Annotated in this window: 213 protein-coding genes, 4 tRNA genes and 1 pseudogene (2 of these 218 running past the window's edge); 123 read left to right on the forward strand and 95 right to left on the reverse strand. The window is 65.2% G+C overall.

What is annotated here, in order from left to right; translation table 11 throughout:
• Positions 1–46, reverse strand: the 5' portion of a protein-coding gene (locus tag ACZ415_RS06890; RefSeq protein ID WP_344704403.1) for a sensor domain-containing diguanylate cyclase. The gene continues 1,907 nt to the left of window position 1, outside the view; 46 of the gene's 1,953 nt are visible here — the first part of the coding sequence; the start codon lies at positions 44–46; its stop codon lies off the left edge, out of view.
• Positions 47–76: 30 nt separating this feature from the next.
• Positions 77–1,558: a membrane-bound lytic murein transglycosylase MltF gene (gene mltF / locus ACZ415_RS06895; protein WP_344704404.1), complete on the reverse strand. Its 1,482-nt coding sequence runs from the start codon at positions 1,556–1,558 to the stop codon at positions 77–79.
• A gap of 165 nt (positions 1,559–1,723) precedes the next feature.
• On the opposite strand from mltF, the gene purL reads away from it, so the two are divergent.
• On the forward strand, positions 1,724–5,680 hold the full coding sequence (gene purL, locus ACZ415_RS06900) for a phosphoribosylformylglycinamidine synthase (RefSeq protein WP_344704406.1): 3,957 nt from the start codon (positions 1,724–1,726) through the stop codon (positions 5,678–5,680).
• A 75-nt stretch (positions 5,681–5,755) separates the two neighbouring features.
• Here the strand turns inward: purL and ACZ415_RS06905 are convergent, their stop codons facing one another.
• Positions 5,756–6,763, reverse strand: a complete 1,008-nt coding sequence (locus tag ACZ415_RS06905) for a lipoate--protein ligase (protein ID WP_344704408.1) — start codon at positions 6,761–6,763, stop codon at positions 5,756–5,758.
• Positions 6,764–6,943: 180 nt separating this feature from the next.
• Between ACZ415_RS06905 and ACZ415_RS06910 the strand changes: the two genes are divergently transcribed.
• The 10 genes and pseudogenes from ACZ415_RS06910 (at position 6,944) to nadA (ending at position 18,172) form a co-directional block, all read left to right on the forward strand.
• A complete protein-coding gene (locus ACZ415_RS06910; protein ID WP_344704410.1) occupies positions 6,944–8,740 on the forward strand; it encodes a DNA repair helicase RadD in 1,797 nt (598 codons plus the stop codon).
• A 151-nt stretch (positions 8,741–8,891) separates the two neighbouring features.
• Positions 8,892–9,347 carry a hypothetical protein gene (locus tag ACZ415_RS06915; RefSeq protein ID WP_344704412.1) on the forward strand — a complete coding sequence of 152 codons (456 nt, stop codon included), beginning with the start codon at positions 8,892–8,894 and terminating at the stop codon, positions 9,345–9,347.
• Positions 9,302–10,769, forward strand: a pseudogene (locus ACZ415_RS06920) (sensor domain-containing diguanylate cyclase). The gene ACZ415_RS06915 and the pseudogene ACZ415_RS06920 overlap by 46 nt, the downstream one beginning before the upstream one ends.
• 61 nt (positions 10,770–10,830) lie before the next feature.
• The gene (locus tag ACZ415_RS06925) at positions 10,831–11,730 is read left to right on the forward strand and encodes a segregation and condensation protein A (protein ID WP_344704414.1); all 900 of its coding nucleotides are present in this window, start codon (positions 10,831–10,833) and stop codon (positions 11,728–11,730) included.
• Entirely contained in the window at positions 11,727–12,497 is a 771-nt protein-coding gene (gene scpB / locus ACZ415_RS06930) for an SMC-Scp complex subunit ScpB (protein WP_344704416.1), read from the forward strand. Before ACZ415_RS06925 ends, scpB begins: the two co-directional genes overlap by 4 nt.
• Positions 12,484–13,374, forward strand: a complete 891-nt coding sequence (gene rluB / locus ACZ415_RS06935; protein ID WP_344704418.1) for a 23S rRNA pseudouridine(2605) synthase RluB — start codon at positions 12,484–12,486, stop codon at positions 13,372–13,374. The genes scpB and rluB overlap by 14 nt, the downstream gene beginning before the upstream one ends.
• A 72-nt stretch (positions 13,375–13,446) precedes the next feature.
• Positions 13,447–13,522 (forward strand) — tRNA-Lys (locus tag ACZ415_RS06940).
• A 14-nt stretch (positions 13,523–13,536) separates the two neighbouring features.
• Positions 13,537–13,612 (forward strand) — tRNA-Lys (locus ACZ415_RS06945).
• Between the two features lie 162 nt (positions 13,613–13,774).
• Complete coding sequence (locus tag ACZ415_RS06950; RefSeq protein WP_344704420.1) at positions 13,775–16,963, forward strand: Eco57I restriction-modification methylase domain-containing protein; 3,189 nt, start codon at positions 13,775–13,777, stop codon at positions 16,961–16,963.
• 189 nt (positions 16,964–17,152) lie between these two features.
• Entirely contained in the window at positions 17,153–18,172 is a 1,020-nt protein-coding gene (nadA, locus tag ACZ415_RS06955; RefSeq protein WP_344704455.1) for a quinolinate synthase NadA, read from the forward strand.
• Positions 18,173–18,264: 92 nt separating this feature from the next.
• Here the strand turns inward: nadA and ACZ415_RS06960 are convergent, their stop codons facing one another.
• The 4 genes from ACZ415_RS06960 to ACZ415_RS06975 form a co-directional block, all read right to left on the reverse strand.
• Complete coding sequence (locus ACZ415_RS06960; RefSeq protein ID WP_344704422.1) at positions 18,265–19,725, reverse strand: M48 family metalloprotease; 1,461 nt, start codon at positions 19,723–19,725, stop codon at positions 18,265–18,267.
• 294 nt (positions 19,726–20,019) lie between these two features.
• Positions 20,020–20,487, reverse strand: coding sequence for a cupredoxin domain-containing protein (locus ACZ415_RS06965; protein WP_344704424.1), 468 nt, complete (start codon positions 20,485–20,487; stop codon positions 20,020–20,022).
• Positions 20,488–20,630: 143 nt separating this feature from the next.
• Complete coding sequence (locus tag ACZ415_RS06970) at positions 20,631–21,965, reverse strand: sensor histidine kinase (RefSeq protein WP_344704426.1); 1,335 nt, start codon at positions 21,963–21,965, stop codon at positions 20,631–20,633.
• Positions 21,946–22,611 carry a response regulator transcription factor gene (locus ACZ415_RS06975; protein WP_344704428.1) on the reverse strand — a complete coding sequence of 222 codons (666 nt, stop codon included), beginning with the start codon at positions 22,609–22,611 and terminating at the stop codon, positions 21,946–21,948. The genes ACZ415_RS06970 and ACZ415_RS06975 overlap by 20 nt, the downstream gene beginning before the upstream one ends.
• 175 nt (positions 22,612–22,786) lie before the next feature.
• Between ACZ415_RS06975 and ACZ415_RS06980 the strand changes: the two genes are divergently transcribed.
• The 11 genes from ACZ415_RS06980 to ACZ415_RS07030 all read left to right on the forward strand — a co-directional run bounded on the left by ACZ415_RS06980 (position 22,787) and on the right by ACZ415_RS07030 (position 33,192).
• A complete protein-coding gene (locus tag ACZ415_RS06980; RefSeq protein WP_344704430.1) occupies positions 22,787–23,218 on the forward strand; it encodes a YqaA family protein in 432 nt (143 codons plus the stop codon).
• A 105-nt stretch (positions 23,219–23,323) separates the two neighbouring features.
• Positions 23,324–23,671: an NADH-quinone oxidoreductase subunit A gene (locus tag ACZ415_RS06985; RefSeq protein ID WP_344704432.1), complete on the forward strand. Its 348-nt coding sequence runs from the start codon at positions 23,324–23,326 to the stop codon at positions 23,669–23,671.
• Complete coding sequence (locus tag ACZ415_RS06990; protein ID WP_344704434.1) at positions 23,662–24,927, forward strand: NADH-quinone oxidoreductase subunit D-related protein; 1,266 nt, start codon at positions 23,662–23,664, stop codon at positions 24,925–24,927. Before ACZ415_RS06985 ends, ACZ415_RS06990 begins: the two co-directional genes overlap by 10 nt.
• Complete coding sequence (locus tag ACZ415_RS06995) at positions 24,912–25,850, forward strand: complex I subunit 1 family protein (protein ID WP_344704437.1); 939 nt, start codon at positions 24,912–24,914, stop codon at positions 25,848–25,850. The genes ACZ415_RS06990 and ACZ415_RS06995 overlap by 16 nt, the downstream gene beginning before the upstream one ends.
• Positions 25,847–26,470 carry an NADH-quinone oxidoreductase subunit J family protein gene (locus ACZ415_RS07000; RefSeq protein ID WP_344704439.1) on the forward strand — a complete coding sequence of 208 codons (624 nt, stop codon included), beginning with the start codon at positions 25,847–25,849 and terminating at the stop codon, positions 26,468–26,470. The genes ACZ415_RS06995 and ACZ415_RS07000 overlap by 4 nt, the downstream gene beginning before the upstream one ends.
• 12 nt (positions 26,471–26,482) lie before the next feature.
• Positions 26,483–26,788, forward strand: a complete 306-nt coding sequence (gene nuoK, locus ACZ415_RS07005) for an NADH-quinone oxidoreductase subunit NuoK (protein ID WP_344704441.1) — start codon at positions 26,483–26,485, stop codon at positions 26,786–26,788.
• Positions 26,789–26,792: 4 nt separating this feature from the next.
• The gene (locus ACZ415_RS07010) at positions 26,793–28,733 is read left to right on the forward strand and encodes an NADH-quinone oxidoreductase subunit 5 family protein (RefSeq protein WP_344704443.1); all 1,941 of its coding nucleotides are present in this window, start codon (positions 26,793–26,795) and stop codon (positions 28,731–28,733) included.
• 12 nt (positions 28,734–28,745) lie between these two features.
• Entirely contained in the window at positions 28,746–29,279 is a 534-nt protein-coding gene (locus tag ACZ415_RS07015; protein WP_344704445.1) for a hypothetical protein, read from the forward strand.
• 66 nt (positions 29,280–29,345) lie between these two features.
• Complete coding sequence (gene tnpC / locus ACZ415_RS07020) at positions 29,346–30,788, forward strand: IS66 family transposase (protein WP_464387713.1); 1,443 nt, start codon at positions 29,346–29,348, stop codon at positions 30,786–30,788.
• Between the two features lie 65 nt (positions 30,789–30,853).
• Positions 30,854–31,801 (forward strand): complex I subunit 4 family protein, encoded by a 948-nt coding sequence (locus tag ACZ415_RS07025; protein WP_464387779.1) that lies wholly within the window; start codon positions 30,854–30,856, stop codon positions 31,799–31,801.
• A complete protein-coding gene (locus tag ACZ415_RS07030) occupies positions 31,801–33,192 on the forward strand; it encodes an NADH-quinone oxidoreductase subunit N (protein ID WP_344705149.1) in 1,392 nt (463 codons plus the stop codon). Before ACZ415_RS07025 ends, ACZ415_RS07030 begins: the two co-directional genes overlap by 1 nt.
• Here ACZ415_RS07030 and ACZ415_RS07035 read toward each other — a convergent pair.
• The 7 genes from ACZ415_RS07035 to ACZ415_RS07065 form a co-directional block, all read right to left on the reverse strand.
• The gene (locus tag ACZ415_RS07035) at positions 33,189–33,524 is read right to left on the reverse strand and encodes a cation transporter (protein WP_344705148.1); all 336 of its coding nucleotides are present in this window, start codon (positions 33,522–33,524) and stop codon (positions 33,189–33,191) included. The two genes, ACZ415_RS07030 and ACZ415_RS07035, sit on opposite strands and share 4 nt — an antisense overlap.
• Positions 33,525–33,563: 39 nt before the next feature.
• Positions 33,564–33,818, reverse strand: a complete 255-nt coding sequence (locus ACZ415_RS07040) for an SHOCT domain-containing protein (RefSeq protein ID WP_464387714.1) — start codon at positions 33,816–33,818, stop codon at positions 33,564–33,566.
• Positions 33,819–34,248: 430 nt separating this feature from the next.
• Entirely contained in the window at positions 34,249–35,433 is a 1,185-nt protein-coding gene (locus tag ACZ415_RS07045; RefSeq protein WP_344705146.1) for a PDDEXK-like family protein, read from the reverse strand.
• Positions 35,434–35,446: 13 nt separating this feature from the next.
• Complete coding sequence (locus ACZ415_RS07050) at positions 35,447–36,457, reverse strand: helix-turn-helix transcriptional regulator (protein WP_344705145.1); 1,011 nt, start codon at positions 36,455–36,457, stop codon at positions 35,447–35,449.
• A 77-nt stretch (positions 36,458–36,534) separates the two neighbouring features.
• Positions 36,535–37,044 (reverse strand): opioid growth factor receptor-related protein, encoded by a 510-nt coding sequence (locus ACZ415_RS07055; protein ID WP_344705143.1) that lies wholly within the window; start codon positions 37,042–37,044, stop codon positions 36,535–36,537.
• Positions 37,045–37,083: 39 nt separating this feature from the next.
• The gene (locus ACZ415_RS07060; protein ID WP_344705142.1) at positions 37,084–38,313 is read right to left on the reverse strand and encodes a PcfJ domain-containing protein; all 1,230 of its coding nucleotides are present in this window, start codon (positions 38,311–38,313) and stop codon (positions 37,084–37,086) included.
• Positions 38,314–38,416: 103 nt separating this feature from the next.
• Positions 38,417–39,061, reverse strand: a complete 645-nt coding sequence (locus ACZ415_RS07065) for a DUF2201 family putative metallopeptidase (protein WP_344705141.1) — start codon at positions 39,059–39,061, stop codon at positions 38,417–38,419.
• 370 nt (positions 39,062–39,431) lie between these two features.
• Between ACZ415_RS07065 and ACZ415_RS07070 the strand changes: the two genes are divergently transcribed.
• The gene (locus tag ACZ415_RS07070; protein ID WP_344705140.1) at positions 39,432–40,061 is read left to right on the forward strand and encodes a hypothetical protein; all 630 of its coding nucleotides are present in this window, start codon (positions 39,432–39,434) and stop codon (positions 40,059–40,061) included.
• Positions 40,062–40,065: 4 nt separating this feature from the next.
• Here the strand turns inward: ACZ415_RS07070 and ACZ415_RS07075 are convergent, their stop codons facing one another.
• Entirely contained in the window at positions 40,066–40,302 is a 237-nt protein-coding gene (locus tag ACZ415_RS07075) for a hypothetical protein (protein ID WP_344705139.1), read from the reverse strand.
• Between the two features lie 147 nt (positions 40,303–40,449).
• On the opposite strand from ACZ415_RS07075, the gene ACZ415_RS07080 reads away from it, so the two are divergent.
• From ACZ415_RS07080 to ACZ415_RS07090, 3 genes are read left to right on the forward strand one after another with little or no spacing between them, the layout of a single operon-like run.
• Complete coding sequence (locus tag ACZ415_RS07080; RefSeq protein WP_344705138.1) at positions 40,450–42,297, forward strand: hypothetical protein; 1,848 nt, start codon at positions 40,450–40,452, stop codon at positions 42,295–42,297.
• A gap of 39 nt (positions 42,298–42,336) precedes the next feature.
• Positions 42,337–43,530 (forward strand): ATP-binding protein, encoded by a 1,194-nt coding sequence (locus ACZ415_RS07085; protein WP_344705137.1) that lies wholly within the window; start codon positions 42,337–42,339, stop codon positions 43,528–43,530.
• Positions 43,523–44,722, forward strand: coding sequence for a vWA domain-containing protein (locus ACZ415_RS07090; RefSeq protein ID WP_344705136.1), 1,200 nt, complete (start codon positions 43,523–43,525; stop codon positions 44,720–44,722). Before ACZ415_RS07085 ends, ACZ415_RS07090 begins: the two co-directional genes overlap by 8 nt.
• A 423-nt stretch (positions 44,723–45,145) precedes the next feature.
• On the opposite strand, the gene ACZ415_RS07095 is transcribed toward ACZ415_RS07090, so the two are convergent.
• Positions 45,146–45,222: transfer RNA gene (locus tag ACZ415_RS07095), tRNA-Met, on the reverse strand.
• A gap of 38 nt (positions 45,223–45,260) precedes the next feature.
• Positions 45,261–48,083 (reverse strand): DUF349 domain-containing protein, encoded by a 2,823-nt coding sequence (locus tag ACZ415_RS07100; RefSeq protein ID WP_344705135.1) that lies wholly within the window; start codon positions 48,081–48,083, stop codon positions 45,261–45,263.
• Positions 48,084–48,271: 188 nt separating this feature from the next.
• Between ACZ415_RS07100 and minC the strand changes: the two genes are divergently transcribed.
• From minC to sbcB, 4 genes are all read left to right on the forward strand, one after another.
• Entirely contained in the window at positions 48,272–49,039 is a 768-nt protein-coding gene (minC, locus tag ACZ415_RS07105; protein ID WP_344705134.1) for a septum site-determining protein MinC, read from the forward strand.
• 106 nt (positions 49,040–49,145) lie between these two features.
• Positions 49,146–49,964 carry a septum site-determining protein MinD gene (gene minD, locus ACZ415_RS07110; protein ID WP_344705133.1) on the forward strand — a complete coding sequence of 273 codons (819 nt, stop codon included), beginning with the start codon at positions 49,146–49,148 and terminating at the stop codon, positions 49,962–49,964.
• Entirely contained in the window at positions 49,961–50,212 is a 252-nt protein-coding gene (minE, locus tag ACZ415_RS07115; RefSeq protein ID WP_344705132.1) for a cell division topological specificity factor MinE, read from the forward strand. Before minD ends, minE begins: the two co-directional genes overlap by 4 nt.
• Positions 50,213–50,229: 17 nt before the next feature.
• Positions 50,230–51,723 carry an exodeoxyribonuclease I gene (sbcB, locus tag ACZ415_RS07120; protein ID WP_344705131.1) on the forward strand — a complete coding sequence of 498 codons (1,494 nt, stop codon included), beginning with the start codon at positions 50,230–50,232 and terminating at the stop codon, positions 51,721–51,723.
• Positions 51,724–51,800: 77 nt separating this feature from the next.
• Here sbcB and ACZ415_RS07125 read toward each other — a convergent pair whose 3' ends face one another.
• On the reverse strand, positions 51,801–54,662 hold the full coding sequence (locus ACZ415_RS07125; RefSeq protein ID WP_344705130.1) for an insulinase family protein: 2,862 nt from the start codon (positions 54,660–54,662) through the stop codon (positions 51,801–51,803).
• A 14-nt stretch (positions 54,663–54,676) separates the two neighbouring features.
• On the reverse strand, positions 54,677–55,351 hold the full coding sequence (locus tag ACZ415_RS07130; RefSeq protein WP_344705129.1) for an SOS response-associated peptidase: 675 nt from the start codon (positions 55,349–55,351) through the stop codon (positions 54,677–54,679).
• A gap of 217 nt (positions 55,352–55,568) precedes the next feature.
• Here ACZ415_RS07130 and ACZ415_RS07135 point away from each other — a divergent pair, with 217 nt between their 5' ends.
• Both ACZ415_RS07135 and ACZ415_RS07140 read left to right on the forward strand, forming a co-directional pair.
• On the forward strand, positions 55,569–56,183 hold the full coding sequence (locus tag ACZ415_RS07135; RefSeq protein ID WP_344705128.1) for a TetR/AcrR family transcriptional regulator: 615 nt from the start codon (positions 55,569–55,571) through the stop codon (positions 56,181–56,183).
• 17 nt (positions 56,184–56,200) lie between these two features.
• Positions 56,201–56,854 (forward strand): 1-acyl-sn-glycerol-3-phosphate acyltransferase, encoded by a 654-nt coding sequence (locus ACZ415_RS07140; RefSeq protein WP_344705164.1) that lies wholly within the window; start codon positions 56,201–56,203, stop codon positions 56,852–56,854.
• On the opposite strand, the gene ACZ415_RS07145 is transcribed toward ACZ415_RS07140, so the two are convergent.
• Both ACZ415_RS07145 and ACZ415_RS07150 read right to left on the reverse strand, forming a co-directional pair.
• Positions 56,851–58,116, reverse strand: a complete 1,266-nt coding sequence (locus ACZ415_RS07145) for an HlyC/CorC family transporter (RefSeq protein ID WP_344705127.1) — start codon at positions 58,114–58,116, stop codon at positions 56,851–56,853. The genes ACZ415_RS07140 and ACZ415_RS07145 overlap by 4 nt on opposite strands.
• A 31-nt stretch (positions 58,117–58,147) precedes the next feature.
• Positions 58,148–58,945 (reverse strand): cytochrome C assembly family protein, encoded by a 798-nt coding sequence (locus ACZ415_RS07150; RefSeq protein ID WP_344705126.1) that lies wholly within the window; start codon positions 58,943–58,945, stop codon positions 58,148–58,150.
• Positions 58,946–59,185: 240 nt separating this feature from the next.
• Here ACZ415_RS07150 and ffh point away from each other — a divergent pair, with 240 nt between their 5' ends.
• The 11 genes from ffh (at position 59,186) to ACZ415_RS07205 (ending at position 70,549) form a co-directional block, all read left to right on the forward strand.
• On the forward strand, positions 59,186–60,586 hold the full coding sequence (gene ffh, locus ACZ415_RS07155) for a signal recognition particle protein (protein ID WP_344705125.1): 1,401 nt from the start codon (positions 59,186–59,188) through the stop codon (positions 60,584–60,586).
• A gap of 203 nt (positions 60,587–60,789) precedes the next feature.
• Positions 60,790–61,038, forward strand: coding sequence for a 30S ribosomal protein S16 (gene rpsP / locus ACZ415_RS07160; protein ID WP_344705124.1), 249 nt, complete (start codon positions 60,790–60,792; stop codon positions 61,036–61,038).
• Positions 61,039–61,069: 31 nt separating this feature from the next.
• Complete coding sequence (gene rimM / locus ACZ415_RS07165) at positions 61,070–61,639, forward strand: ribosome maturation factor RimM (protein WP_344705123.1); 570 nt, start codon at positions 61,070–61,072, stop codon at positions 61,637–61,639.
• A 29-nt stretch (positions 61,640–61,668) separates the two neighbouring features.
• The gene (gene trmD, locus ACZ415_RS07170) at positions 61,669–62,490 is read left to right on the forward strand and encodes a tRNA (guanosine(37)-N1)-methyltransferase TrmD (RefSeq protein WP_344705163.1); all 822 of its coding nucleotides are present in this window, start codon (positions 61,669–61,671) and stop codon (positions 62,488–62,490) included.
• 111 nt (positions 62,491–62,601) lie between these two features.
• Positions 62,602–62,955: a 50S ribosomal protein L19 gene (gene rplS / locus ACZ415_RS07175; RefSeq protein WP_344705122.1), complete on the forward strand. Its 354-nt coding sequence runs from the start codon at positions 62,602–62,604 to the stop codon at positions 62,953–62,955.
• A gap of 120 nt (positions 62,956–63,075) precedes the next feature.
• Positions 63,076–63,957, forward strand: coding sequence for a site-specific tyrosine recombinase XerD (gene xerD, locus ACZ415_RS07180; RefSeq protein WP_344705121.1), 882 nt, complete (start codon positions 63,076–63,078; stop codon positions 63,955–63,957).
• Between the two features lie 6 nt (positions 63,958–63,963).
• The gene (locus ACZ415_RS07185; protein ID WP_344705120.1) at positions 63,964–64,698 is read left to right on the forward strand and encodes a DsbC family protein; all 735 of its coding nucleotides are present in this window, start codon (positions 63,964–63,966) and stop codon (positions 64,696–64,698) included.
• A 106-nt stretch (positions 64,699–64,804) separates the two neighbouring features.
• Positions 64,805–66,121, forward strand: coding sequence for a homoserine dehydrogenase (locus tag ACZ415_RS07190; RefSeq protein ID WP_344705119.1), 1,317 nt, complete (start codon positions 64,805–64,807; stop codon positions 66,119–66,121).
• A 4-nt stretch (positions 66,122–66,125) separates the two neighbouring features.
• Positions 66,126–67,517: a threonine synthase gene (gene thrC / locus ACZ415_RS07195; RefSeq protein WP_344705118.1), complete on the forward strand. Its 1,392-nt coding sequence runs from the start codon at positions 66,126–66,128 to the stop codon at positions 67,515–67,517.
• A complete protein-coding gene (locus ACZ415_RS07200) occupies positions 67,514–69,310 on the forward strand; it encodes a single-stranded-DNA-specific exonuclease RecJ (RefSeq protein ID WP_344705116.1) in 1,797 nt (598 codons plus the stop codon). The genes thrC and ACZ415_RS07200 overlap by 4 nt, the downstream gene beginning before the upstream one ends.
• 45 nt (positions 69,311–69,355) lie before the next feature.
• Positions 69,356–70,549 (forward strand): MFS transporter, encoded by a 1,194-nt coding sequence (locus ACZ415_RS07205; RefSeq protein WP_344705115.1) that lies wholly within the window; start codon positions 69,356–69,358, stop codon positions 70,547–70,549.
• 82 nt (positions 70,550–70,631) lie between these two features.
• On the opposite strand, the gene ACZ415_RS07210 is transcribed toward ACZ415_RS07205, so the two are convergent.
• The gene (locus tag ACZ415_RS07210) at positions 70,632–73,220 is read right to left on the reverse strand and encodes a heavy metal translocating P-type ATPase (protein WP_344705114.1); all 2,589 of its coding nucleotides are present in this window, start codon (positions 73,218–73,220) and stop codon (positions 70,632–70,634) included.
• On the reverse strand, positions 73,217–73,630 hold the full coding sequence (locus tag ACZ415_RS07215) for a MerR family transcriptional regulator (RefSeq protein WP_344705112.1): 414 nt from the start codon (positions 73,628–73,630) through the stop codon (positions 73,217–73,219). Before ACZ415_RS07215 ends, ACZ415_RS07210 begins: the two co-directional genes overlap by 4 nt.
• A 309-nt stretch (positions 73,631–73,939) precedes the next feature.
• Here ACZ415_RS07215 and ACZ415_RS07220 point away from each other — a divergent pair, with 309 nt between their 5' ends.
• The 8 genes from ACZ415_RS07220 (at position 73,940) to ACZ415_RS07255 (ending at position 81,872) form a co-directional block, all read left to right on the forward strand.
• Positions 73,940–75,313, forward strand: coding sequence for an OmpP1/FadL family transporter (locus ACZ415_RS07220; protein ID WP_344705111.1), 1,374 nt, complete (start codon positions 73,940–73,942; stop codon positions 75,311–75,313).
• Positions 75,314–75,536: 223 nt separating this feature from the next.
• A protein-coding gene (gene prfB / locus ACZ415_RS07225; protein ID WP_344705110.1) for a peptide chain release factor 2 occupies positions 75,537–76,635 on the forward strand; the annotation gives its coding sequence in 2 pieces (ribosomal slippage) (positions 75,537–75,611 and positions 75,613–76,635; 1,098 coding nt in all).
• Between the two features lie 71 nt (positions 76,636–76,706).
• Entirely contained in the window at positions 76,707–78,218 is a 1,512-nt protein-coding gene (lysS, locus tag ACZ415_RS07230; protein ID WP_344705109.1) for a lysine--tRNA ligase, read from the forward strand.
• 102 nt (positions 78,219–78,320) lie between these two features.
• Positions 78,321–78,707, forward strand: a complete 387-nt coding sequence (locus ACZ415_RS07235; RefSeq protein ID WP_344705108.1) for a hypothetical protein — start codon at positions 78,321–78,323, stop codon at positions 78,705–78,707.
• 96 nt (positions 78,708–78,803) lie between these two features.
• Positions 78,804–80,204, forward strand: coding sequence for an MFS transporter (locus ACZ415_RS07240; protein WP_344705107.1), 1,401 nt, complete (start codon positions 78,804–78,806; stop codon positions 80,202–80,204).
• A 51-nt stretch (positions 80,205–80,255) separates the two neighbouring features.
• Positions 80,256–80,564, forward strand: a complete 309-nt coding sequence (locus ACZ415_RS07245) for a BolA family protein (protein WP_344705106.1) — start codon at positions 80,256–80,258, stop codon at positions 80,562–80,564.
• Positions 80,561–81,370, forward strand: a complete 810-nt coding sequence (locus ACZ415_RS07250; RefSeq protein ID WP_344705105.1) for a hypothetical protein — start codon at positions 80,561–80,563, stop codon at positions 81,368–81,370. The genes ACZ415_RS07245 and ACZ415_RS07250 overlap by 4 nt, the downstream gene beginning before the upstream one ends.
• A complete protein-coding gene (locus ACZ415_RS07255) occupies positions 81,363–81,872 on the forward strand; it encodes a GNAT family N-acetyltransferase (RefSeq protein ID WP_344705104.1) in 510 nt (169 codons plus the stop codon). The genes ACZ415_RS07250 and ACZ415_RS07255 overlap by 8 nt, the downstream gene beginning before the upstream one ends.
• Here the strand turns inward: ACZ415_RS07255 and ACZ415_RS07260 are convergent.
• Together ACZ415_RS07260 and rsmD are read right to left on the reverse strand one after the other, a co-directional pair.
• Positions 81,869–82,051, reverse strand: a complete 183-nt coding sequence (locus ACZ415_RS07260) for a cell division protein ZapB (protein WP_344705103.1) — start codon at positions 82,049–82,051, stop codon at positions 81,869–81,871. The two genes, ACZ415_RS07255 and ACZ415_RS07260, sit on opposite strands and share 4 nt — an antisense overlap.
• A gap of 99 nt (positions 82,052–82,150) precedes the next feature.
• Positions 82,151–82,825, reverse strand: coding sequence for a 16S rRNA (guanine(966)-N(2))-methyltransferase RsmD (gene rsmD / locus ACZ415_RS07265; RefSeq protein ID WP_344705102.1), 675 nt, complete (start codon positions 82,823–82,825; stop codon positions 82,151–82,153).
• Between the two features lie 135 nt (positions 82,826–82,960).
• Between rsmD and ftsY the strand changes: the two genes are divergently transcribed.
• From ftsY to rpoH, 4 genes are all read left to right on the forward strand, one after another.
• Positions 82,961–84,181: a signal recognition particle-docking protein FtsY gene (gene ftsY / locus ACZ415_RS07270; RefSeq protein ID WP_344705101.1), complete on the forward strand. Its 1,221-nt coding sequence runs from the start codon at positions 82,961–82,963 to the stop codon at positions 84,179–84,181.
• Entirely contained in the window at positions 84,178–84,846 is a 669-nt protein-coding gene (ftsE, locus tag ACZ415_RS07275; RefSeq protein ID WP_344705100.1) for a cell division ATP-binding protein FtsE, read from the forward strand. Before ftsY ends, ftsE begins: the two co-directional genes overlap by 4 nt.
• Positions 84,843–85,865: a permease-like cell division protein FtsX gene (gene ftsX / locus ACZ415_RS07280; RefSeq protein WP_344705099.1), complete on the forward strand. Its 1,023-nt coding sequence runs from the start codon at positions 84,843–84,845 to the stop codon at positions 85,863–85,865. Before ftsE ends, ftsX begins: the two co-directional genes overlap by 4 nt.
• Before the next feature lie 290 nt (positions 85,866–86,155).
• Positions 86,156–87,028: an RNA polymerase sigma factor RpoH gene (rpoH, locus tag ACZ415_RS07285; protein WP_344705098.1), complete on the forward strand. Its 873-nt coding sequence runs from the start codon at positions 86,156–86,158 to the stop codon at positions 87,026–87,028.
• On the opposite strand, the gene argB is transcribed toward rpoH, so the two are convergent.
• From argB to coaBC, 4 genes are read right to left on the reverse strand one after another with little or no spacing between them, the layout of a single operon-like run.
• Positions 87,025–87,945, reverse strand: coding sequence for an acetylglutamate kinase (argB, locus tag ACZ415_RS07290; protein ID WP_344705097.1), 921 nt, complete (start codon positions 87,943–87,945; stop codon positions 87,025–87,027). The genes rpoH and argB overlap by 4 nt on opposite strands.
• A gap of 56 nt (positions 87,946–88,001) precedes the next feature.
• Positions 88,002–89,396, reverse strand: a complete 1,395-nt coding sequence (locus ACZ415_RS07295; protein WP_344705096.1) for a phosphomannomutase/phosphoglucomutase — start codon at positions 89,394–89,396, stop codon at positions 88,002–88,004.
• A 57-nt stretch (positions 89,397–89,453) separates the two neighbouring features.
• Positions 89,454–89,915 carry a dUTP diphosphatase gene (gene dut, locus ACZ415_RS07300; protein ID WP_344705095.1) on the reverse strand — a complete coding sequence of 154 codons (462 nt, stop codon included), beginning with the start codon at positions 89,913–89,915 and terminating at the stop codon, positions 89,454–89,456.
• Positions 89,912–91,174, reverse strand: a complete 1,263-nt coding sequence (gene coaBC, locus ACZ415_RS07305) for a bifunctional phosphopantothenoylcysteine decarboxylase/phosphopantothenate--cysteine ligase CoaBC (protein WP_344705094.1) — start codon at positions 91,172–91,174, stop codon at positions 89,912–89,914. Before coaBC ends, dut begins: the two co-directional genes overlap by 4 nt.
• Before the next feature lie 134 nt (positions 91,175–91,308).
• Between coaBC and radC the strand changes: the two genes are divergently transcribed.
• From radC to ACZ415_RS07330, 5 genes are all read left to right on the forward strand, one after another.
• A complete protein-coding gene (radC, locus tag ACZ415_RS07310) occupies positions 91,309–91,983 on the forward strand; it encodes a RadC family protein (RefSeq protein ID WP_344705093.1) in 675 nt (224 codons plus the stop codon).
• A gap of 197 nt (positions 91,984–92,180) precedes the next feature.
• Complete coding sequence (gene rpmB / locus ACZ415_RS07315) at positions 92,181–92,417, forward strand: 50S ribosomal protein L28 (protein WP_344705092.1); 237 nt, start codon at positions 92,181–92,183, stop codon at positions 92,415–92,417.
• 71 nt (positions 92,418–92,488) lie between these two features.
• The gene (gene rpmG / locus ACZ415_RS07320) at positions 92,489–92,644 is read left to right on the forward strand and encodes a 50S ribosomal protein L33 (RefSeq protein ID WP_189518268.1); all 156 of its coding nucleotides are present in this window, start codon (positions 92,489–92,491) and stop codon (positions 92,642–92,644) included.
• A gap of 121 nt (positions 92,645–92,765) precedes the next feature.
• Complete coding sequence (mutM, locus tag ACZ415_RS07325) at positions 92,766–93,587, forward strand: bifunctional DNA-formamidopyrimidine glycosylase/DNA-(apurinic or apyrimidinic site) lyase (protein WP_344705091.1); 822 nt, start codon at positions 92,766–92,768, stop codon at positions 93,585–93,587.
• Positions 93,588–93,618: 31 nt separating this feature from the next.
• Positions 93,619–94,809 (forward strand): class I SAM-dependent rRNA methyltransferase, encoded by a 1,191-nt coding sequence (locus tag ACZ415_RS07330; RefSeq protein WP_344705090.1) that lies wholly within the window; start codon positions 93,619–93,621, stop codon positions 94,807–94,809.
• Between the two features lie 68 nt (positions 94,810–94,877).
• Here ACZ415_RS07330 and ACZ415_RS07335 read toward each other — a convergent pair whose 3' ends face one another.
• A complete protein-coding gene (locus tag ACZ415_RS07335) occupies positions 94,878–95,123 on the reverse strand; it encodes a SlyX family protein (protein ID WP_344705089.1) in 246 nt (81 codons plus the stop codon).
• Positions 95,124–95,206: 83 nt separating this feature from the next.
• Between ACZ415_RS07335 and ACZ415_RS07340 the strand changes: the two genes are divergently transcribed.
• The gene (locus ACZ415_RS07340; RefSeq protein ID WP_344705088.1) at positions 95,207–95,761 is read left to right on the forward strand and encodes a cold-shock protein; all 555 of its coding nucleotides are present in this window, start codon (positions 95,207–95,209) and stop codon (positions 95,759–95,761) included.
• Between the two features lie 99 nt (positions 95,762–95,860).
• Here the strand turns inward: ACZ415_RS07340 and dapE are convergent, their stop codons facing one another.
• From dapE to map, 5 genes are all read right to left on the reverse strand, one after another.
• Positions 95,861–97,018 (reverse strand): succinyl-diaminopimelate desuccinylase, encoded by a 1,158-nt coding sequence (gene dapE, locus ACZ415_RS07345; protein WP_344705087.1) that lies wholly within the window; start codon positions 97,016–97,018, stop codon positions 95,861–95,863.
• Positions 97,005–98,030 (reverse strand): 2,3,4,5-tetrahydropyridine-2,6-dicarboxylate N-succinyltransferase, encoded by a 1,026-nt coding sequence (gene dapD, locus ACZ415_RS07350; protein WP_344705086.1) that lies wholly within the window; start codon positions 98,028–98,030, stop codon positions 97,005–97,007. Before dapD ends, dapE begins: the two co-directional genes overlap by 14 nt.
• Positions 98,031–98,094: 64 nt before the next feature.
• Positions 98,095–98,463 carry an ArsC/Spx/MgsR family protein gene (locus tag ACZ415_RS07355; RefSeq protein WP_344705085.1) on the reverse strand — a complete coding sequence of 123 codons (369 nt, stop codon included), beginning with the start codon at positions 98,461–98,463 and terminating at the stop codon, positions 98,095–98,097.
• A gap of 25 nt (positions 98,464–98,488) precedes the next feature.
• Complete coding sequence (locus ACZ415_RS07360; protein ID WP_344705084.1) at positions 98,489–101,164, reverse strand: [protein-PII] uridylyltransferase; 2,676 nt, start codon at positions 101,162–101,164, stop codon at positions 98,489–98,491.
• Positions 101,164–101,955, reverse strand: a complete 792-nt coding sequence (gene map / locus ACZ415_RS07365; RefSeq protein WP_344705083.1) for a type I methionyl aminopeptidase — start codon at positions 101,953–101,955, stop codon at positions 101,164–101,166. Before map ends, ACZ415_RS07360 begins: the two co-directional genes overlap by 1 nt.
• A gap of 397 nt (positions 101,956–102,352) precedes the next feature.
• Here map and rpsB point away from each other — a divergent pair, with 397 nt between their 5' ends.
• The 18 genes from rpsB (at position 102,353) to tilS (ending at position 123,029) form a co-directional block, all read left to right on the forward strand.
• The gene (gene rpsB / locus ACZ415_RS07370) at positions 102,353–103,105 is read left to right on the forward strand and encodes a 30S ribosomal protein S2 (RefSeq protein ID WP_344705082.1); all 753 of its coding nucleotides are present in this window, start codon (positions 102,353–102,355) and stop codon (positions 103,103–103,105) included.
• Positions 103,106–103,193: 88 nt separating this feature from the next.
• Positions 103,194–104,063, forward strand: a complete 870-nt coding sequence (tsf, locus tag ACZ415_RS07375; RefSeq protein WP_344705081.1) for a translation elongation factor Ts — start codon at positions 103,194–103,196, stop codon at positions 104,061–104,063.
• 115 nt (positions 104,064–104,178) lie between these two features.
• Positions 104,179–104,964, forward strand: coding sequence for a UMP kinase (gene pyrH / locus ACZ415_RS07380; RefSeq protein WP_344705080.1), 786 nt, complete (start codon positions 104,179–104,181; stop codon positions 104,962–104,964).
• A gap of 13 nt (positions 104,965–104,977) precedes the next feature.
• Positions 104,978–105,535 (forward strand): ribosome recycling factor, encoded by a 558-nt coding sequence (frr, locus tag ACZ415_RS07385; RefSeq protein WP_344705079.1) that lies wholly within the window; start codon positions 104,978–104,980, stop codon positions 105,533–105,535.
• 183 nt (positions 105,536–105,718) lie between these two features.
• Positions 105,719–106,414, forward strand: coding sequence for a polyprenyl diphosphate synthase (uppS, locus tag ACZ415_RS07390; RefSeq protein ID WP_464387780.1), 696 nt, complete (start codon positions 105,719–105,721; stop codon positions 106,412–106,414).
• Entirely contained in the window at positions 106,407–107,219 is an 813-nt protein-coding gene (locus tag ACZ415_RS07395) for a phosphatidate cytidylyltransferase (RefSeq protein ID WP_344705077.1), read from the forward strand. Before uppS ends, ACZ415_RS07395 begins: the two co-directional genes overlap by 8 nt.
• Positions 107,216–108,421 (forward strand): 1-deoxy-D-xylulose-5-phosphate reductoisomerase, encoded by a 1,206-nt coding sequence (ispC, locus tag ACZ415_RS07400; RefSeq protein WP_344705076.1) that lies wholly within the window; start codon positions 107,216–107,218, stop codon positions 108,419–108,421. The genes ACZ415_RS07395 and ispC overlap by 4 nt, the downstream gene beginning before the upstream one ends.
• Positions 108,422–108,453: 32 nt before the next feature.
• Positions 108,454–109,812, forward strand: coding sequence for an RIP metalloprotease RseP (gene rseP / locus ACZ415_RS07405; RefSeq protein WP_344705075.1), 1,359 nt, complete (start codon positions 108,454–108,456; stop codon positions 109,810–109,812).
• A 98-nt stretch (positions 109,813–109,910) separates the two neighbouring features.
• Positions 109,911–112,259: an outer membrane protein assembly factor BamA gene (bamA, locus tag ACZ415_RS07410; protein ID WP_425552770.1), complete on the forward strand. Its 2,349-nt coding sequence runs from the start codon at positions 109,911–109,913 to the stop codon at positions 112,257–112,259.
• A 54-nt stretch (positions 112,260–112,313) separates the two neighbouring features.
• Positions 112,314–112,811 (forward strand): OmpH/Skp family outer membrane protein, encoded by a 498-nt coding sequence (locus tag ACZ415_RS07415; RefSeq protein ID WP_344705073.1) that lies wholly within the window; start codon positions 112,314–112,316, stop codon positions 112,809–112,811.
• 47 nt (positions 112,812–112,858) lie between these two features.
• Positions 112,859–113,890 (forward strand): UDP-3-O-(3-hydroxymyristoyl)glucosamine N-acyltransferase, encoded by a 1,032-nt coding sequence (gene lpxD, locus ACZ415_RS07420; RefSeq protein ID WP_344705072.1) that lies wholly within the window; start codon positions 112,859–112,861, stop codon positions 113,888–113,890.
• Positions 113,891–114,032: 142 nt separating this feature from the next.
• Positions 114,033–114,476 (forward strand): 3-hydroxyacyl-ACP dehydratase FabZ, encoded by a 444-nt coding sequence (fabZ, locus tag ACZ415_RS07425; RefSeq protein ID WP_344705071.1) that lies wholly within the window; start codon positions 114,033–114,035, stop codon positions 114,474–114,476.
• On the forward strand, positions 114,473–115,240 hold the full coding sequence (lpxA, locus tag ACZ415_RS07430; protein WP_344705070.1) for an acyl-ACP--UDP-N-acetylglucosamine O-acyltransferase: 768 nt from the start codon (positions 114,473–114,475) through the stop codon (positions 115,238–115,240). The genes fabZ and lpxA overlap by 4 nt, the downstream gene beginning before the upstream one ends.
• 39 nt (positions 115,241–115,279) lie before the next feature.
• A complete protein-coding gene (gene lpxB, locus ACZ415_RS07435; RefSeq protein WP_344705069.1) occupies positions 115,280–116,470 on the forward strand; it encodes a lipid-A-disaccharide synthase in 1,191 nt (396 codons plus the stop codon).
• Positions 116,463–117,068 carry a ribonuclease HII gene (gene rnhB / locus ACZ415_RS07440; RefSeq protein ID WP_344705068.1) on the forward strand — a complete coding sequence of 202 codons (606 nt, stop codon included), beginning with the start codon at positions 116,463–116,465 and terminating at the stop codon, positions 117,066–117,068. Before lpxB ends, rnhB begins: the two co-directional genes overlap by 8 nt.
• Positions 117,069–117,125: 57 nt before the next feature.
• Positions 117,126–120,626 (forward strand): DNA polymerase III subunit alpha, encoded by a 3,501-nt coding sequence (dnaE, locus tag ACZ415_RS07445; RefSeq protein ID WP_344705067.1) that lies wholly within the window; start codon positions 117,126–117,128, stop codon positions 120,624–120,626.
• A 128-nt stretch (positions 120,627–120,754) separates the two neighbouring features.
• Positions 120,755–121,711, forward strand: coding sequence for an acetyl-CoA carboxylase carboxyltransferase subunit alpha (locus ACZ415_RS07450; protein ID WP_344705066.1), 957 nt, complete (start codon positions 120,755–120,757; stop codon positions 121,709–121,711).
• Complete coding sequence (tilS, locus tag ACZ415_RS07455) at positions 121,692–123,029, forward strand: tRNA lysidine(34) synthetase TilS (RefSeq protein ID WP_344705065.1); 1,338 nt, start codon at positions 121,692–121,694, stop codon at positions 123,027–123,029. Before ACZ415_RS07450 ends, tilS begins: the two co-directional genes overlap by 20 nt.
• Here tilS and ACZ415_RS07460 read toward each other — a convergent pair.
• Positions 123,002–123,994: a Ppx/GppA phosphatase family protein gene (locus ACZ415_RS07460; protein WP_344705064.1), complete on the reverse strand. Its 993-nt coding sequence runs from the start codon at positions 123,992–123,994 to the stop codon at positions 123,002–123,004. The genes tilS and ACZ415_RS07460 overlap by 28 nt on opposite strands.
• 657 nt (positions 123,995–124,651) lie before the next feature.
• Here ACZ415_RS07460 and rho point away from each other — a divergent pair.
• From rho to ACZ415_RS07505, 9 genes are all read left to right on the forward strand, one after another.
• The gene (gene rho / locus ACZ415_RS07465) at positions 124,652–125,911 is read left to right on the forward strand and encodes a transcription termination factor Rho (protein ID WP_344705063.1); all 1,260 of its coding nucleotides are present in this window, start codon (positions 124,652–124,654) and stop codon (positions 125,909–125,911) included.
• 42 nt (positions 125,912–125,953) lie between these two features.
• Positions 125,954–127,456: a 4-hydroxy-3-polyprenylbenzoate decarboxylase gene (gene ubiD, locus ACZ415_RS07470; RefSeq protein WP_344705062.1), complete on the forward strand. Its 1,503-nt coding sequence runs from the start codon at positions 125,954–125,956 to the stop codon at positions 127,454–127,456.
• Between the two features lie 49 nt (positions 127,457–127,505).
• Entirely contained in the window at positions 127,506–128,249 is a 744-nt protein-coding gene (locus tag ACZ415_RS07475; protein ID WP_344705061.1) for an NAD(P)H-flavin reductase, read from the forward strand.
• 175 nt (positions 128,250–128,424) lie between these two features.
• Positions 128,425–128,550, forward strand: a complete 126-nt coding sequence (locus tag ACZ415_RS07480) for a hypothetical protein (protein ID WP_344705060.1) — start codon at positions 128,425–128,427, stop codon at positions 128,548–128,550.
• 515 nt (positions 128,551–129,065) lie between these two features.
• Positions 129,066–130,142, forward strand: coding sequence for a 3-deoxy-7-phosphoheptulonate synthase (locus ACZ415_RS07485; protein WP_344705059.1), 1,077 nt, complete (start codon positions 129,066–129,068; stop codon positions 130,140–130,142).
• 87 nt (positions 130,143–130,229) lie between these two features.
• A complete protein-coding gene (locus tag ACZ415_RS07490) occupies positions 130,230–130,745 on the forward strand; it encodes a DUF3087 family protein (RefSeq protein ID WP_344705058.1) in 516 nt (171 codons plus the stop codon).
• Between the two features lie 106 nt (positions 130,746–130,851).
• Entirely contained in the window at positions 130,852–131,601 is a 750-nt protein-coding gene (locus ACZ415_RS07495) for an MliC family protein (RefSeq protein WP_344705057.1), read from the forward strand.
• 65 nt (positions 131,602–131,666) lie between these two features.
• Entirely contained in the window at positions 131,667–132,107 is a 441-nt protein-coding gene (gene gloA / locus ACZ415_RS07500; RefSeq protein ID WP_344705056.1) for a lactoylglutathione lyase, read from the forward strand.
• Positions 132,108–132,128: 21 nt separating this feature from the next.
• Positions 132,129–132,611: an META domain-containing protein gene (locus tag ACZ415_RS07505; protein WP_344705055.1), complete on the forward strand. Its 483-nt coding sequence runs from the start codon at positions 132,129–132,131 to the stop codon at positions 132,609–132,611.
• Between the two features lie 3 nt (positions 132,612–132,614).
• Here the strand turns inward: ACZ415_RS07505 and ACZ415_RS07510 are convergent, their stop codons facing one another.
• The 11 genes from ACZ415_RS07510 to ACZ415_RS07560 form a co-directional block, all read right to left on the reverse strand.
• Positions 132,615–133,766: an FAD-dependent oxidoreductase gene (locus ACZ415_RS07510; RefSeq protein ID WP_344705054.1), complete on the reverse strand. Its 1,152-nt coding sequence runs from the start codon at positions 133,764–133,766 to the stop codon at positions 132,615–132,617.
• The gene (locus ACZ415_RS07515; RefSeq protein WP_344705053.1) at positions 133,763–135,925 is read right to left on the reverse strand and encodes an FAD-dependent oxidoreductase; all 2,163 of its coding nucleotides are present in this window, start codon (positions 135,923–135,925) and stop codon (positions 133,763–133,765) included. Before ACZ415_RS07515 ends, ACZ415_RS07510 begins: the two co-directional genes overlap by 4 nt.
• Positions 135,925–136,611 (reverse strand): TIGR04282 family arsenosugar biosynthesis glycosyltransferase, encoded by a 687-nt coding sequence (locus ACZ415_RS07520; protein ID WP_344705052.1) that lies wholly within the window; start codon positions 136,609–136,611, stop codon positions 135,925–135,927. Before ACZ415_RS07520 ends, ACZ415_RS07515 begins: the two co-directional genes overlap by 1 nt.
• On the reverse strand, positions 136,601–137,320 hold the full coding sequence (locus ACZ415_RS07525; protein WP_344705051.1) for a TIGR04283 family arsenosugar biosynthesis glycosyltransferase: 720 nt from the start codon (positions 137,318–137,320) through the stop codon (positions 136,601–136,603). Before ACZ415_RS07525 ends, ACZ415_RS07520 begins: the two co-directional genes overlap by 11 nt.
• The gene (locus tag ACZ415_RS07530) at positions 137,307–138,983 is read right to left on the reverse strand and encodes an ABC transporter permease (protein ID WP_344705049.1); all 1,677 of its coding nucleotides are present in this window, start codon (positions 138,981–138,983) and stop codon (positions 137,307–137,309) included. Before ACZ415_RS07530 ends, ACZ415_RS07525 begins: the two co-directional genes overlap by 14 nt.
• Before the next feature lie 2 nt (positions 138,984–138,985).
• Positions 138,986–140,230: an ABC transporter substrate-binding protein gene (locus ACZ415_RS07535; protein ID WP_425552769.1), complete on the reverse strand. Its 1,245-nt coding sequence runs from the start codon at positions 140,228–140,230 to the stop codon at positions 138,986–138,988.
• Between the two features lie 27 nt (positions 140,231–140,257).
• A complete protein-coding gene (locus ACZ415_RS07540; RefSeq protein ID WP_344705047.1) occupies positions 140,258–141,295 on the reverse strand; it encodes a phosphotransferase in 1,038 nt (345 codons plus the stop codon).
• Positions 141,296–141,512: 217 nt separating this feature from the next.
• Positions 141,513–144,371: a valine--tRNA ligase gene (locus ACZ415_RS07545; protein WP_344705161.1), complete on the reverse strand. Its 2,859-nt coding sequence runs from the start codon at positions 144,369–144,371 to the stop codon at positions 141,513–141,515.
• 72 nt (positions 144,372–144,443) lie between these two features.
• Positions 144,444–144,884: a DNA polymerase III subunit chi gene (locus ACZ415_RS07550; protein WP_344705046.1), complete on the reverse strand. Its 441-nt coding sequence runs from the start codon at positions 144,882–144,884 to the stop codon at positions 144,444–144,446.
• 13 nt (positions 144,885–144,897) lie between these two features.
• Positions 144,898–146,049, reverse strand: a complete 1,152-nt coding sequence (locus ACZ415_RS07555) for a branched-chain amino acid aminotransferase (RefSeq protein ID WP_344705045.1) — start codon at positions 146,047–146,049, stop codon at positions 144,898–144,900.
• 113 nt (positions 146,050–146,162) lie between these two features.
• Entirely contained in the window at positions 146,163–147,683 is a 1,521-nt protein-coding gene (locus ACZ415_RS07560; RefSeq protein WP_344705044.1) for a leucyl aminopeptidase, read from the reverse strand.
• A 108-nt stretch (positions 147,684–147,791) separates the two neighbouring features.
• On the opposite strand from ACZ415_RS07560, the gene lptF reads away from it, so the two are divergent.
• The 5 genes from lptF to bfr all read left to right on the forward strand — a co-directional run bounded on the left by lptF (position 147,792) and on the right by bfr (position 151,456).
• The gene (gene lptF, locus ACZ415_RS07565; RefSeq protein ID WP_344705160.1) at positions 147,792–148,868 is read left to right on the forward strand and encodes an LPS export ABC transporter permease LptF; all 1,077 of its coding nucleotides are present in this window, start codon (positions 147,792–147,794) and stop codon (positions 148,866–148,868) included.
• A complete protein-coding gene (gene lptG, locus ACZ415_RS07570) occupies positions 148,868–149,932 on the forward strand; it encodes an LPS export ABC transporter permease LptG (RefSeq protein WP_344705043.1) in 1,065 nt (354 codons plus the stop codon). The genes lptF and lptG overlap by 1 nt, the downstream gene beginning before the upstream one ends.
• Before the next feature lie 24 nt (positions 149,933–149,956).
• Entirely contained in the window at positions 149,957–150,487 is a 531-nt protein-coding gene (locus ACZ415_RS07575) for an RDD family protein (RefSeq protein WP_344705042.1), read from the forward strand.
• A 71-nt stretch (positions 150,488–150,558) separates the two neighbouring features.
• Entirely contained in the window at positions 150,559–150,765 is a 207-nt protein-coding gene (locus ACZ415_RS07580; RefSeq protein ID WP_344705041.1) for a (2Fe-2S)-binding protein, read from the forward strand.
• Between the two features lie 205 nt (positions 150,766–150,970).
• Positions 150,971–151,456: a bacterioferritin gene (gene bfr, locus ACZ415_RS07585; protein WP_344705040.1), complete on the forward strand. Its 486-nt coding sequence runs from the start codon at positions 150,971–150,973 to the stop codon at positions 151,454–151,456.
• 138 nt (positions 151,457–151,594) lie between these two features.
• Here bfr and sodC read toward each other — a convergent pair whose 3' ends face one another.
• On the reverse strand, positions 151,595–152,128 hold the full coding sequence (gene sodC, locus ACZ415_RS07590) for a superoxide dismutase [Cu-Zn] SodC (RefSeq protein WP_344705039.1): 534 nt from the start codon (positions 152,126–152,128) through the stop codon (positions 151,595–151,597).
• A 246-nt stretch (positions 152,129–152,374) separates the two neighbouring features.
• On the opposite strand from sodC, the gene tcdA reads away from it, so the two are divergent.
• Complete coding sequence (gene tcdA, locus ACZ415_RS07595) at positions 152,375–153,223, forward strand: tRNA cyclic N6-threonylcarbamoyladenosine(37) synthase TcdA (protein WP_344705038.1); 849 nt, start codon at positions 152,375–152,377, stop codon at positions 153,221–153,223.
• On the forward strand, positions 153,220–153,435 hold the full coding sequence (locus tag ACZ415_RS07600) for a DUF1653 domain-containing protein (protein ID WP_344705037.1): 216 nt from the start codon (positions 153,220–153,222) through the stop codon (positions 153,433–153,435). Before tcdA ends, ACZ415_RS07600 begins: the two co-directional genes overlap by 4 nt.
• A 66-nt stretch (positions 153,436–153,501) precedes the next feature.
• Here ACZ415_RS07600 and ACZ415_RS07605 read toward each other — a convergent pair whose 3' ends face one another.
• Positions 153,502–154,707 (reverse strand): DcaP family trimeric outer membrane transporter, encoded by a 1,206-nt coding sequence (locus ACZ415_RS07605; protein WP_344705036.1) that lies wholly within the window; start codon positions 154,705–154,707, stop codon positions 153,502–153,504.
• 170 nt (positions 154,708–154,877) lie between these two features.
• Between ACZ415_RS07605 and ACZ415_RS07610 the strand changes: the two genes are divergently transcribed.
• From ACZ415_RS07610 to ACZ415_RS07620, 3 genes are all read left to right on the forward strand, one after another.
• Positions 154,878–155,411 (forward strand): CIA30 family protein, encoded by a 534-nt coding sequence (locus ACZ415_RS07610; protein WP_344705035.1) that lies wholly within the window; start codon positions 154,878–154,880, stop codon positions 155,409–155,411.
• A 90-nt stretch (positions 155,412–155,501) separates the two neighbouring features.
• Positions 155,502–157,247: a bifunctional isocitrate dehydrogenase kinase/phosphatase gene (aceK, locus tag ACZ415_RS07615; RefSeq protein WP_344705034.1), complete on the forward strand. Its 1,746-nt coding sequence runs from the start codon at positions 155,502–155,504 to the stop codon at positions 157,245–157,247.
• Positions 157,248–157,287: 40 nt separating this feature from the next.
• Positions 157,288–158,052, forward strand: a complete 765-nt coding sequence (locus tag ACZ415_RS07620) for an SIR2 family NAD-dependent protein deacylase (RefSeq protein ID WP_344705033.1) — start codon at positions 157,288–157,290, stop codon at positions 158,050–158,052.
• Here ACZ415_RS07620 and bioA read toward each other — a convergent pair.
• The 6 genes from bioA to bioB form a co-directional block, all read right to left on the reverse strand.
• Entirely contained in the window at positions 157,994–159,298 is a 1,305-nt protein-coding gene (gene bioA / locus ACZ415_RS07625; protein WP_344705032.1) for an adenosylmethionine--8-amino-7-oxononanoate transaminase, read from the reverse strand. The genes ACZ415_RS07620 and bioA overlap by 59 nt on opposite strands.
• Positions 159,295–160,002 carry a dethiobiotin synthase gene (gene bioD / locus ACZ415_RS07630; RefSeq protein WP_344705031.1) on the reverse strand — a complete coding sequence of 236 codons (708 nt, stop codon included), beginning with the start codon at positions 160,000–160,002 and terminating at the stop codon, positions 159,295–159,297. Before bioD ends, bioA begins: the two co-directional genes overlap by 4 nt.
• Entirely contained in the window at positions 159,999–160,817 is an 819-nt protein-coding gene (locus ACZ415_RS07635) for a methyltransferase domain-containing protein (protein WP_344705030.1), read from the reverse strand. Before ACZ415_RS07635 ends, bioD begins: the two co-directional genes overlap by 4 nt.
• Entirely contained in the window at positions 160,814–161,566 is a 753-nt protein-coding gene (locus ACZ415_RS07640; RefSeq protein WP_344705029.1) for an alpha/beta fold hydrolase, read from the reverse strand. The genes ACZ415_RS07635 and ACZ415_RS07640 overlap by 4 nt, the downstream gene beginning before the upstream one ends.
• On the reverse strand, positions 161,563–162,645 hold the full coding sequence (gene bioF, locus ACZ415_RS07645; RefSeq protein WP_344705159.1) for an 8-amino-7-oxononanoate synthase: 1,083 nt from the start codon (positions 162,643–162,645) through the stop codon (positions 161,563–161,565). The genes ACZ415_RS07640 and bioF overlap by 4 nt, the downstream gene beginning before the upstream one ends.
• Positions 162,646–162,751: 106 nt before the next feature.
• Entirely contained in the window at positions 162,752–163,810 is a 1,059-nt protein-coding gene (bioB, locus tag ACZ415_RS07650) for a biotin synthase BioB (RefSeq protein ID WP_344705028.1), read from the reverse strand.
• 154 nt (positions 163,811–163,964) lie between these two features.
• On the opposite strand from bioB, the gene ACZ415_RS07655 reads away from it, so the two are divergent.
• Entirely contained in the window at positions 163,965–164,720 is a 756-nt protein-coding gene (locus ACZ415_RS07655) for a tRNA-uridine aminocarboxypropyltransferase (RefSeq protein ID WP_344705027.1), read from the forward strand.
• A complete protein-coding gene (locus ACZ415_RS07660) occupies positions 164,707–165,651 on the forward strand; it encodes a bile acid:sodium symporter family protein (RefSeq protein WP_344705026.1) in 945 nt (314 codons plus the stop codon). The genes ACZ415_RS07655 and ACZ415_RS07660 overlap by 14 nt, the downstream gene beginning before the upstream one ends.
• A 15-nt stretch (positions 165,652–165,666) precedes the next feature.
• Here ACZ415_RS07660 and ACZ415_RS07665 read toward each other — a convergent pair whose 3' ends face one another.
• The 6 genes from ACZ415_RS07665 to def form a co-directional block, all read right to left on the reverse strand.
• Positions 165,667–166,902, reverse strand: coding sequence for a TraB/GumN family protein (locus tag ACZ415_RS07665; protein ID WP_344705025.1), 1,236 nt, complete (start codon positions 166,900–166,902; stop codon positions 165,667–165,669).
• 36 nt (positions 166,903–166,938) lie between these two features.
• Complete coding sequence (locus ACZ415_RS07670; protein WP_344705024.1) at positions 166,939–168,387, reverse strand: TrkH family potassium uptake protein; 1,449 nt, start codon at positions 168,385–168,387, stop codon at positions 166,939–166,941.
• 57 nt (positions 168,388–168,444) lie between these two features.
• Positions 168,445–169,818, reverse strand: coding sequence for a Trk system potassium transporter TrkA (gene trkA, locus ACZ415_RS07675; RefSeq protein ID WP_344705023.1), 1,374 nt, complete (start codon positions 169,816–169,818; stop codon positions 168,445–168,447).
• 4 nt (positions 169,819–169,822) lie between these two features.
• Positions 169,823–171,199 (reverse strand): 16S rRNA (cytosine(967)-C(5))-methyltransferase RsmB, encoded by a 1,377-nt coding sequence (gene rsmB, locus ACZ415_RS07680; RefSeq protein ID WP_344705022.1) that lies wholly within the window; start codon positions 171,197–171,199, stop codon positions 169,823–169,825.
• Between the two features lie 37 nt (positions 171,200–171,236).
• A complete protein-coding gene (gene fmt, locus ACZ415_RS07685) occupies positions 171,237–172,229 on the reverse strand; it encodes a methionyl-tRNA formyltransferase (protein WP_344705021.1) in 993 nt (330 codons plus the stop codon).
• 118 nt (positions 172,230–172,347) lie between these two features.
• On the reverse strand, positions 172,348–172,860 hold the full coding sequence (gene def, locus ACZ415_RS07690; RefSeq protein ID WP_344705020.1) for a peptide deformylase: 513 nt from the start codon (positions 172,858–172,860) through the stop codon (positions 172,348–172,350).
• Between the two features lie 160 nt (positions 172,861–173,020).
• Between def and ACZ415_RS07695 the strand changes: the two genes are divergently transcribed.
• From ACZ415_RS07695 to aroE, 5 genes are all read left to right on the forward strand, one after another.
• A complete protein-coding gene (locus tag ACZ415_RS07695; RefSeq protein WP_344705019.1) occupies positions 173,021–174,097 on the forward strand; it encodes a LysM peptidoglycan-binding domain-containing protein in 1,077 nt (358 codons plus the stop codon).
• 48 nt (positions 174,098–174,145) lie between these two features.
• Entirely contained in the window at positions 174,146–175,252 is a 1,107-nt protein-coding gene (gene dprA, locus ACZ415_RS07700) for a DNA-processing protein DprA (RefSeq protein WP_344705018.1), read from the forward strand.
• 94 nt (positions 175,253–175,346) lie between these two features.
• Positions 175,347–175,919: an L-threonylcarbamoyladenylate synthase type 1 TsaC gene (gene tsaC / locus ACZ415_RS07705; protein ID WP_344705158.1), complete on the forward strand. Its 573-nt coding sequence runs from the start codon at positions 175,347–175,349 to the stop codon at positions 175,917–175,919.
• A gap of 50 nt (positions 175,920–175,969) precedes the next feature.
• Complete coding sequence (hemF, locus tag ACZ415_RS07710; protein ID WP_344705017.1) at positions 175,970–176,908, forward strand: oxygen-dependent coproporphyrinogen oxidase; 939 nt, start codon at positions 175,970–175,972, stop codon at positions 176,906–176,908.
• Between the two features lie 3 nt (positions 176,909–176,911).
• Entirely contained in the window at positions 176,912–177,733 is an 822-nt protein-coding gene (gene aroE / locus ACZ415_RS07715) for a shikimate dehydrogenase (protein ID WP_344705016.1), read from the forward strand.
• A 9-nt stretch (positions 177,734–177,742) separates the two neighbouring features.
• Here the strand turns inward: aroE and ACZ415_RS07720 are convergent, their stop codons facing one another.
• Entirely contained in the window at positions 177,743–178,003 is a 261-nt protein-coding gene (locus ACZ415_RS07720) for a hypothetical protein (RefSeq protein WP_344705015.1), read from the reverse strand.
• A gap of 34 nt (positions 178,004–178,037) precedes the next feature.
• Positions 178,038–178,850: a M48 family metallopeptidase gene (locus tag ACZ415_RS07725; RefSeq protein WP_344705014.1), complete on the reverse strand. Its 813-nt coding sequence runs from the start codon at positions 178,848–178,850 to the stop codon at positions 178,038–178,040.
• 89 nt (positions 178,851–178,939) lie between these two features.
• Here ACZ415_RS07725 and ACZ415_RS07730 point away from each other — a divergent pair, with 89 nt between their 5' ends.
• On the forward strand, positions 178,940–179,812 hold the full coding sequence (locus ACZ415_RS07730; RefSeq protein WP_344705013.1) for an ATP-binding protein: 873 nt from the start codon (positions 178,940–178,942) through the stop codon (positions 179,810–179,812).
• Positions 179,813–179,833: 21 nt separating this feature from the next.
• Here ACZ415_RS07730 and ACZ415_RS07735 read toward each other — a convergent pair whose 3' ends face one another.
• The gene (locus tag ACZ415_RS07735; RefSeq protein WP_344705012.1) at positions 179,834–180,319 is read right to left on the reverse strand and encodes a cytochrome c; all 486 of its coding nucleotides are present in this window, start codon (positions 180,317–180,319) and stop codon (positions 179,834–179,836) included.
• Between the two features lie 270 nt (positions 180,320–180,589).
• On the opposite strand from ACZ415_RS07735, the gene ACZ415_RS07740 reads away from it, so the two are divergent.
• Positions 180,590–181,078 (forward strand): hypothetical protein, encoded by a 489-nt coding sequence (locus tag ACZ415_RS07740; RefSeq protein WP_344705011.1) that lies wholly within the window; start codon positions 180,590–180,592, stop codon positions 181,076–181,078.
• Between the two features lie 85 nt (positions 181,079–181,163).
• On the opposite strand, the gene ACZ415_RS07745 is transcribed toward ACZ415_RS07740, so the two are convergent.
• The 5 genes from ACZ415_RS07745 to ACZ415_RS07765 form a co-directional block, all read right to left on the reverse strand.
• Positions 181,164–181,577, reverse strand: a complete 414-nt coding sequence (locus tag ACZ415_RS07745; RefSeq protein WP_344705010.1) for a Rid family hydrolase — start codon at positions 181,575–181,577, stop codon at positions 181,164–181,166.
• A 16-nt stretch (positions 181,578–181,593) separates the two neighbouring features.
• Positions 181,594–182,283: a pirin family protein gene (locus tag ACZ415_RS07750; RefSeq protein ID WP_344705009.1), complete on the reverse strand. Its 690-nt coding sequence runs from the start codon at positions 182,281–182,283 to the stop codon at positions 181,594–181,596.
• Between the two features lie 40 nt (positions 182,284–182,323).
• Positions 182,324–183,328 (reverse strand): glutathione S-transferase family protein, encoded by a 1,005-nt coding sequence (locus ACZ415_RS07755; RefSeq protein WP_344705008.1) that lies wholly within the window; start codon positions 183,326–183,328, stop codon positions 182,324–182,326.
• 126 nt (positions 183,329–183,454) lie between these two features.
• Positions 183,455–184,054: an NAD(P)H:quinone oxidoreductase gene (wrbA, locus tag ACZ415_RS07760; protein WP_344705007.1), complete on the reverse strand. Its 600-nt coding sequence runs from the start codon at positions 184,052–184,054 to the stop codon at positions 183,455–183,457.
• A 105-nt stretch (positions 184,055–184,159) separates the two neighbouring features.
• The gene (locus ACZ415_RS07765) at positions 184,160–184,606 is read right to left on the reverse strand and encodes a DoxX family protein (RefSeq protein WP_344705006.1); all 447 of its coding nucleotides are present in this window, start codon (positions 184,604–184,606) and stop codon (positions 184,160–184,162) included.
• A gap of 173 nt (positions 184,607–184,779) precedes the next feature.
• Between ACZ415_RS07765 and ACZ415_RS07770 the strand changes: the two genes are divergently transcribed.
• From ACZ415_RS07770 to ACZ415_RS07780, 3 genes are all read left to right on the forward strand, one after another.
• Complete coding sequence (locus ACZ415_RS07770; protein ID WP_344705005.1) at positions 184,780–185,694, forward strand: LysR family transcriptional regulator; 915 nt, start codon at positions 184,780–184,782, stop codon at positions 185,692–185,694.
• A 67-nt stretch (positions 185,695–185,761) separates the two neighbouring features.
• Complete coding sequence (locus tag ACZ415_RS07775) at positions 185,762–186,133, forward strand: MliC family protein (protein ID WP_344705004.1); 372 nt, start codon at positions 185,762–185,764, stop codon at positions 186,131–186,133.
• A 61-nt stretch (positions 186,134–186,194) separates the two neighbouring features.
• Positions 186,195–186,896: a glutathione S-transferase N-terminal domain-containing protein gene (locus ACZ415_RS07780; protein ID WP_344705003.1), complete on the forward strand. Its 702-nt coding sequence runs from the start codon at positions 186,195–186,197 to the stop codon at positions 186,894–186,896.
• Here ACZ415_RS07780 and der read toward each other — a convergent pair.
• The 14 genes from der to trmJ form a co-directional block, all read right to left on the reverse strand.
• Positions 186,893–188,296: a ribosome biogenesis GTPase Der gene (gene der, locus ACZ415_RS07785; RefSeq protein WP_344705001.1), complete on the reverse strand. Its 1,404-nt coding sequence runs from the start codon at positions 188,294–188,296 to the stop codon at positions 186,893–186,895. The genes ACZ415_RS07780 and der overlap by 4 nt on opposite strands.
• The gene (gene bamB / locus ACZ415_RS07790; protein ID WP_344705000.1) at positions 188,293–189,471 is read right to left on the reverse strand and encodes an outer membrane protein assembly factor BamB; all 1,179 of its coding nucleotides are present in this window, start codon (positions 189,469–189,471) and stop codon (positions 188,293–188,295) included. The genes der and bamB overlap by 4 nt, the downstream gene beginning before the upstream one ends.
• Entirely contained in the window at positions 189,468–190,184 is a 717-nt protein-coding gene (locus tag ACZ415_RS07795) for a YfgM family protein (RefSeq protein ID WP_344704999.1), read from the reverse strand. The genes bamB and ACZ415_RS07795 overlap by 4 nt, the downstream gene beginning before the upstream one ends.
• A gap of 72 nt (positions 190,185–190,256) precedes the next feature.
• Complete coding sequence (gene hisS / locus ACZ415_RS07800; protein ID WP_464387781.1) at positions 190,257–191,525, reverse strand: histidine--tRNA ligase; 1,269 nt, start codon at positions 191,523–191,525, stop codon at positions 190,257–190,259.
• A gap of 82 nt (positions 191,526–191,607) precedes the next feature.
• A complete protein-coding gene (gene ispG, locus ACZ415_RS07805) occupies positions 191,608–192,723 on the reverse strand; it encodes a flavodoxin-dependent (E)-4-hydroxy-3-methylbut-2-enyl-diphosphate synthase (protein WP_344704997.1) in 1,116 nt (371 codons plus the stop codon).
• An 8-nt stretch (positions 192,724–192,731) separates the two neighbouring features.
• On the reverse strand, positions 192,732–193,685 hold the full coding sequence (locus ACZ415_RS07810) for a RodZ domain-containing protein (protein WP_344704996.1): 954 nt from the start codon (positions 193,683–193,685) through the stop codon (positions 192,732–192,734).
• A 28-nt stretch (positions 193,686–193,713) separates the two neighbouring features.
• Positions 193,714–194,460, reverse strand: coding sequence for a type IV pilus biogenesis/stability protein PilW (gene pilW, locus ACZ415_RS07815; protein ID WP_344704995.1), 747 nt, complete (start codon positions 194,458–194,460; stop codon positions 193,714–193,716).
• A 108-nt stretch (positions 194,461–194,568) separates the two neighbouring features.
• On the reverse strand, positions 194,569–195,654 hold the full coding sequence (rlmN, locus tag ACZ415_RS07820) for a dual-specificity RNA methyltransferase RlmN (protein ID WP_464387782.1): 1,086 nt from the start codon (positions 195,652–195,654) through the stop codon (positions 194,569–194,571).
• Between the two features lie 178 nt (positions 195,655–195,832).
• Positions 195,833–196,258, reverse strand: a complete 426-nt coding sequence (gene ndk / locus ACZ415_RS07825) for a nucleoside-diphosphate kinase (RefSeq protein ID WP_344704993.1) — start codon at positions 196,256–196,258, stop codon at positions 195,833–195,835.
• Between the two features lie 173 nt (positions 196,259–196,431).
• Positions 196,432–196,758 (reverse strand): HesB/IscA family protein, encoded by a 327-nt coding sequence (locus ACZ415_RS07830; protein WP_344704992.1) that lies wholly within the window; start codon positions 196,756–196,758, stop codon positions 196,432–196,434.
• A 67-nt stretch (positions 196,759–196,825) separates the two neighbouring features.
• Positions 196,826–197,989, reverse strand: a complete 1,164-nt coding sequence (locus ACZ415_RS07835) for an aminotransferase class V-fold PLP-dependent enzyme (protein WP_344704991.1) — start codon at positions 197,987–197,989, stop codon at positions 196,826–196,828.
• A 38-nt stretch (positions 197,990–198,027) separates the two neighbouring features.
• On the reverse strand, positions 198,028–198,495 hold the full coding sequence (locus ACZ415_RS07840; protein ID WP_344704990.1) for an Rrf2 family transcriptional regulator: 468 nt from the start codon (positions 198,493–198,495) through the stop codon (positions 198,028–198,030).
• A gap of 91 nt (positions 198,496–198,586) precedes the next feature.
• Positions 198,587–199,468: a serine O-acetyltransferase gene (gene cysE / locus ACZ415_RS07845; RefSeq protein ID WP_344704989.1), complete on the reverse strand. Its 882-nt coding sequence runs from the start codon at positions 199,466–199,468 to the stop codon at positions 198,587–198,589.
• A 77-nt stretch (positions 199,469–199,545) separates the two neighbouring features.
• Positions 199,546–200,295 (reverse strand): tRNA (cytosine(32)/uridine(32)-2'-O)-methyltransferase TrmJ, encoded by a 750-nt coding sequence (gene trmJ / locus ACZ415_RS07850; RefSeq protein WP_344704988.1) that lies wholly within the window; start codon positions 200,293–200,295, stop codon positions 199,546–199,548.
• A 229-nt stretch (positions 200,296–200,524) separates the two neighbouring features.
• Here trmJ and ACZ415_RS07855 point away from each other — a divergent pair, with 229 nt between their 5' ends.
• Complete coding sequence (locus ACZ415_RS07855) at positions 200,525–201,319, forward strand: inositol monophosphatase family protein (RefSeq protein WP_344704987.1); 795 nt, start codon at positions 200,525–200,527, stop codon at positions 201,317–201,319.
• Positions 201,320–201,425: 106 nt separating this feature from the next.
• Here ACZ415_RS07855 and secF read toward each other — a convergent pair whose 3' ends face one another.
• The 5 genes from secF to queA all read right to left on the reverse strand — a co-directional run bounded on the left by secF (position 201,426) and on the right by queA (position 207,025).
• Positions 201,426–202,352, reverse strand: a complete 927-nt coding sequence (gene secF / locus ACZ415_RS07860) for a protein translocase subunit SecF (protein WP_344704986.1) — start codon at positions 202,350–202,352, stop codon at positions 201,426–201,428.
• Positions 202,353–202,386: 34 nt separating this feature from the next.
• Positions 202,387–204,240, reverse strand: a complete 1,854-nt coding sequence (gene secD / locus ACZ415_RS07865; RefSeq protein ID WP_344704985.1) for a protein translocase subunit SecD — start codon at positions 204,238–204,240, stop codon at positions 202,387–202,389.
• Positions 204,241–204,366: 126 nt separating this feature from the next.
• Positions 204,367–204,699, reverse strand: a complete 333-nt coding sequence (gene yajC / locus ACZ415_RS07870; protein ID WP_344704984.1) for a preprotein translocase subunit YajC — start codon at positions 204,697–204,699, stop codon at positions 204,367–204,369.
• A 98-nt stretch (positions 204,700–204,797) separates the two neighbouring features.
• Positions 204,798–205,916: a tRNA guanosine(34) transglycosylase Tgt gene (gene tgt, locus ACZ415_RS07875; protein WP_344704983.1), complete on the reverse strand. Its 1,119-nt coding sequence runs from the start codon at positions 205,914–205,916 to the stop codon at positions 204,798–204,800.
• Between the two features lie 68 nt (positions 205,917–205,984).
• A complete protein-coding gene (gene queA / locus ACZ415_RS07880; protein ID WP_344704982.1) occupies positions 205,985–207,025 on the reverse strand; it encodes a tRNA preQ1(34) S-adenosylmethionine ribosyltransferase-isomerase QueA in 1,041 nt (346 codons plus the stop codon).
• A gap of 133 nt (positions 207,026–207,158) precedes the next feature.
• Here queA and ACZ415_RS07885 point away from each other — a divergent pair.
• Positions 207,159–207,243 (forward strand) — tRNA-Leu (locus tag ACZ415_RS07885).
• A 138-nt stretch (positions 207,244–207,381) separates the two neighbouring features.
• Here the strand turns inward: ACZ415_RS07885 and ACZ415_RS07890 are convergent.
• Genes ACZ415_RS07890 through ACZ415_RS07905 form a run of 4 tightly spaced genes read right to left on the reverse strand, consistent with a single transcriptional unit; the run spans position 207,382 to position 212,631 of the window.
• Positions 207,382–208,239: a MurR/RpiR family transcriptional regulator gene (locus ACZ415_RS07890; protein ID WP_344704981.1), complete on the reverse strand. Its 858-nt coding sequence runs from the start codon at positions 208,237–208,239 to the stop codon at positions 207,382–207,384.
• A 16-nt stretch (positions 208,240–208,255) separates the two neighbouring features.
• Positions 208,256–209,998: a putative bifunctional diguanylate cyclase/phosphodiesterase gene (locus ACZ415_RS07895; RefSeq protein ID WP_344704980.1), complete on the reverse strand. Its 1,743-nt coding sequence runs from the start codon at positions 209,996–209,998 to the stop codon at positions 208,256–208,258.
• A gap of 35 nt (positions 209,999–210,033) precedes the next feature.
• Complete coding sequence (locus tag ACZ415_RS07900; protein ID WP_425552768.1) at positions 210,034–212,373, reverse strand: ATP-binding protein; 2,340 nt, start codon at positions 212,371–212,373, stop codon at positions 210,034–210,036.
• A gap of 54 nt (positions 212,374–212,427) precedes the next feature.
• Entirely contained in the window at positions 212,428–212,631 is a 204-nt protein-coding gene (locus tag ACZ415_RS07905; protein WP_344704979.1) for a hypothetical protein, read from the reverse strand.
• Between the two features lie 301 nt (positions 212,632–212,932).
• Between ACZ415_RS07905 and ftsB the strand changes: the two genes are divergently transcribed.
• The 11 genes from ftsB to lpxL all read left to right on the forward strand — a co-directional run bounded on the left by ftsB (position 212,933) and on the right by lpxL (position 222,156).
• Positions 212,933–213,214, forward strand: a complete 282-nt coding sequence (gene ftsB / locus ACZ415_RS07910; RefSeq protein ID WP_344705155.1) for a cell division protein FtsB — start codon at positions 212,933–212,935, stop codon at positions 213,212–213,214.
• Entirely contained in the window at positions 213,211–213,903 is a 693-nt protein-coding gene (ispD, locus tag ACZ415_RS07915) for a 2-C-methyl-D-erythritol 4-phosphate cytidylyltransferase (RefSeq protein WP_344704978.1), read from the forward strand. The genes ftsB and ispD overlap by 4 nt, the downstream gene beginning before the upstream one ends.
• A 33-nt stretch (positions 213,904–213,936) precedes the next feature.
• Positions 213,937–214,419, forward strand: a complete 483-nt coding sequence (ispF, locus tag ACZ415_RS07920) for a 2-C-methyl-D-erythritol 2,4-cyclodiphosphate synthase (RefSeq protein ID WP_344704977.1) — start codon at positions 213,937–213,939, stop codon at positions 214,417–214,419.
• Positions 214,416–215,471, forward strand: coding sequence for a tRNA pseudouridine(13) synthase TruD (gene truD / locus ACZ415_RS07925; protein WP_344704976.1), 1,056 nt, complete (start codon positions 214,416–214,418; stop codon positions 215,469–215,471). The genes ispF and truD overlap by 4 nt, the downstream gene beginning before the upstream one ends.
• Positions 215,472–215,509: 38 nt before the next feature.
• The gene (gene surE / locus ACZ415_RS07930; protein WP_344704975.1) at positions 215,510–216,256 is read left to right on the forward strand and encodes a 5'/3'-nucleotidase SurE; all 747 of its coding nucleotides are present in this window, start codon (positions 215,510–215,512) and stop codon (positions 216,254–216,256) included.
• Complete coding sequence (locus ACZ415_RS07935; protein WP_344704974.1) at positions 216,243–216,920, forward strand: protein-L-isoaspartate(D-aspartate) O-methyltransferase; 678 nt, start codon at positions 216,243–216,245, stop codon at positions 216,918–216,920. The genes surE and ACZ415_RS07935 overlap by 14 nt, the downstream gene beginning before the upstream one ends.
• Positions 216,917–217,903, forward strand: coding sequence for a DUF368 domain-containing protein (locus ACZ415_RS07940; RefSeq protein WP_344704973.1), 987 nt, complete (start codon positions 216,917–216,919; stop codon positions 217,901–217,903). Before ACZ415_RS07935 ends, ACZ415_RS07940 begins: the two co-directional genes overlap by 4 nt.
• A gap of 4 nt (positions 217,904–217,907) precedes the next feature.
• Positions 217,908–218,948 (forward strand): peptidoglycan DD-metalloendopeptidase family protein, encoded by a 1,041-nt coding sequence (locus tag ACZ415_RS07945; RefSeq protein WP_344704972.1) that lies wholly within the window; start codon positions 217,908–217,910, stop codon positions 218,946–218,948.
• A gap of 123 nt (positions 218,949–219,071) precedes the next feature.
• Entirely contained in the window at positions 219,072–220,049 is a 978-nt protein-coding gene (rpoS, locus tag ACZ415_RS07950) for an RNA polymerase sigma factor RpoS (RefSeq protein WP_344704971.1), read from the forward strand.
• A gap of 68 nt (positions 220,050–220,117) precedes the next feature.
• Positions 220,118–221,215 (forward strand): alanine racemase, encoded by a 1,098-nt coding sequence (gene alr / locus ACZ415_RS07955; protein WP_344704970.1) that lies wholly within the window; start codon positions 220,118–220,120, stop codon positions 221,213–221,215.
• Between the two features lie 26 nt (positions 221,216–221,241).
• On the forward strand, positions 221,242–222,156 hold the full coding sequence (gene lpxL, locus ACZ415_RS07960; RefSeq protein ID WP_344704969.1) for an LpxL/LpxP family Kdo(2)-lipid IV(A) lauroyl/palmitoleoyl acyltransferase: 915 nt from the start codon (positions 221,242–221,244) through the stop codon (positions 222,154–222,156).
• A gap of 14 nt (positions 222,157–222,170) precedes the next feature.
• Here the strand turns inward: lpxL and ACZ415_RS07965 are convergent, their stop codons facing one another.
• The 3 genes in view from ACZ415_RS07965 to ACZ415_RS07975 are tightly spaced (at most 41 nt apart) and all read right to left on the reverse strand, a layout consistent with a single transcriptional unit that may run on beyond the window.
• The gene (locus tag ACZ415_RS07965) at positions 222,171–222,593 is read right to left on the reverse strand and encodes an OsmC family protein (protein WP_344704968.1); all 423 of its coding nucleotides are present in this window, start codon (positions 222,591–222,593) and stop codon (positions 222,171–222,173) included.
• A 41-nt stretch (positions 222,594–222,634) separates the two neighbouring features.
• Complete coding sequence (murU, locus tag ACZ415_RS07970; protein ID WP_344704967.1) at positions 222,635–223,303, reverse strand: N-acetylmuramate alpha-1-phosphate uridylyltransferase MurU; 669 nt, start codon at positions 223,301–223,303, stop codon at positions 222,635–222,637.
• Positions 223,300–223,875: the 3' portion of an aminoglycoside phosphotransferase family protein gene (locus ACZ415_RS07975; RefSeq protein ID WP_344704966.1), read on the reverse strand. 456 nt of this gene lie beyond the right edge of the window; only the last 576 of its 1,032 coding nucleotides appear in the window; its start codon lies off the right edge, out of view; its stop codon occupies positions 223,300–223,302. The genes murU and ACZ415_RS07975 overlap by 4 nt, the downstream gene beginning before the upstream one ends.

The raw sequence follows: 223,875 nt of genomic DNA on the forward strand, positions 1-223,875 counted from the left end.
AAACCGGCAGCAGCGGGCCGGCGAAGCGTGCAAGCGGTTGCGGCATGGCAGTGTTCCCATCGGGTTGGCGGCGCGATCAGTTAAGCGGCGGCACCAGGTCAAACGGCATCAGCGCATCGCTGTGTGTCGCGTCGCTGTCGTTTTGTTCCAGCTGGAAAAACTGCTGGCGGCTGCGTTCGACGTATTGCAGCATTTCATGGTAGCGGCGGATGTTGCGCACATAAATGACCGGCTCGCCGCCGCGGGCATAGCCGTGGCGGGTTTTTTCGTACCACTGGCGCTGCTGCAAAAGCGGCAGCGCCTCGCGCACGTCTGCCCAGCGGTCGGGGTCGCCGCCGCGCATCTGCGCGATATCCCGGGCGTCGTAGAGATGGCCAAGGCCCACGTTGTAGGCCGCCAGCGCCATGAACAGCCGGTCGTCTCCGGTGATGCTGTCGGGCAGGCGCTTTTCCAGATGGCGCAGGTAGCGCGCCCCACCGTCGATGCTCTGGGCCGGATCGCGCCGGTCGGCGACGTTCATTTCTCGGGCAGTAGGCGAGGTCAGCATCATCAGCCCGCGAACGCCGGTCGGGGAGACCGCATCGGCGTCCCAGTGGGATTCCTGATAGCCCACCGCCGCCAGCAGCTGCCAGTCAAAGCCGGTCCCCCGGGCGGCCTGCTGAAACAGCGCCCGATAGCGCGGCAGCCGCGAGTCCAGATGCTTGAGAAAGGTGCGGGTGCCGACATATTCCAGATAGTCGTCGTGGCCGAAATAGCGCTTGACCAGCGCGGAAAGCTCGCCGCTTTGCTCAAGCCCGCGCAGAAAGCGGTTGGCCTGGCGCAAAAGATCCGAGCTTTGTCGGGCGGGGACCGCCCAGGCCAGCGAGCTTGGCCTGCCCAGCGTAAAGCCGCGCTCGACGTTTTTGAAAAACAGCCGGTTGACGCGAAACTGGTGGGCGAACACGACGGCGGCGTCGAGCTGGCCGTTTTCCACCTGGGCGAGCAGATCGGCGACTTCCAGCTCGCCGGATTCCTTCCAGCCAAGCCCGGGGTAGGTTTGCTGCAGATCGCGCAGGCTGGCCGAGGTGCCCGCACCCTTGGCGTCGCGCAGGGTGGCAATTTCCAGGCCCACCAGGTCTTCCGGGCCCTGGATGCCGTTCAGCCCGCGCCGGTACACCACCAGCGGCTGCATCTCGATGATCGGCCGGGTAAAGCCGATGCCGGGCACGGTGGGCGTCAGCACCAGCCCGGCCGCCCCCAGATCGCCGTGCGCGCGTACGGCGGGCAGCACGTCTTCCAGGTGGTGGTCGGCTTTCAGATTCAGGCTTACGCCCAGGTGATCGGCAAAGCGGCGTGCCAGCGCGTACTCAAACCCGGCAGGGCCGCGCCGGCCTTCGTAGTAGATCGTCGGCGAGGTGCGGGTATGCACGGTAAGAAAGCCGCGCTGCTGAATGGCGCGCAGCGCGCTTTCGCCGTCGAAAAGCGCAAAGGCCGGCAGCATGGTCAAGACGAAAACGGCCGCACAGGCGATGTAGCCGCCGGTGCGCGGAGAAAAATGTCGGCGATAAAGCGTCAGCATGGCGCGGTGTCGGCATTTGGCATGGCGCAACGATACTAAGCCCGGGACCTGCTGTCACCCGGCTGATTTCGCCTGTACGGCGCTTTCCAGTATCATGGCGCGAACTGCCGCTGTGCGGCTCGGTGTTTTCCCGCTCGAATTTCCTGCTCTAGAGGCTTTCCGGATATGCTCGAACTGCGAGGTGCTCCCGCCCTTTCCGCCTTCCGCCGCGCGCGCCTGCTTGACACCCTGCGCGAACGCGTGGGCGAGGTGCAAACGCTGACCGCCGACTACGTGCACTTTGTCGACCACGACGACGTGCTCAGCGACGCCGAGCGTGAGCGCCTGGCAGCGCTTTTGGACTACGGTGATCGAGACGATCACAGCGACCGGCCCCGGGACGAAACCGCCGCAGACGGCGCCCAGCGCTTTCTGGTGGTGCCGCGCCTGGGCACCCAGTCGCCGTGGTCGTCCAAGGCCACCGATATCGCCCACAGCTGCGGGCTGGCGCGGGTGTCGCGCATTGAACGCGGCATTGACTACCGGATCCGCTTCGCCACGCCGCCGGACGAAGACGCCTTTGCCGCGCTGACCGCGCTGCTCCACGACCGCATGGTGGAAACCGTGCTGACCGACGCCTCGGATGCCGCCAAGCTGTTTACCCGCCGCGAGCCCGCACCGCTTGCCAGCATTGACCTGCTCGGCGGCGGGCGCGAAGCGCTGGTGACGGCCAACCGCGAGCTGGGCCTGGCGCTGGCCGAGGACGAAATCGACTACCTGGCCGTGGCCTTTTCCGAACTGGAGCGCAACCCCACCGACGTTGAGCTGATGATGTTCGCCCAGGCCAACTCCGAGCACTGCCGGCACAAGATCTTCAACGCCGACTGGACCGTGGACGGCGTCGAACAGCCTCAGTCGCTGTTCAAGATGATCAAAAACACCTTTGCCAGCTCGCCGGACAACGTCTTTTCCGCCTACAGCGACAACGCCGCGGTGATCAAGGGCTCCCAGGGCGGGCGCTTTTTCCCCGCGCCGCTGACCGGCAAGGCCGGCGAAATCGCCCGCTACAGCGCCCATCCCGAACCCATCCACATTCTGATGAAGGTGGAAACCCACAACCATCCCACGGCCATTGCGCCGTTCCCCGGCTCGGCCACCGGCGCCGGCGGCGAAATTCGCGATGAGGGGGCCACCGGCATCGGCGGCAAGCCCAAGGCGGGGCTTGCCGGCTTTAGCGTGTCCAACCTGCGCATCCCGGAGTTCGTCCAGCCCTGGGAGACCTTCGACTACGGCAAGCCCGAACGCATTCAGTCGGCGCTTTCCATCATGCTGGACGGCCCGGTGGGCGGGGCGGCGTTCAACAACGAGTTCGGCCGGCCCAATCTGGCCGGCTATTTCCGCACCTACGAGCAGGACGTCTTAAGCGACGACGGCGTTGAGCGCCGCGGCTATCACAAGCCCATCATGCTCGCCGGCGGCTACGGCAACATCCGCGCTCAGCACGTGCAGAAAGGCGAAATCCCCGTGGGCGGCAAGCTCATCGTCATGGGCGGGCCGGCCATGCTCATCGGCCTTGGCGGCGGCGCGGCGTCGAGCATGGCGTCCGGGCTTTCCAGCGCCGATCTGGACTTTGCCTCGGTGCAGCGCGAAAACCCCGAAATGGAGCGCCGCGCCCAGGAGGTGATCGACCGCTGCTGGGCGCTGGGCGATCACAATCCGCTGCGCTTTATTCACGACGTAGGCGCGGGGGGCTTGTCCAACGCGCTGCCCGAGCTGGTGAAAGACGGCGAGCGCGGCGGGTGCTTTGCGCTGCGCGACGTGCCCAGCGCCGAGCCCGGCATGAGCCCGCTGGAAATCTGGTGCAACGAGGCCCAGGAGCGCTACGTGCTCGCCGTGGCCCCGGAAGATCTGGACACCTTCGAGGCGCTGTGTCGCCGGGAGCGCTGCCCCTATGCCGTGGTTGGCGAGGCGCTGGAAGCCCATCGTTTGGAAATCCACGACGGCCACTTCAACACCCGCCCGGTGGATCTGCCCATGAGCGTGCTGTTCGGCAAGACGCCGAAGATGCAGCGGGCCTTTGAGCGCCGCCGGCCTGAGCGCTCAAGGCTGATGCTTGACAACCTTGACCTGCGCGAAGCGCTTGACCGGGTGCTGCGCCTGCCCGTTGTGGCCTCCAAGAGCTTTTTGATCACCATCGGCGACCGCTCCATCACAGGTCTCGTGGCGCGCGACCAGATGGTGGGGCCCTGGCAGGTGCCGGTGGCCGACGCCGCGGTAACCACGGCAAGCTTTGACACCCGCGCCGGTGAGGCCATGGCCATGGGCGAGCGCGCGCCGCTTGCGCTGATCAACCCGGCGGCCAGTGCGCGCATGGCGGTGGCTGAAGCGGTGACCAACCTGGCCTCAGCGCCCATTGCCAAGCTTTCCGACATCAAACTGTCGGCCAACTGGATGAGCGCGGCCGATCATCCCGGCGAAAATCAGGCGCTGTATGACGCCGTCTATGCCGTAGGCATGGAGCTGTGCCCGGATCTGGGCATCGCCATTCCCGTGGGCAAGGACTCCATGTCCATGCGCACCGCCTGGCAGGCAACCGACGACAACGGCGTCACCCGCGACAAGAGCGTGACCTCGCCGCTGTCGCTTGCGATCACCGGCTTTGCCCCGGTCACCGATGCCGCCGCGACGCTTACCCCGCAGATCAACCTCGATCAGGACGAGTCGGATCTGATTTTGATTGATCTGGGCGACGGCCAGAACCGCCTAGGCGGCTCGGCGCTGGGCCAAGTCTACGGCCAGCTGGGCAAAAACGGCCCGGACGTGGACGACGCCGAGGACATCAAGGCGTTTTTCAGCGTCATCCAGGGGCTCAACCGCGACGGCAAGCTTCTGGCCTACCACGACCGCAGCGACGGCGGGCTGATCGTCACGCTGCTGGAAATGGCCTTCGCCGCGCATGCCGGGCTTGAAATCAAGCTCGACTGGCTCATCGACCATCCGGTGGATGCGGTCGGCGCGCTGTTCGCCGAAGAGCTGGGGGCGGTGATTCAGGTTCGCCGCGAACACACCGCCGAGGTGCTGACCCAGTTTGCCATGGCTGGCATCGAGACCTGCGGGGTGATCGCGCGGCCGCGCTACGACGATCAGGTCCGCGTGACGCTGTTTGAAGAGCCGCTTTTGGAAACCACCCGCCAGCTGACCCAGCGCACCTGGAGTGAGACCAGCTATCGCCTGCAGGCGCTGCGCGACAACCCCGAGTGCGCCAAAAACGAGTTCGACAGCCTGCTCGACGCCCGGGACCCGGGGCTTTTTGCCGAAGCCACGTTTGACGTGGACGAAGACATTAGCGCGCCGTTTGTCCACACCGCCAAACCCGCCGTGGCGATTTTGCGCGAGCAGGGCGTCAACGGCCAGACGGAAATGGCCTGGGCCTTTGACAAGGCCGGCTTTGACGCCGTGGACGTGCACATGAGCGACATCCTCGAAGGCCGCGTCACCCTTGACGCGTTCAAGGGCCTGGCGGCCTGCGGCGGCTTTTCCTACGGCGACGTGCTGGGCGCCGGCGGCGGCTGGGCCAAATCAATTTTGTTCAACCCCCGGGCACGCTCGCAGTTTGCCGACTTTTTCCAGCGCGACGACAGCTTTACGCTGGGCGTGTGCAACGGCTGCCAGATGCTCTCCCAGCTGAAAGAGCTGATCCCGGGTGCTGCCAGCTGGCCGGGCTTTGTGCGCAACGAATCCGAACAGTTCGAGGCGCGCGTGGCCATGGTGCGCGTGGAAGACACCCCCTCGATTCTGCTCAAGGGCATGGAAGGCTCCATGCTGCCCATTGCCGTGGCCCACGGTGAAGGCCGCGCGCAGTTTGAAGGTGCCGCCCACCTGCGCCAGATGCAGACCGGCGGCCAGATCGCGCTGCGCTACGTGGACCACTACGGCCAGGTCACCACGCGCTACCCGGCCAACCCCAACGGCTCCGCCTCCGGCGTGACCGGGCTGACCACCCCGGACGGCCGCGCCACCGTCATGATGCCCCATCCCGAGCGCGTCACCCGCGCGGTGACCAACTCCTGGCGGCCCAGGGAATGGCGCGAAGACGGCGCCTGGCTGCGCATGTTCCGCAACGCCCGGGTGTGGCTGGGATAATTCGCCCGGTCATCTGAGCATGCAAAAGCGCCCGCAAACGCGGGCGCTTTTTTTGTGGGCGTTCAAGCCGGCCGGCTACACCTCATCCGGCCCGTAGATCAGGTCGATAAACTCGCCGCGGTCGACGTCGCCAAAGTAGGCGTAGAGGTCAAAGCCTTTGAGCGCGGCTTCGATTTCGTCTTTGTCGTAGCGCACGCCGATAAGCGCGTTTTCAATGTCGCTGACCGGGCGCTGGCCGAAGAAATCACCGTAAATCTTGACGTTTTCAACGGTGCCGCCGCGCTTGACCTTGAGGCGAAAATCGATGATGCCGGCGGCAAAGTGGCGGGTGCGCTGAATGTCGAACGCCGGGGAGCGGCCGTAGTTCCAGTCCCAGCGGCGGTACTTTTCTTCGACCAGCGCGTTGATGCTTGCCCAGTCCTCGGCGGTCAGGCGGTAGGTCTGGCGCTCGACGCCGGCGGGAAAAAGGCCGGCGAGCAGCTTTTCCTTGAACGCCTCGGTCGACAGCGGCGCGTCCAAAAACTCGACAATGTTAGCCACCCGCGCCCGGGAAGACTTGTGCCCCTTGGACTGGATCTTGGTCATCTTCACGTCCAGCGCCTGGCTGACCTGGCTTAAATCGCAGTCCAAAAGCAGAGTGCCGTGGTTGAACATGCGCTTGGTCGAGGAAAACTGGGCGTTGCCGGAGATTTTCTTGTCGCCCACCACAATGTCGTTGCGGCCCTTCATTTCGGCTGCTACGCCCATGCCGTTGAGCACCTCGATGATGGGCGTGGCAAACTCCTTGAAGTTGTTCAGCTTGTTCTTGGAAAAATCGGTCATAAAGCTGAAGTTCAGGTTGCCGTGGTCGTGATAGACCGCGCCGCCGCCGGAGATGCGCCGCACCACGTGAATGCCTTGCGCGTCGATATAGGCCTGGTGGATTTCTTCCAGGGTGTTCTGGTTGCGCCCGATAATGATCGACGGCGCGTTGATGTAAAACAGCAGGTAGTCCTCGCCTTCGGGCAGGTGGCGAATGCAGTGTTCCTCGATGGCGAGGTTGACGTGGGGGTCGGTGACGCCTTCGTTGTCGATATAGATCATGGCGGCTCTGCCTTGGAAGCTGGACAAGAAACATGAGAACGTATCGCAACATGGTGACAGAACCTTTTCCGCACGCAAGCGCCCGGGTGCGGTCCCGCCGCGTTTCTTTGCCCGCCGAATATGGCACCATCGCCCGCTGAATAGCCCGCGTTTTTTATCTCAACGTTTTGCGAGTCGCCCTTGCCGTCCTCTGCCGTTCACCGCACCGTTCAGTCTGATAAAGCCCCCAGCCTGCGCCCCTATCAAAGCGAGGCCGTGGCCCGCGTGGTGGCGCATTTTCGCGCCTCGAGCGAGCCCGCCGTGGTGGTGCTGCCCACCGGCAGCGGCAAATCGCTGGTGATCGCCGAGCTTGCCCGCCTGGCCCGGGGCCGGGTGCTGGTGCTGGCGCACGTGCGCGAGCTGGTCGAGCAAAACCACGCCAAGTACGAGGCCTACGGCCTTCAAGCGGATATCTTCAGCGCGGGCTTAAAGCGCAAGGAGGCCGGCCGCCAGGTGGTGTTCGGCTCGGTGCAGTCGGTGGTGCGAAGCCCCGAGCGCTTCGCCGACGGCAATTTCACCCTGCTGGTGATCGACGAGTGCCACCGGGTCTCCCTCGACGAAAACGCCGGCTACCGCCGGGTGATCGACCATCTGCGCGGGCAAAACCCAAAGTTGAAGATTCTCGGCCTGACCGCCACGCCGTACCGGCTGGGGCAGGGCTTTATCTATCACCGCCACCACCACGGCATGGTGCGCGGCGAGGCGGACTGCTTTTTTCGCGACTGCGTGTTTGAGCAGCCGCTCAGACTGATGGTCAAACAGGGCTATCTCGCCCGGCCCGAGCGGCGGGACATGGCCGTTGAGCACTACGACTTCGCCGGGCTTGCGACCACCGAGAGCGGCGCGTTCAGCGAGGCGGCGATGAACCGCGTGGTGGCGGGCAATCGCGCCACGCCGGGCATCGTCGCCGACGTTATCGCCCGGGCGCAGAACCGGGCAGGCGTGATGATTTTTGCCGCCACCGTGGAACACGCCGAAGAAGTGCTGCGCTATCTGCCGGAAGGCGAGGCCGCGCTGATTACCGGCGCGACGCCGGCGCAAGAGCGCGCGGCGATTATTGCCGCCTTCAAGGCCCGCGAGATCAAGTACCTGGTCAACGTCGCGGTGCTGACCACCGGCTTCGACGCGCCCCACGTGGACGTGATCGCCATTTTGCGCCCTACGGAATCGGCCAGCCTCTACCATCAGATTATCGGCCGGGGGCTTAGGCTCTCGCCGGGCAAGGACGACTGCCTGATTCTCGACTACGCCGGCAACCCCTGGGATACCTACGCCCCGGAAGTGGGCGAGCCGCGCCCGGCAAGCGACAGCGAGCCGGTGCAGGTCATCTGCCCCGAGTGCGAGCACGCCAACCTGTTCTGGGGCAAATACGACGGCGAGCTGCTGCTTGAGCACTACGGCCGGCGCTGCCACGGGCTGGTGGAAGACGCCGAGGGCAGAGCCGTCCAGTGCAGCTTTCGCTTTCGCTTCAAGGTCTGCGACGAGTGCGGCGCGGAAAACGACATTGCCGCCCGGCGCTGCCACGGCTGCGAGCGGCTTTTGGTGGACGCCGACGACAAGCTGCGCGACGCGCTGAAGCTGAAGGACGCCCGGGTGCTCAGAGTCTCCGGCATGCAGCTTGCCGCCACCGCCAACGGGCGTGGGCTGCCGCGGCTGAAGGTAACCTACCACGACGAGGACGGCGCGACGCTTGACGAATGGTTTGCGCTGGAAACCGCCGCCCAGCGCCGGGCGTTTCAGGCGGTGTTTTTGCGCCGCCACCTGCGCGCCCCGGGGGTTGGCTGGCAGCCCGCCACGCCTGACGAGGTGGTGGCCGGGCGCAACCGCCTGCGCCACCCGGATTTCGTCGTCGGCCGCCTGAGCGGGCGCTATTTCAAGATACGCGAGAAGCTTTTCGACTACGCCGGGCGCTACCGCAAAGCGGCTGAGGCGCAGTAGCCGCCCGCCTTGACGAATAAAGTCAAGTTAGTGTAATGCTGCAGGTTTTTTAATAACCGCGGAGAGCTTACCGGCGTGTTGTGGCAGGGGGTTGTATCGCGATAGACGCAAAAAGCGAGCAAGAGCAGGGGGCACGATAATGGGCCAACGCATGCACGGACGTTTGATCAAATGGACGGCCATCGTCTTCGTGCTGCTGGCAGGCGTGCTGTATATCGGCAAGATGCCGTACGACCAGATCTTGCGCGACGAGGTGCGCGCGCGCCATCAGCAGCTGATCAAAACCGCTGATATTCTGATTCAGGAAAAGCTGCTTGATTTGGAGCAGGATGCCTACCGGCTGTCGCTGCAAAGTGCGGTCAGCGGGTATCTGGACGCGCCAACGGTTGTGCGGCGCACCATCATGCAGCGTGCCCTGATAGATGCCAGCAATGCCTATCCGCGCTACGCCAAGATTCGCTACATTGACCGCGCAGGCATGGAGCAGATGCGGGTCAACGCAGCCCCGAGGACAATACCGCGCTGCAGGACCGCTCGCACACGGACTACGTCAAGAAAGGCTTGGCGCTTGAACCGGGCGAGACGTATCTTTCGCCGATGGATTTGAACATGGAGCGTGGCGAGCCGGAGTGCCCGCCCAGGCCCACGCTGCGCCTGGTGCGCCGGCTGGCCGACAGCCAGGGGCAGCCTCGCGGCATACTGGTGTTGAACTACTCGGCCGATAAGCTGCTGGCCCGCCTGCGCACGCTTTTTTCCGATCTTGATCAGCCCATGCTGCTGAACGCTGAAGGCTATTGGATGCTAAGCCCCGTTGCCGAAGATACCTGGGGCTGGCTGCTTGGCCGGCCGCAAAAGACGCTCAAAGCGCAGCGCCCGGCGCTTTGGAAGCGCATTCAGGCCGCGCCGGACGGCATGCTGGCGCTTGAGGGGGATCTGTTCAGCTATGCCCGCTTGAAGATCAGCCCGTCCGACGCGTGGATTGTGCTGATCCAGACCCGCAGCCCTGATTGGCACGTAGGGGCGGTGTATCTGCGGCCCTGGTTTCAGGCGCTGATTGTCGGGCTTTTTGCCATGGCCGCCGCGCTTGTGTATTTCGTGATCGCCGCCGGCGAGCAGCGCCGCGCCGCGCGCGAGGCAGAGTGTCGCCAGCTGGCCCAGTTCAAGGACCTTTACGACAACGCCCCGATTGGCTACATCACGTTGACGGCCACGGGGCTGATCACCAGCGTCAACCAGACCTTGCTGACCTGTTTGGGATACCGAAGTGATGAAAAGCTCAGCGGCCAGTATTTCTCGCAGCTGGTCAGCAACGCCTCGCGCCGGCAGCTCAGCGAGCTGCTGGCCTCGCTGAGCGCCGGCGAAGACATGCAGTGCCGGCTGGTGATATACCGCAAAAACGGCGAGCCGCTGACGGTGCTGTGCAGCGTGTCGTCGCTGATTTCCGAGGCCAACACGCTGATGGTGGGGCGCTGCAGCGTGCTGGACATCAGCCAGCAGGTCGCCCTGGAACAGTCCCTTGAACGCCTGGCCTACAGCGACCCGCTCACCGGGCTTGCCAACCGCCGCCACTTTGACGAGCTGGCCTACCGTGAAATCAAGCGTTTGCAGCGCGAAGGCGGCTCGCTTGCCGCGCTGGCGCTGGATATTGACCGCTTCAAGGTCGTCAACGACACCTACGGCCACGATATCGGGGATGAAGTGCTCAAATCGCTGGCCGATGTCTGCCGCTCGCAGCTGCGCGGCGGCGATATCATGGCGCGCTTTGGCGGCGAAGAATTCACCATTCTTCTGCCCGGCGCGGACGCCGCAGAAGGGCGCGCCAAGGCCGAGGCGCTGCGCGCTGGCGCAGACGCCGGTGGTAGTGGCCGACGTCGGCCCCATCCGCTATACGGTATCGATCGGCGTGGCGGTGCTTGAAAAGCCCGACGAAGCCCAGCTGACAGCGCTGCTCAAACAGGCCGACCAGGCGCTCTACCGGGCCAAGGAAACCGGCCGCAACCGCGTATGCGTTGCCGGCGTAAAAGACTAAGCGTCGGTAGACTTGCTAGACTGGCGCGCCGAAAAACGGCTTTTGGATAGCGAGACCCTGCGTGAGTGATACCCCCCTACCGGCGCCCGAAAACGCCGCGCCCGCCGGCGAGCCGGCCGCCCGGGCGCAGGCGCTGCTGTTTGACGAGCCGATTACCCGGCTGCCGGAAGATTTGTATATTCCGCCGGAAGCGCTGCGCGTGTTTCTGGAAGCCTTCGAAGGCCCGCTGGATCTTTTGCTGTACCTGATCCGCCGCCAGAACCTGGACATCTTGCGCGTTGATGTCGCCGCGATCACCCACCAGTACATCGAGTACGTGGAGCTGATGAAGGCCATGCAGATCGACCTGGCCGGGGAATATCTGCTCATGGCGGCCATGCTGGCCGAAATCAAATCGCGCACGCTGTTGCCGCGCCCGCCCCGGGAAGACGAGGACGAAGAAGACGACCCCCGGGCCGAGCTGATCCGCCGGCTGCAGGAATACGAACGCCTGAAAGAGACCGCCGAAACCCTGGATACCCTGCCGCGCACCGGGCGCGACTGGTTCAGCGCCCGGGCCGAGGTCGCCGCGCTTGACGCCCGGGTGGTGCCCCCGGAAGTCGGGCTTGACGAGCTGCTCGATGCGATGAGCGGCCTTCTCAAGCGCGCCGAGCTCAGCCAGCGACATGAAATCAGCCGCGAAGTGCTCTCCACCCGAGAGCGCATGCTGCGCATCATGGAGGTGCTGCACGCCGAGCGCTACACGCCGTTCGAGGCGCTTTTTACCCTGGAAGAAGGCCGCGCCGGGGTGGTGGTGACGTTCATGGCGCTGCTGGAGCTGGCCAAGGAAGCCGTGATTGATATCGTACAAAACGCGCCGCTGGCCCCCCTTCACGTTCGCGCCCGGGCCGCTGCGCCCGAGGCCGTCGAGCACGATGCGGACGGCGGCGAATCCGCCTTTGCCGACGAGGACTCCCCATGAGCGACGCCCCGGGCACCACCCTTGACGAGATCATCGAAGCCGCGCTGCTGGCCGCCGGCGAGCCGCTGGGCGTTGAACGGCTGGAAGCGCTGTTCGCCGAGGCCGAGCGCCCGGCCCGGGGCGAGCTGCGCCTGGCGCTTGGCCGGCTGCACAACCGCTACCAAAGCGGCGTGCTGGAGCTTGTGGAAAGCGCTTCCGGCCACCAGCTGCGCATTCGCCCGCGGTTTTCCCCCTGGGTTTCAAGGCTGTGGGACGAACGCCCGGCGCGCTATTCCCGGGCGCTTTTGGAAACCCTTGCGCTGATTGCCTACCGCCAGCCGGTCACCCGGGGCGACATCGAGGAGGTGCGCGGGGTGAGCGTCTCAAGCTCGATTATGCGCACGCTTTCCGAGCGCGGCTGGGTTCGCATCGTCGGGCATCGCGATGTGCCCGGCCGCCCGGCGGTGTACGCCACCACCCGCGGTTTTCTCGACGATTTCGGCCTGAAAACCCTGGACGCGCTGCCGCCTGCCCACGTGCTGGCAGGCGAGGACGACGCGGGGCAAAAAGCCCTTGCCGAGGATGAAAAAACGCGCCACGATGCGCCCTTCAAGACGGCAGCGCCGGAAAAGCGCGATGCCGACCACCACGCCGCGACGGCGTTAACCCGGCCGCTGAGCTTTGCCGATCTGGAAGCACGGCTGGCGGCCCGTGCCGGGCGCCCGGCACAGGACGACGAGCGCCCGGACGAGCATTCCAAGAGGTCAGACGACCATGCGTCAGAATAAAACCCCCGAAAACAAGCCGGCCCCCAGCGGCGAAAAGCTGCAGAAAGTGCTGGCCCGCGCGGGCCTGGGCTCGCGCCGTGAAATGGAAACCGCCATTGCCGACGGGCGCGTCAAGGTCAACGGCGCGCTTGCCACCCTGGGCGATCGCGTCGAGCCCCGGGACAGCGTCGCCTTTGACGAACGCCCGGTAACGCTGAAAGCCGAGCAGGAAACCCCGCGCCGGGTGATCATGTACAACAAGCCCGAAGGCGAGCTTTGCACCCGCAAGGACCCCGAAGGGCGGCGCACGGTGTTCGAGCGCCTGCCGCGGCTGAAAGGCGAGCGCTGGATCGCCATTGGCCGGCTGGACATCAACACCAGCGGGCTTTTGCTGTTCACCACCGACGGCGAGCTGGCCAACCGCTTGATGCACCCCTCCACCCAGATCGAGCGCGAATACGCCGTGCGCGTGATGGGCGAGGTCAAGCAGGAAAACGTCGTCGCCATGGTGGAAGGCGTGATGCTCGAAGACGGCCCGGCGCGCTTTACCGACGTGCAGGAATTCGGCGGCGAAGGCATCAACACCTGGTTTCACGTAGTGATTCTTGAGGGCCGCAACCGCGAGGTGCGCAGGCTCTGGGAATCCCAGGCGCTTACCGTCAGCCGCTTGAAGCGCGTGCGCTACGGCAATATCTTCCTTGACAAGCGGGCCAAAGCCGGAGAATGGGTAGAGCTTAGCCAGGACGAAGTGGACGACCTGGCCGCCCTGGCCGATCTGCCCGCGCGCAAGGTCCCTGAGCTGACCCCGGATGAGAAAAACCGCTGGAGCCGCGACAAAAACAAGCGCCGCCCGGTGCAGGCCATGCGCAACCCCAAGCCCAAACGCCCGCGGCGCTAAGCCCTTTCGAAAAAAGCAAAAAAACGCTTGCGAGCGGAAGGCCTTATCCGTAGTATATGCATCCGTTCGAGGGGGTCGTTAGCTCAGTTGGTAGAGCAGTTGGCTTTTAACCAATTGGTCGTAGGTTCGAATCCTACACGACCCACCATCGAACCTGCTAACGGGTCGTTAGCTCAGTTGGTAGAGCAGTTGGCTTTTAACCAATTGGTCGTAGGTTCGAATCCTACACGACCCACCAGATTCAGCGCCCCCGGCAGTTTTCTGCCGGGGGCGTTTTGTTTTGTGGCTGGATATGCCGCGCGGCGACTTCCGACAGGCGTGCGCCTTCACCGAGCGTGCTGTATGACCGAGCGTGCTATGATGCCGGCCAGATTCGCTTTCGCTAAAGGAACCCGGCGCTATGTCACTGATAGCCGACGCGGTGCTCAAAAAGCACGTACAGCCGCCCACCGCAATACCGCAAGATCACCTGGCGACGATTACCGCCTGGAAAAACAGCATTGTCAGCGGTGATATACAGCGCCAGAACGAGGTGGCGCTGCACGCGCCGTTTACCCAGCGGATTTTGGGCACGCTGCTGGGCTATGAAAGCTTCGGCCAGGGGGAGTGCTATACCGTTGCGCGGGAGTACGGCATTGCCCGCGGCGCGGTGGATATCGCCCTGGGGCAGTTTTACGGTGAACGTGAGCGCGACCGGGTCAAGGCCGTGTTGGAAGTCAAAGGCGCGAAAACCCGCGATCTCGATGCCATCATGCCCGGCCGGCACAAAAGCCCGGTGCAGCAAGCCTGGGAATATGCCCGCGATGTCAAGGGCGTGGAGTGGGTGCTGGTCACCAACTACTGCGAAATCCGCCTGTACCACGTCGGCGAAACCTCGCTGGTGTACGAGACCTTTGACCTGGCCGCGCTGGATGACCCCTGGGAGTACGCGCGTTTTCAGCTGTGCTTAAGCGCCGATAATCTGCTCAACGACCGCCCGCTTGCGCTGCTGCGCCAGACCCAGCAGGCCGACAAGGACATCACCGCGCGGCTTTATCAGGACTACAAGCGCCTGCGCGAAACGCTGATTGTGCATCTGATGGCCGCCAACCCCGAGTGGGAAGCGGCCAGGCTGGTGCCCGTTGCGCAAAAGCTGCTGGACCGCATTTTGTTTCTGGCCTTCGCCGAAGATACCGGGCTGATCCCGGATAGCGCGATTGCCCAGGCCTACCAGCACGCCGACCCCTACAACCCGCGCCCGGTGTACGACAACTTCAAAGGGCTTTTCCGCGCCGTTGATAAAGGCAGCAAGGCGCTGAACATTCCCGCCTATAACGGCGGTCTGTTTGCCGAAGACGCCGAGCTTGACAGCCTTTGCGTCAGCGACGAGCTGTGCGAGGCGTTCAAGGATCTGGCCGAGTATGACTTTGCCTCAGAGGTCTCGGTTACCGTGCTCGGGCGTATTTTCGAGCAGTCGATTACCGATCTGGAAACGCTGGCCGAGCAGCTGGCGCGCGGCGACGTCATCACCCCGCAAGACAACGCCCGCTCGGTACGCGGGCAGCGTGCCTTGCACGGCGTGGTCTACACCCCGGATAACATTACCGCCTTTATGGTGGAGCAAACCCTGGGCCGCTATCTGCAGCGCCGGTTTTCGCGCCTGCTGGAAAGCTACGGCCAGCTGAAAAACGACGGCAGCATCCAGTGGAAGCGCGGCAAGCAGACCGAGCTGAAGTTCTGGTACGCCTGGCAGGACGCGCTGCAGCATATCCGCGTGGTTGACCCCGCCTGCGGCTCGGGGGCGTTTTTGCTTGCCGCCTTTGACTTTCTTCACGCCGAGTACCAGCGCATCAACGACAAGCTCGCCGAGCTTACCGGCCAGCCCGGCGTGCTCGATCTCAACAAGGAAATCCTCAACCACAACCTGTACGGCGTGGATATCAACGCCGAATCCATCGAAATCACCAAACTCTCGCTTTGGCTGAAAACCGCCGAGCGCGGCAAGCCGCTGACCAGCCTTGACGCCTGTTTGCGCGACGGCAACAGCCTGGGGCTGACCCGGCCTGCCGCGGGCAGCGAATTTTGCTGGCATGCGGCCTTCCCCGACATCTTTGCCGACGGCGGCTTTGACGTGGTGCTGGGCAACCCGCCGTACGTGCGCCAGGAGCGCTTTGCCGCGCTAAAACCCTGGCTTGAGGCCGGCTATCAGGTCTATCACGGCGTAGCCGACCTGTACGCCTACTTTTTCGAGCTGGGGCTTAACTTGCTCAAACCCGGTGGCCTGCTGGGCTACATCAGCTCCTCGACGTTTTTTAAAACCAACGCCGGCACGCCCCTGCGGCGCTACCTGGCCGAGCGCACCTGCCTGCAAAGCGTGGTGGATTTCGGCGATCTGCAGCTGTTTGAAGGCGTGACCACCTACCCGGCCATTCTGGTGATGGAAAACGCCGCGCCGGCGTCGGACCACCGGCTGGAAATACTCAATCTGACCGATGATCTGCCGGAAAACCTGGGCCAGCGCTTTAACCAGGCCTACGGCACCATGCCGCAAAGCCGGCTGAATGAAGCCGGCTGGCAGCTGGAAGACGAAACCCTGGCCGCGCTGCGCCACAAGCTCACCCACGCCGACGACGGCACGCCGTACCCCAGCCTGAAAGACGTGTACGGCTCGCCGCTATACGGGATTAAAACCGGCTGTAACAAAGCCTTTGTAATCGACCAGGCAACCCGGGATGCGCTGGTGGCCGAAGACCCCGCCTCAGCCGAGGTGCTCAAGCCCTTCCTGGAAGGCAAGGACCTGAAAAAGTGGCATGCCCAGAACCGGCAGCGATGGCTGATATTTGCCCGGCGCGGAATGGATATTGATGCGTATCCAGCTATTAAAAACTATTTAATGGGTTTTAAGAATGAGCTGGAAGGGCGCTCTTCAAGCGGGCACCAATGGTATGAAATTAGTAGCGTGGTGGCCTATCACGAAAATTTTTATAAAACAAAAATTGTGTATCCAGATATATCTGAAATGAGCAAAATGTCGCTTGATAAAAGTGGTCATTTCCTTGCCGATACAGCCTTTTTTATTCCATATGCTGACACGTTTCTCATGGGGCTTTTAAATTCAAAGGCAGTCGATTTTATTTTCCGCGCAACTAGCACGCGAGCGCGTGGTGGTTACTATCGCTACAAAGCGCAATATGTGGAAACGCTGCCGATTCCGCCGGCGTCCGACGCAGAGCAGGCCGCCATCGCCAAGCTCGCCGAGCACTGCCAGCACACCGCCGAGCAGCGCCAGCGGGTGGCAGAGCGCTTCGCTCAGCGCCTGTGCGATGATCTTTGCCCTGCAGGCCACAACCCCAAGCTCAACACCAAAAGCCGCCAGTGGTGGCAGCAGGACTTCAAGACCTTGCAGGCCGAGGTGAAAAAAAGCTTTAAGCTCAAGGCCCGGGACGTGCTGATCCCGCTGGCCGAGCGCGACGACTGGGAAGACTACTTTATGGCCCGCCAGGCCGAAGTCGCCCGGCTGGACGAAGTGCTGGCCGCCGCCGAGGCCAAGCTTAACCGGGCGGTTAACGCGCTGTTTGGCATAACGCCGGAAGAGCAGACCTGCCTGTAGGCCGCCGCCCGGACGGGGCATGCTTGCCACGGCGCGTTTTCTCCCGGCAAAATAGCCGGCGGTGCACAGGGCCGGCCCCCGCGAAAGACGCCGCGGCCGGCCCGGGGCGCGGCGCGTACCGAGCGCGCCGCGATCGATGTTCAACAGGGGGATTCCCTGTTTATCGCAGTGGTAGACACAATGACAATCATGCCTTCTCCGGCGAGCGCGCCTGCGCTTGCCCCCGCCGCTTACGGCCCCACCCGTCGCTCCGCCGAGGACGAGGCCCGCATAGCCGAGATCAAGCGTCTGCTCAAAGCGCAAAACGCCGTGCTGGTGGCCCACTACTACACCGACGACGCCATCCAGCAGCTGGCCGAGCAGACCGGCGGCTGCGTGGCCGACTCGCTGGAAATGGCCCGCTTCGGCGCCCGCCACGAAGCCGAGACCCTGGTGGTGGCCGGGGTGCGCTTCATGGGGGAAACCGCCAAGATTCTCTCGCCGGAAAAACGCGTGCTGATGCCCACCCTTGAGGCCACCTGCTCGCTGGACGTGGGCTGTGCGCCGGACGAATTCAGCGCCTTTTGCGACGCCCACCCGGAGCGCACCGTGGTGGTCTACGCCAACACCTCAGCGGCGGTAAAAGCGCGCGCCGACTGGGTGGTAACGTCCTCCATCGCGGTGGACGTGATCGAGCACCTGCAGGCCCGGGGGGAAAAAATCCTCTGGGCGCCGGACAAGCATCTGGGCGGCTATATTCAGCAGAAAACCGGCGCGGATATGCTGATGTGGGACGGCGCCTGCATCGTCCATGAAGAGTTCAAGGCCCGGGGTGTGGAAGACATGAAGCGCCTGTACCCCGAGGCCGCCGTGCTGGTGCACCCGGAATCTCCGGCCTCGGTGGTGGCCCTTGCCGACGTGGCCGGCTCAACCTCGCAGCTGATCAAGGCGGCCAGAGCGCTGCCCCACGACACCCTGGTGGTGGCTACCGACCGGGGGATTTTCTTCAAAATGCAGCAGGCCGTGCCGGAGAAAACCCTGTTTGAAGCGCCCACGGCGGGCAACGGGGCCACCTGCAAAAGCTGTGCTCACTGCCCGTGGATGGCGATGAACGCGCTGGATAACCTGGCCGGCGCGCTGCGCGAGGGCCGCGGCGAAATTCACGTCGGCGATGCGCTGCGCGAAAAAGCGCTGGCGCCGCTGGAGCGCATGCTCAACTTTAACGCGTAATGCAGCGCCTCGGCGTAGCGTTGCGCGCGGCAGTCCGCTCTTGCCGGGCCCGCCGGCCTGCAGCACAAGGGCTGTAGCCGGGCCGGCGGCGGTTACGAAAATTCCTCCAGTGCTTCGCGGTAGTCGATAAACGCTTCCCGGCGGGAGGCGATGCGCGCCTCAAGCCCCGGGCGGTTGTTGCGTTTGGCGGCGTCCAGAGCCAGATCCAGCTGGCGGATGCCCTTGTCAATGCGCCCGGTCAGCTGCAGGTATTCTGCCTTGGCCAGGCGGCCTTCGGCGACGTGACCGCTGCGCCCGGCGGCTTCGGCCAGCAGGGTAAAGCCCTGGGGGTTTTCCGGGTGGGCGTCGGTTATGTCGCGCAGCTGCCGGTAGGCGGCTTCGGGGGCGCGCTGGAGCTGGGCTTCGGCCAGCGTCAGCCGGGCGGGCAGGTAGTCGGGAATCAGCCGCAGCAGCCGCTGGGCGCGGCGGATGGCGTCGTCGACCCGGCGTGCGTTCAGGGCGATGCGGGCGGCCGAGGCCGGCAGCAAGGCCAGGTCCGGGTGCTGTTCGGCCAGTTGATCCATAGCGGCAAGCGCACGCGACGCTTGGCCTTGCTCGGCGTCGATGAGCGCTTCGAGATAGCGGATGGCGCCCTTGGCGGCGCTGTCCTGGCGCAGAGTGGTCAGCGCCTGCTGCGGGGCGTTGCTGTGCAGGTGCAGCAGCGCCCGGGCGCGCACCATGTCATACAGGGTGTCGTCCTGATAGGCATCGGCGACGGTGAGCTGGGCCGCCCGGGACTGGGCGTCGCTGAGCCGGCTTTCGCTGACCGGGTGGCTGAGCAGAAACTCCGGCGGGGTGTCGCCCTGCAGCCGCGCCATGCGCTGCATGGCGCGGAACATGCGCACCATGTCGGCGGGCGGGTAGCCGGCATCGGCCAGGGTTTGCATGCCCATGCGGTCGGCTTCGCGTTCAAAGCGCCGGGAGTAGCGCAGCTGATCTTGCAGCATCGCGGCCTGCGAGCCCATGGCGGTGGCAAGCCCGGCGCTGCCCGCGCCGCTTGCGGCCAGCACCATGCCGGTGAGCATGGCGGCCATGGCGGGCAGCTGGGTTTGCCCGGCGCGCTTTTGGCCCCGGGCAAAATGGCGCTGGGCCAGATGGCCAAGCTCGTGGGCCAGCACCGAGGCAAACGCACCTTCGTCCGGGGCGAAGGCGTAAAGCCCGGCGTTGATGCCGATCACACCGCCAGGCACGGCAAAGGCGTTGAGCGAGCCGTTATCCACCATCACGCTTACGGGCAGCTCGCCGTTAAGGTGGCTGTAGGGTGCTAGCCGCGCGATCAGCCGGTCAAGGTAGTCGTGCGCCACGGGGTCTTGCCACTGCGGCGCGTGGGCGCGGAACTGGCGCAGCCAGGCGCGGCCCAGGCGCGCTTCTTTGTTGCTGGCGGCATGGGAGACCCCGCCCAGCGAGGGCAGGCGGTAGTCGGTCGTCGCCGCACTGACCGGCATGCTCAAGGGCAGGGTAGCGGCCAGCAGCGTGGCGCAAAGCCGGCCAAAAACGTAGCGCAGGCGATACATGGCGTCCTCGCGGTGGTTAAAAAGGCCGTGACACAAGCGCTTAAAGGGCGCGTGCCGCAGGCAAAGTGCCCTCCATGCTAACGGTATCGTAGCGTACGTGCGAAAAGTGCCGGGGAGAAAGTGCCTGCCCCCATGAAACCGCCGGTAGCCTTTGCGGCTATCGCCCGGCCGGGGGCGAGCACTGCGAGATGAGGGCCGCCGGCATCAACAGGCCCGCCCGGGGCACGGCGCACCCCGGGCGGGCTATTCTTGAAAGCAGGGTATTCTTGAAAGCGGGCTGGCTTTGAAACCGGACTAGCCTTGAAGTTTGATCGTGCCGTGCATGCCGGCTTCGTAGTGGCCGGGTATGTTGCAGGCATATTCCAGCGCGTCCACGTCTTCAGGCGCGGTCCACAAAAGCGTGGCGGTTTCGCCCGGCGCCACGGTCACCGAAGGCATGCCGCCGCCGTGGCTGTGCCCGTCGCTGCCGTGGCCGCGGCCTTGGTTTTTTTGCATCATGAGGCGATGCTCTTTTTGCGCCTGGGTGTTTCCAATAACGAATTCGTGTTTCACGCGGCCTGTGTTGGTGACGACGAACTTGACGGTGTTGCCCGGCGCTATGCGTAGCGCTTGCGGGTCAAACCACATGTCCCCGGCGTTGAATTCAATGGTGCGGTCGAGCTCGGCGTTTGCCGGATCGGCGTGAGAACCGCTGTGCTCTCCTGTCGCCCAAACGGGCGCGGCTGCCAGGCTCAGGGCTACAATCATGAGCGTTTTGGTCATTGTGCTGCCTCCTTGAAAGGTGTCAGGGGCCATTGATACACCGCTTGTCTGAAATCAGGCTGAATAGGCGACATTTTCATACCCCCGCTGACGTTTAGGGTGTTCACCATGACGCAAAAAGCTGAACCACGGCTGACAAGCCGTCAATCAACGCCGTCGGCAACGGGGATCGTCACCTGCACGTCAAGCCCGCCCGCAGCGCCGGCGTTGAACTGTGTCTTTCCTGCATAGCGGGTCACCAGCTGGTCCAGAATCGACAGGCCCAGCCCGTACCCGGGGTGCTGTTCATCGAGGCGCATGCCGCGCTGCCCCAGGTGGGGCAGGTATTGTTCGCTGATGCCGGGGCCGTCGTCGGCCACGCGGATACGCAGCGCATCGGTGACGGTCAGGCGGCAAGTCACGTCTCGATGTGCCCATTTCCCTGCGTTATCGAGCAAAATGCCCAGCATTTCGGAGAAATCCTGGGATTCCACCGGCACGCGCGCCTCCTTGTCGGCCTGTGTGTCCAGACGAAACGTCTTGTCCGGGTAGAGGCTGCGAAACATGTCTATCAGGCGCGAGGCGTCCCGGTGCGGCAGTGACATGCGCCCGGCGTGAGGACCGGCAATGCGCGAGCGGCGCAGCTCTGAGTCCAGCAGCGCATGGATTTCCTCAAGGCGCTCAACGAGTTTTTGCCGCCGCGCTTCATCGATGGGGCGCGACCCTCGCAGCACTTGCGTGACGGCGGCCAGCGGTGTCTTGAGCGCGTGGGACAGGTTGGCCACGGAATCCCGGGAGCGCTGCAGGCGGCTGTCGATTTCATCCATAAAGCGGTTGAGCTGGGAAGTCAGGCCGTCCAGCTCTGCAGGCACGTCCGAGGACAGGCGGTCACGCCTGCCCAGCTGAAGCTGTTCGAGCTGTCGGCGCAGGCGGGACAGCGGTATCAGCGCGCGGTTGACGGCAAACAGGTTCAGCGTAATCAGCAGCACCAGCAGCACAGCCGAGATGCCGGCGACCCACCAGTGCAGCTGCGAGAGGCCCTGTTCCACCCGGGAAAAGTCTTCGCCCACCAGCAGCACGCCGGACTTTCCTTCCAGCACGAAAGGCTGCCGGTAGACCAGCAGGTGCTGCCCGTTCTGGCTGACTTCCACATGGGCTTCATTGCGCTGATTCAGCAGCGGGGCCAGCGCACTTTGCCAGCGCTTGTCGGAGGCCGATACGTTGCCCGCAAAGCGCAGCACGTACAGGTGGTGGAAAATCTGCGAGCCCCGGCTGGCGGTTTCCAAAACCGCCGGGGTAGAGACGCCACCCTGCTGCAGCTGCTCTACGGCATAGCGGGCCTCTCGCTCCAGGCGCTCTCCGAGAAAGTCGCGCGCCAGGTCTTCGAGCAGAATGCCGTGCAAAAGCCAGGTGGTGCCCGTCACCACAAGGGCGATACCCGAAAGCCAGGCCAGCAGGCGAACGCGCAGGCTGCGCCGGTTAACGGGAAACAAAGACATACCCCTGGCCACGGCGGGTCTGGATCATGTGTTTACCGATATGGCGGCGCAGGCGCGCAATATAGACCTCCACCAGATTGGGGGCGGCCGCGTCCTGGTCGAGTGCGTAAAGCTGGTTGAGCAGGCGCTCTTTGGACAGCACTCGGTCGGCGTGGTGCATCATGTAGCGCAGCAGGCGAAACTCGGTGCCGGTCAGGGAGCGCCAGTCCCCGCCGGCAACGCTCAGACACTGGCTGGCTTCATCCAGCGAGATACCGTTGAGCGTGAGCCGTGCGGCGACATGGCCGGTGCGCCGGCGCAACAGCGCCTTGATGCGCGCGATCAGTTCGGCTTCGTGGAAGGGCTTGGTCAGGTAGTCGTCGGCGCCGGTTTCCAGGCCGTTGACCTTGTCTTCCCAGGTATCCCGGGCGGTGAGGATGAGCACCGGCGTAAGGCAGCCTGCCTGTCGCCACTGCGACAGTAGGCGCAAACCCGAGCCGTCGGGCAGGCCGAGATCGAGAATGACCAGCGCGTAGTCTTCGGTTTTCATAAGCGAGCCGGCCACCGCCAGAGAGGGGGCCAGATCCACTCGATACCCGTGGTCTTTGAGGCTTTCGATCAAACTTTCCGCCAGCAGATCGTCGTCTTCGAGAAACAATAGCTTCATGGCAGGCTACCTCTGGGCGTGGATGCAGCCGGACAGGCCGGCTTTGTCGTGGCCCCGGTATCCGGTTTGAGGATGACAGACGACATGCTACCGCCGTATTCGTTTGCCGCAAAAGCAAGGGTGGCGGCAACGCGCACTTGAACGTGACACCGGGCTTGCCGGCCGATGAGGAAAAATGGACGGACTGACAGGCTACACGGGGCTTTTTTTGACGGCGCTGGGGGCCGCGACGCTGTTGCCCATGCAGTCCGAGGCCGTGCTGGTGGGGCTTTTGCTCCATGATCAGCACATGGTCTGGACGCTGGTGGCGGTGGCCGCTGCGGGCAATACCCTGGGCTCGACGCTCAACTGGCTGCTGGGGCTTTACGTGGAACGTTTGCAGCATAAGCGCTGGTTTCCCGCCAGCGAGAAAGGGCTGGCCCGGGCCCGGCGCACCTATCACCGCTACGGCCGCTGGTCGCTGCTGCTGAGCTGGATGCCCGTCGTGGGGGACCCGCTGACCGTGATCGCCGGCATCATGCGCGAGCCGCTGTGGAGCTTTCTGCCCATTGTGGCGCTGGCCAAGACGCTGCGCTACGCGGTGCTGGCCGCGCCGTTCTGGGTGTGAACGGCGCCGGTGCGCGACCTTGACCTGAGTGCCGGGCAAAGGTATCAAACTGCACGTAAAAGCATCATAGACCACCATTATGCGCATCTGTAAGGCAGGGTTATCATGGAGCTGCTGACGCTTCTACTGATATTGCTGCTGGGGCTGGGCGGCGGTTTGCTGCTGCAGCGGTGGCCGGGCCGGCACGGCGCGAGCCCGACCTACCCCCAGCGGGCGCCGTTTCTGGGCGGGGGCACGCCGGATACCCACGCCTGGAGCCGCTACCACATACGCTACTATCCCATGACGCTTTTATTGATCGCCTTCGAAATGGAGATGATGTTCATGTACCCGTGGGCCGCGGTCTATGTGGAACAAGGCATGAAAGCGGTGATGGAAATGGGCATGTTTTTGTCCATCCTCGGCGTCGGCATTGTATACGGCTGGCGAGAGGGAGTGTTCAAGTGGCAGTAAGCTGGCTTTCGCGCCTGGCCGTGCGCGGCCCGGCCACGGTGTTTCCGGCCTTGGGCATGCACGGGGAAGACGCCCTGTACCGGCTGGCCCGGGACCCCGGCATTGCGCTGGTGGACACCCCGCGCCACGCCGCGATACTGCTGGTCGCCGGCGGCGTGCCGCCCCATTTGCAAGACGCCCTGCGCCGGGTGCACGACCAGCTGCCGGCCCCTTGTGCCACGCTCTGGTACCAAAGCGAGCCGCTGCTGGAGCTGAATCAGCCCGGCGCCGTCATCATCGATGACCCGGCGGCGTTGCCCGGCGCGGTGAAAAAGACCTGGCGCCGGCTGATCACCCGGGAGCAGGACACCGCCCCCCGGCTGCTGCCGGATACTCCGCCCAACCCCTGGCAGGGGCTGGGTGACGACGGCCACGGCGGTGAAGGCATGATGGGCGGCGTGCCCTACGGCCGGCCCATGGCCATGCCGCCCACGCCGGATCTGCGCGACGGCCTGGCGCTGGACGTGCTGACGTTTCGGCTGGGGCCGTTTTTTCCGCTGTGGCCGGCGGGGCTCGCAGCCGAGGTGGCGCTGCAGGGCGATATCGTGCAGCAGTTTGCCGTGGTGTCCCCGGCGTTTCCCCAGGCCGTGCCGCAAATTTTTGTTGAGGCCCAAAGCCGGCCGGTGGCCATCGCCGAGCTGGAGCGCAAGCGCGTTCAACATCATCTATACGCTTTTTTTCACGCTCTGGGGCTGGCGCACCTGCCGGGTCTTGCCCGGCGCGCGCTGGCCCTCGCCGAGCAGTGCGACAGCCGGCCCGTCCAGGCGCTGGATAAAGCCTTCACGGCGTTTGAGCGGGCGCTGGTTCGCCGCGGTTTTTTTGCCCTGTATCTGCCCCGGGGTGCCACGCTTGAGGGCGAAGACGCCCGGGCCCTGGGCGGCGTGGCCGCCCGCGCAGCCGGCGTAGAAGACGATGCCCGCCACGCCGATGACGGCTACCGCCGGCTGGGGTTTTCCCCCGTTACCCAGCAGGCCGGCGACGTGCCGGCGCGCTGGCGCCAGCGCCTGGCGGAAATCCAGCAGTCCCTGCGGCTGATTGGCCGGGCCGAGCAAGGCGACGCCGTCACGGCCGCGACCGATTCGATCGAGCTGCCGCAGGGAACGGGCAGCGCCCATGAGCTGCTGGAAAACCAGCTGCCGGGGCTTGAGTGGAGCGAGGCGCTGGCCACCGTGGCCAGTCTGGACGTAGCGGAGGTGTCGCCATGGCCGCATCCGTGATGCTCGAACAGCTGTTTTGGCCGCCGGTGCTGGTGTTTGCCGTGCTGGGCGGCGGCGTGTATCTCTGGGCGGTGCTGGACGGCCTGGCCGCGCGCCTGCTGGGGCCGCCACAGGCGCAAAGCGTGTGGCTGAGCCCCTTGAGCCGGGGCGCGTGGCTGCTGGTCCAGCAGGCCAACACCACCGAAGCGCCGGACCTTTGGGGCTGGCGGCTGGCACCGGCGCTGTATCTCGCGCTGGCGGCGGTGGGGCTGGCGCTGGTGCCCTGGTCGCGTGACTGGGTGGCGACGGATCTGGCCACCAGCCTGGTGCTGTGGGGCAGCGTGGAGGCGCTGGCCACCGTGGTGATATTTCTCCACGGCTGGTCGGCCAACAGCCATTTTGCCCTGATGGGGGCCTATCGCTACGTGGCGCTGGGGCTCTCCTACCTTCTGATCAGCATGTTTGTGCTGATCGGAGCGGCGCTGCCGGCGGAGTCGCTGGCGCTGACTCAAATCGTGACCTCCCAGGAGGACGTGTGGAACATCGTGCGCCAGCCGCTGGGCCTGCCGCTGTTTTTGCTGGTGGGGCTGGCGCTGACCTTTCGCGGCCCGTTCAACCTGGCCGACACCCGGGATATGGCCGGCGGTACCGGCGTTGCGGTGTCAGGCCCGCCGCGGCTGGTGTGGGCGCTTGCCCGCAGCGCCATGCTGGTGGCCTTTAGCGGCATTGCGGCTACGGTGTTTCTCGGCGGCTGGCTGGGGCCGTGGCTGCCCGGGCCGCTGTGGGTGGTGCTCAAGATGCTGGCGGTGCTCGCCGTGCTGGCCGGGCTGGGGCGCTGGTTTGCGGTGGTTTCTCCGTCGCGGTGTCTGAGCCTGATGTGGCTGGTGCTGTTGCCGCTTTCGTTTGTCGATCTTGTCTGGGCCGGAGTGGTGGCGCTTTTATGAACACTTCTATCGGTGTGGATGTGGCCTTTTGGCTGCTCGCGGTGTTTGCCGTTTATACCGGGTGGCGGGTGTTTCGCACTGACTCCATGGTGCGGGCCTCGTTTTTTCTGCTGCTGTCCTTTATTGCCGTGGGCGCGATCATGCTGCTGCTGTCGGCGGTGTACCTGGGCGTGGCGATGTTTTTCATGATGGGCGTCGAGATGATGGTCATGGCGCTGTTCATGGTGATGTTCATGATGAACCCGGCGGGCCTCAATCCCATGATGATGGTGCACCAGCACAAACTTTCCATCGGCGCGGGGGTGGCCGGCTTTGCCATACTCGCGGCCATGGCGCTGCTGGCCGGCTTCCCGCAGCAGGCGCTGCCGGCGGATCTTGAGCCTGTGGCCTCCCTGGGCCATGAGCTGATGGGCGACTCGATGCTGATATTCGAGTCCGCAGGCGTTGTGCTGCTGGCCACCATGATTGGCGTGGTGGTGCTTTCAAGCCCCCGGGGGCGCTTTGGCTCGGCCCAGCACGGCTCGATGCCGCCGGGACTTGAACCCGGCGGGGACCCGGCAGGCATGCCCGAAAAAAGCGAAGAAGCCGGCGGGCACCATCACCATCACCACGGCCACTAACAGGAGCGGACCATGACCTTGACCGCGGTATTGCTGCTGGCAGCGGCGCTGATCGGCATCGGCATTTACGGCACGCTTTCCCAGCAGTCCTTCGTGATGTTGATGATGGGGCTTGAGCTGATGCTTAACGGCGTGATGCTGGCGGCCGTGGGCTTCTGGGCCATGAGCGGTGCCGGCGCGCCCGAAGGGCAGCTTCTGACCATTGTGGTCATGGCGGTCATGGCCATTGAAATGGCCATGGGGTTTGCCCTTGTCGTGGCGGTGTATCGCGGCAAGCAGGCGGATGTCACCGAGTCCATCGCGGATCTGAAGGGCTGACAACATGATGCTGTGGATTGCCCCGTTACTGCCGGTGCTCATGGCACCGCTGATCTACCTTGTCGGCCGCCGAGAAGGGCGGGTGGGCGTCACGCTGCTGGCGCTGCTCGCTTTGGTGGCAACTATCGCCACGATCGTTGCGGGCACGCTGATCCCGGGGAGCATTCAGCCATGGCAGGGCAGCTACACGCTGAACGCCGCGCTGGCGCTGAAGGTGGGGCTGACACCGGCGAGTCAATTCATGGCGCTGGCGATCCCTCTTATGGCGCTTCCGGTGGTGCTGTTCGCCGGTGCCCACGAGCGCGCCCCGCTGGGCCGGCTGCTGGCAATCATGGTGGCCTTTGTGGGGGCCATGGAGATGCTGGTGCTGGCCCGGGATCTGCTCACCCTGCTGGTGGCCTGGGAGCTGATCGGGGCCTGTTCCTGGGCGCTTGTGCTTCACCGCTGGCAGAGCGGCGACACGGTGAAAAACGCCGCTCAGGTCTTTCTGGTCACGCGCTTTGGCGATCTGGGGCTGTATATCGCCGCCGCAGCCGTGTTCGCGGGCAGCGGCAGCTTTGACTATCAGCAGCTGGCCGAACTGGACGGCGGCCTGCTGCAGGTGGCCGCGGCGGGCATTCTGCTCGCCGCCGTGGCCAAGTCGGCCCAGGTGCCGTTCTCTGCCTGGCTGTTTGCTGCGATGGCCGGCCCGGTGTCGGTGTCGGCGCTGCTCCATGCCGCCACGCTGGTGGCCGCCGGCATGTACCTGCTGGCGCGGCTTCAGCCGCTGCTGGCGGAGGTGGCGTGGCTGATGCCGGCCACTATGCTGATCGGGCTGGCAACGGCGCTTTTGGGCGGCGTGACAAGCCTGATGCAGGGCCATGCCAAGCGGCTGCTGGCCGCGTCGACCTCGGCCCAGTACGGGCTGATGTGGGTGGCCATCGGCGCCGGGTTCCCCGGCGTGGCGCTGCTGCATTTCTTGAGCCACGGCTTTTTCAAGGCCGGCCTGTTTTTAACCACCGGCGTGGCCGAGCGCAAGGTTCAGAGCTATCAGCTTGACGACATGCGCCTGGGGGATCGCCTGCCGATGATCGCTTTGATTAGCGGCACCTTCGCCCTGGCGCTAGCCGGCATGGTGCCGCTGGGGGCGGCCTGGACCAAGGAGCAAATCGTCTCGGCGGCCTATGCCGCCTCGCCGTGGCTGGCGGCTGGGGTGCTGCTGGCCGGGGGGCTGAGTGCCATGTACGCCACGCGCTTTCAGCTGGCGGCGTTTGGCCCCGTTCGCGGCTGGCGTGCCCGGCGGCGCGCGTCATCGCTTTCAGGCACTCGCCGGCTTGAGGGTGTGGCGCTGGGTGCGCTCTGCGCGCTGACCCTGGGGCTTTCCCTTTTGTGGTGGCCCGAGGCTCGGCGCTGGCTGCAGCCGCCGGCGTGGGCGCTGGCGGAAAGCCACCTCTGGCTGCTGGGCGTATCGCTTGCGCTGGCGGTAGCGGGCATTGGTCTTGGCGCGGCGCTGGTGCAGCGAGGCCGTCCCCGCGGGCAAAAAGGCTGGGTGCGCCTCGCCCGTGGCTGGTGGGGGCTTGAGCCCCTGACGCGCGGCGTGGGCACCGCCGTGGTGGCGCTGAGCAGCGGCCTGGCGCGGTTTGATCGCGACGTGCTGGAAAGCGCCACCCTGCGGCTCTCCGGGCAGGCATCCCGCGCCGCCGCTGCTCTGGCCCGGCGCGATGCGGAGGGCGTCGAGGCCAGCCTGCACGGCAGCGCGTCGGCGGTGACCCGGATAGCTGCGTTCGGCGCGACCGCCGGCGAAGCCCTGTCGGAACGGCTGCCCGAAACCCTTTCCCGGCTGGCCAATCGCGGCGGCGGCCGCGCGCGTCAAACCCAGTCCGGGCAGACCCATCATTACTACGCCGGTATGGCCATCGGCTTTGCCGTTTTATTGATCCTGCTGTTAATCGGCGATGCGCTGTAAGGAGCAAACCCCGTGATGTTGACCCTGGCCTGGTGCTTACCGTTATTGGGTGCGTTGCTGCTGGCTTTTGTCCCGGGCTGGACGGCGCGCAGCGCCCGCGCCTTTGCCACCCTGGTAGCAGCTGCCGCGCTGCTGATTCTTGTCGTGGCCTGGTTTGGTTTCGATCCCGACGGGCCGCTCTTTCAACACGTATGGGAAGTGCCCTGGGTGCCGTCCATCGGCGTGGCCTATCGGGTCGGGGTCGACGGCATCGCGCTGGCGGTGGTGACCATGAGCGCGCTGATTTTTGTCGCCGCCGTTGCCTACCCGCTGGATACCCCAAAAGACGCGCAGCCCGCGCCGGCGCATCAGTATTACGGCTGGATGCTGTTCTTGATGGCCACGTCGCTGGCGGTATTTCTGGTGCTGGATCTGCTGCTGTTTTACGTGTTTTTTGATCTAAGCCTGGTGGGCATGTACTTCCTCATTGGGCGCTGGGGGCACGGCCGGCCCCAGCGCTCCGCGCTGACGTTCTTCCTGTGTAACTATTCAGGTGGCGTCGGGTGAGACTCGCCAACCCGCTGTTCCTTCAGGCATAGTACCGTCATTCGACTCCCCCACCCAGCAGGCAACATGACCATCAGAGATATCAACGTCGACGAGGCCCTCGAGCGGGTCCGGCAGCAGCTCAAGGAAGACCGCACGGTCTCTCCTTCGCTGCGCGCCGCGATCGACGTCCTGATGCTGCTGGTCAAGCTGATGGCGGACCGGCTGGCGACCAGCAGCCGCAATAGCAGCAAGCCGCCGTCACAGGACCTCAACCGCCAACGCCGCTCCCGGGCAAAGGGCGAGCGTCGCCCCGGCGGGCAACCGGGTCACGAAGGCAGGACGCTGGAGCCGGTTACCGACCCGGATGAGGTCGTATCGTTGCGCGTCGATCGCCGCACTCTGCCCAACAAGGGGAGAGCGTATCACTCGGTCGGCGTTGAGAAGCGTCAGGTCCAGGACATCGTGATCCAGTCGGTGGTGACCGAGTACCAGGCCGAGGTGCTGGAGGATGATCGGGGCCAACGCCATGTAGCGCCGTTTCCCGACGGCGTGACCCGCCCGATCCAGTATGGCCCGCGTCTCAAGGCGCATGCCGTCTATCTCTCCCAATACCAGCTGCTGCCTTATGCGCGCATTCGGGAGCTGCTGACGTCGCAGTATGGCCTGTCACTGAGCACCGGCACCCTGTTTGCCTTCAACCAGGAGGCCTGCCGACGAGCCGAGCCCTTTGCCGAGTGGGTGATCCCGGCGCTACGTGAAGCGGCTACCGTGCATGCCGATGAAACCGGGATGCAGGTCGGTGGCAAGCGCTACTGGCTGCACTGCGCCTCGAATGAAGCCTTGACCTACCTGGCGCCTCATGCAAAGCGCGGCCAGGAGGCCATGGACGCCATCGGCATCCTGCCTTACGTCCAGGGAGTACTGGTGCATGATCATTGGAAGCCCTATTACCGCTACCACGATTGCCGGCACGCGCTGTGCAATGCCCATCACCTTCGCGAACTGACCGGCGTCCGGGACAACGACCAGCAAACCTGGGCGACGTCGCTGCATGATCGGCTGTTGGCCATGAATCGCGCCGTCGATGAGGCGGGAGGCTGCCTCCCGGCAGACGAGGCGCAGCGCTGGCGAGTTCGCTACCGGGACTGCCTGGCGGAGGGTGAGGCCGAATGTCCGCCACCGGCCAGGCCACCCCCCGGAACCCGTGGGCGCACCAGGCGCACCAAAGCGCGCAACCTGCTCGAACGCCTCCGGGCGTATGAGGATGACGTGCTGCGCTTCCTCGAGGATCCTGCCGTTCCCTTCACCAACAACCAGGGAGAGCGCGACCTGCGGATGACAAAGGTCCAGCAGAAGATCTCGGGCTGTTTCCGCTCGTGGGAAGGGGCGGAGATCTTCTGTCGGATGCGCAGTTTCCTCTCGACGGCCGTTAAACAGGGCCTGGCGGCGCACACGGCGCTGGAGCAACTGTTTGCCGGTGAGGTGCCTGCCTTCATGCGAGAGGACGAGCTGGATCAGGCAGCATGAGCTAAATAGTTACCTTCCTGTTTACCTTTGCCGGCTCGCTGGCGCTGCTGCTGGGGATTATCGGCCTGTATCTCTCGCTGGAGACGCCCAGCTTTGATATGCGCCTGATTATCCAGCAGCAGCCGCTGGCCGGCGGCGGGCTCTATGCGGGGCTTGTGTTTTTTGGCCTGATGCTGGGGCTTGCGATAAAGACGCCGCTGGTACCGCTGCATACCTGGCTGCCCCAGGCCCACGTGGACGCACCGGGGCCGGCCTCGGCGATTCTGGCCGGCGTGCTGCTGAAGATGGGCACCTACGGCATGATTCGCCTGCCGCTGGCGATGCTGCCGGAGACGTTTGCCCGCCATGCGTTAGTCGTCGGGGCGATCGCGCTGGTGGCGATTATTTACGGGGCGCTGGTGGCGCTGGGTCAGGGGAATCTCAAGCGGCGTATTGCCTATACCTCCATCAACCACATGGGCTATACGGTGCTGGGCATCGCCATTGCCGCTAGCGTCAGCGATAACCTGGCGGCCAGGCAGCTGGCGCTTACCGGGGCGACGGTGGAAATGGTCGCCCACGGGCTGATTACCGGCGCGCTGTTTCTGATCTGCGGCAGCTTCTGGTACCGCACCGGCAGCTACGACCTGAACGGTTACGGCGGCCTGGCGTCCAGAGCGCCCAGGCTTGCCGGGCTGACCGTACTGCTGGCGTTTGCCAGCCTGGGCATGCCGGGGCTGGCGGGCTTTGTCGCGGAGTTTCAGATTTTTGCCGGCACCTTTGCCGTCTACCCGTGGCTTGCGGTGCTGGCGGTGGTGGGGATTCTGGTCACCGCCGCGCTGTTTCTGGATATGCTGCGCCGGCTGTTTTTCGGCAAGCTGCCGGATGCGTTAATCGAGTTCAAGGACCTCAACCGCGCGGAGCTTACGGTGCTCAGCGTGCTGGGCCTGGGAGTGGTGATTGTCGGGGTGTATCCCGGTTTTCTCCTGCAGGTGATCGATAACGCCGGCGTGCTGCTGATCGGAGGTCGCTGATGCCCCTGGGTCATTTGCTCCCCGAAATCACGCTGCTGCTGGGCGCAGTGGCGATTGTGCTGCTGGCCGCGTTTGTTCCGCGTAAGCGTCAGGCGTGGGCCGCCGCGGTGGCGCTTATCACGCTGCTGGCGGCGGGTGCCGGGACATTCGCCCAGTGGCAGGCGCCTGCGGGGCCGGTGTTTTCCGGCGTCTGGGTCATAGATGACATGGCCGTTGCCGCCAAGCTGTTGATGCTTCTCAGCGCCGCGGTGGCGGTCGCGCTGTCCCCGGACTGGATGCGCAGCGATCCGCGCCACGGCGAGTATTACGCGCTGTGCCTGTTTTCGCTGCTGGGCGCGATCATGATGGCGTCCGCCCACGACGCCATGGAGCTGGTGGTCGGGGTGCTGCTGTCTTCCGCCGCCGGCTATCCGCTGGCGGCCTACCATCGCGGCTTCACCCCGGCGCTGGAAGCGGCGATGAAGTACTTTCTTATCGGCGCGCTGGCCAATGCGCTACTGACCATTGGCGTGGTGATTGTATTCGGCCTGGTGGGCGATACCGACTACGCCCGGGCCGCCGAGGTCTTTCACGCCGGCACCGACACCCTCGCGCTCAGCATTGCGGTGGTCTGCATCATCACGGGGTTAACCTACAAGCTCGGGGCGGCCCCGGCCCACGCCTGGATGCCCGATGTGGCCCAGGCGGCCCCGGCGCCGGTGGCGGCGTTTTTGACCGTGATTCCCAAGATCGGCGCGGCGGTGGCGCTGGCCCGCTTTGTCACGCTGTTGCCTGACACCCTGATGTGGCCCGGGGTGATTGCGCTGATTTCCGTCGCTACCATGACGCTGGGTAACCTGGCAGCCCTTGCCCAGACGGACGTAAGGCGGCTTTTGGGCTGGTCGAGCGTGTCCCAGTCCGGCTATATGCTGATGGCCATTGTGGTGATTCAAAGCGGCGTGGGGGGCCAGGCGGCCTTGCTGGCGTTCCTCGCGGCCTATGCGCTGGCCAACCTGCTGGCGTTTGCCGTGGTCACCTACCTGCGGGGGCGCACGGCCATCGAGGACTACCACGGCCTGGCCTACCGTCGGCCGCTGGTCACCGCCGCGCTGGCGGTGGCGCTGCTGTCGCTGGTGGGCATTCCGCCGCTGGTGGGCTTTTTCGGCAAGTTTTTGCTGTTCGAGGTGACCATCGCGGCGGGGTATACCTGGCTTGCCGCAGCGGCGGCCCTGAACACGCTGGTGTCTTTGTACTACTACCTGCGCGTGATCGCCGTGACCGTGTTCAAGGAGCCCCGGGGCGAGGTGCACGTGCTGGGCCGCGGGTCCGGGGCGGTGCTTTATCTCACCCTGGCGGTTTTGCTCGGGGCAAGCCTGGGCTTTGAGTGGGTGCTGGGAGTGCTGTCACCCTAATGGCAGCTCCAGGGCTCCGTGGCGGCGTTGTCCTTGATGTTTTGATCCACAAAGCGGTAGTGGTTTGCCCGGGTGCGGTTCCACCACCCGCGGCTGACGTGCATGTCGTGCTTGGCAAGTATTTCCTCGACGCGCTCAATACCGATGCGCGAGGCATCGTAGGCCAGGCGCAGCGTTTGTCGGCGGCGGTTAAACGACACGCCGTCCAGGCCGTATAGCCGGTCGATGTCTGCGATGGCCTTTTGCACGTCGGGAAAACGACCGGGCGTGAGCCGTAGCTTCCGCGTGACCAGCGTTGCCTCGTTGACGCCGAGACGGTGTTTGCGAGACATGAGTGCCTCCTGTCGTTTTGTGCCGGTAGTGTCTGGCCGTCACGATTCGAGATCGCGGCGGCGCGCCTCGTACTCCTGCCTGTCGATTTCACCCCGGGCATAGCGCTGCTCCAGCAGCTCAAGGGCAGAGGACGATGGCCGGGAAGCCGTATGGCGGCGGCGTGACGTCAGCCCGCGCACAAGAAAAATCACCAGCGTAATAACACCGCCCCAGAACAGCACCATCATGGCGCCGCCCAGGAGCATGTGCCCCCAGCTATGGCCTCCCATATGCGTCATCATGTTGCCCCACATGGCGTTACCTCCTCGATATCGGCTGTATGGCGATGGATTCCGGCTCAAGGGTAAAATCCATGGGCGGCCCACGGGTCAAGGTGAAATGGGGCTGAACATGAAGGCGGGAGGTGCTACGCAAAATGACGCCGTTAAAGGTGTCACAGAATGATAAACGATTTTTACGGCATTTTTTGACCTTGAGGCAGCGAGCGCTGTGTCGTCATTGGCATGACGCGCCATTTCACGGCGCTGGTCACAGGCCATCGTTGCGCGCGCCGCCAGGGGCATGTGGTTTAACGCAATCGTGAAGCTATCGTCGACGCGTTTGGTAAAATTGGCCGATTCCCTGCGCTTTGTGGCTCAGCCTCGTGGACGGGGGAATCGGGCACGCGACTGCAGAGCTGAGAGGGAAGTCATACAAGGCTGGCCGTTAGCAACGCTGTCGATATCAAAGTGGTCGGCAAATGTTCCACAGCTGGGCTGACTCATCCGCCATGGTGGCGATCAGTGCGTCAAAGCGTTCGGGGTCCGATAAAACGGCCAGCATGTCGGCGTTGGGTGTCCGAAACGTCATGGGCTGTTGGCCATAGCGGTAGCTGGGCCAGTAGACATTGCGGCTGCCGGCATGGCCATGCTCGTCCAGCTGCTTGCAAATGGCATGATAGCTTTTGGGGTCGCTGTCCTTGCAGCAGTAGACGCCCCAGTAAATCGCGTCCTCTATCTCGATACCGATGCACGCTTCCTCGCCGTAGCCCGGTATGCGGTAGTAAAGGCCGAAGTATTTGCTGTCGCGGCGTCTTTCGGCGTAGTCGCGGCAATAACCGTCCAGCGCTGTATTTTTCCAGGAATCTGCGTGAAGCTGCTCGGCCATGGCCGGATGCTGCTGCTCAATCCGTGTTTTCAGGTGCCGCCAGAGTCGGGCATGCAGGTTGACCAACGCTTCATCGTAAGCCAGGCGAATATCGTGGGCGCTTTGAAGGTTATCGCCCTGAAGCAGCGTCTCTGTCAGGGCCGTCAGGTGATCGTTGTTCATGTCGTGTCCGGTTAGTTGCAAAATGAGCTGGCAATACTGAGCGAGGCTTTCGCGCAGCGGCGGATCAAGGGCGGCACGGCCCAGTAGATTGTTCAGCCAGGGAACCATGTCGGCGTAGTAGCCAAGCGCGGTGTAGCTTGCGTAGGAACGCTCACGAAGATCGCCAAGGCTATTTGCGCTGGGATCGCCGCCGTCAAGGCTCAAGTAGCAGGCGTGAATTTCCTGGTAGCCGCTTGTTTGTAGCTGCTGGTGGTAGCGCACCAGCTGTTCGGGCTGGTCGCCAGCGTTGATTTTATTTTCGATGAAGAGTGCCTGGCGGCGGGTGTTGGTCACCAGAATATCGATGTTCCAGCGCTCGCATTCCACCCTGACTCCTTCCAGCGAAAAGTCGCTGATACCGCAGTGGCTGAGCAGCTCCTGCAATGGGGCATGGCCCAAATCATGCGCCTGTGGATCAAGCATGGCGGCGATAAAGCGCGAGTGCAGGCGAACTTCATCGCTTGCGCCTCGCAGTGTGGTAAACAGATTGAAATCCGGCCGGCGTGCATAGCGCTGGCGTAGAAGAGACGCCAGGTGCAGCAAAGTGGTGTGAGATGACACGGAGCTTTCCTTGTTAATCGGCATACTGTGCCAGCACCTGCTCGGCGGTGGCTTTCAGCTGTTCGCGCCAGGCAGCGGGTTCGAGCACCTTGACGTTGGCCCCCATACCCATCAGCCACCATAGAGTCTGCTGGTCGTCGGGCACGCGGGCGGTCAGCCGCTGCCAGTCGGTGTTGGGCAGTGGCTTGATGCTTTGCTCTTCGGCCAGCGGCGTTTCCTGCAGCAGCCAGGCGACCGGCCGGGCAATATCGGCCTGAAGGATGACCTCTTGCTCCCCTTGCCGGTAGCCAAATGCGCCGCCTTGAATATAGCCGTCAATATCAAACTGCGGCTGGGCGTTCCACGACGTGTCGCTCAGGGCCGCGTGCTTGATGCGGTGCAGGGCAAACTGACGGATATCCGCGTAGTCGTTCACCGTGGCCAGCAGGTAGGTCACGCTGTGGCGGCTGACCAGCCCTTGCGGGTGCAGGGTGAGCGCCTTTTGGCTTTCGCTTGAGCGCGAGAGGTAGGTGACGTCGATGGCCTTTTGCGTCAGCAGCGCCTCGGTCACGATTTGCCAGACGGCCTCGTCAAGCTCCGCCGGGATCAGCGCCTTGCCGTTGGGAATGGCGCGTACCTTCTGTGCCCAGCGGCTCAGCCCGTTGGACGGCAGCTCATCCAGAAGCCGCCGGGCATCGGTAAACTGTGGAGCCAGCTGGCCGATCACCACCGGCGGCAGCAATCCCTTGAGGTATTCTTCCGCCAATACCAGCGTCAGTGCGCTGGGCACGTCCAGCGCCGGCAGGTGGCACTGAAACTCCCGGTCAAAGTACCAGCGGTAGGGCTTTTGGCTGTCGTCGCAGGTCAGTGGAAAATGCATTGACAGGCGATCGCGCAGGTCGCGCTGCAGCGAACGAGTGTCGATGTTGAAACCGCGCTCGGCCAGCTTTTCCTTCAGCACCGGCGTCGACGCCCGCCCCGGGTAGCGAGGAATCAGCTGCAGCAGTGTCAGGTAACGAAACAGGGTATCGCGAAGGTCTGACATGAAAGTCCCGGTATGCGTCAAAAAAGTGGGCCGCAGTATATCCCGCGATGCAATGCGCATCGACTGCCTGCCGGCGTTTAACGGTTGGCCTGACGCCAGTAGGCCAGCGACTGTTCGGAGACGACGCCCTGCGTGGTGCCCAGCCTGATAACTGCTTGTTGAAAGGAAGCAGCCAGCTCGGGCTGGTGGCACAGGTGCAGGCTGCGGATGATGCGTGAAATCCGCAGATGGTTGTGGCCGCCGCGCTTGAGCCAGATATGTTCTCGCATATTGAGCTCTGACCGTGCGTCGATGTGCTGCTCTCGGCGATAAAGCCCGAAAAAGGCCAGCATGACATCCAGTGAGCGTCGCTGGCGCTCGCGCAGCGTTGGGTCTTCGGCGAAGGCGCGGCGGTCGGCGGCGCTTAACAGCGGGGCGAACGTATTGAAGCGGCTGGCCTCGGGCAGCGGAAAAAGCCACTGCACGTAGTCGTGGGTGTGTTCCAGCCAGAACGGCGAAAGCGCCCAGATATCCTGGATCATGCGGCCCTGGTGATCGCCGGTCTCGCCGCGGTAAAAGGCGGTGACAGAAGAAAGTGCGTGTCCCATGCGGGCTCCTGCTCAGTGTGTGGAAAGCATTGGCCGGCGTTATGCTCGAGCAAGCCAGGCTTGAAGCTTAGCCATGGCAGCAGGTGAGGGGCTTGCGTTAGCCGTGCCGCTGGCTTCGCTGAGCGCCCAGCCGCTGCCCTGGGGGCGTAGCGCCACGGTGACCGGCTCAGGGGCGCGCAGATGATAAATCGCCACCTGTTCCGCGGCCACGGCAGCGTGATAGGCCCCCACACAGTGCTGCATGGTTTGGCCTTCCTGCAGCAGTTCGTGCCAGCTGCGGATGGGGGTAATGTCCTCACTGCCTGCCAGCGGCGGAGCCGGGTAATGGCCGTATTGCTGCAGCAGCGTAATAGGGTGTGGCGCTTGCGCCATACCGCGGTGGGGCCTGTTAAAGCGGGCGACCAGCCGGTTGTGAAGACGATTCAGCGCGGCCAGCGAATCAATGCGCCGGGGCCTCGGGTCGTTCGGGCCGAGCATTCGCTCCACGTCGTGAAGGGTCTGCGTCAGCCGTGTGGTGCTGCCCGCGGGCGGACGCTGGCCGTCAGCGTGATAGGCCAGCAGCTCATCCAGCATGGCAGGCAGGCCCGGCCAGCGAGCGACGTCGAGATCGGCCAGAAACAGCAGGTGGTCAACGCGCAGGGAGGGATAGTGGCGCAGCGCGGCCAGTTTGCCGTTATGGCTTAAGGTGCGTTGTATAGCCGGCAGCTCGCCGCGGGTCAACGGGCGCAGCCGGCAGCGTCTGACAAGCCGGGCGCAGGATTTGGTGCCACGAAGCCCGGCCGTGCGGCACAGATCGGGCTGCTTTTGCGCCAACTGCTGCGCCATCCTCTCCGGCGTCCAGCCTTCCCGGGTGCCGAGTTCGACCAGCAAAATCAGCAGCAGCGGCGAGCTTTCCGCCAGTTCCCGCGCGGCGCCAAGCCGGCCGCACGCCTGAGCCAGCTCGATGCCCAAAAAAGGCGCCCAGTCCATCACGGCGCGCACGGCGGCCGGTACGCCGGCCAGCAGCTCATCGCCCTGCAGCGTCTGTAGCATCTCCCACGCTATGCCGGGCGAAGACAAAAAGTCACCCCGGGCCAGCGGTTCGCCGTCGTGCAGGCTGTGCCAGGCAAAAGGCGTTTTTGAGCGCCAGGCGGCGACGTGCAGCGTGAGCGGGTAGCCCACGGCCCGGGAAACATCCAGCGTTTGCATGCGCGGCGTTTGCCGCTGGCGCTTGGGAACCGTGCGCCGCTGAGTCAGCCATGCCGGGACCAGCCTTGTTATCGTCAGCATTGTGGTTGTCGGCCTCGCCCCGTTCCCCGTGGAGTTAACAGCGTCGCGCGCTGCGGCACCCCTTAGGCTATCACCGAGGTGCGGCATTGTGTGTCGCATTTTGCTAGCGCGACGCGCAAAAGCCAGCCACTGCAGATGGCAGGGTGGCTGTTTCCCGAGCAAGCAAGTGCGCTCGGCGCTGCCACAGGGTCGCCAGTGCCGGCGAGGTATGTTGGGCAGTTTGATAAGCCCACAGCGCTGCTGGATGTATATCTTGAGCAATCTCGGTGTGCGGCGCCGGATGATTGGCCAGCCAGTGATAGACCTGGTAGGCGCTTTGGCCATAGCAGATGGGAAACAGCACTGCGCTTAACGGCAGTTCAACGTCAAGCGCCAGCAGCAGGGCGTTGATCTCATGATCGCAGGCCAGGTGCCAGCAGTGGGGACTATTCACCAGCGGCGCGGTTAGGTGCCCGGCCAGGCAGTGCCAAAGCAGATGCATCTGCAGAAATTGACGCGCTTTGTCGGTTAGCGTGGCGCTATGGGCAGGGCAAAAGAACAGACGGCGTCCGTCTGTGCTTGCGGTAAAGTTCTGAATGCCTTCCAGCGGCGTAAGCGTCAGGCACTCGGCAAGCTTTGTTATGACTGGAAAACACTCGTGCCAATGCGTGCGATCCTCGCGCCATTTGGATAGTTCCTGTTGGGCCCGTTCCGATAGAGATGATTCAGCAGTAGAGGACTTTTGCGGCGAAGAAACGATATGAGCCATAGAACGGCAGCCTCCAGAAGTGTGGATGGCTACATTATGCGGGGCTGATGCGACACAGCATGTCGTAAGGCGAGGCGGGTGCTTGGCTGGCGTAGCGATCTTTGCACTGAATATTCCAGATTCAGGGTGGCAGTCACAACCCGTAGGAAATCGCACGGACCTTTTGTGCCCAGCAGCTCAGCCCATTACTGGCAAGCTCATCCAACAGCCGCCGCGCATCGGCAAAATGCGGTGGCGACTATCGATCGCCACATGCACAAGAACAAGTTTGGGGCGATGATTCGAGGGCGTGTGTGTAAGATGTAACGAATGCATAGTAATGAGCAAGTTACACTCAGCGCCTATGCTCGCCCACTCTAAGGATAACAAGATGAAGTCATCACCCAACAATCGAATAAACGCCATTATTGATGCTCTGCTGGCAGCTCATGACGATGCGCAAAACCTGTCGCTTTCTTCTCTGAATCGTATGCCCGAATTTTTTATGGCCGTTCGGGTGGCCGATTATTTTGCCGAGCACTTCATCAATTTTGGTTACCGCCTTGAGTCATCGGTAAAGCGCACTCTGGAAGCTTCCGAAATGCGCGCTGATGATATTGAGGAGCTGCTGCAAGATCCCGACTTGCGTTCTGACGGGCGTTTTGACCTGGTGCTTCATACCGGCAAAAAAGGGAGAACGGCGCATATTATTGAATTCAAGCGCGGCGATGCCATGCGCGGCTTGATCACCGATATCAGGCGTTTGGCCAAGGTCTCGGCTCAGGCCGAGCGTCATAGCCTCAAGACCAACTACCTGGTGTTAACGCGCCGCTGCCCAGCCGAAAAAGATACGACAGACCGCTTGCTTGAGCGCCTGAACACTGCGCTTGAGGCGGACGGTTTGGGGGATACGGATATCAACCTGGTTTACTCGCAGCCGCTGGGGCCATCACTCGATAGTAACCATGAACTCGTAGCCGGCCGTGCCTTTCAAATTGTCGTCCTTGAAATCAAGGGATAAGCGGTCAAAAGCTAATTTGCATTAGCCCATGCCAATACGCCACCGACTCGGCCGATACGCAGCCGTAACGGGTGCCCAGCCTTATTACCGCCTGTTGTAGCGCCGTTGCTAACGTCGGCTGAGTGATCGCGTTGTCTTCCCCGCGAGTCAGGCCCAAAAACTCAAGCATGACGTTAACCGAGCGACGCTGGCTGCCTTGCCCCTGGTAAAAGGGGATGAGTCGAGCGTTTTCGTTGCGCATTCAGCGGGCCTTTATTGTTGCTTTTACCTGTCGTGCTACCCCTCTATGCGACGCATTATGTCGCACGCGTTCGATACACTGACTGGGTAAGCGCTTGAGGCAACCCAAGTGGAAAGGGTATCAGTAACGGGAGGCGGTATAGACACTTTGACTCTGGACAGCAGCGGTGGGGCAGCACTGGTTGGCGCGGTCGGCAATGCCGACGGCGGGCGACGGCTGATGCTTGATAATCCGCATCTGCGGGCGCTGGACATACACGGTGACCGGCAGCTGGAGGCGATTGACCTCAGCGGCTGCTCTGCCGATGCTTGCCTGCATTTGCAGCTCAGCGAGCTGCCGTTACTGCGCCGCGTCTACCTGCCGGCCGGGGGCGAAGGCGCTGTGGTGCATCTGTTTGCGTTAACGCTGCCGCCGACGCTTGTGATTCACGGCGCCGTGACCGAGATTGACGCCGATTGGCAGGCCGGCACGTTCAGCGTGCGTGCCGGCAAAGACGCTGGCGTTTGGCGCGGCGTGCGGCTGCTGGGGCAGGACGCGCTGCCTGATGATCTGGCGCCCGGCGCGGAGGCTGAAGGTGACTTGGCCGTCGTTATGAACCCGGCCGTGCTGCCCGGTGGGCTGACGCTTTCAGGTCAAACGGAGTGGCTGATCGCCCATGCCGAGCGAGTGACGCAGTGCACGGTGGAAGGCTCCCCTCGGGTGCGGCTGGACAACGCCACCCGGCTGGAAGCGCTGGTGCTGAATGGCCACGGTACGGTAGAGGTGCGCCGCGCCGGAATGCTGGCACAGGCCGGGGCGGTTCCCGCCGAGACGGCGCAAGCGGCAGAAGACGAACATGAAAATGCCGGCGGCCGGCTGGTACTGCATGGCAACACGCCGGTGCTTGCGCTTGCCGGACGCTGGGGCAGCGTGCAGCTGCATGCGCCGGCACTTGCGCGATTGACGCTTGAGCAGGCACAGCGGCTGTCGCTGTATCACTGCCGCGATCTTGAAGAGGTGTCGCTGCCGGATGATCAGGAGGTGGACTGCTACGGCAGCGTGCCGGCGCCGCTGCTGGACCGCGCGCGCTTTGTCATCGACGAGGCCACGCTCAGCCAAACCCTGACCCGTGTGGAAGACGGCGAAGAGGATCTGCTGGAGGGGCTGCTGGAAGTCATGGCCCGCAGCGAAACGCCCCACGCGGTGTTTCACAGCTTAACCTCGCTGCGTCGGCTGGCCGAAAAGGGCGTTGACCCGGCGCGCCTCTGGGAGTGCCGCCGCACCCTGAGCGCCCGCCAGTGCCGCAGCTCGCGCAAGCGTCGCCAGCCGGCGCTGTCATTAGCGCACTACCAGCACGCCGATGCCCGTTGGCACTGGAAACTCCCCGACGACCGGCAGGATGAAGGCCAGCGTGACGATCTGCAGCTGTGGGCGCTATGCGTGCCCCACAGCGAGGATGCCCGCCGCTACGGCGTCACCCTGCGCAAAGCGGTGTACGCCAAAAAGGGCTATTTGGATCAGGAGAAACTGGTGCAGGTGCTGCGCCTGGCCACCGCTGAAGCGGCGCGACCGGCGATTGCCGGGCTGGCGCTTGAGATACTGACAAAGCTATACGGCAAGGACACTTGGCCGGAGGTCAATCTGAAGCGTGAGCATGACGGCATCGCCGGCTATCTGCCGCGGCTGCTGAACGTGCCGGATATCAGCGCGGCCCAGCGTCAGGCCGTGCTTTGCGCCACGCTGGAAATGACCACAGGTGAGGATTTGGCCCAGCGCGCCGGGCAGCTGCTGCGCCTGGCACCGGGGCAAACCCGTGCGCTGCTGATGACGCTTTCCCGTCAGCCGGACGCGTGGCTACAGCGCTACCTGACGGAAGAAGATGGGGAGCTGGTGCTGCCCCTGTTCTTCTCTCGGCGGGTGAACCCGGAGACGGTCAAACGAATTCAGGGAGTCCGCCAGACGCTGGTGCAGCTGGCGCTGATGCCGCCGCCCGCGGAACACGCCTCCCACGCTTGAGCCAACCGCTAACCGCAATGCCTGTCAGGAGAACTGCCCATGTACGCCACGCCGGATAACGCCCAGACGCTTTTGACCCACCAGCTGCGCCAGCTTCACGAACATCCCGAGCTTGCCGCCGAACTGCCGCCGGTGATGCTCTGGGGCGCGCCCGGGGTGGGCAAGAGCGCGATTGTGCGGGAGGTCGCCGAGGGCGAAGGCGTCGGCTTTATCGACATTCGCTTGGCCCAGCGTGAGCCGGTGGATCTGCGCGGCCTGCCGGTGCCGGACCGCGAGCGCGGCGTGGTGGACTGGCTGCTGGCCGGCGAATGGCCCCGGGACCCAAAGAGCCGCGGCATACTGCTGTTTGACGAGCTGACCGCCGCCGATCGCAGCCTGCAGGTGGCCGCCTACGAGCTGATTCTGGATCGCCGGCTGGGAGATCTGTACCGCCTGCCGCCGGGCTGGCTGGTGGTGGCGGCGGGCAACCGCCAGACCGACCGCGCCGTGGCGCAGACGTTTTCCAGCGCGCTGGCCAACCGCTTTTGCCATCTTAACCTGGCGCCGGATCTGGACGTATGGGTGCGCTGGGCACGCGGCCAGGGGCTGCACCCGGACGTGATTGCCTTTTTGCGCTTTCGCCCCGAGTGCTTTTTCGACATGGAAGGCGCGGTCGAACAGGGCTGGCCCAGCCCGCGCAGCTGGGCGCGGGTGGCCCAGTCGCTGACTTACGGCTCGCAGCTGCCCGACGAGGTACAGGCGCTTACCGTTCACGGGCTGGTCGGCGAGGGCGCCGGCACCGAGTTTCTGGCGTTTCGCCAGTGGGCGCAAAAGCTGCCGGATATTCCGGCCATGCTCGCAGGTCAGGCGCCCATTGTTATCCCCGAGCGCGCCGACCAGCGCTACGCCTTCTGCGCGGGGCTGGCCCATACGCTATGGCAAGGCGTGGATGACGTGGTAACGGACAGTGCCGCGACGCAAAAGCGGCTGGGGCGCTTTTTTGCCATCAGCCGCGAGCTTACCGCCGACTTTGCCACGCTCTGCCTGCTGGATGCGCTGCAGGGGCCGGACGAAGCCGCCACCCAGCGGCGGACGCTGGCGCTTTTGAGCCACCCGGACTTTACCGCCTGGAGCGAGCAGCACGGCGAGGTGTTCTATCAGCACTTCAGCGCCCGGATGGGGGCCGTCGGCGAGGACGCCACGTCGCCCGAGCATCAAGAAGCACAGGCGCAGGAGGACGGGCTGAATGGCTAAGCGCGCGCCCAACGCCGACGAGCAGCAGCTAAAGTGCCGCGTGCAGCAGACCTGCGAAAAGGATCGCGCCTGGCTGATGACGCGCCAGCCGTTTACCGCGCGGCTGATGATGCAGCTGAACCTGATCGCGGTGGTCGACGACCGCCTGCCCACTGCGGGCACCGACGGCGAGGCGGTATTCGTCAACGCCGCGTTTATGGCCGCGCGCAGCGACGCCGACCGGCGCTTTGTGCTGGCGCACGAAGTCTGGCACTGCGCGCTGGGGCATCACCGGCGCGAGCTTGGCCGCGAGGCCGAGCGCTGGAACCACGCCTGCGACTACGAAATCAACGCGCTGCTTAGCAGCCTGCTGGGCCACTGCCCGGACGATGCGCTGTATCACGCCGGCTTTGCTGGCCAATCCGCCGAGCAGATCTATGCGCGGCTGAGCACAGGCTCGCGGCCGCTCCGCGGTCAAACGCTGGACGTGCACGATGTTGGCGGGTTGCTGGGCAACGAGGGCGAGGTCAACGACCCCGATTTTACCCCGCGCCCGGTGAGTGCTGATAACGCTCGGCGCTGGCAGCAGCGGCTGGTGGCCACCGCCCAGCAGGTAGAGCGCCAGGACGGAAAAGGCAGCCTGCCGGCCCATATTCGCACCCTGGTGGAGGGCCTGCGCCGGCCGGAAGTGCCCTGGCAGCAGGTGCTGGCCGCGTTTATACAAAATACGCTGGGCGGCAATCGCCGGTGGCTACCGCCGTCGCGCCGGCACGTATACCAGGGCCTGTACCTGCCCAGCCTGCGCAGCCAAACGCTCTCGCTTGCGGTTGCGCTGGACACCAGCGGCAGCTGCCAGCGCGATTTGCCACACTTTTTAAGCGAGCTGGCGGGGATTCTAGGCGCCTGCGACCGCGTACAGCTTGACGTGCTGGAGTTCGACACTCGGGTGGCCCGGCGCACCACGCTGGATGAAAGCGAGCTGTACCGGCTGAACCAGTGGGAATGCCACGGCGGCGGCGGCAGCGATATCCGCCCGGTGTTTACCGCGCTGGAAGCCACGCCGCCGGACGTGCTGGTGGCCTTTACCGACGGCCATATAGACGTGCCGCAAAACGCCCCCGGCTATCCGGTGCTGTGGTGTTTGACCCAAACAGGGCAAAAGCCTACAGCATGGGGCGGTATGGTCGGCCTCGCTGAATCTTGCGTTGATTGATATGCCGGTATGCTAACTTAGGAATGCCCGAGATGGATCATCTGCAGCGCGACATCATGCAGTGCCCCTGCGTGGCTGTTTACGGCACGCTCCAGCGCGGCGATCCCAATGATCACAGACTTCACGGCGCTACATTGTGGGGCAGGATCAGCCTTACTGATATCGCCTTATGCGAGCTGTTTGTTCGCGGCAGCATAACCCTTGATAGAAAAAAGCCAGGGACAGTCGGCCGGTCTCCTCGCATGATGGTAGCCTGTGTCGACAAAAGGCATGTGCAGTAGCCAAACGCCATCCTGAACAGCATGTGACGCCTTTGCCAAGCAAAATGGGTATGGGCTGTCACACCGGTGTCACAGAAGAATTTAGACAGGCAGACAACAAAAAAGGCAGACCAGTAAGTTACTGATCTGCCTCTCGAAATATTGGTAGCGGGGACCGGATTTGAACCGATGACCTTCGGGTTATGAGCCCGACGAGCTACCAGACTGCTCCACCCCGCATCAACGTGGGGCGTATACTACCAATTTTTTCGCCAGTGTCAAACCTTTTTGTGGGCGCTGGCCGGCTCGTTGCCCTGCCCGCCGGAAATCTGGCGTACCAGCGCGTCAAGATCGCCCACGCTTGCGTTCCAGGTTGCCCGCGGCATGGGGCCCAGCGCGAGCAGCTCAGCGAGGATGTCGCGCAGTTCGTCGGCGGTGCTGCGCGTCTGGCCGAGGCCGCGCTTCAGCCGCTCTACCTGTATGGCCAGGCGCAGCGGCTCGTCGCTTTGGCGTACCTGGCCGGTGGCCAGCAGTGACAGGTGCACGCGCAGACGGGCGAGGCGCTGGCCGCTTTGGGTGGCCGCGTCGAGCGCGTCGGCCCGGCGGCGGCTGGCGTTACGCTGATGATGGGCATCAATGAACGGCGCCTGCAGCGGTGCGTCAAGGACTTGCTGTGCGTCCACGTCTGCGGCGGGTGCGCCGTCCAGCATGGCCTGATCGGCGTCCAGATGGGCGTTGAGCAGCGCAAGGCTTTGCTGCCAGTGCGATATCACGGTATCGGCTGCCAGCTGGTCAAGCCGCTCGCGCCGGGCGCGCACAATGCCGTTGAGGCGTTTGCGCATGCCTTGGCTGCGCCGGCCCCGGGGCAGAGGTTCAAGGCTTTCTGCCTGCTGCACAAAGTCGTCCAGCGTCGATGCGTCCGCGGCGCTTTGCGGCTGCCAGGCGTCCATGCGTTCAAGCAGTGCCTGCATGGCGTCAAGGCGTTGCTGCTGGCGTTCGGCGCGTTCGCTTTGCTGCGCCTCGCGCGCGGCAAAAAGGCGTTCGCTGGCTTGGCGAAAGGCGCGCCACAGGGCTTTTTCTTCGCCTTTGGGCGCGCGGCCCAGCCGGCGCCACTGCTGCTGTAGCTTTTTGGCCTGGGCGATGCGCCGGTCAAGCGGCTCGCGGCCTTGTTCCAGCGCCTGGGCCTGGGTAACCAGCGTTCGCTTCTGTGCGGCGATGTCCTGGGCGCGCTGATCAATCAAGGCCTGCAAGCGGTGGCGGGCGCGGCCAAAGCGGCGTCCTACGGCTTCGGCCTGCTGGCGAGGCACCGGCGAGTAGTGCTGCCATTGCTGGCGCGAACGGTCGCGAATCTGGCGCAGGGCGTCGGGGTCGGCATCGTCGGCGGGCTGTTCCAACAGCATTTCCAGCTGTTCGCACAGGGCTTCGCGGGCCGCCAGGTTGGCGCGGCGCAGCTGTTGACGGCTTTCGCGCCAGGGTGCCAGCCGCCGGTGAATGCGGTCCGAGGCGGTGCGAAAACGACGCGCAAGCTCCCGGGTGGCAGCGGCGTCTCCCAGCGCTTTCCATTCCTTGACCAGCTGGCGGTGGCGGCGGTCCAGCGCGGTGTCGCTAAGCTCGGTGTCTTCGGCCAGAGTTTCGATGCCGGCGCACAGCTGCTCACGCTTGGGGCCGGCAACAAAGCCGCGCCAGTCGCGCAGTTCGGCAAGCTGCGCGCCAAGGCGCTTAAAGCGTGCCTTGAGCGTGTGGGCGTCGGGGCTGTGCGGCTGGGAAAGCTGAGGTTTTAGCTGCTGGTGCAGGCGGCTGGCCGCGCGGAACTCGCCGCGTTCCAGGTGCTGCTCCAGCGTATCGAGCGCTTGGTGCAGGCCGTCCGGGTCCGGGGCGGTATCGGCCGGCGGCGCTTCCCGGCTTTGCAGCCGGCGTTGCGCCTGATCGAGCAAAGGCGGTAGCGCCAGCTCGTCGGGCCACCGGCAGGCCTCGATCTGCTCGGCGAGGGCGCGGGTGTCGGCGCTGGCAAGGGCGGCCTGCAGCGCCTCGGCGGCGTCAAGATAGCGCTGCCAGGCGGCAGTGTAGCGTTCGTAGCGCTGCATGGCCTGCGCGTAGCGCTGGCGGGTGGCCTCTTCAGGCGGGTGCGTATCGGAAAGCGCCTGCCACTGCTGGCCGGCCAGCTGGCGCCCGGCGCGCAGGCTGGCGATGTCCTGGGCGCTGGGGGCTCGGCCGGTGCCGAGCTCGGCCAGGCCGTTTTCAAACGTTTCGAGCAGCGTCTGGCGCTCGTCTTCCGCTGCCAGGCGGTGAAGGCGGTGGCGTTCACGGGCATGTTCGGCGGCGGTGTGATCGTGCAGCGTTTTTTCGCAGCGGGTGACGGCATGCTGGTAGCGCGCCTCAAGGTCGCTATCCGGCGGGTGGCCAAGGGCTTCCCACTCGTTTTGCAAATGGTGCAGGCGCGCCGGATAAGACGGCTCCCACACCGAACGGGCAAGACGCTCCAGCTGTTCCAGCAGGGTGTGGCGGCGCTGCTGTTGGCTGTGAACCCATTGAGCATCGGCTTTCAGGCGACTAAGGTGCTCGCGTGCCTGCCGGGCGACGTGCCGGTCACGGCGCGATTCTTTGCTCAGCCGCTTGAGTCCCGCCTCGCTGGTCACGCGCTGCGCTGCCCGGTGGCGCACAGCGGCGATGCGGTTGTGGCAGGCCTGCTCGATCAGGTCGTTTTCGTCGTCCAGGCGGGCCAGGGCCGCCAGGCGCAGATCAAGATTGTCCCCTTCAAAGGCGACGCGGCGCAGCAGCTCGGCATCGTCAAGCGTTGCGAGCAGGCGCTGGCGCACGGGCAGCGCGCTGTGGCCGTCGCGGCCGCTCAGCCGCGCGATCAGCGCCTCTCGCCAGCGGCTGTCCTGGGGCTGCTCGTTGAAGGCGTGCGCCAGCCCTGCCAGATCATCGAGCAGGCACAGGGCGGCGAGGCGAATATCGGCCTGGCGGTCCTGGGCCAGCGCCTGCAGCCCGCGGCGATCCTCGGGCCGGGCGGGGTCGAGCTGCTCAAGCGCCCGGCGGCGAACGTCGGCACGCGCGTGCTGCCAGCGGGGAGCGAACAGGCGACGTAACAGTCCTTGCATGTCTTATCCTGCATAAAAAGGGCCGAACGTGAAAAAAAAGGGCGATCGGCCGTTGGTGGTTGCAGTTGCCCACGCTGTCGCTTAGCTTTGGCAAAAGCATGGTCGGCGTTGCGGGGAGTGTTATCCTGCTGCTCGGCGCACACCGGTGCGCCAGCCTATCTTACCGATCCAGACATGGAGTTTCGGCCATGAGCCTCAATGTGGATGATGCCGAAGAGGCCTTTACGTTTAAAGGCGGCATGCTGCCCATGACTGTAATGGAGCTGGGGTGTGCCGATCCGGAGCGCATTCGCCAGCAGCTGCAAAGCAAGCGTACCCAGTCGCCGGCGTTCTTTCAGCATACACCGGTCGTGCTGAGTGTGGAAAAGCTCGATGCGCCGCACCTGTCGCTGGAGCGCATCTGCGCGGCCTGTCGCGATCACAAACTGCTGCCGGTTGCCGTGCGTGGCGGTACAGATCCGGTGCGCCAGTCGGCCTGGGCGCTGGGGCTGGGCTGGTTTGCGCCGGCAGAAGAGCCGCTTGCTCGGCGCCTGACAAGCGTGGAAAAAGCGCCGCAAGCGCGTTCAAAGACGGCCCCGCCCGAGGCGGCCCCGGCAGAGCAGGCCCCGCCCGAGGCCGCAGCGGTCGTGGGCGCCCGCCTGTATCGCGGCACGGTGCGCTCCGGCCAGCAGGTGAGCGCCGCCGACGGCGACCTGGTCGTGGTAGGGGCGGTCAATGCCGGGGCAGAGGTGCTGGCCGCCGGCAATATTCACGTGTACGGCGCGCTGCGCGGGCGAGCGCTGGCGGGCATCCACGGTGATTGGGAAGCGGCGATTTTTTGTCGCGAACTCAAAGCCGAACTGCTGTCCGTGGCCGGCAACTACAAACGCCTGGAAGATATCGACTCGCGCCTTCTGAACGCACCTGCAGAGGTGCGTTTTCATCATCAGCAACTTGAGATCAAGCCTCTCGCATAGGCAGGCCCGGGCACAGCAGAGCCGTGCGCCACTTGCCGCGCCCCGTGCGCGGCGGACTCTATTGCCACTTGCAGATGCGATTGGCGCTACCGAAAGGAACGTAACCTTGGCCAAAATTATTGTAGTAACGTCAGGCAAGGGAGGGGTTGGCAAAACCACCACTGCAGCGGCTATTTCCACCGGGCTTGCCCTGCGCGGCAAAAAAACCGTGGTCATCGACTTTGACGTGGGGCTGCGCAACCTGGATCTGGTCATGGGCTGTGAGCGGCGCGTGGTCTATGACCTGGTCAACGTCATTCAAGGCGAGGCGGGGCTGAATCAGGCGCTGATCCGCGACAAGCGCGTGGAGAATTTGTTTATCCTGCCGGCTTCGCAAACCCGAGACAAAGACGCGCTGACCCAGGAAGGCATCGCCGAGGTGCTGGAAAAGCTCAAGGAAGACTTTGATTTTGTCATCTGCGATTCGCCGGCGGGCATCGAAAGCGGTGCGCAGCTGGCGATGTACTATGCCGACGAGGCGATTGTGGTGACCAACCCCGAGGTCTCGTCGGTGCGCGACTCCGACCGTATTCTGGGGCTTCTGGCAGCCAAGACGCAGCGCGCCGAAAAAGGCGAGGATCCGGTCAAGGAGCATTTGCTGATCAGCCGCTATAACCCGGACCGGGTGACCAGCGGTGATATGCTGACCCTGGACGACATTCGCGAGATACTGGCGATCGATCTGCTGGGGCTGATTCCCGAATCCGAGGCGGTGCTGCGCGCGTCGAACCAGGGCGTGCCGGTCACCCACGATGAGGCAAGCGATGCCGGTCAGGCCTACGCTGACACCGTATCGCGCCTTATCGGTGAAGACATACCGTTACGCTTTCATCAAGCCCAGAAAAAAGGCCTGTTAACCCGCATGTTCGGAGGAGGTCGCCGGTGAAACTTCTGGAGTTTTTAAAGCGCGAGCGTAAAAAGTCAGCGCCGGTTGCCAAGGAGCGTTTGCAGATTATCGTGGCGCATCAGCGCAGCCAGCGCGGCCAGCCCGACTACATGCCCACGCTGGAGCGCGAGCTGGTTGAGGTGATTCGCCGCTATGTGGATATCGACGACGATGCCGTGCAGATATCCATGGACAGCGAAGATAACTGTTCGGTGCTGGAGCTTAACGTGACTTTGCCGAAAACCTGAGAGGAGACCGCTTTTCCATGGCGCCACCCAACGCCGCACCGGCCAGCTTTCTCTGGCACGACTATGAGACTTTCGGTGCCGATACGCGCCGGGATCGGCCGGCCCAGTTTGCGGCCATACGCACGGATGCCGCGCTCAACGAAATCGGCGAGCCGGTCACGCTGTACTGCAAGCCCGCCGACGACGACCTGCCCCACCCGATGGCCTGTCTGATCACCGGCATTACGCCGCAAAAGGCGCAGCGCCGGGGCCTGCCGGAAGCCGAGTTTGCCGGCCGGGTGCTTGACTGCATGAGCGAGCCCGGCACCTGCGTGGTGGGCTACAACAGCCTGCGCTTCGACGACGAAGTCACACGCCAGCTTTTTTATCGTAACCTGATCGACCCGTACGCTCGGGAATGGCAAAACGGCAATTCGCGCTGGGATTTAATCGATGTGGTTCGCGCGTTCTACGCGCTGCGCCCGGCGGGCATTGAATGGCCGCTGCGCGACGACGGCGCGCCCAGCTTCAAGCTCGAAGACCTGACCGCGGCCAACGGCATTGAGCACGCCGGCGCCCACGACGCTTTGGCCGACGTGCGCGCCACCATCGCCCTGGCGCGGCTACTGCGTGAAAAAAACGCCGGACTTTTTGACTACCTGCTAAAAAGGCGCGGCAAGCGCGCCGTGGCCCGGCAGTTAAACCTGCCCGAGGCCAAGCCGATGCTGCATATTTCCCGGCGCTACCCGGCCAGCCGGGCCTGCAGTGCGCTGGTCATGCCGCTGGCCGAGCACCCGACCAACCCCAACGGGGTGATCGTGTACGATCTGAGCGTAGCGCCGGATGACCTGCTGGCGCTTTCCGCCGAGCAGGTCCGCGAGCGGGTGTTTGTCAGCCAGGCCGACTTGAGCGAGGGCGAGGCGCGCATCCCGCTCAAGGTCATTCACATCAACCGCTGCCCGGTGCTGTTCCCGGCCAGCTTTCTCAAGGACGTGGATGGCCCGCACCGGGGCGAATACGGTGACCTGGTGGCACGGCTGGGAATTGATCTGCCGGCCTGCCGCACCCACTGGAAAGCGCTGCATGCAACACCGGGCATCGCGGCCAAGGCCGCCGAGGTGTTTGCCGCCCCGCCCCGGGAAGAGGTGGCCGATCCGGATTTGATGCTATACGCCGGCGGCTTTTTCTCCCGCGCCGATCGCCAGCAGATGGAGCAGGTGCGCCGGACGCCGGCCTGGGACCTGGTGGGCCAGCGCTTTGCCTTTCAGGACCCAAGGCTTGAGGAGATGCTGTTTCGCTACCGGGCGCGCAGCTATCCGGAAACCCTGGAAGGCGAAGAGCGGGCCCGGTGGGAGGCGTTTCGCTGGGAGCGGCTGAACAATCCGGCCCTATCGGGGTTCACCCTCAAGGACTTCGCCCGCGAGATTGAACAGTACAATCAGCAGTCGCTGGACGACCATTCGCGCCGGATACTCGAAGAGCTGGTGATGTACGTGGAAGCCATGCTCCCCGCCCAGGCGTTTGACGGATAAAAATCGGCCGTCCATGGTGATAAAAAAGGCCGCTACCTTCGGGTAGCGGCCTTTGGCGTTTCTACAGGAGTGCAAGGCTAGTTCTCGGCTGTAAACGCGCTCAGCCCGCTGCGATAGGCGCCCACGTCGCTGGGCTTGTCGCCCGGGTCAAAGCGCAGATCCAGCGAGCGCTTTTTCAGCGTTGACCACAGCTCGCGCAGCGCATCGGGGCTTACGTTCAGCGCTTTTTGTGCCTGGCGCAGGCGACGATCAAAGCGCACATCTTCCCGGGCGGTGGCCTGCCAGTAGCGGCCGGTAAGCCGGCCAAGGCCGGTGGCGCGCTCGGTGAGCCGGCTGTGTACCGCCTGACGGTAGGGCGCAAGCGTGGCCTCGTCCAGCGCGTCAAGGCGCGCTTCGGTGGCGACCATAAAGGCATCAATACGCGCGGCCACAGCGGCGCTGTCGGTGTTGGGAGACTGCACCACCAGCGCCAGGCCCGGGGCGTCCAGCAGCGGGTAGTAGCCGGCGTTGACGATATAGCCCAGCTGCTCTTCGGTGCGCAGCTGCTGGTAAAACGGCGTTTGCAGCCACTGGGCCAGCACGCTGACGGCGGCCTGCTGGCGCGGGGTGTCATCGCTGCCCTGCAGATAGCGCAGCACCAGCGATTCATCCCGGGTGCTGTCCGGGCGCAGCACGGCAGGCTCGGCGCTGACGGCGAGCGGCTCAAGGCTGGGAATGGCGTCCCGGGTCAGCCGCGGGCGCAGGGTTTGCTTGACGGACCGGGCCTGCGCGGTGGCCTGCTCGGCGGTCACATTGCCCACGGCCATGGCGTCGACGTAGAGCCGGTCAACAAAGCGCCGGCGGAAATCTTCCAGGTGGTGGCGCTCAAGGCGCTGGCTGGCGGCCAGCAGCTCTTGGCTGGACCAGCGCGGCGTGAGCAGCGCTTGATCCAGCGTGCGCCGTGCCTGGCCGATCAGCGAGGCATCCGGCGCATTGCGCCACTGGCGCTGCAGCCGGCGCTGTACGCGCTTAAAGCTGCCCGGATGAATGTCGCCGCTTTGCAGCTGTGTGATTACCCGTTCGATCAGCGGTGCCTGGCCGTCGCGCCAGCCGGAGAAGGCCAGCGTCATGCCCCGGGCGTGGGCGTAGGCGTTAAACGATTGGCCGGCCAGCCGCGCGGGGTACAGCGCCTCGTTGAGGCTGTCGTTGAGCCAGCCGGCGAGCATGCGATCCAGCACGGCTTCTTCGGCCGAGCGGCGCACGCTGGGATGCTGCAGGCTGACTCGCCACTCCACCTTGGGCGTATCAAAGCGGTCCACGGCCATGTGCCAGGCGGCGAAGTGAGCGTCGTCGATCAGCATGGTTGGCTTGTCGTCCTGGCCGTCCTGCAGGGTCAGGTCATCGGCAATAAAGGGGTTGGGCCCGGGCAGCGACAGGCCCTGCAGAGCGGTGCCGCCGGCGTTGTCGGGCGCGGTTTGCTGCCACTGGGTATCAAACCAGGGCGAGACGCGCTCGCTTGTGACCTCGGGGCCGGAATACACGCGAATCATGTTGTCCGGCGTCAAGGCCGCGAGATAGGCGCGGGTGCGTTCAAGGTCAAAGCCGTCCATGCGGTAGGGGGCGTACTGCACGTCTTTGACCGGATAGCGCGACAGGCGCATGGCAAGCTCGGTGGCTTCGTGTTGGGGCGCGCCGTGCTGCTGAAAGCGAAACGCCTGCTGTTTGAGCGCGGCCTGTTCGTCATAGCGCCACGCCTCCAGCCCGTTGGCGGCGATGTTGTCAACGGCGGCAAACAGCGTGGCCTGGATGTCGTCGAGCCGCTCGGCGCCGGCGGGGGTCAGGCGGACGCTGACGCTTAGCAGCGCGTGTTCGCCGTCGCGGCGGCCAACGCCTGCCGAAAGGCCTTCGGCAAGGCCGGCATCGCGCAGTACCGCCAGCACGCTGCCTTCGCTTTCATCGCCCAGCAGATGGGCCAGCAGCTGGGTGGGCTTGTGGGCGTAGTCTTCCTGGGGGTCGGGCACCGGAAACAAAAAGCGCACCTGGCGGCTGTCCTTGAGTGTCTGGCGCTCCAGGTAGACGGGCAGCGCGTCGTCTGTCACCAGCGGGGCATCAACGGTGGGGGGTTCAAGGCGACGGTCAGGCACTGCGGCGAAGCGTTCGGTAACCATCTTCTCCAGCTGATCAAGCGGCTGGGGGGCCACAACCGCCAGCTGCATGACGTTGGCCCCGTAGCGGGCGTGATAAAAATCGATGACCCGCTGGCGCAGCGACGGCGCATCCGCCGGGCGGTCGGCAAGGGTTTCAAGGCTGCCCACTGAAAAGCGCGTGCCGGGGTGATCGGGGTTGAGCACTTGGTTGAGCACGTCGTTTTCCCGGCGGCTTTCGCTGCGCCGCCGCGCCTGGTATTCGGAGTCGACTACGCGGCGCTCGCTTTCCAGCTTGCCGTCGTTGAACAGCGGCGAGAGAAAAAATGCGCTGAAACGGTCCAGCGCCCCGGGCAGCGCCGAGGGCTCGATGTCGAAGAAATAGTTGGTATCGCGCGCGGCGGTAAAGGCGTTGTGTGAACCGGCGTGGCGCGTGATGTAATCCTGATAGGCGCTCGGCTCGGGGTAGGGCTCGGTGCCCAGAAACAGCATGTGTTCCAGCAGGTGGGCCAGGCCCAGCAGGTCGTCAGGGTCCTGGGCGCTGCCGACGCGAACGTTCATCGAAGCGGCGGCTTTATCGGCCTGGGCGTCGCTGACCAGCAGCGCCGTCAGGCCGTTTTCCAGGGTCAGCACGCGGTAGTCGCGGCTGTCAAAGGGGCTGGTGATCGGCGCTTGGCTGGTCGCAATGCGTGCATCATCAGCTACCGTTGACGCGGCTTGAGCGGGCATCCCGGCGATGCCGAGCGCAAGCGCTGTGGCCAGCGTCAGCGGCGCGCGGCGCGATAGCGGCGAAAAAGGGCGTAGGCGTGACAGCATGGGGGCTCCTGTAATCAGGGATGGCCGGTCAGCATCGGGCCCACAGGATGGGCGCAGGCCGGAGACTGGTTGGCCGGGTTGTTAACCTGTTTTGATACCGGAAAAGCGCCCAATAGTTCCTGCGGGGCGGGCATCAGCAGCCGCTGTGCCTGGTCCAGCGGGGTATCCGGGTCCAGCCAGCGCCGGGCATTGGCCGAATCAATGATCGCCGGCAGGCGCTCGCTGAGCGGGGCAAGCCAGGCGCTGGCCGGTACGGTGATTAAAGCCGCTGAGTCGTTGAACGCGGTGCGCGTGGTGTAATAGCGACACCAAAGCCCGGCCAGCAGCAGCGGGGCACGCTGAACGTGCGTGACCAGGTAGGGCTGTTTGCCTCGCGTTCCGGGTTTCCACACGTAAAAGCCCCCGGCCGGTACCAGGCAGCGCCGGGCGTAAAAGGCGTCGCGAAACATCGCACGGGCGTTGAGCGATTCGGCCCGGGCGCAGTGGGGGGCGTGGTCGAGCACTTCAAGCCAGGGCGGCGTCAGCCCCCAGAAAAGCGGTGACAGGCGGTGTTCGCCCCGGGCCTGGCGCACCGCCGACACCGCCCGGCGCGGGGCCAGATTGGGCGAGGTGCTCAGCGTGTCAGCGCCGGCCAGCTCGGGAAGCAGCCGGGGCAGATCAAGCGGCGGAACGTAAAGGCGTCCGGTCATGTGCGCCTCGGTGCGTCGTGGGTGGTGTTGATGTGGTTGACAGTGCCGGCAAGGCAGGAATACAGCTCGAAAACGCTGTTCGATCTGGGGTATCCTAAGCGCTCGGCCGCCGGTGTCAAAGCGTACGCGTCGTGCGCTGCGCTGTCGTGCGCTGCGCCTTGCCGAGTCGCTCCGTTTTTTTCATCACAGCCCTTGAGGCCAACCCGAAGAGAATGCCATGGCCCGTCCCAGACAGCATGCGCCCGATACGCTCCATACGCAGGTGATGGCGGTCTGCGATCGCTGGTTAACCACCCGGCCGGTTCATGACCTGTCGCTGCGCGCGATCGCGCGGGAGGTAGGCTGTGCGCCAAGTACCCTGCTCAAGCTTTACGGCAGTTTTCACAACCTGCTGCAGTACGTCAACGTCGAGACGCTGGCGCGGCTGCAGTATACCATCAGCAGCCTGAAAACCGCCGCGCCGGAGCCCTGGCTGCGCTCGCTGGTGCACGCCTACTGGCAGTTTTCCGAGCAGGACTGCTACCGCTGGCAGCTGCTGTTTGACTATCCTCTGGCCGACGGCGGCGAGCTCGACCAGCGCCAGAGCGGGCTGATCGAGGCGCTGTTTGTCGAGGTGGAAACCTGCCTGCGCGAGTTTCAGCCGGCGCTTGGCGAGCTGGAAGCCCGCGAGCTGGGGCGCATGCTGTGGGGCAGCGTTCACGGGCTGGTGCAGCTGGGGCTGAACGAGCGGCTGGGCTACTGGCAGGGCGAGCAGCTGCAGGTCGACCAGCTCCTCGACCGGCTGCTGACCACGGTGCTGGCCGGGCTGCGCCACCGGGGGCCGACGGCGTGACCCGGCTGCTGGCCGGGATGGGCCATCGCGTGGCCCGCTATGTGATTTTGGCGCTGGTGCGGCTTTGCTATCGGCTCAAGGTGCGCGGCCATGCGCATATTCCTCGCCGCGGGGCCGCGCTGGTGGTGTGCAACCACGTAAGCTACGTGGATGCGCTGGTGCTGGGCGGCGCCTTTCCGCGGCCGCTGCGCTTTGTGATGGATCAGCCGATCTACGACTCGCCCTGGCTGAAGTGGCTGTTTTTGCTGGTGGGGGCCATTCCCATCGAGTCCGAGCGGCGCGATCCCGGGGCGCTGCGCCGGGCGCTGGACGACATCAGCGCGGCACTGGCCAACGGCGAGGTGGTGATGGTGTTTCCCGAAGGCCGGTTGACCACCGACGGCGAGGTGCGGGCGTTTCGTCGCGGGCTGGAGACGATACTGGCGCGCGATACGGTGCCGGTGGTGCCGGCAGGGCTTGCCGGGCTGTGGGGCTCCTGGACCTCGCACTGCAACGGGCCGGCGCTTGGCAAGCGCCCGGCGCGCTTTCGCGCCCGGGTGAGCCTGCACTTTGGCGAGCCGATTGACCCCGCGGCGGTGCCGGGCGATGCCCTGCGCCACTATCTGGAAGCCCGGGTGCGCGTGCTCAAGGCCGGCGCCGACGACGATATTTGCCGCCGCGACCGAGGCTAGCGCCGTATCGGCTGCCAGCAGCGCGCCGCGGTAATCAGGTTGTCGCGGATGTCGAGAATTTCCAGCCGAACGCTGCCGATCTGCAGGCTGGCCGGCCCCTGAGGAAACGACTCCAGGTGCTCAAGAATCAGCCCGTTGAGCGTTTTGGGGCCGCCGGTAGGCAGGCTCCAGCCCAGCGCTTTGTTGACTTCGCGGATGTTGGCGGTGCCTTCGATGATGTGGCTGCCGTCGTCCTGGGGGTAGATTTCCCGGGCTTCGGACACGTCGGTGGTAAACTCCCCGACGATCTCTTCGAGAATATCTTCAAGGGTCGCAAGCCCTTTCACGTCGCCGTATTCGTCGACGACGATGCCGATGCGGCGCTTTTGCTGCTGGAAGTTGAGCATCTGGGTATGCAGCGGCGTGGACTCGGGAATGAAGTAGGGCTCCCGGGCCTCTTGCACAATGGCCGCCTTGGTGACTTCCGAACGCGAAAGAAAGCGCGCGGCGTTGCGCAGGTGCAGCATGCCAATGATGCTGTTGATATCGCCTTTGTAGAGCGGCAGCCGGGTATGCTGGCTGGTACGAATCTGGGTGAGAATATCTTCAAGGCTGTGATCCAGATCGATGCCGATCACCTCATGGCGGGGCACCATGATGTCGTTGACGGTGACGTTTTCCAGATCGAGAATCGACAGCAGCATGGCCTGGTGGCGGTAGGGAATCAGCGTGCCCGCTTCGTGAACCACGGTGCGCAGCTCGTCGCGGGTCAGGCCGTCGCCGCTGCCGTCCACGCGCTTGACGCCAACCAGGCGCAAAAGGCCGTTGGAGATCATGTTGACCAGCCACACCAGCGGGTAGAGCAGCTTGAGCAGCGGCTCAAGCACGTACGACGCCGGGTAGGCAATACGCTCAGGCCTGATTGCCGCGTAGGTCTTGGGCGTGACTTCGGAAAAAATCAGAATGGCTACGGTGAGAAGCGCCGTGGCGATGGCCGGCCCCGAGACTTCGCCAAAGAAATGAATGGCGATGATGGTGGCAATCGACGCTGCCAGATTGTTGATGAAATTGTTGCCGATCAGAATCATGCCGATCAGCCGGTCGGGGCGTCCCAGCAGGCGCATGACCCGCCGTGCGCGGCGATCGCCGGCGCTGGCATGATGGCTCAGACGATAGCGGTTGATCGACATCATGCCGGTTTCCGAGCTTGAGAAAAACGCTGACAGCAAAATCAGCAAAGCCAGCAGGCCGAACAGTAACCCCAGCGGGAAGTCGTCGTTCAAGTTGTGCAATCCTTTGGTGAAACGCCCCCGCTCAGGGCGTCAGCAGAATTTCCAGGACGAACTTGCTGCCAAAGTAGGCCAGCAGCAAAAAGCCGCAGCCGGCAAGCGTCCACTTGACCGCGCGCATGCCTCGCCAGCCGAAGCGATAGCGGCCGATAAGCAGCACCGCAAGCACGCCCCAGGCGACAAACGACAGTACGGTTTTGTGCACCAGGTGCTGGGCGAACATGTTGTCGATAAAAATCAGGCCGCTGACGATGGCGATGCTGAGCAGCACCATGCCGGCCCAGATCAGCTCAAACAGCACCCGCTCCATGGTGGTCAGCGGCGGCAGAGACTGGACGATGCCGCGGATGTGATGGTGGCGTAGCGCCTGGTTTTGCAGGCCCACCAGCACCGCCTGGACCGCGGCAATGGCGAGCAGGGCAAACGCCAGCGTCGAGGTGACAATATGCAGCAAAATGCCCGGCGTCATACCGCCCTGAATGCCGTGGCTGGGCAGCCCCGTAGCCAGCATCAGCGCCACGCCGGCAAGCGGGAACAGCGCGATGCCGGCGTTGAGCACCGGCTTGAACAGGCTGGCCACCAGCACCAGGTTGGCCGCCACCGCCATGAACAGCGCCACGCTGGTGGTAAAGCCGGGGAAAAAGCCCGATGTGCGGCCCAGCAGGTCAACAATCACCGGGATGTGCAGCAGCAAAGCGAGCGTGGCCAGCAGGCGCACGATGCCCTGGCGCGGCGGCACCCGGCGCAAAAGCGTCATACCCTGCCAGATGGCAGCGGCAAGATAGAAAACAAGAGCGATCGTGGCGAAAGGCAGCGCCTGCATGATGCCGTCCGTGCGCCCGGCGGCGCAGTCAATGAGTGGTAACAAAAACAGTGAAAGCCCGCGCATCGCGCTGAAGATCAGGCGTGCCGCTGACTTACGCTGGCTGGCCTTCTACTATAACGAATCCTTGCAGCCTCGCACAGCGGTGACGGATGGAGACTCGCGGCGCCAGCGCGTATAATCGCGGCCATCTTGTCCAGGGCACATGCGTCTGGTGACCACAAGGGAGACTAACGCCCCATGTTTGACAATCTCAGTGAGCGTCTGTCCCAGACGCTGAAGTCGATCAAGGGTCAGGCGCGCCTGACCGACGACAACATCAAGGACACCCTGCGCGAAGTCCGCCGCGCGCTGCTGGAGGCCGACGTCGCCCTGCCGGTGGTCAAGGCGTTCGTCGACCGCGTGCGCGAGCGGGCGGTAGGCCAGGAAGTATCGAAAAGCCTCTCGCCGGGCCAGCAGTTCGTCAAGATCGTCCAGCAAGAGCTTGAAGCGATCATGGGCGAGGCCAACGAAGGCCTTGCGCTCAAAAGCCAGCCCGCCGCGGTGTTGATGGCCGGCCTGCAGGGCGCGGGCAAGACCACCTCGGTGGCGAAGCTGGCGCGTTTTCTGCGCGAGCGTGAAAAGAAAAAGGTGCTGGTGGTATCGGCCGACGTCTACCGGCCCGCCGCGATTGACCAGCTGGAAACCCTGGCAAAGGAAGTCGAGGTGGAGTTTTTCCCCTCGGATTCCGGGCAAAAGCCGGTGGATATCGCCCGCGCGGCGATGCATCACGCCAAGATCCAGTTCCACGACGTGGTGCTCATCGACACCGCCGGCCGGCTGGCCGTCGACGAGGCGATGATGGAAGAAATCCAGGCGCTGCATAAAGCGGTAAGCCCGGATGAAACCCTGTTTGTCGTCGACGCCATGACCGGCCAGGACGCGGTCAATACCGCCAAGGCCTTCCACGAGGCGCTGCCGCTGTCCGGGGTGATTCTGACCAAGGCCGACGGCGATGCCCGGGGCGGGGCGGCGCTGTCCGTGCGCCATGTGACCGGCAAGCCGATCAAGTTCATGGGCATGGGCGAAAAAGTCGACGCTTTGGAGCCGTTCCACCCTGACCGCGTGGCCTCGCGGATTCTGGGCATGGGCGATATGCTCTCGCTGATCGAACAGGCCGAGCGCACTGTTGACAAGGACAAGGCGAACAGGCTTGCCAAAAAGGTCAAAAAGGGCAGCGGCTTTGATCTGGAAGACTTCCGCGAGCAGCTCCAGCAGCTCAAGAAAATGGGCGGCATGGGCGGGCTGATGAGCAAGCTGCCGGGCATGGGGCAGATGGCGGAAATGGCCCAGGGCCCGGGACCGGAAAAAGAGCTTGGCAAGCTGGAAACGCTGATCGATTCGATGACGCCCAAAGAGCGCCAAAAGCCCGAGATCATCAACGGCTCGCGCAAGCGGCGTATTGCCGCCGGTGCGGGCCTTCAGGTGCCGGACCTCAATCGCCTGCTCAAACAGCACAAGCAGATGCAGAAGATGATGAAAAAGGCGGGCAAGAAAGGCGGCATGGAGAAAATGATGCGCGGCATGGGCGGTATGGGTGGCCCGGGCGGCATGGGTGGGCCCGGTGGCATGGGTGGGCCGGGCGGTTTGCCCCGGCGCTGACGCTGCCGGCTTTTCCCCGCGCAGACTTTCCAAACCCCGCGTGGTTGCGTAGAATGCGGCCTCTTCATGCGTGGGTGATGCGTTCAGCGTTGCCCGTGAAGGTTTGAGCAAGCATTTGTATCCCGACAAAGCGCACCGTTATCCAAGGGTGAACATGCCCCGCGGCGGCGCTTTTGTTACCTCAACCGAAGGATATTGATCGTATGGTTACCATTCGTCTGGCACGCAGCGGCGCCAAAAAGCGTCCGTTTTATCATCTGTCCGTGACCGATTCGCGCAAGGCGCGCGACGGCCGTTTCATCGAACGCGTGGGCTTTTTCAACCCGGTCGCGCGTGGCCAGGAAGAGCGTTTGCGCATCGATCTCGACCGCATTGCCCACTGGCAGAGCAACGGCGCACAGCTTTCCAACCGCGTGGCCGAGCTGGTCAAGGAAGCCGGCAAGCAGGCCTGAAGGCGCTGCGACGTCGCTAGGTGAGGTGCTGATGTCTGATCCCGTGCGCAATACGCCTTCGACCGGCACCCAGCGTGCCGCGCCGGAAGAGTATGTCGTGCTGGGCAAGCTGACAAGCCCCCACGGCGTCAAGGGGTGGCTTAAGGTATATGCCTACACAAGCCCCGCTGACAGCATCTTTGACTACCCCGAATGGTGGCTGCGCCAGGGCGAACGCCTTGCGTGCTATCGCGTCGTTCAGGGGCGTCGCCAAGGCAAGGGGCTGGTCGTTGAGCTGGACGGTATCAATGACCGCAGCGCCGCTGAAGCGCTGGCAAAAGCGGAGATCGTCATGCCCAAGGACGCACTCCCCGCGCTTGCCGACGACGAGTACTACTGGCACGAGCTTGAAGGCCTGGCGGTTTTTACCCGGGCCGGCGAACGGCTGGGACGGGTGGCCGGCCTGTTCGAGACCGGCGCCAACGATGTCATGATGGTGCGCGGCGACCGCGACGCCATTGACCGGCGCGAGCGGCTTTTGCCGTACCTGCCGGGCGATGTGATCATCGCGGTGGATCTGGACGCCGGCGAAATGCACGTAGACTGGGATCCGGACTTTTGAGCGCGTCGCAGGCCCGAGAAAACGCCTCGCTGTGGGTCGGCGTGGTGTCGCTTTTTCCCGAGATGTTCGCCGCGCTCACCGAGCACGGCGTCACCGGCCGGGCCGTGGAAAAAGGCCAGCTGACGCTTGAATACTGGAACCCGCGCGACTACGCCACCGACCGCCACCGCAGCGTTGACGACCGCCCCTACGGCGGCGGCCCGGGCATGCTGATGAAGGTGGATACCCTGCGCGCAGCGATTGCCGACGCCCGCACCCGGGCGGCGGCGGCGACGGGCAAGACGCCCAGGGTGATCTATCTGTCCCCCCAGGGGAAAAAACTCGACCAGCCGGGCGTACAGGCGCTCGCCGCCGAGAGCCCGCTGGTGGTAGTGGCCGGGCGCTACGAAGGCATCGACGAACGTGTGGTCGAGCATGACATCGACGAAGAATGGTCGATCGGCGACTATGTGCTAAGCGGCGGCGAGCTGCCGGCGATGGTGCTGATCGACGCGGCGGCAAGGCTGGTTCCCGGCGTGCTCGGGCATCAGGATTCCGCCGTCGAGGACTCATTCAACGAGGGCCTGCTGGACTGCCCGCACTATACGCGCCCGGAAGTGATCGACGGCGCGCGGGTGCCTGAGGTGCTGTTGAGCGGTGACCATCAGGCCATCAGGCACTGGCGGCTGAAACAGTCGCTCGGGCGTACCTGGCGGCGGCGCCCGGAGCTGATCGACCGTCAGGCCCTGGACAAAACGCAGCGCCGGCTGCTCGATGAGTTCATCGAAGAAAACGCCTTGCCTCACCGGTCGGAAAGCCGGCCACACAGCCGGCCGGAGGGGCAGGACAGCGGTGCAGGGCGAGGCCGTTAGCCGCGCACCTGCGTCACCCACAACGACTCCCGCGCACTCGCATCGAGCGCCGGGATCACGGTTTGTCCGCCGGCAGGCGGCAGGCCACGACGACCTATCAGGAGCAAGACAATGAGCAAAAACAAGGTGATCCAGGCGCTTGAAGCCGAGCAGATGGAAAAAGAGATCCCCCCGTTCGCCCCGGGCGATACCATCTCTGTGCAGGTCAAGGTAAAGGAAGGCGCCCGCGAGCGTTTGCAGGCGTTTGAAGGCGTGGTGATCGGCAAGCGCAATCGCGGTCTGAACTCCGCTTTCACCGTGCGCAAGATTTCTCACGGCGTTGGCGTTGAGCGCACCTTCCAGACCTACAGCCCGCTGGTGGACTCCATCCACGTCAAGCGTCGCGGTGACGTTCGCCAGGCCAAGCTCTACTACCTCCGCGAGCGCAGCGGCAAATCCGCACGCATCAAGGAAAAGCTGGCCTAAGACAGCACGCCCGGCAGCGCATGCCGCGATGCTGACACACCCCGTCACCGCTTTGCGGGGCGGGGTTTTGTTTGTCTGCCACCCCGTCACCGCACGGCACGCACCACAGAGCCCGCGCTTATGGACCTTCTTGATGCCTTTCTCGATGCCCAGTGGCTGGAGCGCGGCGCCAGCGAGCACACCCTGGCGGCTTACCGGCGCGATCTGATGGCCTGGTGCCGGGCGCTGGACGACGCCGGCGCTACGCTTGCCGCGCCGCCGCCGGAGGTGCTCGTGGCGTGGTTTGAGGCGCGCCGCGAAGCCGGATACAAGCTGCGCAGCAATGCCCGGCTGCTGTCCAGTCTGCGCGGCTTTTACCGCTGGGCGCGGCTTGCCGGGCACGTTTCTGATGACCCGCTGGCAGGGGTTCGCCTGCCGCCGGTGCGTCCGGGCCTGCCCAACGTCATTGACGAAGCCGAGGTCGAGCGGCTGCTGGCCGCACCGGACATTGCCCTGCCGCTGGGGCTGCGCGATCGCACCATGCTGGAGCTGCTGTATGCCTGTGGCCTGCGCGTCTCCGAACTTGTAGGCTTGAGCGTGGACGCGGTCAACCTGCGCCAGGGCGTGGTGCGGGTGCGCGGCAAGGGCGACAAGGATCGGCTGGTGCCGCTGGGGGCGGAGGCCGCGCACTGGCTGGAACGCTATATCGACGCTGCGCGCCCGGCGCTGATGGGGGATGTGACGCGCCCGGCGCTGTTTCCCGGGCGCGGTGATCAAAGCATGACGCGCCAGACGTTCTGGCATCGCATCAAGGCCCATGCGCGTGCCGCGGGGATCACCACGCCGCTGTCGCCGCACACGCTGCGCCATGCGTTTGCGACCCACTTATTGAATCATGGCGCCAATCTGCGCGTCGTACAGCTGCTGCTGGGGCACAGCGACCTGTCCACCACGCAGATTTATACCCACGTGGCCCAGGCGCGTCTTGAACAGCTGCACACCGACCATCATCCACGAGGTTGAACGACAATGGCTCGACAGAGTATTTCCCGCCTGGCGCTGGCCGCCGCGCTGCTGCCCGCTGTGGCCTGGGCGCAGCCGGCGCCCGAGGCGCTGACCGATTCGCTGCGCATCAACGGCCAGAAGGTGCCGGTGGAAAGCGTCGGTGAAACGCCGCTGGACGGCATCTACCACGTTGCGCTGAAAGGCGGCGAATCGTTTTACGCCAACGCCGACGGCAGCTACTTCGTGGTGGGGGATCTGTACCGCAATCAGGGCGACGAGCTGGTCAACCTTTCTGAGCAGGCGAAAAATCGCCAGCGCGTGGCCGCGCTCTCGGCCGTTGAGGAAAGCGACCGCGTGGTCTATCGCGGCGTGGACGAGCCCCGCGCCACCGTTACCGTCTTTACCGATACCAGCTGCCCGTACTGCACGCGGCTGCACGAAAGCATCCCCGAGCTCAACGAGCGCGGCATCGCGGTGCACTATCTGGCCTTTCCGCGCGGCGGCATGCAAAGCCGAGCGGCCCGGGTGATGCAAAAGGCCTGGTGCAGCGACAACCCCGGTGAGGCGCTCAGCCGGGCGTTTGCCGATGAAACCCTCGACGCCGGCGCCGGCTGCGATAACCCGGTGGCCGAGCAGCACCGGCTAGGGCTTGAACTGGGCGTGCAGGGCACCCCGGCCATTATTCTGCCCGACGGCACCATGGTGCCGGGCTTTGTGCCGCCCGAGCGGCTGGCGGCCATGCTGGGGCTCGACGGCTAGTTCAGCCCTGCGCAACAGCGCAAACCAAACGCAACCTGACATTATGCTGACTGCACCGGTCGATGGCTGATCCGACACCGGTGCGCAACAAACAAGGGGATTTATTGTGAAACCGGTGAGAGTAGGCATCTGTGGTCTGGGCACCGTCGGCGGCGGCACCTTTAACGTGCTCACGCGCAACGCCGAGGAAATTGCCCGCCGGGCGGGCCGGCCGATCGTGATCGAGCAGGTAGGGCATCGCAGCGTTCATCCGGACTGCGATGTTACCGGCATCAAGGCCACCGGCGATGTCTTTGAAGTGGCGGCCAACCCTGACGTTGACGTGATCGTTGAGCTGATCGGCGGCTACGAAACCGCCCGGGAGCTGGTGCTTAAGGCCATTGAAAACGGCAAGCACGTGGTCACCGCCAACAAGGCGCTGATTGCGGTACACGGCAACGAGATTTTTCAGGCCGCCCACGAAAAAGGCGTGATCGTCGCCTTTGAAGCCGCGGTGGCCGGCGGCATTCCGGTGATCAAGGCGCTGCGCGAAGGCCTGGGCGCCAACCGCATCGAATGGGTAGCGGGCATCATCAACGGCACCGGCAACTACATTCTGACCCACATGCGCGACGAAGGCCGGGCCTTTGAAGACGTGCTCGCCGAAGCCCAGGCGCTGGGCTACGCCGAGGCCGACCCTACCTTTGACGTGGAAGGCATCGACGCCGCCCACAAGCTCACCATCATGGCCTCCATTGCCTACGGCGTGCCGCTGCAGTTTGACAAGGCCTACACCGAAGGCATTGCGCGTATTACCGCCGAGGACGTCGACCAGGCGAACAACCTGGGCTACATGATCAAGCATCTGGGCATCGCCAAGCGCACCGAGCACGGCCTTGAGCTGCGCGTCCACCCCACGCTTGTGCCCAAGGACCGCCTGCTGGCCAACGTCAGCGGCGTGAAAAACGCCGTTGCGGTGATGGGCGACGCCGTCGGCCCCACGCTGTACTACGGCCCCGGCGCCGGCGCTGAGCCCACCGCGTCTGCGGTGATTGCGGACATTCTCGACGTGGCGCGCGACATCAACACCGAGCACCCGTATCGCGTGCCGTACTTGGCCTTCAGCGGCGTCAATGAAGACATGGACGCCCCGGCCATCATGCCCATGGACGACATCATCACGGCCTACTACCTGCGTCTTTTGGCGGTGGATCGCCCCGGCGTGCTGGCCCGAGTGGCGACGATTCTTGCCGAGCACGGCATTTCCATCGAAGCGCTGATTCAAAAAGACATCACCGAAGGTGAGATGGTGCCCATCATTTTGATGACCCACCGTACCCGCGAGCGGCAGATGAACGACGCCATCCGCGAGATCGAATCCATGGCCGACGTCGCCGGCGCGGTTACCCGCATCCGGGTCGAGAGCCTGGACGAAGGAGAATAACGCCATGCGCTATATCAGCACTCGGGGCCAGGCCCCGGCGCTCTCTTTTGAAGAGGTGGTGTTGACCGGCATGGCAAGCGACGGCGGCCTTTACGTCCCCGAGACGCTGCCGTCGTTTACCGCCGAGGACCTGGCCGACATGGCAGGTCTTTCCTACGCCGACATCGCCTTTCGGGTGATGAAGCCGTTCGTCAACGGCGAGATCGACGACGCCACGTTTCACGCGCTGGTGGTGGAGGCCTATTCCACCTTCAGCCACGACGCGGTGCTGCCGCTCAAGCAGCTCGACGCCAACCACTTTTTGCTGGAGCAGTTCCACGGGCCGACCCTGGCGTTCAAGGACGTGGCCCTGCAGCTTTTGGGCCGCATCCTTGACCACTTTCTCAAAAAGCGCGGCGAACGCGCGGTGATCATGGGCGCGACCTCCGGCGACACCGGCTCGGCGGCCATCGAGGGCTGCCGCCACTGCGACAACCTGGATATTTTCATCCTGCACCCGCACAACCGGGTGTCCGAGGTGCAGCGCCGCCAGATGACATCGGTGCTGGCGGACAACGTCTTCAACGTGGCCATCGAGGGCAACTTCGACGACGCCCAGGCCATGGTCAAGGCAAGCTTCGCCGACCAGGACTTTCTCAACGGCACCCGGCTGGTGGCGGTCAACTCGATCAACTGGGCGCGCATCATGGCCCAGACGGTCTACTACGTCGCCGCCGGCGTGGCGCTGGGCGCGCCGCACCGGGAGGTCAGCTTCTGCGTGCCCTCGGCCAACTTCGGCAACGTCTTTGCCGGCTACATGGCCTACAAGATGGGGCTGCCGGTCAAGCAGTTCATCGTTGCCACCAACGCCAACGACATTCTGCACCGCACCCTTGCCGACAACGACTTCTCCAAGCGCGAGCTTGAAGCGACGCTGGCGCCGTCCATGGATATCGTGGTGTCGTCCAACTTCGAGCGCCTGCTGTTTGACGCCTACGACCGCGACGGCAAGGCCGTGGCCGAGCTTTTAGAGCGCTTCCAGCACGAGCCCGCGGCCCTGGCCGAGGCGCCGCTTTCGAAGCTGCGCGAGAAGTTTTCCAGCCACAGCGTGGACGACGCCACCATCCTCGAGGTCATCCGCGAGGCCCACCGGCGCACCGGCGAAGTGCTCGACCCGCACACCGCCACCGGCTACCGCGCCGCCGAGCGCGCCCGTGTTGATGCCACAACGCCCATGATCACCCTTGCCACCGCACACCCGGCCAAGTTTGCCGATGCCGTGATCGAGGCCGGCTTCCCCGGCGTGGCGCTGCCGGCGCACATGAGCGATCTGCTCGAACGCGAAGAGCGCTACACCGTGCTGCCCGCGGAACTGGCCGCCGTGCAGCGGTTTGTGGCGGAAAACCGCCGCGGATGAGCATGATGCAAGAGCTGCCCCAGAGCTTGACCGGGCCGCGCCTGGAGCCGCGGCCCCAGGACCCGGCCATCTACGCCCGGGCGCGCGCCGAAGGGCTCACCGAGCTTCAAGCTCGGCTTTTGGCCGCACGCCTGCCGGGCTATAGCGAGCCGCTGACCCCGCTGGTAACGCCGAGTTTGCGCTATCTGGCGCACCCGGAAAAGCTGGCGGACGGGCGCCGCGCCGCCGAGCGCATCGCCCAGGCGGTGGTGGACGGCGAGCACATCGGGATTCTCACCGACTACGACGTGGACGGCATCACCTCGCACGTGGTCATCCGGCGCACCCTGGTGGAGCTTTTCGGCGTGCCGGAGGCGCGGCTGCACAGCCTGATCGGCCATCGCATCCACGACGGCTACGGCATCAGCCTGCCGCTGGTGGAGCGAACGCTGGGCCTCAAGCCCAAACCGACGCTGGTGATCACCGCCGACTGCGGCAGCTCGGATGAGCCGCGCATCGCGAGCCTTGCCGCCGAGGGCATCGACGTGGTGGTCAGCGATCACCACGCCCTGCCTGAAGAAGGCCCGCCGGCCTCGGCCTACGCCTGCGTGAACCCCACCCGCAGCGACTGCGCCTACCCGGACGCCACCATCGCCGGCTGCATGGTGGCCTGGCTTGTGATGTCGCTGGCCCGCGGCGTGCTGATCGAGTGGGGCGCGGTGCCCCAGGCCACCCCCAAGCTCTCGCCGTGGCTTTCGTACGTGGCGCTGGGCACCGTGGCCGACTGCGTGTCGCTGGGGGCAAGCCCGGCCAACCGCGCGGTGGTGATTCAGGGGCTCAAGCTGATCAACCGCATGGACGCGCCGTGCTTTCGCGCCATGGCCGAGCGGCTGGGGCCGGACAGCGTACCGTTCAACGCCGAAACCCTGGCGTTTCAGATGGGCCCAAGAATCAACGCCCGCTCGCGCCTCGACGACCCCTACGCCGCGCTGGACTTCATGCTCGCCGAAAGCGACGCCGTGGCGGCAAGAAAGCTTGCCATCCTCGAAGACGACAACCAGTCGCGCAAGGCCATCGAGGCGGAAATGGCCGCCGAGGCCCGAACGCTTGCCGCGCCCGAGCTTGCCGCCGAGGCCAAAGCGCTGGTGGTGTTTGTTGAAGACGGCCACCCCGGCGTGCAGGGCATTGTCGGCTCGCGGCTGGTGCAGGCCTACGGCCGCCCGGCGCTGGTGCTCACCCGGGCGGCTGCGCCGGGCATGCTTACCGGCTCCGGGCGCTCCATTGAGGGTTTGCACCTGCGCGACGCGCTGCAGCGCACCCTTGAGCTCGCCCCCGAGGTGCTGTCGCGCTTTGGCGGGCACAGCGGTGCGGCCGGCATTACCCTGCACGAGGCGCGGCTGGTCGAGTTCAAGGCGGCGTTTTTGCGCGCCGTGGAAGAGCAGCTGGGCGATACGCCGCTCTACCCCAGGCTGTGGACCGACGGCGCGCTTTCGCCGGGCCAGCTCGATCTGGCGACGCTTGACGAGCTGGAAGCCCTTGGCCCCTTTGGGCGGGAGTTTGACCCGCCGCTGTTTGAAGGCGAGTTTATCGTCGAATCGCTGCGCCCGGTGGGTGCGGACGGCAGTCATCTGATGATGGAGCTGTCGGCAGGGCCCCGCGTGCTCAAGGCCATCTGGTTTCGCGCGCTGACCCCCGGCGAGCTTCCGGCTTTTGCCATGGGCGATACCCTGCGCTGCGCCTACAAGCTCAACCGCAACCGCTACCGCGGCCGTGAAAGCCTGCAGCTGATGGTCGAGCACGCCGAGCCGCTGTGACCCGACCCTCCCGCCGCGCGCCATGTTCTGATGCAAGGAGCGACCATGCCTGCACCGTCTTCCGGCGGCCCGGCGCCGCTGGCCTTTCTGGGCCCGGCGTTTGCCTTTCTGGCGGTCATGCTGGGCACCACGCTGCCCACGCCGCTATATCCGATCTATCAGGCCGAATACGGCTTTTCCCAGCTGGTGATTACGCTGATTTTTGCCGTCTACGCCACCGGCGTGATTGCCGCGCTGGTGGTGACCGCGCGCTGGTCCGACCAGCTGGGGCGCCGCCCGCTGCTGTTGGCCGGCATCGCCTTTGCTGCGCTCAGCGATGCGGTGTTTCTCGCCGGCGACGGCCTGGCGATGTTGATGGTCGGGCGGGTGATCTCAGGCATATCGGCGGGGATTTTTACCGGCACCGCGACGGTGGCGGTGATCGAGCTGGCCCCGCCGGCGTACAAGGCGCGCGCCACGCTTGCCGCCACCGCGGTCAACATGGGCGGGCTGGGGCTGGGCCCGCTGGTGGCGGGCGTGCTGGTGACCTGGCTGCCGGCACCGCTTTCGTTTTCCTACGCGCTGCATCTGGCGATGCTGGCGCTGGCGGCGTGGTTTGTGTGGCGCGCGCCGGAAACCGTCACCCGCGCGGCCAGGCCGAACCTGCGCGTTCAGCGGCTGAGCCTGCCCCGGGAAGTGCGCGGGGTGTTTGTGCCGGCCGCGCTGGTGGGCTTTGCCGGCTTTGCGGTGCTTGGTTTTTTCAACTCAATGGCGCCGGCCTTTATGCAGCAGGTGCTGGGCGAGCAGAATCTGGCGGTGATCGGGCTGGTGGTGTGCCTGGTCTTTATTGCCTCAACGGTGGGGCAGACCCTGCAGGGGCGGGTAGCGCCCCGGCGACGGCTGCCGCTGGGCTGTGTGACGCTACTGGCAGGGGCGCTTTCCATCGGCGCGGGAATCTTGACCGCGAGCACGGCGGCGTTTTTCTGCGGGGCACTGCTGGCGGGCACCGGCCAGGGTATCGGCTTTCGTGCCGGCATGGGCGCGGTGGCCGCGGCCTGCCCGCAGGACCAGCGAGGGGCGGTGACCTCCACGTTTTTTGTGGTGGCCTACGTGGCGCTGTCGATTCCGGTGGTGGGCATCGGTGTTGCCACCAGCCGGCTGGGGCTGGTGGCAACGGGGACCGGCTTTGCCGGGCTGGCCGCGCTGCTGTGCGCGGTGGCGCTTGCGCTGGTGCTGCGCATTGCCGGGCGGCTGCGTTAGCCGCCGGTGGCCGGCTAGCGCAGCCAGAACCAGTAAACGATCAGACCGATCAGCCCAAGCCCTGCCAGATTAACAAGTACGCTCATGCCGCTTTCTCCTCTGTGCGCGTGTCGGTGTGTGAGCCGGCCGTGCCGTGCGGGCTAAACAGCCGCAGGCGGTTGGCGTTGCTGACCACGGTGATTGACGAAAGCGACATCGCCGCCCCGGCAATCATCGGCGAGAGCAGCGCGCCGGTAAGCGGGTAGAACACCCCGGCGGCAATGGGGATGCACAGCGCGTTGTAGCCAAAGGCCCCGGCCAGGTTCTGCTTGATGTTGGTAAGCGTGGCCTGGCTGATCTCGATGGCCGTGGCAACGCCGTGCAGCGAGTCGCGCATCAGCGTGATACCCGCGCTTTCGATGGCGACATCGGTGCCCTGGCCGATGGCAAAGCCGACGTTGGCCCGGGCCAGCGCCGGGGCGTCGTTGATGCCGTCGCCGACCATGCCGACGATGTGGCCTGCCTTTTGCAGCCGTTCGATTTCTTCGTGCTTGTCTTCGGGCTTGAGCTCGGCGCGATAGTCTTCTATGCCCACTTCATCGCCCACGGCGCGGGCGGTGTGGCGGTTGTCGCCGGTGAGCATGATCACGTGAAGGCCGTCGGCCTTGAGCCGGGCAATGGCGCTTTTGGCGTCCTCGCGCACCGGATCGCTGACGCCGAACAGCGCGGCGAGCCTGCCGCCCACGGCGAGGTATACGATGGTGCGGGCCTTGCTCTCAAGGGCTCGGGCGCTTTCGCTGCCGATGGCAAGGTCAACGCCTGCATCTTCCAGCAGGGCGGCGTTGCCCAGCAGCAGCTCGCCGTCGCTGCTTTGCGCCTTGACGCCGCCGCCGGTGATGCTGTCGAAGTCGCGAATCTCGGCCGGCTCCGTGTTTGCTGCCTGTTCGCAGTAGGCGGTTAACGCGGTGGCCAGCGGGTGCTCGGAGCCGCGCTCCAGCGCGGCGACGTAGCCCAGCGCGGCGGCCTGGTTGCCGGAAAGGGCGCCTGCGTCGAAGACTTCCGCCTCGGTGACCCGGGGGTTGCCCTCGGTCAGGGTGCCGGTTTTATCCACCACCAGCGCGGTGAGCTTGCTGGCGGTTTGCAGCGCCTCGCCGTTTCGCACCAGCACGCCGTGCTCGGCGGCCTTGCCCACGCCGATCATGGTGGAAATCGGCGTGGCCAGGCCCAGCGCGCAGGGGCAGGCGATAATCAGCACCGAGGTGGCCGCGACCAGCATGTGAATCACCCGCGCCTCAACGCCGAAGTTGAACCACGCAAGCGCGGTGAGCACGGCGATGATCATCACCGAGGGCACAAAGACGCTGGAGACCTTATCGGCCAGATCGCCGATGGGCGGGCGCGAGCCCTGGGCGCTGGCCACCTGTTCGGTGATTTGGCCCAGGCGGGTGTTGTTGCCCACCCGGGTGGCGCGGTAGACCAGCCCGCCGCGGCCGTTGACCGTGCCGGCACTGACCTCGTCGCCGGTCTGCTTGGCGATCGGCTCCGGCTCGCCGGTAAGCATCGACTCGTCGATGTGGCTCTGGCCTTCGGTGACCTCGCCGTCCACCGGCAGGCGCTCGCCGGGGCGCACGCGAACGTGATCGCCCTGGCGCACAGCGTCAATGTCGACCTCTTGCTCCTCGCCGTTGCGAATCACCCGGGCGGTGCGGGTCTGCAGATCCAAAAGCCGCTTGAGCGCGTCGCTGGTGCGCCCCCGGGCCTTGAGCTCCATGGCGTTGCCCAGCAAAATCAGCCCGATGACCATGGCCGAGGCTTCAAAGTAGATGCCCCGGGCGGCTTCGGGCAGCCAGGGGCCGAACAGCACCACGGCCATGGAATACACCCAGGCCGTGCCGGTGCCCATGGCCACCAGGGTGTCCATGTTGGCCTGGTGGTGCTTGGCGTTTTTCCACGCGCCGGTAAAAAAGTGCCGGCCGGGAAAGGCCATGATGGCTAGGGTCAGCGCGCCGATCACCAGCCAGTAAAGCCGCCCGGCGCCCACCGGGTCGGGGTGAAAGACAAACATGCTCGCCATCAGCGGTACGGCAAGTGCGAGCGCGGCAAAGCTGCCTTTAAGGCGCTTTTTGTAGTCCCGGGCTTCCTGCTCGGCCCGGGTAAGTTCGGCGTCGCGCACGTCCACGATCCGCTCGGCGTCGTAGCCGACGCTCTGCACCGCGCCGATCAGCGCGCTTTCTTCGGCGCTGCCCGTCACCTCGGCGGTGTGGGTGCCGAAGTTCACCGCCGCCGAGGTCACACCCGGGGTACGTTCGAGCGCCTGCTGCACGGTTTTCACACAGCTGGCGCAGGTCATGCCGCTGACCGCCAGGCGGGTTTGCGCACCGCCGGCAGGTTTTTCGCGGCTTTCAGCGGTACCGGCGGCGTCATCGGCCGGCGCTTCGGCGCTGTCGGCGTCGCTGGCCGGCTCGGCGTTGGGGTCGCCGGGCGGGTAGCCGGCGTTTTCAAGCGCGCGGTCCAGCGCGTCGTCGTCCAGCGGGCTGCTGTCGGCATCAATGCTGACGTCGAGGCGCTTTTCGTCCGGCGTGCCGACAACGTCGGCGCGCTTGTCCACCGCGACAACGGCTTCGCGCATGCGCTTGACGCAGCCCTGGCAGTTCATGCCGGGTACGTAGCGCGTCAGTGTTTGCGATTTCATGGCGTCTCCTCAGGAAAGCTTTCAATCAAACGGCACAGGCTGTGGCCGTCCGGCGTGCCGTCGGGCATGTTTTGCCAGCTGGCAAGGGCGGTTTCCATGCGCGAGGCCAGCGCCTCAAGCTCGGCGATGCGTGCGCGGATCTGTGGCAGGCGGGCGGCGAGCATGTCGCGCACCAGCGGGCAGGGGGAGTCGCCCTTGTCGGCCTGGGCGAGAATTTCGCGAATTTCCGCCACGCTAAAGCCCAGTTTGCGTGCCCGCTGAATGAACCCCAGCCGTTCCAGGTCGTGCGTGGTAAACAGCTGGTAGCCGTTGTGCGGATGGCGTTCGGGCGTAAGCAGGTTTTCGCGTACGTAGTGGCGCACGGTTTCGGCGGTAACGCCGGCCCGGCGGGCAAGTTCGCTGACTTTCACTGGCAGCCCCCTTTGAGCCTGTGTCATGTGTAGGCGCAGTATAAAACCTGTGTGTAACACAAAGGTCAAAGACCGGCGCCTGACGCCGCGATGCGCTGTGCGACCAATGGATAAACCGAAAACGCCGGAAAACCCCGCCCCGGCCTTGAACCCCGGCGGCGGGTGCGAGAAAAAGGCACTACGTTAAACGTGCGTATGAGTCGCAGGGGTTTTCGGCTTGGCGCATGCCGGGCGGCCCTGGCCGCCGAACGGTCAGCGTACGCTACGTACGGCACCGCCCGTATGCTCATCGGGGAAGAAGGAAGCGACATGAACAATATCAATAAAAGTGTCATTGCCAACCATCGCACCAAAACGCTCGCCTTGACCGCAGGGGTCGCGGCCGCCGCGCTTGCCGCGCAGGCCCCGGCCGGCGGGTTTCAGCTCAACGAGCAGAGCGTGAGCGGCCAGGGCTACGGCCATGCCGGGCGCAGCTCCAACGTCCACGATGCCACCATCGTCTTTGGCAACCCGGCGGGGATGTCGTTTCTCGACCGCGCGCAGGTGTCCGTGGGCGGCACCTATCTGGATATCAACAACGACATCAGCAATGCCCGGGCGTCGCAAACCAGCCCGGCCTTTTTGCCGGCCACCGGCGGCGCGACGGATACGCTGCCGGTGGCCGGGTCCAACGACGGCGACATCGTAGACGCCAGGGTGATTCCTTTTGTCTTCTACGCCCATCCGGTCACCGACCGGCTGGCCTTTGGCTTTGGCGTGTACGCGCCGTTTGGCTCTGAAACCGACTATGAAGACGGCTTTCAGGGGCGCAATCAGGGCAACTACACCAAGGTAGAAGTCAAAACCGCCCAGCCCACGGTGTCCTATCGCTTTAACGATCAGTGGTCGGTGGGCGCCGGGGTTACCTATAACCGGGTAGAAGGCGAGCTGCATCGCCAAGTGCCGGCGGTAACGCCGCTGGGACGGACAGAAGTGGACTCCCGGGTTGACGGCGACGACGAGGCCTGGGGCTATAACCTCGGGGTAATCTACCGGCCGGTGGCGGAAACCACCCTGGGGCTGACCTATCGCTCCCGGGTGGACTATGAGCTGGAAGGCGACTTTACCGCCTCGTCGCCGGCGCTTGATCAGCTGGGTATTGGTACCGTGACCGACGATGCCTCGCTGGATTTGACCACGCCGGAAACCGTCAATTTCTCGATTACCCAGCAGATGAGTGAAAAGCTCAAGCTGATGTTCGGCGCTTCCTGGACGCGCTGGAGCCGGTTTGAAAAAATTCTGGTCGAGGGAGAGACCCGGGGCGAGATCACCAATGAAAGGCAGAGCTATGCCAACGCCTGGGCCTTTGCCGTGGGCGGCGAGTATCAGCTCAATCCCGAATGGGCGCTGCGCGCCGGGCTGAGCCTGGACAATACGCCCACCAGCGATGCGCATCGCAGCGTGCGCATTCCCTCCGACGACCGGCGGATTTTCTCGCTGGGGGCGGGCTGGACGCCGGTCGACGATGTGACCGTTGATCTGGCGTATTCCTATCTCACCGAACGCGGCACCGAGGTCAGCCAGACCAAAACCGACGGCTTTACCGTGGCCGGCCGGCCAACGCCGCCGGTCACCTCCCGCTATAACGCCGACTACAAAAACGAGGCCCACGGCTTTGGCGCGCAGCTGACCTATCGTTTTTAAGTTCGGCGCTTTTAAGTTCGGCCCTTTTAACGCCTTGGATGAGGCTTGAATATCACCGCAACCCGGCTACGGCCGGGTTTTTGTCGAGCGGGTGTTTTCTGCGGATAAGGCGGGGATGGGTGCGGGGTGCGCCGGGTTTCGTTACAATAGCGCCTTTGTCCAGGCGATTCATTCACTGGCATCAACGCATTATTCACTGGCACCAACATATTGGGGCGCATTCATGCTGGAAACCAACCCGATCCATCAGCAAATCAAGGATCTGTCGGCGCGGACAGAGATTCTTAGGGGGTATCTTTGACTATGCTGAGCGTAAAGATCGGCTAGAAGAAGTTACCCGCGAGCTTGAAGATCCCGACGTCTGGAGCGACCCGGAGCGCGCCCAGAAGCTGGGCAAGGAGCGCGCGTCGCTGGATACCATTGTCTCCACCATTGATACGCTTGAACAAAGCCTGGGCGACAGCGAAGATCTGCTGGAGCTGGCCGAGGTGGAAGACGATGCGGCCACGGTAGACGAGGTCTGCCGCGAGCTTGAAGGGCTGCAGTCGCGCCTGGAGACGCTGGAGTTTCGACGCATGTTTTCCGGCGAGATGGACGAAAACAACGCCTATCTGGATATCCAGTCCGGCTCTGGCGGCACCGAAGCCCAGGACTGGGCCAACATGCTGCTGCGCATGTACCTGCGCTGGGCCGAGCACCACGGCTTCAAGGCAGACCTGCTGGAAGTGTCGGCAGGTGACGTGGCGGGCATCAAGTCGGCGACGATTCACGTGCAGGGCGACTACGCCTTCGGCTGGCTGCGCACCGAAACCGGCGTTCACCGGCTGGTGCGCAAAAGCCCGTTCGACTCCGGCGGCCGGCGGCACACCTCGTTTACCTCGGTATTTGTCTCGCCGGAGGTGGACGACAGCTTCGAGGTCGACATCAACCCGTCCGATCTGCGCACCGACACCTACCGCTCCAGCGGCGCCGGCGGCCAGCACGTTAACACCACCGATTCGGCGGTGCGCATCACCCACGAGCCCACGGGCATCGTGGTGGCCTGCCAGAGCCAGCGCAGCCAGCACGCCAACCGCGATTTCGCCATGAAGCAGCTCCGGGCCCGGCTCTGGGAGCACGAAATGGACAAGCGCAACGAGGCCAAGCAGGCGGCTGAAGACGCCAAGGCCGATATCGGCTGGGGCAGCCAGATCCGCTCCTACGTGCTGGACGATCAGCGCATCAAGGATCTGCGCACCGGCGTGCAGTCCAGCAGCTGTGACAAGGTGCTCGACGGCGATCTGGATCCGTTCATCGTCGCCAGCCTCAAGCAGGGTCTCTAGTCCCGCGGGCGCTGCCTTGGCGGCAGCGCCTGGCTGACTTTTTTTCCGGTTTATTATTCAAGGGTGCCCGAATGGCCAACCATGACGCGTCTTTTGACAACGAAAACCACTTGATTGCCGAGCGCCGCGCCAAGCTGGCCAAGCGTCGTGAAAAGGCCAAGGCCCAGGGCGTCAGCGCCTTTCCCAACGACTTTCGCCGGGACAGCCTCAGCGCCGAGCTGGAAAAGGCGCTGGGCGACAAGGACAAGGCCGCGCTTGAAGCGCTGGATCACCACGCCGCGGTGGCCGGGCGCATCATGCGCAAGCGCGGCCCGTTTATCGTGATTCAGGATGCGGCCGGGCAGATCCAGCTGTACGTGGACAAAAAGGGCCTGGCCGAAGACGTGCTGGAAGACGTGAAAAGCTGGGACATCGGCGACGTTGTGGCCGGGCGCGGGCCGGTGCACAAATCCGGCAAGGGCGATCTCTACGTCAAGATGGCAGACGCCACGCTTTTGACCAAAAGCCTGCGCCCGCTGCCGGACAAGTTCCACGGCCTGACCGACCAGGAAGCGCGCTACCGCCAGCGCTACGTGGACCTGATCATGAACCCGGATTCGCGCCGGGTGTTCGAAACCCGAGCGGCGATCATCAGCGCTATGCGGCGGTTTTTCGAGGATCGCGGCTTCATGGAAGTCGAGACCCCGATGCTCCAGCAGATCCCCGGCGGGGCCACGGCGCGGCCGTTCATTACCCACCACAACGCGCTGGACATGGACATGTACCTGCGCGTGGCCCCGGAGCTCTACCTCAAGCGCCTGGTGGTGGGCGGCTTTGAGAAGGTTTTCGAGATCAACCGCAACTTCCGCAACGAAGGGCTCTCCACCCGGCACAACCCCGAGTTCACCATGGTGGAGTTCTACTGGGCCTACGCCGACTACCGCCAGCTGCTGGATTTGACCGAGGCCATGCTGCGCACCACCGCAGAAAAGGTGCTGGGCAGCACCACGGTGACGTATCAGGGCGCCGAGTACGACTTCGGCAAGCCGTTTGCGCGGATGACCCTGCGCGACGCCATCCTCACCCACGGCGACGGCATTGCCGCGGCCGATCTGGACACCCGCGAGGCGGCCGTCGCACTTGCCGAAAAGCTCGGCATCGCGGTGAAAGACAGCTGGGGGCTTGGCAAGCTGCAAACCGAAATCTTCGAGGAAGTCGCCGAGCACCGGCTCGACCAGCCGACGTTTATCACCGAATACCCGGCCGAGGTCAGCCCGCTGGCCCGGCGCAACGACGCCAATCCGTTTGTTACCGACCGCTTCGAGTTCTTCGTCGGCGGGCGCGAAATCGCCAACGGCTTCTCCGAGCTCAACGACGCCGAAGACCAGGCCCAGCGCTTTAAAGAGCAGGTGGCCGAGAAAGACGCCGGCGATCTGGAAGCCATGTACTTTGATGCCGACTACGTGCGCGCGCTGGAATACGGCCTGCCGCCCACCGCCGGCGAGGGCATCGGCATTGACCGGCTGGTGATGCTGTTTACCGACAGCCCCTCCATTCGCGATGTGCTGCTGTTTCCGGCCATGCGCCCGGAAGCGGACGCCTAGGCGGTGCTCGGGCGTTGGCAAGTCGGCGCGCAAACGCCCATAATGACGGCGTCTGAACGCCAGTGATCGTTCCGTGAGGCATCGTTGTCTGAGGAGAATCCCATGAAACTGCTTAACCGCTCTGCCCTGAGCGTCCGGCCGACCCAGGAATTCGTGGACTGGATCAATGCGCTTGAGCCCACCATGGGAGACGATGACCTCACGCTTGACGACGTTGAACGCGAAAGCACCGTCTACCTGATCCCCGAGATGGACACCCCCGAAGCGCTTGGCGCCTACGTGCGCGAGCGCTACGTGGAAATTCTGGAAACCGAGCTGCGCGCCTGGGAAGAAGACGAGCGCCAGTGGCCCGCCGTGCTCGACTGGGCGCTGTTTGAAGACTTTGTGCGCATTGAGCACAGCTTTCTGGCGGTGGATCTTGACGACGAGACGGCGCTGGAAATTTCGGAAGTCGACGACGCGCTGCTGCTCGACAACGACCCCCAATAGGCCCGGCGGCCTGCCGGCCGCGCCCGCTTCGTGCAAAACCGGCTGCGGCCGGTTTTTGTGTGTCTCCAAGGTATTTTTCCCCAGGAATAGTAGCCCATGCGACTGTTTGAAACGCGCGACGGCGATGACGGCCTGCCCGGCCCCGAGCGCTTTCTTGCCGTGCTGGCGCTGGTCAGCGGCACGCTGATGGCCGTGGTCGATACCACCATGATCAACCTGGCGCTGCCCTCGATTGCCGCCGACCTTGACGTGTTGCCGGCTCAGGTGGTGTGGGTCACCAACATGTTCCAAGTGGTCAGCGCGGCCTTTTTGCTGGTGTTTGCGGGCTTGAGCGAGCTTGCCACGCGCCGGCGCATCTACCTGTTCGGGCTAAGCACCTTTGTGCTGGCAGCCCTGGGCGCGGCGCTTTCGCGCAGTCTGGAAACCCTGCTGGTGTTTCGCGCCCTGCAGGGGCTGGGCGCGGCGGCTACGCTTTCCATTGGCCCCTCGCTCTACCGGCTGATTTTCCCTTCTCGCCTGCTGGGCAGCGCGCTGGGCCTGTCGGCGCTGGTGGTGGGCGGCGGCTACGCGGCCGGCCCTACGCTGAGCGGGCTGGTGCTGTCGTTTACCCACTGGCCCTGGCTGTTTGCGCTGAACGTGCCGCTCGGGCTTTGCGCTTTGCTGCTGGGCCTGCGCGCCCTGCCCAGAGAAACCCCGCGCCAGGGCAGCTTTGATGTACCCGGCGCGCTTTTGTCCATGCTGATGCTGGCCGGGCTTTTTTTGACCATGAACGCCGTTGGCCACAGCGCGCCGGCATGGCAAAGCGTGGGCTTTGGCGCGGGCATGCTGGCGGCCGGGGCGGCGTTTATTCGCCGCCAGCGCCGCGCGCCGTATCCGCTGCTGCCGCTGCATCTGTTTCGGGAGAAGCGCTTTACCCTGGCGGTGTCGGCCTCGGGGCTTGCGTTTATCGGCCAGGGGCTGGCGTTTGTCGCACTGTCTTTTTTGTATCAGGAAAAAATGGGCTTGAGCCCGCTGCTCACCGCCTGGCTTTTTACCCCCTGGCCGCTGGCGCTGATGGTGGTCGGGCCGCTGGCCGGGCGGCTGGCGGACAGAATCAACCCCAGCGTACTTTCAACGGTCGGCCTGGGGGTTTTGGCGGTCGGATTTATCGCCCTGGCGCTGGTGGATGAAAGCACCGGCATTGCCGGCAGCCTGTGGCGAGTGGCGCTGTGCGGGATCGGCTTTGGGCTTTTCCAGCCGCCCAACAACCGCGAAATGATGGCCAGCCTGCCGGCGGCGCGCAGCGCCAACGCCTCGGGGGTGATGAGCACCACGCGCACCGTGGGCCAGTCGCTGGGGGTGGCGCTTGTCGGTGCGGTGCTGGCGCTGGGGCTTGCGGTGCAGGTGACGCTGTGGCTGGGGGCGGCGAGTGCGCTGCTCTCGCTTGCCGCCAGCGCTGCGCGCATTCCCCTGGCACACCGCGCGATGCAGCAGCGCGCATCGTCGCGTCGCGCATAAGCGCGTACAATGGACCGTTCTCTCAGTGATATTTCTTCCAGGAGAATCGCCGTGACGCTTAAAGCACAGATCGAGCACAAGTTGGAAGCGCTGGCACCTGCGGTGCTGGCCGTGGAAAACGAAAGCCATCGCCATAGCGTGCCGCCCAACTCGGAAACCCACTTCAAGGTCACGCTGGTAAGCGATGCGTTTGACGGCCTGCTGCCGGTCAAGCGCCACCAGCAGGTGTATAAACTGCTGGCCGATGAAGTCTCAGGGCCGGTGCACGCCCTGGCGCTGCATCTTTATACCCCGGCGGAATGGCAGGCCCGCGGCGGCGAGCGCCCGGATTCGCCGGACTGTCGCGGCGCCGGCAAGTGAACGCGGAAGTCGCTCGCCGGCAGTACCTCGACGCCATGGGCATTACCGCCTTCGCGTCGCGCTACTGCCTGCCCAACGCGCGGCCGACGCCGGCCTGCGAGTGGGACGACGCCTCCCCCGAGCGCGAATCACCGGGCAAGCGGCTGCACGCCCTGCTGGACGATGCCCAGCAGGCAGAGGCCAGCCGCCGCACCGCAGCGCCTGCTGAACCCACGTCCAATCCCGCCTCGCTCAAGGCGCTGCTGAATACAGCGCCCGCCGCTGAGGCGGCGTTGGCGCAGCCGGAAAATGCGCCGTCCCCGGAAGCGGATGCGCCGGCGCCGCTGCGTTTTACGCTGTCGTGTCTGTGTCTGGGCGGGCGCTGGCTGAGCCTGCACGAAGGCGAGCCTGCCGCGCCCGCGCGCCGGCTGCTGGCCAACATCTACCGCGCGGCGGGTGTCGACGCCTCGGCGCTGTCGGCCTGGCACACCCTGAGCTGGCCGCCGCTGGCTGACGGCCCCGAAGCGGATGAGCCGCTGGCAGAGGCCCGGGAAGGGGTCAGCGCCTTTCTCAACGGTGCGGCCAGCCGCAACGGCTGGGCGCCGACCCGCGCGCTGTGGTGGGGCGGGCATGAGGCCTCGCCGTTGGCTCGGGTGCTGGACGTGGAGCACAAAGGCGCCGGCGCCGTTTCGCGCACGCTGGCACTGCCGCTGTGGCAGGGGCCCGCGCTGGATACGCTGCTGGCCGACGGCGCCGCCAAGCGCGATCTGTGGCCGGCGCTGGCCGCGCTTGGCGAGCAGTGGCGCGCGGAGGCGGCCGATGGCTGAAAACAAAACGCAAACAAGCGCGAGCGCGCGGTGGCAGGTGGAGGCGCTCGGTTCGCGCCACGCCGGCCGGGTCATGGCCGGGGGCAGCATTGCCGGAAGCGGCACTATGGCCGGTGCGCTGTGCGATGCTCTGGAAACAAAAGACGGGCAGGTGCTTGGCGTCATGGCCGGCGGTAGTGCGGGGCAGGCGCCCGAGCTTGCCGGCTATCTGTGGCTGGCGCGGCTGGCGTTCGATGCCGAAATTCAGGCGCTGGGCGTGGCGCCGCAATACCGCGGCCGCGGCGTCGGCGATGCGCTGATGCGCGCCGCCGATGAGGCGGCGCGGCGCTGGCACAGCGAGCGCGTACTGCTGGAGGTGCGCGCGGGCAACGCTGCGGCTATGGCGCTATACCGGCGCCACGGCTTTGGCGTGGACGGACGCCGCCGGGGCTACTATCCGCCCCTGGCCGGCGGCAGCGAGCGGGAAGATGCGCTGCTGATGTCGCGGGCCGTCGGTGTTTAAGCGTCGCTTTCGTCAAACTTTTGCAGCAGGCCGTTGAGCCGGCGTTCCCACTCTTCGCGCTCTTGTTTGAGCGTCTGATTTTCTTCGCGCAGCTCGTCGTTTTCCAGCTTGGCAAGCTCCAGGGCTTCTACCGTGGCGGTGACTTTTTGTTCGAGCTGGTTGAACAGTTCCTGACTCATGCATCTCTCCGGAGAATCAATTCAATAAAGAGGTAATACCGGCCAAGGGGTAATACCTAAAGGGGTAATACCGGCCGGGCCGGCGGGTCGCGCCTGAGCCTAACGCCCGGGCGGCGCGGCGGCAAGCGTGGCTTGGCGTGCGATGCGGCAATACAGCCGGGCGGTGGTGTCGCCGGCCTGGGTTTGGCGATAAGGCTGCCAGCAGGCGGGCAGCGTCGGCGTATGCGTCGACTCCGCCTCTACGTAGATCAGCGCGTCGGGCGCCAGCCAGCCGCCGGCTTCCAGCGCCTCGGCGCAGGCATCCACCAGTCCCTGATAAAAAGGCGGATCAAGCAGCACCAGATCAAAGGGGGGCTGGCCAAAGGAAGGCTGGTCAACGCACGCCGGCGCGCTGAGAAACGCCCGGGCGTCTTGGCAGATAACGTGCGCGCGGGAGGCGCCCAGGGCGGCAAGATTGCGCCTTAGCTGATCGGCGGCGAGGCTGTCCTGCTCGATGAACGTCACCTGTGCGGCCCCGCGCGACAGCGCCTCGATGCCCAGCGCGCCGGTGCCGGCAAAGCTGTCCAGCACCCGTTTGCCGTCAAGCGTTTGGCCCAGCCAGTTGAACAGCGTCTCGCGCACGCGGTCCGGCGTCGGGCGTAGCCCCGGCCGGTCGGCAACGGGAAGCTGGCGGCGGCGGAACTCGCCGCCGATCACTCGGAGCTTGCCGCTCTGGCGGCTTGCGGCGCGGCGCGCACCCGGGCGGGCCGAACGAGAAGAGCGTTTTCGTGTCATGGGCGGGGATTGTAGCGCTCTGCGTGTCCAAAGTCTTGATGGGCGGTGGTAGGATGTTCCCATCCTGATTGCCCGTATCCCGCCGGCGACAGCCTTTTTGCTTTTTTTTCACCATAATCTGTGCGGACGAGTGCCATGTTTGGTTTTTTAAAGCGCAAGAAAAAACACGATGATACCCACGATCCGGCGGCAGAAGACGACGGCACGCCGTCTCAAGAGCCGGCGGCAGAAGAAACCGCCGATGCCACGGCAGACGACGGCACCGCCGCGCCGCCACCGCCCGCCGACGAGGCTGAGCCTGCACCGGATGCTGCGCCCGAGGCCGAACCCCGGCCCGAGCCGCCCGCCGAGCCTGAGCCCGGCGTTGCGCCGGCCCCGGCGCCCCAGCCGCAGCCTGCCTCGCGCCCGGAGAAAAAGGGCTGGTTTGCGCGCATCAAAGCGGGGCTGGGCAAGACCCGGGCCAGCTTCACCGACGGCGTGGCGGATCTGTTTCTGGGCAAAAAGCAGATCGACGACGAGCTGCTTGAAGAGTTGGAAACCCAGCTGCTGATGGCCGACGTAGGCATTGAGGCTAGCACTACCATCATCGAGCGGCTTGAGGCGCGGGTGTCGCGCAAGGAAATCAGCGACCCGCAGGCGCTGTATCACGCGCTGCAAGACGAGCTGACGGCGATGCTGGAGCCGGTGACCACGCCGCTGGACGTTGAGGCGGCCGGCGACGGGCCCTTTGTGATGCTCGTGGCAGGGGTCAACGGCGTGGGCAAGACCACCACCATCGGCAAGCTCACCCAGCGCTTTCAGCGCGAAGGCAAAAGCGTGATGCTCGCCGCCGGGGATACGTTCCGCGCTGCCGCGGTGGAACAGCTCAAGGTGTGGGGCGAGCGCAACGGCGTGCCGGTGATTGCCCAGCACACCGGGGCCGACAGCGCCTCGGTGGTGTATGACGCCGTGGCCGCGGCCAAATCCCGGGGGGTGGACGTGATCATCGCCGACACCGCCGGCCGTTTGCACAACAAGGGCCACCTGATGGAGGAGCTGAAAAAAGTCCACCGCGTGGTGCAAAAGCTCGACGCCGCCGCGCCCCACGAGGTGATGCTGGTGCTCGACGCCGGCACCGGCCAGAACGCCATCAGCCAGGCGACCACGTTCAACGAAGCGGTGCCGGTCACCGGCATTACCCTGACCAAGCTCGACGGCACCGCCAAGGGCGGGGTGATCTTTGCGCTCGCCAGCCAGCTGAAAACGCCGATTCGCTTTATCGGCGTGGGTGAAGGGCTGGACGATCTGCGCCCCTTCGTCGCCCGGGAGTTTGTCGACGCGCTGTTTGACCGCCAAGGCGACGACGCCGGCGAATGATCGCTTTCGAGCACGTGGGCAAACGTTACGGCGGGCGCTTTGAGGCGCTTTCGCACATCAATTTTGGCGTCGGCCGGGGCGAGATGGCGTTTCTCACCGGCCACTCCGGGGCGGGCAAAAGCTCGCTTTTGCGCCTGATCATGCGCCTTGAGCGCCCCACCCGCGGGCGCGTGGTGGTAGCCGGCCACGACATTGCCCGGCTTCACCCAAGCCAGGTGCCGTTTTATCGCCGCCAGATCGGCGTGGTGTTTCAGGATCACCAGCTGCTGTTTGACCGTTCGATTTTTCACAACGTGGCGCTGCCGCTGGAGATTCAGGGCGCGCCGCCCAGAGAGGCGGCCCGCCGGGTGCGCGCCGCACTGGATAAAGTCGGCCTTTTGCACCGCGAGCGCGCGCTGCCCGTGGAGCTTTCCGGCGGCGAACAGCAGCGCGTGGGCATTGCCCGGGCGGTGGTCAACAAGCCGGCCCTGCTGCTCGCCGACGAGCCCACCGGCAACCTGGATCCTGAGCTTTCCGCCGACATCATGACGCTGTTTGAAGACTTCAATCGCATCGGTACCACGGTGATGATCGCCAGCCACGACCTGGCGCTGATCACCCGGCTGCGCCACCGCATGCTGCGCCTGGCCGACGGGCGGCTGATCGCCGACGAGGGGGCGCGATGAACGAGCCGCGCCGCCCCGCCGTCACAGCCCGCCGACAGCGCCCGCAAAAGTCCGCCTCGCCGGCCCGGGCGGCGCATCCGGTGAACGCGGGGCCGGGAGCGGCCAGCCGGCTGCGTGCCTGGCTGCGTCATCATCGCGCCATGGCGCTGGACAGCGTGCGCCGGCTGCTGCGCTATCCGATCGGCAGCCTTTTGACCATGCTGGCCATCGCCGTTGCCCTGGTGCTGCCCGCCGCGCTGTGGCTGACGCTGTCCGGTGCGCGCCTGCTCGACGCAGAAGTCGACGACGGTGCAACGCTGACGGTGTATCTGCACCCGCGGGTCACGCCGGGCGAGGCCGGCCGCGTGGAGCAGGCAATAGCCGCCGACGCGCAGGTAGCGCAAACCCGGCTGATCAGCGCCGAGCAGGGCATGGCGGATTTTCAGCGCGCGCTGGGGCTTGACGATGCGCTAAGCGGGCTTGACGACAATCCGCTGCCGGCAAGTATTGTGGTGACGCCGCAGCGCGCCGCGCCCGCCGCCGTGAAGGCGCTGGCCGCCCGGCTGGGCGGAATATCCGGCGTAGACGAGGTGCGTCTGGATTTGGCCTGGATTGAGCGGCTGCGCCATCTGGCGGAGCTTGGCCGGCGCGTGACCCTGGCGCTGGGCGTGCTGTTCGGTTCGGGGGTGCTGCTGGTAGTGGGCAACACCGTGCGGCTGGCGGTGGAAAGCCGCCGGCGCGAGATCGAAGTGGTCACGCTGATCGGGGCGACGCATGCTTTTGTGCGCCGGCCGTTTCTCTACAGCGGCGCCTGGTACGGCCTGGGCGGCGGGGCGCTGGCGCTGGGGCTGTTGACGCTGGGCGGGCGCTGGCTGGCCTTGCCGATACAGGCGCTGGCGCAAAGCTATGGCGCTACGTTTACCCTGCCGACGCTGGGCGTTGCGGGGTCTACAGCGCTGCTGCTGTGCAGTACACTGCTCGGCTGGCTGGGCGCATGGCTGGCGGTGAGTCGGCATCTGGCCGGCAATCGGCCGCGCTGACGGTGCCGGCTGGAGCCGTCTTGGGCGAGGCGGCGGGGAACTTTTCAAGCGTGGCGTTGTCTACTATATTCAGCACCGCACACATGCCACACATCCGCTGTCATTCAGGGCAAGCGTTCGTGCAAGATAAGCCGTCATGCAAGATAGCGCGTCACATCAAAGCGTAAAAGCCAAGCGTCACACCAGCGTACATCGTGCGGCCGTACCGTAACGGTGTCGCAGAAAAGCCGCGTCCGTTTTTACAGTCAGCGTCACGCATATTAGGGGTATTTCAGGGAGGCCACCTGCATATGAGCAACAGTCTTCTACCGGTAGGCCAGCTATCGCCGGGCAACGATCTGGGCGGCTACATCAACGCGATCAGCCGCATTGCGGTGCTGAGCGCAGACGAAGAGCGCTCGCTTGCCTGGCGTCTGTACGACGAGGGGGACCTGGAGGCGGCGCGCCGCCTGGTCCTTTCGCACCTTCGCTTTGTGGTCCACATTGCCCGCAGCTATTCCGGCTACGGGCTGGCACAGGCGGATCTGATTCAGGAAGGCAACGTCGGCCTGATGAAGGCCGTCAAGCGCTTTGACCCGAACCAGGGCGTGCGGCTGGTCTCGTTTGCCGTGCACTGGATCAAGGCGGAAATTCATGATTTCGTGCTGCGCAACTGGCGCATTGTCAAAATCGCCACGACCAAGGCCCAGCGCAAGCTGTTTTTCAACCTGCGCAGCGCGAAAAAGCGCCTGGCCTGGCTCAACAACGACGAAGTCGATGCCATTGCCAAGGATCTCGACGTCAAGCCCGAGGTCGTGCGCGATATGGAAGGGCGCCTGTCGTCGTTTGATGCCGGCTTTGACGCCTCGCCGAGCGATGACGAAGACAGCGCCAGCGCCTATCGGGCGCCGGTGCACTTTCTCAACGACGAGGCGGCCGACCCGGCCACCCAGCTCGAAGACAGCGACTACGAGCAGGACGCCTCGCAGCGGCTGCAGTCAGCGCTTCACGGGCTGGACGCGCGCTCCCGGGATATTCTCCAGCGCCGCTGGCTGGCCGAGCACAAGGCCACGCTGCACGATTTGGCCGACGTCTACGGCGTCTCCGCCGAGCGCATTCGTCAGCTGGAGAAAAACGCCATGAAAAAACTGCGCCACAAGATGGGAGATACCCTTTTTGCCTAGCAGGCGGGCGGCTGCTCTGCCGGGTGGGCGGTGATCAGGGTGCCAACCCCTGCGTTGGTGAAAATTTCCAACAGCACCGCATGGGGCACCCGGCCGTCGATAATATGCGCGCTCTGCACGCCGCCCTTGACCGCGTCCAGCGCGCAGCGAATCTTGGGCAGCATGCCGCCGTGGACGGTGCCGTTGTCGATGAGCGCATCCACCTGAGCGGTGGTCAGCCCGGTCAGCACCTCGCCGCTATCGTTCATCAGCCCGGCGACGTTGGTTAAAAGCATCAGCTTTTCTGCGGCCAGCGCCTCGGCGACCTTGCCGGCGACCAGGTCGGCGTTGATGTTGTAGCTCTTGCCGCTGCCGTCGACGCCGATAGGGGCGATCACCGGGATGAAATCCCGGGCGGCGAGCATCTCGATCAGATCGGTGGAAATGGCTTCAACGTCGCCGACGTGGCCGATGTCGATGATTTCCGAGGCCGTATGTTCGGGATTTTGCTGCTCGACGTGCAGCTGCCGGGCGCGAATTTGTGCGCCGTCCTTGCCGGTGACGCCGATGGCCTTGCCGCCGCACTGGTTGATCAGGTTGACGATGCTTTTGTTGACCAGCCCCCCAAGCACCATTTCCACCACGTCCATGGTTTCGGCATCGGTGACGCGCATGCCGTTGACAAAGCGCGATTCGATGTTGAGCTTGCCCAAAAGCTCGCCGATCTGCGGGCCGCCGCCGTGGACGACCACCGGGTTGATGCCGACCTCCTTCATCAGCACGATGTTGCGCGCAAACGAATCGATCAGATGATCTTCGGTCATGGCGTTGCCGCCGTATTTAACGACCACGGTTTTACCGGAAAACTGCTGAATATAGGGAAGTGCCTCGGACAGCACCTCCACAACGACCTGGGGGTCGCGACTGGCTGCGTTCATGGTGATCCCTTGGGTATTTGTGATGAAGCGTTGCAGGACGGCGTAGCGCGGGCCGGTTAACGGTTTTCGGGCAGCTTCAGGGCAGCATCAATCTGGCGCAGCGCGGCGGCAAACTGCCCCCGAATGCGCTCAAGCGCCGCCTCGGTCTTGCCTTCAAAGCGCAGCACCAGCATCGGTGTGGTGTTGGAAGCGCGGCAAAGCCCCCAGCCGTCGGCGTAGTCCACGCGGATGCCGTCGAGCGTGGTCTTGATACCTTCGCCGAAGTCCCCCTCCCGGGCAAGCTTGTCGACCAGAGAGAACTTGTCGTCGTCGGTCACCTCGATGTTGATTTCCGGCGTCCCCACGTCCAGCGGGAAGCCGGCAAAGAAGGTGTCGGCGTCGTCGCCCTGGCCGGCGAGAATTTCCACCAGCCGGGCGGCGGCGTAAAGGCCGTCGTCAAAGCCGTACCAGCGCTCCTGGAAGAAAATATGCCCGCTCATCTCGCCGGCAAGGGCCGCACCGGTTGCCTTCATTCGCGCCTTGATCAGCGAGTGCCCGGTGCGCCACATTTCCGGCTCGCCGCCGGCGCGCTCGATCACCTCGGTCAGGTTGCCGGTGCACTTGACGTCAAAGATGACTTTTGCCCCGGGATTGCACGCCAGCATGTCGGCGGCGAAGGCCATCAGCAGATGGTCGGGGTAGATCAGCTTGCCGGCGGGCGTCACCACGCCCAGCCGATCGCCGTCGCCGTCAAAGGCAAGCCCGATGTCGGCGCCGGTATCCTGCACTTTGGCGATCAGGTCGGTGAGGTTTTCCGGCTTGCCCGGGTCCGGGTGGTGGTTGGGAAAGGTGCCGTCAATGTCGTCGAACAGCGGGATTGTCTCCACGCCCAGCCGGCGGATGAGCTCGGGGCCGAGCTCGCCGGCGACGCCGTTGCCGCAGTCCACCACGGCTTTGAGCGGGCGTTTGACCTGAATATCGCCGGTGATGCGCTCAAGATACGCTTCGCGCAGGTCGTGGTCGCTGACGCGGCCTTCATCGCCCGGCGCGGCGTGAACCAGATCGCCGTCGACAATGCGCTGATGCAGCGCGGTAATGGCCTCGCCGGAGAGCGTCTCGCCGCCGAGTACGATCTTGAAGCCGTTATAGTCCGGCGGGTTGTGGCTGCCGGTGACCATCACGCCGGACGTCGTGGCATCAAGCACGTGGGTGGCAAAGTACAGCACCGGGGTCGGCACCATGCCGACGTTGACCACGTTTTGCCCGGCGGCGGTGAGCCCGCGAATCAGCGCGGCCTGCATGCGCTCGCCGGAAAGCCGGCCGTCCCGGGCGACGGCCACGGTGGTTTCGCCCCGGGCGGCGGCTTCGCTGCCGATGGCGTGGCCGATCAGCGCAACGCCTTGCTCGGTCAGGGTGTGATCAACGATGCCGCGAATGTCGTAGGCGCGAAAAATGGAAGCGTTGGGCGTCATAAGAGAGGGGGTTCCAGTCGGAGCGTGAATCGGGGTGGCAGGCCGCGGCCGGGCAGCCTAGCGTGCGCCGGTGCTGCCAAAGCCGCCGGCGCCGCGTTCGCTGGGCGTGAAGTCGTCCACTACGTCGAGCGCGACCTGAACAACGGGCACGACGACGTACTGGGCCAGCCGCGTCAGCGGCTCGACGGTGAAAGGGCGCTGGCCGCGGTTCCACACCGAGATCATCAGCTCGCCCTGATAGTCGGCATCGATCAGCCCCACCAGGTTACCCAGCACGATGCCGTGCTTGTGGCCAAGCCCCGAGCGCGGCAGGATCATGCCGGCCAGATTGGGGTCGGCAATGTGGATAGCAAGCCCCGTGCGTACCAGCTCGCAGTCGCCGGGGGAAAGCGTCAGCGGCGCGTCCAGCAGGGCGCGCAGGTCCATACCCGCCGAGCCCTGGGTGGCATAGGCGGGCATAACGTCGCGCAGGCGTTCGTCGAGTACGCGGCATTCAAGGCGCGGTTGAGAGGGCGTCATGCAGGGTCCTCGGTAGCGGGTGGAGCAGGAAGCAGAGCAATGGCGCGCTGCAGCACGGCCCGGGCGAGCCGGGTTTTGGGCTGGGGCGGCTGGCGGGCGCTTTCTGTGCCGCTGCCGGTGCGCCACAGCAGCCAGGCGGCGTTGTCGTCGCTGCCAAAACCCAGCCCGGCGGCGGAGACGTCGTTGGCCACGATCATATCCAGCGCCTTGCCGGCGAGCTTGTCTTGGGCATAGCGCTCGACGCGGCGGGTCTCGGCGGCAAAGCCGACCACCACCGGCGGGCGCTGCGCGGCGTCAAGCCCGGCGACGTCAGCAATGATATCGGGATTTTTGGCCAGAGTGAGCGTCAAGGTGTTGTCGTCGGTTTTCTTGCGCTTGTGCTCGGCGATCTCGGCGGCGCGGTAGTCGGACACCGCCGCGCAGCCGATAAATACGTCGCTCTCGGGGGCCAGGCGCATGGCGGCCTTGTGCATCTCGGCGGCGGTGGTGACGTCGATACGTGTCACACCCGCCGGGGTGGCAAGCGTTACCGGGCCGCTGATCAGGGTGACGCGAAAGCCTTGTTCCAGCGCAGCGGCGGCCAGCGCAAAGCCCATCTTGCCCGAGCTGTGGTTGGATAGCGCGTGTTTGGACAGGTAGCGCACCGGGTCAAGGGCCTCGCGGGTGGGGCCGGCGGTAATCACCACGTGCCCGCCGGCGGCCGGCGGTGTTAGCCGCCGGGCTACGGCGGCGACGATGGCCTCGGGCTCGCTCATGCGGCCGAAACCGCTGTCACCGCAGGCCTGATCGCCGGCGTCGGGGCCGATCAGCTGCCAGCCGTCGTCGGCCAGCAGCGCCGCGTTGCGCCGGGTGGCCGGGCTTTTCCACATGGCCTGGTTCATCGCCGGGGCCATCAGCCCCGGCGCCTCGCTTGCCAAACACAGGGTAGCCAGCAGGTCGTCGGCCAGCCCGTGGGCCAGCCGCGCCATTACGTCCGCGGTGGCCGGGGCGATCACGATTACGTCGGCCCAGCGGGCCAGCTCGATATGGCCCATGCCGGCTTCGGCCGCCGGGTCCAGAAGCGAAGTGCGCACCGCCTCGCCGGACAGCGCCTGCAGCGTGAGCGGGGCGATAAACGCCTGGGCGCCGTCGGTCATTACAACGCGCACGTCAGCGCCGGCCTGCTTGAGAAGGCGCGTGATCAGTGCACTTTTATACGCGGCAACGCCGGCGCTGACGCCCAGCAGCACCCGCTTGCCCGACAGGGTCAAAGCAGCCATGGCAGAATAGTCCCTCTGTTTTCCAAGGGGCGTACCATACCATTCGCGCCGCGGCTTTGGCATGCTGAACGCGGGCGCACAAGGCTTTCGCGGTGCTTTATCAGGGATGACACAGACACAGACAGGGAGAGCGTATGGGGATCAACCACTGGCCGGAAGGCGAGCGGCCCAGAGAAAAGCTGCTGCAGATGGGGGCGCTGGCGCTTTCGGACGCTGAGCTGCTGGCGATATTTCTGCGGGTGGGCGTACCCGGGCGCTCGGCGGTGGATCTGGCGCGGGATTTGCTGGCCGAGTTTGGCGGACTGCGCCCGCTGCTGGAAGCCGACCAGCCGGCATTCTGCGCGGTGAAGGGGCTGGGTAGCGCCACCTATGCCCAGCTGCAGGCAACGCTTGAGCTTTCGCGCCGCCATCTGGCCAGCCAGCTGGCCCGGGGCAACGCGCTGACTTCGCCGGCGCTGGTACGCCACTACCTGACCGCGCAGATGCGCCACCTGGGCCACGAGGAGTTCGCCGCGCTGTTTCTGGACACCCAGCACCGCATCATCCGCTTTGAATCGCTTTTTCGCGGCACGCTGGACAGCGCCTCGGTCTACCCCCGGGAAGTCGCCCGGCGCGCGCTGGAGCTTGGGGCCGGGGCGCTGATTCTGGCGCACAACCATCCGTCGGGCGTGGCCGAGCCAAGCGATGCCGACCGGCGCATTACCCGGCGGCTACAGGACGCGCTGGGGCTTTTGGATATTCGCGTGCTGGATCATTTCGTGGTGGGCGACGGCGAGGTGGTTTCGTTTACCGAGCGCGGCTGGATGTAGCCCGGAACCGCTGCGAAAACGCGGTTTTTCTTGTCGTAGCGCGCTGTCTCTGGTATAAAATGCCACCTTTGAACTTGGGTTGAATAACGGGCCTGGGAAAGTCAAGGCGATCAAACGCCGGCTGCCGCCCTGCTCGGGTCTGCCCGACGGTTTTGAAAACGGTTTTTGCACCACTCGCCAAGCGGTTGGAGACTCTCATGTCCAATATATGTCAAGTTACCGGCAAAAGCCCGGTATACGGTAACAACGTTTCTCACTCCCAGCGCAGGACGCGTCGTCGTTTCGCGCCGAACCTGCACTCGCACCGCTTCTGGGTCGAGTCGGAAAACCGTTTTGTCAAGCTGCGCGTTTCCTCCAAGGGCATGCGCATCATCGACAAAAAGGGCATCGACAGCGTACTTGCCGACCTGCGCAAGCGCGGCGAAGCGTTCTAAGACGCCTGCGGGCCAGAGCTGGGCCGGGGCTTCCCGGCCAGACGTGCTGAATTTTTGGGGAGAGTTACACCATGCGCGATAAAATCAAGCTGGTATCCAGCGCCGGTACCGGTCACTTCTATACCACCGACAAGAACAAGCGGAATACGCCCGACAAGTTCGAGTTCAAAAAGTACGATCCGGTGGTACGCAAGCATGTGATCTACCGGGAAGCCAAGATCAAGTAAACGCGCTTGATCGGCTTTTCCGCAGGCGAGGACCTGTCGCAAAAACCCGGCTTCGTGCCGGGTTTTTGCGTGCCTGTCGTTGCCTGCGCTGTTACCCAGTCGAATAGCGACCCGTTTTGCCATGCCTGAACTGCCCGAAGTTGAAACCACGCGCCGCGGTATCGCCCCGTATATCCAAGGCCAGGAAATAACCGAGGTGCGCGTGCGCCATACCCGCCTGCGGGTGCCGGTGCCTGCGGATCTGGCCGAGCGGCTGATCGGTGCGCGCCTGGATACGCCCCGGCGCCGGGCCAAGTATCTGCTTTTGCCTCTGGTGGATGCGCCGGGCACGCTGCTGTGGCATCTGGGCATGTCCGGCAGCCTGCGTATCGCCCGGGTGGGCGATACACCGAAAAAGCACGACCACGTTGATCTGGTGCTTGCAAGCGGCGACGTGCTGCGCTACCACGACCCGCGCCGCTTCGGCTTTGTCGACTGGCTTGACGGCGACGAGAGTCGCGATTCGCGCCTGGCGCATCTGGGCCCGGAGCCGCTGTCCGAAGGCTTCACCGGCGAGCGGCTTTATCAGCGTTCGCGCGGGCGGCGCATGGCGGTCAAGCCGTTTTTGATGGATAGCCGCGTGGTGGTGGGGGTGGGCAACATCTACGCCGCCGAGGCGCTGTTCATGGCCGGGATTGATCCGCGCCGAGAGGCCGGGCGCATCAGCCGGGTGCGCTATCAGCGCCTGGCCGGTGCCGCCCGGGACGTGCTGGCCGCCGCGATTACCCAGGGCGGTACCACGCTGCGCGATTTCGTCAGCGGCCAGGGCGAGCCGGGCTACTTTGCCCAGCGGCTCAACGTCTACGGCCGCCGCGGCGAGCCCTGCCGGCGCTGCGGTGCGCGGCTCAAACACGTCGTGCTGGGCCAGCGGGCAAGCGTCTACTGCCCGGCCTGCCAGCGCTAAGTCTCGTATTACCCCTTTTTGGGAGACTCCTGTGAGCCAACCTCTGCGACTCAAGAAAAACGCCGACCGCCGCCTGAAGGCGGGGCACCTGTGGATCTATTCCAACGAAGTGGATATCCGCGCCACGCCGCTGAAAGCCTTTCAAAGCGGCGATCTCGCCCGGGTGGAGGCGTCCAACGGCCGCGCGCTGGGCGTGGCCTACGTCAACCCCGGCTCGCTGATCTGCGCGCGGGTCATGTCCCGGGACCCGGCAATGGCGGTGGACCGCTCGCTGTTTGTCCACCGCTTCAAGCAGGCCCTGGCCCTGCGCGAGCGCCTGTACGCCCGGCCGTTCTACCGGCTGATTCACGGCGAGGGTGATCTGCTGCCGGGGCTGGTGGTGGACCGTTTCGGCGATGTGGTCGTGGTGCAGCTCAATACCGCCGGCATGCAGGCGCTAAGCGAAGCCATCGTCGACGCGCTGGAAAAGGTCCTCAAGCCGGCCGCCATCGTGTTTCGCAACGACACCGGCGGGCGCCGTCAGGAAGGGCTCGACGCTCACGTCGAGGTTGTCAAGGGCACGCTGCCCGACGAAGTGCTGCTGGAAGAAAACGGCGTGTGCTTTGCCGTGCCGGTGCTCGACGGCCAGAAAACCGGGTGGTTTTTCGACCACCGCGACAACCGCGCCTGGCTCAACCGCCACGTGGCCGGCAAGCGCGTGCTGGACGTGTTCAGCTATGTGGGCGGCTGGGGCGTGCAGGCGGCGGCCAGCGGTGCGTCCGAGGTGCTGTGCGTGGACGCCTCGGGCGCGGCCCTTGAGCAGGTGGCGGGAAACGCCGAGCGCAACGGCCTGCACGAGCAGGTGGCCATCGGCGAAGGCGATGCCTTCGAGGCGCTGGCCGCGCTCAAGGCCGACGGCGAGCAGTTTGACGTGGTGGTGCTGGATCCGCCGGCGTTTATCAAAAAGCGCAAGGATATCCCCGCCGGCGAGCGCGCCTATGCCAGGCTCAACCGCGAAGCCATGCGCCTGCTGGGCCGGGACGGGCTGCTGGTGTCGGCGTCGTGCTCCATGCACTTGGCCCCCGAGCGGCTGATGGACGTGGTGCGCGGCGCGGTGCGCCATCAGGACCGCCACGGCCAGGTGATCTTTCAGGGCCATCAGGCGGCGGACCACCCGGTTCACCCGGCGATTCCCGAAACCGCCTACCTCAAGGCGCTGGGCGTGCGGGTTTTCCGCGACTAGCGCCGCCGGCCAGGGGGTCCGACACAGACTACCCTGGCCGGTTGGATACCGCGTCTTGGCTTAAGCGCTCAATAGTGCGGCGGCGCCTCGTCTTCGGCGTTGCCTGCCTGGGCTGCCGCGGTGTCGGCCGTTATCTGCTGTTCGCGAAGCCGCTTTTGCATCAGTGCGCTGATGCTTTCCAGCGCCTCCAGCCGGCGCTGCTGGGTGATGACGGCCTGATCAAGGGTGTCGAGCCAGTCTTCCTGAAAGGCCAGGCGGGCTTCCAGATCGTCAAGTCGTGCCTGAAGGGCGGCAGGCGACAATTTGTGGGGCATGGTAACATCGCCGTCTTGTGGAGTTTGGGACGACGTATTGTCCTTCCTTTGTCATCGATACAACAAGCGAGCTTTTTCTATCCATGAATCCAAAAGTTGTGTTGCGCTGTATTCTGATCAGTCTGCTGCTGGCCGCGCCGGCGCCTTTTTTGCTGACGGGCATTTTTCAGCTGGTCAGCACCCCGCTTATCAATGAGTGGATCGCCGAGTTTGCCATGATCGGCGGCGTCGGCGCGTATTTTGCCGCAGCGCTTGGCTGCTTTGTGCTGCTGTGCGTGGGCACGCTGGCCGCCGCGGCGCTGGCGCCGCCCATGGTCGTGCAGGCACCCAGTGCCCCGGTAGCCGCCGCTGCGCCACCGGCGGATGAGGCGCCGGTGGCGTATGAACAAGAGGAGCGGGATCACGAAGATAACGTGATTGACCCCGACGACGGGCGCGAAGAAGGCGACGTCAAGTGGTTCAATACCAACAAGGGCTACGGCTTTATTACCCGGGACAGCGGCGAAGACGTTTTCGTCCATTTTCGCGCCATTCGCGGGCGCGGCCCGCGGATGCTGCACGAAGGGCAGGTGGTGCGCTATCAGGTGATTCGCAACGAACGCGGCCTGCAGGCCGACGACGTCAGCATTCTTGAATAGGCCAGGCGTTTTGCTGGCATAAGCCAGGCGCCTTCGCTTTATCCAAACCCCGCCGCGGCGGGGTTTTTTTGCGTAATACGCGCGGCTTTTGTGACGCGCTTACGCGCTGGCGGCCGGGCCGAACAGCGCCTCAACAATGGCGGTATAGATGCGGCTCAGGTCGTCCAGATCCGCGGCGCGAACGCGCTCGTTGGCCTTGTGGATGGTGGCGTTGAGCGGGCCCAGCTCCACCACCTGGGCCCCCAGCGTGGCGATAAAGCGCCCGTCCGAGGTGCCGCCGGAGGTGGATAGTTCAGGCCGCTTGCCGGTCACGGCCTGCACGCCCTGTGTGGCGGCGTCGATCAGCGCGCCGGCGGCGGTTAAAAACGGCTCGCCGCTGAGGTTCCAGTCCAGCTCGTAGGCCAGGCCATAGGCGTCCAGCAGCGCTTCGGTGCGCGTTTTGAGCGCGTCGGCGGTGACCTCGGTGGAAAAACGAAAGTTGAAGATCACTTCCAGCTCGCCGGGAATGACGTTGGTGGCCCCGGTGCCGGCGCGCAGGTTGGAAATCTGGAAGCTGGTGGCGGGAAAGAAGGCGTTGCCTGCGTCCCAGCGCTCTTGGATCAGCGCATCCAGCGCTGCCATGGCCTGGTGGACCGGATTGCGCGCCAGATGCGGATAGGCCACGTGGCCCTGAATCCCCTGTACCCGCAGCACGGCGCCCAGCGAGCCGCGCCGGCCGTTTTTGATCACGTCCCCCAGCCGCGCGGTGGACGAAGGCTCGCCGACAATGCAGTAGTCCAGCCGTTCGTGGCGCTCGCGAAGGTGCTCGACCACCGCCCGGGTGCCATCCCTGGCGGGGCCTTCCTCATCGGAGGTGAGCAAAAAGGCGATGCGCCCGTCGTGATCCGGGTGGCGGGCAACGAAAGCTTCCACGGCGGTGATCATGGCGGCCAGGCTGCCTTTCATATCCGCCGCGCCGCGCCCGCAGAGCATGCCGTCCGCGTCGATGCACGGCTCAAAGGGCGGATACTGCCAGGCGCTTTCCGGGCCGCTGGGTACTACGTCGGTATGGCCGGCAAAGGCCAGCACCGGGCCGTGGTGGCCGCGCACCGCCCAGAGGTTGTCGACCTCGCCGAAGGGCAGGCGCTCGATATGAAAATCCAGCGCCTCAAGCCGCGCGATGAGCAGCGCCTGGCAGCCTTCGTCGTCCGGGGTGACCGAGGGCCGGCGCATCAGCTCGCAGGCCAGTTGGAGCGTGGCAGACTCAGTTGTGGGCATGCAGCGCCTCGTTCAGTGCCACAGCACTCTTGTTGGTCAAGCATTCGATGCGCCCGTTTTGCGAGCTGCGCCGCAGCAACAGATCGCTCTGGCCGGCCAGCGCCCGGGCGGCGACCACGCCGGCCTCGCTGCCCTCGGCGTCGATCAGGGTGACCTTGGCCCCGGCGGTCACGTAGAGCCCGGCCTCCACGGTGCAGCGGTCGCCCAGCGGAATGCCGATGCCGGCGTTGGCGCCGATCAGGCAGCCTTCGCCGATCTTGATGACGATGTTGCCGCCGCCGGACAGCGTGCCCATGGTGGAGCAGCCGCCGCCCAGGTCCGAGCCCTTGCCCACGGTGACGCCGGCGGAGACGCGCCCTTCAATCATCCCCGGGCCGTCGCTGCCGGCGTTGAAGTTGACAAAGCCTTCGTGCATCACCGTGGTGCCTTCGCCGAGGTAGGCGCCCAGCCGCACCCGGGAGGTGTCGCCGATGCGTACGCCACGGGGGACGACGTAGTCGGCCATTTTGGGAAACTTGTCCACGCAGTCCACGCGCAAGGTGCGCCCGGCCAGGCGCGCCTTGAGCCGGCGGGCGGGCAGCTCTTCGATGTCAACGGGGCCTTCATCGGTCCAGGCGATGTTGCGCAGCAGGCCGAACATGCCGGTGAGGTCCACGCCGTGGGGCTTGACCAGGCGATGGGACAGCAGATGCAGCTTGAGATAGACCTCGGGCGCGGTTTGCGGCGGCCGGTCGCGGTCGATAAACATGGCCACCAGCGGGCGCCGGCTTGCCCCCAGCGCCTCGGCAAGCTCGGCCTGTTCGGCGTGGCCGGCGTCAGCCAGCGCCCGGGCGAGGGTCGGGCAGTCTTCGGGCAGAAAGCTCACGGCGGCGTTGCCGTCCGGGGCGTCCAGCGCCTTTTGGGCGGCGTCGGTCAGGCTGGCGTCCGGCTGAAAAAGCGGGGCCGGGTAGTAGATGTCCAGCCAGTCGCCCTGGGTGTTCTGGGTGCCGATGCCGAGTGCAAAGCTGAGCATGCGTCGCTCCTTGAATGCAGAAGATGCTGCGGAATGGGCGCGGCGGCCCGCCGCGCCTCAGGCGTCAGAGCGTGCCAAGATCGGCGTAGTCGCCGTCCCGGTAGCCGGTGGCAAGCAGGATGCCGTCAGCGGCGGTGAGCAGCGGGCGCTTGAGCAGGGTAGGGTGCTCGGCCAGAAGCGCCCGGGCCCGGGCCGTGTCCGGGGCGTCGGCGGCGAAGGCGCGTTTGTCGGCGTCATCCAGCTCGCGCCAGGTCTTGCTGCGTTTGTTGGCCGCGCCCGCCGCACCGCGCTCGGCCAGCAGCGTGTCGATCAGCGCCTGTGGCACGCCGTCTCGGCGCAGGTCGTGCAGGCGGTACTCCGTGCCCTGTGCATCAAGCGCCCGGCGGGCCTTGCGGCAGGTGTCGCAGGTGGTAATCGTGTAAAGGGTGAGCATGGTGTCCTCGGGTGATCCTTCGTCGTTATACGCTCAGCACGTCGATCAGACGCTCGCGCAGCCGGGCCTGACGGTCGGGATCGGTGAGCGGCTCGCCGGCCTTGGTGGTGATGAAAAACACGTCTTCCACGCGCTCGCCGAGCGTGGCGATCTTGGCGGCGGAAAGAGCGATGTCCTGCTCCATGAAAATGCGCCCCACCCGGGCCAGAAGCCCGGGGCGATCCGGGGCGGTGAGCTCCAGCAGCGTGCGCTCGTTGGCCGGGTCCTGCTCGATGCTGACGTGGGTGGCCACCTTGAAGTGCTTGAGCTTGCGCGGGGTGTGGCGGGTGACAATGCGCGGATAGTCGTCCGGGTCGTCCAGCTCCTCGACCAGATGGCGGCGCATCTCTTCTATGCGTTCGCTATCGCGGATGGCCTGGTGCTGGTTGTCCAGCACGATAAAGGTGTTCAGCGTCCAGTCGTTGTGCGAGGTGGCGATGCGCGCGTCGTGAATGGAAAGCCCCAGCTGTTCCATGGCCGCGGCGGTGGCGGCAAACAGATCGTCCACCGAGCGGGTATGGATAAACACCTGGGTGCCGCCCGTTTCCATGCCGTCGGCGGGTGCGCTGATCAGCACCAGCGGCAGCTGCGGGTCGCGGTGGGCGAGAATGCCCCGGGTCTGCCAGACGATTTCGCCGGGGGCGTACTGCAAAAAGTAGTCTTCGCCCAGCGAATCCCACAGCGGGTCGATGCGAGCGTCGTCGATGCCGGCATCGTGGAGCAGTGAGCGCGCCTCGTCGCGGGTTTCGCGCACCCAGTCGTCGCGGTCCGGCGGGTTGTCCAGCCCGCGGCGCAGCGCGCGGCGGGTTTCGGCGTGGAGCTGGCGCAAAAGCGTGGCTCGCCAGCCGTTCCACAGCGACGGGTTGGTGGCGTTGATGTCGGCCACGGTGAGCACGTACAGGTAGTCCAGCCGGGTTTCGTTGTGCACGGTCAGGGCGAAATCGCGGATGACTTCAGGATCGGTGATATCGCGCTTTTGCGCAGTCATCGACATCAATAGGTGATGCTCCACCAGCCAGCTGGCCAGGCGCGTATCGTGGGCGGAAAGCCGGTGGCTGTGGCAAAACGCTTCTACGTCCCGCGCGCCGATGATGGAGTGATCGCCGCCGCGGCCCTTGCCGATATCGTGAAACAGCCCGACGATCCACAGCACGTCCAGCCTTGGCAGTTTGGGCATCAGCTCGGCGGCCACGGCGTAGTCCGTCCGCGCTTCGGGCTTGCGAAAGCGGTGCAAAAGCTTGAGCAGCTTTAAGGTGTGGGCATCCACGGTGTAGAGGTGAAACAGGTCGTGCTGCATCAGCCCCACGGCCTGGCCGAACTCGGGCAGGTACTTGCCCAGAATGCCGTAGCGGTTCATCCGCCTGAGCTGGCGCGCCACGTTGCCCGGCGAGCGCAGAAGCGCCAGAAACAGCCGCTGGTGCGCCGGATCTTCGCGGTAGTGATCGTCGATCAGGTGGCGGTGATCGCGGATCAGGCGGATGGTGTCGGCGCGCACCCCTTCGATCTCGGGGTGGTTGGCCATGAGCAGAAAAAGCTCCAAAAGCGCTTCGGGATGCTCGCGAAACAGCGAGCGCGAACGCGCCTGAATATAGCCGCCGCGGGTCTCGAAGCGCTCGTTGAGCTCAATGGTTGCCAGCGCCTCGCCGCCGCGCAAAATGACCTCGTCGAAGTGCTGCAACAGCATGTCGTTGAGCCCGGCAAGGGCGGTGACGTGGCGGTAGTAGCGCTTCATGAACTGCTCGACGGCCAAACGCTCGGCGCTGTCCTTGAAGCCGAACAGCTCAGCGATGCGGCGCTGGTGGTCAAACAGCAGGCGGTCTTCGGCGCGCCCGGCCAGCATGTGCAGGGCGTAGCGCACCTGCCACAAAAACGCCTGTCCCTGGCTTAAAATGCGCAGCTCGGCGTCGTTCATAAAGCCGTTGGCGACGATATCGGCGTAGTGCTCGGTGCCGAAATGGCGCTTGGCCACCCAGCCGATCATCTGAATATCGCGAAGCCCCCCGGGGGAGCTTTTGATGTTGGGCTCCAGGTGATATTCGGAGTTGCTGTAGCGCTGGTGGCGGGCGAGCTGCTCGTCGCGCTTGGCGGCAAAAAAACGATCGGCAGGCCACAGCCGGCGGGTATCCAGACGTTCGCGCAGGGCGTCGCGCAGGCGCTCAGGGCCTTTTATCAGCCGGGTTTCCAGCAGGTTGGTCATCACCGTGACATCGTCCCGGGCTTCGCGCTCGCAGTCGTTAAGCGAGCGTACGCTGTGGCCGATTTCCAGACCGATATCCCAGAGAAAAGTGATAAAGGCGGTGAGCGGCTCGCGGTAGGCGCGGTCGTCATCGCCTTCGAGCAGCACCATCAGGTCGATATCGGAATGCGGGTGCAGCTCGCCGCGGCCAAAGCCGCCCACGGCGAGCAGGGCAATGCCGTCGTCGGGCCAGGCGTGCTGCGCCCAGGCAACGGCCAGCAGCCGGTCGAGGTGCCAGGCGCGCCCGCGCACCAGATCGCGAATGTCGGCACCCTGGCGAAAGCGCGCGTCCAGCTGCTGCTGAAGCGACGCCAGCGCCGCTTTGAACGGCGCGACCGGCGAGCGCGAGCCGGCGAGCTCGGCGCGAAAAGCGTCGAGATCGAGCAGGGTGGTATCCGGCACGAAGCGGTAGTGATGAAGCAGCATTAGCCCTCGAGAAAGCTCAGGTCTTCGTCGCGCCGGGCGGTGAGCACTTCCACGCCGGTGTCGGTGACCAGCAGAGTGTGCTCCCACTGGGCGGAAAGGCTGCGGTCCCGGGTCACCGCCGTCCAGCCGTCGCGCAGCACCTTGGTTTTGTAGCTGCCGACGTTGATCATGGGTTCGATGGTGAAGCACATGCCGGGGGCAAGCGCGATGTCGGCTTCCGGGGCGTAGCCGTCGTAGTGCAGAAACTGCGGCTCTTCGTGGAAGTCGGCGCCGATACCGTGGCCGCAAAAGTCGCGCACCACCGAATAGCCGCTGGCCTCGGCGTGGTGCTGGATGACCCGGGCAAGCTCGGACAAACGCACGCCGGGCTTGATGGCGGCCATGCTTTTATACAGGCATTCCTGGGTCACCCGGCTTAAGCGCTCGCCCTGAATGGACTCGCCGACGATGAACATCATGCTGGAGTCGCCGTGATAGCCGTCAGCGGTTCTGACGGTGATGTCGAGGTTCAGGATATCGCCTTTTTTAAGCTTTTTGGCGTCATCAGGGATGCCGTGGCAGACCACATGGTTGATCGAGGTGCACGTCGCCTTGGGAAAGCCGTGATAGTTCAGCGGCGCCGGGGTCGAGCCCAGCTCGTTGACGATATAGTCATGGCACAGGCGGTCAATTTCCCCGGTGCTGATGCCCGCCTTGACGTGGGGGATGATCATTTCAAACACGCTGGCCGCCTGGCGGCCGGCCACGCGCATCTTGTCGATTTCGGCGGACGTTTTAATCGGGACGTTCATGGATACTCGTTGATATAGAAGGTGAAAGCCATAAGGCGGTGAAGCCAGCGGATAAGATCCGGCCCGCGGATAAGCCGGTAAAAGGCGCGGCGACTTCATCTTGACGGGGAACTATGGTATAAAGCCGCGCGCTTTCCTGCAATCGTGCGTCGTATCCGGGCAGCGCTATGCACCCCGGCCTCGGCCGGAGCCGATAAGGGCTCGCCCCGGCGTTGCAACGAAGCGTGTCGCTACCGTGCCCCGCGGCGCGGCAGCCGCTACTTATATTAGTAACCGCAAGCCTTGAAAACACACATGCACCGGCACATGGTCCCGGGTGCCGATGAACGCCACGCGGCGTCGCCGGTCGGATCCATGGGGTGCGTGGAGGCCTAACCCGAGTTTCAGGAGTTCTACCATGGCACATGTCAATATGCGTGACCTGCTCAAGGCAGGTGCTCACTTCGGCCACCAGACCAAGTACTGGAACCCGAAGATGAGCCAGTACATCTTCGGCGCGCGCAACAAGATCCACATCATCAACCTTGAGTACACGCTGCCGGCGCTGAACGAAGCGATCGACGTTGTCGCCAAGATGGCCGCGGCCAACAACAAGATCCTGTTTGTCGGCACCAAGCGCAGTGCCAGCAAGATCATCAAGGAAGAAGCCAACCGCGTCGGCCAGCCGTTTGTCAATCACCGCTGGCTCGGCGGCATGCTGACCAACTTCAAGACCATCCGTCAGTCCATCAAGCGCCTGCACGACCTGGAAGCGATGCACGAAGACGGCACCTTCGAAAAGCTGGTCAAAAAAGAAGTGCTGATGACCACCCGCGAGCAAGACAAGCTTGAGCGTTCCATCGGCGGTATCAAGCACATGAACGGCCTGCCGGACGCGCTGTTTGTGGTCGACGTAGACCACGAGCGCCTGGCCATCAACGAGGCCAACAAGCTGGGCATCCCGGTCATCGGCGTGGTGGATACCAACTCCAACCCTGACGGCGTTGACTACGTGATTCCGGGCAACGATGACTCCATCCGCGCCATTCAGATCTACGTCAAGGCCATCGCTGACGCCTGCGCCAGCGCCAAGGAAGGGGATCCGGACGAGTTTGTCGAAGTTACCGACGACGAGGCCCCGGCCGCCGATCAAAGCGCTGCCGCCGAGTAAGCCGGCTCGCTTGTGGTACCGGCCAGGGGGTGCGCCCCCTGGCCATGGCGTTTCATCATTTCGTTAGACTTATCAGAGGTGAATTCCCATGGCAGCTATCAGCGCCTCTCAGGTCAAGGAACTGCGCGAGCGCACCGGCCTTGGCATGATGGAGTGCAAAAAAGCACTCACCGAAACCGACGGCGATATCGACGTCGCGATTGAAAATCTGCGCAAAAACTCCGGCCTCAAGGCCGCCAAGAAAGCCGAACGCACCGCCGCTGAAGGCGCCGTCGTTACCCGGGTAGCCGACGACGGCAGCTACGGCGTTATGGTCGAGATCAACTCCGAGACCGACTTTGTCGCCCGCGACGACAACTTCACCGCGTTTGCCGATACGATTGTGGATGCGTTTTTCGCCGCCAAAAACGACGACGTCGCCGCGGTGATGCAAGGCGATCTGGAAAAGACCCGCGAAGAGCTGGTGCAAAAGATCGGCGAGAACATCAGCGTGCGTCGCGCCGTGGTGGTGGACGCCGGCGAGGGCAACACCGTGGGCGCCTACGTTCACGGCGGCCGCATCGGCGTTTTGACCGTGCTCAAGGGCGGCACCGCTGAGGCCGCCAAGGACGTTGCCATGCACGTCGCGGCGATCAACCCAAGCGTTGCCCGTCCCGACGACATGCCCCAGGAGCAGCTGGACGCTGAAAAAGCGGTTATCCTGGCCCAGCCGGACATGGCCGGCAAGCCGGAAAACATTGCCGAAAAAATGGTCCAGGGCCGCCTGAAGAAATACCTGGCGGAAAACAGCCTGACCGAGCAGCCCTTCGTCAAAAACCCTGACCAGAGCGTGGCTGAATACGTCAAGGCAGCGGGCGGCGAAGTGGTCGGCTTTACCCGTTTTGAAGTGGGTGAAGGCATCGAGGTCGAAGAAGTCGATTTTGCCAAGGAAGTCATGGAACAGGCTGGCCGCGCCTAAGGCCTGCGTTTCTGTCCATGAGGCGTGCGTCCCGGCGCACGCCTTTGTGTATCTGCTTCCCGCTTCCGGGAGCCACCGCCATTTATCCGCTCACGCCTGCTGCAGGAGAGTTGCCATGCCCCACCAGACAAACGAACCGCTGTCCCCCGCCGCCCACAAGGCTGAAAGCCCGCAGTCGAGCAGCTCCAAGTCAAACTACAAGCGTATTTTGCTCAAGCTCTCGGGCGAGGCGCTGATGGGCGAGCACGACTTTGGCATTGACCCGAAGGTGCTTGACCGCATGGCGCTGGAAATCGGCCAGCTGGTCGGCATCGGCGTGCAGGTCGGCATTGTCATCGGCGGCGGCAACCTGTTTCGCGGGGCCGCGCTCAACGAGGCGGGCATGGACCGCGTCACCGGGGATCACATGGGGATGCTGGCCACGGTGATGAACGCGCTGGCCATGCGCGATGCGCTGGAGCGCTCCAACATTCGCTCCCGGGTCATGTCGGCCATTCAGATGAGCGGCGTGGTGGAACACTACGACCGCCGGTCGGCGATTCGCTATCTGACATCGGGCGATGTGGTGCTGTTTTCCGCCGGCACCGGCAACCCGTTTTTTACCACCGACTCCGCCGCCTGCCTGCGCGGCATCGAGGTCGACGTGGACGTGGTGATCAAGGCGACCAAGGTCGACGGCGTCTACGACAAGGACCCGGAAAAGCATCCGGATGCGGTGAAATACGAGCAGCTCAGCTACGATGATGCGCTGGAGCAAAAGCTCGGCGTCATGGATTTGACCGCTATCTGTCTGGTGCGTGACCATAATATGCCGGTGCGGGTATTCGACATGAACAAGCCGGGCGCGCTGCTGAACCTGGTCGTGGGAGGCCGGGAAGGCACGCTGATCAACCAAGGCTAATACGCGAGGGTAAGTGATGGAAGACATCAAGAAAGATGCCGCAACCCGCATGAAAAAAAGCGTCGAGATGCTGCATGCCAACTTCAACAAGATTCGTACCGGCCGTGCCCATCCGAGTATTCTCGATGCGGTCACCGTTGACTATTACGGCGGCGAGGTTCCGCTCAACCAGGTCGCGTCGATCAACGTGGAAGACGCGCGCACGCTGACGGTAAGCCCCTGGGAGGGCAACATGGTGCCCAAGATCGAAAAGGCCATCATGATGTCGGATCTGGGTCTCAACCCGTCAAGCGCCGGCAACGTCATTCGCGTTCCCATGCCCATGCTCACCGAGGAAACCCGCAAGGGCTACATCAAGCAGGCGCGCAGCGAAGCGGAAACCGCGCGGGTGGCGGTACGCAACGTGCGCCGCGACGCCAACGCCAGCCTCAAAACGCGGCTCAAGGACAAAGACATCAGCGAAGACGACCAGCGCCTGGGCGAAGAAGAGATCCAGAAGCTGACCGACAAGCATATCGCCGAGATTGATAAAGCGCTGTCTTCCAAAGAAGACGATCTGATGAAGGTGTAGCGTGCACGGTGCGCTATCGCCGCCCGATGCCGCCGTTTTCGACCTCGCGTTGCTTTCCATGTCTGATTTCAGAGCCGAGATGCCATGACGCCACCGTCGCCTACTGATACACGCCCGGCCCGCGCTGACAACGTCTGTGGCAACGTGCAAACGCCGGCGCTGCCCGCCCACGTAGCCGTTATCATGGACGGCAACAACCGCTGGGCGAAAAGGCGCGGCCTTTCCGGCGTGCGCGGCCATCGGGCCGGCGTCGAGTCGGTACGCGCGGTGATCCAGCGCGCCGGTGAACGCGGCGTGGGCACGCTTAGCCTGTTTGCCTTTTCCAGTGAAAACTGGAGGCGACCGGCAAGCGAGGTCAACGCGCTGATGGAGCTTTTTCTGATGGCGCTCAAGCGCGAAGTCAAAAAGCTCCACGAACGCGGAATCCGCCTGTCCATCCTGGGGGATCGGCAGGGCTTTTCCCATGCCATTCAGCAGCGTATCGCGCGCGCCGAAGCGCTGACCCGAAACAATGCCGGCATGCATTTGGTGATTGCCGCCAACTACGGCGGCAAGTGGGATATCGCCTGTGCAGCGCGGCAGCTGGCCGAGCAGGTAGCGGCCGGCACGCTTGACGCCGCCGACATTGATGCTGACCGGCTCGATCAGGCCATGGCGCATTCCGGCGTGCCGCCGGTTGACCTGTGCGTGCGCACCAGCGGCGAGCAGCGGCTTTCGAACTTTATGCTGTGGCAGCTGGCCTACGCCGAGCTGCATTTTTCTCCGCTGTTATGGCCGGACTTCGGCGCTGATGCGCTGGACGCCGCCCTTGACGATTTCGCCGGGCGCAAGCGTCGCTTCGGCATGAACGACGAGCAAACAGAGGTCCAGGGTGCTTAAACAGCGCATACTTACCGCCGCCTGGCTGGCGCCGCTGGCGCTGGCCGGGCTGTTCGGGCTTGACGGCGGCGCCTTTGCGCTGTTTGCCGGCGCCATTGTGCTGCTGGCCGGCCGAGAGTGGGCCCATCTGGCCGGTGTCACAACGTCGCTGGGACGCGGGCTTACGCTGGCCGGCCTGGCCGGTGTGCTGCTGGCGCTGTGGTTCGGCGGTGCGGCCCGGGCCAGCTGGCCGCTGGTGCTGGGGGCGCTGGGCTGGGCGCTGAACCTGTATTGGGTATCGCGCTATCCGGCCGCCGTGACCCAGTGGCAGACAACGAGTCGGCGGCTTGTCATGGGCTTTTGTGTGCTGGTGCCGTGCTGGGTCGGCTTTAACGTGCTGCGCGCCAGCGAGCCGGGCGGCGTGTGGCTGCTGTTTGTGCTGCTGCTGACGTGGGCGGCGGATATCGGCGCCTACTTTACCGGACGCGCCTTTGGCCGGCGCAAGCTTGCCCCGGCGGTCAGCCCGGGCAAGTCGTGGGAAGGAGTAATGGGCGGCATGGTTGCCACAGCGCTGCTGGCGCTGGTTTTCGCGGCCTGGCAGTCGCTGGGCGCGGCGGCGGCTGCCTTGCTGCTGGCGGCCACCGCCGGGGTGACCCTGGTATCGGTGCTGGGGGATCTTCTGGAAAGCATGCTCAAGCGCCACTGTGGGATCAAGGATTCCAGCAACCTGCTGCCCGGCCACGGCGGCGTGCTGGATCGCATTGACAGCCTGACCGCGGCGGTGCCGGTGTTCGCGCTTTTCTACCTGCAGGTGCTGGCCCTATGATGGACGCCGCCGTTCGCCGAATTACCGTGCTGGGGGCCACAGGCTCCATCGGCAAAAATACCCTGGACGTGATCGCCCGCCACCCAGAGCGCTACTCGGTGTATGCGCTGACGGCGCACACGTCAAAAAAGGCGCTGCTGGCCCAGTGTATTGAGCACCGCCCGGCGGTGGCGGTGCTTGACGGTGAGGCCGACGCGGCCTGGCTGCGCCGCGAGCTTGCCGCGGCAGGCATAGCCACCCGCGTGGCGGCCGGCGCCGAGGCGCTGTGTGATGTGGCCCGCGATAGCGCCGCCGATACCGTTATGGCGGCTATTGTCGGCGGCGCCGGGCTGTTGCCTGCGCTGGCCGCGGCGCGGGCCGGCAAGCGCGTGCTGTTGGCCAACAAAGAGGCGCTGGTGATGAGCGGGGCGCTGTTTATGGACGCCATCGCCGCGTCCGGGGCGACACTGCTGCCCATTGATTCGGAACACAATGCCATCTATCAGTGTCTACCCGCCGAGCATCGCGGCGGCCTTTCTCGCCACGGCGTATCACAGCTGCTGCTGACCGCCTCGGGCGGGCCGTTTCGCCATCTCAACGCCGAGGCCCTTGAACGGGTTACCCCCGAGCAGGCCTGCGCCCATCCCAACTGGTCCATGGGGCGCAAGATTTCCGTCGACAGCGCCACTTTGATGAACAAAGGCCTTGAGCTGATCGAGGCCTGCTGGCTGTTCGATGCCCACCCAAGCCAGGTGCAGGTCGTGGTTCACCCGCAAAGCGTGGTGCATTCCATGGCGGCCTACGACGACGGCTCGGTGATCGCTCAGATGGGTAATCCCGACATGCGCACGCCCATTGCCTACGGCCTGGCCTGGCCGGAGCGTATTGATGCGGGAGTGGCCACGCTGGATCTGTTTCAGGTCGCCCGGCTGGATTTCGAGCCGCCCGACGAGGCGCGCTTTCCCTGTCTGCGCCTGGCCCGGGAGGCCATGCTGGCCGGCGGCACCGCTCCCGCCGTGCTCAACGCCGCCAACGAAGTGGCCGTTGATGCCTTTCTTGATCGTCGCCTGGGGTTTGCATCCATTGCCCGAGTGGTGGAAGACGTGCTGGAAGGCCAGCCGCCGGGCGGTGCCAAGCGCCTTGAGGCAATTATTGACGCCGACCGGCGCGCACGCGACGCCGCTGTTCGGCGGCTGGCACACTACGCTGAGATGCGCGCCTAACCCGCGCATCCGGCGCGCAGGAGAAACAGCCAATGGGTCTGGTACAGAATATTCTAGCGGTGATCGTGGTGCTGGGCCTTTTGGTGACCTTCCACGAGTTCGGCCACTTCTGGGTGGCGCGCCGCTGCGGGGTCAAGGTGCTGCGCTTTAGCGTGGGCTTTGGCAAACCGCTGTGGTCCCGGGTAGACCGCCACGGCACCGAGTTTGCCGTGGCCGCCATTCCGCTGGGCGGCTATGTCAAAATGCTCGACGAGCGTGAAGCGCCGGTGGCCCCGGAAGAGCAGCACCGCGCCTTTAACCGCAAAAGCGTCTGGCAGCGCATCGCCGTTGTGGCAGCGGGGCCGGCGGCCAACTTTCTGCTGGCGATTGTGGCCTACTGGGCGCTGTTTGTGGCCGGCACCAGCGTGGTGGTGCCCAAGGTCGGCGCGGTGGCGCCGGCGTCGCCGGCTTTTGAAGCCGGGCTGCGCCAGGGCGACGAGCTGACCGGTATCCAGGGCGAGCCCGTGCGCTCCTGGGAAGACGTCAACCTGGCGCTGGTGGGGCTGATTGGCCACGACGGCGCGCTGGCGCTACAGGCGCGCCCGGAAGGCGCAAGCGCTGCTCGGCGCTACACGCTGCCGGTAGAGGACTATCTGGTGCGCCAGGACCCCCCGCGGCCGCTCAAGACCCTGGGTATTACGCCCTGGCAGCCGGCGTTTCCCCCGGTGCTGGGCCAGGTGGTGGACGGTGAGGCGGCAGCGCGTGCCGGGCTCAAGCCCGGGGATCGTATTGTTGCGGTCAACGGTGAGCGGATAAGCGACTGGATGGGCCTGGTCCAGCGCGTCCGCCAGCGCCCCGGCGAGGCGCTGACGCTGCGTTTCAAGCGCGACGGTGACAGCCGGGAAACGACCCTCACACCGAGCCGCCAGACGCTTTCGGATGACACGCAGATCGGCTATATCGGGGCCGGCGTGGCCGCTGCCCAGTGGCCCGACGAGATGCGCCGCGAAGTGCGCTTTGGCGCGGTTGAAGCGGTAGGCAAGGCGGTGTCGCGCACCGGCGAAATGACGCTGTTAACCCTGGATTCCATCGGCAAGATGCTGACCGGGCTGATCTCGCCGTCCAACCTGTCCGGGCCGATCACCATCGCCCGGATTTCCGGCGATTCGGCGCGCGCCGGGCTGGACGCCTTCGTCGGCTTTCTGGCGTATCTTTCCATCAGTTTGGGGGTGCTCAACCTGCTGCCGATTCCGGTGCTCGACGGCGGTCATCTGCTGTATTACGTCGTTGAGCTGGTGCGTGGGCGTCCGGTCTCCGACAAAACCCAGGCCCTGGGGCTGCGTATCGGCCTGGCGATGGTGGGAACGCTGATGCTGATGGCGCTGTACTTTGATCTGATGCGCCTGTGGTAACAACGTGTGCCGTGGCAGCGTGCCTTGTCATCTGCCCGCACAAATGTATAAGGTGCCTGTCTATTCGGTGGGCAGACCAACGCGAGCGAACTGACTGCATGAAAATAAAGACCCTAGGAATGGCGGCATTTCTGCTGGCGGCAGCCGGCAGCGCCCAGGCACAGCCCTTTGACGTTTCTGACATTCGTGTAGAAGGACTCAAGCGGGTCTCCGCCGCCTCGGTCTTTAATGCTTTTCCGGTAACCGCAAGCGATACCGTCAGCGAACGTGAGCTGGCCGCCGCCGCCCGGGAGCTGTTTGCAACCGGTTTGTTTGACGATGTCTCCCTGGCCCGGGAAGGCAGCGTGCTGGTGATCCAGGTCGTCGAGCGGCCCACCATCGCGCAGTTGAACATCAGCGGCAACGATCAGATCGCGGAAAAGGACCTGCGCGAGGGGCTGCGCGAGGCCGGTCTGTCAGAGGGGCAGGTGCTGGCGCTTTCCACCCTGGAAGAAATCCAGCGCGAGCTGGAAAGCGTGTATCAGTCCCAGGGGCGCTACAGCGCGCGCATCGATGCCGGCGTGGAAACCATCGACAACGGCCGCGTGAAGGTCAATATCGACATCAACGAAGGCGACGTGGCACGCATCCGCCAGATTAACATCGTGGGTAACCGCGCCTTTGACGACGACACCCTGCGCGATCTGTTCGAGCTTGAGGATAGGCCGGGCATGTTTTTCGGCTGGTTTTCAAGCGATGAATATTCTCGCCAGGCGCTGGCCGGCGACATCGAACGGCTGCGCACCTACTATCTGGACCGCGGCTATGCCAACTTTGAAGTGGCCTCAACGCAGGTCTCTATCGGGCCGGAAAAAACCGATATCTACATTACCCTGAACGTACACGAGGGCGAGCAGTATCGCATTGGTGATATTGGCTTTACCGGCAGGCTGATACTCGATGAAAGCGAAGCCCGGTCGCTGCTGGCGGTGGATCGCGGCCAGCAGTTCTCGCGCAGCAAGCTCAACGCCTCCACCGAGGCGCTGCGCAAAAGGCTGGGCGCTAAAGGCTTTGCCTTTGCCGAGGTGAACGCCGTCCCGACGATGAAGGCCGACAGCACGGTGGATCTGGTGCTCAACGTCGACCCCGGCGAGCGCACCTACGTGCGGCGCATCGAGTTCGAGGGCAATACCACCACCCAGGACGAAGTGCTGCGCCGGGAAATGATTCAGATGGAAGGCGCGCCGGCCTCTACCGACGATATTACCCAGTCGCGTCAGCGCCTCAACCGCCTTGGCTTTTTTAAGCAGGTCGAAGTGAATACCCGGCGCGTTCCCGGCGAACCCAACAAGCTTGACGTGACCTATGAAGTGGAAGAGCAGCCGTCGGGATCGGTATCGGCCAGCATCGGCTTTTCCCAGAGCGCCGGGGTCATCTACGGCGCTTCGCTTTCGCAGAAAAACTTTCTGGGCACGGGCAACCGCGTCAACCTCGGCGCCCAGCGCAGTGACACCTTCACCAGCGTGAACTTCGGCTTCACCGACCCCTACTGGACCCTCAACGGCGTGTCCCGGGGGTATAACGTCTTCTATCGGGAAACCGACTATGAAGATTCGGATATCTCCACCTACTCCACCGACTCCTACGGCGCGGGCATCAGTTTCGGCTACCCCATCAGCGAGCTTTCCCGGCTGAACTTCGGCGCCAGCGCTGAAGATCTCAAGGTCAAGACCTACTACGACACCGCCTCGGAAATCGAGCGCTACGTCGATGACGAAGGCGACAGCGCCAAGGCGGTGAAGCTTACGGGCAGCTGGACGCGCAACAACCTCAACCGCGGCATCATGCCCACCGACGGCAGCTACCAGCGGCTGTCGGTGGAAACCGCCGCGCCCGGCAGCGATACCAGCTACTTCAAGCTGCGCGCCCGGGCGCAGCAGCTGTTTGCCCTGGACGACGATGATCTATGGTCGCTGAAGTTCTCCGGCAATCTGGGCTACGCCGATACCTTCGGCGGCAGCGACCCGTTTCCCTTTTACGAAAACTTCTACGCCGGCGGGCTTGGCTCGGTGCGCGGCTTTACTTCCAACACGCTGGGCCAGCGCACCACGCCCAAGCGCGAAGGCGGGCGCGACCGCACCCTGGGCGGCAACGTGCTGGTGGAAGGCAGCGCTGAGGTGCTGTTTCCCATGCCGTTTGTCGAAGACCAGGATTCCATGCAGTCTTCGCTGTTTGTGGACGGCGGCAATACCTTTTTGACGTCCTGCTACGACGTGCTCGATGACGATGCCGCGCGGCAGAACTGCAGCTCCGGCGTGGACCTGGGGGAGCTGCGCTACAGCGCGGGGATCGGGCTTTCCTGGCTGACGCCGGTAGGCCCTTTGACCTTCAGCGTGGCGCGGCCGCTCAACGACGAGAGCGACGATGACACCGAGTTTTTCCAGTTCTCTCTGGGGCAGTCGTTCTAGCGGACCCGGCCCTGGCTGCCCTGACCCGGGCCGTACCAACGAGGAGACACAAGCATGCGCAAACGGATAGCGGTGGCGGCGTTGTTGATCGTGACAGCGCCTGTGTACGCAGCCCAGGTGGCCGTGCTGGACTGGCGTGCGGCGCTGATGAATACCGATTCCGCCCAGTCTTCCCTGAGCCGGCTGCAAAACGAAGTGGGCACGCAGCAGCGCCAGGCCAAGCAGCTGGGCGGCGAGCTTAAGCGCCTCCAGCAGCGCCTGCAAAGCGAAGGCGATGTGCTCTCGGATGCCCAGCGCCAAGAGCTGATCGGCGAGCTGCAGCAGAAGGGCAGCCGCTTTGAGACTCTGCGCCGCGAGGTGCTGACGGCCCAGCAGCGCTCGGAGCAGCAGTTTCTTGAGCGGGCCGAGCCGACGCTGGAAAAGGCCGTTGATCGCGTCATCGAGCGCCACGGCATTGACGTTTTAGTCGAGCCTCAGGGCGTGCTGCACTCATCCATGGACCTGCCCAACCTCACCGACGAGGTTACGCAGGAATTCAACGCACTGAATTAACTTCATCCGGTATGGGATCGCCGTACCGCTAGCATCTCTGGGCGCTTATGACGCATGCTTCTCACTTTTTGACCCTTGCCGACATTGCCCGCCATCTCGACGCGACGCTGGTCGGCAACGGCCAGACCGCCGTGCGCGGCCTGGCCACACTCAAAGACGCCGGCCCCGACCAGATCGCGTTTCTCGCCAACCGCGCCTATCTCAAGGACCTGGCGGCCACGCGCGCCGGGGCGGTGCTGCTACATCCCGACCACGGCGAGAGCTGCCCGGCGGCGCGCCTGGAGCTGGACAATCCCTATCTGGGCTATGCGCTGCTTTCCCAGCTGTTTGACCCCGTGCCGGCCCGGGACCGCCCGGGCATTCATCCGGCCGCGACGGTCGCCGACAGCGCGCGGCTGGGCGAGGGCGTGTGCGTGGCGGCCAACGCCGTGATTGAGCCCGGTGCGGTGCTGGGCAAGCGCGTGGTGGTCGGGCCGGGGAGCGTGGTCGGCGCCGACAGCGAGCTTGGCGATGATACCCGCCTGCACGCCAACGTCACGGTCGGTCACGGCGTTGTGGTGGGCAAGCGGGTTATTTTGCAAAGCGGCTGCGTGATCGGCGGCGACGGCTTCGGCTTTGCCCACGACGGCGCCGGCTGGCACAAGATCGCCCAGCTCGGCGGCGTGGTGCTGGGTGACGACGTGGAAGTCGGCAGCTGTTCAAGCATTGATCGCGGGGCGCTTGGCGATACGCGGATCGGCCGCGACGTCAAAATCGACAGCCAGGTCCAGATTGCGCACAACGTACAGATTGGCGATCACAGCGCGCTGGCCGGCTGCGTGGGCATTGCCGGCTCTACCCGGGTGGGCAAGCACTGCATGCTCGGCGGCGGGGTGGGCCTTTCGGGCCATCTCACCCTGTGCGACGGGGTTCAGGTAACGGGGATGAGCCTGGTGACCAACTCCATCCACGAGCCCGGGGTATACTCTTCGGGCACCGGGGCCATGGCCAATCACCAGTGGCGCAAAAGTGCCGTGCGTTTCAAGCAGCTGGACGACATGGCCAAGCGACTGTCGCGGCTGGAAAAACACCGCGACTAAGCGACGGCCGGCATAATTTGTACGGTGGCGCGCTTGAGGCCCGCGGGCAGCGCGGTATAATCCACTGCTTTTTTTTACCGGCCAGAGCGCTGGGGCTATCCGCATCATGCGCCGGATGGCTTGTCATACAGAGGTCGCTTCGATGGTTATGGATGTCAACGAAATTCGCGAATACTTGCCCCACCGCTACCCGTTTTTGCTGGTGGATCGGGTAACGCAGCTGGTGGAAGGCGAAACCATCGTGGCGTACAAAAACGTCAGCATCAACGAGCCGTTTTTCAACGGGCACTTTCCGCACCACCCGATCATGCCCGGCGTGCTGGTCATTGAAGCGCTGGCTCAGGCCTGCGGCATTCTCGGCTTCAAGACGGTGAAAAAGCGCCCCGCCGACGGCTACGTGTATTACCTGGTAGCAAGCGACAAAGTGCGTTTCAAGCGCCCGGTCATGCCCGGTGACAAGCTGGTGCTGGAAGCCAACGTGATCCGCGGCAAGCGTGGCATCTGGAAGTTTGCCTGCCAGGCGACCGTAGACGGCGAAGTCGCCTGTGAAGCCGAGATCACCTGCGCCGAGAGGAAGGTGGCTTGATTCATCCAACTGCTCTGGTTGACGCCTCGGCGCGCCTTGCCGAAGACGTTGAGGTCGGTCCGTTCTGCGTGATCGGCCCCAACGTCACCATCGGCGCGGGCTCTGTTGTTGGCCCCCACGTGGTGATCAAGGGGCCGACGACGCTCGGGGCGCGCACGCGTATTTTTCAGTTTGCCTCGGTCGGTGAAGACTGCCAGGACAAGAAATACGCCGGCGAACCCACCCGGCTGGTGCTCGGCGACGACAACGTCATCCGCGAAGGCGTAACCCTGCACCGGGGCACGGTGCAGGATCGCGGCGAAACCACCATCGGCTCGCGCAATCTGTTTATGGCCTACGTCCACGTGGGCCATGACTGCGTGATCGGCAACGACTGTGTGCTGGCCAACCAGGTAACCCTTGCCGGCCATGTGACGCTGGGCGATTTTGCCATCATCGGCGGGCTTTCCGCGGTGCACCAGTTCTGCCACTTCGGCGAACACGCCATGGCCGGCGGCGGCTCGATCATCACCAAAGACACGCCGGCCTTTATCATGATCAACGGCAGCCCCGCCCAGGCCCACGGGCTGAACGCCGTGGGGCTCAAGCGTCGCGGTTTCGAGCGCGAAGCGCTCAAGGGCCTGTCTGACGCCTACAAGCTGGTCTACCGCCAGGGGCTGACCGTGGAACAGGCGCTTGTCACCATGCGCCAGCGCTACACCCTCGACGCCGTGGAGCGCTTTGCCGCCTCCATCGAGCGCTCCACCCGGGGCATTGTCCGCTAGGGCGCCTTGAACGAACCGATCTTTCCAGCGAGGCCTGTGATGGCGCTTCGGCGAGTTTACATCGTGGCCGGGGAGCTTTCCGGCGATATTCTCGGCGCAGGGCTGATGCGCGAGCTTAAACGCCGCCATCCGGGCGTCGAATTTCGCGGCATCGGCGGGCCGCGCATGCTGGCCGAGGGCATGCACGGCTGCTTTGCGCTGGAGACGCTATCGGTGATGGGGCTGGTCGAGGTGGTCAAGCACCTGCCCGAACTGCTGCGCGTGCGCCGGGCGCTGGTCAACGATGCGCTGGCCTTTACGCCCGATGTGATGCTGGGCATCGACGCCCCGGACTTCAATCTGGGGCTTGAGCGGCGCCTGCGCGAGGCCGGCATTACCACCGCCCACTACGTCAGCCCCTCGGTGTGGGCCTGGCGCCAAGGGCGGGTCAAGGGCATTGCCCGCGCGGTGGATGCCATGCTTACGCTGCTGCCGTTCGAGGCTGATTTTTACCGCAAGCACCGCGAACATCGGGTGCCGGTGGCCTTTGTCGGCCATCCGCTGGCCGATGAAATGCCGCTGGAAAACAACCGCGCCGCCGCCCGCCGAGCGCTTGCGCTTGCCCCCGAGGCGCTGACGCTTGCCGTGCTGCCGGGCTCGCGCGCCAGCGAAATCCGCTTTATGGGCGCGACCTTTCTTGCCGCCGTCGCGCTTCTCTGCCGGCGCTTTGCCACGCTCACAGTCGTGATGCCCGCGGCCACGCCGGCAAGGCGCGACGAGCTGGAAAGCCTGCTGGAAACGCTGCCGGCGTCTTCGCCGGCCCGGGGCCGGATCACGCTGATTGACGGGCAGTCCCGGGAGGCTATGGTGGCCGCTGATGCGGTACTGCTGACCTCGGGCACCGCCGCGCTGGAAGCCATGCTCTGCCACCGGGCCATGCTGGTGGCGTATAAAATGGCCCCGGCCACCCACTGGCTGGCCAAGCGGCTGGTCAAGACGCCGTGGATCTCGCTGCCCAATCTCATCGCCCGGGAAACGCTGGTGCCGGAGCTGATTCAGCACGCCGCCACGCCCGAGGCCATCGCTGACGCGCTGGGGGCGATGCTTGCCGACGCCGGCGCGCGCGCCGCTCTGGAAGCGCGCTTTGCCCGCATGCACGAAGGGCTCCAGCGCGGCGCCAGCGCCCGTGCGGCGGACGCCATCGAAGCGCTCGCCGCAGGGCGCGGCATTGAGGAGGCCAGCCATGGCTGAGTTACCCCCGCTGACGGTGAACTATCACGGCGAACGGCTGGCCGGCGTCGACGAAGTGGGCCGCGGGCCGCTTGCGGGCAGCGTGGTGGCCGCCGCGGTGATGCTCGATCCGACCCGGCCGATTGAAGGACTCACGGATTCCAAGAAGCTCACCCCGCGCCGGCGGGAGGCGCTGGACGCGCTGATCCGCGAGCGCGCGCTGGCCTTTGCCGTGGCGGAGGCCAGCGCCGCTGAGGTCGATGCGCTGAATATCTATCACGCCACCCACCTGGCCATGCGCCGGGCCATCGACGCGCTGGCGCCCGCAGCGGAATATCTGCTGGTGGACGGTAACCGCCTGCCGGGGCACACGCTGCCGGGCCAGGCCGTGGTCCAGGGCGATGCCCGCCACGACGCCATTGCCGCCGCCTCGATACTCGCCAAGGTGGCCCGGGACGCCCAGATGATCGCGCTTGACGCCCGCCACCCCGAGTACGGCTTTGCCCGGCACAAGGGCTACCCGACAAAGGTCCACCTGGCGGCCCTTGAACGGCTCGGCCCGCTCCCCGAGCATCGGCGCAGCTTTGCCCCGGTGGCCCGGCAGCTGGCGCTGCTTTAGGCAGGGCGTTGGACGGTTGCCGGCGATTTTCATTTTCTGCGTTTTAGCGAGACTCCCATGACAGTGCCCTTTGTTCATCTGCGCGTTCACAGCGAGTTTTCTCTGGTGGACGGTCTGGTCAAGCTGAAATCGCTGGTAAGCGCTACCGCCGAGCGCGATGTGCCGGCGGTAGCGCTTACCGACGAGGCCAACCTGTTCGGGCTGGTCAAGTTTTATACCGCCGCCCAGGGGGCCGGGCTCAAGCCCATCATCGGCGCGGATCTGTGGCTGGCCAACCCCCACGACGAGGCCCACCCGTATCGCCTGACGCTTTTGGCGATGAACGAAACGGGCTATCGCAACTTAACCAAGCTGATTTCCCGGGGCTGGGTCGAAGGCCAACACCAGGGCCGGGCGCTGGTGCAAAAAAGCTGGGTGCTTGAGCAAAGCGGCGGGCTGATTGCGCTGTCCGGCGGCCGCGAAGGCGACGTTGGCCGCCACCTGCTGGCCGGCCACGAGCGCGACGCCCGCAAACAGCTGGAGCAGTGGCAGGCGGCGTTTCCCGGGCGCTTCTATCTGGAGCTGACCCGCACCGGCCGGGCGCTGGAGGAAGACTGCGTGCACGCAAGCGTTGAGCTGGCGCTTGCCACGGGCGCGCCGGTGGTGGCCACCAACGACGTGCGCTTTATCGACCGCGACGACTTCTGGGCCCACGAAACCCGGGTGGCCATCGGCGAGGGCAAGGCGCTTGCCGATCCGCGCCGGGAGCAGCGCTACAGCGAAGAGCAGTACCTCAAGACGCCGGAAGAAATGGCGGAGCTTTTTGCCGATATTCCCCAGGCGCTGGAAAACAGCGTGATGATTGCCAGGCGCTGCAGCGTTGACGTGCGCCTGGGCGAGATTTTTCTGCCCGAATTCGCCATTCCCGAGGGCATGACTCAGGACGAGTATTTCCGCAAGGTCTCCCACGACGGGCTCACCGAGCGGCTGGATTTCCTCTACCCGCCGGCCGAGCATCCGCGCGACAGCGACGCCTGGCGCGAGATCGACGCGCGCTACCGCGAGCGGCTGGATTTCGAGCTGGATATCATCCTGCAGATGGGCTTTCCCGGCTATTTTCTGATCGTGATGGACTTTATCCAGTGGGCCAAGGACAACGACGTGCCGGTAGGGCCGGGGCGCGGCTCCGGCGCCGGCTCACTGGTGGCCTACGCCCAGAAGATCACCGACCTTGACCCGCTCAAGTACGATCTGCTGTTCGAGCGTTTCTTGAACCCCGAGCGTGTCTCCATGCCCGACTTTGACGTCGACTTCTGCATGGAAAAGCGCGACCGGGTGATCGACTACGTCGCCGAGCGCTACGGGCGCGATGCGGTGTCGCAAATCGTCACCTTCGGCACCATGGCGGCCAAGGCCGTGGTGCGCGACGTGGCCCGGGCCCAGGGCAAGCCGTATTCGCTGGGCGACAAGCTCTCCAAGCTGATTCCCTTTGACGTGGGCATGACCCTTGCCAAGGCCATCGAGGCCGAGCCCGCGCTCAAGGAATTCATCGAGGCCGACGACGAGGCCGAAGAAATCTGGGAGATGGCGCTCAAGCTCGAGGGCATCACCCGGGGTACCGGCAAGCACGCCGGCGGGGTGGTGATCGCACCGACCAAGCTCACCGACTTTTCGCCGCTTCTGTGCGACGAAGACGGCTCCGGGCTGATGGTGCAGTTCGACAAAAACGACATCGAAGACGCGGGCCTGGTGAAGTTCGACTTTCTCGGCCTGCGCACCCTGACCATCATCGACTGGGCGCTGGAAATGGTCGACAAGGTGCGCGCCGTAAACGGCCAGGCGGCGCTGGACATCGACGCCATCCCGCTGGACGACAAGCCCACCTTCGAGATGCTCAAAAAGGCCGAAACCACCGCGGTGTTCCAGCTTGAATCCCGGGGCATGAAAGAGCTGATCAAGCGCCTGCAGCCGGACTCGCTGGACGACATGATCGCGCTGGTGGCGCTGTTCCGCCCGGGGCCTTTGCAGTCGGGCATGGTGGACGACTTTATCAACCGCAAGCACGGCCGCGCCGAGGTGTCCTACCCCCACCCGGACTACCAGCACGAGCTGTTGAAACCCGTGCTCGCGCCGACCTACGGCATCATCCTGTATCAGGAACAGGTGATGCAGATCGCCCAGGTGCTGGCCGGCTACACGCTGGGCCAGGCCGACATGCTGCGCCGGGCCATGGGCAAGAAAAAGCCCGAAGAGATGGCCAAGCAGCGCGCCGGCTTCATGGAAGGCTGCGCGGCAAACGGCATCGACAAAGACCTGGCCGGCAACATCTTTGATCTGGTGGAGAAATTCGCCGGCTACGGCTTTAACAAGTCGCACTCGGCGGCCTACGCGCTGGTGTCCTACCAGACGGCGTGGCTCAAGGCGCACTACCCGGGGCCGTTCATGGCGGCGGTGATGTCCACCGAAATGGACAACCTTGATAAAGTCGTACCGCTGATCGAAGAGTGCCGCCACCTGGGGCTTACGGTGACGCCGCCGGACGTCAACGTCGGCACCTACAAGTTCAGCGTGGATGAAGACGGCCGCGTAGTGTACGGCCTGGGCGCGATTCGCGGGGTAGGCGAAGGCCCCATCGGCGCCATTGTCGAGGCCCGAGAAAAGGGCGGCGCTTTCAGCGACCTGTTCGATTTCTGCCGCCGGCTTGATCCCAAGCGTATCAACAAGCGCACCCTGGAGGCGCTGATCCGCGCCGGCGCGCTGGATAACCTGGGGCCGCATCGGGCGGTGCTGGCCGCCGCCACGGAAGATGCCCTCAAGGCCGCCGCCCAGAATCACACCAATCAGAGCGCAGGCATGGTGGATATGTTCGGCGAGGCCTTCGCCCCGGCGGCAGACCTGGACGTCTACGCCGACTATCGCGGCGTGCGTGCGTGGCGCGATCGCCAGCGGCTCGCCGGCGAGAAAGACACGCTGGGGCTTTATCTCACCGGCCACCCCATCGACGAATACGAGCGCGAACTGGCGCGCTTTGTCGCCACTCGCATTCGCGATCTTACCCCGTCCCGGGAGCCCCAGCGCGTGGCCGGGCTGGTGGTGGGTATGCGCACCATGAAATCCAAGCGCGGCGACACCGTGGCCTTTATTACCCTGGACGACCGCACCGGGCGCGTTGAGGCTTCCCTGTTCGGCGAGCTGTACGACGCTGTGCGCGGCCAGATCGAAACCGATCAGGTCATCATCGTCGAAGGCGAGGTGGCCACCGACGACTACTCCGGCGGGGTCAAGCTGCGCGGCAAGGACGTTACGCCGATGACGGCGGCGCGGGTGCGTTTCGGCAAATCCGTGGATCTGGCACTGGATGCCAGCCGGGTCAACGGTCGTCTGGTGGACAGCCTGCGTGATAGTCTGACGCCGTACCGCGATACCGGCGGGCTGCCGGTGCGTTTGCAGTATCGCCACCCGGACGCCACGGCCTGGCTGGCCCTGGATGACAGCTGGCGCGTAGCCCCCAACGATGAACTGCTGCTGGCGCTTGGCGACGTTGAGGGCCAAGTGGGCGTCAAGCTGCGCTACGACTGAGCCGGCGCCGGCAGGCCGGCTGTCTTGCGTGGTTGATTCAAGCTGCGATAATGCCGAGCTGAAACGCTCGATCGATACGGTTTGCTTTTTCTCTGGCTTTTTCTACAGGTTTTTTACAGGCGACGTCCATGAATCCCAACTACCTCGATTTTGAACAGCCGATTGCCGAGCTGCAGGCAAAAATAGAAGAGCTGCGGCTGGTCAGCTCCGACAGCCAGGTCAATCTGGCCGATGAAATCGAACGCCTGGAGGCCAAGCGGCGCAAGCTGACCGAGTCTATCTTCAAGGATCTCACCCCCTGGCAGGTCTCCCAGCTGTCGCGCCACCCCAAGCGCCCGTACCTGCTGGACTATCTGGAGCACGTCTTCACCGATTTCGACGAGCTCCACGGCGATCGCCGTTTTGCCGACGACGCCGCACTGGTCGGCGGGGTGGCGCGGCTCAACGACCGGCCGGTCATGGTCATCGGCCACCAGAAAGGCCGCGACGTCAAGGAGAAGGTGCGGCGCAACTTCGGCATGCCGCGCCCGGAAGGCTATCGCAAGGCCTGCCGGCTGATGGAAATGGCCGAGCGCTTCAAGATGCCGGTGCTGACTTTTATCGACACCCCCGGCGCCTATCCGGGCATCGACGCCGAAGAGCGCGGCCAGTCCGAGGCCATTGCCCACAATCTGGCGGTCATGTCGCGGCTGAAAACCCCGATCGTATCCACCGTGGTGGGCGAGGGCGGCTCCGGCGGGGCGCTGGCCATCGGCGTGTGCGATGAGCTGGCCATGCTGGAGCACTCCACGTACGCGGTGATCTCGCCGGAAGGCTGCGCCTCGATTCTGTGGAAGAGCGCGGAAAAGGCTTCCGACGCCGCTCAGGCCATGGGCATTACCGCCACGCGCCTCAAGGAGCTGGGCTTTGTCGACACGCTGATTGAAGAGCCGCTGGGCGGCGCCCACTGCTATCACGAACAAACCGCCGAGCGCGTAAAAAACGCCCTGGAGCAGAGCTTGGAGCGGCTGGAGGCGCTGGACACGGACACGCTGCTGGAGCGCCGCTACGCACGCTTGATGAGCTATGGCGCGCCCGCCGCATAAGCGCTCTCCGCAAGCTTTGCTTGAACGCGCCCTGGCGGAGGTTTCGCCGGGGCGTGGCGTTTGGGTAGCGCTTTCCGGCGGCATGGATTCGACGCTTTTGCTGACCCTTGCCGCCGAGGTCTGCCGCGCGGGGAGCACTGCGCTGCATGCGCTGCACGTCCATCACGGCCTGCAGGCCGCCGCTGACGATTTCGAGCGCCACTGCCGCGCCCTTTGCCGGCGGCTTGGCGTGCCCTTGACGGTGGTGTACGCACAGGTCAACGCCTGCGGCAAGGGCGTGGAAGGTGCAGCCCGCCAGGCCCGCTACGCCGCCTTTGCCGAACAGGTGCCGGCCGGCGATACGCTGTGGCTTGCCCAGCACCGCGACGATCAGGCCGAAACCTGGCTGCTGGCCGCGCTGCGCGGCAGCGGCGTGCGCGGGCTGGCGGCCATGCCCGCTCAGCGCCAATACCGCGGAGTGACCCTGGCCCGCCCCTGGCTTGGTACCCCACAGGCAGAGCTTGCCGCGGCGGCGCAGGCGCTGGCAGATGAAGGCCGGCTCGACTGGTGCGATGACCCAACCAACGCCGATACCCGTTTTGAGCGCAACTACCTGCGCCACCGGGTTCTACCCGTTTTAAAGGCGCGCTGGCCCCACGCCGAGCGCTCGCTTGTTGCCGCCGCCGAGCATATGCAGGACGCCGACGCGCTGCTGGAAGCCTACGCCGCCGAAGAGCTCGCCGCGCTGCAGATCGGCGACGAGCAGCTTGACGCCGCCGCACTTGCCGCGCGAGACAGGCCCCGCCAGCGGCTGCTGGTGCGTACTTTCTGCCGCCGGCGGGGGCTTGCCACGCCGCCCAGGCGCCGGCTGGAAACGCTGCTGGCGCAGCTGTGCGCGGCGCCGGACGCGCAGGTGTACGTTGCCTGGCCCGGCGCCTGTGCGCGGCTGTGGCGCGGCCGGCTGTATCTTTTGGCTGAAGCGCACAGGGCAAAAGCGCCGAGCTGGCGCACAAGCTGGGACGGCCGTGCGCCGCTTGCTACGCCGCTGGGGGATCTGGATGTCGCCCTGGTGGCAGCGCCGGCACAAGCGACACGGCCGCTAACCGCTTGCTGGCGCCGCGGCGGCGAGGTTATTGAGCTGGCCGGGCGCGGCCGGCGCGACCTGAAACGGCTGCTGGCCGAGGCCGGCCTGCCGCCCTGGGAGCGGCAGGCGGTGATCGTGCTGTGGGCGGGTGATACCTGCGTGGCTGCGCTCAGCGCGCCCAATAGGCGCCTGTATCAGGCCGCTGGCTGGCATTTTACCGCCGGTGCTCAGCGATCGCACGGCCCGCGGTGCTGATGGAGCATGTCCAACAGCAGGCCCTCGCGCAGGGCGCCGTCGACAAAGCGCAGCCGCTGCAGGTCAAAGGCGGTGAAGATCGCGCTGACCAGGGCAACGCCGGCGGGAAAAATACTCGCGCGGTTGGCCTTGAGCCCTCTGAGCGCCAGCGTATCGATCCGAGAAGAGCGCAGCACCCGGGCGCGCAGCCGCTCAAGCCCGGGACGGGTGATCAGGCCTTTTTCGCGGCTGTCGCCGTACGCGTGCATCACGCGCGCCACCGCCTTGAGCGTGCCGCTGGTGCCGACGGCCTCGTCCCAGCCGGCACGGCAATAGCGCGCCTGGACGGTTGCAAGCCGTTCAAGCGCGGCCTGTTCGGCGGCGGCCATGGCCGCCTTGCTCAGCGCGCCGTCGGGGAAAAAGCGCCGGGAAAAGGTCACACAGCCCATAGGCAGGCTTTCCAGCAGCTGCGGGGTCATGGCGTGGCCGATCACGCATTCGCTTGAGCCGCCGCCGATATCCACCAGCAGGCGCCGCCCGCGGCACGGGCGCGCGTGGCCGGCGCCAAGATAGATCAGCCGCGCCTCTTCGCGCCCGCTGATCACCTCTACAGAATCGCCCAGCAGCGCGGCGGCACGCTCGAGAAAGACATGGCGGTTGCCGGCCTCGCGCAGCGCGCTGGTGCCGACGATGCGCAGCTGCGAGCAGGCGGCGCGCTCCAGCATGGCGGCAAACTGTTCAAGGCATGCAAGGCCGCGCTTCTGGGCGGCATCGTCAAGGTTGCCGTTGGCATCCAGCCCGGCGGCCAGCTGCACCTTGACCCCGCGCCGGGTGACGATGCGCGGCCGGGCGCCGTTAACACGGGCGATCAGCAGGTGAAAACTGTTGGAGCCAAGGTCGATGGCGGCAATGTGCCGGCCGGCGCGCGGCTGGCAAAGCGATTCGGTGCGGCCGGCAGCGGTGGCAAGAGGCGTATCCTTGGGCATGGGCTGTCCTTCCGGTGGGTCCGGGCAAGGTTGCGTGGCCCCCGCCGGATTGTCAATTGGCCAAGGCTTGCGTTTGCCGCAGGGCTTGACTACCATCCGCCTACTGGTTTGAGTAGAAATAACGCACAGCCCGGTAGCGCAGGCCACCGGCGGTTGCTCATGGCAACAGGGCCAAAGCGCCAGAGATGTCCGGCAACGGATTATCCCGTGCGACCAGCCCCATGAGTTCCGGCCAGTCTCTTGCATACCGGCATCAGCGCAGCAGGCGTTACGTCAATCATTTCAGGCTTTACCCAACCCCATTGACGCCGAGCCGGGCGTTTTCTCGTTTTTAAAGCGCTAGGGCGCTTGACGTTTACGCCTTTCAACGCAGATTCACGGCGGATCGGCGCAGCAGCGGTGCTGCACAAGGGTAAAGCCGGCCAGCTGTCCAAGTCGTCAGATAGCCCGTGAGTCCGGCCCGCCCAGCGCCGGCCTGGAAATCAGGAGTGAATGGTTGAGCTGAATCCGATGCGTTCGGGTCAGTCAGGCTTTTTGCATATCGAGCGCGTGTCCTGTCGGGATCTGAACGCATCATACGGCGCATCACTGCCACGCCTCCTTTCTTCTCTGCGGCGCCCGGCGCCTCGCTTTCATGAGCAACGTTCTAACACACCGATGAATCTTACCGAACTCAAGCAAAAATCCGTTCCCGAGCTGCTCGATATCGCCCGTCAGATGGGCATCGACAATCTGGCACGCTCGCGCAAACAGGACATCATTTTCGCCATCCTCAAAAAGCACGCCAAAAGCGGCGAGGACATCTACGGCGACGGTGTGCTGGAAATTCTCCAAGACGGTTTCGGCTTTCTGCGCAGCGCCGACAGCTCGTATCTGGCCGGCCCGGACGATATCTACGTCTCGCCGTCGCAGATTCGACGCTTCAACCTGCGCAAGGGCGACTCCATCGCCGGCAAGATCCGCCCGCCCAAGGACGGCGAGCGCTACTTTGCCCTGCTCAAGGTCAGCCAGATCAACTTTGATCGGCCGGAAAACGCCAAGCACAAGATTCTCTTTGAGAATCTTACGCCGCTGTTTCCCGACGAGCGCATGCGCATGGAAATGGGCAACGGCTCGAAAGAGGACCTGACCGCGCGAATCCTCGATCTCACCGCCCCCATCGGCAAGGGCCAGCGGGGGCTTTTGGTGTCGCCGCCCAAGGCGGGCAAGACGCTGATGCTGCAAAACATCGCCACCTCGATTACGCGCAACAACCCCGAGTGCCACCTGATCGTTTTGCTCATCGACGAGCGCCCGGAAGAGGTCACCGAGATGTCGCGCACCGTGCGCGGCGAAGTGGTGGCCTCGACCTTTGACGAGCCGCCGGCGCGCCATGTGCAGGTCGCCGAAATGGTGATCGAAAAGGCCAAGCGCCTGGTCGAGCACAAAAAGGACGTGGTGATTTTGCTCGACTCCATCACCCGCCTGGCCCGGGCCTACAACACCGTGGTGCCAAGCTCGGGCAAGGTGCTCACCGGCGGCGTGGACGCCCACGCGCTGGAAAAGCCCAAGCGCTTTTTCGGGGCCGCGCGCAACATCGAAGAGGGCGGCAGCCTGACCATTCTTGCCACCGCGCTTGTCGATACCGGCTCGAAAATGGACGAGGTCATCTTCGAAGAGTTCAAGGGTACCGGCAACATGGAAGCCCATCTGGACCGCAAGCTGGCCGAAAAGCGCGTTTTCCCCGCGTTCAACATTCGCCGCAGCGGCACGCGCCGGGAGGACCTGATCGCCTCGGAAGACGAAATGCAGCGCATGTGGATTTTGCGCAAGCTGCTGCATCCGATGGATGATATCGGCGCTACCGAGTTTCTCATCGATCGTCTCAAGGACACCAAGACCAACCTGGAGTTCTTCGAGGCCATGAAGCGCCGCTAGGGCGCTAACTGCCAACGAGCGCCAAGGAGAAGAGGGCCCGCCGTGAAATACCGCGATTTGCGCGAGTTTATCCAGACGCTGGAAACCCGAGGCGAGCTGGTTCGCGTCTCCGCCCAGGTCGATCCCTATCTTGAAGTCACCGAAATCTGCGACCGCACCCTGCGCGCCGGCGGGCCGGCGCTTTTGTTTGAAAACGTCAAAGGCCACGATATGCCGCTTTTGGGCAACCTGTTCGGCACGCCCGAGCGGGTGGCCATGGGCATGGGCGAAGACTCGGTCGCCGCACTTGGCGAGATCGGCAAGCTGCTGGCGTTTTTAAAAGAGCCTGACCCGCCCAAGGGCCTGAAAGACGCCTGGCAGAAGCTGCCGATTTTCCGCCAGGCGCTGAGCATGGGGCCGAAAACGGTCAAGCGCGCCCCGGTGCAGGAGGTCGTGGAAGAGGGCGACGCCGTCGACCTGGACCGCCTGCCGATTCAGCACTGCTGGCCGGGCGACGCCGCCCCGCTGGTGACCTGGTCGCTGGTGGTCACCAAAGGCCCGCATAAAGAGCGCCAGAACCTGGGCATCTACCGCCAGCAAAAAATCGGCAAGAATCGTTTGATCATGCGCTGGCTGTCCCACCGCGGCGGGGCGCTGGACTTCAAGGAGTTTCAAAAGGCCCACCCCGGCGAGCCGTTCCCCGTGGCGGTGGCGCTGGGCGCGGACCCGGCCACCATTCTCGGCGCGGTCACCCCGGTGCCGGATACGCTGTCGGAATACGCCTTTGCCGGGCTTTTGCGCGGCTCGCGCACCGAGCTTGTCAAATGCGGCCACGCCGAGCTTGAGGTGCCGGCATCAAGCGAGATTATCCTCGAAGGCTTTATCTACCCCGACGACATGGCCCCGGAAGGCCCCTTCGGTGATCACACCGGCTACTACAACGAGGTGGACACGTTCCCGGTTTTCACCGTGACGCGCCTGACCCGGCGCCGGGACGCGATATATCACTCCACCTACACCGGCCGCCCGCCGGACGAGCCGGCGATTCTGGGCGTGGCGCTCAACGAAGTGTTTGTGCCCATTCTGCGCAAGCAGTTCCCCGAAATCGTGGATTTCTACCTGCCGCCGGAGGGCTGCTCCTACCGCATGGCGGTGGTGACCATGAAAAAGCAGTATCCCGGCCACGCCAAACGCGTGATGATGGGCGTGTGGAGCTTTCTGCGCCAGTTCATGTACACCAAGTTTGTGGTGGTGCTCGACGACGACGTTGACGCCCGGCGCTGGGAAGACGTGATCTGGGCGATGACCACGCGCATGGACCCGGCCCGAGACACCACCATTGTGGAAAACACGCCGATCGACTACCTGGACTTTGCCTCGCCGGTATCAGGGCTTGGCTCGAAGATGGGCTTTGATGCCACCAACAAATGGCCCGGCGAAACCCAGCGCGAGTGGGGCGAGCCCATCGCCATGGACAGCGCGGTCAAGGCGCGGGTAGACAAGCGCTGGGCATCGCTTGGCATCGGCATTCCGCTACCGCCTGCGCGCAGCGGCGGTGATCATTGACACACATTTCGTCGCATCGCCTGGATAAGGCGCTGAACAAGAGGTTTGCATGAGTGCTAGGACGATGACCTGCCGGGTCAGCGAAGTGGAAGATCTCAACTCTGATGTGTTTGGCGTAACCCTGGAAGGGCGTGCCGAGGCGCTCACCCATGCGCCGGGGCAGTATCTGGAGCTTGAGCTGGATGAGAGTACCTGGGTGCCGTTCTCCATTGCCAGCGGCGACCGCGACGACGGTCGGCTGGAGCTTCACGTGCAGCACTGGCCCGAGCGCAGCAACTCCGCACGCCTGCGCGAGCTGTTGCAGGTAGCGCAAAAGCTCACCGTACGCCTGCCCGGCGGCGACTGCGTGCTGGATATGTCCAGCACGCGCCCGCTGTTGCTGGTTGCCGCCGGCACCGGTTTTGCCCAGATGAAAGCGCTGATAGAAGCCGCGCTTGCGCAAAACCCCGAGCGCGACATCCAGCTTTGGTGGGCCGTTCGCGAGCATCGCGAGCTCTACCTGGAGCCGCTTGCCACGCGCTGGGCGCAGACGTATCCGCATTTTACCTTTCATGCGGTGACCGAGCTTGCGCTGCTGGAGCCGCTGGCCGACGGCGAGCGTATTATGCATCACCAGGGGCGCATCGATGAGGTGCTCGAAGACGCCCCGCTAACCCCGGCCGGCTGCGATGTCTATCTGTCCGGCTCGCCGGGGATGGTGTATGCCTGCCTGGACATTCTGGCAGAGAAGGGCATCGATCAGACCCGGGTGTTTTCCGACGTGTTCAGCTACGCGCCGCGCCGCCAGGCTTAGAGCCGTAAGGCCTGACAAGACAGCAGTGCGGCCGGCAGAAAGCCTGAAACGCCGCCCCGGAATTTGCTAGACTGGCCGCGTAGCGACGCCGCGCAGCGAGTGTCGCCGGCGCAAAAAATCGGGAAACGCCGGCCGGATACGCGGCGCATCAAGTGAGTGAAACAAGGAGGCGGGTATGGCCCACAACGAACATTCTTATGATAACAGCGGCTTTTTTGCCATCGTGATGGGGCTGGTTGTGCTGGTCGGCATGGCTTGCCTGCCGGCCACCATCGGCTGGATTTTAACGTTCACCGGCTAAACAAGCGCTTGCCAGCCAGCCGGCCTTCGGGCTACGCTGGGCTGACCACGTTTTATTCCGGCTGCTTGACTCAACGGACAACCCCCATGCATACCGCTGCTTTTTTCAACCTGCCAGGCGATGTATCGGTGCCGCGCACCGCGTCTGTCTATGCGTACGGCGAAAGCTACTGGTTTAGCCAGGGGGTGGCCGTGGCCGGCGACTGAGCCGCGCCAACGGGCACCCCCAACGGGTGGCCCGCCATGTAAAACCCCGGTGGGCCGCCCGCCGGGGTTTTTGCGTTTAGGCAGCAGCACCGCGATACGTTTTTTCTTCATCGGATATTTTTCATCAGGAGCTTCGTCATGACCGACCGCGCACCGGCCTACATCGCCTTTTTTGTCGACAACGGGTACCCGGCGTATGGCCACGGCTGGCGATTTAGCCCCGCGCGGCCGGCAGCAGCTGCCACCTCCGGCCGCGTTCATGACGGTGGCAAGAGCCCACGATGTCCCTTTCCGACGGAGCGATAACCGATGAATGCCACTGCCACGATGCTCAAGACCGCGACTGCCCCGCAAACGGCGCCCGACGCCGACCCCGCCGGCCCGCAGCCGCTGCCCGCCCCGGCCACGCTTCACGCCGAGTACCCGCTAAGCCCGGCGCTGGCCGCACAGATCAACGCCCGGCGCGCCTCGGTCAAGCGCATTCTGTCCGGCGACGACCCCCGCCTGCTGGTCGCGGTGGGGCCATGCTCGGCCCACGACCCGCGTGCGGTGATGGAGTACGCCGAGCGCCTGGCGCGGCTCAGTGATGAGCTCGCCGGGCAGATCGTGCCGGTGATGCGCGTCTACGTAGAAAAGCCCCGCACCACCGTGGGCTGGAAAGGCCTTGCCTACGACCCGGACCTTGACGGCAGCGGCGATATTGCCCGGGGGCTTGCGTTGTCTCGTGCATTGATGCGCGACGTAGCCGAGTGCGGCCTGCCCGTGGCCACCGAGCTTTTGCAGCCCATGCTGGCGCCGTATCTGGAAGATCTGCTCAGCTGGGTGGCCATCGGCGCGCGGACGACCGAATCCCAGCTGCACCGCGAGCTTGCCAGCGGCCTTGACGCCGCGGTGGGGTTTAAAAACGCAACCAGCGGCGGCGTTCAGGTCGCCGTTGACGCCATGGGCGCGGCGGCGCATCCGCACCGGCACTTCGCCATGGACGCCGCCGGCCGCCCGGTGATGGCGCAAACGTCGGGCAACCCGCATACCCACCTGGTGCTGCGCGGCGGCAGCGGTGCGCCCAACTACCGGGCGGAGCACGTGCAGGCGGCGGCGGCGGCGCTGGAAAGCGCCGGGCAGAACCCGCGGCTGATGGTCGACTGCAGCCACGCCAACGCGTGCAAGGACCACCGCCGCCAAAGCGAGGTCATGCTTGATGTGCTCGCCCAGCGCGAGGCGGGCAACCTGAACCTGGCCGCGCTGATGCTGGAAAGCTTTTTGCACGAAGGCAAGCAGCCGCTGGTGCCCGGCGCGCTGCGCCACGGCGTTTCGATTACCGACGGCTGCATCGGCTGGGACACCACCGAGCGGCTGCTGAAAACGGCCGCCGAGCGGCTGGCCTGACACCGGCAAGCGGCCGGCGGTTTGTTTGTGCGGCCGGGCGCCGTATCATGGGTGCCCGGCGACACGCTCACACTCAAGAGGCCGCTCATGGCGCGTTTTACCCTCAAGCAGCAAGACCCCCACGCCTTTCGGCGCAAATCGCGTATTATCACCCTGCTGATGGCCGGGCAGTTCGCCGTGCTGGGGGTGCTGTTTGCGCTGATACTGACCTCCGCCTTTGGCTCAAGCCTTATGCTTAACGCCCTGGGCGTGGCGCTGGGGCTTTTGGCCACCAGTGCGATGTTTGCCGTGCTCAAGGACCGCCCCTGGATGAATGAAGTGCGCTATGCCTGGCAGCTCAAGCACCATCTGGGCCAGATCAGCGGCTATTTGTCCCCGCTGCGACGCGCCGTTGAGCACGATGATCGCACGGCGCTGGACGTGCTTACTTTTTACCACCAGGGCATGGCGCAGCTGGCCGAGCTTAACGGGCGCACCACCGATGACGACGCCGAACGGCTGGCGGAAAAAATGCAGGTCAAGCTCAAGCGCGAAGCCCTTGCGCTGCCCGCCGAGGTGGAAAGCTTCAACCCCGACGACCTGAAGCGCTATAAGCAGGCCTGAAGGGGTGCGGCAATCGGCGTTGATTCAATAGCGCGTCAAACCTCTTTCTAAGACGCGAAGCGCGCAGAAAGAGGAGGATGTCAGCACAAAAAGACAGGGAGACTGCATGGGAATCTATCACTATCGCTGGCCGGTGGCCCTGGCCTGTGCCCTATGGCTTAGCGGCTGCGCGTCGTCGGGCGTGGCGCCGGCGGATTCTGCATTGATGGCGGATCGCCCAGAAAGCCGCCCGTCAGAGGCTGTGTCCACCGCGCCGCTTTTGCCGTCGGCGCTGTTTCCCGGACAGGCCCAGCGCTTTGAAGCCTGGCGCTGCGCGCCGGCCAACCAGCACCTGGTCACCGCCTTTGGTGACGAAACGCTCAAGCTGTGGTCGCTGCACGGCGCTTGGCAGCTGCCCCAGGCGGTGGTGGCCAGCGGTGCGCGCTATCAAAACGGCGAGATCAGCTTCTGGAACCGCGGTGACAAGGCCCAGGTGGAAACCCCGCGCGGCCAGCTCACATGCCGGCTGGCGCACAGGCGCGACGCGCGCACCCGGGACGAGCATCCCGGCGTGATGTTTTTTGCCCACGGCAACGAGCCGGGCTGGACCGTCGCGCTGGATAACCAAACGCCCGAGCTTGAGCTTGCCACCGACTACGGCGACACCGTCGAGACGCTGCCCTATATGGTCAGCGTGATGGACAACGACGCCGGGCGCGTGGTGCTGAGAAACGCCGACGCCGGGCGGTTTTTCCGCGTGCGCGTTGAAGCGGCCGCCTGCTTTGACGACATGAGCGCCAAGCCGTACCCGGCACGCGTTACGCTGTCCATCGACGGCGAGCAGTACAGCGGCTGCGGCGAAGGCATCGCGCCTTGAGCTTGTTAAGCGCCGGCAGCAGCGTTAGCCTCGGGCCGGTCATGTTTTTATCGTTGAGGTGATTTATGCGCTATCTGCACACCATGGTTCGGGTCAGCGACCTGGACGCTGCGCTGCATTTTTACTGCAACCTGCTGGGCCTTAAAGAAGTGCGCCGCAAAGACAACGACAAGGGCCGCTTTACCCTGGTATTTCTGGCCGCACCCGAAGACGAAACCCGCTCGGCGCAAGAGCAGGCGCCGGAAATCGAGCTGACCCATAACTGGGACCCGGAAACCTACGACGGCGGGCGCAACTTCGGCCACTTGGCCTATGAGGTGGACGACGTTTACGGCCTGTGCCAGCACCTGCAGGATAACGGCGTGACCATCAATCGCCCGCCCCGGGACGGCCGCATGGCCTTTGTGCGCTCTCCGGACGGCATCTCGGTGGAGCTTTTGCAAAAGGGTGAGCCGCTGGCCCCTGCCGAGCCCTGGGCTTCCATGGAAAACACCGGCAGCTGGTAGGTGGCGCACCGAGGAAAGCCCATGATGCCCCCCGTTTCGAAACCCTCCGTTTTGGCTCGCCGCTGGCCGGGCGCCGGTCTGGCGGCGGCCGTCACGCTGCTGGCCGCCTGTTCCAGCGCTCCGCCGGCCCCGGCGCCCGAGCAGCCGGGCAGCGCCAAACCGCTCAGCGGCGAGGCGGTAGGCAAGCGCTGGAACCTGCTGCTGCTGGGCACCCATGAGCGTCTGACGCTGCCCGAGCCGGCGTATTTTCGCATCGCGCCGGACGGCCGCATCAGCGGCAGCGACGGCTGCAACCGCTTTACCGGCAAGGCCTCACTTGGCGACAAGCAGCGCATCAACGTCGAGGAGCTTGCCACCACGCGCAAGGCCTGCCCGGCGCTTGACGACGCGCAGCGCGTCACCGATATGCTGGAAAACGCCTATCGCTACCTGATCGACCATGACCGGCTGGTGCTGTTCGGCCCGGACAGCCGAGTGATCGGCGGCTGGCGCCGGGCGGACTAGCCGTCAGCGATGCTTGCCGGGGCTAAACCGGGCGATAAAGCGCCCGTCAAGGCGCGCTTTTAAGCGCCACGCCCATCTACCCGCCGCGCCCAGCGGGCCGTAGACGGCCACCGCGCGGCCGTCGCCGGTATTGATCAGCGCCAGCACCCGCTTCGGCGGGTACCAGTTCTTGAGCGGCTTGCCCCGGCAGGCCCGGCGCAGATTCTCGGCCAAATGTGGCCCGGCGCGCACGGCGTACACCCCGGCCTTGGGCAGCGCGGCCGGAAACGCCGCGCAGTCGCCGGCGGCAAACACCCCGGGCGCGCCCCTGGCCTCCAGGCTTTTGCCCACCTCGATAAACCCGCGCCGGTTAAGCGCAAGATCGCTGTGTTCAAGCCAGCCGTGGCCCACCGCACCGGTGGCCCAGAGCGCGATATCCGCCGGCACCGGGGCACCTTCGGCAAGCGCGATAGCGCCGTTTTCCAGTCCGACGGCCCGCACGCCGGTGCGCCGGGTTACGCCGGCTTTTTTCAGCGCTCGCGTGAGCAGCGCCCGGGGCCGCCGGCCGGCCCCGGGTAGAAGCGTTTCGCCCGCGCTTAACAGCGCAGCGTCAAAGCGCACGTCCGGACGGCGAGCCCGCAGCGCGGCCAGCACCGCAAGCAGCGTTTCGCACCCGGCGCCGCCGCCGCCTACGCTCACCACGCTTTGCCGGCTGCCGGCGGGCAGGGCGTCCACGCGCGCGCACAGCGCCTGCCAGCGCTCGGGCAGTGCGGCCAGCGGGCGCATGGCAAGCAGCGTCGGTGCGGCTTTCTGCGCCGCGTCAGGGGCGGCAACGGTAGCCCCGACGTTGATGGAAGCCACGTCGAAGCGTAGCCGCTCATTGCCTGCCAGCGTCACTTCGCGCTTTTCAGCGCTGAACGCCGTGGCGCGCTGGGCAATAAGCCGCGCGCCGGCCCGGCGGCACAGCGCGGCGATGTCGATCTGCGTCTCGGCAAGGGTGCACTCGCCGGCAAGCCAGGCCGGTATGCGCCCGGAATAGGCCGCAAGCGGGCTTTCGCTGACCACGGTCAGGCGTACGCCGGGTTCCGGGCGGCGGGCCAAGGCTTCAAGCACCAGGGCGTGGGCGTGGCCGCCGCCGATCAGCACCAGCTCTTTTTGCTGCGTTTTCGCACTCATGCGCCGCGCCTCCAGGTAAAGTAGCGCTCCAGCAGGGTAAGCACGCGCTCAGGTTTATGGGCATTTTTCCACGCGCCGGCGGTGGCCTTGGCCGCCTCGCCGAGCGTGGGGTAGGGATGAACGGTGCCCAACAGCTTGTTCATTCCCAGATTGTGCTTCATCGCCAGGCTGAACTCGCCGAGCCACTCGCCGGCGTTTTCGGCCACGATGGTCGCCCCCAGAATCTTGTCCCGGCCGGGCACGGTGAGCACCTTGATAAAGCCCGCGGTGGCACCCTCGGCAATGGCGCGGTCGCTCTCACTCATGGCGTAGCGGGTCAGTTCAAAGGCGATGCCTTGCTCTTTAGCCTCGCGCTCGTTGAGCCCCACCCGGGCGATTTCCGGCTGGGTGTAGACCACCGCGGGCATAAAGCGGTAGTCCACGTTGAAGCGCTTGACCTCGCCGAACAGGGCATTGACCGCGGCGTGCCAGGCCTGGTGGGCGGCGGCGTGGGTCAGCTGATAGGGGCCGGCAACGTCGCCGCAGGCCCAGACGTTGGGCAGCCGGGTCTGCAGCTGGCGATTGAGCGCCAGGGTGCCGGTATCAATGGCGATGCCCAGCGCCTCAAGGCCCAGCCCTTCAACGTTGGCCCGGCGGCCCACGCATACCAGCAGGTAGTCGAACGCCACGCTCTGCTCGCCTGCGGCGCTCGTCAGGTGCAGGCGCTGGCCGCCGTCGTGGCTGATGCGCTCGGCGCGGGTATGGGTCAGCACGGTCACACCTTCCTGCTCAAGGGTTTGGGCCACGTGCTCGCCCACCTCGGCGTCCTCGCGGCCCAAAAGCCGCTCGCCGCCTTCGATCAGCGTGACGCGGCTGCCAAGCCTGGCAAAGCTCTGGCCCAGCTCGCAGCCGATGGCCCCGCCGCCGAGCACCGCCAGCCGCCCGGGCAGCTCGTCAAGCTGCCAAAGATTTTCCGAGGTGAGCACCCGGGCCTCGTCGATGCCGGGGAGCGCCGGGATGGCCGGGCGCGCGCCGGTGGCAATAACGATGTGCCGGGCGCTTACGCGCTTGCCGCCCACGTCGACTTCCCAGGGGGTGACAAGGGCGGCGCGTGCCTTGTGTACGTCCACGCCGAGCTTGGTATAGCGCTCGACGCTGTCGTGGGGGGCGACGTCGGCAATGGCGCTGTGTACGTGGCTCATCACCCGAGAAAAGTCGACCGTCGGCTCGCTTGCGCCCGGGCCGGTATGAATGCCAAAGCGCTCGGCGTGGCGCACCTCGTGGGCGGCCCGGGCCGCGCGAATCAGCGCCTTGGAGGGCACGCAGCCGGTATTCAGGCAGTCGCCGCCCATGTTGCCGGCTTCCACCAGCGCCACTTTGGCCTTCACCGCGCGGCCGATGTAGGCGCTCACTAACCCCGCGGAGCCTGCGCCGATCACCAGCATGTCGTAGTCGAAGCGTTTGGGGCGCTCAAAGCCCCGGTAGACTCGGCGGCGCTGAACCAGGCGCATGATTTTCCGCGCGATCCAGGGGAATATCGCCAGCAGCGCAAAGGAGGTGAGAAGCTCTGCTGATAGCACATCGCCCAGCCGCTCGATCTCGCCTAGCTGGCCGCCGGCGTTGACGAACACCGCGGTGCCGGGAAGCATGCCGGCCTGGCTGACCCAGTAAAACGTCTGCGCCTTGATGCGCGTCAGTCCCATGACCAGGTTGATGACGAAAAACGGAAACGCCGGCACCAGCCGCAGGCTGAAAAGATAAAACGCGCCGTCGCGGTCTACGCCGCGGTTGATCGCCGCCAGCCGGCGGGGAAAGCGCCGCTCGATGGGCCCGCGCAGCAGGTAGCGCGAGATCAGAAAGGCCAGCGTCGCGCCGATGGCGCTGGCAAAGGAGACCAGCAGCAGGCCAATCCCCAGGCCGAACAGTGCCCCGCCCAGCAGGGTCATGATGGCCGCGCCGGGCAGCGACAGCGCGGTGATGACCACGTAGGCGGCAAAAAACGCCCCGGCGATCTGCCAGGGGTGGCGGTCAAAGGCGGCCTGAAACTCGCCCTGATAGGCCTTGAGCGTGTCCAGGCTGAACCACTCGTGGGCGCCGGTGGCAAAAAAGGCGGCGACGGCCACCGCTAGCAGGGCAAAAAGCAGCAGGCGTTTGCGGTTCACGGGCGTCTTTTGGGTCATCAGCGGCTCCAACCGGGGGAAAGAAAAGGGGAGGCAAGGGACGGCGCGCGAGGGTACAGGCGGCGATAGCGCTGCCAGTCTTCGGGGCGGTCCACGTCCCACACGGTAGCGGGGAAAGCCGCCTCAAGCCCCCGCGCGGCAAGGCGCGCCCGGGTGACGGCGAGCACCTCGTCGCCGCCCCAGGGAATGTCATGAAACAGCGCCCGGGCGTCGGCGGGGGTAAGCCCGCGGGTGCCGATCAGCCCGTAGCCGCCGTCCTCGGCGGGAAGAATCACTACCGGGTGCGTGGCAAGGCTGTCGGCGCAGGCCTGGATGAGCTCGGGGGTAATCGAGGGGCAGTCGCTGCCCATGATCATGGAAGGCCCCGCCGAGCCTGCCAGCGCGTGGCGAATGCGCACGCCCAGATGGCCCTCGGGCTGGGCGGCCAGATGGATGCCCAAACGCTGCTTGAGCTCAGCAAACAGCGGGTGGCCGTGGTCAAGCGCGGTCCACAGCGTAACCTGCGCTGCCGGCAGCGCTCGGCAGGCGTGGGCCACGCAGCGCCTGACCATCTCGGCGTGGGCGCTGGCCGCGCCGTGGGCACCCAGGCGCGGCATCAGCCGGGTTTTGGCGCGGCCGGGCACGGGGGCCTTGGCCAGCAGGTGCAGCGCCACCGGGCCGCATTCGGCAGAAGGGTTATTGTGCATTGGCGTGCTCTTGCCGGGTGTATTCGCGGGCCAGCTTTTCCGGGCTGGCGCCAAGCCGGTAGCGCAGGCGCAGCCGCCACATCAGCCACACCGTGGGCCACACGCCGTGGCGCTCCCAGCGCCGGCCGGAGACGCGCACCCGGCGTTTCAGGCAGGCCGGACGCCCGATGCGCTTCAGCCGCCCGGACAGCGCGATGTCTTCCATCAGGGGCTGTTCGGGAAAGCCGCCGGCGGCGGCAAAGGCCGCGCGGGTCATAAACATCGCCTGGTCGCCGGTGGCGATGCCAGTGAGCCGGGAACGGGCGTTCATCAGCGCGGCAATCACGCCAAGCCAGCGGCTGTGGCCGGTAAGCGTGACGTCAAAGCGGCCCCAGCGGCGGGCGGCAAGCGCCCGCTGAATCTGCTCCGGGGCGTCGTTGGGCAGGCGCGTATCGGCGTGGAGAAATACCAGCGTATCGCCGGCGGCGGCGCTGGCGCCGAGGTTCAGCTGCGTGCCGCGACCGGCGGGGCCGGTGAGCACGCTGTCGGCCAGCGGCAGGGCGATGGAGGCGCTGGCGTCGGTGCTTTCGCCGTCGACCACCACCAGCTCCGCGCCGCGCCGGCGGAAAGGGGCGAGCGCCTCAAGGGCGGCGGCGAGGGTGGCGGCTTCGTTAAGCACCGGCATTACCATGCTGATGCCGGCGAGGTCCTGACGGTCAGTGTCGGCCATGGCGGTTCTCCCGACGGATAAGCAAACGTGGCAGGGCGGCGGCCAGCATAAAGCCCAAAAGCGGCAGCAGCGCCTGCACCAGCGCCCAGACGCTGATCAGCCGCCGATTGCCGCCCGAGGCCAGCGCCACCGCCTCGGTGGTTACGGTCTCGACCCGGCCCGCGCCGAGAAGCCTTGTGGGCAGGTACTGGCCGATGCTGATGGCAAGGCCCACGGCGAAGGCGGTGGCCAGCGGCGCGGCCAAAAGCGCCAGGCGCACCCGCCAGAACGCGGCGTTGCGCGACACGCCCAGGGTGCGGGCGATTTCCAGCCAGCGCGGGTCCAGCCGGCGGTAGGCCTCGGAAAGCGACAGATACACGTAGGGCAGCACAAACAATAGGTGCCCGGCAATCACCAGCCCGATCTGCGGGCCGATGCCTACGCTTTCGGCGGCCACCACCAGGCCGAAGACAAAGGCAATCTGCGGCACGATCAGCGGCAGGTACAAAAGCCACAGCGAACGTGCCGGGCGCAGCTGCCGGCGGTGTTCGTTTTCCAGCACCGCGAGCACCAAAAGCGTGGCGATCAGCGTGGCCGCCAGCGCAATCACGGCGGTGCTGACAAGCGCCTCGCCGAGCATCGGCGCTGCGCGCTGCCAGTGAGCCCAGGTAACGCTCTGGGGCAGGGCGTCCGGAAAGCGCCAGAAGCCGGCCACGGAAAACATGGCAAGCCCGGCAAGCGCAGCAAGCGCGACAAGCCCCGCGCCGGGCAGCAGGGTGCGGCCGAGCAGGCGCAGCGTGGCCTCGCCCCGCCGGCGGCTTCCGGCCCAGAGCCAGCCGCGGCACAGCCGCGCGACAAGCCGCTCGCCCAGCCACCAGAGCCCAAGCGCGGTCAGGGTCACGCCCAGCTGCAGCACCGCCGCCGCCGAGGCCATAAAGCGCCGGCTGAGGTCGGGGTCGTTGAACCACTCAAGGATGGATACCGCAAGCGTCGGCGGAAGCGCCGGGCCTAAAATCAGCGCCATATCCACGTTGGCGCTGGCGTAGGCGATGACGGCGTAGAGCGGCAGCCGAATCAGCGGGTACAGCCCGGGCAGCACGGTTTTCAGCCAGCCAAGTGTCGGCGCGTAACCCAGCGACCGGGCGATTTCCACGTGCTTTTCCGGGCGGAGCTGGTTGAGCGCGGCCAGGCTCATCAGCAGCAGAAAGGGGATTTCCTTGAGAATCAGCCCCGCCATCAGCGAAAGCCCCAGCGGGTCGTTGACGATCAGCGTATCCGGCGGCTGCTCGGCCCCGGTCAGCCAGGGCGAGATCACGCGCATGGCGAGCCCCGACGGCGCGATCAAAAACGCCAGCCCAAAGCCCAGCGCGGCGTGGGGCACGGCCAAAAGCGGCGAAATCAGCCGGCGAGCCGCGCCTGCCAGCCGGCCGCGTTGCCCGGCGGCGAGAAACAGTACCACCGCGGTCAGCGCCACAATGGGAGTGACAAGCCCGCTTGCCAGGCTCAGTGCGGCGGCGCGCCAAAGCCCCGGCTGGCTGAAAAGCGCCCGCCAGGGCTCAAGGCTGAACGCCTCGCCGCCGAGCACCGGCAGATAATCAAACGCCGGCAGCGCAATCATGGCAAGCCCCGCCGCCACCGGCAGCGTCAGCAGGGCGATCACCAGTATGGGGGCCAGCCGTAGCACGCTTATTGCGCTCCGTAGCGCTCAAGCCAGGCCTTCTGCAGCGCGTCCATCCAGCCGGAGTGGGGCTCGGCCAGGGTTTTCTCGAAGGCGTCTGCCGGGGGCAGCGCGGGGTTGTTGTTCTGCGCCTCAAACAGGGGCCGCTGCGCTTTGCTTAGCCGGTTTATGTCCAGCACGGTGCGATCGCCCCAGTAGTCCAGCGACTGCTTTTGCGCCTGGGCACTCGGCGAGAGCAGGAAGTTGGCCAGCGCCATGGCGCCGGCCTTGTGCGGTGAATTGTAGGGAATGGCGACAAAGTGCACGTTGCCCAGGGTGCCGCCGTCGAGCACGTAGCTGCGCACGCTTTTCGGCAGCTGGTATTCCTTCACCGCCACGGCGGCGTCGGTGGGGTAGAACGAGAACGCCAGGTCCAGCTCGCCGTCGCTCATCAGGGTGCGCAGTCTGGGCCCCGAGGCGGGGAAGCTTTGGCCTTCGCGCCATAGGTGCGGATGCAGCTTGTCGAGATAGTCCCACAGCGGCGCGGTAACGGCGGCGAAGTCGCTTTCGGACACCGGCCGGTAGAGCGCTTCGTCCTGATCGGTGAGCTCGATCAGCGCCTGCTTCAAAAAGGTGCTGCCGGTAAAGTCGGGGATGCGCGGGTAGGTAAAGCGTCCGGGGTTTTCCCGGGCCCAGTCGAGCAGCTCGGCCATGCTCTTCGGCGGTGCGCCGTCGCCGGTGAAGCTGGCCGCGTCGCTGTCGTAGTAAAAGGTGATTTGCGCCCGCCCCCAGGGCGACTCGAAGCCATCAACGGGCAGGGTGAAGTCGGTAACCACTTCAGGGTTGTCCGCCGGGTTTGTCAGCCCGAAGTGGGGCAGCGACTCGGCAAAGGGGCCGAACAGCAGGTCATGTTCGCGCATGGCGGCGAAGTTTTCACCGTTGATCCAGACGGCATCCACGCTGCCGCCGTCGTCGTTGCCCGCCTGCTTTTCTGCCAGCACGCGGGATACAACGCTGCCGGTGTCTTCAAGCTTGACGTGCTCGACCTCGACGCCAAAGCGCTGCTGCATCTGCCCGGCCACCCAGTCGATGTAGCGGTTGGTGCGCGAGTCGCCGCCCCAGGCGTTCCAGTACACGGTCTGGCCTTCGGCCTGTTCAATCACCGTTTTCCAGTCGTCGGGGTCGGGGGCTGCCAGCGCCGTGGCGGACAGCATCGCGCAGGCGAGTGCGGCCAGCCGCGGGCCATGGCGCAAGAGAGAAGCAGCGGTGTGCATGGGCAGGGTTCCTTTGGTCGGGGCGGGCTAGCCCAGAACGTCGTCGAGATAGTCCAGTTCGTCTTCCACGAAGTCGATGGCGGGCAGCGACAGGTAGTGGTCCACGCGCTCGCGGACGTGGGCAATCAGCGCCGGGTCGCTGAGCTCGGCGGACCAGTCCTCGCCCCGGCGCATGGCGTCGTGGGCCTGCAGATGTTGGGTGCGCCATTTGGCACACCAGGTCAGCGACCACAGCCACATGGCCCGGCGGCAGGCGAGCAGCGCGGCCGCGTCGCCGTTTGTCGTATCGCCCATGGCATGCTGCCAGTGGCGGTAGAAGTCGGCCACCTGCTGCGGCTTGAGCACCGCGCGGCTGTTTACGTCCCAGGTGGTCGAGGTGTACAGGCTGGCGTGGGCCAGATCGAACCCGGCCAGCCCGTAGCGGCATTTTTCCAGATCCACCAGCACCGCGCGGCCTTGATCGTCGATGAGAAAGTTGCCCGGGTGGGCGTCAAAGCTGATCAGGCCGGCGGCGCTGTCATCGAGCTGCGCAGGCATGCTGCCAAGCGCGGCGTGAATGCGCCGGCGAACGGCGTCGGGCAGCAGGGCGGTGTCGACGAAGTCGGCCTGTTCGGCAATTTCGCGGCGCATGGCGTGCCACGGGTTGGCCGGGGCGAAAAGCGGCGCGCGCTGATGGGCCGGCGGCACGGGCAGGCCGTGAATGCTGGCCAGCGCCCGGCTGATTTTTGCCAGATCGTCGGGCAGCTGCGCCGGCCGGCCGTGAATGGCCTCCACCACCAGTCCGCCTCGCGGCAGGTGGCTATCCGCGGGCAGCACGGCGTGCAGGCGCGGCGTGTGCCCGCTTTGAGCCGCTCGCTGAAAACATGCCGCCTGGTAGGCCAGGTTGGCCTCGGGGGCGAGCTTCATCTGGCTTTGCTTGGGCAGTCTGGCCACTCGGTCGTCGCCGCCGCGGTGCAGCCAGACGTGGTCGTGGGCCAGCCCGGTATCCGCCATGGGCTCAAGATCGCGAAAGCTGATGCCGGCGTGTTCCAGTGCCGCTGCAAGCGGCTTGATGGCGAGGGGCATAGGCGCTCCCGGCGTAGGGGTGGACGTGTCGGGCAGGGCTTTAACGGTGAAACCATTGTGGTACAAAAGTTGGACATAGTACACGCAGGGACGGGCCGGGTTAAACGGCGAGGTTTCAACGTTGGCAAAACGCGCGCTGCGTATGGCTTAGCCGGCAAGACGGCAAAACGCCCGCGTGAAGCGGGCGTTGCACCGGGTAACCCTTCAGGCGCGATGGCTACAGCGTGGCCATTTTCTGGCGCTGCTCTTCCAGCAGGGCGCGGGCGGCGCGCACTTCGGCGAGCTTGCTGCGCTCTTTTTCGACCACCGCGGCCGGGGCCTTGGCGGTAAAATTCTCGTTGCCGAGCTTTTTCTCGATGCCTTCGATCTGCTTGTCCTGCTTGGCGATTTCCTTGTCCAGCCGGGCAAGCTCGGCGTCTTTGTCGATCAGCCCGGCCATGGGCACCAGCACTTCCATGTTGCCCACCAGCTGGGTGGCCGAAAGCGGGGCGTCGTCGGGGTTGTCCAGCCAGGTGGCGCTTGAAAGCTTGGCCAGCTTCATCAAAAACGGGCGGTTTTGTTCAAGCCGCGCGGCGTCTTCGGCGCCGCCCTTGGTCAGCAGCGCGTCAATCTGTTTGCCCGGGGCGATGTTCATCTCGGCGCGGACGTTGCGCACCGCGACGATCACGCCCTTGAGCCAGTCGATATCCCGTGCGGCGGCGTCATCGATCAGGCCCTCGTCGGCCTCGGGCCAGGGCTGGGCCATGATCGAGCTGCCTTCGCCTGCCTGGGCATCGGAAAGCGTGCCGGCAAGCGGGGCCACGCGCTGCCAGATTTCTTCGCTGATAAACGGCATCATCGGATGGGCCAGACGCAGCACGGCTTCGAGCACGCGCACAAGCGTTTGGCGGGTGCCGCGCTTGGCGGACTCGCTGGCGGCTTCATCCCATAAAACAGGCTTGGACAGCTCCAGATACCAGTCGCAGTATTCGTTCCAGACAAAGTCGTACAGCGCCTGAGAGGCGTGATCGAAGCGGTAGTTGTCGATGTGGCGGGTGAGCTGCGCGATCGTTTTTTGCAGCGCCGAGAGAATCCAGCGGTCGGCCAGCGACAGGGTGACCTCGCCTCCGTCCGCGCCGCAGTCTTCGCCGTCGGCGTTCATCAGCACGTAGCGCGAGGCGTTCCACAGCTTGTTGCAGAAGTTGCGGTAGCCGTCCAGCCGGCTCATGTCGAACTTGATGTCGCGCCCGGTGGTGGCCTGGGAGAGAAAGGTAAAGCGCAGCGCGTCGGTGCCGTGGGGCTCGATGCCGTCCTTGAACTCGGCCCGGGTCGCCTTGGCGATGGCCTTGGCCTTCTGGGGCTGCATCATGTTGCCGGTGCGCTTTTCCACCAGCTCATCGAGGCTGATGCCGTCAATGAGATCGATGGGGTCGAGCACGTTGCCCTTGGACTTGGACATCTTGTTGCCCTGGGCGTCGCGTACCAGCCCGTGGACGTACACCGTCTTGAACGGCACCTCGCCGGTGAACTTGAGCGTCATCATGATCATCCGGGCGACCCAGAAGAAGATGATGTCAAAGCCCGTGACCAGTACGTTGGTGGGGTGGAAGGTGGCAAGCTCCTCGGTCTGCTCGGGCCAGCCCAGGGTGGCGAACGTCCACAGCGCGGAGCTGAACCAGGTATCGAGCACGTCGTCGTCCTGGGTCAGAGTGACGTCAGCGGCGATGTTGTGTTTCTCGCGCGCCTCGGCTTCGGTACGGGCAACGTAGACGTTGCCGCTTTCGTCGTACCAGGCGGGAATGCGGTGGCCCCACCATAGCTGGCGCGAGATACACCAGTCCTGCAGATCGCGCATCCACGAGAAGTACATGTTCTCGTAGTTTTTGGGCACAAACTCGATATCGCCGTCTTCCACCGCCTTGATCGCCGGGCGGGCCAGCTCTTCCACGGCGACAAACCACTGGTCGGTGAGCAGCGGCTCGATGATATCGCCCGAGCGGTCCCCAAAGGGCAGGGTGTTGTTGACGGCCTCAACTTCCTGCAAAAGGCCGGCGGCGTCCATATCGTCGACGATCAGCTTGCGCGCTTCAAAGCGGTCAAGCCCGGCGTACTTGGCCGGCAGGCGGGCGTCTTCGTCGGGCTGGGGCTGGCCCTTGAGGTTGTAGATCTCGGCGCGCTCGAGCACCGTGGCGTCCTGGGAGAAGACGTTGATCAGCAGGTGGTTCTGGCGCTTGCCGACTTCGTAGTCGTTGAAGTCGTGGGCCGGGGTGATTTTCACGCAGCCCGAGCCCTTGTCCATGTCGGCGTGCTCGTCGGCGACGATGGGGATGCGCCGGCCCACCAGCGGAAGTTCGATGAACTTACCCACCAGCGAGGCGTAGCGCGGGTCTTCCGGGTTGACCGCCACGCCGGTATCGCCCAGCAGGGTTTCCGGGCGGGTGGTGGCGACCACCAGATAGTCGCGGCCGTCGTCGGTTTTAACGCCGTCGGCCAGCGGATAGCGGAAGTGCCAGAAGCTGCCCTGCCGGTCGCGGTTTTCCACTTCCAGATCGGAAATCGCGGTGTGCAGGGTAGGGTCCCAGTTGACCAGCCGCTTGCCGCGGTAGATCAGGTCGTCTTCGTGCAGGCGGACAAACACTTCCTGCACGGCTTTATAGAAGCCGTCGTCCATGGTGAAGCGTTCCCGCGACCAGTCGACGCTGGCGCCCATGCGGCGCAGCTGGCGGGTGATGTGGCCGCCGGACTCTTCCTTCCATTCCCACACCTTGTCGAGAAAGGCGTCGCGGCCCAGATCGTGGCGGGTCTTGCCCTGTTCGGCGGCGAGCTTGCGCTCCACCAGCATTTGCGTGGCGATGCCGGCGTGGTCGGTGCCGATCTGCCACAGGGTGTTGTTGCCCTGCATGCGCTTGTAGCGGGCCAGGGTGTCCATGATGGTGTCCTGAAACGCATGCCCCATGTGCAAACTGCCGGTGACGTTGGGCGGCGGAATCATCATGGCAAACGGCGTGCCGGCCCCGGAGGGGGCAAAGCGGTTGTCGGCTTCCCAGCGCTGGTACCAGCGGGTTTCGATGCTTTCGGGTTGGTAGGTCTTGTCCATGGAATCACTCACAGCGAAATGCCGCGCCGGGGCGAGGCATTGAATTCATGTCGTTGGGTGTGGCGTGTAGCGTCAGGCGCTTGAGCCCAGCTTGTGCGGCACCACCTCATGGCCCTGCGCCCTGTAGCGCTGCCAGCACGCGCGTTTGGCCATCAGCACGGCCTGGTGCTGGTTGATGATTTCGGCCACCCGGGCGTAGCGCTCAAAGCCTGCGGGAATGTCCGGGTGCAGGTTCAAAAGCGCCGTCTCGCCCCGGGGGGCGGGCAGCTCGCCGGTGCCAAGCGTCACCGGCACGCTTGGGGCCATCTCGCTTTCGAGAAGGGCGTGGGGCAGATAGGCGTCCGGTCGAAAGTCCCACAGCGCGGCGTCGGCCTGCTCGGCAAGGGCCTGATCCTCGCAGTGCAGGTGCAGCCGGTAGCCGCGGCGCCAGATGGTATCGGCCAGCTTGCAGGCAAAGGCCAGGCGCGCCTCAAGGGTGGTATCGGCCAAGATGTAGAAATCGATGCGCGCCATACGGCCCTCGGGGCTAGACCAGCCGGGTCAGCCAGCCGCGAGTGTCTTCGCAGCGGCCGTACTGCAGGTCCAGCAGCTTTTTGCGCAGGCGCTTGGCCACGGCGTTGTCACCGCCGGCGGACAGACGGATGCGCTCGTCTTCGGTCACCAGCTCGCTTACCGGGGTAATCACCGCGGCGGTGCCGCAGGCAAACACCTCGGTAATGTCGCCGGAGGCCGCCCCTTCGCGCCATTCGTCCAGGCTGATGGGCCGCTCTTGCGGGGTGAGGCCGTCCTCTCTGGCAAGGGTGAGTACCGAGTCGCGGGTGACGCCTTCGAGGATGGTATCGGTCAGCCGCGGGGTGACCAGCCGGCCGTCGCTGAAAACGAAAAACAGATTCATGCCGCCAAGCTCTTCGATCCAGCGGTGTTCCGCCGCGTCGAGAAACGCCACCTGGCTGCAGCCCTGTTCTTCGGCCTGCTTTTGCGCGGCAAGGGAGGCGGCGTAGTTGCCGCCGCACTTGGCAAAGCCGGTGCCGCCGGGGGCGGCGCGCTGGTAGTGGCGGGAAAGCCAGATCGAGACCGGCTCCACGCCGCCCTTGAAATAGGCCGCCGCCGGCGAGGCGATGACGTAGAAATCCACCTCGTGGGAGGGGCGCACGCCGAGAAACGCCTCGCTTGCGATCATGAACGGGCGCAGATAAAGGCTGCACTCGTCGGATTCGTCAACCGGGGTGGGCACCCAGGCGTGGTCCTGGGCCAGCAGGGCCTTGAGCGCGCCGATGAAGTCGTCATCGGAGAGCTCCGGCAGGGCCAGGCGGCGCGCACTTTTGCGAAAGCGCTCGGCGTTTTTCTCCGGGCGAAACGTCCACACCGAGCCGTCGGCGTGGCGGTAGGCTTTGATGCCTTCGAAGATTTCCTGGCCGTAGTGCAGCACGGCGGCGGCCGGGTCGAGGGTCAGCGGGCCGTAGGGGCGTACGCCGTGGGCGTGCCAGCCGCGCCTCAGCGTCCAGCGAATATACGCCATGTGGTCGCTGAAGTGCGTGCCGAACCCGGGCGCCTGAAGAATGCTGTCGCGGACGTGATCGGCCGTCGGCTGGTTGGACGGCACCAGCTGAAAGGCGTCGGCAAGAAAGGCGTCGGCAAGAAAGGCGTCGTCAGGAAAGGCGTCTGAAGGCACGAGCATGTTCTCCGCTGAAAACCAGCGCGGGGCTGGCGGGTAAAAAAAGGGCGTACAAGGCCTTTGCAAAAGGCCGGCGCGGGCCTGGCGGCAATGCAGCCGGGCCCGGGACGTTCATGTTAGCGCTCGGCGCCTATCGCGTCAGCCTCGTTTTGCCGGTCCAGCAGGTACTGGGTCAAAAGCCCCACCGGGCGGCCGGTGGCGCCTTTGTTGTCGCCGGAGTGCCAGGCGGTGCCGGCGATGTCCAGATGTGCCCAGGGGTAGGCCTCGGTGAAGCGCGACAAAAAGCAGCCGGCGGTAATGGTGCCGGCCGGCTTGCCGCCGATGTTGGCCAGATCGGCGAAGTTGGAGTCCAGCTGCTGCTGGTAGTCGTCCCAAAGCGGCAGGTGCCAGGCGCGGTCCCAGGCGGTTTCCCCGGCGTCGAGCACGTCCAGGGCCACGTCGTCATCGTTGGCTAAAAGCCCGCTGGCGTGGTGGCCCAGGCCGACAATCACCGCCCCGGTGAGGGTGGCGATGTCCACCACGCTTGCCGGTTTGAAGCGCTCGGCGTAGGTCAGCGCATCGCACAGCGCCAGCCGGCCCTCGGCGTCGGTGTTGAGCACCTCAACGGTGAGCCCTTTGAGCGTGGTGACAATGTCGCCGGGCTTGGTGGCCGCACTGCCGGGCATGTTTTCCGCCGCGGCGACGATAAACACCAGGTTGAGCCTGGGCCGGATACCCAGCACCGATTTGGCGGTGCCGAAGACGCTGGCCGCCCCGCCCATGTCGAACTTCATTTCGTCCATGCCCGCGCCGGGCTTGAGCGAGATGCCGCCGGAATCGAAGGTGATGCCCTTGCCCACCAGCACGTGGGGCGCGTCGTCGGGATTGTCCGCGCCCTGGTAGTGCATCACGATCAGCCGGGTGGGCTCGGCGCTGCCGCGGCCTACCGACAGCAGCGAGCCCGCGCCGAGGGCTTCAAGGGCGTCTTCGTCGAGAATCTCGGCGGTGAGCGCGCCGCCGGATTCAGCGGCCAGCGCCTCGGCTGCGCCGGCCAGATAGCGCGGCGTGCAGACGTTGCCGGGCAGATTTGCCAGCGTGCGAGTATGGTTGATGCCCTCGCCAACGGCCCGGCCGATGTCGGCGCCCTGCTGAACAAGGGCGGCGTCGTCGCTGTCCCGGGCGCACAGCGTAATATGTGCCAGCGCCGAGGGTTTGGCATGGGTGGTCTTGAATTGATCAAAGCGGTAGCCGGCGCCGACAATGGCCTCCAGCGTTTTCTGCGCCTTCCAGGCGCTGTCGCGACCCTCCAGCGGCACGTCGCTAAAGGCGATCACGGCGCTGTCGGCGGGCAGCTTGATCAGTGCCTGGCCGGCGGCGTCGAGTGCTTTGATAAACGCCGCTTCCCCGCAGCGCGACGGCTCGCCCAGCCCCACCAGCATCAGCCGCTCGGTGCAAAGGCCCGGGGCAAAGGGCACCGTCAGCACGTTGCCCAGCGCGGCATCGAAGTCGCCGCGTTCCATCAGCTGACCGATCAGCCGCTCGCTGGCGTCGTCCAGCCGGGCCGCCGCCGGCAGCAGCGCGCCGCTTTGAAACACGGGAACGACCACGCAGTCGGTTTCGGCTTTGGCGGGGTTGGCAGTCTGCACGGAAAATTGCATGGCGTCTCCAAACAAGACAAGCATTGAGAGAATCAGGATAATACCCGTCAGTGTACCCAAGCCATGGGCGCATTGCATGGCATCCTGCAAGACTGGCCGGAGATCGCGTTGATTTTATTTCGCTACCTCACCCGCGAAGTGCTGCTTACCATGTCGGCGGTGGCCGGCGTTTTGCTGCTGGTGATCATGGGCGGGCGTTTTATCCGCTACTTTGCCGATGTGGCCGAGGGGGAGTTTCCCGTCACGGTGCTGGGCAATCTGATGCTGTTTCATCTGCCCGGTTTTATGGAGCTGGTGCTGCCGCTGGCGTTTTTTCTGGGCATTTTGCTGGCCTACGGCCAGCTCTACATGAACAGTGAAATTACCGTCATGGTGGCCTGCGGCATAAGTCCGATGCGGCTTTTGCAAATCACTTTGCTGCCCTGTGCCGTGGTGGCCGTGCTGGTGGGCATCTGCAGCCTATGGCTGGCGCCCTGGGGCAGCATGGCAACGGAAGGCATTATTCAGGAGCAGCGCAGCCGGCTGGATGCCTCGGTGTTGACGCCGGGCCGCTTTCAGGACTTTGGCGCGGGCCGTACCGCCTATATCACCGGCTTTTCCGACGACGGCCGGCAGATGCAAAACGTGTTTGTCCATGAGCTGGGCAGCCGCGGCGATGATCTGCCCAACTACGTGACCCGGGCCGAGCAGGGCTATCAGCAGGTACGCGACGAAACCGGCAGCCGTTTTCTGGTGCTCGAAGACGGTGACCGTTTCAGCGTGGTGCCGGGAGATCTTCAGGCCGAGCATCTGGCCTTTGAGCGCTACACCATCCGCCTGGGAGAAAGCAAAACCCTCAGCGCCTCGGACGAGGCCGAGTTTCAGCCCACAAAAGCGCTGTGGCGAAGCGAGGCGCCCGGCGCCAAGGCTCAGTGGCAGTGGCGCATGGGCGTGCCGCTGATGGTGTTTGTGCTAGCACTGATTGCTCAGCCGCTGTCTCGGGTCAACCCGCGCCAGGGGCGCTTTGCCAAGCTGCTGCCGGCGGTGTTTCTCTATGTTGCCTACCTGAGTTTGTTGCTGGCCGCCGTGGACGCCGTGGGCAGCGGCTCGCTGCCGGCGGCGATTGGCGTATGGCCGGTTCACGCCGCGTTTTTCGCGCTGGGGCTGGCCCTTGTCTGGCGCCTGCAGCGTAAGGGGATGCGCTAATGCTCACCGATCGTTTGGACCGCTACATTGCGCGCAACGTGCTGGCCGCCATTCTGGTGGTTCAGCTGGTGCTGCTGGGGCTTGATTTGATCATCGCCTACATTGATGACCTGGACGACGTTCAAGGCGCCTATTCAAGCCTTGACGTGCTTTTGTATCTAGGCATGCGCCTGCCCTGGCGGTTTTATCAGTATGCGCCGGTGGCGGTGCTGATCGGCGCGCTGATCGGTCTTGGCAGCATGGCGTCGAGCAACGAGCTGACCGTGATGCGCGCCGCCGGGCGCTCGCTTTCGCGCATTGTCTGGGGGGTGATGAAGCCGGTGCTGCTGGTGGTGGCCGCGGTGCTTTTAATCGCGGAGTTTGTCAGCCCGCGCACCGAGCAGTTTGCCGAGGCCTGGCAGCTCGAACAGCGCCTGGGCGAAGGCGCGGTGCTCACCAGCCGCAGCGCCTGGCAGATTGAAGGCGACAGCGTCTACCGTTTCGGCGCCATCCGCGCCGACGACGTGGTGCTGGATCTTCTGCGCTACCGCTTTGACGATCGCCGGCTGGTTGAAGCGTCCTATGCCGAGCGCGCCTACTGGGAAAACGATCAATGGCGGCTGAGCAACGTGGCCACTACGCGGTTTTTCCCCCGGCGTACCGAAGTGACGCGTCGCGCCACCGAGGCCTGGGATACCGCGCTTACGCCTACCCAGCTGGAGCGGCTTTTGCGCGATACCGAAACCCAGTCGCCCAGCGAGCTGTACGCCTACGCGCAGTTTTTGCAGTCCCAAGGGCGCAGCGCCGAGCAGCCCCTTTTGTATTTCTGGCAAAAAATGCTGCTGCCGCTGACCATGGGCTCGCTGGTGCTGATCGCCGCTTCGTTTGTGTTCGGCCCGCTGCGCACCGTGGCCGCCGGCACCCGGGTATTTTACGGGGTGATTACCGGGCTTACGTTCAAATATACCCAGGACTTGCTGGCGCCGGCGTCGACGATTTTCGGCTTTTCACCGGTGTGGGCGGTGCTGGTGCCTACGCTTGCCTGCGCGGCGGCGGGGCTTTTGCTTTTACGCCGTAACGGCTAGCTTGCTTTTATTAAAGAGATTTCAATGACGCAACGACGTTTTACCCAGCTCGATAGCGTAGCGCCGGCCGGCCTGGCCCGGCGGCTGGGGGCGATGCTTTACGACGGTTTTCTGGTGATGGCGATCTGGCTTTTGGTAACGGTGGCGCACCTGGCGTTTTTACGCTTTGTGCTCGGCCGCAGCGCGGAGAGCATCGGTACCGAAAGCCTTGCCGTTGCCACGCTGCGGCTGCTGCTGGTGTGCTCAGCGGCGGCGTTTTTTACCTACTGCTGGCGCCGGGGCGGCATGACGCTGGGCATGCAGGCCTGGCGGCTGCGCGTGCAAACGCCCGAGGGCGCGCCTATCAGCCTTGTCCAGAGTCTGATCCGCTGCACGGCGGCCTGGGTGTCCCTTGCTGCGCTGGGTATCGGCTACTGGTGGGTGCTGTTTGATCCGCAAAAGCGCAGCTGGCCGGATATCGCCTCCGGTACGCAAACGGTCGTGCTGCCCAAGGCCTTGCAAGGCGCAGAAAAAAAACAGGCGGATCGCGCGAAGGCGGCAAAGCGCCAAAAATAAACGCGCTCACTGCTTGCGATTCTTTATAGGAATCATTTACATTGGCGACATGTGTCCAGCGAGGTGTCGCCATGTATGTCTGTATGTGCAAGGGAGTGACCGACCACCAGATCCGCCGGGAAGTTGACAGCGGTGCCCGCAGCTTTCGCGACGTGCGCGAGGCGACCGGCTGTGCAACACAGTGCGGCAAGTGCGCCTGCATGGCCAAGACCATCACCCGCGAGGCGGTTCAAAAAGCGCGCGCCCAGGCCGACATGGGGCTGGCCTACGCTATCTGACGCGAATCTTTCTTGTTGCGTTTGCTTTTGGCAACGTGATGATGTGTTTGAGTTGTTAAGCGCATCGCCTATACTTCCGGACATTCCGGGCGCATAGCCTTCGCGCGTGCCTGTCCGGTCGAACGCAAAAGCCTGGCGGCGTTGCATCTGTCAGGCGTCATTTGACGGCGTTGTACCCTGCAATGCCCGGACCAAAGGTGGTGATATGAAAGGCGATCCGCAAGTTATCAAGCATTTGAACATTGCCCTGGGCAACGAGCTGGTAGCCATCAATCAATACTTCCTGCACGCCAAGATGTACAAGGACTGGGGGCTGAAGGCGCTGGCCAAGTGGGAATACGACGAATCCATCGAAGAGATGCAGCACGCCGACAGGCTCATTGAGCGCATTTTGTTTCTTGAAGGCATTCCCAACCTGCAGGATCTGGGCAAGCTCTACATCGGCGAGAACGTCAAGGAAATGCTCGAAAGCGATCTCAAGATCGAGCACGACGGCCGCAACGACTACATTGAAGCGATTACCTACGCTGAAAGCGTCAAGGACTACGTCAGCCGCGACCTGCTGCGTGATCTGCTGGCCGAAGAAGAAGACCACATCGACCATATCGAAACCGAGCTGCACCTGATCGAGCAGGTGGGGATTCAAAACTACCTGCAGCGCCAGATGCAGATGGCCGGCGACGAAGACTAACCTCTTCGCTGCAAAGCGCCGGAACAAAAAACGGGCAGGCCGTCAGCGGCCTGCCCGTTTTGCGTCGTACAGCGCCGGTGGGCCGGCGATGACGGCGTGCGCGACGGTTTTACTGTTCCACTTTTTTACTGTTCCACTTTACTGTCCTACTACGCCGCAGGCGACGCGGGCACCGCCGCCGCCCAGGTGGGGCTCGTCGGAGTAGTTGTCGCCGCCGGCGTGGATCATCAGACTGCGGCCGTCCAGGTCGTCAAGGCTCAGCCGCGGTGCCAGAATGGCCAGGGTGGCCTTGCCGCTGCTATCAACGCTGAGCGCCGGCAGATCCCCCAGGTGGCCCTCGCCGTAGGGGCCCTGGTGGGTGCCGGTTGCTTCAGGGTCGTAGTGGCCGCCGGCCGATAGCCCGGCAACGCTTTCGCCGTCGTCGTTGTTGCCGGGCTCGCAGCTGGCATTCTGGTGGACGTGAAAGCCGTGGATGCCGGCCTCGAGTCCGTCCAGAGACGGCGTCAGCAGCAGGCCGTGATCGCTCTGCTCAAGGGTGACGGTGCCCAGCGAATCGCCGACGCCGTCGGCGCTGATGCGGTGTACGTCAACGTCAAGCGTATCGGCGGCCTGGGCCGAGGCGGCCATCAAAAGCGATGCGGCCAGAGCGGAAAACGGTGCGGTATAGCGCATGCGAAACTCTCCTTCTACGTAACGGCTGCCCCAAGGGGCAGCGTTTGAGCGAGAAAACACCTTCGAGCCTAGCAAAGTTTGGCCCGGTGACCCAATGCCGCCCGGATGCGAACGCCCGAGCCAGGCGCGTATTGCACCGCGCGTGATGACATTTGGCCGTCGGGCCGTGACAATAGCCACCCGCTTGCCGGCCGCGCCGGTAGCGGCGTGCCTGACGTTTCATCCCGATGCATAGCGAGGCCCTCGATGGCTCCATTTGATACCTCACCGGCGCCCGCCGCGCCCTTTGACGACTATCGCCTGCGTTTTGGCGGCATCCGCCGACTGTACGGGGGCCGGGCGGCTGCGGCTTTTCGCCGGGCACACGTGGTGGTTGTAGGCGTTGGCGGGGTCGGTAGCTGGGCCGTCGAGGCGCTGGCCCGTTCGGGCATCGGCAAACTGACGCTGATCGATCTGGACGATGTGTGCGTGTCCAACGTCAACCGTCAGCTTCACGCCCTGGACGGCACCGTGGGCCGGGCCAAGGTCGAAGTGCTGGCCGAGCGCTGCCGGCTGATTGCCCCGGAAATCGAGGTGGTGGCGGACACGGCCTTTGCCACGCCCACCAACCTTGAGCAGCGCATCCCTGAAGATGCCGATCACGTGGTTGACGCCATTGACAGCGTAGTGGCCAAGGCGGCGCTGATCGCCTTTTGCAAGCGGCGCAAGATAGCCCTCACCGTGACCGGTGCGGCGGGTGGCCAGACCGACCCGACGCGCATTCGGGTGGTGGACCTGACGCGCACCGTGCACGACTCGCTGCTGGCCCGGGTGCGTTCGCGCCTGCGTCGGGACTACGGCTTTTCGCGCAATCCCAAACGCCGCTTCTCGGTGGAGTGCGTCTACTCCGACGAGCAGCTGGTGTACCCGGGCGCAGACGGCGAGGTGTGTCATCAAAAACCCGGCGACGGCGAATCGGCTCGCCTGGACTGCGAAAGCGGCTTTGGTGCGGCCACGTTTCTCACCGGCACGTTTGGCTTTGTTGCCGCCTCTCGGGTACTTGCCCGGCTGGCGAAAAAAGCCGCCAGTGCCCCTGCCAGCGAGGTTGCGCCATGACACCTGTTCCCGGCATTTATCGTCACTACAAAGGTGCGCTGTATGAGGTGCTGGGCGGCGCCCGGCACAGCGAAACCGAAGAGGCGCTGGTGGTCTATCGCGCGCTTTACGGCGAATACGGCCTTTGGGTGCGCCCGCTTGCCATGTTCAACGAAACGGTGCACAAGGATGGCCGGCCACAGCCGCGCTTTGCGCTACACAAGGCCTTTTAGACAAAAATGCCCCGCCGTAAGCGGGGCATGGGCGCTTGGCCCGGCGTACGCCGGCCGGACGCGGGGTTAAAAGCTGTACTGGGCTGCGAAAATCATGCGGCTTGCTTCTTTTGTGTCGCCGCCTTTGGTTTCCTGGCTGAAGTAGCCGTACTCGACGCCCATCATGACCTTGTCAACCGGCGTCCACTGGTAGTTGAGCATGGCGTTCTGGTTGGTTTCGGCAGCGGCGCTGGTCATGGCACCGTCTGCGACGGCGTCGTCCAGGTCCAGCTTGGTCATGCCGTAGCCCAGGTTGATGCTGCGCCCGTTGCCCAGGTCCAGGCTGGTGCCCAGCGAGCCGCCGTAGCCCTGGATGGTTTCAATATCGCTGCCGTCAACGTAGGCGCTGGTGCCGTAGAAGTCGTTGCCCGAGCGGTACAGGTAGCTGTTGGCGCCGTCGGTGTAGTTCACCGCGCCCTGAACCGAGAGCATCTCGGTAAGTTCGATCGTCATGGCACCGAACACGCCGTAGCCCATGGCGCTGTCGTCGACATCGCTAGCGGCGACTTGAGAAACAGCGGGAGCGCCGTTTGGGCCTACGACGACATCTGAAGACGCAGACCTGCCTTCGGCGCTAATGCGTTTAACGAGACCGGCGGCGGAGTACGATACAGCACCGGCGGAGTCTTCAAAGCGTGCCGTGAGCACCGGAGCCGACTCGCGAGTATCGAGGTTGGGGCCTGATGCATCGGCAATATCCGGCCCGCGAACGGCGTCTTCCACGGAGAAGGATAGCGCGCCGGTGGTGTAGCGAACCTGCTCGGTGCGATCCTGCAGGCCGGCAAGCCCTGCCAGGCTGTCAAAGTCCAGCGTCGGGGTGTAGCCCACAAAGCTGTTGTAGTTGGACCAGGTGCGCCCGGCCAGGAAGTTCTTGTATTCGCCGTAGGCATGGCGCAGGCGCAGATCGCCGCCGCCGCCGCCGCGGAAGTCACCCTCAACGGTGACTTCCATGCCGGAGGCGTGCTTGACCTTGACGCCCAGGCGGCTTTGGTAGGCATCGGCGCCAAAGTGCGTCTTGCCGGTGTCTTCAAGCGCAAAGGAGCCGGAACGCGTTGACAGCGCGTTATCGCCGTCAAAGTCGTAGCTCATGTTCAGGCGTGCATAGCCGTAGAGGCTGGCTTCAACGTCTTCGGTGACGCTGAGATCAACGGCGCTGGCCTGGCCGGCGACGCCCAGTACGGTAGCGGCGGTGGCGGCCTGAACGGCGAGTTTGAGCGTGTTTTTAGTCGGCACGATGGTTGTTCCCTTGGGTAGCTATTGTGTTGTTGAATTTTTTATTGTCTTTGTTTATAGGGCGGATAGCCTACCGTAGTTACCGTATGTTTCAAAGGTTATCTTTTTATATCGTCAACGGCAGCACTCGGGACCGCCGTGCTGCACGTTCGGCCAAAGGAGGCGCGCAGATGTCTGAACTGTCTTTTACCACGCTCGTAGACGAGGCCGCCCGTGAAGAAGCCCGGCGCTGGTATGCGGTGAACGACGGTGTCATGGGCGGGGTATCCAAAAGTGCCTTTCACGTGACCGAAGGCCTTCACGCGGGGCAAGGAGAGGGGCGCTTTGTCGGCGACATCTCGCTTGAAAACGGCGGCGGATTTGCCTCGGTGCGCCGAGAGCCCGGTGCCTTCGAGCGTGCGCTGACCCGTGCCGGCGGTATTGCCCTGCGGGTGTGCGGCGACGGGCGCACGTATCAGCTGCGGATAAAAAGCCGGGCGATTGACGAGGGCTGCGCCTACCGCGTGGCCTTCACCCCGGCCAAGGATGAGTGGCAGACGTGGCGCTTTGCCTGGCACGAGTTCGAGGCGGTATGCCGGGGCCGGCATCTGGTTGGCGCGCCGGCGCTTGCCGCTGGTGACATCTACCAGCTGGGCCTTTTGATCGCCGACCGCCGGGGCGGTGATTTCTGCCTGCGCCTGGCGCGCATCGATGCGGTGCCATAAGCTGCTGCGGCTGCCACCAAGGTCGTCTCCCCACCGGGCCGGTATCTGCGCGAAGCTTGACGGCAAACGCTGACCTCTCAGGAGACGCCCTTGTCCCTATCCGCAGCCTATCGTCTGGCCGCCACCGTGCTTCACGGCTTTGACGAATACCGCGCGCGCTTTCAGGCCATGACCCGAGAGGCCAGCCAGCGCTTTCGCGATGCCGACTGGCAGCAGGCCCAGCGGGCCAGCGCCGAGCGCATCAACCTGTATAAAGAAAAAGTCGACGCCACGCGCACGCGGCTGGAGCGCACGTTCAGCGAAGAAGTGCTGACCAACTGCGAATACTGGTGCGAAGCGCGCGGCTGCTACGCGCAGCTGATCAGCCAGCGGCTGGATTTTGAGCTGGCCGAGACGTTTTTCAACTCGCTTTTCTGCACGGTGTTTCATCACCGCCACATTCGCAACGACCGGGCGTTTGTGTACAGCTCACGCGATGGCGCCCCGCACCGTTCGGGCATTGAGCTGTGCCGGCGCTATGCGGTGAACGGCGACTGGCAAAGTGCTTTGAGCCGTGCGCTGGTGGAGGCCCCGCTGGCGCTTCCCTTCACCGATGCCGCACGGGATTCCGCCCGGGGCGCGGCGTTTCTGCGAGAAGCCTTGCCGCCGGCCGTTTTGCATGCCGACAACGCCGAGCTGGAGCTTTTGCACAGCGTTTTTTATCGCAACAAGGGCGCCTATCTGGTCGGGCGGATTCGCGGCGGCGGCGAACAGGTCCCGCTGGTGCTGCCGGTGTTGCACGACGATGGCAACGCCGCGGCCTGCCTGCGCTTGGATACCGTGCTCATCGAGCCCGATGAGGTCTCGATTCTGTTCTCCTTTACCCGGGCGTATTTTCAGGTAGACGTGCCGGTACCCGGCGAATGCGTGGCCTATCTGCAGGGGCTGATGCCGAATAAACCGATAGACGAGCTGTACGCTTCCATCGGCTTTTTCAAGCACGGCAAGACCGAGTTTTTTCGCGCGCTGAACCGCCAGGTGGCCAAGCGCGAGGATCGCTTCATTCTTGCCCCGGGCGTGCCCGGCATGGTGATGGCGGTGTTTGTGCTGCCCTCGCACCGCACGGTGTTCAAGATCATCCGCGACCGCTTCGATCCGGCCAAGGACATCACCCACCGGGAAGTGCGCGAGAAATACCAGCTGGTCAAGCGCCACGACCGGGTCGGGCGCATGGCCGATACCCAGGAGTTCTCCAACTTTATTGCCCGCAAGGACCATTTCGACCCGGATTGCCTGGCGCACCTTTTGGAAACCGCGCCTTCCACGGTGTCGATGAAAGGCGATAAGGTGCTGATCCGCCACTGCTATACCGAGCGCATGATGACCCCGCTCAACCTCTACGTGGAGCACTGCAGCGAAGAGGAAGTGGCGACCGTGCTCAACGACTACGGCAACGCCATCAAACAGCTGGCGGCGGCCAATATTTTCCCCGGCGACATGCTGCTGAAAAACTTCGGCGTAACGCGCCACGGCCGGGTCATCTTTTATGACTACGATGAAATCAGCTACCTGACCCACTGCTGCTTTCGCGCGCTGCCGCGCACCGCTGACGGCCGGCGGGCCGACGTCTCGGCGCTGTCCATCGGGCCGAACGATATCTTCCCCGAGGAGTTTGGTCCTTTCATGATCGCCAACCCCGAGCGCCGGGCGCTGTTTACCCGCCAGCACCCTGAGCTGTTTGATCCGGACTACTGGCAGGGCCTGCAGCAGGACATCCGCAACGGCCGGGTGATCGATGTGTATCCGTATCGCAACAAGCAGCGGTTTAACGGCGGCCGCGACGCGCTGGTACACTGACGTTTATTGACACTGACACTGACGCAAGCAGAGGCAGCCTATGACAGCGCCGCATCTGGTGGTATTGAGCGGGTCCGGCATCAGCGTGGAAAGCGGCATCGAGACCTTTCGCGCAAGCGACGGCCTGTGGGAAAACCACGCCGTGGAAGACGTGGCAACGCCGGAAGCGTTTGCCCGAGACCCGGAGACGGTGCTTGCGTTTTACAACCGCCGCCGGGAGCAAATGCGCGCCGCTCGGCCCAACGCCGCCCACCGGGCGATTGCCGAGCTGGAAACGGCAGGCTTTCGCGTCAGCGTGATTACCCAAAACATTGACGATTTGCACGAGCGCGCCGGCTCTAAAAGCGTGTTGCACCTGCACGGCGAGCTGATTAACGCCCGCTCCAGCGTGGACGAGCGCATGCGCTACCCGCTCGCCAAGGGCGGTATTGCCCTGGGAGATCTGTGCGACAAGGGCAGCCAGCTGCGCCCGGACGTGGTGTGGTTCGGCGAGGCCGTGCCGCTGTTCGGCGAGGCCTGCGCGCTGGTGGAAGCGGCCGATTTTCTGCTGGTGGTGGGTACGTCGCTGGCGGTGGTGCCGGCAGCGACGCTTTTGCACTATCTGCCCACGGATGCCGCCTGCGCGCTGGTGGACCCCAACGCCGCCGCGCTGTGCCCGCCCGGCGTGCAGCCGATCAGCGCCCCCGCCGGGGAGGGCGTGCCGGCGCTTGCCGAGCAGTGGCGCAAGGCCGGCGAGCTTTTGCCGTTCAGCGGTGATCTTCCATCCGGCGCTTTTCTAAAAACCACGCCTTCATCACGTCAGTGATGATGACCATTTCGGCCTCGGCGGTGATGTAGGCGGGCATGGTGTAGAGGTAGCGGTTAAACGCCCGCAGCCACACGCCCCGAGCCCGGGCGAAGTCGCGCAGGCCGTCGAGATCGGCGGCGTTGTGGACTTCGATTACCGCGGCCGCGCCCAGCACGCGCACGCCCGCCACCGCGGGGTGGGCGGCAAGCTCGGCGTCCTCGCACAGCTCTCGGGTCAGCACCCGGCTGAGCCGGGCGATCTTTTCCAGATAGTTCTCTTCTTCAAACACCGCCAGGCTCTCCAGCGCCACCCGGCAGGCCAGCGGGTTGCCCATGAAGGTCGGCCCGTGCATAAAGGCGTGGAGGTCGCTTTCGCCCTTGAAGGCGTCGTGGACCCGGTCGGTGGCAAGGGTTGCGGCGTGGCCGAGATAGCCGCCGGTGAGCCCCTTGGACAGCACCATGATATCCGGCGTCACCTCGGCGTGGTCGGCGGCAAACATCTTGCCGGTGCGGCCAAAGCCCGTGGCCACCTCGTCAAACACCAGCAGCACGTTGAACGCGTCGCACAGCTTGCGCGCGCCGCGCAGGTAGTGGGGTGAGGTCATGTTGAGCCCGCCGGCGGCCTGCAATAAGGGCTCCATCAGTAGCGCAGCGATCTCGTGGTGATGGCGCTCAAGCACCTCGCGCAGCGCGGCCAGGTCGCTCTCGACGTCTTCGGGGGCGGCGTCAAAGGGGGCCGTGGGCGCCGGGGCAAAGTGGTGCTGGGGCAAAAGTGGGCTGAACAGCCTGTGCATGCCGTTGTCCGGGTCGCACACCGCCATGCAACCGCCGGTATCGCCGTGGTAGCCGCGCTTGAGCGCGAGCATGCGGGTTTTCTCGGGGCTGCCGGTGAGGATGTGGTACTGCAGCGCCATTTTCATCGCCACTTCCATGCCCACCGAGCCGCTGTCGATAAAAAACACGTGGTTGAGCCCTTCGGGCGTGACGCGCACCAGCGCCCGGGCAAGCCGTTCGGCGGGGGCGTGGGTCAGCCCTGCGAGCATCACGTGGCTTAACGTATCGGCCTGCTCGGCGATGGCGCGCACCAGGCGCGGGTGGCGGTAGCCGTGGATCATGCACCACCAGGAGCAGCAGGCGTCCAGCAGCCGCTCACCGCCGTCGAGCTCAAAATAAACGCCGTCGCCGCCGATGACCTTGGGCACGGCGGGGTCCTGCTCGGCGCGCGGGTTCAGGCGCTGGTAGGGATGCCAGACGGGGGAGGTCATGCGGGCTCCTTCAGGGACAGACGAGAAAGGCTGAGGTAGTGAGACGCGGCCTCGGCGCCGGGGGCGTCAAGGTGTGGAATCACGCCGAGACAGGGCGCGCCGAGCTTGGCTTCCAAAAGCTCAAGGTTGGCGCGAAAGCGCGGGGTGTCGGCGGCAAAGTCGGCGTCCACCACGCTGCCTACCCAGCCGGCAAGGCGCAGGCCGTCGGCGGCGATGGCCTCGGCGGTAAGCCGTGCGTGGTTCAGGCAGCCAAGCGTCAGCCCCACGGTGAGGATCACCGGAATCTCCAGCCGCGCGGCCAGGTCGGCAAAGTCCTCGGCCTCGTTGAGCGGCACCCGCCAGCCGCCCGCACCTTCGATCAGGCAGAGATCTCGCGGGTAGCGATCAAGGGTGGCGTGTATGCCGTTGGCGAGGCCGCCGGCGCTTAACGTGCATCCGGCTTCAAACGCCGCCAGATGCGGAGCGATGGCCGGGGTGAAGGCGTGGGGGTTGACGGTGTCGTAGCTCACTCCAGGCACGCTTTGAGCCTGTAGGGCCAGCGCGTCGGCGTTGCGCAGCCCGCTCGGGGTGGCGTCGCTGCCCGAGGCCACGGGCTTGAGCCCCAGCGTGCTCAAGCCTTGCCGGCGGGCGGCGTACAGCAGGGCGCTAGTTACCAGCGTTTTGCCGGCGTCGGTGTGGGTGCCGGTCACAAAGTAGGCGTTCACGGGCGCTCCAGGGTCAGCGTTAAACAGCGGTAGCTCACGGGCAGCCCGTCAGGCGTGCGCCGCTGCTCCATGCGTTGGGCGGCCGCCTTGAGATCGCGGCGGGTCAGCCCCACGCCTTGCGGGCGGGCGATTTGCGCGCCCACGCCCTTGATCGAGGCCATCACCGCGGCCATGTCGGGGTAGTAAAAGCGCTCAAGGTGAGTGCGCTCGCCGGTCACTCTGAGCCCTGCGGCGTCGGCGGCGCGGCGGTGGTCGGCCCGGCTTGAGTAGGTCAGCAGCGCCTCGGGGCGCTGAAAGGCCGCGCCGATTTCTTCAAGGGTGCCGGCCAGCAGGGTGGTGAATACCGCCCGCCCGCCGGGGGCCAGCACCCGAGCGAACTCGGCCATGACCGCGCTTATGTTCCGGCACCACTGCAGCGCCAGATTGGAAAAGATCAGATCCACGCTCCGGTCGCCCGCCGGCAGCGCCTCGGCGGAGCCTTCGCGCCATCTCACCCGCCCGCCGCGCTTTTGCGCCTCCATCAGCATGCCCGGGGCGATGTCCACGCCCATTATGCTGGCCTCGGAGTAGCGCTCGGCCAGCTTGCGCGTCCAGTCGCCGGTGGCGCAGCCCACGTCCACCACGCTTGCCGCCTTTTCAGGCAGCCGCTGCCACAGCGCCTCGCCGATATGGCGCTGGGCGCCGGCGCGGCGGTCGTAGTGGGCAGCGGCCCGGGAAAACGCCCGGGCCACCCGGGCCTGCCAGTCGCTTTGCTCGTTACGGCAGGTATCGTCGCGGATGTGGTTATCGACATCGCTTAGCGCAAGGGACCTCATACCACCTCCGCCGGCCGGGTTATATCGGAGGCGATGCGCACAAGCGCCTCCGCCAGCGCAGCGGGACGGGACACCATGGGGCAGTGGCCGGCGTGTGCCAGCCGCTCGTTTAATGCCGCCTCACCAGCGGGCGGCCTGCTGATAAAGGGGTCGTTTTCCCCTGATAACATCGCCACGGGGCAGGGCAGCGCGTTTAGCCGCTCGCGGTTATCCAGCGTTTTCAGAAAGCCAAGCCCGGCGGCAAGGGTTGGGGTATCCGCCGGCGGGGTTTTGCCCAAAAGCGCGTGCAACCGCTTCAGCGCTTCTCGGGGCTCGGGCTCGCCGCTGCTTTGCCAGCGCAGAAAGTGCCGCCAGGCGACAGCGGGGCTGCGTTCAAAAGCGAAGGTAAACTCGGCAAGGGCTTTTGGGGTAACGCCGTTAGGCCAGCAGAACCGCGCGCCGGCGCTCAGCAGAATAATCCCCCGGGGCGGCGGCAGGTGCTCGGCCATGGCCACGGCCAAAAGCCCGCCCAGCGACCAGCCCACCCACACGCTGTCCTGGGGAAGGCTCGCGGCCATGGCGCCGGCCGTGGCCGCAAGGCTTGAAGGATCAGACGTCGCAGCGCTGTCGGCACAAGAACTGTCGAAATAGCCCGGCCAGCTGGGCGCAGTAATGCGCACGCCCTCGGGCCAGTGGGGCTGCAAAGGCTGCCAGATGCGTGAATCCACGCCCCAGCCGTGGAGCAGGGTGAGGTTTACATCGTGGCTCATGGGGCATCCTCTCGCCGGCAGCGCTCAAGGCCGTCCAGCAGCCGCTCGATGTCGGCCTCCGTGTGCCGGGCGCTCAGGGTAATGCGCAGCCGCGCCTGGCCCTTTGGCACCGTGGGCGGGCGAATCGCGCCGACCGCAATGCCGCAGGCGTCCAGAGTTGCCGCCCAGCGCAGGGTGCGCGCCTCATCGCCCAGCGTCAGCGGCTGAATGGGCGTGGTAGACGCTGCCATCGGCAAATTCAAGCGCGCGGCCTCGCGACGGAAGAGCGCGACGTTATCGTCAAGGCGCGCTCTAAGCTCGGGCTCGCCGCGCACGATATTCAGCGCCTCAAGGGTGGCGGCGGTGACCGCGGGCGGCTGGGCGGTGGTGTACACGTAGCTGCGGGCGAACTGGGTAATATGCTCGATCAGCGAGGCGTCGCCGGCGACAAAGGCCCCGCCGGTGCCCAGCGCCTTGCCGAAGGTGCCCACCAGCACGGGCACGTCTTCAGCGCTCATGCCCGCCGTGCAGCCAACGCCGGTTTCCCCCAGCACGCCGACGCCGTGGGCGTCGTCGATCATCAGCAAGGCCGAGTGTCGCTTGGCGGCGGCGGCAAGCTCGGATACCTTGGCCACGTCGCCGTCCATGCTGAACACGCCGTCGCTGATGATCAGCTTGCGCGGGGCGTCGTGAGAGGCATCGCGAATGGCCTCGCTGCGAGACAGCAGCCGCTCAAGGTCTTCGCCGTCGCGGTGATGAAAGCGCCGTGAGCGCGCGCCGGCAAGGGCCGCGCCGTCGATCAGGGAGGCGTGGTTGAGCCGGTCCTGAAAAACCGCCGTGTCGCGGCCGGCCAGCGCCTGAATCACCCCCAGGTTGGCCATGTAGCCGGTGGAAAACACAAGCGCCCGCTCGCGGCCCAGCCACTCGGCAAGCTCCTGCTCCAGCACCTCATGAACGGCCAGATGCCCGCTGACCAGATGCGAGGCGGCAGCCCCCGCACCGAAGCGGCGGGCTCCCTCGGCGGCGGCTTCGCGCACTTTCGGTTCCCGGGCGAGCCCCAGGTAGTCGTTGCCGGCAAAGTCCAGCGCGGCATCAGGCATCACTCGGCGGGTGCGCCAGCGGCCGGCGGCTTTGCGCGTCTGTTTAGCGGCGGCGAGGTAGTCGTGCCACGGCTGCGGGGCGCGAGCGGGGCGTTCTGCGACGGGCTCAGGCACTGGCGTCCACCGCCAGCGCGTTGGCACGGGCCAGATGCAGCTGCCGGGCCAGACGGGCGGCCTCGTCGTCGCTTCCGCTGCGGCAGTCGGCGTCGCGGGTTTCCGGGTGCAGGCCGAGCTTTTGGAACAGCCTGCGGTCGCGGCTGGCCTCGGGGTTGTCGGTGGTCAGCAGCTTGTCGCCGTAAAAGATCGAGTTGGCTCCGGCCATAAACGCCAGCGCCTGGGTGGATTCGCTCATGTTTTCGCGACCGGCGGAAAGGCGCACGTGGCTTTGGGGCATCATGATGCGGGCGACGGCGATGGCACGGATGAACGCTAACGGGTCGAGGTCGTCGACGTTTTCCAGCGGCGTGCCCGGCACCTTGACCAGCATGTTGATGGGCACGGATTCCGGGTGCGGGTTGAGGCTTGCCAGCTGCTGGAGCAGGGCGCTTCTGTCGCGCTCGCTTTCGCCCATGCCCAGAATCCCGCCGGTGCAGACCTTCATCCCGGCGCTGCGCACGTGGTCGAGGGTTTCCAACCGCTCGCCGAAGGTGCGGGTGGTGATGATCTCGCCGTAGTATTCCGGCGAGGTGTCGAGGTTGTGGTTGTAGTAGTCGAGCCCCGCCTCGGCGAGCCGCCCGGCCTGCTCATCGCTTACGCTGCCCAGCGTCATGCAGGTCTCAAGCCCCAGCGCCTTCACCTGGCGGACCATTTCTTCCACCGCCGGCATATCGCGCTCGCGCGGGCTTTTCCACGCCGCCCCCATGCAGAATCGGCTGGCCCCGGCGTCACGGGCTTCCCGGGCCTGGCTGACGACCTTCTCCACCTCCATCAGCTTTTCCTTTTCCAGCTCGGTGTTGTAGTGGCCGGACTGGGGGCAGTACTTGCAATCCTCGGGGCAGGCCCCGGTCTTGATCGAGAGCAGCGTGGAGACCTGCACCGCGTTGGGCTCGAAGTGGGCGCGGTGGGTCTGCTGGGCGCGCAGCAGCAGGTCGTTGAACGGCAGGGCGAACAGCGCGTTGATCTCGTCAATCGACCAGTCGTGGCGCTGGGAGGCGGCGGCGGGCATGAGTAAACCTTGTGCGTATTTAAAGTTGACGGAACTTTAGCGATGTGTCGGCTTTTTTGTCAACCTGAAATGATTCGCTGGTTTACTTGGCAAGGAGAGGCCGAAGGTCGGCATCTGCTTTATACTGCGGCGCTTTAATCGCCTGGAGAACGCCATGTCAGACGCCGATGCGACGTGGGAAGAGAACCCGCCCCGGCGGGAGTTCAAGGCGCGGGGGAGCTTTGTGGTGCGCTGTGAGGGCTGCAACCTGCCCGCGCTCAACTGCCTGTGCCCCTACCGGGTGAGCGCCCAAAGCCGCGCACGGGTGTGGCTGATTACCCACCGCATGGAGCACTACAAGCCCACCAACACCGGCCGGCTGATCGGCGACGTGTTAGGCGAGACCCGGGTGTTTACCTGGCACCGCACCGAGCCCGACGCCGAGCTGTTGGCGCTTTTGCAAGACGAGCGCTACGCGCCCTTTGTGGTGTTTCCCGACGACCAGCCGGACTACGACCACGGCCGGGTGGTGGGCAACGAGGCGGTGGCCCGGGCACTTGAAGACGGCCGCGTGCCGGTGTATATCCTGCTTGACGGCACCTGGCGCCAGGCCCGGCGGATCTTTCGTAAAAGTCCCTATCTGGACGCCTTGCCGGTGCTGCCGCTGCGCACCGCGCGGCACAGCCGCTACCGGCTGCGCAAGTCGGCATCAACGGAGCATTTAAGCACCGCCGAAGTCGCCGCCGAGCTTTTGCGCCAGAACGGCGATATCGACGCGGCTGACACACTCGACGACTACTTCGAGGCGTTCAACCAAAGCTACGCCGCCAGCCGCGGCCATCGTAAAATCGAGGCGCCCAGCCCCGCCATGCAGCGGCTGCTGGCGAGGCAATATCAAGCAGAGGATGACAGCGAAAATGCAGTATTTTGAGCGCTTTAACCGGCTTTTTCCCGTATGGGCCGTGCTTTTGGCCGCTGTGGCAGCCGTGGTGCCGGGCTGGTTTACCGGGCTGGCCGATCAGATACAGCTGCTGCTGACGGTGATCATGTTCTCCATGGGGCTGACGCTGTCCGGGCGCGACTTTGCCCGGGTGGTAAAATCCCCGGCGCCGATTCTGGTGGGCGTAGCGCTGCAGTTTCTGATCATGCCGTTGGCCGCGCTGTTGATCTCGATGGCGCTTTCGCTGTCTCCGGAGCTGATGCTGGGCATGGTGCTGGTGGGCGCGACGGCCGGCGGCACCTCGTCCAACGTCATGACCTGGCTGGCCGGCGGGCACGTAGCGCTGTCGGTATCGATGACCATGGTGTCGACGCTGGTGTCGGTCGTCGCCACGCCGCTGCTGACGCTGCTGCTGGTGGGGCAGAGCGTGGACGTGCCGACCCTGGGCATGCTCGCCAGCATTGCCCAGCTGGTGGTGGTGCCGGTGGCCGTCGGGGTAGTCGTGCATCATTTTCTGGGCGAGCGAATCAAGCCGGTGGAACCCGGTCTTGCGACGCTGGCGATGCTGTCCATTGTGCTGATCATCGCCATCGTGGTGGCGCTGAACGCCGACCGCCTGCTGACGCTTGGGCCCATGGTGGCGCTGGCCGTGGTGCTGCACAACGGCGTGGGGCTGGCCGGCGGTTACGGCATGGCCAAAGCGGCGCACTTTGACGAACGCACCGCGCGCACCATCGCCTTCGAGGTTGGGTTGCAAAACTCGGGCCTGGCGGTGAGCCTGGCCAGCCAGTTCTTTACGCCGGGAGCGGCGCTGCCGGGGGCGATTTTCTCCATCTGGCACAACGTGTCGGGCTCGGTGCTTGCCGGCTGGTGGAAGCGCCGCAGCGTGCGCCATGCCCGGAGCGCCGATGCGGCGGAGTAGTGCCGGCCGTCAACCCTAGCCGAACAGCGCCTCGGCGATGCGGAAACCGGCGATCCAGGTGCCGGCGGCGGAGCCCAGGGTGGCGAATAAAAACACCAGCAGCGTGCGCGAGACGCGGTTTTTCCACCAGCCTTTCAGCCGAGTGACGTCATGGCGCAGGGTGGCAAAATCGCGCACCTTGGGCCGGCGCATGTAAAGCTCAACCCCGGCGGCGACAAAGCCCGCGCCGATGGTGGGGTTGAGCGAGGTCAGCGGGGCGGCAAAGAAGGTGGCGATGATCGTCACAGGGTGGGCAAGGGCGGCAACGGTGGCGCCGGCGGAGAGTACGCCGTTGATCAAAAACCACTCGCCGACCAGCTGCCAGCCAAGCTCGGCGTTGCGCGAAAAGCCCAGCGCAAAGCCGGCAATGACCAGCGCGGAGATCAGCCAGGGCAGCGCTTTCCAGATTTTGGACGGCGGCGGCGTGGCTTCCAGGGTTTCGCGCTCGGCGGCCGGGGTGTCCGGCAGCGGGCCTTCCAGATGCTCGCCGGTGCCCTGCAGGTGGCCGGCGCCAAGCACCGCCAGCACGTTTTTATAGCGCCCGGGCGGGGCGGTTTCGGCCAGGCGCAGGGCCATGTAGCGGTCGCGCTCGCGGATCAGCGGGGTGTACAGCGTTTCGGACTCGGCGGCAAACTCGCTGAAGGTGGCCTCCAAAACGTCGCTTTCCTTGAGCTTTTCGATGTCTTCGCCGGAAATCTTCTGGCGCGACATCACGCTGCCCAAAAGCCCGGAGAGCAAACCGAAGCGCTGCCACCAGGGCACGTTGTGATAGACCCGCTTGAGCGTGGTGCCCACGTCGCGGTCGATGAGCAAAAGCGGCAGCGCACGCTTTTCGGCCTGCTCCACCGCGGCGCGCATTTCCGCGCCGGGCTGGATGCCGGACTGATCGGCAATGCGCTGCTGAAACGCGCCCAGCGCCAGGGTGGCGGCCACCATGCCGGCCTTGCCCTGCTGAAATACCTGAAACAGATCCTGCTCGCCCATGGCGTCAGGCTGGGTCATGCTGTGGTGACGGGCGTCGCACAGCTCGACGGCTACGGCGTCAAACGTATCGGTGGCCAGCAGGGCGGCCACGTCGTCGGCGCTTTCCCGGGAGACGTGGGCGGTGCCCAGCAGCGTGTAGCGCGTGTCGCCCACGGTGATCGTCGTTAACGGCCCGCTGGTGGCGGGCAGCGCCTCGCAGGCGGGTGACACAACCGGTTGTTCACTCATGCAAGCGTCTCAATCGTCGACAAATGGAAGGCGCCGCTAGCGGCGCCAGAAAGCCGGGGTAAATAGAACAAGGACGGTAAAAATTTCCAGACGGCCCAGCAGCATGGCAAGAACCAGCACCCACTTGGCAAAATCCGGCAGGTTGCCGTAGTGGGTGCTGGCCTCGCCCAGCGCCGGGCCCAGGTTGTTAAGCGCCGAGCCCACCGTCGACCAGGCGGTGACCTGATCGACGCCGGTGGCCATAACGCCCACCATCATCAGAAAAAACAGCATCACATAGACCGAAAAAAAGCCCCACACGGCCTGGGCCACGCTGTCGGGCACGCTGACCTTGCCCACCTTGACGGCGATGACCGCGTTGGGGTGGATCAGCCGCATGATTTCGCGCATGCCCTGCTTTAAAATCAAGATGATGCGGATGACCTTCATCCCCCCGGCGGTGGAGCCCGAGCAGCCGCCGACAAAGGCGGCGACAAAGAGCAAAAACGGCAGCGCGCCCGGCCAGGTCGAAAAATCGGCGACGCCAAAGCCGGTAGTGGTGGCCACGGAAACCACCTCAAACAGCGCATGGCGCAGCCCCAGCGGGCTTTGATAGGTATGGGTCAGCCACAGAGTGACAAAGGCGACGGTGGCCAGCCCGGCCAGAAACAGCATCAAAAACCGCGCTTCAGGGTCGACAAAGTAGTGCAGCAGGCGCTTTTCCCGCCAGGCGATGAAGTGCAGGCTGAAGCTGAACGCCGAGATCAGCATAAAGCCCACGCAGATCAGCTCCACAGCGGCGCTGTCGAAAAAGCCGATGCTGGCGTCGTGGGTGGAAAACCCGCCGATGGCCACGGTGGAAAAGCTGTGGCCCAGCGCATCAAACCAGTCCATGCCCGCGGCCATGTAGGCCAGCATGCAGGCAACGGTCAGGGTGACGTAGATGTACCACAGCGCCTTGGCGGTTTCGGTGATGCGCGGGGTGAGCTTGGAGTCTTTCAGCGGGCCGGGAATCTCGGTGCGATAAAGCGCCATGCCGCCGACCCCCAGGGTGGGCAGAATGGCCACCGCCAGCACCACGATTCCCATGCCGCCCAGCCACTGCAGCTGCTGGCGATAGTAGCGGATGGATTCGGGGAGAAAATCAATGCCGGTGACCACCGTGGCCCCGGTGGTGGTCAGCCCGGAAAACGATTCGAACACCGCGTCGGTCAGCGTCAGCGCGCCTTCGCCGAACAGCATCAGCGGCAAAGAGCCGAACAGCGCCAGCACCGTCCAGAACATCGCCGCGATTAAAAAACCGTCGCGAATGCGCAGCTCCTTGCGCTCGTCGCGGTTGGGCAGGTAGAGGACAAGGCCGGTGGCGGCGGTGATGCCCACCCCTAAGCTGAAAGCATCCCACACGCCGTCGCGAAACCACAGCGACACCAGTATCGGCGGCAGCATGGTGAGGCTGAAAAGCATCAGCAAAAGCCCCAGAATACGCAAAATCACCCGCAGGCTCATGGTCGGCGTAGCTCCTTGTGACGGTGAAGGGGCAAAGGGCGGCGAGCGGGCAGCACGTTAGAAAAAGCTCAGCCCGACCTGGAACAGCCGCTCGACGTCGCGGATGCGGCGCTTGTCGATGACAAACAAAATGACGTGATCGCCGGATTCTATCACCACGTCGCGCCGGGCAATGAGCACTTTGCGCCCGCGCACCACCGCGCCGATGGTGGTGCCTTCGGGCAGGTCGATCTCGCCGATGCTGCTGCCCACCACCCGGGAGGAGTTGGCATCGCCGTGGGCGATGGCCTCGATGGCCTCGGCCGCGCCCCGGCGCAGGGAGTGGACGTTGACGATATCGCCCCGGCGCACGTGGGTGAGCAAACTGCCGATGGTGGCCTGCTGGGGAGAAATGGCGATGTCGATCTCGCCGCCCTGCACCAGATCAACGTAGGCGGCGTTGTTGATCAGGGTGAGCACTTTCTTGGCCCCCAGGCGCTTGGCCAGAAGCGACGACATGATGTTGACTTCGTCGTCGTTGGTCAGCGCGCAGAAGATATCGCAGTCTTCGATGTTTTCCTCTTCCAGCAGGCGCTTGCTGGTGGCCCCGCCGTGGAGCACCACGGTGCGGTCGAGCCGCTCGGAAAGCTGGGTGCAGCGCTTGAGGCTGTGTTCGATGATCTTGACCTGGTGGTTGTGCTCCAGGTGTTCGGCCAGGCGCTCGCCGATGTTGCCGCCGCCGGCAATGACCACCCGGCGAAAGGTGCGGTCGAGGCGGCGCAGCTCGCTCATCACCGCGCGGATATCGCGCCGGGCGGCGAGAAAGAAGACCTCGTCGTCGGCTTCGATGACGGTGTCGCCTCGGGGGATAATGGGCCGGTTGCGCCGGTAGATGGCGGCAACGCGGGTATCGACGTTGGGCATGTGGCGGCGCAGAAAGCCCAGGTTCTGGCCCACCAGCGGGCCGCCGTAAAACGCCTTGACCGCCACCAGCTGCAAAAGCCCGCCGGCAAACTCCAGCACCTGCAGCGCGCCGGGGTGTTCGATCAGCCGGCGCACGTGGTCGGTGACCACCTGCTCGGGGCTGATCAGCACGTCAATGGGAATCGCTTCGTGGGCAAAAAGCCCCTTGCGCGTCAGATAAGCGGTGGTGCGCACCCGGGCGATTTTGGTCGGGGTGCGAAACAGCGTGTGCGCTACCTGACAGGCAATCATGTTGATCTCGTCGGTGTTGGTCACCGCAATCAGCATATCGGCGTCTTCGCCGCCGGCCTCGCGCAGGGTGGTAGGGTAGGAGCCGGCCCCGACCACGGTGCGGATATCCAGCCGGGTGTGCAGCTCACGCAGCTTGTCGGCGTTGGTATCCACCACGGTGATGTCGTTTTCTTCGCGGGCCAGATGCTCGGCCAGGGTACCGCCCACCTGGCCGGCGCCGAGAATGATGATCTTCATAAGGCTAGTCCGACTCCGTCGCGGCCCGCGGGGCGTTTTCATCTGCCTGTCGCGTTTTTTCCAGCCGCGCGTAGAAAAAGCCGTCGTGGCCGTCAGGCTGGGGCAAAAGCTGCCGGCCCGGCCCGCTTGGCTGGCCCCAAGTAACGTCGTCGGGCGTGGTGATCCGGGCGCTGGGCGTGCGCTGGACAAACGCCTCAATCTGCTCGGCGTTTTCTTCCGGCAGCACCGAGCAGGTGGCGTAGAGCAGCGTGCCGCCGGGCACCAGCAGCGGCCAGAGGTTGTCCAGCAGGCGGGCCTGCAGCCGGGCCAGCTTGGCGATGTCCGACGGCCGGCGCAGGCGCTTGATGTCCGGGTGGCGGCGTATCACGCCGGTGCCTGTGCAGGGCGCGTCGAGCAAAATGGCGTCGAATTCGGCACGGCTCCAGTCGCCGCGCTGGCCGGCATCGGCGTGGTGCAGCTCGGCGTGAAGGCCCAGCCGATCCAGGGTTTGTTCCACGCGCCCGAGGCGCTCGGCGTCGCTGTCAAGCGCAGTCAGGGTGATGTCGAACTGCTCAAGCAGATGCGCGGTCTTGCCGCCGGGGGCGCTGCAGGCGTCCAGCACCCGAGCGCCCGGGCGCGGCGCCAGCGCCGGGCCCAGCAGTACCGCGCTGAGCTGGGCGGCTTCGTCCTGTACGCTTGCCTGGCCTGCGGCGAAGCCGGGCAGGGCGGTGACCTCGCAGGGGGTGTCCAGCGTGAGGCCGTCCGGGGCGTGGGCGCAGGGCCGTGCGGTCATGCCCAGATCGGCAAGCTTGGCCTGGTAGGCTTCGCGGTGGCCGTGGCGGGCGTTGATGCGCAGCGTCATCGGGCCCGGCCGGTTGTTGGCCTCGGCCAGCGCGCGCCACTGTTCAGGCCAGGCCCGGGAAAACGCTTCCAGCAGCCACTGCGGATGCGCCAGTGCTACGTTCGCAGCGCGGTCAACCCGGGTCTGAAGCGCGGCGGATTCGCGCTGCAGGCGGCGCAAACAGCCGTTGAGCACCCGGGTGGCCCAGGCCTTGCCCAGAAGCCTTGCCGCGCCGGCGGTTTCGCCCACGGCGGCGTGGGCGGGGATGCGCATGTACAAAAGCTGATAAATACCCAGCAGCAAAAGTGCCTGAACGTCCTGATCGCGCTTTTTCAGCGGCTGGCGCAAAAGCTCGGCGGCAAGGGCTTCCAGGCGCGGCAAATAGCGGCAGCTGCCAAAGCACAGCTCCTTGAGCAGCGCGCGGTCGCGCGGGGCAACGCTTGACTCGCTGAGGCCGGCAAGGGAGCCCTGATCTTTGAGAACGGGTGCCAGCGCTCGGGCCGCAGCGGCGCGAACCTGAAGGCCGGTGTCGCCGGCGGGCGTATCGCGTGGTGGGGTCATGGTGGCTCCTTTGTGCTGGCCTGGCGGGGGTGCTGAGCTAGCGTGGTTGACCGGGCGCTTCGCTGTGGCGGCCAAGGCGGGTGCCTTCGGTCAGGCGCGGGGGCTGGGCGTTGAGCAGTTCGCGTACCGCAAGCGCACGCCCGCCGGGCAGCTGGGCGCGGGTCACGCGCAGCACCTGATTGCCGCGCGCGCCGCAGGCCAGGCGCAGCGCATCGGCGTCCGGGGCCAGCAGGGTGCCCGGGGGCTGGGCCGTAGCGGCGTCTGCCTCGGCGCTGGCCATTAAAAGCCGCAGGCGAGCGTCGTCATCGTCAAGCGCACACCAGGCCACCGGCCAGGGGTTGAAGGCGCGTATTTTGGCGGCGAGCTCGGCTGCCGGGCGGTTAAAGTCCAGCTCGGCTTCGGCCTTGGAAAGCTTGTGCGCGTAGGTAACGCCCTGTTCCGGCTGGGGGGTGGCGCAGGTGCGGCCTTGCGCCATGGCGTCAAGGGTGGTTGCCAGGGTTTCAGCGCCGAGATCGGCCAGGGTCGTGTGCAGCTCGCCGCCGGTGGTGGTCGCGGTGATCGGGGTGCGCGCTTCCGCGAGCACGTCGCCGGTATCCAGCCCGGCGTCCATCTGCATGATCGACACGCCGGATTCGGCGTCTCCGGCTTCAATGGCGCGCTGGATCGGCGCGGCGCCGCGCCAGCGCGGCAAAAGCGAGGCGTGTACGTTCACACAGCCCAGCCGCGGAATATCCAGCACGGCGCGCGGCAGCAAAAGGCCGTAGGCCACCACCACCATGACGTCGGCGTCAAACGCGGCAAGGGTGGTCTGGGCCTGGGCATCGTTGAGCGTGGCGGGCTGATAGACGGGCAGGCCATATTCCAGAGCCAGCGCCTTGACCGGGCTGGGCGTTAGTTTGCGACCGCGGCCGGCGGGGCGGTCAGGCTGGGTATACACGCCGACGACCTCGTGGCGGCTTTGCTGCAGCGCCCGAAGGCTTGAGGCGGCAAAGTCTGGGGTGCCGGCAAAAACAACGCGCAGTGATGACATGGAAAAGCCCCTGAAGCGAGAAAAAATGGCGCAGCCCGGCGTCGGCCCGGCCTGACGGCGAAAGGCCGGAAAACCTGCGGCAAGCGAGGTGATCCGGCCCTGGCAAGTGCGGTGCGGCCTAGGCGTCCTGCAGCTGTTTGTGGCGTTTTTGCATTTTCTTGAGCACGCGGTCGCGCTTGAGCGGTGACAGGTAGTCAACGAACAGCACGCCTTCCAGATGATCGCATTCGTGCTGAATGCAGTGGGCCAGCAGGTCGTCGGCCTCAAGCTCGTAGGGCTCGCCTGCGCGGTCGGTGGCCTGGAGCTTGACGCGCAGGTGGCGGGGCACCTCGGCGTAGTATTCGGGAATCGACAGGCAGCCTTCAGACAGCGGCGCCTGCTCGTCGCCCAGGGGTTCGTAGGTCGGGTTGATGAGCACCAAAGGCTCGTTGCCCGACTCGCTTACGTCCATGACGATCACCCGGCGGTGATCGTCCACCTGGGTGGCGGCCAGGCCGATGCCGCGAGCGTCGTACATGGTCTCCAGCATGTTGTCGACCAGGCGGCGCACGTCGTCGTCCACGGTTTCGATCGGCGCGGCCTTGAGGCGCAGCCGATCGTCGGGATAGGTCAATATAGGTAGTTTAGCCATAGCGTTATGTGTACCGTTATGCTGATTCTGTCAGGCGTCCGGGGCGATGCGCCGCTGCTTGGCAAACGCCGACCGGGCACTTTGCTGGCGGTGATTATATCACGCCCTTATGGGCATGCCGACAGCGGACGCCGCGCGCCGCTACAGGGAGAACAGGGACATGGTAGTACATGACAGACGGCTTGGCAGGCGGGCGGCGAAAGGCGTGGCGGCCGCGCTGGCAGTACTGCTCTGGGGAGCTGCGGCCAGCGCAGACACGGTGCGCTGGCAAGAGGACGCGCCTGCGCGCTACACGGTACAAAACGGCGATACCCTGTGGGATATTGCCGAGCGCTTTTTGTCCGCCCCCTGGCAGTGGCCCAGGGTCTGGCGCCGCAATCCTCAGGTTGATAACCCCGGCCTGATCTACCCGGGCGATGTATTGTATCTGCGCGACTGCGACGGCGCGCCGTGTCTGGGCCTGGAGCGCGGCCGGCGCGTGGTCAAGCTATCGCCGCAAATGCGCACGCTGCCCCGCCGGCAAGTGGTGCCGCCGCTGCCCATGCGCGTGCTGGATGCCTTTCTGCGCGATCATCGCGTGGTCAACGCCTCGGCACCGCTGGACGAGCTGGCCTACGTTATCGGCGGTGAAGACCGGCGTTTGATCAGCGGGGCGGGAGATCAGGTTTTCGTTCGCGCCGCCGCATCGTCTCGCCTGGCCGGGCGTGAAACGGGCCAGCGGCTGGGCATCTTTCGCCCGGGGGAAACCTATCAAAGCGCCGCCGGCGAGCCTTTGGGGCAAGAGCTGAGCAGCATCGGCGAGGGTGTGCTGGTAAGCCACAGCGATGATATCGCCCGGCTGCACGTGCACCAGGCCGCCCGGGAAGTGCGCCGCGGCGATGTCGTGCTGCCGCTTGATCCTGGGCTGCCGACGGATGACATCACCCCTCGTGCGCCGCGCAGGGCCATGAACGGCCGCATCGTCGGCGTGCCCGGCGGGGTGCGTTTTATCGGCCGTTTGCAGGTGGTGGCGATTGATCTGGGCACCGAAGACGGCCTGCAGCCGGGGCACGTACTGCGCATTGCACAGCAGGGCGAGCGCGTGGCGGACCCGCGCACAGGCGAGCGAGTGCGGCTGCCCGGCGAGGTCGCCGGCTCGCTGGTTGTATTTCGCCCTTATGATCGAGTGAGCTATGCCATCGTCATGGCCGCTACCGGCACGCTGTCCGTGGGAGATAGCGTGCGTTCGCCGCGCTGATCGAGCGGCTTTGACAACCCGCGGGCAGCGCCCGCAAGGAGCGGGTCAATGACGACCAGGGACTGGCTTGTCGTGTTCTTTCTGCCGGGGCTGGGGCCGCAGCGCCTGGCGAGTTTGCTGGCTCAGGCGCCGCAGTGGCCGGAGGGCTGGCTTGGGCTGCTGCCGCGCCAAGCGGCCGCTGCGCTGCGTTTGTGGCTTGATCATCCGGCGAAAAGTCCGCTGGCCCCCGCCGTTGAGGCCAGTCTTGACTGGGAGCGTGCAGCGCCCGGGCGGGCGATTTTGCACCGCGACCATCCCGACTTTCCGCCGCTTTTGGGCGAAATTGCCGATCCGCCGGCGGTGCTCTGGGCCCAGGGGGACCTCACCGCGCTGCGCCGGGCGGGGCTTGCCGTGGTGGGCAGCCGCCGGCCCACAGCGGAGGGGGCAGCCAACGCCCGCACCTTCGCCGGCGAGCTTGCCCGGCGCGATTTCTGCGTTATCAGCGGTATGGCGCTGGGCATCGACGCCTGCGCCCAGCGCGCCGCGCTGGATGCCGGCGGTGCCAGCATTGCCGTGCTGGCGACCGGCATTGATGTGATCTATCCCGCCCGCCACCGCGATCTGTACCAGCGGCTGGCCGCCACGCCCGGCGGGCTGCTGTTGGCCGAGCACCCGCCGGGAACGCGCGCCCATCCGGCGTTTTTCCCCCGGCGCAACCGCATTGTGACCGGGCTTGCGCTGGGTACGCTGGTGGTGGAGGCGGCGGAAAAAAGCGGCTCGCTGGTCAGCGCCAGGCTGACGCTGGAGCAGGGCCGCGAGCTGTTTGCCCTGCCGGCCTCGCTGAGCAACGTGCAGGCCAGAGGCTCGCTTGCGCTGCTGCGCTGCGGGGCCAGCCTGGCGTGCGAGGTCGATGACATCGTCGCCGAGCTTGCCCACTGGGGAACACACTACGCCGCCTGCCGGGCGGATACCGAGCCGTGCTCATCGCCGCCGGCATCGAACACGGCAAAGGCGCCGGCCGACCCGCTGCTGGCCGCGCTGGCGGCGGTGCCCGTACCCGTTGACGTGCTGGTAGAGCAGACCGGGCTGACGGTGGGCGAGTGCCAGCAGCGCCTTTTGATGCTTGAGCTTGACGGCCGGGCCGCCCAGCAGCCCGGCGGCTGGGTGCGTGGCTAAGCCGCGACGACGGGCACAGCTATGATACGATGCGCCTGCCCGATTGACGCCGCAAGGAGAGCCCATGCAAGGAGAGCCCATGCAAGGAGAGCCCATGCGCCGCTGCGTTTCCCCCGATAGCGCCGCGCTGGCAGACGCCGTTCGCGCCCTGCGCGACGGCCAGGTGATTGCCTGCCCCACGGAAGCCGTGTGGGGGATCAGCTGCGACCCGCACAGCGACGCCGCCGTTGCCCGGCTGCTGCGCCTGAAAGCCCGGGACCCGGCCAAAGGGCTGATCGTGGTGGCCGCTTGCATGGACCAGCTGGCCCCTTGGCTGGACGGGCTGGACTACGCCCTGTATGCGCCGCTGCGTGCCAGCTGGCCGGGCCCGGTCACCTGGCTGGTGCCGGACAACGGCTTCGCCCCGGCGCTGGTGCGCGGTGATCACACAAGCGTCGCCCTGCGGGTAACCGACCACCCGGGCATGCAGGCGCTGTGCGAGGCCTTCGGCGGCCCATTGGTGTCCACCTCGGCCAACCGCGCCGGCGAGCCGCCGGCGATGAGCGCCGCCGACGCCCGGGCGCTGTTCGGCGAGGCGCTGGGGGCAGTGGTGCCCGGCGAGCTCGGCGAATACCCGCGCCCCAGCCAGATCCGCGATCTGGCCAGCGGTCGCGTGCTGCGCCGCTGACGCCTGCTTGTTTGCCACCCGATTTTTTTGTTTTAGCCCTGGAGCCCACCGTGGCGCATGAACACCTCGACGACGTAAAACGCTATCTTCTCGACCTGCAGCAGCGCCTGTGCGACGGCATTGCCGGCGCCGACGGCGCCGCCGCCTTCAAGGAAGACAGCTGGAAGCGCGACGCCGGCGGTGGCGGCCGTTCCCGAGTGATGGAAAACGGCGAGGTGTTTGAAAAGGGCGGGGTCAACTATTCCCACGTCTACGGCGACACCCTGCCGCCTTCGGCCACCGCCGCTCGGCCCGAGCTTGCCGGGCGCAGCTTTCATGCCGTGGGGGTATCCTGGGTGCTGCACCCGCAAAACCCCCACGTGCCCACCAGCCACGGCAACGTGCGCTTTATTATCGCCGAGAAAGCCGGCGAGGCGCCGGTGTGGTGGTTCGGCGGCGGCTTTGACCTGACGCCGTTTTACCCGGTGCTGGAGGACGTGCGCCACTGGCACCGCGTCGCCAAGGCCGCCTGCGACCCTTTCGGCGAGGATGTCTACCCGCGCTACAAGGCCTGGTGCGACGACTACTTCTATCTCAAGCACCGCGACGAAACCCGGGGCGTGGGCGGGCTGTTCTTCGACGACCTTAACCAGGGCGGCTTTGACGAGTGCTTTGCCTTTCTGCGCGCGGTGGGCGACAGCTTTCTGGATGCCTACCTGCCAATCGTTGAACGCCGCCGGGATACGCCCTACGGCCAGCGCGAGCGGGATTTTCAGCTGTACCGCCGGGGGCGCTACGTGGAGTTCAACCTGGTGTGGGATCGCGGCACCCTGTTTGGCCTGCAAAGCGGCGGGCGCACCGAGTCGATTCTGATGTCGATGCCGCCGCTGGCCCGCTGGGAGTATGCCTACGCCCCCGAACAGGCCAGCGCCGAGGCCGAGCTGGCGGCGTTTTTGACCCCGCGCGACTGGCTCGCCGAAACGCCCGACGCTTCTTTGGATCAGGACTAGACCATGACAGACCGCTACGCCGTATTCGGCCATCCGGTGGCGCACTCCAAGTCGCCGCTGATTCATGCCGCCTTTGCCGAACAGACCGGCCAGGCGCTGACCTATACCGCCATTGAGGCGCCCGCGGACGATTTCGCCGGCGCATGGCAGCGCTTTGCGGCCGGCGGCGGGCGCGGCGCCAACGTCACCGTGCCGTTCAAGGGCGAGGCCTATGCCCTGAGTGAGACGGTGAGCCACCGCGCGCGCCAGGCGCGTGCGGTGAACACGCTGATCGTCGGCGGCAACGGGCGCCTCTACGGCGACAACACCGACGGCATCGGGCTGGCGCGGGATCTGGCCTACCACGGCGTCGGCCTCAAGGGTAAGCGAGTGCTGGTGATCGGCGCCGGGGGCGCGGTGCGCGGGGTGCTGGCGCCGCTGCTGGGCGAGGCGCCCCGGGAGATCGTCATCGCCAACCGCACGGCCGCCAAGGCCGATGCGCTGGCCGAGGCGTTTGGTGCGGCGGGGCGCATCAGCGGCGGCGGCTTCGAGGCTATCCGCGGCGCGTTTGACGTGGTGATCAACGGCTCCAGTGCCAGCCTGTCAGGCGATATGCCACCGCTGCCGGACGGCCTGTTTGCCGAAAACGCTACGGCTTACGACATGATGTACGGCGCCGAACCGACGGTATTTCTCCGCTGGGCCCAGGCCCGAGGCGCGCACGCCGTTGACGGGCTGGGGATGCTGGTCGAGCAGGCGGCGGAAGCGTTTTTCCTGTGGCGCAGCGTGCGCCCGGAGACCGAGGCCGTACGCGCCATGCTGCGCCGAACGCTGGCCGACGGCTAAAGCGCGGCGTTATCCCTGGCGCCGCCGAGCCAGCCCGATCATGCAGACAATCAGGCCGGCGACGGAGGCCAGCATGCCGCCGTTGACGATGAGCGGCGCGCGCTCGACCCAGGGCGTGAACGCCTGGGCCGAGTCGCGGCAGACGCCGGCCGCGTAGTCCCAGTGGCCGCCGTCGAGCTGGCAGGCGCGCACGTCGCCAAGCTCCCAGAAATACAGGCCGAGCATCAAAAGCGGCGGCAAAATCAGCAGCAGTAATCCCAGACGTATCATGATGTTCCTCGGCTAAAAGTGGGTGGGCGTTGCGTCAGGGGCGCGGGCAGTCCGGCGTGCGCCCGGCGCTGCGGGCGCTTTGGTAGGCGTCAAGCGCCCGGGGCATGGACGCTTCAAGCCCGCTGATGCGTTGGCCCTGGCTTGGGTGGGTCGACATCCACGCCGGCGGGGCATTGCCCCCGGCGCGCTGCATGTTCTGCCACAGCGTCACGCTTTCCCGCGGGTCAAAGCCGGCGTTGGCCATCAGGCGCAGGCCGATGGTGTCGGCTTCGCTTTCGTGACGCCGGGAGAAGGGCAGCAGGATACCGTACTGCGCGCCCATGCCCAAAAGCCCCATGAGCTGTTCGCCGCCCGGGCCGTTAAGGCCTGCCGAGTTCGACAGCACCGACAGGCCCAGCTGGGTAGCGCTTTCGGTAGAAGCGCGCTCGTTGGCGTGGTTGGCCAGCACGTGGCCCACCTCGTGGCCCAGCACCGTGGCCAGCTGTGCCTGGCTGCGGGCAACGTTGAGCATGCCGCTGTTGACGCCCATGTACCCACCCGGCAGGGCAAAGGCGTTGGGCTCGTCGGCGCGGAACACTTCCACCTCCCAGTTCTGGCGGCGCTGCTCGGCGGGCAGCTCGGCCACAATGGCCCGGGCTATGCACTGCACGTAGCGCTGGCTTTGGCCGTCGGCGGCGGGCAGTTCCTGCCGGTACTGATCAAACGCCTGGGCGCCCATCTGATCGAGCTGGTCGTCGGACATCAGCAAAAGCTGTGAACGCCCGGTGGGCGAGGTGGTGCAGGCGGCAAGCGCTGCCAGCAGCGTGGTGCACAGGGTGGCGGCGGCAAGCGGGCGAAACCAGCGCATAAACGTTTCCTTATCCATGAGTGAGCGTTAGGCTCGCAGGATAGCAGGCAGCAAGCGTAACTAGCATAGTCGACAACGGGGGAAATTCGATGGATGCCGAGCTGACGCGTCGTCTGACGCAGCTACTCGATCGCGTGGAGCACTGGCTGCCGCCGGCGCCGGAACAGGTTGACTGGGCCACCCACGTCGCCGCCCTGTGGCAGCGCCATCCGCTGGGCGGGCGGCTGGTACCGGTGCCGGTGCGCGACGGCGTGATGCTGGATGATCTTTTGGGCATCGAGCGCCAGAAGCTGGCGCTTGTGGACAATACCCGGGCGTTTTTACAGGGTTTGCCGGCCAACCACGCGCTGGTATGGGGTGCGCGCGGCAGCGGCAAGTCGTCGCTGATACGAGCGCTGCTCAATAGTCTGGCGCCTGAAGGGTTGCGCATGATTCAGGTGGACCGCCACGATCTCGGCCGCCTGCCGGCGCTGGTGGAGCAGCTGCGCCATCTGCCGCAGCGTTTTGTGGTGTACTGCGATGACCTGTCGTTTGAAGGCCATGACGATGCCTATAAGGCGCTGAAAAGCGTGCTCGACGGCGCGCTCACCGGCCCGCCGAAAAACGTGCTGCTGTATGCCACGTCCAACCGCCGCCACCTGTTGCCGGAGTCCATGGAGGACAACCGTGATTCGCATCTGGTAGGCGATGAGCTGCATCACGGCGACGCCGTGGAGGAGCGTATTTCGCTGTCTGACCGCTTCGGGCTGTGGCTGGGGCTGCATTCGTTCAATCAGGATATGTACCTGCAGGCCTGTGCCCAGTGGGTGGCAAGGCTTGGCACCGCGGAGGACTGGAACGCCGCTGCCCGGGCCGAAGCCGTACGCTACGCCACCCTGCGCGGCGGGCGCAGCGGGCGCGTGGCCTGGCAGTTTGCCAACCACTGGGTTGGCAGCCGGCGTTTGCACGCAGCACAGCGGTGACGCGGCGGGCGGCTACGGCGTTTATAGTTTGGGAAAACGCGCAGATGCGTAGTCGCGGTGGCAGCGCACGCAGCCTTTGATCATTTCATTAAACTGCCGGCGCTGAAGTGCGGTATTCTGGCTGCGGCCGGCTTCGGCCAGCGCCTCGCTGAGCTGATGAAGCGCTTTGTCCTGCTTGAGAAATGCATCCGGTACGGCGGCGAGCAGCGCTTGCTCATCTTCTTGGGTCATTTCCTGCTTCATGATGAAGCTGTCGTGAATCGCCTGAGCCTGCTGCGCTACGGTTTCGTGATCGCCCTGGACAATAGCGGCCTGAATCTCTTGGCTGGCGCCAAGAATTCCCTGCATTTCTTCGATCAGCAGCCCTCGCACCTTTGGCGGCAGCTGCTCACCTACGTTCATTTTGCCCGCTTCTTCGGCGCCGGCGGCGGTCTCTTCGGCCGCAACGGCGGCAAAAGGGCTCAGCCCCAGCTGCGCAAAGGCAGCGGCTAATAGCGTCGTTCTCATTTTTTTATCCTTTTTGGCACACCCAAAGATATCGCTGGGGGCAAAGCTATTAGGCTTGTTTGCCGTTGTCAAAGAGCGCGCCCGGGCTCGGGCAGGGGCGCAGCAGGCGTTGATGTCAGCGGTCTGCGGCCAGGCAAAACAACGCCTGCCAGCCGGGGAGTCAGGTTGACAGGTGTCGAATGTTTGACCAGCATTTTCATCTTATAGACATATATATTGTATATACTCAATATGTCTGACGATAAGTCGGTCAATGCCAAGGAGAATGTGATGAAAAAGTATATCTTCGCCGGTGTCGCGGCTGCCTTGTTGACCTTGCCTCTGGCCTATGCCCAGCAGGGTACACCTTCCGGTCAGCAGGACGCTGACAGGCGGATGGGCCAGGGAATGGGGCAAGGAATGAACCAGGGCGGCCAGGGAATGCATCAGGGAATGGGCCAGGGCCAAGGCATGGGCCAAGGCGGAAAAATGATGCACCGGGGGGACATGCAGCGGCACATGCAGGGCATGCACGGCACAATGCAGCGGCTTCACAAAACCCAGGACCCGCAGCAGCGCCGGCAGCTGATGCAGCAGCACATGCAAGAGATGCGCCAAATGCATCAGTCCATGGGCGGCATGGGGCAGAACATGCAAAACATGGACCCCGAACAGCGCCAGAAAATGATGCAGCAGCGCATGGATATGATGCAGGGCATGCAGCAGCAGATGATGGAGCACATGCGGGCCCAGCAGGGCATGCAAAACGATAGCGAATAGCCGTCCACTCTCTGGCTGGCGCCCCGGCGATGGCGATCACCGGGGCGCCTTGGCTGTTCCATGAAAGCGCGCCGCGAAGGCCGCATCAAGCATCCGTCACCGCCGTTACGTCGATTTCAACCTGCATGTCCGGATGCGCCAGCCCCAGAATGATAAGCAGCGTATGCGCAGGCGCGGGGAGATCTCCGAAGGCTTCCTTGCGTGCGCGCAGATATTCGGGAACGGCGCCGGGATCGAGCAGGTAGGCCGTGATTTTCACCACATCCGCCAGGCCGGCATCGTGCTTGGACAAAGCACGCGCGGCTTTTTCATAGGCCAGTTTCGTTTGGGCGTACACATCGCCCGGATGCTGGATCTCAAGCTTTTCACCCGGCCCCTCGGCCCCGATGCCGGACAGGTGCACCGTGGTGCCGGGCCCTTTGACCGTCACCGCCTCGGAGAGTATTTCCCGTGCCCAGGGAGCCGGGGGATGGAACTGTTTTTCAAGCCGTTGGGACATGGCAGACTCCGTTTATTCACGCCAGATCAAACAATAAAAGCTCGGCATCTTGCCGGCCGGCCACCGCAATCGGCTCGCCGGGACGAAAGGCCGCCGCATCGCCGGCGGCAAGCACCTCGCCGTTGATGAGTGCCTCACCTCTGGCCACATGCAGCCAGGCATGGCGCACCGGGGGCAGCTCGGCCTGTTCACCGGCTGCAAAGCGGCCCAGATAGAGGTGGACGTCCTGGTTGATGCTAACAGAGTCGTCGCGCCCGTCCGGGGAGACCGCCAGCCGCCACTGGCCCTGCCGCTGCCGGGGCGGAAAGGCTTTCTGCTCGTAGTTGGGCGCAATGCCGCGGCGCTGCGGCATGATCCAGATCTGCAGAAAGTGGAGTTCCTGCTCGCTTGAGTGATTGAACTCGCTGTGCAAAACGCCGGTGCCCGCTGACATGCGCTGGACATCCCCCGGGCGCATCACCGCGCCGTTGCCCATGCTGTCTTTGTGGGCCATCTCGCCGTCAAGCACATACGAGATGATTTCCATTTCTTCGTGGCCGTGGGCGCCAAACCCACGGCCGCCCTGCACGCGGTCTTCGTTGATCACCCGTAGCGCACGAAAGCCCATGTGTGCAGGGTCGAAGTAGTCGGCAAATGAGAACGTATGGCGCGAGCGCAGCCAGCCGTGATCGGCGTAGCCGCGTTCATGGCCGGCGCGGATCAGCATGGGGTGCTCCTCTCTTGGCTGCTGGCCTGGCGATGGGCTGTCATGCTTTTTCACGCACGCCGTGGCCTGTCAGGCGCTCGCGGTCGTGGGGGCGCTCAAGGTCAAGAAGCGGCCCCTTGGGCACGATGCCGTTGGGATTGATGGTGTCGTGGCTCATGTAATAGTGGCGCTGGATATGGTCAAGGCTGACCGTTTCCTTGACCCCCGGCCACTGGTAGAGCTCGCGCAGGTAGTTCGAAAGATTCGGGTAGTCTTCAATGCGGCGCAGGTTGCACTTGAAGTGGCCGTGGTAGACGGCGTCAAAGCGCACCAGGGTGGTAAACAGGCGGATATCCGCCTCGGTCAGCCACTCGCCGGCAAGATAACGGTGCTGGCCAAGCCTTGCCTCCATGCGATCCAGCGCTTCAAAAAGCGCTACGACGTGATCTTCATACACGCCCTGATCGGTGGCGAAGCCGGCCTTGTACACGCCGTTGTTGATGTGATCGTAAACGTCGGCGTTGACCGCATCGATGGTCTCGCGCAGGTCCTGCGGGTAGAAATCCAGCCGGTTGCCGGTGAGCTCGTCAAACGAGGCGTTGAACATGCGCACAAGCTCTGCCGACTCGTTGTTGACGATACGCCCGTCGCGCTTGTCCCAAAGCGCCGGCACCGTCACCCGCCCGGTGTACTCCGGGTTGGTCAGGGTGTAGAGCTGGTGATGGTAGGTCACGCCGTTGATCGGATCGCCGCTGGAGCCTTCCGCGACGTTGTACGTCCAGCCGTTTTCTCGCATCACCGGGCTTACGTGGGAGACGCCGATCTGCTCTTCCAGCCCTTTCAGCTTGCGCATGATCAGCACCCGGTGCGCCCAGGGGCAGGCAAGCGATACGTACAGGTGAAAGCGGCCTGCTTCAGCGGCCACGCCCGGGTGGCCGTCCTGCGTGGGCGTGCCGTCGGGGGTCACCCAGTCGCGCAGCTGGGCGGATTCGCGCACAAACTCGCCGCCGTGCTTTTGAGTGTTGTACCACTGGTCGTGCCATTCGCCGTTGATCAAAAGACCCATGGTGTTTTCTCCGTATGTCCGTTGCCTGCGCCTGAGAGCAGGCCAGAAACCAGGAAGGGAGGGCGCGGCCCTCCCTTTGCCGCCGGGGTAGCGGCTGTATGTAGCAGCCGTACGTGCCGGCCGTGCTTAGCGGCTGAGCTTTGCCGCTACCTTGGCTACGTGCTCGCCCTGGAAGCGTGCGATGGCCAGCTCGCGCTCGTCGGGCTGGCGCGAGCCGTCGCCGCCGGCAATGGTCGAGGCGCCGTAGGGCGTGCCCCCGCCCACCTGGGAGATATCGAAAAGCTCGGAAGCCGCGTAGCCGATGGGCACAATCACCATGCCGTGGTGGGCCAGGGTGGTCCAGGTAGAGGCGATGGTGGTTTCTTCACCGCCGCCGGTACCGGTGGAGGTAAATACGCTGGCCACCTTGCCCACCAGGCCGCCGCTGGCCCACAGGCCGCCGGTCTGGTCAAGGAAGGTACGCATCTGACCGGACATGTTGCCAAAGCGTGTCGGCGTGCCGAAGATGATCGCGTCGTACTCGACAAGCTCTGCCGGTGAGGCCACCGGGGCCTGCTGGTCGGTCTTGCCGCCGGCTGACTCAAAGACGTCGGCCGGCATGGTTTCGGCAACGCGCTTGACCGTGACTTCAACGCCGTCTACCTGACGCGCGCCTTCCGCGACGGTATTCGCCATGGTTTCGATGTGGCCGTACATGGAATGATAAAGCACGAGTACCTTGGTCATTGTTGCTGCCTCCTGGGAAGTATTCCCGTTGTTTGATGTAGAAAACCACTGCTTGATTGCCTCGGTCAGCCAAGCCATAGATGCTCTCCTGGTGGGTGATGAGGCTTACCGCGTCTTGCAAGCCAGATAGTGATCAAGCGAGACGCGACCCGCTCCGCTGCCGGCCAGCGAGACGACGATGGCCAGCAGGGAAAGAGCGAACTCATAGCCGTTGTTGCTCATAAACAGGCCGTTGGCGATGTGAACGCTGAAAATGGCTATCAGCATGGTGACGGCCAGCCCCAGCGCGGCCGGGCGGATCAGCAGCCCGAGCACCAGGGCGAGGCCGCCAAAGAACTCGGTGCCACCCGCCAGCAGCGCCATCAGGTAGCTCGGCTCAAGGCCCATGGACGCCATCCACTGGGCGGTACCGGCAAGGCCACCGCCGCCAAACCAGCCAAACAGCTTCTGTGCGCCGTGGGCCATAAAGATAGTGCCGGCCGGAATGCGCAGCGCCAAAGGCGCGATGCCGGCCCGGGTTGAAATCACCTTGTGAAACCATGAAGTTGTCATATTAAGGCCCTGACGCTGAGTCGGTTGATGTAATGTCCCTAGCATAGCCCTTTTATTGCGTTAAAAAATGGCATTATTTTGCGCATAAAGAACGAATAATTCGATGTGTTGCGTATATTTTTGCCGTGCCCGGCGGTATAGTCGGCCCGATACAGCAATGGGTGAGCGATAAGATGGCGCAGAAAATTCCCCGCATCAGCCTGGAGCAGTGGGCCGTATTGCAAGCGGTGATCGATGAAGGCAGCTACGCCAGAGCCGCCGAGGCGCTCAGCCGCAGTCCGTCATCGATCAGCTATGCGCTCAAAGGCATGCAAGAGCAGCTGCCGGTGGAGGTGCTGACCATGCAGGGGCGCAAGGCAACGCTGTCGCCGGCGGGTGAAGCCCTGCTGCGACAGGCCCGTGTTCTGGTCGACGACGCCTTGAGCCTTGAGTATCTGGCGAGCAACCTGGCTGAAGGCTGGGAAACCGAAATTCGCCTGGCCGTAGAAGCCATCTTTCCCACCGCTTTGCTAAGCCAGGCGCTGGCCGCCTTTGTGCCCGAAAGCCGGGCGTCCAGGGTGCTGCTTATCGAGTCGGTGCTGTCCGGCACTCAGGAAGCGTTGCTCAATAAAGAGGCCGATCTGGCGATAACCCACCGCGCACCCCCCGGTTTTCTGGGCCAGCCGCTGCTTGACGTGCTGTTTCTGGCCGTTGCACATCCTGAACATCCGCTGCATCAGCTTGAACGCGAGCTGACCCATCACGATCTGCGCGCGCATCGCCAGTTTGTGGTGCGGGACTCAGGGCTCAAGCGGCGCCAGGATGCGGGCTGGCTTGACGCCGAGCAGCGCTGGACTGTGTCCCAGCTGAGCACCTCAATTCAGTTTGCCACCGACGGGCTGGGGTTTGCCTGGCTGCCGTATGAGCATATTCGCCGGGAGCTCGAGGCGGGTCGTCTCAAGCCACTTCCGCTGGTAGAAGGCGGCCAGCGCCAAGAGACGCTTTTTTTAGTGCACGCCGACCGCAATGCCGCAGGCCCGGCGACCCAGGCGCTGGCGGCAACGCTGCAAGCGGCCGCAAAGCAGTGGCAACAGGCCATGGTACGCTGAACGCTGAGCTGATATTTTCCACCCGCGCTATGGCGCTATTTTACGTACCCCTGAATTGGAGTTTCCCATGTCCGCTATCATCCGCCCGGCCTCTGTCGCGCTTGCCTGTGCCCTGCTTGTGTCAGCCTGCGCCGGCACACCGCAGGATAACGCCGATGCCCCGGCGCCTGAGTCCACCGCGGTATCCGCCCAGCAGTACCGCTGCGAAAGCGGCGCCACGATTAGCGCAAGCTATCCCACCGCGGATACCGCCCGCGTTGAATACGAAAACCGCCGCTACGACCTGCAAATTGCGGTGTCCGGCAGCGGCGCGCGCTACGTCGGCGACGAGCTGGAATGGTGGACAAAAGGGGCCGGCGCAGGGTCTGAGGGTCTTCTCTTCCAGCACAAGGCGGACGGCACCACCGGCGAGCGTATAGAGCGCTGCACGGCTTCTTGAGCCGATAGGAAAGCGGGGCGTGCACGCCCTGCCGCGTACAGACCGAACCACAGGAGGCCGTATGGCCCGGCTACTCTATGAACTCTGCGGTATCGAAGACGCGCTGCGTTTTTCGCCTTTTTGCTGGCGAATTCGCTATGCGCTGGCGCACAAGGGGCTTGAGGCCGAGACGCGGCCCTGGCGCTTTACCGAAAAAGAGGCGCTGGCCTTTGCCCGCCACGACAAGGTGCCGGTGCTGGTTGACGGCGATGAAGTCGTCACCGATAGCTACAACATCATGCGCTATCTGGATCATCACTACCCCGAAGCGCCGCTGCTGGGGGAGGGCATGGCCGAGACGCGGGCGCGTTTTTTCAACCACTACGCGGAGCGTACCCTGGCCCCGGCCATTCTGCGCATCATCATGAAAGACCTGCTCTGTGCGATCCATCCCGCTGACCGCGCCTACTTCCGCAGGAATCGGGAAAAGCGCCTTGGCTGCACGCTGGAAGCGTTTCACGCCCCGGCCCAGGGGCTTGACCAGCTGAATGCCGCGCTGGAGCCCCTCCGAGGCCAGCTAAAGACCTCGCCTTTTCTCGACGGGCAGGCCCCTGCCGGTGCCGACTATCTGCTGTTTGGCCACTTTATGTGGGCGCGCTGCGCTTCAAACGCTGACCTGCTCGCAGAGAGCGACCCGGTCCACGATTGGCATGCGCGCATGCTGGACCTGCACGGCGGGCTGGGGCGCAACGCACGGCGTATCCGCGATGTCGGGGCCGTTTAGCGGCGGCTTTTGCGCGCCTCTTTGCTGCGGTTGAGCTCGCGCTTTTTGGCCTTGTGCTTGTCGCTTGAGCCGGCCAGCGGATCGTAGGGGTTATCGCCTGAGCGGAACTCAAAGCGCATGGGCGTGCCGCGCACTTTCAATACCTTGCGGAAAGTGTTGGTCAGGTAGCGGCGGTAGGCCTCGGGCAGCGCGCCGGTCTGGTTGCCGTGGACCACGATGATCGGCGGGTTGGCTCCGCCCTGGTGGGCCATGCGCAGTTTGATGCGCCGGCCGTGCACCATGGGCGGGGCGTGCTGGCTGACCGCATCCTGCAAAAGCGTGGTCAGCCGCTTGGTCGACCAGTGGGCGTTGGCCGCTTCAAAGGCGCGCTCGATGGAGGGATACAGATCCCCCACGGCGGTGCCGTGCAGCGCGGAAATAAAGTGCAGCTCGGCGTAGTCGGCAAAGCCCAGCCGGCGCTTGATTTCGGCGCGCATCTTGTCTTTGGCCTCGCTTTCCAGCCCGTCCCACTTGTTCACCGCCAGCACCAGCGCGCGGCCGGTGGTGAGCACGTAGTCGAGCAGGTGCAGGTCCTGCTCGACAAGGCCGGTGCGGGCGTCGAGCACCATCACCGCGACGTGGCATTCCTTGATGGCATCGAGGGTTTTGATGATCGAAAACTTCTCGGCGGTTTCGCGCACGTTCTTGCGCCGGCGCACGCCGGCGGTATCCACCAGCACATAGGGCTTGCCGCGCCGCTCAAAGGGAATCTCGATGGCGTCCCGGGTGGTGCCGGCCTCGTCAAATACCACCACGCGGTCTTCGCCCAAAAGGCGGTTGACCAGGGTCGACTTGCCCACGTTGGGCCGGCCGATCACGCCGATGCGAATGCCCTTGGTGCCGGTATCGGCGGGAATGGAGTCGTCGCGCTCGGGAAACGGCTCCAGCACATGGTCGATAAGCGTTGATACGTTACGCCCGTGGGCGGCGGCAATCGGATGCGGATCGCCAAGGCCCAGCGTCCAGAAGTCGGCCATGGCCGAGTGCTCTTCCAGGCCGTCGGTTTTGTTGACCACAAGCCAGGTCTTTTTCTGGTTGACCCGCAGATGGTTGGCGATGGCCTCGTCGGCAACGTTGAGCCCGGCGCGGCCGTCCACCATGAACAGCACAATGTCCGCCTCGTCGATGGCGGCCAGCGACTGCTCGGCCATGGCCGCGTCGATGCCGTGCTCGTCACCGCTGATGCCGCCGGTGTCGATGATCGTGTAGGCTTTATCGCCGAGCATGCCGTTGCCGTACTTGCGATCCCGGGTGAGCCCGGGAAAGTCGGCCACCAGCGCATCGCGGCTGCGGGTCAGGCGGTTGAACAGGGTGGATTTGCCGACGTTGGGGCGGCCGACTAGCGCAATAACCGGTGTCATGGTGAAACGTCCAGAGTTTCCAGGGTGCCGTCGTTGGCGAGCACGTGAACGGTGCTGCCCTCGGTGACGGGAGTGACGGTGATGCCGGAGCGGTCAACGCGGGTGCGCCCGACCAGTTCGCCCCGGGGCGCGTCGAGCAGATGCAGATAGCCTTCAAAATCGCCCACGACCAGACGCCCGTCGGCAAAGGCCGGTGCGGTCAGCCAGCGGCCTTTCAGCGCCTTGTTTTCCCAGCGGGTATCGCCGTTTTGGGCATCAAGGGCGAGCACGCGGCTGTCGTCGGTGACCACGAACAGATAATCCCCTACCAGCAGCGGGGCGTGCCGGCTGGAAAGCCGGCGTTCCCACATCAGTTTGCCGCGGGTGGCCTCAAGCGCCATCAGGCGCCCGTTGTAGCTGGTGACGTAGAGCCGGCCGTCCGGCGTCAAAAGCGGCTGGCCGGTGAGATCCACCAGCCGGTCCACCTCGGTGCGGCCCCGGGGAATGGCCACCTGCTGCTGCCACAGCGGCTGGCCCGAGCGGTTGTCCAGGGTGACCAGCCGGCCGTTGGCAAAGCCGGCAAAGGTGACCGGGTTAATCGCCCGGGGGGTGGCGGTGCCGCGCAGGGTCAGCGACGGCAGATTGCTTTCATAGGTCCAGCGGGTGTCGCCGCTATCGCGGTCCAGCGCGGTAATCCGGCCGTCGGTGCTTTGTACGATCAGCAGGTCGCGGTTGGCCTGGGGGGCGGCCAGCACTTCGCTGGACACCCGGGCGCGCCACTGCTCGCTGCCGTCGCTTTGGTCCAGCGCGATGACGTCACCGTTTTTGCTGCCCAGATACACGCGGCCGTCCACGGCGGAAAGCCCGCTGGAAACGGCGCTTTCCAGCGTGACTTCCCAGACGCGCTCGCCGGAGTCGGCGTTCAGCGCGACCACCAGCCCTTCGGCGTCGGCGGCGAACAGCTGCTTGCCGTCCCGGGCCGGGGTCAGCGGATAGCGCGCCCGCCCCAGGCCGTCGCCGATGCCGGTGTCCCAGCGGGTGTCGAGGCGGGTGGTGGCGTCGATGTCGGTGAGCGCCTGCGGCGTATACAGCGGCTCGCCCTGGCTTGCGCAGCCGGCCAGCAGGGCGACGGCAGCGGCGCCAAGGCCCAGGCGCCGGGCAGAAAACCGCCGGCGGGGAGAAGAAGTCGCGATCATGGCGTGGCCTCACGTTGGCCCGAAGGAGCAGGCGTGCGGACGCTGGCGGCGAGATCGTCGGTGCCCAGGTCGTCGAGCTTTAGCGCCAGTCCGTAAAGCGGGCGGTCCTGTTCGTCGGTCAGCGCCTGTGCCTGCTGCCAGGCGCTGCGGGCGTTGTCCTCACGGCCGAGCTTGAACCAGGCATCGCCGCGCACGTTATGGCGCTGTGCGGCGAGCGGGTCGACGACGCTGTCGTCCAGCCGGTCAAGCGCCTGTTGCGCCTCGCCGGAGGCAACGTCCAGGCGTGCCAGGCGCAGCCGGGCGAGGCTTTGCACGTAGCGCCGCGGGGAGTTTTCCTGCGCCTGCTCCAGCGAGGCGCGCGCGCCTTCCAGATCGCCCTGCTGCACCGCCAGGCGGGCGTCGATCAGCAGGGCAAGCTCGGCGTAGAGCGAGCCGCCGTGGCTGTCGACAAGCGCAGCGGCGGTGCTGCGGGCGCCGGCCAGCGCCTGCTCGTCGGCCGAGTCGGCGCCGGCTTGGGTGGCGGTCTCCGCGACCAGCTGCTGATAGCGCAGGGACGCGGCTTCGGCCTGGCCGTTTTGATAGTTCTGCCAGGCCTGAAAGCCGAATACGCCGGCCCCGGCCAGTACCAGGCCTGCGATCAGCGAGGTGCCGTTTTCTTTCCACCAGCGCTTGATCGCTGCAATCTGTTCTTCTTCGGTTTTCAGCTCCGCCACGGGCGGCCTCCTTGAAACGGTTGGTGCCGGTCACGCAGTGCCGGACAGCACTCGGCCGATCAGGGCAGTGGGTTAGCGCGTATGCCGGGCGTGTCCCAGCAGCGCGGCAAGGGCGTCGGCCAGCTCATGCTGGGGCAGACGCTGCTGCTCGCGGTCGTCGCGCAGAAATTTAAGCGTCGCTGCCTGGTCGGCGCATTCGTCCTCGCCCAGCAGCAAAGCCAGCGCCGCGCCGCTTTTGTCGGCCTTTTTCATTCGGCTTTTAAAGCTGCCGCCGCCGCAGTGCAGCGTCAGCGAAAGCTCGGGCAGGGCGTCGCGCAGCTGCTCGGCCAGCGCCAGCGCCTGGGGTGTGGCGCTGTCGTCCAGCGGCAACAGGTACACCTCAGCGCCGAAACGCGCCTCGGCGGGAATCAAATCAAGGGTTTCCAGCAGCAAAATCAGCCGCTCAATGCCCATGGCAAAGCCTACCGCCGGGGTGGGCTTGCCGCCCAGCTGCTCGACCAGGCCGTCGTAGCGCCCGCCGGCACATACCGTGCCCTGGCTGCCCAGCGCCTCGGTGGTCCATTCAAACACCGTGCGCGAATAGTAATCCAGCCCGCGTACCAGCCACGGATTGATGACGTAGTGGATCCCTGCCGCGTCGAGCAAGGCTTGCAAACGCGCAAAGTGCTCACGCGAGGCGTCGTCGAGATGATCAATCAGCTGCGGCGCGCCGGCAATGACCTCTGCCATGGCCGGATTCTTGGAATCCAGAATGCGCAGCGGGTTGGTCGTCAGGCGGCGTTTGGCGTCGTCGTCCAGGACCTCGGCGTGCTGCTCGAAGTAGGCCACCAGAGTATCGCGGTAGGCCGCGCGGGCCTCGCTTGAGCCCAGCGAGTTGAGCTCCAGGGTGACGTGCTCGGCAAGTCCCAGCTCCTGCCACAGCCGGGCCGAGAGCAAAATCACCTCGGCGTCGATGTCCGGGCCGTCAAAGCCGTAGGTTTCCACGCCCACCTGATGGAACTGGCGGTAGCGGCCCTTTTGCGGGCGCTCGTGGCGAAACATCGGCCCCTGGTACCACAGCCGCTGGGTCTGGTTGTGCAAAAGGCCGTGCTGCATGGCTGCGCGCACGCAGCTGGCGGTGCCTTCCGGGCGCAGGGTGAGGCTGTCGCCGTTGCGGTCGTCGAAGGTGTACATTTCCTTTTCGACGATGTCGGTGACCTCGCCGATGGAGCGGGCAAACAGCGCGGTCTGCTCGACGATGGGCGTGCGAATTTCGGCAAAGCCGTAGCGCGCCATGAGGCTGCGCACCTTGGCTTCAAAAAACTGCCAGCAGGGGCTTTCTGCGGGCAGCAAATCGTTCATGCCGCGAATCGCCTGGATCTTTTTAGCGCTGGGGGCTGCAGACTGGCTCAATGAAAACTCCTTGTGTATCGCGCACGCCGGCTTACACGCTGCGGGCGATGGTATCTTTTTCGCGCTTTTGTTTTTCGCGCACCTTGTCGCGGATCAGCCGCTCCAGATCGTCGACCAGATGGTCGTTGCGCAGCTTTTGCGCCGGCTTGCCGTCGATATACAGCAGGTTGGCAGGGCTGCCGCCGGTCAGCCCCAGATCGCTTTCCTTGGCTTCCCCGGGGCCGTTGACGATGCAGCCGATAATCGACACGTCCAGCGGCGTCATCACGTCGTCAAGGCGCTCTTCGAGCTGGTTCATGGTGTCGATCACGTCGAAATTCTGCCGCGAGCAGCTGGGGCAGGCAACAAAATTGATGCCCTTGGAGCGCAGCTTGAGGCTTTTGAGCATGTCAAAGCCGACCTTGACCTCTTCCACCGGATCGGCGGCCAGCGACACGCGAACGGTGTCGCCGATGCCGTCCATCAGCAGCATGCCAAGCCCGATGGAGGATTTGACCGTGCCCGAGCGCAGCCCGCCGGCTTCGGTAATGCCCAGGTGCAGCGGCTGCTCGATGCGTGCGGCCAGATCGCGGTAGGCGGCCACGGCCATGAACACGTCGCTGGCCTTGACGCTGACCTTGAATTCCTGAAAGTCGAGCCGGTCAAGATGGTCGATGTGGCGCAGGGCGGATTCCACCAGCGCCTCCGGCGTGGGCTCGCCGTACTTGCGCTGCAGGGACTTTTCCAGCGAGCCGGCGTTGACGCCGATGCGCATGGGAATGCCGCGATCACGGGCGGCACTGACCACCGCGCGCACGCGGTCTTCGCGGCCGATGTTGCCGGGGTTGATGCGCAAGCAGTCAACCCCCAGCTCGGCGACGCGCAGCGCGATTTTATGGTCGAAATGGATGTCGGCCACCAGCGGCACGTTGACCGCCTGGCGGATGCGGCCGAAGGCCTCGGCGGCGTCCATGCTGGGCACCGAGACGCGCACGATGTCGGCGCCGGCGGTTTCCAGCTGGCGCACCTGGCCCACGGTGGCCTCGACGTCGAGCGTGTCGGTATTGGTCATGCTCTGCACGGAAATCGGCGCGTTGCCGCCGACCGGCACATGGCCTACGTGAATCTGGCGCGAAACGCGGCGCTGAATAGGGGACGGGGCGTGCATACGGCGGGTCACTCTCCCAGGGTGAAGCGGGCAACGTTGTTGGCGCCGGCCTGCGCGGCAAGGTCAACGACCTTGCCCTGATAGCGCAGCTCGACGCCGGTGGCGTTGCCGATGGTTAAACGAAACGGCGGCTGACCTTCAACGCGCGCCTCGGTGCCGGGCTGTTGCAAACCGACAAATACGCGCTGATCGCGGGCATCGAAAATTTCCGTCCACGATTGCTGGTTAAACGTCAGTGCCAGGGTGTTGGCGTCGGCGGCGCTTTCGGCTTCGCGCGTTGCAGACGCTGCGGCGTCTGCAACGCGGGCCGCGGCGGTCAGCGCGGCGTCTGTTGGGGCGGCCGGCGCGGCCACGGCGGTGCGCTCCGGTGCGTCGGCGGCCGCTGAGGCGCTGTCAGTGGCGGCCTTTGCGCCGGGATCCGGCGTGTCGTCGGGCAAAGGATCAGGCAGCTCGCCTGCAGCGTCGGTCGTCGGTGGCGTATCGGTCGTCGTTGGGGCATTGGCCGGGCTTGTGGCACTGTCTTCCAGCGCCGGCGGGGCGCTGCCGCCGCGGCTTTGCCACCAGGTCACGGTGACGCCGATCAGCCCGGCAATGACCAAAAGCGTGACCAGCTTGAACAAAAGCCCGCCCAGCTTTGAAGGCGGCCGCGTGACCGATACCGGCTTGATCACGCGTTCGCTGTCGGGGGTGCCGTGACGGGCGCGGTAGGCGTCCAGCACGGGCGTTTCGTCCATGCCCAGATAGCGGGCGTAGGTGCGCAGATAGCCGCGGCGATAGGTGGCGATGGGAATTTCAGCGTAGTCATCCTGCTCCAGCCCTGAAACCACGGCCGGGCGCAGGTGCAGGGCGTTGGCGGCCTCCTCAAGGGAAAGCGCCTGGCGCTGGCGCTCACAGCGCAGCAGCTGGCCGGGAGAGGTGCCGGGCTGGTCGTCAGCGTATTCGGCGTTATGTGTGTCGCTCATGGCTGAGCATCCTTCATCAAAGCGGTGATCAGGGCGCCTCGCCGGTGCCGTCCAGCCGGCGGCGATAGCGCTCGGCAAGCCGGGTGTCGCCGCGCTCCCGGGCCAGCTCGACGGCCATTTCCAGCGCTTTTTGCGTTGGCCGGCCGAGCTGCAAAAAGCGCTGCAGCGCCGACCATGCGCGGTCGTGATGGCCCTGGCTGAATTCCAGCCGGGCCAGCAGCCAGTGGCTGCGCGCCTGACGCGGGTTGATCTCGCCGGCGCGTATGAAGCTGTCTCGTGCGCGCTGTATCTGATCCAGGGCGGCATAGCACTGCCCGAGGTTGGTAAAAAGCCGGGCCCGGTGTGCGTATTTGGTGTCCTGGGCGGCGATTTTCAGCTGCTCGCAGGCGCGCTGATACTGCCCTTGCTGATAAAGAAAGGCAGCGTAGTTGTTGCGTGCCCGGGTAAAGTCGGCGTCGGCCTCAAGGGCCTGCTGGAACTGCCGGGCGGCCAGATCGTCCTCGCCCTGGCGCTGGTAGACCAGCGCCAGCGCCTGCAGCGTTTCGGGGCTGTCAGGATTGAGCTGTTCGGCGCGATCCAGGGCGTTAAGCGCCCGCTGCAGATTGTTTTGCTCCAGGTAGGCAAGGCCTAGCCGGGTATAGGCGCTGCCGGCATCCGGGCGCTTGGAAGAGGAAAGCGAAGAAGACGTCGCGCATCCGGTCAGCCATAGCGCGGTGCAAAAAACGAGCACCGCAGGGGCATGGCAAAGACAGGGCAGCTGACGGCGGCAAAACATCGCTATCCTCATGAAAGTGATGTGCAGCGGCGTGATGACACCCGGCGACGGGCGGCGCTTGAAAGCGCATTCATCAAAGCGCTGTGGCCGGCACAAGTCAAGACGACGCTAGTGGGCATCAAGCTGTATGGACTGAATATAGCGGGCCTGGCGCTTGGTGCGGTCCTTGACCCGGCCCACCAGCTGGCCGCAGGCGGCGTCGATGTCGTCGCCGCGCGCCATGCGCATCGGCGCGGTGTAGCCCAGCTCGTCGAGCCAGCGCTGAAAGCGCATGCACTGGTTGCGCGAGGGCGTCTCGTAGCCTGAATGGGGAAACGGGTTGAACGGAATCAGGTTGATCTTGCACGGCAGGCCTTCAAGCACGGCGGCCAGCTCGCGGGCGTGGTGCTGCTGGTCGTTGACGCCGGCGATCAGGGTATATTCGACGGTGATCTGGCGGTTTTCCGGGCTCTTGTCCAGATAGCGCCGGCAGGCGTCGAGCAGCGTGGCGATGTTGTACTTGCGGTTGAGCGGCACCAGCTCGTTGCGCAGCTCGTCGTTGGCGGCGTGCAGCGAGATCGCAAGGCTTACGTCGATGTCGTCGCTGAGCCTGTCAATCTTGGGCACCACGCCCGAGGTGGAAAGCGTCACCCGGCGCTTGGACAGCCCGTAGCCGTTGTCTTCAAGCATCAGCTGCATGGCCGGGACGACGTTGTCGTAGTTGAGCAGCGGCTCGCCCATGCCCATCATGACCACGTTGGTCACCGGGCGCTGGCGGCTGTCGCGCTGCGGGGCCTCGCTATGCGAAGCGACCCACACCTGGCCGATGATCTCGGCGGCGGTGAGGTTGCGCTGAAAGCCCTGCTTGCCGGTGGAGCAAAAGCTGCAGTCCAGCGAGCAGCCCACCTGTGAGGATACGCAAAGCGTGCGCCGCTTGCCGTTGTCCGCGGGAATCAGCACGGTTTCCACGTAGCTGCCGTCTTCGACTTCCAGCACCCACTTGCGCGTGCCGTCCTGGGAGGTGCCTTCGTAGACCACCGACGGGCCGCGCACTTCGGCCAGGCGTGCAAGTTTTTCGCGCAGCGCACGGGACAGGTTGGTCATCGCGTCGAAGTCGTCGCAGCCTTCGTGGTGCATCCACTTCATCAGCTGGGCGGCGCGAAACTTCTTTTCGCCGATGGAGAGAAAAAACGCCTCCAGCTGCGCGCGAGGCATGCCCAGCAGGTTGATCCGTTCGGGCGACTGGCCCGGGGCGGCAGACGTCGCGTGGGTAGCAGGAATGGAACAAGCGTTTTGCGAAGCGGCAGTGGTCATGGCGGTCAGCGTCGGAAAAAAGGCGGGAGCGTAGCTCCCGCGAAAAGGACCGGCAACGGATAGGGCGGCCCGGCCGCGTTTAGCGCGGGCAGATTTCGTCGTTGCCAAAGAAGTAGGCGATTTCACGCTCGGCGGACTCGACGGAGTCGGAGCCGTGAACGGCGTTAGCGTCGATGGTTTCGGCGAAGTCGGCGCGGATGGTGCCGGCTTCGGCATCCTTGGGGTTGGTCGCGCCCATCAGATCACGGTTTTTGGCGATGGCGTCTTCGCCTTCCAGCACCTGGACGACCACCGGGCCGGAGGTCATGAAATCCACCAGGGCACCAAAGAAGGGGCGCTCTTTGTGCTCGGCGTAAAAGCCGCCGGCGTTTTCTTCAGAAAGCCGGATCATTTTGGCGGCGACGACCTTGAGGCCGGCTTTTTCAAAGCGCGAAATGATCTCACCGATGGCATTTTTGGCAACAGCGTCGGGCTTGATGATGGACAGCGTGCGTTCGTTCGCCATGTCGACAAATCTCCTGATAGGGCGTGACACGCCGGGGTGTCCGCCAAGCTAGTGTTTCAACACGATGCCGCGCAAAGCGGCAGGGAAAAAGCACCGCCGCCGGTACGGCAATGCCGGGCCGGCGGCGGGGTGGCGCGATTATAGCGCTTCATCCCGGCTGTGAATACTGCCCGCTATACGGTAAAGCTTTCGCCGCAGCCGCACTCGTCGGCGACGTTGGGGTTGTTGAAGCGAAAGTAGCGGTTGAGCCCTTCGTTGACGTAGTCCACTTCGCTGCCGTCAAGCATGTCCAGCGCCTCCGGGGCGACGAACACCTGGGCGCCGTGATCCTCGAAGTGGGCGTCGTCCGGGGCGGCTTCGTCGGCAAAGTTGAGCACGTAGCTGTAGCCGGAGCATCCCGAAGGCTTGACCGATACGCGCAGGCCAAGACCTGCGCCGCGCTCGGCAAGCACGTGCTGAATCTGCTCGGCGGCGGCGGGGGTGATGCTAAGCGTGGCCATGGCGGACCTCCTGTTTGAAGCCGTCGTCTGTAAAGTGCGTTAGGGCCTGCGTGGCGGCGGTGAAAGGCTACCTCCGCAGGCCGGTAATGGCGTGCTGCAATACGCCCACGGCGTGGTCGACTTCGGCCTCGGTGGTAAAGCGGCCGAAGCTAAAGCGCAGCGAAGCCAGCGCCAGCCGGCGCGGCACGCCCACGCCCAGCAGCACGTAGGACGGGTCGACGCTTGCTGAGTTGCACGCCGAGCCGGTGGAGACCGCCACGTCGCGCAGCGCCATCAGCAGCGATTCGCCGTCCACGCCGCCAAAGGCGACGTTGATGATGTTGGGCAGGCTCGCCTCGCTCGGCGCATTGCGATGAACGTCCCCCAGTTGGGCAAGCCCGCCGAGAAAACGTTCGGCCAGCGCGGTAATGTGGGCCTGATCGGCCTCGCCTTCCCGGTGCGTCAGGGCAAAGGCCTCGCCCATGCCGGCAATCTGATGGGTGGGCAGCGTGCCTGAGCGCATGCCGCGCTCGTGACCGCCGCCGTGAATCAGCGCCTCCACGCGGATGTCCGGATGGCGCTTGACGTAGAGCGCGCCCACGCCCTTGGGGCCGTAGGCCTTGTGCGCGGAAAGCGACATCAAATCAATGCCCTGGGCGGCCACGTCCAGCGGTACGCGGCCGATGGCCTGGGCGGCGTCGGTATGAAAGGCCGCGCCGAACGCGTGGGCGACGTCGGCCAGCGCGGCGATGTCGTTGACGCTGCCAAGCTCGTTGTTCACCGCCATCAGCGATACCAGCGCGGTGTCGTCGCGCATGGCGCCGCGCAGCTGTTCGGGGGTGATGCGCCCGTCCGCGCCGGGGGTCAGCCAGGTCACTGCAAAGCCTTCGCTTTCCAGCGCGGCGGCGGTGTCTACCACGGCCTTGTGCTCGATGATCGAGGTCACCAGGTGCATGCCGCGCGCGCGGTTGGCGCGCATAAAGCCGGTCAGCGCGAGGTTGTCGGCCTCGGTGGCACCGCTGGTCCAGACGATTTCGCGCGGGTCGGCGTGTATGGCGTCGGCCACCTGGCGGCGCGCCTGCTCCACGGCCTGTTCGGCCTGCCAGCCCAGCATATGGCTGCGCGAGGCGGGGTTGGCGTAGAGCTGATCAGCCGTCAGGTAGCGCTGCATGACGGCGGCCACGCGATCGTCCACCGGGGTGGTGGCAGCGTAGTCAAGGTAAACGGGCAGCGCGGGTGTGGTATGCGTCATGGCGTTGGTATCAAATCAGGCAGCGTAAAAGGAGAGCGCTAGGGCGAAGAGGCCAGGATGTCGGCGTCCGGGCGGCCCTGCTGGCGCACGGCAACCCGCTGTACATCGGGGCGCTGGCGCAGCTGTTCAAGCGTGACGGCGTCGAGAAAGTGGCGTATCTGCCCGGACAGCTCGCACCACAGGTGGTGAGTCAAACACGTCTGGCCCTGCTGGCAGTCGGAAAGCCCCTGGCAACGCCTGGCGTCGACGGTTTCGTCTACCGCATCGACAATGGTGGAGACGCTGATGGCCGCCGGCGCCCGTGCCAGCAGATAGCCGCCGCCGGGGCCGCGTACGCTTTTTACCAGCCCCGCGCGGCGCAGCCGGGCAAAAAGCTGCTCCAGATAGGACAGCGAAATGCTCTGGCGCCGGGCAATGTCGCCAAGGTTGACCGGCGTGGCGTCGGCGTTGATCGCCAGATCCAGCATGGCGGTGACGGCATAGCGCCCCTTGGTGGTTAAGCGCATAGGGTGGTCAAACGCATGGCAAGCCCCCGGCGCTCGGCTGAGCGCGTTGATGCAAAGGTGCGCCCATTATGGGAAAGCCTGAGCGCGGCGGTCAACCTTTCTCCGAGCCGCCCTCGGCCGCCGCGTCGTCCGGCGTCTTCGGCGCGCGGGGTGAATCGTCCCGGCCGGCGGCGTGGCGGGCGCAGTCTCCAGCGGCTTCGCCCAGCACGTCGGCGAAGTCTTCATCGCGCAGCTCAGGCAGCTCGCCTTTGCGGTAGCTGGCGTCCAGCCGGGTAAGCGTTGCGCACATTTTTTCGATGCGCTCGTCCACTGCGTGCATGTGGTCCAGCATGGCCTGCATGGAGCGCGCCACCGGGTCGGGCATGTCCTGGCTGACGCCGTAGGCGTCAAAGCCGAATTTCTGGCGTATGGCTTCGCGCCGATCGGGGTCGATGTCCAGGGACTGCTCTGTGTCGGGCTCGGCGCGCTTGACGATCTTGCCGGGAATGCCCACCACGGTGGCGCCTTCGGGAACGTCTTTGGTGACCACGGCGTTGGAGCCGACCTTGACGCCGGCCTCAAGGGTGAGCGGGCCGAGTATCTTGGCCCCGGCGCCGACGATGACGCCGTTGCCAAGCGTCGGGTGGCGCTTGCCCTTGTGCCAGCTGGTGCCGCCCAGGGTGACGCCGTGATACAGGGTCACGTCGTCGCCGATCAGCGCGGTCTCGCCGATCACCACGCCCATGCCGTGATCGATGAAAAAGCGCCGGCCGATGGTGGCGCCGGGATGAATCTCGATGCCGGTGAGAAAGCGGGCGAACGTCGACAGCGTGCGCGCCAGCCACTTGGCACCGCGGTTCCACAGCCAGTGGTGAAAGCGGTGCATCAGCAGGGCGTGCAGGCCGGGGTAGTTGGTCAGCACTTCAAAAAAATTGCGTGCGGCCGGATCGCGGGTAAACACGCTGTTAATGTCTTCGCGCAGGCGTTTAAACATGCGGCCTTTCCTTCAGTGGGTGGGGCATCCGGCGACGCGCGCCGAAGGGCTAACACTGGCGGCGCCGGCGGCCGGATTCAAGAGCGCGGCGGCCGGCTGGCCTTGTCGGTGGCCGTCAGGATGCCGCGCAGGATGTTGATTTCCAGCGGTTCGAGGCGGGCGCGCAGATAGAGCCGGCGCAGGCGCGCCATGAGCTGGCGCGGCTTGTCGGGATCGTGAAAGCCAACGGCCGTCAGCGTCTGCTCCAGATGAGCAAAATAGCGCTCCAGATCGGCGTGGGTGGCAAGCCCCGCATCATCGGCACTGCCGTCATCCGCCGGCGTGGCCTGCCGTTCCAGCCAGGCCGTGCGGCACTCGTAGGCCACCACCTGCACCGCCGCGGCGAGGTTCAGCGAGCTGAAGTCGGGGTTGGTGGGGATGTGCACGTGGGCATGGCAGCGCTGCAGCTCGTCGTTGGTCAGCCCGCTGTCTTCGCGGCCAAAGACCAGTGCTACCCGGGCGTTTGGCTGCCGGGTTTCCTCGGGCAGGCGCGCGGCCAGCGCTCGCGGCGAGAGCATGGGCCAGGGCAGGGTGCGGCTGCGGGCGCTGGCGCCGACGACAAAGGTGCAGTCGGCCACGGCGTCGTCCAGCGTCGGGCTTATCCGGGCGCTGTGCAGCAGATGATCGGCGCCGGAGGCCCGGGAGATGCTGTCCTGGTGGATGACGCTGCTGCGCGGGGCGACCAGCGCTAGATCATCAAGCCCCATGTTGTGCATGGCGCGGGCCACGCCGCCGATGTTGCCGGCGTGGCTGGTGCCGATAAGGACGGTGCGAAGGCGCGTGAGCATAGCAGGACTCAACGGTTGGGTCATATAACAAAGGGGCGCTATTCTAGCACGCCTGCGTGGTACCCGGGCACGGGCTCTGCTAGAATCGCCGCCCAGCGCGGCATCGCCTGCCGCGACGCGCTCCTGGCAGCGATACGGCCTGCGCGCCGGGCCGCCGTACTTTTCACGCCGCTGCCGACCCCGTTCTTTAACAGTTCTGTTCTTCACCTTTTCGTCACAAGGTTTGCCCATGAATCCGATGGTTCAGTTCACGCTGCGCGCCACGCGCAAAGCCGCTGATCAATTTTTACGCATCCGCGAGCGCATTGAAAACGCCCACGATGAAACCAACCTCGAACTGCTGCTGGCTGACACGGCCGCCAAGGCCGAGGCCATTATTGTCCAGCAGCTGGCGCGCGGCTATCCGCAGCACGGCGTAGCCGGGCGCTTTACCTCGCACCGCGCCGGTGAAGGGGAAGGGCAAGACGTTGTCTGGCACATCGAGCCGATGCACGGCTACTCAAGCCTTGCGGTTGCCGGTGCGGACTTCGCCATCTCGGCGGTATGCCGGGTGAAGGGCCGCCCGGAGCATGCCGTGATCGTCTGCCCCTTTGCCGACGATGAATACCTCGCCACCCGCGGCGGCGGCGCCCAGCACAACGGCAAGCGCATGCGAGTAAGCCGGGCCAGCGCGGTGGCCGGTACGCGCATGGCGCTGAGCCTGCCGCCGTCCTGGCTGCGCCGCCGCCATCTGCCCGCCTACTTGACCGTTACCCAGCAGCTGGGTCCGGGCGTTGAGGCGCTGACGGCCTCGGCCAGCGGCCTTTTGGATATTTGCGAAGTGGCGACCGGTCGAGTGGATAGCGCCTTTGTGATGGGGCTGGAAGAACAGGATATGTATGCCGGCACGCTGCTGCTGAAAGAAGCCGGCGCGCTTATCGGCACCCCGGACGGCCAGCCGGCGATTAAGCCCGAAGGCCTGCTGATGGCCGCCGGCCCGCGGCTTTACAAGGCGCTGGTCAAGCAGCTCACGCCGCACTTCTAGACGCTGGCCGCCTCTGTCTAGGCGCTCGCCACGTTGCGTCGCCCCGCAAAAAAGCCCCTGTCGAATCTCTCGGCAGGGGCTTTTGCATGGGGACGTTTGCAGCGGCCTAGGGCAGCTCTTCTTCCTCTTCGTTTTGGGGTTTTTGCGGCGCAATCAGATCCTCGCGGCTGAGCTTGAGCGGAATCAGCAGCGCGCCGGAAATGTAGATCGAGGAGAACGTGCCCACCACGATGCCGATTAACAGCGCAACGGCGAAGTTTTCGATCATGTCGCCGCCCAGAAACAGCAGCGCCAGCAGCACCAGCAGCGTGGTGCCCGAGGTGGCCAGCGTCCGCGACAGCGTCGCGTTGATCGCTTCGTTGAAGATCTGCGCCATGTCGGTGATTTGCGAGGTGCGGATGGTCTCGCGAATGCGGTCGTAGACCACGATGGTGTCGTTTAGCGAATAGCCGATCACCGCAAGAATGGCCGCCAGTACGGTAAGATCGAACTCCAGGCCGAACAGCGCAAAGATCCCCACCACGATGATGACATCGTGCAGCAGGGCAAACAGCGCGCCCAGGGCAAACTTGTACTGAAAGCGAAACGCCACGTAGAGCATCACCACGCCCAGCGCTACCAGCATGCCAAGGCCGCTCTGGTCGCGCAGCTGATCGCCCACCTGGGCGCCGACGAACTCCGCACGCACCAGGTCGACGCTGGCGCCGCTGTCGCGCAGCAGCGTGACGACCTCGTTACCCACGTCGGCATCGAAGGCCTGCTGCAGCCGAATCAGCACCTCGGTGGAGGCGCCGAAGGTCTGCACGGCGACGTCCTGGAAACCGCTTTGTTCGAGTATCTGGCGAATGGCATCGAGCGCCGGGGCGCTTTGATAGCGCACCTCGATCAGCGTGCCGCCGGTAAAGTCCAGCCCCAGGTTGAGCTGCTGGACGAACAGCGCGCCAATCGACACCAGCAGCAAAATGCCGGAGAAGAGAAACGCCCAGCGGCGCCGTCCCATGAAGTCGATTTGCCGGTTTGTCAGGGATTTCATTGCTACCTCTTGAAGTCTGTGCCGTACGCCGAGATTAGATCCAGAGCTTTTTCACCGGCTTGCCGCCATAGGTCAGGTTGACCATGGCGCGCGATACCAGCAGCGCGGTGAACATGGAGCTCAAAATGCCGATGGACAGCGTCACGGCAAAGCCCTTGACCGGCCCGGTGCCGATGGAGAACAGAATCACCGCCACCAGCAGCGTGGTGATGTTGGCATCGACGATGGAGGTGAAGGCCCGTTCGTAGCCGGCGTGGATCGCCTGCTGGGCGGACAGCCCATGGTGCAGCTCTTCGCGGATGCGCTCGAATATCAGCACGTTGGCATCGACCGCCATGCCCAGCGTGAGCACGATACCGGCAATGCCCGGCAGCGTAAGCGTGGCCCCCAGAAGCGACATGACCGCCACCAAAAGCGTCAGGTTGAACGCCAGGGCGATGTTGGCAAAAAGGCCAAACAGCTTGTAGCGCAGCAGCATGAAGGCCACCACCAGCAACAGGCCGATCTGTACCGAGAGCAGTCCGCGCTCGACGTTTTTCTGCCCCAGGCTGGGGCCGATGGTGCGCTCCTGAGCGAAATAGATAGGCGCGGCCAGCGAGCCCGAGCGCAGCAGCAGGGCAAGCTCGGATGCCTCCGAGGAAGAGTCCAGCCCGGTAATGCGAAAGCTGTTGCCAAAGGCGCTCTGGATCGTTGCCAGGCTGATGATGCCGCGCTCGACGTAGGGGTCGCGAACCGTTTTGGTCTCCCCGGTTTCCGGATCGGTGACTTCGCGGTCTGCGCTTTTGTGCTCGATATACACCACCGCCATGTTGCGGCCGATGTTGGACCGGGTGGCACGGTTCATCAGCGTGCCGCCGGTGCCGTCGAGGTTGATGCTGACCTGGGGGCCGCCGTTTTCATCGAAGCTCTGGCTGGCGCTGGAGACGCTGTCGCCGGTGATGATCACATCGCGCAGCACCGTGGCATCGCGCCCGGGCGAGTTGCGAAAGGCGATGGTCTCGGTCTCGCGGTCCGGGGTATCCGGCCGCGCTTCCAGGCGAAACTCCAGGTTGGCCGTGGCGCCGACAATGCGCTTGGCTTCGGTTGTGTCCTGTACGCCGGGCAGCTCCACCACGATGCGGTTGGGGCCCTGGCGCTGCACCTTGGGTTCGGCCACGCCCAGCTCGTTGACGCGGTTGCGCAGCGTCGTGAGGTTCTGGTTGATGGCGTAGTCCTGGATCTCGTTGACCTTGGCGTCGGTGAGCGTCATGGCAAGGGTCGCGCCGCGGCCGTCGCCTTCGCTTTGGTAGTCAAAGTCGGGAAATTCCCGGCGGATCAGCCGGCGGGCGTCGTCGCGGTCTTCGGCGCTGGCAAACTCAAGCGACAGCGAGCGGCCGCTGATTTCGGTGTTGCGATAGCGGATACGCTCGTCGCGCAACAGCTCACGCATGGCGCTGGCGTTGACTTCGAGCCGCTGGGAAAGTGCGGCGTCCATGTCGACTTCGAGCAGAAAGTGAACGCCTCCGCGCAGGTCAAGACCCAGCGTCATCGGCGAGGCGTTGAACGCCTTGAGCCAGCCCGGCGTGGCCTCGGCCAGATTGAGCGCGACGGTGACCTCGTCATCCAGGGTGTCGCCGATGAGCTCTTTGGCGCGCAGCTGGTCGTCGGCGTGGTTCAGCCGCAGCAGCCACTGGCCGTTTTGCCGTTCGGTGCGCTTGACGGCGATATCGTTGTTTTGCAGGACGTCGGTGACGCGCTCAAGCTGGCGCTCGCTGAGCGGGCGATCGCCTTGCGTGCTGATCTGAACGGCGGGATCTTGAGGAAACAGGTTGGGAAGCGAGTAAATCAGCCCGGCCAGCAAAACGGCCACAATGAGCAGATACTTCCACAGCGGGTAACGGTTGAGCATGTAAGCCCTGCCTTGAATATCGAACGGAACGCTGCGCACTGCCGGGCAGTGCGCAGCAAGGCGTGCCATCGTTCACCGTGGCATCCCTGCCGGTGTAGCGGCGGCGTCCGGCAGGGCTGTGTCAGATCAGATGGACTTGATGGTGCCCTTGGGCAGTACCGCGGCAACGGCGCTTTTCTGTACGTTGACCGTGGTGCCGTCGGCAATGTCCATGCTCAAAAACTCGTCGCTGACCTTGGTGATGCGCCCGACCAAACCGCCGCCGATGACGATTTCGTCCCCTTTTTCCAGGTTGGCGATCAGCTGTTTGTGCTGCTTGGCGCGCTTGGCCTGGGGGCGCCACAGCAGAAAGTAGAAAATGACCACAAAGCCGACCAGCATGACGATCTGGGCGATGCCGCCGCCGGCAGCGCCGCCGGCCTCCTGGGCGTGGGCTTGAGAAATGAGAAGATCGAGCATTCAAAGCACTCCTGGGTTGACGAGAAATAAGCGTCTAGTGGGCCTGAAACAGGCAGATGGAACCATGATGCAAAACCGACGCGTGGGCCTGGCAGCGGCTATTGCGGCGCAGGCGGCACGGGCAGGCCACGCCTGGCATAGAATGTCTCCACGAAGGGCGTCAATGTACCCGCTTCAATTGCCGCGCGCAAATCCGCCATCAGGCGCTGATAATGGCGCAAATTGTGGATGGTATTGAGCATCGAGCCGAGCATTTCGTTGCAGCGATAAAGATGGTGCAGATAGGCCCGGGTGAAGTGCCGGCAGGTATAGCAGTCGCAGCCGTCTTCCAGCGGCCCGGTATCAAAGCGGTGCACGGCGTTGCGGATCTTGACGGTGCCCTCGGCGGCAAACAGATGGCCGTTGCGCGCGTTGCGCGTGGGCATCACGCAGTCGAACATGTCCACGCCCCGGCGCACGCCTTCCACCAGGTCCTCGGGCTTGCCCACGCCCATCAAATAGCGCGGCGTGTCGTCGGGCATCCATTCGGGCAGGTAGTCGAGCACCTTGAGCATCTCGTCTTTGGGCTCGCCCACGGACAGCCCGCCAATGGCCAGGCCGTCAAAGCCGATGTCCAAAAGCCCCTGGAGCGAGCGCTTGCGCAAATCGTCATACATGCCGCCCTGGATGATGCCAAAAAGCGCCGAGGGCGAATCGCCGTGGGCGTCCCGGGAGCGCTGGGCCCAGCGCAGGGAGCGCTCCATGGAGCGCTCGGCCTCGGCGTGGGTGGCGGGGTAGGGCGTGCATTCGTCAAAGATCATCACCACGTCAGAGCCCAGCGAGCGCTGTACGGCCATGGACTCTTCCGGCCCCATGAACACCTTGGCGCCGTCGACCGGCGAGCGGAAATGTACGCCTTCTTCGGTGATCTTGCGCATCTTGCCCAGGGAAAACACCTGAAAGCCGCCGGAGTCGGTGAGAATCGGCCTGTCCCACTGGGCGAAGTCGTGCAGATCGCCGTGGGCTTCGATCACCTCAACCCCCGGGCGCAGCCACAGGTGGAAGGTGTTGCCTAAAATAATCTCAGCGCCGATCTCTTTGACCGATTCCGGCGTCATGCCCTTGACCGTGCCGTAGGTGCCCACCGGCATGAACGCCGGGGTCTCCACCGTGCCGCGGGGAAAATGCAGCCGGCCGCGGCGGGCGCGGCCGTCTTCGGACAGACGCTCGAAACGCATGAAACATTCGCTTCGCTTGTTGGGGTTTTGCATGTCAGAAAGCTCGCAGAAAAACGGACGAAAGGGCGCTACCGGGCGGCGTGGCGGGTCAGGAGCATGGCGTCGCCGTAGCTGAAAAAGGCGTAGCGCTCGGCCACCGCCGTGCGGTAGGCGGCCAGGGTGTTGTCGTGGCCGATAAACGCCGAGACCAGCATCAGAAGCGTGGACTCCGGCAGGTGAAAGTTGGTAATCAGCGCGTCCACGCAGCGCCACTCGTAGCCCGGGTAGATGAAGATATCGGTATCGCCGCGGTAGGGGGCAACTTCACCGGCGGGGGCCTGGCGGCTGGCGGTTTCCAGGCAGCGCACCGCCGTGGTGCCCACGGCAATCACGCGCCGGCCGGCGGCGCGGGCGGCGCGCACCTTGTCGCAGGCCGTCTCGTCCACTTCAAGCCACTCGCTGTGCATGTGGTGGTCGCGGATGTCGTCGGCGCGCACCGGCTGGAAGGTGCCGGCGCCCACGTGCAGGGTGACAAAGGCGCTGTCCACGCCTTTCGCGGCCAGCGCGTCGAGCAGCGGGCGGTCAAAGTGCAGCCCGGCGGTGGGGGCGGCCACCGCGCCGTCCCGGCGGGCGTAGACGGTCTGGTAGCGCTCGCGGTCGGTAAGCTCGTCGTCCCGGGTGATGTAAGGCGGCAGCGGCATGTGGCCGTGGCGCTCAAGCAGCTCGATCATCGGCGTTTCACCCACAAAGCGCAGCTCAAACAGCGCGTCCTGGCGGCCCTCCACCACGGCGCGCACGTCGCCTTCAAAAATAAGCTCGGTGCCGGGCTTGGGCGACTTGCTCGAACGCAGGTGGGCAAGCCCGCGGTGGGCGTCCAGCGGGCGCTCCAGCAGCATTTCCACCCGCCCGCCGCTGGCCTTGCGGCCGTGCAGCCGGGCGGGGATTACCCGGGTGTCGTTGAACACCAGCAAATCGCCCGGCTCCAAAAGCTCCAGCAGCTCGGGGAAGCGACGATGGGCAAGCGCGCCGCGATCATCGGCGCACAGCAGGCGGCAGTCGCTGCGCTGTTCTGACGGGTAGCGGGCAATCAGCTCGTCGGGGAGCTCGTAGGTAAAGTCGGCACGCTGCATGGCAAGGCTCGTGTAGAGTCCGGGTAACGCCCGGGACGGGATAAAATCGGGCGCACAGGATAGCGTGTCACGCCAATAAAGTCAGGCGTTACGATTGACGCAGAAAGCGGACGGCGTATAATCATCGCCTGTTGCCGGTGTGGCGGAATGGGTAGACGCAGTGGATTCAAAATCCGCCGCCTTCGGGCGTGCCGGTTCGAGTCCGGCCACCGGCACCAGCCATGCAAGACGGAACATCGCGGTCAACACCGCACCTGTTGTTGTTGCAAATACTGTTGCAAAAAGGGCCTGACGCACGCGTCAGGCCCTTTTTGCGTTCGGCGTTTGCCTGGCGCGGCGATCCTTGCGCTATTTGCCTAGCGCTTTTCCACCGGAAAGCGGGTGTCGCGCAGGCTGTCCTTGATTTTTTTCAGATGGGGCAAAAACACCTCGCCCCGGCGCAGGGTGACGCCGGTGGCCAGGGTATCCACCAGCGCCAGCTGGATCATCCGCGAGGTCATGGGCATGTAGTGGTCGGTGTCTTCGGGGGTGTCGACTTCCAGCACGGCGCTGCATTCGTGCGTCAGCGGTGAGCCCGGCGCGGTGATGCCCAGCACCACGGCGCCGGCTTCCCGGGCGACCCGGGCAATGTCCACCAGCTCCCGGGTGCGCCCGGTGTAGGAAATGACCACGACCACATCGCCGGTGTGGCAGGCGGCGGCGACCATGCGCTGCATGAGGATGTCGACGTAGGCCATCACCGGCAGATTGAAGCGAAAAAACTTGTGCTGGGCGTCCTGGGCCACCGCGCCTGAGGCCCCCAGCCCGAAAAAATGAATCTGCTTGGCTTGGGTCAAAAAGTCCACCATGCGCTCCACGGCGGCCGTGTCAATGGCCTGGCGCGCCTCGTCCAGCGCGGCGATGGTGGCGCCGAAGATCTTGCTGGTGTATTGGCGGGCGCCGTCGCCGGGCTCTACCGTGCGGGTGACGTAGGGCGTGCCGCCGGCCAGGCTCTGTGCGAGCTTGATCTTGAAATCCGGGTACCCCTTGGCGTCAAAGTTGCGGCAAAAGCGGTTGACCGTGGGCTCGCTGACCCCGGCCGCCTGGGCCAGGCTTGCGATGCTCAGGCTGGTGGCGGCGGCCGGATCGTCGAGAATCACGCAGGCAACCTTGCGCTCGGAGCGGTTGAGGTCTTCCAGGCGCTGGCGCAGGCGGTCAAGCAGATCGTGGGCCATTGGGCTCTCCGTGGCATCAGGCGGGGCGCGCTGCCCCTGCGTGGCGGGTACAAAACGCGGCAAAGTCGCCGGCAGGCAGCGGATACGAGTAGAAATATCCCTGCATGATTTCACAGCCGATACGGTGCAGGTAGTCGGCCTGGGCCGAGGTTTCGATGCCTTCGGCCACCACGTTGCAGCCGACCCCGTGGGCCAGCTGGGTAATGGTATGGGCCAGCTGGCGGTCAACGGCGCTGTGTTCCAGGTCCATGACAAAGGCGCGGTCGATCTTGAGCGTGGACAGCGGCAGGGTCTTTAAGTAGGCAAGCGAGGAATGCCCGGTGCCGAAATCGTCCACGGCGATGGCAATGCCGGCGGCGTGAAGGCGATCAAGCTGCTGGCGGGCGTTGTGAAGGTCGTTCATCAGGCCCGACTCGGTGACCTCAAGCCCCAGATGCGCCCGCTCAACGCCGTGGCGTTGAATCTGGCCGAGCAGCGTATCGGCAAAGTCGCGGCGGTTTAGCTGGCGCGCGGAGACGTTAACGGCAATGTTGAATTCCGGGGTCATCCATAAGGCGTCTTGCCATTGGGCAATATGCCAAAGCGCCTGCTCGATGACCCAGCTGCCGATGGCAAAAATATCGCCGCTGGCTTCGGCCAGCGGAATAAAAAGGCCCGGCGAGACGCGGCCAAGCTGGGGGTGATGCCAGCGCAGCAGCGCCTCAGCGCCGACGACGCGGCCGTGGTGCGCGCCGATCTTGGGCTGAAAGGCCAGCGATAGTTCGCCGCGCTCGGCTGCGCCGCGCAGCGCGCGCTGTACGCTCAGGCGCTGGCGCTGCTGGTCTTCCAGCGCCTGGGTGTAGCGCTGTATGCGCACGCCTTGTTTTTGGGGAAGAGCGAGGGCGGCCATCTGGACCTGGCGGTCCGGGGCAAAGCGCTCGTCGGCCTCGCTGATGCCGATGCGCGCATCGACGCTGAGCAGCAGGTCATCCACGGCGATGTCGTGGTCGACGGTGTCCAGCAGCGCCCGGGCGGTGTCGTAGAGCGCATCAATAGAGGCGTCCGGGACGATGACCAGAAATTCGCTGCCGCCCCACAGGCCAAGCCGGGCGGTGGCGTCCAGGGTTTCGCCCAGCGCTGTGCCCAGCCGGCGCAGCAGGCGCTCGGCAACGCCGTAGCCGTGCAGGCGGATGACGTCTTCGATGCCGTCCACGGCAATAAACAAAAGGCCGGCACGGGGAGCATCCGTGGCGGTATCGCGCAAAGCCTGGGTGAGCCCGCGGCGGTTGGCCAGCCGGGTGATGGGGTCGGTGCGCGACTGGCGGTTGAGCTCCTGGGTTCGCCGGGCAACCATCTGTTCAAGCGTGGTGGCCTGCTGGTCGCGAATGACGAAGCGCTCTTCTACGTCGAGAATGTTGCGTATGCGCTGGAGCACTTCATCGTGTTTGAACGGCTTGGTGAGAAAGTCGCGCACGCCCATGCCCAGCGCCCGGTGGCGGGTGGCGTCGTCTACCTGGGCGGTGAGCACGATAATCGGCGGGGCGTGCTGGCCGAAGTGTTCGCGCAGCTGCTCGATGACGCCGTAGCCGTCCAGATGCGGCATGCGCAGATCAAGCAGCAGCAGATCCGGACACTGGGTCTGGCAGTAGCGCAGCACCTCGCGGGGGTCACTCAAGCCGTGGGCCTGAGCAAAACCGTGATCTTCAAGCAGATCCAGCATCATTTCCACGTTGACAGGGTTGTCGTCGACAACCAGAAGGTGTTTGGCGGCTAGCGGCATGGTGTTTGTCCTGTCAGCTGGGCGTGCATAGCGCGTCAGAGCGTAAGGTGGCGTTCAAGCGTTGCCGTAAGTTTAGCAATTTCTAACGGCTTGGTGAGATAGGCGTCAAATCCGGCCTCCAGCGCCTGGTTGGCGTCGCGCCGGGTGGCGCTGGCAGAAAGCGCTACCACCGGCAGGTGGTGCAGCGCCGGATCCCGGCGAATCGCTGCCAGCGCGTCAAAGCCGCTCATCCCGGGCAGGTGAATATCCAGCATCACCAGCGCAGCCGGGGTGATGCGCAAAAGCTCCAGGCCCATTTCCGCGCTGGGCGCGGTGCGCAGCGCGACCCCGTCCATGTCGTCGATGATATCTTCCATCAGCCGCTGGTTGGCGGGGTTGTCTTCCACGTAGACCAGCGTTTGCAGCGCTTTCGCGCTGGCCGGCCGAGCGCTTGCGTGGCGTTCGGCCGGCGCCCGGTCGTCGGCGTTGCGGTCCGGGCGGCGGGGCAGCGTGAACCAAAACGTCGAGCCGCTGCCGGGGGTGCTGTCGACGCCGATGGTCCCGCCCATGCGCTCAATCAGCTCCCGGGTGATGGCAAGGCCGATGCCGGTGCCTTCAATGGCGCCGTTTTCAGCGTCCAGCCGGTTGAACGGCTCAAAAAGCTCGTGCTGGCGATGTTCGGGAATGCCCGGGCCGCTATCGCTGATGCGGATGCACAGCGTGTCGTTTTCGGAAGATGCGGCCACCTCGACCGAGCCGCCGGGGCTGTTGTATTTGATGGCGTTGGAAATCAGGTTGAACAGCACCTGCTTGACCCGGGTGTAGTCGGCGTGCACCTGCCAGCCGGCCGGCGGCGGGGTAAACGCAAGGCGGATGCCGGCCGCGTCGGCGCTGGGCTCAAGGGTCTGGCAGGCGTCGTCGATGACCTGGGCTAAAGCCAGGTTTTCCAGCGACAGCGACATGCGCCCGGCCTCGATCTTGGCAAGATCGAGCACTTCGTTGATCAGGCTCAGCAGGTGCTGGCCGCTTTTTTCGATCTGGTTGACCTGGCGTGACTGCCTTTCGTTCAGCGGATGACGCTGGCTGTTGGACAGCAGCTGGGCAAAGCCGAGAATGGCGTTGAGCGGCGTGCGCAGCTCGTGGCTCATCGACGAGAGAAACTCGCTTTTGGCCTGGTTGGCACGCTGGGCCAGATCCCGCGCCTGAGCCAGATCGGTCATGACCTGGTTGCGCTCGGCCATCTGCCGGTAGAGATTAATCAGCAGCGCACAGGTGGCGGTAAACGGCTTGAGCCAGCGCAGCAGTGAAGCATCCAGGGTCTGGCGGCTGTTGGCGATGGCGTACATGCCGATCAGCTCTCTGCCGCTGTAAATGGGCACGCCCAGATAGTTATCGATAGTCGGATGGCCCGGCGGGAAGCCGCCGCGCCGGGGGTGCTGGTAGACATCATCGGTCATGACCACCTCGCCGTGGGCGTAGACGCGCCCGAGCAGGGTGTCCGGCCGGCGCAGCGTTACCTCGCCGTCGCGCATCTGCTCCATCAGCCGATGAGAGGCGACGTTCCAGGAAATATCGGTGATGGCGTGCACCTTCAGCGCGTTGCCGTCCTCGCCGGGAAGCACCTCGCCGATCAGCGCGTAGCGGCTGTCGGTCAGCTCGCGCAGCGCTTCCATTAAAAACGTCCACAGGGTCTCGCCGGACATCAGCGTCGGGTAGTCGGTGATGCCCTGGTGGAGCACTTTCAGCAGGCGCTGCTCTTTTTGCACCCGCTGCTTGGCGGCCTGAATGTCGCTCAGATCGGTAAGCACGCCCACAAACTCTTCCACATGGCCGCTGTCATCGCGAATGGCATCGACGGCCAGATGCACGGGAATGCGCCGGCCGTCCTTGTGCCGGGCCTCTACCTCGCGGCCCTTGCCGATTACCCGGGGCGGGTGGCCGTTGAGATAGCGCTGGATATAGCCGTCGTGGTGGGGCTGGACTTCCGGCGGGGTAAGCATGGCGACGTTGTGCCCGACCACCTCGTCTTTTGCATAGCCCAGCAGACTCAGCGCAAAGGGGTTGATGGCGATGACCCGGCCGGTGCGGTCAATGCGCACCTTGGCGGTGGCGCTGGTAAAAAACAGCGCCTCGAAGCGCCGGGCGGTGTGGGCCAAATTCCGGCGCAGCCGGTTTTCCTGCAGCAGCGCCTCGGCCTGGCCGGCAAGGCCGGCCAGCAGACGGCGCTGGCGATCGCTGAACGTGCGCGGCCGGCGGTCGATCAAACACAGCGTGCCCAGCGGCAAATCGTCCAGCGGGCGCAGCGGATGGCCGGCGTAAAAGCGGATATAGGGCGGGTTGCCCACCAGCGGATTGTCGGCAAAGCGAGGATCGGCCAGGGTATCGGGAACGATCAAAGCGTCGTCAGCGGCGACGGCGTGGGCGCAGAACGATACGTCGCGACCGGTCTCTTAAGGCGCAAGCCCCGGGTGCGATTTAAACCACTGGCGGTTTTCGTCTACCAGCGAAATCAGCGCGATGGGCACGTCGAAAATATCCCGGGCAAGCTCGGTCAGACGGTCAAAGCCCTCTGCTGCCGGCGTATCGAGGATGTCAAGCTGATGCAGGGCGTTGAGCCGTCGGCTTTCATAGGCGGGAATATCAGGCGCTTGCATGGGCGTTCCGGAAAATGGGCTGAGGACGTTACATGATAACGGCCAAAGGCGTGCCAACTTAAGCCTCGCCCGGCGGCGGCTGCGAAATTATCCGCCGGCGGCGTGGCCGTTTGCGCACGGTTGATGGCATAATGCGCCGCTTGCAGGCCGGTATGGGCCGGTGCCCATGTTTTCTTGGCAGGCGTATGCGGTGAGTGGCGAATCCCTCTATAAGTGGCGAATCCCTATGAGTGGCAAACCCCCTATGAGTGGCGAACCCCCGAATAGCAAGCCCCGGCATAGCGACCCCCAAAAAGCGCGGCTGCGCCAATGGCTGGTGCTGGGGCTTTGTGCTCTGCTGGCGCTGCTGCAGTATAAACTGTGGCTGGGGCGCGGCGGCGTGCAGGAATGGCGTCAGGTGCAAAGCCGCGTCGACGCTCAGGAAGCGGCCAACGCCCCCCTGCGCGAGCGCAATGCCCGGCTGGCCGCCGAGGTCAAGGACCTCAAAACCGGCCTGGCCGCCGTGGAAGAGCGCGCCCGCAGCGACATGGGCATGGTGCGTGCCGACGAGCAGTTTTTCTGGGTACCCGGAGCCGGCCAGTGAGCCGCCCGATCTGGCTGGTAGTGCCCGCGGCCGGGCAGGGGCGGCGCATGGGCGGTGACCGGCCCAAGCAGTATTTGCCGCTGGCCGGCCGGCCGATCATGGCGCACACCCTTGAGCGGCTCCATCAGGCGCTGCCTAACGCCCGGCTGGCGCTGTGCCTTGACGACGGCGACGCCTGGTTTGAGCCGGCCTGGGTGGCGTTTACCTGCTGGCAGCGCGTCACCGGCGGGGCAGAACGCATGGACAGCGTTCTCGGCGCGCTGCGCGCGGTGCCGGCCGATGACGACGATATTGTGCTGGTGCACGACGTAGCCCGGCCCTGCGTCAGCCCCGACGACGTGCGTGCGCTGGCGCGTGCCGCAGACAGCGACGACGGCGCGCTGCTGGCCATGCCGGTGGCAGACACCATGAAACGTGCCACGCCCGGCGGCGCCTGCGCGCGCACCGAGTCCCGGGCCGGGCTGTGGCATGCGCTCACCCCCCAGGGGTTTCGCTACGGCCTTTTGCGCCGCGCGCTGGAGCGCGCCGCCGCCGGCGGCCTGGCGGTGACCGACGAGGCCTCGGCGGTGGAAGCGCTGGGACGGCATCCGCGGCTGGTCGGCGGGCGGCGGGATAACCTCAAGGTCACCCATCCGGATGATCTGGCGCTGGCCGGGGCGATTCTGACAGCGCAGAACGCCTCGCTTTAATGTTTCTTTATCGTTGACTACCGGGAGATTGCCATGCGTATCGGCCACGGCTTTGACGTTCACCGTTTTGGCCCGGGTGACCATCTGATGATCGGCGGCGTGAAGCTGCCCTTTGACCAGGGGTTTGTCGCCCACTCCGACGGCGACGTGCTGCTCCACGCGCTGTGCGATGCGCTGCTGGGCGCCTGTGCGCTGGGCGACATCGGCCGCCACTTTCCCGACACCGACCCGGCCTGGCAGGGCGCGGACAGCCGCGCGCTGCTGCGCCGGGTGCTTGAGCTGGTGGAAAAGGAAGGCTTCACCCCGGTCAACGTGGACACCACGCTGATGGCCCAGGCGCCGAAAATGGCGCCGCATATCGACGCCATGCGCCGCGCTGTGGCCGATGACCTCAAGCTCTCGCTGGGGCAGGTCAACGTCAAGGCCACCACCACCGAGCGGCTGGGCTTTACCGGCCGCGGCGAGGGCATTGCCGCCGAGGCGGCGGTGCTGCTGGCACGGCGGGGCGACCTGTGAGCTGGGCGCGCTGCCTGGACGCCACGCTGGGCCCGCCGCGCCCCGGCGACTACCGCGCCGCACCGGAAGACTTTTTCGTTGATGAAGCCCTTGATTTTGCCCCGGAAGGCCACGGCGAACACCTTTGGCTGCGCATCGAAAAGCGCGAACAGACCACGCTTGACGTCGTCAGAGCGCTTGCCCGGCTGTGCGGCGTCACGCCGCGCGAGGTGGGCTATTCGGGGATGAAGGACCGCTTTGCGATCACCCGCCAATGGCTCAGCGTCCACCTGCCCGGCCGGGACGCCCCGGAGGCGCTGGAGGAGCGGCTGGCGGCGCTGGGCACCCGGGTGCTTGAGCGCGGCCGCCATCCGCGCAAGCTCAAGCGCGGCGTACACCGCAGCAACCGTTTTACCCTGCGCCTGACCGGCGAGGCTGCGGCCGCGGACGACGTTGCCGCCCGCTGGCAGGCGCTGTGCGCAGGCGGCGTGCCCAACTACTTCGGCCCCCAGCGCTTCGGTGCCGGCGGGCGCAACCTGGCCCGGGCCCGGGCACTGCTGGCCCGGGGCTGGCGCAAGCGCGACGACCGCCAGGGCATGCTGCTTTCCAGCGCGCGCAGCTTTTTGTTCAATGAGCTGCTGAGTGCGCGCTTGCAGGCAGACTGCTGGGCCACGCCGCTTGCCGGCGATACGCTGATGCTTGACGGCACCCAGAGCGTGTTCGCCGTCGAGCAGGTCGATGCCGAACTCGAACGGCGCGCCGCCGAGCTTGATGTGCATCCCACAGGGCCGCTGTGGGGAACAGAAGACGGCGCGGCAGACGCGGCCACACCCGCACAGCGCTTTGAGGCGCAGCTGGCGCGCGACTATCCCGTGCTTTGCGCGGGCATCGAACAGGCCGGCGCCAAAACAGGGCGGCGAGCGCTGCGCCTGCGGTTGGGCACGCCGGCGCTTGCACCGCTGGACGACGGCGGGGTGAGGCTTGAGTTTTCACTGCCTCGGGGCAGTTTTGCCACCGCTGTGCTGCGCGAGCTGATGGATCATCCGGATTTTGCCCCGCTGCCCGCCGTATAGGGCAGGGCAGCGAGGCCGGCCAGGACAAGGAGCCAACCATGCGGCGACTGCTGCTTTCCAACGACGACGGCGTTCATGCGCCGGGACTGCGAGCCCTGTACGACGGGCTGATTGCCCATGCCAAGGTGCGCGTGGTCGCCCCCGACCGCGACCGTAGCGGTGCCAGCAATTCGCTGACGCTTGCGCGCCCGCTTGCGCTTACCGCACTGGAAAACGGGTTTTACAGCGTCGACGGTACGCCCGCCGACTGCGTGTATCTGGGCGTTAACGGCGTCTGGGACGAAAAGCCCGATCTGGTGATTTCAGGCATCAACCAGGGCGGCAACCTGGGCGATGACGTGCTGTATTCCGGCACCGTGGCGGCGGCCATGGAAGGGCGCAACCTGGGCATGACCGCCATTGCGGTGTCGCTTTGCGGGCGGCGCCACTTCGACAGCGCCGCCCGAGTGGCGGCCACGCTTGTGGGCGCGGCGGGGAATCTGTCATTGCCGCCGCGCACGCTGCTCAACGTCAACGTGCCGGATCTGCCGTGGGAGGCTATCCGGGGCGTAAAGGTGACCCGCATGGGCTATCGCGGCCCGGCGGAAAAGCCCGTGGAAACCCGCGATCCGCGCGGGCGCACGCGCTACTGGATTGCCCCGGCAGGTGCAAACGCCGACGACGGCGAAGACACCGACTTTGCCGCCGTTGAGGCCGGCTGGGTATCGATTACCCCGCTGCAGATGGACCTGACGCGCCACCCGGCGCGCGCCGACGTGCAGGGCTGGCTGGATGCATTTGCCTGAATGCGATTCGCTCAGCCGGCGCGGGCGGGGCATGACCTCTCAGCGCACCCGCGACCGTATGGTCAAGCGGCTGGCGCGCCAGGGCATTGGCGATGCGCGCGTGCTTGAGCTGATGGCCCGGGAGCCTCGCCACCTTTTTGTCGACGAGGCGCTGGCCCAGCGGGCCTACGAAGACAGCTCGCTGCCCATCGGCTTTGGCCAGACGCTTTCCCGGCCGCTTACCGTCGCGCGGATGACCGAGCTTGCGGTGCAGGCCGAGCCCCGCCGGGTGCTGGAGCTGGGCAGCGGCTCGGGCTACCAGACGCTTTTGCTCTCAAGGCTGGTCGCCGAGGTGTATTCCGTCGAGCGCATTGCCGCACTGCATCGCCGGGCCGCCCAGCGCCTGGCATGGCTTGAGGCCCCGGCCCGGCTCAAGGTGGCCGACGGCACCCTGGGCTGGGCCGGCGCCGCGCCGTTTGACGCCATTGTGCTCACCGCCTGCGCGCGCACGCTGCCCCAGGCGCTGCTCGAGCAGCTCAGCGACGGCGGCGTGCTGATTGCCCCGGTGGCCACCGGCGACGGCGCACAGTCGCTGATTCAGGTGCGCCGAACGGGCCGTCTGTTTGAGCAGCGCCGTCTGGAAAGCGTGCGCTTTGTTCCCTTGCTGGAAGGAGTTGTGGAGTGAGCCGATCCGCGCTACGCGTATTTTTTACCGGCGCCGGCATGGGGGCAGCCGATGCAGTGCCCGGCGTGTCCGGCGGCACCATTGCCTTTATCAGCGGCTTTTACGCCGAGCTGATTCACACCATCCGCCAGTTTGGCCCGGGGGTGATTGGTGCCTGGCGGCGCGGCGGTGTGAAAGGCGCTGCCCGCCATTTGAATCTGGCGTTTTTACTGCCGCTGCTGGCCGGCGTGGCGCTGGCCGTCTTCAGCGTAGCGCATCTGACCGTGTGGCTGATGGCGGCGTACCCGCTGCTGCTGGACGGCTTTTTTTTCGGCCTGGTGGCCGCCTCGGCGCTGGTGGTCCACCAGGTCGGGGAGCGCTTTAGGTGGCGCTATCTGATCCTTCTGGGGCTAGGGCTTATGCTGGCCCGTGCGCTGCCGTCATTGATGCCGCTGATGCTCGCCGTGGACAGCGATGCGCTGATGCTGGTGCTGGCCGGCAGCATCGCCATCAGCGCGATGCTGCTGCCGGGCGTGTCGGGCAGCTTTCTGCTGCTGTCGATGGGGCTTTACGCCACCGTCATGCAGGCCGTGCGCGATCTTGACGTGCCGGTCATGGCGCTGTTCGGCGGGGGCTGTGTGATCGGGCTGATGCTGTTTTCACGCCTGCTGTCGTGGCTTTTACAGCGCCATCATGCCGCCACCATGCAGCTGCTGCTGGGGTTTATCCTGGGTTCGCTGCCGCTTCTCTGGCCGTGGCGCGAACTGGTACGCTATCAGCTAGGGCCGGACGGGCAGCTGATTCCTCTGGCGCATCGCCATCTGCTGCCCGGCGACTACGCCACCCTTACCGGCGCTTCAGCGCAAACCCTTGGCGTGCTGGGGCTGATGCTTGTCGGCGCGCTGCTGGTTGTGCTGTTGAATCGCCAAGCCAGGCGCGGCGCGCCCGCCAGCGGCGCCGCACCTGATGCTCACCGAACAAGCGCTGACCAACAGGAGACCTAGTCGCATGCGCAAGATTTTCGTGATGTCCGTGCTGGCCCTTGCCGTTGCCGGCTGCACCACCTCGCAGTCGCGCCCTTTAGTGCGCGATGTAACCGACGACGTGCGGCAAACGGCGCAAACCGCGCCGCAGTATACCGTCAAGTCAGGCGATACCCTCTACGGCATTGCCTGGGAGCACAACCTTGACTATCGCAACCTCGCCGCGCTCAACGATATCGCCCCGCCCTACAACATCTACCCGGGGCAGACCATTCGCCTGCGCGAAAGCGCCAGGGCCGGCCAGGCCCGGGGGCAAGCGTCGCCGGCGGCGAACGCCTCTGGCGGCGCGGTACGCGATGGCCTGGAGCCGTCGATAGCGGGCAATGCCGCGTCGGGCGGTGCCCAGACGCAGCAGGTGGACTGGCTGCTGCCTGAAAAGCCGGTCAGCAACGCCGGGCGGGACGCTCAGCCGGCGCCGGATCAGCCCGAAGCCGACAAGGGCAAAGCTGCCAAAAAAGCTGCCAAAAGCGAAAGCGACGCGCCCAAGCCCGCCGCCGAGCCGAAGACGAAGCCAGCGGCGAAGACGAGCAAAAACCAGGTGGCCAAGGCAGGCCAGAGCCAGGAAAAAACCGCCGGCGCCGCGGCGTCCACAACCGAGCAAAAGCGCGAACAGCGCCGTTATACGCCGGCCAAAAACATCGCCTGGCAGTGGCCGGTCAACGGCGAAGTGGTCGGGCGATTCGACGACGAAGGTAGCATCACGGCGGGCATTGATATCGCCGGGGAAAAGGGTCAATCTGTCAAAGCGGCCGGCCCGGGCATCGTGGTCTATGCGGGCAGCGGCGTACGCGGCTACGGTAATCTGGTATTGCTCAAGCACAACGATCAGTTCCTGTCGGCGTATGCGCACAACGATAGCTTAAGCGTTAGCGAAAACGACGTGGTCAAGGCGGGGGAAACCATTGCCACCATGGGCGATAGCGATGCGGAAAACGTCAGGCTGCACTTTGAAGTGCGTAAAGACGGCGAACCGCAAGACCCGCTTACCTATCTGCCTTCACGCTAGCCCATGACGGTCCGCCCGTTTGGCTGCCGCGTCGGCTAAAGCTGCCGGGGCCGCCGTAAAACAATAAAGGCCGGGTAGCTTCCGGCCAGCTAAAGCGCCGGGCGTGTGCTGGGGGGTAAAGGGATGAGCACGGTAGAGCAGGATTTCCAGGAAGTGGATCTAAGCGCGGTAGAGCAGGCGCTGGAAGAAAGGGACGCCACGCAGGCCGCCCGGGAAGCGGCGGCGTTTGAAAAGGCCCTTGGGCGCCAGGAGCGTTCCCACGGCCAGCGTTTGGATGCCACCCAGATCTATCTCAACGAAATCGGTTTTTCGCCGCTTCTTACGCCTCAAGAGGAAGTGTTCTACGGCCGCCTGGCGCGCCAGGGCGACCCGCTTGGCCGCTCGCGGATGATCGAATCCAACCTGCGGCTGGTGGTCAAGATTGCCCGGCGCTACCTCAACCGCGGCCTTACGCTGCTGGATCTGATCGAAGAGGGCAATCTGGGGCTGATTCGCGCGGTGGAAAAATTCGACCCGGAACGCGGCTTTCGGTTTTCCACCTATGCCACCTGGTGGATTCGCCAGACCATCGAACGGGCGCTGATGAACCAGACCCGCACGATTCGCCTGCCGATTCACGTGGTCAAAGAGCTCAATATCTACCTGCGCGCCGCCCGGGAGCTGACCCAGCGGCTGGATCACGAGCCCACGGCCGAAGAAATTGCCGCCCATCTGGACAAGCCGGTGGCGACGGTCAAGAAAATGCTGGGGCTCAATGAGCGGGTCTCGTCGGTGGACTATCCCGTCGGCGGGGACAGCGACAAGCCGCTGATCGATACGCTGGCCGACGACGATGACATCGGCCCGGAAGCCTCGCTGGTGGACGGCGACGTTAAACAGCACGTGGATGGCTGGCTTGACTCGCTGGCCGACAAGCAGCGCGAGGTTGTCGCCCGCCGTTTCGGCCTGCGCGGCCACGAAGCCGCCACGCTGGAAGACGTCGGCGCCGAAATCGGGCTGACCCGGGAGCGGGTGCGCCAGATCCAGGTTGAGGCGCTGAAAAAGCTGCGCCGGCTGCTGGAGCAGCAGGGGCTTTCGCTGGATGCCATCTTTGAAAGCTAGACGAACGGCTTTGAACGTTAAACGAACGGCGTTGAAAGCTAAAAGACATACGACAATACGAGAGATGCATGCGACCGTTGATCGCCCATATTGACCTTGATGCGCTGCGGCACAACTATCGGCTGGCGCGGCGCTGTGCGCCGTACAGCCAGTCCATCGCCGTTATCAAGGCGGACGGCTACGGCCATGGTGCGCTGGCCTGCGCCCGGGCGCTGGCAGATGAGGCCCCGGCGTTTGGCGTAGCGAGCCTGGACGAGGCGCGGGTGCTGCGGCGTGGCGGAATCGAGACGCCGATTGTGCTGCTGGAAGGCATCTTCAGCGCCGATGAGCTGGCGGAAGTGGACGCCCAGCGGCTGTGGATGGCCGTGCACAGTCGCTGGCAGCTCGACGCGCTTCAAGCCTATACGCCTGAAGCGCCGATCCCGGTCTGGGTCAAGGTGGATTCCGGCATGCACCGGCTGGGCTTTGCCCCTGATGAAGTAGAGGCGGTGTGGCAGGCATTGTGCGACGCCCCCCAGGTGGGCGAGCTGCACCTGATGAGCCACTTCGCCACCGCCGACGCCGCCGCAAGCGAGCACTACGCCCGCCAGCTGGCGTGCGTGAAAGACCTGGCCTGCCGGCTGGACGCGCCGCTAAGCCTGGCCAATTCGCCGGCGACGCTGGCCCACGCCGAGGCGCACGGCGCCTATAATCGCCCGGGCGTTATGCTCTACGGCAGCGATCCGCTGGAGCAGGCCAACGCCGTCTCGCGCGGGCTTGAGCCGGTGATGACCCTGCGCGCGGAAATCATCGCCCTTCGCACCGTCGGCCCCGGCGAGCGGATCGGCTACGGCGGGCGTTTCTGCACCCGGGCGCCCACCCGCGTTGCGGTCGTGTCGGCGGGCTACGGTGACGGCTACGATCGCCACGCCGCCGACGGCACGCCGGTGCTGGTGGAAGGCCGGCGCGCCACGCTTGCCGGCAAGGTATCCATGGATATGCTCACCGTGGACGTGAGCGATATTCCCGAAGCGCGCATCGGCAGCGAGGTGGTGCTCTGGGGGCGGGCGGCCAACGGCGCGGTGCTCTCGGTAGACGAGGTGGCGCGCCACTGCCAGACCATCAGCTACACCCTGCTGACCGGCGTGCTGCCCCGGGTGCCCCGGCGCTATCATCCGTCGCACTGATACGATCTCAGGGGCTACGCTGCTTCATGGCAAAATCGCACTATCCGCGCTCTTTCGCGCATCCGCGCTACTGGCTTACCTGGCTTGCCATCGGTGCCATGCACCTTGTTGCCTGGCTGCCCTGGCGGCTGAAAATGGCCGTGGGCAGCGGCATCGGCCGGCTGGCCTGGCGTGTGGTCAGGCGCCGGCGGCATATTACCGCCACCAACATTGCCCTGTGCTTTCCGGAAAAAAGCGCCGAGGCCCGGCGCCGGCTGGTCAAGGAGACCTTCATCGCCAACGGCATCGGGCTTGTGGAAACCGCCACTGCCTGGTGCCGCGATCCTGAGTCGCTGCGCCATCGCGCGGTCTATCTGGGGCAGGACAATATGGCGCGCGCCCGGGCGCGGGGCAAAGGCGTGCTGATCATCGGCGTGCATTTTTCCACCCTGGATATGGGCGGTGCGCTGCATTCGCTGTTTTTTCACGCTGACGCCGTCTACCGGCCCCACGACAATCCGCTGTTTGCGCGTTTCATGACCCGCTCGCGCACGCGCATCTTCAATGCGCTGATTGATCGCTACGATCTGCGTGGAGCGGTCCGGCGGCTGAAGGCCGGGCACGCCGTGTGGTATTCGCCGGATCAGGACTTCGGCCGCGCTGCCAGCGTGTTTGCGCCGTTTTTCGGCCAGCAGGCGGCCAGCATCAAGCTTACGGCCAAGATGGCGCGGATGACCGATGCTGCGGTGGTGCCGCTGATATTTCACCGTAATCCGGACAACGCCACCTATACCCTGGAGGCGCTGCCGGCGCTTGAGGATTTTCCCAGCGGCGACGACGTTGCCGATGCGGCGCGTATCAATGCCTTTATCGAGCAGGCAATCCGCCGGCATCCGGAGCAGTATCTCTGGCTGCACCGGCGCTTCAAGACCCGCCCCGAAGGCGAGGCGGGGGTTTACTGACGCGCGGTGATCGCTCAGGCGGCGTCGACGATCTCAAACGAATGGCTGACGTTGACGCCGCCGTTGGCCAGCATGATCGAGGCGCTGCAGTATTTTTCGGCGGAAAGCGATACCGCCCGCTGGACCAGGCTCTCCTTGAGCCCGCGGCCGGTCACGACAAAATGCAGGTGAATGTCGGTGAATACCGCCGGCACCGCATCGGCGCGCTCGGCGTTGATGTTCACCACGCAGTCGGTAGCCTCGGCGCGCGCCTTGTCGAGAATGTTCAGCACGTCAAAAGCGCTGCAGCCGCCCATGCCCATGAGCAGCATCTCCATGGGGCGCGGGCCGGTGTTGCGTCCGCCGTGTTCGGGGGCGCCGTCGATGACGACGCTGTGGCCGCTGCCCGATTCGGTGACAAACTGGCGGCCTTCGGTCCATCTTATCTGTGCTTTCATGTCTTGCTCCGTTGTGATTCATCAGGGGTGTTGTGAGCGTATCAGTTTCTGTGCTGACGCAGGTAGCGATCCAGCGCTGCCAGGCGCGCCGGCGTGCCCACGTCCACCCAGCGGGCGGTGACGTGCTCGCCGCTGACGCGCCCCTGGCGCGCAGCCGCCTGTAACCGCGGCGCCAGGGCAAAGGCGCCGGGCGGCTCGTCGGCCACCAGCGCCGGGTCGATCACGGCAAGGCCGGAATACGTCAGCCGCGCCTTGCCGTCCGGGCGTACGCGGCCGTCGCGCAGGCAGAAATCGCCGTCGGGGTGGTGCTCCGGGTTGTCCACCAGCAGCAGGTGTGCGAGATCGGGCTCGCCCAGCGCGCGAAAGTCGGGCAGGGCTTTGCACCAGACGTCGCCGTTGATCAGTAAAAAAGGCGCCTCGCCGAGCAGCGGCAGGGCAGCTTGAATGCCGCCGCCGGTTTCCAGCGGGGCGGCCTCGCGGCTGTAGCGGATGCGCAGGCCGAAGCGCTCGCCGTCGCCCAGCGCCTCAATGATCTGCTCGGCACGGTAGCTTACGTTGATCACCACATCGACAATGCCGGCGTCAGCCATGCGAGCCAGGTGGTGCTCGATCAGCGGCCGGCCGCCCACCGGCAGCAGCGGCTTGGGGCAGGTGTCGGTGAGCGGGCGCATGCGCGTGCCCAGCCCGGCGGCGAGAATCATCGCTTTCATGGCGCGGGCTCCGTTGCGGCGAGTTTGTCGTTTACCGCCGGGCGCAGTGTCTTTTCCACCCAGCGGGCGAAGGCGGCGTGCTCGGGCAGGGCAACAAGGCTATCGGCCAAATGGTCAACAAAGTGCGGCAGTCGCTCGAGGTAGCCGGTTTTGCCGTCACGCAGGGTCAGCCGGCAGAAAATACCCAGCACCTTGAGGGCCCGCTGGGCGGCCATGGCGTTGGCCTGATGGATAAAGGCCTCAACGCTTAGCGCTGCGCTTAGCCGGCCGTCGGCGCGTGCGCGATGGTAAAAGTGCGCCGCCAGGGCGTTGAAACCATCGCGGCTAAAGCGCCAGTAGCGCCCGCGAAGCAGCGAGACCAGATCGTAGCTGACAGGCCCGGCCACGGCGTCCTGAAAGTCGATCATGTACAGCGTGCTGCGGTGGGGCATCAGGTTCATGGCGTCAAAGTCGCGGTGGACGGCCACCGTGGGCTGGGCCAGCGCCTGCCCGATCAGCGCCTCGCCCAGCGGCGCGAGCTCGGCCGGCGGCGCGATGCCGAGCCAGCCATCCAGGCACCACTCGGGGAACAG

Source organism: Halomonas cibimaris (assembly GCF_055379665.1).

What these genes read in the sequence shown, in the direction of transcription:
- ACZ415_RS06980 (WP_344704430.1), top strand. Translation starts at nt 22,787, where the DNA reads ATGGACGGACTGACAGGCTACACGGGGCTTTTTTTGACGGCGCTGGGG.
- ftsX (WP_344705099.1), top strand. Translation starts at nt 84,843, where the DNA reads ATGAACGAGCCGCGCCGCCCCGCCGTCACAGCCCGCCGACAGCGCCCG.
- der (WP_344705001.1), bottom strand. Translation starts at nt 188,296, where the DNA reads ATGACACCGGTTATTGCGCTAGTCGGCCGCCCCAACGTCGGCAAATCC.
- ACZ415_RS07210 (WP_344705114.1), bottom strand. Translation starts at nt 73,220, where the DNA reads ATGAAATCGCAAACACTGACGCGCTACGTACCCGGCATGAACTGCCAG.
- rpsB (WP_344705082.1), top strand. Translation starts at nt 102,353, where the DNA reads ATGGCACATGTCAATATGCGTGACCTGCTCAAGGCAGGTGCTCACTTC.
- ACZ415_RS07660 (WP_344705026.1), top strand. Translation starts at nt 164,707, where the DNA reads ATGCAGTATTTTGAGCGCTTTAACCGGCTTTTTCCCGTATGGGCCGTG.
- rluB (WP_344704418.1), top strand. Translation starts at nt 12,484, where the DNA reads ATGCGTCAGAATAAAACCCCCGAAAACAAGCCGGCCCCCAGCGGCGAA.
- ACZ415_RS07755 (WP_344705008.1), bottom strand. Translation starts at nt 183,328, where the DNA reads ATGGGTCTTTTGATCAACGGCGAATGGCACGACCAGTGGTACAACACT.
- rpmG (WP_189518268.1), top strand. Translation starts at nt 92,489, where the DNA reads ATGCGCGATAAAATCAAGCTGGTATCCAGCGCCGGTACCGGTCACTTC.
- rimM (WP_344705123.1), top strand. Translation starts at nt 61,070, where the DNA reads ATGTCTGATCCCGTGCGCAATACGCCTTCGACCGGCACCCAGCGTGCC.
- rpsP (WP_344705124.1), top strand. Translation starts at nt 60,790, where the DNA reads ATGGTTACCATTCGTCTGGCACGCAGCGGCGCCAAAAAGCGTCCGTTT.
- ACZ415_RS07055 (WP_344705143.1), bottom strand. Translation starts at nt 37,044, where the DNA reads ATGGGACACGCACTTTCTTCTGTCACCGCCTTTTACCGCGGCGAGACC.
- hisS (WP_464387781.1), bottom strand. Translation starts at nt 191,525, where the DNA reads ATGAACGATTTGCTGCCCGCAGAAAGCCCCTGCTGGCAGTTTTTTGAA.
- ACZ415_RS06995 (WP_344704437.1), top strand. Translation starts at nt 24,912, where the DNA reads ATGGCCGCATCCGTGATGCTCGAACAGCTGTTTTGGCCGCCGGTGCTG.
- ACZ415_RS07640 (WP_344705029.1), bottom strand. Translation starts at nt 161,566, where the DNA reads ATGAGCCACGATGTAAACCTCACCCTGCTCCACGGCTGGGGCGTGGAT.
- ACZ415_RS07670 (WP_344705024.1), bottom strand. Translation starts at nt 168,387, where the DNA reads ATGAGCCTGCGGGTGATTTTGCGTATTCTGGGGCTTTTGCTGATGCTT.
- ACZ415_RS07635 (WP_344705030.1), bottom strand. Translation starts at nt 160,817, where the DNA reads ATGAGGTCCCTTGCGCTAAGCGATGTCGATAACCACATCCGCGACGAT.
- bfr (WP_344705040.1), top strand. Translation starts at nt 150,971, where the DNA reads ATGAAAGGCGATCCGCAAGTTATCAAGCATTTGAACATTGCCCTGGGC.
- murU (WP_344704967.1), bottom strand. Translation starts at nt 223,303, where the DNA reads ATGAAAGCGATGATTCTCGCCGCCGGGCTGGGCACGCGCATGCGCCCG.
- ACZ415_RS07140 (WP_344705164.1), top strand. Translation starts at nt 56,201, where the DNA reads ATGGGCCATCGCGTGGCCCGCTATGTGATTTTGGCGCTGGTGCGGCTT.
- ACZ415_RS07725 (WP_344705014.1), bottom strand. Translation starts at nt 178,850, where the DNA reads ATGCGCTGGTTTCGCCCGCTTGCCGCCGCCACCCTGTGCACCACGCTG.
- ACZ415_RS07460 (WP_344705064.1), bottom strand. Translation starts at nt 123,994, where the DNA reads ATGCCCAAGGATACGCCTCTTGCCACCGCTGCCGGCCGCACCGAATCG.
- tnpC (WP_464387713.1), top strand. Translation starts at nt 29,346, where the DNA reads ATGACCATCAGAGATATCAACGTCGACGAGGCCCTCGAGCGGGTCCGG.
- ACZ415_RS07100 (WP_344705135.1), bottom strand. Translation starts at nt 48,083, where the DNA reads ATGCAAGGACTGTTACGTCGCCTGTTCGCTCCCCGCTGGCAGCACGCG.
- rseP (WP_344705075.1), top strand. Translation starts at nt 108,454, where the DNA reads ATGGGTCTGGTACAGAATATTCTAGCGGTGATCGTGGTGCTGGGCCTT.
- ACZ415_RS07515 (WP_344705053.1), bottom strand. Translation starts at nt 135,925, where the DNA reads ATGACCCAAAAGACGCCCGTGAACCGCAAACGCCTGCTGCTTTTTGCC.
- ftsE (WP_344705100.1), top strand. Translation starts at nt 84,178, where the DNA reads ATGATCGCTTTCGAGCACGTGGGCAAACGTTACGGCGGGCGCTTTGAG.
- wrbA (WP_344705007.1), bottom strand. Translation starts at nt 184,054, where the DNA reads ATGACCAAGGTACTCGTGCTTTATCATTCCATGTACGGCCACATCGAA.
- ACZ415_RS06970 (WP_344704426.1), bottom strand. Translation starts at nt 21,965, where the DNA reads ATGTCTTTGTTTCCCGTTAACCGGCGCAGCCTGCGCGTTCGCCTGCTG.
- ACZ415_RS07750 (WP_344705009.1), bottom strand. Translation starts at nt 182,283, where the DNA reads ATGCTGATCCGCGCCGGCCATGAACGCGGCTACGCCGATCACGGCTGG.
- ACZ415_RS07890 (WP_344704981.1), bottom strand. Translation starts at nt 208,239, where the DNA reads ATGGCCCACGATCTGCTTGACCGCCTGCGCCAGCGCCTGGAAGACCTC.
- dprA (WP_344705018.1), top strand. Translation starts at nt 174,146, where the DNA reads ATGACGACCAGGGACTGGCTTGTCGTGTTCTTTCTGCCGGGGCTGGGG.
- ispC (WP_344705076.1), top strand. Translation starts at nt 107,216, where the DNA reads ATGATGGACGCCGCCGTTCGCCGAATTACCGTGCTGGGGGCCACAGGC.
- ftsY (WP_344705101.1), top strand. Translation starts at nt 82,961, where the DNA reads ATGTTTGGTTTTTTAAAGCGCAAGAAAAAACACGATGATACCCACGAT.
- ACZ415_RS07730 (WP_344705013.1), top strand. Translation starts at nt 178,940, where the DNA reads ATGGATGCCGAGCTGACGCGTCGTCTGACGCAGCTACTCGATCGCGTG.
- ACZ415_RS07335 (WP_344705089.1), bottom strand. Translation starts at nt 95,123, where the DNA reads ATGCCCCACAAATTGTCGCCTGCCGCCCTTCAGGCACGACTTGACGAT.
- ACZ415_RS07060 (WP_344705142.1), bottom strand. Translation starts at nt 38,313, where the DNA reads ATGCTGACGATAACAAGGCTGGTCCCGGCATGGCTGACTCAGCGGCGC.
- bioF (WP_344705159.1), bottom strand. Translation starts at nt 162,645, where the DNA reads ATGCCTGATGCCGCGCTGGACTTTGCCGGCAACGACTACCTGGGGCTC.
- pilW (WP_344704995.1), bottom strand. Translation starts at nt 194,460, where the DNA reads ATGTTTTGCCGCCGTCAGCTGCCCTGTCTTTGCCATGCCCCTGCGGTG.
- rsmB (WP_344705022.1), bottom strand. Translation starts at nt 171,199, where the DNA reads ATGACCCCACCACGCGATACGCCCGCCGGCGACACCGGCCTTCAGGTT.
- ACZ415_RS07555 (WP_344705045.1), bottom strand. Translation starts at nt 146,049, where the DNA reads ATGCTCGTGCCTTCAGACGCCTTTCCTGACGACGCCTTTCTTGCCGAC.
- lysS (WP_344705109.1), top strand. Translation starts at nt 76,707, where the DNA reads ATGGCCAACCATGACGCGTCTTTTGACAACGAAAACCACTTGATTGCC.
- ACZ415_RS07610 (WP_344705035.1), top strand. Translation starts at nt 154,878, where the DNA reads ATGTCTGAACTGTCTTTTACCACGCTCGTAGACGAGGCCGCCCGTGAA.
- rnhB (WP_344705068.1), top strand. Translation starts at nt 116,463, where the DNA reads ATGGCTGAGTTACCCCCGCTGACGGTGAACTATCACGGCGAACGGCTG.
- nuoK (WP_344704441.1), top strand. Translation starts at nt 26,483, where the DNA reads ATGACCTTGACCGCGGTATTGCTGCTGGCAGCGGCGCTGATCGGCATC.
- lptG (WP_344705043.1), top strand. Translation starts at nt 148,868, where the DNA reads ATGCTCACCGATCGTTTGGACCGCTACATTGCGCGCAACGTGCTGGCC.
- mutM (WP_344705091.1), top strand. Translation starts at nt 92,766, where the DNA reads ATGCCTGAACTGCCCGAAGTTGAAACCACGCGCCGCGGTATCGCCCCG.
- ACZ415_RS07905 (WP_344704979.1), bottom strand. Translation starts at nt 212,631, where the DNA reads ATGCAAGCGCCTGATATTCCCGCCTATGAAAGCCGACGGCTCAACGCC.
- ACZ415_RS07075 (WP_344705139.1), bottom strand. Translation starts at nt 40,302, where the DNA reads ATGCGCAACGAAAACGCTCGACTCATCCCCTTTTACCAGGGGCAAGGC.
- ACZ415_RS07135 (WP_344705128.1), top strand. Translation starts at nt 55,569, where the DNA reads ATGGCCCGTCCCAGACAGCATGCGCCCGATACGCTCCATACGCAGGTG.
- bioA (WP_344705032.1), bottom strand. Translation starts at nt 159,298, where the DNA reads ATGACCTCCCCCGTCTGGCATCCCTACCAGCGCCTGAACCCGCGCGCC.
- ACZ415_RS07775 (WP_344705004.1), top strand. Translation starts at nt 185,762, where the DNA reads ATGTCCGCTATCATCCGCCCGGCCTCTGTCGCGCTTGCCTGTGCCCTG.
- rpoS (WP_344704971.1), top strand. Translation starts at nt 219,072, where the DNA reads ATGAGCACGGTAGAGCAGGATTTCCAGGAAGTGGATCTAAGCGCGGTA.
- map (WP_344705083.1), bottom strand. Translation starts at nt 101,955, where the DNA reads ATGAACGTCCCGATTAAAACGTCCGCCGAAATCGACAAGATGCGCGTG.
- ACZ415_RS07540 (WP_344705047.1), bottom strand. Translation starts at nt 141,295, where the DNA reads ATGCCCCTCGCCATCAAGCCGCTTGCAGCGGCACTGGAACACGCCGGC.
- tsf (WP_344705081.1), top strand. Translation starts at nt 103,194, where the DNA reads ATGGCAGCTATCAGCGCCTCTCAGGTCAAGGAACTGCGCGAGCGCACC.
- ACZ415_RS07695 (WP_344705019.1), top strand. Translation starts at nt 173,021, where the DNA reads ATGGTAGTACATGACAGACGGCTTGGCAGGCGGGCGGCGAAAGGCGTG.
- tsaC (WP_344705158.1), top strand. Translation starts at nt 175,347, where the DNA reads ATGCGCCGCTGCGTTTCCCCCGATAGCGCCGCGCTGGCAGACGCCGTT.
- radC (WP_344705093.1), top strand. Translation starts at nt 91,309, where the DNA reads ATGGGGATCAACCACTGGCCGGAAGGCGAGCGGCCCAGAGAAAAGCTG.
- ndk (WP_344704993.1), bottom strand. Translation starts at nt 196,258, where the DNA reads ATGGCGAACGAACGCACGCTGTCCATCATCAAGCCCGACGCTGTTGCC.
- ffh (WP_344705125.1), top strand. Translation starts at nt 59,186, where the DNA reads ATGTTTGACAATCTCAGTGAGCGTCTGTCCCAGACGCTGAAGTCGATC.
- ACZ415_RS07840 (WP_344704990.1), bottom strand. Translation starts at nt 198,495, where the DNA reads ATGCGCTTAACCACCAAGGGGCGCTATGCCGTCACCGCCATGCTGGAT.
- ACZ415_RS07505 (WP_344705055.1), top strand. Translation starts at nt 132,129, where the DNA reads ATGATGCCCCCCGTTTCGAAACCCTCCGTTTTGGCTCGCCGCTGGCCG.
- ACZ415_RS07130 (WP_344705129.1), bottom strand. Translation starts at nt 55,351, where the DNA reads ATGACCGGACGCCTTTACGTTCCGCCGCTTGATCTGCCCCGGCTGCTT.
- scpB (WP_344704416.1), top strand. Translation starts at nt 11,727, where the DNA reads ATGAGCGACGCCCCGGGCACCACCCTTGACGAGATCATCGAAGCCGCG.
- ACZ415_RS07000 (WP_344704439.1), top strand. Translation starts at nt 25,847, where the DNA reads ATGAACACTTCTATCGGTGTGGATGTGGCCTTTTGGCTGCTCGCGGTG.
- minC (WP_344705134.1), top strand. Translation starts at nt 48,272, where the DNA reads ATGAGCCTCAATGTGGATGATGCCGAAGAGGCCTTTACGTTTAAAGGC.
- ACZ415_RS07735 (WP_344705012.1), bottom strand. Translation starts at nt 180,319, where the DNA reads ATGAGAACGACGCTATTAGCCGCTGCCTTTGCGCAGCTGGGGCTGAGC.
- ACZ415_RS07360 (WP_344705084.1), bottom strand. Translation starts at nt 101,164, where the DNA reads ATGCTGCTTCATCACTACCGCTTCGTGCCGGATACCACCCTGCTCGAT.
- ispG (WP_344704997.1), bottom strand. Translation starts at nt 192,723, where the DNA reads ATGCACGCCCCGTCCCCTATTCAGCGCCGCGTTTCGCGCCAGATTCAC.
- ACZ415_RS07550 (WP_344705046.1), bottom strand. Translation starts at nt 144,884, where the DNA reads ATGGCGCGCATCGATTTCTACATCTTGGCCGATACCACCCTTGAGGCG.
- ACZ415_RS07340 (WP_344705088.1), top strand. Translation starts at nt 95,207, where the DNA reads ATGAATCCAAAAGTTGTGTTGCGCTGTATTCTGATCAGTCTGCTGCTG.
- thrC (WP_344705118.1), top strand. Translation starts at nt 66,126, where the DNA reads ATGCGCTATATCAGCACTCGGGGCCAGGCCCCGGCGCTCTCTTTTGAA.
- ACZ415_RS07415 (WP_344705073.1), top strand. Translation starts at nt 112,314, where the DNA reads ATGCGCAAACGGATAGCGGTGGCGGCGTTGTTGATCGTGACAGCGCCT.
- yajC (WP_344704984.1), bottom strand. Translation starts at nt 204,699, where the DNA reads ATGCTCGATCTTCTCATTTCTCAAGCCCACGCCCAGGAGGCCGGCGGC.
- ACZ415_RS07010 (WP_344704443.1), top strand. Translation starts at nt 26,793, where the DNA reads ATGATGCTGTGGATTGCCCCGTTACTGCCGGTGCTCATGGCACCGCTG.
- bamA (WP_425552770.1), top strand. Translation starts at nt 109,911, where the DNA reads ATGAAAATAAAGACCCTAGGAATGGCGGCATTTCTGCTGGCGGCAGCC.
- tcdA (WP_344705038.1), top strand. Translation starts at nt 152,375, where the DNA reads ATGGCTCCATTTGATACCTCACCGGCGCCCGCCGCGCCCTTTGACGAC.
- ACZ415_RS06965 (WP_344704424.1), bottom strand. Translation starts at nt 20,487, where the DNA reads ATGACCAAAACGCTCATGATTGTAGCCCTGAGCCTGGCAGCCGCGCCC.
- queA (WP_344704982.1), bottom strand. Translation starts at nt 207,025, where the DNA reads ATGCAGCGTGCCGACTTTACCTACGAGCTCCCCGACGAGCTGATTGCC.
- ACZ415_RS07520 (WP_344705052.1), bottom strand. Translation starts at nt 136,611, where the DNA reads ATGCACAATAACCCTTCTGCCGAATGCGGCCCGGTGGCGCTGCACCTG.
- ACZ415_RS07480 (WP_344705060.1), top strand. Translation starts at nt 128,425, where the DNA reads ATGGCCCACAACGAACATTCTTATGATAACAGCGGCTTTTTTGCCATC.
- ACZ415_RS07040 (WP_464387714.1), bottom strand. Translation starts at nt 33,818, where the DNA reads ATGTGGGGCAACATGATGACGCATATGGGAGGCCATAGCTGGGGGCAC.
- mltF (WP_344704404.1), bottom strand. Translation starts at nt 1,558, where the DNA reads ATGCTGACGCTTTATCGCCGACATTTTTCTCCGCGCACCGGCGGCTAC.
- alr (WP_344704970.1), top strand. Translation starts at nt 220,118, where the DNA reads ATGCGACCGTTGATCGCCCATATTGACCTTGATGCGCTGCGGCACAAC.
- rlmN (WP_464387782.1), bottom strand. Translation starts at nt 195,654, where the DNA reads ATGCCTCGCGCGCAGCTGGAGGCGTTTTTTCTCTCCATCGGCGAAAAG.
- ACZ415_RS06905 (WP_344704408.1), bottom strand. Translation starts at nt 6,763, where the DNA reads ATGATCTATATCGACAACGAAGGCGTCACCGACCCCCACGTCAACCTC.
- tilS (WP_344705065.1), top strand. Translation starts at nt 121,692, where the DNA reads ATGGCGCGCCCGCCGCATAAGCGCTCTCCGCAAGCTTTGCTTGAACGC.
- cysE (WP_344704989.1), bottom strand. Translation starts at nt 199,468, where the DNA reads ATGTTTAAACGCCTGCGCGAAGACATTAACAGCGTGTTTACCCGCGAT.
- ACZ415_RS07855 (WP_344704987.1), top strand. Translation starts at nt 200,525, where the DNA reads ATGAATCCGATGGTTCAGTTCACGCTGCGCGCCACGCGCAAAGCCGCT.
- gloA (WP_344705056.1), top strand. Translation starts at nt 131,667, where the DNA reads ATGCGCTATCTGCACACCATGGTTCGGGTCAGCGACCTGGACGCTGCG.
- def (WP_344705020.1), bottom strand. Translation starts at nt 172,860, where the DNA reads ATGGCTAAACTACCTATATTGACCTATCCCGACGATCGGCTGCGCCTC.
- fmt (WP_344705021.1), bottom strand. Translation starts at nt 172,229, where the DNA reads ATGTCATCACTGCGCGTTGTTTTTGCCGGCACCCCAGACTTTGCCGCC.
- ACZ415_RS07205 (WP_344705115.1), top strand. Translation starts at nt 69,356, where the DNA reads ATGCCTGCACCGTCTTCCGGCGGCCCGGCGCCGCTGGCCTTTCTGGGC.
- ACZ415_RS07260 (WP_344705103.1), bottom strand. Translation starts at nt 82,051, where the DNA reads ATGAGTCAGGAACTGTTCAACCAGCTCGAACAAAAAGTCACCGCCACG.
- tgt (WP_344704983.1), bottom strand. Translation starts at nt 205,916, where the DNA reads ATGCGTTTCGAGCGTCTGTCCGAAGACGGCCGCGCCCGCCGCGGCCGG.
- aroE (WP_344705016.1), top strand. Translation starts at nt 176,912, where the DNA reads ATGACAGACCGCTACGCCGTATTCGGCCATCCGGTGGCGCACTCCAAG.
- ACZ415_RS07765 (WP_344705006.1), bottom strand. Translation starts at nt 184,606, where the DNA reads ATGACAACTTCATGGTTTCACAAGGTGATTTCAACCCGGGCCGGCATC.
- ACZ415_RS07745 (WP_344705010.1), bottom strand. Translation starts at nt 181,577, where the DNA reads ATGTCCCAACGGCTTGAAAAACAGTTCCATCCCCCGGCTCCCTGGGCA.
- ACZ415_RS07255 (WP_344705104.1), top strand. Translation starts at nt 81,363, where the DNA reads ATGGCTGAAAACAAAACGCAAACAAGCGCGAGCGCGCGGTGGCAGGTG.
- ACZ415_RS07620 (WP_344705033.1), top strand. Translation starts at nt 157,288, where the DNA reads ATGACAGCGCCGCATCTGGTGGTATTGAGCGGGTCCGGCATCAGCGTG.
- ACZ415_RS07945 (WP_344704972.1), top strand. Translation starts at nt 217,908, where the DNA reads ATGCGCAAGATTTTCGTGATGTCCGTGCTGGCCCTTGCCGTTGCCGGC.
- ACZ415_RS07490 (WP_344705058.1), top strand. Translation starts at nt 130,230, where the DNA reads ATGGCGCGTTTTACCCTCAAGCAGCAAGACCCCCACGCCTTTCGGCGC.
- lpxL (WP_344704969.1), top strand. Translation starts at nt 221,242, where the DNA reads ATGGCAAAATCGCACTATCCGCGCTCTTTCGCGCATCCGCGCTACTGG.
- lpxB (WP_344705069.1), top strand. Translation starts at nt 115,280, where the DNA reads ATGGCGCTTCGGCGAGTTTACATCGTGGCCGGGGAGCTTTCCGGCGAT.
- nadA (WP_344704455.1), top strand. Translation starts at nt 17,153, where the DNA reads ATGCCTTCTCCGGCGAGCGCGCCTGCGCTTGCCCCCGCCGCTTACGGC.
- ACZ415_RS07200 (WP_344705116.1), top strand. Translation starts at nt 67,514, where the DNA reads ATGAGCATGATGCAAGAGCTGCCCCAGAGCTTGACCGGGCCGCGCCTG.
- ACZ415_RS07720 (WP_344705015.1), bottom strand. Translation starts at nt 178,003, where the DNA reads ATGATACGTCTGGGATTACTGCTGCTGATTTTGCCGCCGCTTTTGATG.
- rplS (WP_344705122.1), top strand. Translation starts at nt 62,602, where the DNA reads ATGAGCAAAAACAAGGTGATCCAGGCGCTTGAAGCCGAGCAGATGGAA.
- ACZ415_RS07065 (WP_344705141.1), bottom strand. Translation starts at nt 39,061, where the DNA reads ATGGCTCATATCGTTTCTTCGCCGCAAAAGTCCTCTACTGCTGAATCA.
- ACZ415_RS07780 (WP_344705003.1), top strand. Translation starts at nt 186,195, where the DNA reads ATGGCCCGGCTACTCTATGAACTCTGCGGTATCGAAGACGCGCTGCGT.
- dut (WP_344705095.1), bottom strand. Translation starts at nt 89,915, where the DNA reads ATGACGCCCTCTCAACCGCGCCTTGAATGCCGCGTACTCGACGAACGC.
- ACZ415_RS07035 (WP_344705148.1), bottom strand. Translation starts at nt 33,524, where the DNA reads ATGTCTCGCAAACACCGTCTCGGCGTCAACGAGGCAACGCTGGTCACG.
- ACZ415_RS07085 (WP_344705137.1), top strand. Translation starts at nt 42,337, where the DNA reads ATGTACGCCACGCCGGATAACGCCCAGACGCTTTTGACCCACCAGCTG.
- ispF (WP_344704977.1), top strand. Translation starts at nt 213,937, where the DNA reads ATGCGTATCGGCCACGGCTTTGACGTTCACCGTTTTGGCCCGGGTGAC.
- dnaE (WP_344705067.1), top strand. Translation starts at nt 117,126, where the DNA reads ATGACAGTGCCCTTTGTTCATCTGCGCGTTCACAGCGAGTTTTCTCTG.
- surE (WP_344704975.1), top strand. Translation starts at nt 215,510, where the DNA reads ATGCGGCGACTGCTGCTTTCCAACGACGACGGCGTTCATGCGCCGGGA.
- ACZ415_RS07600 (WP_344705037.1), top strand. Translation starts at nt 153,220, where the DNA reads ATGACACCTGTTCCCGGCATTTATCGTCACTACAAAGGTGCGCTGTAT.
- coaBC (WP_344705094.1), bottom strand. Translation starts at nt 91,174, where the DNA reads ATGGCTGCTTTGACCCTGTCGGGCAAGCGGGTGCTGCTGGGCGTCAGC.
- ACZ415_RS06985 (WP_344704432.1), top strand. Translation starts at nt 23,324, where the DNA reads ATGGAGCTGCTGACGCTTCTACTGATATTGCTGCTGGGGCTGGGCGGC.
- lpxD (WP_344705072.1), top strand. Translation starts at nt 112,859, where the DNA reads ATGACGCATGCTTCTCACTTTTTGACCCTTGCCGACATTGCCCGCCAT.
- secD (WP_344704985.1), bottom strand. Translation starts at nt 204,240, where the DNA reads ATGCTCAACCGTTACCCGCTGTGGAAGTATCTGCTCATTGTGGCCGTT.
- ACZ415_RS07770 (WP_344705005.1), top strand. Translation starts at nt 184,780, where the DNA reads ATGGCGCAGAAAATTCCCCGCATCAGCCTGGAGCAGTGGGCCGTATTG.
- ACZ415_RS06960 (WP_344704422.1), bottom strand. Translation starts at nt 19,725, where the DNA reads ATGTATCGCCTGCGCTACGTTTTTGGCCGGCTTTGCGCCACGCTGCTG.
- ACZ415_RS06915 (WP_344704412.1), top strand. Translation starts at nt 8,892, where the DNA reads ATGCACGGACGTTTGATCAAATGGACGGCCATCGTCTTCGTGCTGCTG.
- ACZ415_RS07965 (WP_344704968.1), bottom strand. Translation starts at nt 222,593, where the DNA reads ATGAAAGCACAGATAAGATGGACCGAAGGCCGCCAGTTTGTCACCGAA.
- ACZ415_RS07150 (WP_344705126.1), bottom strand. Translation starts at nt 58,945, where the DNA reads ATGCAGGCGCTGCCTTTCGCCACGATCGCTCTTGTTTTCTATCTTGCC.
- ACZ415_RS07545 (WP_344705161.1), bottom strand. Translation starts at nt 144,371, where the DNA reads ATGGACAAGACCTACCAACCCGAAAGCATCGAAACCCGCTGGTACCAG.
- trmJ (WP_344704988.1), bottom strand. Translation starts at nt 200,295, where the DNA reads ATGCTCACGCGCCTTCGCACCGTCCTTATCGGCACCAGCCACGCCGGC.
- ACZ415_RS07525 (WP_344705051.1), bottom strand. Translation starts at nt 137,320, where the DNA reads ATGGCCGACACTGACCGTCAGGACCTCGCCGGCATCAGCATGGTAATG.
- ACZ415_RS07580 (WP_344705041.1), top strand. Translation starts at nt 150,559, where the DNA reads ATGTATGTCTGTATGTGCAAGGGAGTGACCGACCACCAGATCCGCCGG.
- sodC (WP_344705039.1), bottom strand. Translation starts at nt 152,128, where the DNA reads ATGCGCTATACCGCACCGTTTTCCGCTCTGGCCGCATCGCTTTTGATG.
- sbcB (WP_344705131.1), top strand. Translation starts at nt 50,230, where the DNA reads ATGGCGCCACCCAACGCCGCACCGGCCAGCTTTCTCTGGCACGACTAT.
- rpoH (WP_344705098.1), top strand. Translation starts at nt 86,156, where the DNA reads ATGAGCAACAGTCTTCTACCGGTAGGCCAGCTATCGCCGGGCAACGAT.
- ACZ415_RS07125 (WP_344705130.1), bottom strand. Translation starts at nt 54,662, where the DNA reads ATGCTGTCACGCCTACGCCCTTTTTCGCCGCTATCGCGCCGCGCGCCG.
- rpmB (WP_344705092.1), top strand. Translation starts at nt 92,181, where the DNA reads ATGTCCAATATATGTCAAGTTACCGGCAAAAGCCCGGTATACGGTAAC.
- ACZ415_RS07355 (WP_344705085.1), bottom strand. Translation starts at nt 98,463, where the DNA reads ATGCTCACCCTTTACACGATTACCACCTGCGACACCTGCCGCAAGGCC.
- ACZ415_RS07295 (WP_344705096.1), bottom strand. Translation starts at nt 89,396, where the DNA reads ATGACGCCCAACGCTTCCATTTTTCGCGCCTACGACATTCGCGGCATC.
- ACZ415_RS07030 (WP_344705149.1), top strand. Translation starts at nt 31,801, where the DNA reads ATGCCCCTGGGTCATTTGCTCCCCGAAATCACGCTGCTGCTGGGCGCA.
- ACZ415_RS07830 (WP_344704992.1), bottom strand. Translation starts at nt 196,758, where the DNA reads ATGGCCACGCTTAGCATCACCCCCGCCGCCGCCGAGCAGATTCAGCAC.
- ACZ415_RS07235 (WP_344705108.1), top strand. Translation starts at nt 78,321, where the DNA reads ATGAAACTGCTTAACCGCTCTGCCCTGAGCGTCCGGCCGACCCAGGAA.
- ACZ415_RS07560 (WP_344705044.1), bottom strand. Translation starts at nt 147,683, where the DNA reads ATGCAATTTTCCGTGCAGACTGCCAACCCCGCCAAAGCCGAAACCGAC.
- bioB (WP_344705028.1), bottom strand. Translation starts at nt 163,810, where the DNA reads ATGCCCGCCGCCGCCTCCCAGCGCCACGACTGGTCGATTGACGAGATC.
- ACZ415_RS07220 (WP_344705111.1), top strand. Translation starts at nt 73,940, where the DNA reads ATGAACAATATCAATAAAAGTGTCATTGCCAACCATCGCACCAAAACG.
- trkA (WP_344705023.1), bottom strand. Translation starts at nt 169,818, where the DNA reads ATGAAGATCATCATTCTCGGCGCCGGCCAGGTGGGCGGTACCCTGGCC.
- ACZ415_RS07535 (WP_425552769.1), bottom strand. Translation starts at nt 140,230, where the DNA reads ATGCACACCGCTGCTTCTCTCTTGCGCCATGGCCCGCGGCTGGCCGCA.
- rho (WP_344705063.1), top strand. Translation starts at nt 124,652, where the DNA reads ATGAATCTTACCGAACTCAAGCAAAAATCCGTTCCCGAGCTGCTCGAT.
- dapD (WP_344705086.1), bottom strand. Translation starts at nt 98,030, where the DNA reads ATGCTCAGCTTTGCACTCGGCATCGGCACCCAGAACACCCAGGGCGAC.
- ACZ415_RS07575 (WP_344705042.1), top strand. Translation starts at nt 149,957, where the DNA reads ATGACGCAACGACGTTTTACCCAGCTCGATAGCGTAGCGCCGGCCGGC.
- secF (WP_344704986.1), bottom strand. Translation starts at nt 202,352, where the DNA reads ATGAAATCCCTGACAAACCGGCAAATCGACTTCATGGGACGGCGCCGC.
- pyrH (WP_344705080.1), top strand. Translation starts at nt 104,179, where the DNA reads ATGCCCCACCAGACAAACGAACCGCTGTCCCCCGCCGCCCACAAGGCT.
- purL (WP_344704406.1), top strand. Translation starts at nt 1,724, where the DNA reads ATGCTCGAACTGCGAGGTGCTCCCGCCCTTTCCGCCTTCCGCCGCGCG.
- rsmD (WP_344705102.1), bottom strand. Translation starts at nt 82,825, where the DNA reads ATGACACGAAAACGCTCTTCTCGTTCGGCCCGCCCGGGTGCGCGCCGC.
- ACZ415_RS07070 (WP_344705140.1), top strand. Translation starts at nt 39,432, where the DNA reads ATGAAGTCATCACCCAACAATCGAATAAACGCCATTATTGATGCTCTG.
- ACZ415_RS07935 (WP_344704974.1), top strand. Translation starts at nt 216,243, where the DNA reads ATGCATTTGCCTGAATGCGATTCGCTCAGCCGGCGCGGGCGGGGCATG.
- ACZ415_RS07240 (WP_344705107.1), top strand. Translation starts at nt 78,804, where the DNA reads ATGCGACTGTTTGAAACGCGCGACGGCGATGACGGCCTGCCCGGCCCC.
- ACZ415_RS07835 (WP_344704991.1), bottom strand. Translation starts at nt 197,989, where the DNA reads ATGACGCATACCACACCCGCGCTGCCCGTTTACCTTGACTACGCTGCC.
- ACZ415_RS07450 (WP_344705066.1), top strand. Translation starts at nt 120,755, where the DNA reads ATGAATCCCAACTACCTCGATTTTGAACAGCCGATTGCCGAGCTGCAG.
- ACZ415_RS07740 (WP_344705011.1), top strand. Translation starts at nt 180,590, where the DNA reads ATGAAAAAGTATATCTTCGCCGGTGTCGCGGCTGCCTTGTTGACCTTG.
- ACZ415_RS06975 (WP_344704428.1), bottom strand. Translation starts at nt 22,611, where the DNA reads ATGAAGCTATTGTTTCTCGAAGACGACGATCTGCTGGCGGAAAGTTTG.
- ACZ415_RS07475 (WP_344705061.1), top strand. Translation starts at nt 127,506, where the DNA reads ATGAGTGCTAGGACGATGACCTGCCGGGTCAGCGAAGTGGAAGATCTC.
- ACZ415_RS07050 (WP_344705145.1), bottom strand. Translation starts at nt 36,457, where the DNA reads ATGTCAGACCTTCGCGATACCCTGTTTCGTTACCTGACACTGCTGCAG.
- bamB (WP_344705000.1), bottom strand. Translation starts at nt 189,471, where the DNA reads ATGATCGCGACTTCTTCTCCCCGCCGGCGGTTTTCTGCCCGGCGCCTG.
- dapE (WP_344705087.1), bottom strand. Translation starts at nt 97,018, where the DNA reads ATGCCCACAACTGAGTCTGCCACGCTCCAACTGGCCTGCGAGCTGATG.
- ACZ415_RS07510 (WP_344705054.1), bottom strand. Translation starts at nt 133,766, where the DNA reads ATGAGTGCGAAAACGCAGCAAAAAGAGCTGGTGCTGATCGGCGGCGGC.
- uppS (WP_464387780.1), top strand. Translation starts at nt 105,719, where the DNA reads ATGGACGGCAACAACCGCTGGGCGAAAAGGCGCGGCCTTTCCGGCGTG.
- fabZ (WP_344705071.1), top strand. Translation starts at nt 114,033, where the DNA reads ATGGTTATGGATGTCAACGAAATTCGCGAATACTTGCCCCACCGCTAC.
- ACZ415_RS07495 (WP_344705057.1), top strand. Translation starts at nt 130,852, where the DNA reads ATGGGAATCTATCACTATCGCTGGCCGGTGGCCCTGGCCTGTGCCCTA.
- xerD (WP_344705121.1), top strand. Translation starts at nt 63,076, where the DNA reads ATGGACCTTCTTGATGCCTTTCTCGATGCCCAGTGGCTGGAGCGCGGC.
- ACZ415_RS06950 (WP_344704420.1), top strand. Translation starts at nt 13,775, where the DNA reads ATGTCACTGATAGCCGACGCGGTGCTCAAAAAGCACGTACAGCCGCCC.
- ACZ415_RS07665 (WP_344705025.1), bottom strand. Translation starts at nt 166,902, where the DNA reads ATGAGTGAACAACCGGTTGTGTCACCCGCCTGCGAGGCGCTGCCCGCC.
- ACZ415_RS07810 (WP_344704996.1), bottom strand. Translation starts at nt 193,685, where the DNA reads ATGAGCGACACACATAACGCCGAATACGCTGACGACCAGCCCGGCACC.
- argB (WP_344705097.1), bottom strand. Translation starts at nt 87,945, where the DNA reads ATGAACGCAGCCAGTCGCGACCCCCAGGTCGTTGTGGAGGTGCTGTCC.
- ACZ415_RS07185 (WP_344705120.1), top strand. Translation starts at nt 63,964, where the DNA reads ATGGCTCGACAGAGTATTTCCCGCCTGGCGCTGGCCGCCGCGCTGCTG.
- ACZ415_RS07655 (WP_344705027.1), top strand. Translation starts at nt 163,965, where the DNA reads ATGTCAGACGCCGATGCGACGTGGGAAGAGAACCCGCCCCGGCGGGAG.
- ACZ415_RS07090 (WP_344705136.1), top strand. Translation starts at nt 43,523, where the DNA reads ATGGCTAAGCGCGCGCCCAACGCCGACGAGCAGCAGCTAAAGTGCCGC.
- ACZ415_RS07485 (WP_344705059.1), top strand. Translation starts at nt 129,066, where the DNA reads ATGAATGCCACTGCCACGATGCTCAAGACCGCGACTGCCCCGCAAACG.
- ACZ415_RS07895 (WP_344704980.1), bottom strand. Translation starts at nt 209,998, where the DNA reads ATGCCGCTAGCCGCCAAACACCTTCTGGTTGTCGACGACAACCCTGTC.